The organism is Bacillus sp. GW821-FHT01G09, assembly GCF_059422205.1.
In genome coordinates, this window is sequence record NZ_JBWKWL010000001.1 from 402,509 (window position 1) to 633,194 (window position 230,686).

230 protein-coding genes and 2 pseudogenes (2 of these 232 cut by a window edge) are annotated in these 230,686 nt (G+C 42.6%); 61 read left to right on the forward strand and 171 right to left on the reverse strand.

The window, feature by feature from the left end; all coding sequences use genetic code 11:
- The 6 genes in view from hisA to AC07VD_RS02040 are tightly spaced (each overlapping or abutting the next) and all read right to left on the reverse strand, a layout consistent with a single transcriptional unit that may run on beyond the window.
- Window positions 1-350 carry the start of a 1-(5-phosphoribosyl)-5-[(5-phosphoribosylamino)methylideneamino]imidazole-4-carboxamide isomerase gene (gene hisA, locus AC07VD_RS02015; protein WP_024571939.1) on the reverse strand. It extends 388 nt beyond the left edge of the window, so 350 of the gene's 738 nt are visible here — the first part of the coding sequence; it begins with the start codon at window positions 348-350; its stop codon lies off the left edge, out of view.
- A complete protein-coding gene (gene hisH, locus AC07VD_RS02020) occupies window positions 347-985 on the reverse strand; it encodes an imidazole glycerol phosphate synthase subunit HisH (RefSeq protein WP_130572898.1) in 639 nt (212 codons plus the stop codon). The genes hisA and hisH overlap by 4 nt, the downstream gene beginning before the upstream one ends.
- A complete protein-coding gene (gene hisB, locus AC07VD_RS02025) occupies window positions 986-1,570 on the reverse strand; it encodes an imidazoleglycerol-phosphate dehydratase HisB (RefSeq protein ID WP_003243389.1) in 585 nt (194 codons plus the stop codon).
- Window positions 1,567-2,850, reverse strand: a complete 1,284-nt coding sequence (hisD, locus tag AC07VD_RS02030) for a histidinol dehydrogenase (protein ID WP_129092732.1) — start codon at window positions 2,848-2,850, stop codon at window positions 1,567-1,569. The genes hisB and hisD overlap by 4 nt, the downstream gene beginning before the upstream one ends.
- Window positions 2,847-3,488, reverse strand: coding sequence for an ATP phosphoribosyltransferase (gene hisG / locus AC07VD_RS02035; RefSeq protein WP_015251138.1), 642 nt, complete (start codon window positions 3,486-3,488; stop codon window positions 2,847-2,849). The genes hisD and hisG overlap by 4 nt, the downstream gene beginning before the upstream one ends.
- Window positions 3,481-4,656 carry an ATP phosphoribosyltransferase regulatory subunit gene (locus AC07VD_RS02040; RefSeq protein WP_144530786.1) on the reverse strand — a complete coding sequence of 392 codons (1,176 nt, stop codon included), beginning with the start codon at window positions 4,654-4,656 and terminating at the stop codon, window positions 3,481-3,483. Before AC07VD_RS02040 ends, hisG begins: the two co-directional genes overlap by 8 nt.
- A gap of 250 nt (window positions 4,657-4,906) precedes the next feature.
- On the opposite strand from AC07VD_RS02040, the gene AC07VD_RS02045 reads away from it, so the two are divergent.
- Window positions 4,907-5,659: a C39 family peptidase gene (locus AC07VD_RS02045; RefSeq protein WP_003243552.1), complete on the forward strand. Its 753-nt coding sequence runs from the start codon at window positions 4,907-4,909 to the stop codon at window positions 5,657-5,659.
- 239 nt (window positions 5,660-5,898) lie between these two features.
- Window positions 5,899-6,564: a pectate/pectin lyase PelC gene (pelC, locus tag AC07VD_RS02050; protein WP_003242578.1), complete on the forward strand. Its 666-nt coding sequence runs from the start codon at window positions 5,899-5,901 to the stop codon at window positions 6,562-6,564.
- A 19-nt stretch (window positions 6,565-6,583) separates the two neighbouring features.
- On the opposite strand, the gene AC07VD_RS02055 is transcribed toward pelC, so the two are convergent.
- Genes AC07VD_RS02055 through hprK form a run of 5 tightly spaced genes read right to left on the reverse strand, consistent with a single transcriptional unit; the run spans window position 6,584 to window position 10,470 of the window.
- Window positions 6,584-7,102 carry an acyltransferase gene (locus tag AC07VD_RS02055; RefSeq protein ID WP_494721571.1) on the reverse strand — a complete coding sequence of 173 codons (519 nt, stop codon included), beginning with the start codon at window positions 7,100-7,102 and terminating at the stop codon, window positions 6,584-6,586.
- Window positions 7,103-7,105: 3 nt separating this feature from the next.
- A complete protein-coding gene (gene ppaX / locus AC07VD_RS02060) occupies window positions 7,106-7,756 on the reverse strand; it encodes a pyrophosphatase PpaX (RefSeq protein ID WP_041055175.1) in 651 nt (216 codons plus the stop codon).
- On the reverse strand, window positions 7,753-8,691 hold the full coding sequence (locus AC07VD_RS02065; protein ID WP_494721570.1) for a nucleoside recognition domain-containing protein: 939 nt from the start codon (window positions 8,689-8,691) through the stop codon (window positions 7,753-7,755). Before AC07VD_RS02065 ends, ppaX begins: the two co-directional genes overlap by 4 nt.
- A 23-nt stretch (window positions 8,692-8,714) precedes the next feature.
- On the reverse strand, window positions 8,715-9,524 hold the full coding sequence (lgt, locus tag AC07VD_RS02070) for a prolipoprotein diacylglyceryl transferase (protein ID WP_014478105.1): 810 nt from the start codon (window positions 9,522-9,524) through the stop codon (window positions 8,715-8,717).
- A 13-nt stretch (window positions 9,525-9,537) separates the two neighbouring features.
- The gene (hprK, locus tag AC07VD_RS02075) at window positions 9,538-10,470 is read right to left on the reverse strand and encodes an HPr(Ser) kinase/phosphatase (RefSeq protein ID WP_122894771.1); all 933 of its coding nucleotides are present in this window, start codon (window positions 10,468-10,470) and stop codon (window positions 9,538-9,540) included.
- A gap of 181 nt (window positions 10,471-10,651) precedes the next feature.
- Here hprK and nagA point away from each other — a divergent pair, with 181 nt between their 5' ends.
- Genes nagA through nagR form a run of 3 tightly spaced genes read left to right on the forward strand, consistent with a single transcriptional unit; the run spans window position 10,652 to window position 13,316 of the window.
- Window positions 10,652-11,842 (forward strand): N-acetylglucosamine-6-phosphate deacetylase, encoded by a 1,191-nt coding sequence (gene nagA / locus AC07VD_RS02080; RefSeq protein WP_041333299.1) that lies wholly within the window; start codon window positions 10,652-10,654, stop codon window positions 11,840-11,842.
- Complete coding sequence (gene nagB, locus AC07VD_RS02085) at window positions 11,839-12,567, forward strand: glucosamine-6-phosphate deaminase (protein WP_129092734.1); 729 nt, start codon at window positions 11,839-11,841, stop codon at window positions 12,565-12,567. The genes nagA and nagB overlap by 4 nt, the downstream gene beginning before the upstream one ends.
- Before the next feature lie 17 nt (window positions 12,568-12,584).
- Window positions 12,585-13,316: an N-acetylglucosamine utilization transcriptional regulator NagR gene (nagR, locus tag AC07VD_RS02090; protein ID WP_015251129.1), complete on the forward strand. Its 732-nt coding sequence runs from the start codon at window positions 12,585-12,587 to the stop codon at window positions 13,314-13,316.
- Window positions 13,317-13,337: 21 nt separating this feature from the next.
- Here nagR and AC07VD_RS02095 read toward each other — a convergent pair whose 3' ends face one another.
- The 5 genes from AC07VD_RS02095 to yvlA all read right to left on the reverse strand — a co-directional run bounded on the left by AC07VD_RS02095 (window position 13,338) and on the right by yvlA (window position 19,419).
- On the reverse strand, window positions 13,338-17,207 hold the full coding sequence (locus tag AC07VD_RS02095) for a lamin tail domain-containing metallophosphoesterase family protein (RefSeq protein WP_494721569.1): 3,870 nt from the start codon (window positions 17,205-17,207) through the stop codon (window positions 13,338-13,340).
- 200 nt (window positions 17,208-17,407) lie between these two features.
- Window positions 17,408-17,767, reverse strand: a complete 360-nt coding sequence (locus AC07VD_RS02100; RefSeq protein ID WP_003228066.1) for a phage holin family protein — start codon at window positions 17,765-17,767, stop codon at window positions 17,408-17,410.
- Window position 17,768: 1 nt separating this feature from the next.
- Window positions 17,769-17,966 (reverse strand): PspC domain-containing protein, encoded by a 198-nt coding sequence (locus tag AC07VD_RS02105; RefSeq protein ID WP_003228065.1) that lies wholly within the window; start codon window positions 17,964-17,966, stop codon window positions 17,769-17,771.
- A 4-nt stretch (window positions 17,967-17,970) separates the two neighbouring features.
- Window positions 17,971-19,068 (reverse strand): DUF4097 family beta strand repeat-containing protein, encoded by a 1,098-nt coding sequence (locus tag AC07VD_RS02110; RefSeq protein ID WP_014481027.1) that lies wholly within the window; start codon window positions 19,066-19,068, stop codon window positions 17,971-17,973.
- Between the two features lie 24 nt (window positions 19,069-19,092).
- Window positions 19,093-19,419 (reverse strand): protein YvlA, encoded by a 327-nt coding sequence (yvlA, locus tag AC07VD_RS02115; protein WP_003244375.1) that lies wholly within the window; start codon window positions 19,417-19,419, stop codon window positions 19,093-19,095.
- A 217-nt stretch (window positions 19,420-19,636) separates the two neighbouring features.
- On the opposite strand from yvlA, the gene AC07VD_RS02120 reads away from it, so the two are divergent.
- A complete protein-coding gene (locus AC07VD_RS02120; protein WP_003235419.1) occupies window positions 19,637-19,867 on the forward strand; it encodes a hypothetical protein in 231 nt (76 codons plus the stop codon).
- A gap of 198 nt (window positions 19,868-20,065) precedes the next feature.
- Here AC07VD_RS02120 and hag (AC07VD_RS02125) read toward each other — a convergent pair whose 3' ends face one another.
- The 4 genes from hag (AC07VD_RS02125) to AC07VD_RS02140 form a co-directional block, all read right to left on the reverse strand.
- The gene (gene hag / locus AC07VD_RS02125; protein ID WP_029318328.1) at window positions 20,066-20,887 is read right to left on the reverse strand and encodes a flagellin Hag; all 822 of its coding nucleotides are present in this window, start codon (window positions 20,885-20,887) and stop codon (window positions 20,066-20,068) included.
- 338 nt (window positions 20,888-21,225) lie between these two features.
- Window positions 21,226-24,099, reverse strand: coding sequence for an excinuclease ABC subunit UvrA (gene uvrA, locus AC07VD_RS02130; protein ID WP_167560499.1), 2,874 nt, complete (start codon window positions 24,097-24,099; stop codon window positions 21,226-21,228).
- 7 nt (window positions 24,100-24,106) lie between these two features.
- Entirely contained in the window at window positions 24,107-26,092 is a 1,986-nt protein-coding gene (gene uvrB / locus AC07VD_RS02135) for an excinuclease ABC subunit UvrB (RefSeq protein WP_130572906.1), read from the reverse strand.
- A 185-nt stretch (window positions 26,093-26,277) separates the two neighbouring features.
- The gene (locus AC07VD_RS02140; RefSeq protein WP_003228053.1) at window positions 26,278-26,508 is read right to left on the reverse strand and encodes a CsbA family protein; all 231 of its coding nucleotides are present in this window, start codon (window positions 26,506-26,508) and stop codon (window positions 26,278-26,280) included.
- 446 nt (window positions 26,509-26,954) lie between these two features.
- Between AC07VD_RS02140 and AC07VD_RS02145 the strand changes: the two genes are divergently transcribed.
- From AC07VD_RS02145 to AC07VD_RS02155, 3 genes are all read left to right on the forward strand, one after another.
- Window positions 26,955-29,450, forward strand: coding sequence for a PEP/pyruvate-binding domain-containing protein (locus AC07VD_RS02145; RefSeq protein WP_130572907.1), 2,496 nt, complete (start codon window positions 26,955-26,957; stop codon window positions 29,448-29,450).
- Between the two features lie 75 nt (window positions 29,451-29,525).
- Window positions 29,526-30,095, forward strand: coding sequence for a TetR/AcrR family transcriptional regulator (locus AC07VD_RS02150; protein WP_017695297.1), 570 nt, complete (start codon window positions 29,526-29,528; stop codon window positions 30,093-30,095).
- Between the two features lie 30 nt (window positions 30,096-30,125).
- Entirely contained in the window at window positions 30,126-31,460 is a 1,335-nt protein-coding gene (locus tag AC07VD_RS02155) for an MFS transporter (protein WP_494721568.1), read from the forward strand.
- Window positions 31,461-31,507: 47 nt separating this feature from the next.
- Here the strand turns inward: AC07VD_RS02155 and minJ are convergent, their stop codons facing one another.
- From minJ to degS, 30 genes are all read right to left on the reverse strand, one after another.
- Window positions 31,508-32,701: a cell division topological determinant MinJ gene (gene minJ, locus AC07VD_RS02160; protein WP_003228042.1), complete on the reverse strand. Its 1,194-nt coding sequence runs from the start codon at window positions 32,699-32,701 to the stop codon at window positions 31,508-31,510.
- Window positions 32,702-32,779: 78 nt separating this feature from the next.
- A complete protein-coding gene (gene swrA, locus AC07VD_RS02165) occupies window positions 32,780-33,133 on the reverse strand; it encodes a swarming motility protein SwrAA (RefSeq protein ID WP_015251121.1) in 354 nt (117 codons plus the stop codon).
- Window positions 33,134-33,516: 383 nt separating this feature from the next.
- Window positions 33,517-34,959 (reverse strand): carboxy-terminal processing protease CtpB, encoded by a 1,443-nt coding sequence (ctpB, locus tag AC07VD_RS02170; protein ID WP_024571531.1) that lies wholly within the window; start codon window positions 34,957-34,959, stop codon window positions 33,517-33,519.
- A 139-nt stretch (window positions 34,960-35,098) separates the two neighbouring features.
- A complete protein-coding gene (ftsX, locus tag AC07VD_RS02175; RefSeq protein WP_009968247.1) occupies window positions 35,099-35,989 on the reverse strand; it encodes a permease-like cell division protein FtsX in 891 nt (296 codons plus the stop codon).
- A complete protein-coding gene (ftsE, locus tag AC07VD_RS02180; protein ID WP_003228039.1) occupies window positions 35,982-36,668 on the reverse strand; it encodes a cell division ATP-binding protein FtsE in 687 nt (228 codons plus the stop codon). The genes ftsX and ftsE overlap by 8 nt, the downstream gene beginning before the upstream one ends.
- A 233-nt stretch (window positions 36,669-36,901) precedes the next feature.
- Window positions 36,902-37,240, reverse strand: coding sequence for a cytochrome c551 (gene cccB / locus AC07VD_RS02185; RefSeq protein ID WP_494721567.1), 339 nt, complete (start codon window positions 37,238-37,240; stop codon window positions 36,902-36,904).
- 48 nt (window positions 37,241-37,288) lie between these two features.
- A complete protein-coding gene (locus AC07VD_RS02190) occupies window positions 37,289-38,134 on the reverse strand; it encodes a YitT family protein (protein WP_015483762.1) in 846 nt (281 codons plus the stop codon).
- Window positions 38,135-38,300: 166 nt separating this feature from the next.
- Window positions 38,301-39,402, reverse strand: a protein-coding gene (gene prfB / locus AC07VD_RS02195; RefSeq protein ID WP_010886623.1) for a peptide chain release factor 2 whose coding sequence is annotated in 2 segments (ribosomal slippage) — window positions 38,301-39,329 and window positions 39,331-39,402 — 1,101 coding nt in all. Because the reading frame shifts where the segments join, the coding sequence is not laid out codon by codon here.
- 69 nt (window positions 39,403-39,471) lie between these two features.
- Entirely contained in the window at window positions 39,472-41,997 is a 2,526-nt protein-coding gene (gene secA / locus AC07VD_RS02200; RefSeq protein WP_024571530.1) for a preprotein translocase subunit SecA, read from the reverse strand.
- A gap of 167 nt (window positions 41,998-42,164) precedes the next feature.
- Window positions 42,165-42,734: a ribosome hibernation promotion factor gene (hpf, locus tag AC07VD_RS02205; protein WP_003228031.1), complete on the reverse strand. Its 570-nt coding sequence runs from the start codon at window positions 42,732-42,734 to the stop codon at window positions 42,165-42,167.
- A gap of 190 nt (window positions 42,735-42,924) precedes the next feature.
- Window positions 42,925-43,302, reverse strand: coding sequence for a DUF8042 domain-containing protein (locus AC07VD_RS02210; protein ID WP_024571529.1), 378 nt, complete (start codon window positions 43,300-43,302; stop codon window positions 42,925-42,927).
- A gap of 9 nt (window positions 43,303-43,311) precedes the next feature.
- Window positions 43,312-43,653, reverse strand: coding sequence for a flagella biosynthesis regulatory protein FliT (fliT, locus tag AC07VD_RS02215; protein WP_014481040.1), 342 nt, complete (start codon window positions 43,651-43,653; stop codon window positions 43,312-43,314).
- Window positions 43,650-44,051, reverse strand: a complete 402-nt coding sequence (fliS, locus tag AC07VD_RS02220; protein ID WP_003243747.1) for a flagellar export chaperone FliS — start codon at window positions 44,049-44,051, stop codon at window positions 43,650-43,652. The genes fliT and fliS overlap by 4 nt, the downstream gene beginning before the upstream one ends.
- A 21-nt stretch (window positions 44,052-44,072) precedes the next feature.
- Window positions 44,073-45,569, reverse strand: a complete 1,497-nt coding sequence (locus tag AC07VD_RS02225) for a flagellar hook-associated protein 2 (RefSeq protein WP_494721566.1) — start codon at window positions 45,567-45,569, stop codon at window positions 44,073-44,075.
- Between the two features lie 17 nt (window positions 45,570-45,586).
- Window positions 45,587-45,916, reverse strand: coding sequence for a flagellar protein FlaG (flaG, locus tag AC07VD_RS02230; RefSeq protein WP_017695303.1), 330 nt, complete (start codon window positions 45,914-45,916; stop codon window positions 45,587-45,589).
- A gap of 233 nt (window positions 45,917-46,149) precedes the next feature.
- Window positions 46,150-46,971: a flagellin Hag gene (gene hag / locus AC07VD_RS02235; protein ID WP_029725988.1), complete on the reverse strand. Its 822-nt coding sequence runs from the start codon at window positions 46,969-46,971 to the stop codon at window positions 46,150-46,152.
- A 143-nt stretch (window positions 46,972-47,114) separates the two neighbouring features.
- The gene (gene csrA / locus AC07VD_RS02240; protein ID WP_043858776.1) at window positions 47,115-47,339 is read right to left on the reverse strand and encodes a carbon storage regulator CsrA; all 225 of its coding nucleotides are present in this window, start codon (window positions 47,337-47,339) and stop codon (window positions 47,115-47,117) included.
- Entirely contained in the window at window positions 47,333-47,764 is a 432-nt protein-coding gene (fliW, locus tag AC07VD_RS02245; RefSeq protein WP_124059229.1) for a flagellar assembly protein FliW, read from the reverse strand. The genes csrA and fliW overlap by 7 nt, the downstream gene beginning before the upstream one ends.
- 20 nt (window positions 47,765-47,784) lie before the next feature.
- Window positions 47,785-48,360 carry a DUF6470 family protein gene (locus AC07VD_RS02250; protein ID WP_124059230.1) on the reverse strand — a complete coding sequence of 192 codons (576 nt, stop codon included), beginning with the start codon at window positions 48,358-48,360 and terminating at the stop codon, window positions 47,785-47,787.
- A 46-nt stretch (window positions 48,361-48,406) separates the two neighbouring features.
- Window positions 48,407-49,303, reverse strand: a complete 897-nt coding sequence (flgL, locus tag AC07VD_RS02255) for a flagellar hook-associated protein FlgL (protein WP_015714797.1) — start codon at window positions 49,301-49,303, stop codon at window positions 48,407-48,409.
- Window positions 49,304-49,313: 10 nt separating this feature from the next.
- Window positions 49,314-50,837, reverse strand: a complete 1,524-nt coding sequence (gene flgK / locus AC07VD_RS02260) for a flagellar hook-associated protein FlgK (RefSeq protein WP_003228001.1) — start codon at window positions 50,835-50,837, stop codon at window positions 49,314-49,316.
- Window positions 50,838-50,855: 18 nt separating this feature from the next.
- Window positions 50,856-51,338 carry a flagellar protein FlgN gene (flgN, locus tag AC07VD_RS02265; protein WP_014481048.1) on the reverse strand — a complete coding sequence of 161 codons (483 nt, stop codon included), beginning with the start codon at window positions 51,336-51,338 and terminating at the stop codon, window positions 50,856-50,858.
- Between the two features lie 15 nt (window positions 51,339-51,353).
- On the reverse strand, window positions 51,354-51,620 hold the full coding sequence (gene flgM, locus AC07VD_RS02270) for a flagellar biosynthesis anti-sigma factor FlgM (protein WP_015384783.1): 267 nt from the start codon (window positions 51,618-51,620) through the stop codon (window positions 51,354-51,356).
- An 80-nt stretch (window positions 51,621-51,700) separates the two neighbouring features.
- Window positions 51,701-52,120 (reverse strand): TIGR03826 family flagellar region protein, encoded by a 420-nt coding sequence (locus AC07VD_RS02275; protein ID WP_024572694.1) that lies wholly within the window; start codon window positions 52,118-52,120, stop codon window positions 51,701-51,703.
- A 73-nt stretch (window positions 52,121-52,193) separates the two neighbouring features.
- A complete protein-coding gene (gene comFC, locus AC07VD_RS02280) occupies window positions 52,194-52,916 on the reverse strand; it encodes a comF operon protein ComFC (RefSeq protein WP_494721565.1) in 723 nt (240 codons plus the stop codon).
- Window positions 52,880-53,176, reverse strand: a complete 297-nt coding sequence (gene comFB / locus AC07VD_RS02285; RefSeq protein WP_015483764.1) for a late competence protein ComFB — start codon at window positions 53,174-53,176, stop codon at window positions 52,880-52,882. Before comFB ends, comFC begins: the two co-directional genes overlap by 37 nt.
- A gap of 59 nt (window positions 53,177-53,235) precedes the next feature.
- Window positions 53,236-54,627 carry an ATP-dependent helicase ComFA gene (gene comFA / locus AC07VD_RS02290; protein ID WP_134154577.1) on the reverse strand — a complete coding sequence of 464 codons (1,392 nt, stop codon included), beginning with the start codon at window positions 54,625-54,627 and terminating at the stop codon, window positions 53,236-53,238.
- Between the two features lie 105 nt (window positions 54,628-54,732).
- Window positions 54,733-55,578, reverse strand: a complete 846-nt coding sequence (locus tag AC07VD_RS02295) for a DegV family protein (protein ID WP_003227986.1) — start codon at window positions 55,576-55,578, stop codon at window positions 54,733-54,735.
- Between the two features lie 97 nt (window positions 55,579-55,675).
- Entirely contained in the window at window positions 55,676-56,365 is a 690-nt protein-coding gene (gene degU / locus AC07VD_RS02300) for a two-component system response regulator DegU (RefSeq protein ID WP_003219701.1), read from the reverse strand.
- Between the two features lie 82 nt (window positions 56,366-56,447).
- Entirely contained in the window at window positions 56,448-57,605 is a 1,158-nt protein-coding gene (gene degS, locus AC07VD_RS02305) for a two-component sensor histidine kinase DegS (protein WP_003227983.1), read from the reverse strand.
- A gap of 216 nt (window positions 57,606-57,821) precedes the next feature.
- Here degS and AC07VD_RS02310 point away from each other — a divergent pair, with 216 nt between their 5' ends.
- On the forward strand, window positions 57,822-58,475 hold the full coding sequence (locus AC07VD_RS02310) for a YigZ family protein (protein WP_003227979.1): 654 nt from the start codon (window positions 57,822-57,824) through the stop codon (window positions 58,473-58,475).
- Window positions 58,475-59,650 (forward strand): polyisoprenyl-teichoic acid--peptidoglycan teichoic acid transferase TagV, encoded by a 1,176-nt coding sequence (tagV, locus tag AC07VD_RS02315; RefSeq protein ID WP_101169637.1) that lies wholly within the window; start codon window positions 58,475-58,477, stop codon window positions 59,648-59,650. The genes AC07VD_RS02310 and tagV overlap by 1 nt, the downstream gene beginning before the upstream one ends.
- A 72-nt stretch (window positions 59,651-59,722) precedes the next feature.
- Here the strand turns inward: tagV and AC07VD_RS02320 are convergent, their stop codons facing one another.
- The 13 genes from AC07VD_RS02320 to lytA form a co-directional block, all read right to left on the reverse strand.
- A complete protein-coding gene (locus AC07VD_RS02320; protein WP_003227975.1) occupies window positions 59,723-60,799 on the reverse strand; it encodes an MraY family glycosyltransferase in 1,077 nt (358 codons plus the stop codon).
- A gap of 144 nt (window positions 60,800-60,943) precedes the next feature.
- Window positions 60,944-62,137, reverse strand: coding sequence for a teichuronic acid biosynthesis protein TuaH (gene tuaH / locus AC07VD_RS02325; protein WP_327826083.1), 1,194 nt, complete (start codon window positions 62,135-62,137; stop codon window positions 60,944-60,946).
- Window positions 62,138-62,165: 28 nt separating this feature from the next.
- Window positions 62,166-62,924 (reverse strand): teichuronic acid biosynthesis protein TuaG, encoded by a 759-nt coding sequence (gene tuaG, locus AC07VD_RS02330; RefSeq protein ID WP_003242619.1) that lies wholly within the window; start codon window positions 62,922-62,924, stop codon window positions 62,166-62,168.
- A gap of 23 nt (window positions 62,925-62,947) precedes the next feature.
- Window positions 62,948-63,628, reverse strand: coding sequence for a teichuronic acid biosynthesis protein TuaF (gene tuaF, locus AC07VD_RS02335; protein WP_017695313.1), 681 nt, complete (start codon window positions 63,626-63,628; stop codon window positions 62,948-62,950).
- Window positions 63,629-63,656: 28 nt separating this feature from the next.
- The gene (gene tuaE / locus AC07VD_RS02340) at window positions 63,657-65,123 is read right to left on the reverse strand and encodes a teichuronic acid biosynthesis protein TuaE (RefSeq protein WP_032726971.1); all 1,467 of its coding nucleotides are present in this window, start codon (window positions 65,121-65,123) and stop codon (window positions 63,657-63,659) included.
- A gap of 84 nt (window positions 65,124-65,207) precedes the next feature.
- The gene (gene tuaD / locus AC07VD_RS02345) at window positions 65,208-66,593 is read right to left on the reverse strand and encodes a UDP-glucose 6-dehydrogenase TuaD (protein ID WP_033880429.1); all 1,386 of its coding nucleotides are present in this window, start codon (window positions 66,591-66,593) and stop codon (window positions 65,208-65,210) included.
- 61 nt (window positions 66,594-66,654) lie between these two features.
- Window positions 66,655-67,824, reverse strand: a complete 1,170-nt coding sequence (tuaC, locus tag AC07VD_RS02350) for a teichuronic acid biosynthesis protein TuaC (RefSeq protein ID WP_185184015.1) — start codon at window positions 67,822-67,824, stop codon at window positions 66,655-66,657.
- The gene (gene tuaB, locus AC07VD_RS02355) at window positions 67,821-69,272 is read right to left on the reverse strand and encodes a teichuronic acid biosynthesis protein TuaB (RefSeq protein WP_072175123.1); all 1,452 of its coding nucleotides are present in this window, start codon (window positions 69,270-69,272) and stop codon (window positions 67,821-67,823) included. The genes tuaC and tuaB overlap by 4 nt, the downstream gene beginning before the upstream one ends.
- Before the next feature lie 55 nt (window positions 69,273-69,327).
- Window positions 69,328-69,987 carry a sugar transferase gene (locus AC07VD_RS02360; protein ID WP_003242561.1) on the reverse strand — a complete coding sequence of 220 codons (660 nt, stop codon included), beginning with the start codon at window positions 69,985-69,987 and terminating at the stop codon, window positions 69,328-69,330.
- Between the two features lie 234 nt (window positions 69,988-70,221).
- Window positions 70,222-72,126, reverse strand: coding sequence for a (poly)ribitol-phosphate teichoic acid beta-D-glucosyltransferase TarQ (gene tarQ, locus AC07VD_RS02365; RefSeq protein WP_024573117.1), 1,905 nt, complete (start codon window positions 72,124-72,126; stop codon window positions 70,222-70,224).
- Between the two features lie 219 nt (window positions 72,127-72,345).
- On the reverse strand, window positions 72,346-73,833 hold the full coding sequence (locus AC07VD_RS02370; RefSeq protein ID WP_122894792.1) for an N-acetylmuramoyl-L-alanine amidase: 1,488 nt from the start codon (window positions 73,831-73,833) through the stop codon (window positions 72,346-72,348).
- Between the two features lie 87 nt (window positions 73,834-73,920).
- Complete coding sequence (locus AC07VD_RS02375) at window positions 73,921-76,074, reverse strand: SpoIID/LytB domain-containing protein (RefSeq protein WP_130572914.1); 2,154 nt, start codon at window positions 76,072-76,074, stop codon at window positions 73,921-73,923.
- 27 nt (window positions 76,075-76,101) lie between these two features.
- A complete protein-coding gene (gene lytA, locus AC07VD_RS02380; RefSeq protein WP_015384797.1) occupies window positions 76,102-76,425 on the reverse strand; it encodes an acidic lipoprotein LytA in 324 nt (107 codons plus the stop codon).
- 212 nt (window positions 76,426-76,637) lie between these two features.
- Between lytA and tagU the strand changes: the two genes are divergently transcribed.
- A complete protein-coding gene (gene tagU, locus AC07VD_RS02385) occupies window positions 76,638-77,558 on the forward strand; it encodes a polyisoprenyl-teichoic acid--peptidoglycan teichoic acid transferase TagU (protein ID WP_015251104.1) in 921 nt (306 codons plus the stop codon).
- Window positions 77,559-77,598: 40 nt separating this feature from the next.
- Here the strand turns inward: tagU and wecB are convergent, their stop codons facing one another.
- The 4 genes from wecB to AC07VD_RS02405 all read right to left on the reverse strand — a co-directional run bounded on the left by wecB (window position 77,599) and on the right by AC07VD_RS02405 (window position 83,672).
- Window positions 77,599-78,741, reverse strand: a complete 1,143-nt coding sequence (wecB, locus tag AC07VD_RS02390; protein WP_077671010.1) for a non-hydrolyzing UDP-N-acetylglucosamine 2-epimerase — start codon at window positions 78,739-78,741, stop codon at window positions 77,599-77,601.
- Between the two features lie 22 nt (window positions 78,742-78,763).
- Window positions 78,764-80,674, reverse strand: coding sequence for a glycosyltransferase (locus tag AC07VD_RS02395; protein WP_129137972.1), 1,911 nt, complete (start codon window positions 80,672-80,674; stop codon window positions 78,764-78,766).
- A 75-nt stretch (window positions 80,675-80,749) separates the two neighbouring features.
- Entirely contained in the window at window positions 80,750-82,270 is a 1,521-nt protein-coding gene (locus tag AC07VD_RS02400; RefSeq protein ID WP_024571907.1) for a glycosyltransferase, read from the reverse strand.
- Window positions 82,271-82,304: 34 nt separating this feature from the next.
- Window positions 82,305-83,672, reverse strand: coding sequence for an alpha-glucosyltransferase N-terminal domain-containing protein (locus tag AC07VD_RS02405; protein ID WP_216995548.1), 1,368 nt, complete (start codon window positions 83,670-83,672; stop codon window positions 82,305-82,307).
- Window positions 83,673-84,012: 340 nt separating this feature from the next.
- On the opposite strand from AC07VD_RS02405, the gene galU reads away from it, so the two are divergent.
- Entirely contained in the window at window positions 84,013-84,891 is an 879-nt protein-coding gene (galU, locus tag AC07VD_RS02410; protein ID WP_003227944.1) for a UTP--glucose-1-phosphate uridylyltransferase GalU, read from the forward strand.
- 38 nt (window positions 84,892-84,929) lie between these two features.
- Here the strand turns inward: galU and tagH are convergent, their stop codons facing one another.
- From tagH to tagD, 8 genes are all read right to left on the reverse strand, one after another.
- The gene (gene tagH, locus AC07VD_RS02415; protein WP_494721564.1) at window positions 84,930-86,513 is read right to left on the reverse strand and encodes a teichoic acids export ABC transporter ATP-binding subunit TagH; all 1,584 of its coding nucleotides are present in this window, start codon (window positions 86,511-86,513) and stop codon (window positions 84,930-84,932) included.
- Between the two features lie 19 nt (window positions 86,514-86,532).
- A complete protein-coding gene (gene tagG / locus AC07VD_RS02420; protein WP_014665585.1) occupies window positions 86,533-87,360 on the reverse strand; it encodes a teichoic acids export ABC transporter permease subunit TagG in 828 nt (275 codons plus the stop codon).
- Between the two features lie 217 nt (window positions 87,361-87,577).
- A complete protein-coding gene (locus tag AC07VD_RS02425; protein WP_124059245.1) occupies window positions 87,578-89,608 on the reverse strand; it encodes a DUF6270 domain-containing protein in 2,031 nt (676 codons plus the stop codon).
- Window positions 89,609-89,629: 21 nt separating this feature from the next.
- A complete protein-coding gene (locus tag AC07VD_RS02430; RefSeq protein ID WP_042975194.1) occupies window positions 89,630-90,409 on the reverse strand; it encodes a DUF6270 domain-containing protein in 780 nt (259 codons plus the stop codon).
- Window positions 90,406-93,090 carry a bifunctional glycosyltransferase/CDP-glycerol:glycerophosphate glycerophosphotransferase gene (locus AC07VD_RS02435; protein ID WP_052728189.1) on the reverse strand — a complete coding sequence of 895 codons (2,685 nt, stop codon included), beginning with the start codon at window positions 93,088-93,090 and terminating at the stop codon, window positions 90,406-90,408. The genes AC07VD_RS02430 and AC07VD_RS02435 overlap by 4 nt, the downstream gene beginning before the upstream one ends.
- 40 nt (window positions 93,091-93,130) lie before the next feature.
- On the reverse strand, window positions 93,131-94,474 hold the full coding sequence (locus tag AC07VD_RS02440; protein ID WP_042975193.1) for a glycosyltransferase family 2 protein: 1,344 nt from the start codon (window positions 94,472-94,474) through the stop codon (window positions 93,131-93,133).
- A 29-nt stretch (window positions 94,475-94,503) separates the two neighbouring features.
- Window positions 94,504-95,688, reverse strand: coding sequence for a CDP-glycerol glycerophosphotransferase family protein (locus tag AC07VD_RS02445; RefSeq protein WP_042975192.1), 1,185 nt, complete (start codon window positions 95,686-95,688; stop codon window positions 94,504-94,506).
- A gap of 98 nt (window positions 95,689-95,786) precedes the next feature.
- The gene (gene tagD / locus AC07VD_RS02450) at window positions 95,787-96,176 is read right to left on the reverse strand and encodes a glycerol-3-phosphate cytidylyltransferase (RefSeq protein ID WP_024571912.1); all 390 of its coding nucleotides are present in this window, start codon (window positions 96,174-96,176) and stop codon (window positions 95,787-95,789) included.
- Between the two features lie 507 nt (window positions 96,177-96,683).
- On the opposite strand from tagD, the gene AC07VD_RS02455 reads away from it, so the two are divergent.
- The 6 genes from AC07VD_RS02455 to AC07VD_RS02480 all read left to right on the forward strand — a co-directional run bounded on the left by AC07VD_RS02455 (window position 96,684) and on the right by AC07VD_RS02480 (window position 103,579).
- Window positions 96,684-97,457 (forward strand): WecB/TagA/CpsF family glycosyltransferase, encoded by a 774-nt coding sequence (locus tag AC07VD_RS02455; RefSeq protein WP_494721563.1) that lies wholly within the window; start codon window positions 96,684-96,686, stop codon window positions 97,455-97,457.
- A gap of 95 nt (window positions 97,458-97,552) precedes the next feature.
- Window positions 97,553-98,704, forward strand: a complete 1,152-nt coding sequence (locus tag AC07VD_RS02460) for a CDP-glycerol glycerophosphotransferase family protein (protein ID WP_124059253.1) — start codon at window positions 97,553-97,555, stop codon at window positions 98,702-98,704.
- 88 nt (window positions 98,705-98,792) lie between these two features.
- Window positions 98,793-99,506, forward strand: coding sequence for an IspD/TarI family cytidylyltransferase (locus AC07VD_RS02465; protein ID WP_003235520.1), 714 nt, complete (start codon window positions 98,793-98,795; stop codon window positions 99,504-99,506).
- Window positions 99,503-100,528 (forward strand): ribitol-5-phosphate dehydrogenase, encoded by a 1,026-nt coding sequence (locus AC07VD_RS02470; RefSeq protein WP_003235523.1) that lies wholly within the window; start codon window positions 99,503-99,505, stop codon window positions 100,526-100,528. The genes AC07VD_RS02465 and AC07VD_RS02470 overlap by 4 nt, the downstream gene beginning before the upstream one ends.
- Window positions 100,529-100,531: 3 nt before the next feature.
- Window positions 100,532-101,701 (forward strand): CDP-glycerol glycerophosphotransferase family protein, encoded by a 1,170-nt coding sequence (locus tag AC07VD_RS02475; protein ID WP_024571914.1) that lies wholly within the window; start codon window positions 100,532-100,534, stop codon window positions 101,699-101,701.
- 18 nt (window positions 101,702-101,719) lie between these two features.
- On the forward strand, window positions 101,720-103,579 hold the full coding sequence (locus AC07VD_RS02480) for a CDP-glycerol glycerophosphotransferase family protein (RefSeq protein WP_015384814.1): 1,860 nt from the start codon (window positions 101,720-101,722) through the stop codon (window positions 103,577-103,579).
- A gap of 37 nt (window positions 103,580-103,616) precedes the next feature.
- On the opposite strand, the gene lytD is transcribed toward AC07VD_RS02480, so the two are convergent.
- Both lytD and manA read right to left on the reverse strand, forming a co-directional pair.
- On the reverse strand, window positions 103,617-106,259 hold the full coding sequence (gene lytD, locus AC07VD_RS02485) for a beta-N-acetylglucosaminidase LytD (RefSeq protein ID WP_216995551.1): 2,643 nt from the start codon (window positions 106,257-106,259) through the stop codon (window positions 103,617-103,619).
- Between the two features lie 129 nt (window positions 106,260-106,388).
- Window positions 106,389-107,339 (reverse strand): mannose-6-phosphate isomerase, class I, encoded by a 951-nt coding sequence (gene manA / locus AC07VD_RS02490; RefSeq protein WP_336804518.1) that lies wholly within the window; start codon window positions 107,337-107,339, stop codon window positions 106,389-106,391.
- A gap of 264 nt (window positions 107,340-107,603) precedes the next feature.
- Between manA and gerBA the strand changes: the two genes are divergently transcribed.
- From gerBA to gerBC, 3 genes are read left to right on the forward strand one after another with little or no spacing between them, the layout of a single operon-like run.
- Entirely contained in the window at window positions 107,604-109,055 is a 1,452-nt protein-coding gene (gene gerBA / locus AC07VD_RS02495; protein WP_327825948.1) for a spore germination protein GerBA, read from the forward strand.
- 5 nt (window positions 109,056-109,060) lie between these two features.
- Window positions 109,061-110,167 carry a spore germination protein GerBB gene (gene gerBB / locus AC07VD_RS02500; protein WP_024571918.1) on the forward strand — a complete coding sequence of 369 codons (1,107 nt, stop codon included), beginning with the start codon at window positions 109,061-109,063 and terminating at the stop codon, window positions 110,165-110,167.
- Complete coding sequence (gene gerBC, locus AC07VD_RS02505) at window positions 110,164-111,288, forward strand: spore germination protein GerBC (protein ID WP_494724392.1); 1,125 nt, start codon at window positions 110,164-110,166, stop codon at window positions 111,286-111,288. Before gerBB ends, gerBC begins: the two co-directional genes overlap by 4 nt.
- A gap of 36 nt (window positions 111,289-111,324) precedes the next feature.
- On the opposite strand, the gene AC07VD_RS02510 is transcribed toward gerBC, so the two are convergent.
- Complete coding sequence (locus AC07VD_RS02510; protein ID WP_100505902.1) at window positions 111,325-112,698, reverse strand: sugar porter family MFS transporter; 1,374 nt, start codon at window positions 112,696-112,698, stop codon at window positions 111,325-111,327.
- 332 nt (window positions 112,699-113,030) lie between these two features.
- Here AC07VD_RS02510 and tagT point away from each other — a divergent pair, with 332 nt between their 5' ends.
- Both tagT and ywtE read left to right on the forward strand, forming a co-directional pair.
- Window positions 113,031-113,999 carry a polyisoprenyl-teichoic acid--peptidoglycan teichoic acid transferase TagT gene (gene tagT, locus AC07VD_RS02515; RefSeq protein WP_014478157.1) on the forward strand — a complete coding sequence of 323 codons (969 nt, stop codon included), beginning with the start codon at window positions 113,031-113,033 and terminating at the stop codon, window positions 113,997-113,999.
- Window positions 114,000-114,154: 155 nt separating this feature from the next.
- The gene (ywtE, locus tag AC07VD_RS02520; RefSeq protein WP_003244395.1) at window positions 114,155-115,015 is read left to right on the forward strand and encodes a 5-amino-6-(5-phospho-D-ribitylamino)uracil phosphatase YwtE; all 861 of its coding nucleotides are present in this window, start codon (window positions 114,155-114,157) and stop codon (window positions 115,013-115,015) included.
- Window positions 115,016-115,048: 33 nt separating this feature from the next.
- Here the strand turns inward: ywtE and pgdS are convergent, their stop codons facing one another.
- From pgdS to pgsB, 5 genes are all read right to left on the reverse strand, one after another.
- The gene (pgdS, locus tag AC07VD_RS02525) at window positions 115,049-116,290 is read right to left on the reverse strand and encodes a gamma-DL-glutamyl hydrolase (protein ID WP_003242751.1); all 1,242 of its coding nucleotides are present in this window, start codon (window positions 116,288-116,290) and stop codon (window positions 115,049-115,051) included.
- A 141-nt stretch (window positions 116,291-116,431) separates the two neighbouring features.
- Entirely contained in the window at window positions 116,432-116,599 is a 168-nt protein-coding gene (gene edmS, locus AC07VD_RS02530; RefSeq protein ID WP_003227896.1) for an extrachromosomal elements maintenance protein EdmS, read from the reverse strand.
- Window positions 116,600-116,613: 14 nt separating this feature from the next.
- Window positions 116,614-117,756, reverse strand: a complete 1,143-nt coding sequence (gene pgsA / locus AC07VD_RS02535) for a capsular polyglutamate synthetase PgsA (RefSeq protein ID WP_003243306.1) — start codon at window positions 117,754-117,756, stop codon at window positions 116,614-116,616.
- A gap of 18 nt (window positions 117,757-117,774) precedes the next feature.
- The gene (gene pgsC / locus AC07VD_RS02540; RefSeq protein WP_003227889.1) at window positions 117,775-118,224 is read right to left on the reverse strand and encodes a poly-gamma-glutamate biosynthesis protein PgsC; all 450 of its coding nucleotides are present in this window, start codon (window positions 118,222-118,224) and stop codon (window positions 117,775-117,777) included.
- 14 nt (window positions 118,225-118,238) lie between these two features.
- Complete coding sequence (gene pgsB / locus AC07VD_RS02545) at window positions 118,239-119,420, reverse strand: poly-gamma-glutamate synthase PgsB (RefSeq protein ID WP_003227883.1); 1,182 nt, start codon at window positions 119,418-119,420, stop codon at window positions 118,239-118,241.
- Between the two features lie 783 nt (window positions 119,421-120,203).
- On the opposite strand from pgsB, the gene AC07VD_RS02550 reads away from it, so the two are divergent.
- The 8 genes from AC07VD_RS02550 (at window position 120,204) to AC07VD_RS02585 (ending at window position 126,926) form a co-directional block, all read left to right on the forward strand.
- Window positions 120,204-121,184, forward strand: a complete 981-nt coding sequence (locus AC07VD_RS02550) for a LacI family DNA-binding transcriptional regulator (protein WP_032722637.1) — start codon at window positions 120,204-120,206, stop codon at window positions 121,182-121,184.
- A 1-nt stretch (window position 121,185) separates the two neighbouring features.
- Window positions 121,186-122,067, forward strand: coding sequence for a ribokinase (rbsK, locus tag AC07VD_RS02555; RefSeq protein ID WP_494721562.1), 882 nt, complete (start codon window positions 121,186-121,188; stop codon window positions 122,065-122,067).
- Complete coding sequence (rbsD, locus tag AC07VD_RS02560) at window positions 122,064-122,459, forward strand: D-ribose pyranase (protein ID WP_124059267.1); 396 nt, start codon at window positions 122,064-122,066, stop codon at window positions 122,457-122,459. The genes rbsK and rbsD overlap by 4 nt, the downstream gene beginning before the upstream one ends.
- Window positions 122,460-122,474: 15 nt before the next feature.
- The gene (gene rbsA, locus AC07VD_RS02565; RefSeq protein WP_257434374.1) at window positions 122,475-123,956 is read left to right on the forward strand and encodes a ribose ABC transporter ATP-binding protein RbsA; all 1,482 of its coding nucleotides are present in this window, start codon (window positions 122,475-122,477) and stop codon (window positions 123,954-123,956) included.
- Window position 123,957: 1 nt separating this feature from the next.
- A complete protein-coding gene (rbsC, locus tag AC07VD_RS02570; RefSeq protein WP_003227873.1) occupies window positions 123,958-124,926 on the forward strand; it encodes a ribose ABC transporter permease RbsC in 969 nt (322 codons plus the stop codon).
- Window positions 124,927-124,938: 12 nt separating this feature from the next.
- A complete protein-coding gene (rbsB, locus tag AC07VD_RS02575) occupies window positions 124,939-125,856 on the forward strand; it encodes a ribose ABC transporter substrate-binding protein RbsB (RefSeq protein WP_024572245.1) in 918 nt (305 codons plus the stop codon).
- An 81-nt stretch (window positions 125,857-125,937) separates the two neighbouring features.
- Window positions 125,938-126,474: an SH3 domain-containing protein gene (locus AC07VD_RS02580; RefSeq protein ID WP_086344394.1), complete on the forward strand. Its 537-nt coding sequence runs from the start codon at window positions 125,938-125,940 to the stop codon at window positions 126,472-126,474.
- A gap of 155 nt (window positions 126,475-126,629) precedes the next feature.
- Window positions 126,630-126,926, forward strand: a complete 297-nt coding sequence (locus tag AC07VD_RS02585; protein WP_003227867.1) for a DUF3892 domain-containing protein — start codon at window positions 126,630-126,632, stop codon at window positions 126,924-126,926.
- 39 nt (window positions 126,927-126,965) lie between these two features.
- Here AC07VD_RS02585 and AC07VD_RS02590 read toward each other — a convergent pair whose 3' ends face one another.
- From AC07VD_RS02590 to alsS, 3 genes are all read right to left on the reverse strand, one after another.
- Window positions 126,966-127,493: an NAD(P)H-dependent oxidoreductase gene (locus AC07VD_RS02590; RefSeq protein WP_003242788.1), complete on the reverse strand. Its 528-nt coding sequence runs from the start codon at window positions 127,491-127,493 to the stop codon at window positions 126,966-126,968.
- Between the two features lie 99 nt (window positions 127,494-127,592).
- Entirely contained in the window at window positions 127,593-128,360 is a 768-nt protein-coding gene (budA, locus tag AC07VD_RS02595; RefSeq protein WP_003244457.1) for an acetolactate decarboxylase, read from the reverse strand.
- A gap of 61 nt (window positions 128,361-128,421) precedes the next feature.
- Entirely contained in the window at window positions 128,422-130,134 is a 1,713-nt protein-coding gene (gene alsS / locus AC07VD_RS02600; RefSeq protein ID WP_124059273.1) for an acetolactate synthase AlsS, read from the reverse strand.
- A gap of 157 nt (window positions 130,135-130,291) precedes the next feature.
- On the opposite strand from alsS, the gene alsR reads away from it, so the two are divergent.
- Window positions 130,292-131,200 carry an acetoin biosynthesis transcriptional regulator AlsR gene (gene alsR, locus AC07VD_RS02605; protein WP_003227859.1) on the forward strand — a complete coding sequence of 303 codons (909 nt, stop codon included), beginning with the start codon at window positions 130,292-130,294 and terminating at the stop codon, window positions 131,198-131,200.
- A 210-nt stretch (window positions 131,201-131,410) separates the two neighbouring features.
- Window positions 131,411-132,739 carry an arsenic transporter gene (locus tag AC07VD_RS02610; protein WP_124059275.1) on the forward strand — a complete coding sequence of 443 codons (1,329 nt, stop codon included), beginning with the start codon at window positions 131,411-131,413 and terminating at the stop codon, window positions 132,737-132,739.
- 56 nt (window positions 132,740-132,795) lie between these two features.
- Here the strand turns inward: AC07VD_RS02610 and AC07VD_RS02615 are convergent, their stop codons facing one another.
- The 3 genes from AC07VD_RS02615 to cotH form a co-directional block, all read right to left on the reverse strand.
- On the reverse strand, window positions 132,796-133,473 hold the full coding sequence (locus AC07VD_RS02615; protein WP_342819438.1) for a DUF2642 domain-containing protein: 678 nt from the start codon (window positions 133,471-133,473) through the stop codon (window positions 132,796-132,798).
- Window positions 133,474-133,532: 59 nt separating this feature from the next.
- Window positions 133,533-134,822: a spore coat protein CotH gene (locus AC07VD_RS02620; RefSeq protein ID WP_342819437.1), complete on the reverse strand. Its 1,290-nt coding sequence runs from the start codon at window positions 134,820-134,822 to the stop codon at window positions 133,533-133,535.
- A gap of 128 nt (window positions 134,823-134,950) precedes the next feature.
- Window positions 134,951-136,039, reverse strand: coding sequence for a spore coat protein CotH (gene cotH, locus AC07VD_RS02625; RefSeq protein WP_014478176.1), 1,089 nt, complete (start codon window positions 136,037-136,039; stop codon window positions 134,951-134,953).
- A 141-nt stretch (window positions 136,040-136,180) separates the two neighbouring features.
- On the opposite strand from cotH, the gene AC07VD_RS02630 reads away from it, so the two are divergent.
- The 3 genes from AC07VD_RS02630 to AC07VD_RS02640 all read left to right on the forward strand — a co-directional run bounded on the left by AC07VD_RS02630 (window position 136,181) and on the right by AC07VD_RS02640 (window position 138,071).
- Window positions 136,181-136,768, forward strand: coding sequence for a CotG/ExsB N-terminal domain-containing protein (locus AC07VD_RS02630; protein ID WP_080009846.1), 588 nt, complete (start codon window positions 136,181-136,183; stop codon window positions 136,766-136,768).
- Between the two features lie 173 nt (window positions 136,769-136,941).
- A complete protein-coding gene (locus tag AC07VD_RS02635; protein WP_014481120.1) occupies window positions 136,942-137,559 on the forward strand; it encodes a flavin reductase family protein in 618 nt (205 codons plus the stop codon).
- 176 nt (window positions 137,560-137,735) lie between these two features.
- On the forward strand, window positions 137,736-138,071 hold the full coding sequence (locus AC07VD_RS02640; RefSeq protein ID WP_014481121.1) for a DUF4181 domain-containing protein: 336 nt from the start codon (window positions 137,736-137,738) through the stop codon (window positions 138,069-138,071).
- Between the two features lie 4 nt (window positions 138,072-138,075).
- Here AC07VD_RS02640 and ggt read toward each other — a convergent pair whose 3' ends face one another.
- A complete protein-coding gene (gene ggt, locus AC07VD_RS02645; RefSeq protein WP_342819436.1) occupies window positions 138,076-139,653 on the reverse strand; it encodes a gamma-glutamyltransferase in 1,578 nt (525 codons plus the stop codon).
- Between the two features lie 213 nt (window positions 139,654-139,866).
- On the opposite strand from ggt, the gene chrS reads away from it, so the two are divergent.
- From chrS to chrA, 3 genes are read left to right on the forward strand one after another with little or no spacing between them, the layout of a single operon-like run.
- Entirely contained in the window at window positions 139,867-140,343 is a 477-nt protein-coding gene (gene chrS, locus AC07VD_RS02650) for a chromate efflux transcriptional regulator ChrS (RefSeq protein ID WP_174222751.1), read from the forward strand.
- A 13-nt stretch (window positions 140,344-140,356) separates the two neighbouring features.
- Entirely contained in the window at window positions 140,357-140,950 is a 594-nt protein-coding gene (gene chrB / locus AC07VD_RS02655) for a chromate efflux transporter subunit ChrB (protein WP_130572931.1), read from the forward strand.
- Entirely contained in the window at window positions 140,947-141,483 is a 537-nt protein-coding gene (chrA, locus tag AC07VD_RS02660; RefSeq protein ID WP_014665634.1) for a chromate resistance efflux protein ChrA, read from the forward strand. The genes chrB and chrA overlap by 4 nt, the downstream gene beginning before the upstream one ends.
- A gap of 132 nt (window positions 141,484-141,615) precedes the next feature.
- Here chrA and AC07VD_RS02665 read toward each other — a convergent pair whose 3' ends face one another.
- From AC07VD_RS02665 to AC07VD_RS02735, 15 genes and pseudogenes are all read right to left on the reverse strand, one after another.
- Complete coding sequence (locus AC07VD_RS02665; protein WP_485919856.1) at window positions 141,616-142,332, reverse strand: endonuclease V; 717 nt, start codon at window positions 142,330-142,332, stop codon at window positions 141,616-141,618.
- A gap of 109 nt (window positions 142,333-142,441) precedes the next feature.
- Window positions 142,442-143,092: a hypothetical protein gene (locus AC07VD_RS02670; protein WP_124059284.1), complete on the reverse strand. Its 651-nt coding sequence runs from the start codon at window positions 143,090-143,092 to the stop codon at window positions 142,442-142,444.
- Window positions 143,093-143,168: 76 nt separating this feature from the next.
- A complete protein-coding gene (locus AC07VD_RS02675; protein ID WP_124059286.1) occupies window positions 143,169-143,720 on the reverse strand; it encodes a hypothetical protein in 552 nt (183 codons plus the stop codon).
- 35 nt (window positions 143,721-143,755) lie between these two features.
- On the reverse strand, window positions 143,756-144,127 hold the full coding sequence (locus tag AC07VD_RS02680; protein ID WP_124059288.1) for a hypothetical protein: 372 nt from the start codon (window positions 144,125-144,127) through the stop codon (window positions 143,756-143,758).
- A gap of 108 nt (window positions 144,128-144,235) precedes the next feature.
- Complete coding sequence (locus AC07VD_RS02685; protein WP_124059290.1) at window positions 144,236-144,742, reverse strand: cytoplasmic protein; 507 nt, start codon at window positions 144,740-144,742, stop codon at window positions 144,236-144,238.
- A complete protein-coding gene (locus tag AC07VD_RS02690) occupies window positions 144,739-146,715 on the reverse strand; it encodes a T7SS effector LXG polymorphic toxin (RefSeq protein WP_124059292.1) in 1,977 nt (658 codons plus the stop codon). The genes AC07VD_RS02685 and AC07VD_RS02690 overlap by 4 nt, the downstream gene beginning before the upstream one ends.
- An 18-nt stretch (window positions 146,716-146,733) precedes the next feature.
- Window positions 146,734-146,994, reverse strand: coding sequence for a YwqI/YxiC family protein (locus tag AC07VD_RS02695; RefSeq protein ID WP_024572843.1), 261 nt, complete (start codon window positions 146,992-146,994; stop codon window positions 146,734-146,736).
- Window positions 146,995-147,002: 8 nt separating this feature from the next.
- Window positions 147,003-147,425, reverse strand: a complete 423-nt coding sequence (locus AC07VD_RS02700) for a YwqH-like family protein (protein WP_024572844.1) — start codon at window positions 147,423-147,425, stop codon at window positions 147,003-147,005.
- A 219-nt stretch (window positions 147,426-147,644) separates the two neighbouring features.
- Window positions 147,645-147,725 (reverse strand): annotated as a pseudogene (locus tag AC07VD_RS02705) (hypothetical protein); the annotation flags it as partial.
- A 75-nt stretch (window positions 147,726-147,800) separates the two neighbouring features.
- Entirely contained in the window at window positions 147,801-148,586 is a 786-nt protein-coding gene (locus AC07VD_RS02710; protein ID WP_015714838.1) for a YwqG family protein, read from the reverse strand.
- A 199-nt stretch (window positions 148,587-148,785) separates the two neighbouring features.
- Window positions 148,786-150,108: a UDP-glucose 6-dehydrogenase UglF gene (uglF, locus tag AC07VD_RS02715; protein ID WP_217017185.1), complete on the reverse strand. Its 1,323-nt coding sequence runs from the start codon at window positions 150,106-150,108 to the stop codon at window positions 148,786-148,788.
- Window positions 150,109-150,302: 194 nt separating this feature from the next.
- Window positions 150,303-151,067, reverse strand: coding sequence for a tyrosine-protein phosphatase (locus AC07VD_RS02720; RefSeq protein ID WP_129092759.1), 765 nt, complete (start codon window positions 151,065-151,067; stop codon window positions 150,303-150,305).
- A gap of 52 nt (window positions 151,068-151,119) precedes the next feature.
- Window positions 151,120-151,833, reverse strand: coding sequence for a tyrosine-protein kinase PtkA (gene ptkA, locus AC07VD_RS02725; RefSeq protein WP_086344405.1), 714 nt, complete (start codon window positions 151,831-151,833; stop codon window positions 151,120-151,122).
- On the reverse strand, window positions 151,823-152,569 hold the full coding sequence (gene tkmA, locus AC07VD_RS02730; RefSeq protein WP_003227811.1) for a protein-tyrosine kinase activator TkmA: 747 nt from the start codon (window positions 152,567-152,569) through the stop codon (window positions 151,823-151,825). The genes ptkA and tkmA overlap by 11 nt, the downstream gene beginning before the upstream one ends.
- Window positions 152,570-152,802: 233 nt before the next feature.
- Window positions 152,803-152,946 (reverse strand): YwzD family small protein, encoded by a 144-nt coding sequence (locus AC07VD_RS02735; protein WP_003242876.1) that lies wholly within the window; start codon window positions 152,944-152,946, stop codon window positions 152,803-152,805.
- Window positions 152,947-153,149: 203 nt separating this feature from the next.
- On the opposite strand from AC07VD_RS02735, the gene AC07VD_RS02740 reads away from it, so the two are divergent.
- Together AC07VD_RS02740 and AC07VD_RS02745 are read left to right on the forward strand one after the other, a co-directional pair.
- The gene (locus AC07VD_RS02740) at window positions 153,150-154,760 is read left to right on the forward strand and encodes an SWIM zinc finger family protein (RefSeq protein WP_124059295.1); all 1,611 of its coding nucleotides are present in this window, start codon (window positions 153,150-153,152) and stop codon (window positions 154,758-154,760) included.
- Window positions 154,747-157,515, forward strand: a complete 2,769-nt coding sequence (locus AC07VD_RS02745) for a DEAD/DEAH box helicase (RefSeq protein WP_124059297.1) — start codon at window positions 154,747-154,749, stop codon at window positions 157,513-157,515. The genes AC07VD_RS02740 and AC07VD_RS02745 overlap by 14 nt, the downstream gene beginning before the upstream one ends.
- 124 nt (window positions 157,516-157,639) lie before the next feature.
- Here the strand turns inward: AC07VD_RS02745 and ywpJ are convergent, their stop codons facing one another.
- The 4 genes from ywpJ to ywpG all read right to left on the reverse strand — a co-directional run bounded on the left by ywpJ (window position 157,640) and on the right by ywpG (window position 160,305).
- Window positions 157,640-158,497: a phosphatase YwpJ gene (gene ywpJ, locus AC07VD_RS02750; protein WP_124059299.1), complete on the reverse strand. Its 858-nt coding sequence runs from the start codon at window positions 158,495-158,497 to the stop codon at window positions 157,640-157,642.
- Between the two features lie 5 nt (window positions 158,498-158,502).
- Complete coding sequence (glcR, locus tag AC07VD_RS02755) at window positions 158,503-159,279, reverse strand: transcriptional regulator GlcR (protein ID WP_124059301.1); 777 nt, start codon at window positions 159,277-159,279, stop codon at window positions 158,503-158,505.
- Between the two features lie 224 nt (window positions 159,280-159,503).
- Window positions 159,504-159,845, reverse strand: a complete 342-nt coding sequence (gene ssbB, locus AC07VD_RS02760) for a single-stranded DNA-binding protein SsbB (protein WP_014478203.1) — start codon at window positions 159,843-159,845, stop codon at window positions 159,504-159,506.
- A 76-nt stretch (window positions 159,846-159,921) separates the two neighbouring features.
- Entirely contained in the window at window positions 159,922-160,305 is a 384-nt protein-coding gene (gene ywpG, locus AC07VD_RS02765; RefSeq protein WP_014478204.1) for a DynA interaction protein YwpG, read from the reverse strand.
- Window positions 160,306-160,479: 174 nt separating this feature from the next.
- Here ywpG and AC07VD_RS02770 point away from each other — a divergent pair, with 174 nt between their 5' ends.
- Window positions 160,480-160,890: a YwpF-like family protein gene (locus tag AC07VD_RS02770; protein WP_003227794.1), complete on the forward strand. Its 411-nt coding sequence runs from the start codon at window positions 160,480-160,482 to the stop codon at window positions 160,888-160,890.
- Between the two features lie 139 nt (window positions 160,891-161,029).
- Here the strand turns inward: AC07VD_RS02770 and AC07VD_RS02775 are convergent, their stop codons facing one another.
- The 3 genes from AC07VD_RS02775 to AC07VD_RS02785 all read right to left on the reverse strand — a co-directional run bounded on the left by AC07VD_RS02775 (window position 161,030) and on the right by AC07VD_RS02785 (window position 169,122).
- Window positions 161,030-161,668, reverse strand: a complete 639-nt coding sequence (locus AC07VD_RS02775) for a class A sortase (RefSeq protein ID WP_069322955.1) — start codon at window positions 161,666-161,668, stop codon at window positions 161,030-161,032.
- 97 nt (window positions 161,669-161,765) lie between these two features.
- Window positions 161,766-167,729, reverse strand: coding sequence for a SpaA isopeptide-forming pilin-related protein (locus AC07VD_RS02780; protein WP_217017188.1), 5,964 nt, complete (start codon window positions 167,727-167,729; stop codon window positions 161,766-161,768).
- Between the two features lie 316 nt (window positions 167,730-168,045).
- On the reverse strand, window positions 168,046-169,122 hold the full coding sequence (locus tag AC07VD_RS02785; protein ID WP_217017190.1) for a response regulator: 1,077 nt from the start codon (window positions 169,120-169,122) through the stop codon (window positions 168,046-168,048).
- A gap of 806 nt (window positions 169,123-169,928) precedes the next feature.
- On the opposite strand from AC07VD_RS02785, the pseudogene AC07VD_RS02790 reads away from it, so the two are divergent.
- A pseudogene (locus AC07VD_RS02790) lies at window positions 169,929-171,242 on the forward strand (sensor histidine kinase); the annotation flags it as partial.
- Between the two features lie 177 nt (window positions 171,243-171,419).
- The gene (locus AC07VD_RS02795) at window positions 171,420-172,391 is read left to right on the forward strand and encodes a histidine kinase (protein WP_254149902.1); all 972 of its coding nucleotides are present in this window, start codon (window positions 171,420-171,422) and stop codon (window positions 172,389-172,391) included.
- 46 nt (window positions 172,392-172,437) lie between these two features.
- Here the strand turns inward: AC07VD_RS02795 and mscL are convergent, their stop codons facing one another.
- The gene (mscL, locus tag AC07VD_RS02800) at window positions 172,438-172,833 is read right to left on the reverse strand and encodes a large conductance mechanosensitive channel protein MscL (protein WP_021445844.1); all 396 of its coding nucleotides are present in this window, start codon (window positions 172,831-172,833) and stop codon (window positions 172,438-172,440) included.
- A gap of 72 nt (window positions 172,834-172,905) precedes the next feature.
- Window positions 172,906-173,331 carry a 3-hydroxyacyl-ACP dehydratase FabZ gene (gene fabZ / locus AC07VD_RS02805; protein WP_494721561.1) on the reverse strand — a complete coding sequence of 142 codons (426 nt, stop codon included), beginning with the start codon at window positions 173,329-173,331 and terminating at the stop codon, window positions 172,906-172,908.
- A 191-nt stretch (window positions 173,332-173,522) separates the two neighbouring features.
- On the opposite strand from fabZ, the gene rapD reads away from it, so the two are divergent.
- Window positions 173,523-174,587, forward strand: coding sequence for an aspartate phosphatase RapD (gene rapD / locus AC07VD_RS02810; RefSeq protein ID WP_014481149.1), 1,065 nt, complete (start codon window positions 173,523-173,525; stop codon window positions 174,585-174,587).
- A gap of 22 nt (window positions 174,588-174,609) precedes the next feature.
- On the opposite strand, the gene flhP is transcribed toward rapD, so the two are convergent.
- The 5 genes from flhP to AC07VD_RS02835 all read right to left on the reverse strand — a co-directional run bounded on the left by flhP (window position 174,610) and on the right by AC07VD_RS02835 (window position 178,001).
- A complete protein-coding gene (flhP, locus tag AC07VD_RS02815) occupies window positions 174,610-175,419 on the reverse strand; it encodes a flagellar hook-basal body complex protein FlhP (protein ID WP_119899871.1) in 810 nt (269 codons plus the stop codon).
- A gap of 32 nt (window positions 175,420-175,451) precedes the next feature.
- Complete coding sequence (flhO, locus tag AC07VD_RS02820; RefSeq protein ID WP_015251036.1) at window positions 175,452-176,264, reverse strand: flagellar hook-basal body complex protein FlhO; 813 nt, start codon at window positions 176,262-176,264, stop codon at window positions 175,452-175,454.
- A 163-nt stretch (window positions 176,265-176,427) separates the two neighbouring features.
- On the reverse strand, window positions 176,428-177,429 hold the full coding sequence (gene mbl / locus AC07VD_RS02825; protein WP_003227776.1) for a cell shape-determining protein Mbl: 1,002 nt from the start codon (window positions 177,427-177,429) through the stop codon (window positions 176,428-176,430).
- A gap of 165 nt (window positions 177,430-177,594) precedes the next feature.
- The gene (gene spoIIID / locus AC07VD_RS02830) at window positions 177,595-177,876 is read right to left on the reverse strand and encodes a sporulation transcriptional regulator SpoIIID (protein ID WP_003221804.1); all 282 of its coding nucleotides are present in this window, start codon (window positions 177,874-177,876) and stop codon (window positions 177,595-177,597) included.
- Between the two features lie 14 nt (window positions 177,877-177,890).
- The gene (locus AC07VD_RS02835; RefSeq protein ID WP_010886628.1) at window positions 177,891-178,001 is read right to left on the reverse strand and encodes a protein usd; all 111 of its coding nucleotides are present in this window, start codon (window positions 177,999-178,001) and stop codon (window positions 177,891-177,893) included.
- 224 nt (window positions 178,002-178,225) lie between these two features.
- Between AC07VD_RS02835 and AC07VD_RS02840 the strand changes: the two genes are divergently transcribed.
- From AC07VD_RS02840 to AC07VD_RS02850, 3 genes are all read left to right on the forward strand, one after another.
- A complete protein-coding gene (locus tag AC07VD_RS02840) occupies window positions 178,226-178,639 on the forward strand; it encodes a MarR family winged helix-turn-helix transcriptional regulator (RefSeq protein WP_003227771.1) in 414 nt (137 codons plus the stop codon).
- A 21-nt stretch (window positions 178,640-178,660) separates the two neighbouring features.
- On the forward strand, window positions 178,661-179,851 hold the full coding sequence (locus AC07VD_RS02845; RefSeq protein ID WP_187001940.1) for an MFS transporter: 1,191 nt from the start codon (window positions 178,661-178,663) through the stop codon (window positions 179,849-179,851).
- Window positions 179,852-180,261: 410 nt separating this feature from the next.
- Complete coding sequence (locus AC07VD_RS02850; RefSeq protein WP_041521437.1) at window positions 180,262-180,546, forward strand: LCI fold-containing protein; 285 nt, start codon at window positions 180,262-180,264, stop codon at window positions 180,544-180,546.
- Window positions 180,547-180,796: 250 nt separating this feature from the next.
- Here AC07VD_RS02850 and AC07VD_RS02855 read toward each other — a convergent pair whose 3' ends face one another.
- From AC07VD_RS02855 to AC07VD_RS02875, 5 genes are all read right to left on the reverse strand, one after another.
- A complete protein-coding gene (locus AC07VD_RS02855) occupies window positions 180,797-182,203 on the reverse strand; it encodes a right-handed parallel beta-helix repeat-containing protein (protein WP_494721560.1) in 1,407 nt (468 codons plus the stop codon).
- Window positions 182,204-182,307: 104 nt separating this feature from the next.
- Window positions 182,308-183,780, reverse strand: a complete 1,473-nt coding sequence (pucI, locus tag AC07VD_RS02860) for an allantoin permease (RefSeq protein WP_217017194.1) — start codon at window positions 183,778-183,780, stop codon at window positions 182,308-182,310.
- A gap of 178 nt (window positions 183,781-183,958) precedes the next feature.
- Complete coding sequence (locus tag AC07VD_RS02865; RefSeq protein WP_014481154.1) at window positions 183,959-185,317, reverse strand: MFS transporter; 1,359 nt, start codon at window positions 185,315-185,317, stop codon at window positions 183,959-183,961.
- On the reverse strand, window positions 185,317-185,886 hold the full coding sequence (locus AC07VD_RS02870; protein ID WP_015251033.1) for a hydrolase: 570 nt from the start codon (window positions 185,884-185,886) through the stop codon (window positions 185,317-185,319). The genes AC07VD_RS02865 and AC07VD_RS02870 overlap by 1 nt, the downstream gene beginning before the upstream one ends.
- Window positions 185,887-186,069: 183 nt before the next feature.
- Window positions 186,070-186,534, reverse strand: a complete 465-nt coding sequence (locus AC07VD_RS02875) for a hypothetical protein (RefSeq protein ID WP_494721559.1) — start codon at window positions 186,532-186,534, stop codon at window positions 186,070-186,072.
- A 281-nt stretch (window positions 186,535-186,815) separates the two neighbouring features.
- Between AC07VD_RS02875 and amtB the strand changes: the two genes are divergently transcribed.
- The 3 genes from amtB to bcrC all read left to right on the forward strand — a co-directional run bounded on the left by amtB (window position 186,816) and on the right by bcrC (window position 189,153).
- Window positions 186,816-188,030, forward strand: coding sequence for an ammonium transporter AmtB (gene amtB / locus AC07VD_RS02880; RefSeq protein ID WP_349611336.1), 1,215 nt, complete (start codon window positions 186,816-186,818; stop codon window positions 188,028-188,030).
- Between the two features lie 11 nt (window positions 188,031-188,041).
- Window positions 188,042-188,392 carry a P-II family nitrogen regulator gene (locus tag AC07VD_RS02885; RefSeq protein ID WP_003221829.1) on the forward strand — a complete coding sequence of 117 codons (351 nt, stop codon included), beginning with the start codon at window positions 188,042-188,044 and terminating at the stop codon, window positions 188,390-188,392.
- Window positions 188,393-188,571: 179 nt separating this feature from the next.
- The gene (gene bcrC, locus AC07VD_RS02890) at window positions 188,572-189,153 is read left to right on the forward strand and encodes an undecaprenyl-diphosphate phosphatase BcrC (protein ID WP_003243362.1); all 582 of its coding nucleotides are present in this window, start codon (window positions 188,572-188,574) and stop codon (window positions 189,151-189,153) included.
- Between the two features lie 40 nt (window positions 189,154-189,193).
- Here bcrC and AC07VD_RS02895 read toward each other — a convergent pair whose 3' ends face one another.
- Together AC07VD_RS02895 and spoIIQ are read right to left on the reverse strand one after the other, a co-directional pair.
- Complete coding sequence (locus AC07VD_RS02895; protein WP_494721558.1) at window positions 189,194-189,616, reverse strand: VanZ family protein; 423 nt, start codon at window positions 189,614-189,616, stop codon at window positions 189,194-189,196.
- 110 nt (window positions 189,617-189,726) lie between these two features.
- Window positions 189,727-190,599: a stage II sporulation protein SpoIIQ gene (gene spoIIQ, locus AC07VD_RS02900; RefSeq protein ID WP_014481160.1), complete on the reverse strand. Its 873-nt coding sequence runs from the start codon at window positions 190,597-190,599 to the stop codon at window positions 189,727-189,729.
- A gap of 141 nt (window positions 190,600-190,740) precedes the next feature.
- Between spoIIQ and AC07VD_RS02905 the strand changes: the two genes are divergently transcribed.
- From AC07VD_RS02905 to AC07VD_RS02915, 3 genes are all read left to right on the forward strand, one after another.
- Window positions 190,741-191,232 (forward strand): GNAT family N-acetyltransferase, encoded by a 492-nt coding sequence (locus AC07VD_RS02905; protein ID WP_494721628.1) that lies wholly within the window; start codon window positions 190,741-190,743, stop codon window positions 191,230-191,232.
- Window positions 191,229-191,747, forward strand: a complete 519-nt coding sequence (locus tag AC07VD_RS02910) for a DUF5362 family protein (protein ID WP_144500493.1) — start codon at window positions 191,229-191,231, stop codon at window positions 191,745-191,747. The genes AC07VD_RS02905 and AC07VD_RS02910 overlap by 4 nt, the downstream gene beginning before the upstream one ends.
- Window positions 191,748-191,909: 162 nt before the next feature.
- On the forward strand, window positions 191,910-192,038 hold the full coding sequence (locus tag AC07VD_RS02915) for a hypothetical protein (protein ID WP_494721627.1): 129 nt from the start codon (window positions 191,910-191,912) through the stop codon (window positions 192,036-192,038).
- On the opposite strand, the gene AC07VD_RS02920 is transcribed toward AC07VD_RS02915, so the two are convergent.
- Window positions 192,035-192,469, reverse strand: coding sequence for a YwnF family protein (locus AC07VD_RS02920; protein ID WP_015251026.1), 435 nt, complete (start codon window positions 192,467-192,469; stop codon window positions 192,035-192,037). The two genes, AC07VD_RS02915 and AC07VD_RS02920, sit on opposite strands and share 4 nt — an antisense overlap.
- A gap of 241 nt (window positions 192,470-192,710) precedes the next feature.
- Between AC07VD_RS02920 and cls the strand changes: the two genes are divergently transcribed.
- A complete protein-coding gene (gene cls, locus AC07VD_RS02925) occupies window positions 192,711-194,159 on the forward strand; it encodes a cardiolipin synthase (protein WP_185184039.1) in 1,449 nt (482 codons plus the stop codon).
- 20 nt (window positions 194,160-194,179) lie between these two features.
- Here cls and mta read toward each other — a convergent pair whose 3' ends face one another.
- Complete coding sequence (gene mta, locus AC07VD_RS02930; protein WP_015483809.1) at window positions 194,180-194,953, reverse strand: transcriptional activator Mta; 774 nt, start codon at window positions 194,951-194,953, stop codon at window positions 194,180-194,182.
- Window positions 194,954-195,097: 144 nt separating this feature from the next.
- Between mta and AC07VD_RS02935 the strand changes: the two genes are divergently transcribed.
- A complete protein-coding gene (locus tag AC07VD_RS02935) occupies window positions 195,098-195,481 on the forward strand; it encodes a DUF5362 family protein (RefSeq protein ID WP_014478231.1) in 384 nt (127 codons plus the stop codon).
- 34 nt (window positions 195,482-195,515) lie between these two features.
- On the opposite strand, the gene AC07VD_RS02940 is transcribed toward AC07VD_RS02935, so the two are convergent.
- The 20 genes from AC07VD_RS02940 to AC07VD_RS03035 all read right to left on the reverse strand — a co-directional run bounded on the left by AC07VD_RS02940 (window position 195,516) and on the right by AC07VD_RS03035 (window position 210,496).
- Complete coding sequence (locus AC07VD_RS02940) at window positions 195,516-196,157, reverse strand: NAD(P)-dependent oxidoreductase (RefSeq protein WP_494721557.1); 642 nt, start codon at window positions 196,155-196,157, stop codon at window positions 195,516-195,518.
- 67 nt (window positions 196,158-196,224) lie between these two features.
- Complete coding sequence (locus AC07VD_RS02945) at window positions 196,225-196,626, reverse strand: Rrf2 family transcriptional regulator (RefSeq protein ID WP_003227734.1); 402 nt, start codon at window positions 196,624-196,626, stop codon at window positions 196,225-196,227.
- A gap of 134 nt (window positions 196,627-196,760) precedes the next feature.
- Window positions 196,761-198,470 (reverse strand): urease subunit alpha, encoded by a 1,710-nt coding sequence (gene ureC / locus AC07VD_RS02950; protein ID WP_086344415.1) that lies wholly within the window; start codon window positions 198,468-198,470, stop codon window positions 196,761-196,763.
- Window positions 198,467-198,841: an urease subunit beta gene (gene ureB / locus AC07VD_RS02955; RefSeq protein ID WP_003227726.1), complete on the reverse strand. Its 375-nt coding sequence runs from the start codon at window positions 198,839-198,841 to the stop codon at window positions 198,467-198,469. The genes ureC and ureB overlap by 4 nt, the downstream gene beginning before the upstream one ends.
- Window positions 198,838-199,155 (reverse strand): urease subunit gamma, encoded by a 318-nt coding sequence (gene ureA / locus AC07VD_RS02960; protein WP_003227724.1) that lies wholly within the window; start codon window positions 199,153-199,155, stop codon window positions 198,838-198,840. The genes ureB and ureA overlap by 4 nt, the downstream gene beginning before the upstream one ends.
- Window positions 199,156-199,349: 194 nt before the next feature.
- Entirely contained in the window at window positions 199,350-199,508 is a 159-nt protein-coding gene (locus AC07VD_RS02965; RefSeq protein WP_124059325.1) for a hypothetical protein, read from the reverse strand.
- 211 nt (window positions 199,509-199,719) lie between these two features.
- A complete protein-coding gene (locus tag AC07VD_RS02970; protein WP_494721556.1) occupies window positions 199,720-199,902 on the reverse strand; it encodes a hypothetical protein in 183 nt (60 codons plus the stop codon).
- Window positions 199,903-200,199: 297 nt separating this feature from the next.
- Window positions 200,200-200,388 (reverse strand): stress response protein CsbD, encoded by a 189-nt coding sequence (gene csbD, locus AC07VD_RS02975; protein WP_003227718.1) that lies wholly within the window; start codon window positions 200,386-200,388, stop codon window positions 200,200-200,202.
- Between the two features lie 73 nt (window positions 200,389-200,461).
- Window positions 200,462-200,941, reverse strand: a complete 480-nt coding sequence (locus AC07VD_RS02980) for a hypothetical protein (RefSeq protein WP_003244390.1) — start codon at window positions 200,939-200,941, stop codon at window positions 200,462-200,464.
- A 155-nt stretch (window positions 200,942-201,096) separates the two neighbouring features.
- Window positions 201,097-202,230 (reverse strand): response regulator aspartate phosphatase RapB, encoded by a 1,134-nt coding sequence (gene rapB / locus AC07VD_RS02985; protein WP_015251020.1) that lies wholly within the window; start codon window positions 202,228-202,230, stop codon window positions 201,097-201,099.
- 191 nt (window positions 202,231-202,421) lie between these two features.
- Window positions 202,422-203,447 (reverse strand): GTP 3',8-cyclase MoaA, encoded by a 1,026-nt coding sequence (gene moaA, locus AC07VD_RS02990; RefSeq protein WP_015483814.1) that lies wholly within the window; start codon window positions 203,445-203,447, stop codon window positions 202,422-202,424.
- Window positions 203,448-203,462: 15 nt separating this feature from the next.
- Window positions 203,463-204,251: a formate dehydrogenase accessory sulfurtransferase FdhD gene (gene fdhD, locus AC07VD_RS02995; protein WP_014481178.1), complete on the reverse strand. Its 789-nt coding sequence runs from the start codon at window positions 204,249-204,251 to the stop codon at window positions 203,463-203,465.
- A 245-nt stretch (window positions 204,252-204,496) separates the two neighbouring features.
- Window positions 204,497-204,658: a hypothetical protein gene (locus AC07VD_RS03000; protein ID WP_003227706.1), complete on the reverse strand. Its 162-nt coding sequence runs from the start codon at window positions 204,656-204,658 to the stop codon at window positions 204,497-204,499.
- A gap of 94 nt (window positions 204,659-204,752) precedes the next feature.
- Entirely contained in the window at window positions 204,753-205,427 is a 675-nt protein-coding gene (locus tag AC07VD_RS03005; RefSeq protein ID WP_003243553.1) for a vWA domain-containing protein, read from the reverse strand.
- 52 nt (window positions 205,428-205,479) lie between these two features.
- Window positions 205,480-205,620 carry a hypothetical protein gene (locus AC07VD_RS03010; RefSeq protein WP_014478246.1) on the reverse strand — a complete coding sequence of 47 codons (141 nt, stop codon included), beginning with the start codon at window positions 205,618-205,620 and terminating at the stop codon, window positions 205,480-205,482.
- Between the two features lie 130 nt (window positions 205,621-205,750).
- Window positions 205,751-206,434: a vWA domain-containing protein gene (locus AC07VD_RS03015; RefSeq protein WP_024571497.1), complete on the reverse strand. Its 684-nt coding sequence runs from the start codon at window positions 206,432-206,434 to the stop codon at window positions 205,751-205,753.
- Window positions 206,435-206,819: 385 nt separating this feature from the next.
- A complete protein-coding gene (gene spoIID, locus AC07VD_RS03020; protein WP_015714866.1) occupies window positions 206,820-207,851 on the reverse strand; it encodes a stage II sporulation protein D in 1,032 nt (343 codons plus the stop codon).
- 195 nt (window positions 207,852-208,046) lie between these two features.
- The gene (murA, locus tag AC07VD_RS03025; protein WP_003227695.1) at window positions 208,047-209,357 is read right to left on the reverse strand and encodes a UDP-N-acetylglucosamine 1-carboxyvinyltransferase; all 1,311 of its coding nucleotides are present in this window, start codon (window positions 209,355-209,357) and stop codon (window positions 208,047-208,049) included.
- Window positions 209,358-209,390: 33 nt separating this feature from the next.
- Window positions 209,391-210,131 (reverse strand): YwmB family TATA-box binding protein, encoded by a 741-nt coding sequence (locus tag AC07VD_RS03030; protein ID WP_015483817.1) that lies wholly within the window; start codon window positions 210,129-210,131, stop codon window positions 209,391-209,393.
- A gap of 134 nt (window positions 210,132-210,265) precedes the next feature.
- Entirely contained in the window at window positions 210,266-210,496 is a 231-nt protein-coding gene (locus AC07VD_RS03035; protein WP_003227691.1) for a DUF1146 family protein, read from the reverse strand.
- 169 nt (window positions 210,497-210,665) lie between these two features.
- Between AC07VD_RS03035 and AC07VD_RS03040 the strand changes: the two genes are divergently transcribed.
- The gene (locus tag AC07VD_RS03040) at window positions 210,666-211,139 is read left to right on the forward strand and encodes a YwmA family protein (RefSeq protein WP_043940215.1); all 474 of its coding nucleotides are present in this window, start codon (window positions 210,666-210,668) and stop codon (window positions 211,137-211,139) included.
- 33 nt (window positions 211,140-211,172) lie between these two features.
- Here the strand turns inward: AC07VD_RS03040 and AC07VD_RS03045 are convergent, their stop codons facing one another.
- The 18 genes from AC07VD_RS03045 to spoIIR form a co-directional block, all read right to left on the reverse strand.
- Window positions 211,173-211,571 carry a F0F1 ATP synthase subunit epsilon gene (locus tag AC07VD_RS03045; RefSeq protein WP_021480810.1) on the reverse strand — a complete coding sequence of 133 codons (399 nt, stop codon included), beginning with the start codon at window positions 211,569-211,571 and terminating at the stop codon, window positions 211,173-211,175.
- Between the two features lie 23 nt (window positions 211,572-211,594).
- Complete coding sequence (atpD, locus tag AC07VD_RS03050) at window positions 211,595-213,016, reverse strand: F0F1 ATP synthase subunit beta (RefSeq protein WP_003227686.1); 1,422 nt, start codon at window positions 213,014-213,016, stop codon at window positions 211,595-211,597.
- Between the two features lie 25 nt (window positions 213,017-213,041).
- Window positions 213,042-213,905: an ATP synthase F1 subunit gamma gene (gene atpG, locus AC07VD_RS03055; RefSeq protein ID WP_003244388.1), complete on the reverse strand. Its 864-nt coding sequence runs from the start codon at window positions 213,903-213,905 to the stop codon at window positions 213,042-213,044.
- A gap of 76 nt (window positions 213,906-213,981) precedes the next feature.
- Complete coding sequence (gene atpA / locus AC07VD_RS03060; RefSeq protein ID WP_014478256.1) at window positions 213,982-215,490, reverse strand: F0F1 ATP synthase subunit alpha; 1,509 nt, start codon at window positions 215,488-215,490, stop codon at window positions 213,982-213,984.
- Between the two features lie 16 nt (window positions 215,491-215,506).
- Window positions 215,507-216,052 (reverse strand): F0F1 ATP synthase subunit delta, encoded by a 546-nt coding sequence (locus AC07VD_RS03065; RefSeq protein ID WP_003227679.1) that lies wholly within the window; start codon window positions 216,050-216,052, stop codon window positions 215,507-215,509.
- Window positions 216,049-216,561 (reverse strand): F0F1 ATP synthase subunit B, encoded by a 513-nt coding sequence (gene atpF / locus AC07VD_RS03070; RefSeq protein WP_003244051.1) that lies wholly within the window; start codon window positions 216,559-216,561, stop codon window positions 216,049-216,051. Before atpF ends, AC07VD_RS03065 begins: the two co-directional genes overlap by 4 nt.
- A gap of 162 nt (window positions 216,562-216,723) precedes the next feature.
- Complete coding sequence (atpE, locus tag AC07VD_RS03075; RefSeq protein WP_003151167.1) at window positions 216,724-216,936, reverse strand: F0F1 ATP synthase subunit C; 213 nt, start codon at window positions 216,934-216,936, stop codon at window positions 216,724-216,726.
- A gap of 45 nt (window positions 216,937-216,981) precedes the next feature.
- A complete protein-coding gene (atpB, locus tag AC07VD_RS03080; protein WP_003242621.1) occupies window positions 216,982-217,716 on the reverse strand; it encodes a F0F1 ATP synthase subunit A in 735 nt (244 codons plus the stop codon).
- 7 nt (window positions 217,717-217,723) lie between these two features.
- Complete coding sequence (atpI, locus tag AC07VD_RS03085; protein WP_003243159.1) at window positions 217,724-218,107, reverse strand: ATP synthase subunit I; 384 nt, start codon at window positions 218,105-218,107, stop codon at window positions 217,724-217,726.
- A gap of 422 nt (window positions 218,108-218,529) precedes the next feature.
- A complete protein-coding gene (upp, locus tag AC07VD_RS03090; RefSeq protein ID WP_003227670.1) occupies window positions 218,530-219,159 on the reverse strand; it encodes a uracil phosphoribosyltransferase in 630 nt (209 codons plus the stop codon).
- Between the two features lie 134 nt (window positions 219,160-219,293).
- Window positions 219,294-220,541, reverse strand: a complete 1,248-nt coding sequence (glyA, locus tag AC07VD_RS03095; protein ID WP_003227669.1) for a serine hydroxymethyltransferase — start codon at window positions 220,539-220,541, stop codon at window positions 219,294-219,296.
- A gap of 206 nt (window positions 220,542-220,747) precedes the next feature.
- Window positions 220,748-221,290 (reverse strand): TIGR01440 family protein, encoded by a 543-nt coding sequence (locus AC07VD_RS03100; protein ID WP_003227667.1) that lies wholly within the window; start codon window positions 221,288-221,290, stop codon window positions 220,748-220,750.
- Window positions 221,291-221,302: 12 nt separating this feature from the next.
- On the reverse strand, window positions 221,303-221,752 hold the full coding sequence (gene rpiB, locus AC07VD_RS03105; RefSeq protein WP_003221910.1) for a ribose 5-phosphate isomerase B: 450 nt from the start codon (window positions 221,750-221,752) through the stop codon (window positions 221,303-221,305).
- Window positions 221,753-221,908: 156 nt separating this feature from the next.
- Window positions 221,909-222,361: a protein arginine phosphatase PrpB gene (prpB, locus tag AC07VD_RS03110; RefSeq protein WP_014481190.1), complete on the reverse strand. Its 453-nt coding sequence runs from the start codon at window positions 222,359-222,361 to the stop codon at window positions 221,909-221,911.
- 75 nt (window positions 222,362-222,436) lie between these two features.
- On the reverse strand, window positions 222,437-222,994 hold the full coding sequence (locus tag AC07VD_RS03115) for a manganese efflux pump MntP (protein ID WP_003227661.1): 558 nt from the start codon (window positions 222,992-222,994) through the stop codon (window positions 222,437-222,439).
- 78 nt (window positions 222,995-223,072) lie between these two features.
- The gene (locus AC07VD_RS03120) at window positions 223,073-224,113 is read right to left on the reverse strand and encodes an L-threonylcarbamoyladenylate synthase (protein ID WP_494721554.1); all 1,041 of its coding nucleotides are present in this window, start codon (window positions 224,111-224,113) and stop codon (window positions 223,073-223,075) included.
- 156 nt (window positions 224,114-224,269) lie between these two features.
- A complete protein-coding gene (locus AC07VD_RS03125; protein ID WP_015714871.1) occupies window positions 224,270-224,713 on the reverse strand; it encodes a GNAT family N-acetyltransferase in 444 nt (147 codons plus the stop codon).
- A gap of 66 nt (window positions 224,714-224,779) precedes the next feature.
- Window positions 224,780-225,454, reverse strand: a complete 675-nt coding sequence (gene spoIIR / locus AC07VD_RS03130; protein WP_003227654.1) for a stage II sporulation protein R — start codon at window positions 225,452-225,454, stop codon at window positions 224,780-224,782.
- Window positions 225,455-225,594: 140 nt separating this feature from the next.
- Between spoIIR and AC07VD_RS03135 the strand changes: the two genes are divergently transcribed.
- Entirely contained in the window at window positions 225,595-225,957 is a 363-nt protein-coding gene (locus AC07VD_RS03135) for a UPF0715 family protein (protein ID WP_014478265.1), read from the forward strand.
- Window positions 225,958-225,973: 16 nt separating this feature from the next.
- Here AC07VD_RS03135 and AC07VD_RS03140 read toward each other — a convergent pair whose 3' ends face one another.
- From AC07VD_RS03140 to prfA, 3 genes are read right to left on the reverse strand one after another with little or no spacing between them, the layout of a single operon-like run.
- Window positions 225,974-226,261 (reverse strand): DUF5316 family protein, encoded by a 288-nt coding sequence (locus AC07VD_RS03140; RefSeq protein ID WP_003244050.1) that lies wholly within the window; start codon window positions 226,259-226,261, stop codon window positions 225,974-225,976.
- 59 nt (window positions 226,262-226,320) lie between these two features.
- On the reverse strand, window positions 226,321-227,187 hold the full coding sequence (gene prmC, locus AC07VD_RS03145; protein WP_021480814.1) for a peptide chain release factor N(5)-glutamine methyltransferase: 867 nt from the start codon (window positions 227,185-227,187) through the stop codon (window positions 226,321-226,323).
- Between the two features lies 1 nt (window position 227,188).
- Window positions 227,189-228,259, reverse strand: a complete 1,071-nt coding sequence (gene prfA, locus AC07VD_RS03150; RefSeq protein WP_003227645.1) for a peptide chain release factor 1 — start codon at window positions 228,257-228,259, stop codon at window positions 227,189-227,191.
- A gap of 125 nt (window positions 228,260-228,384) precedes the next feature.
- Here prfA and gloA2 point away from each other — a divergent pair, with 125 nt between their 5' ends.
- Both gloA2 and racA read left to right on the forward strand, forming a co-directional pair.
- Window positions 228,385-228,771: an SMU1112c/YaeR family gloxylase I-like metalloprotein gene (gloA2, locus tag AC07VD_RS03155; RefSeq protein ID WP_003227644.1), complete on the forward strand. Its 387-nt coding sequence runs from the start codon at window positions 228,385-228,387 to the stop codon at window positions 228,769-228,771.
- 121 nt (window positions 228,772-228,892) lie between these two features.
- Window positions 228,893-229,447: a chromosome-anchoring protein RacA gene (gene racA, locus AC07VD_RS03160; RefSeq protein ID WP_015251007.1), complete on the forward strand. Its 555-nt coding sequence runs from the start codon at window positions 228,893-228,895 to the stop codon at window positions 229,445-229,447.
- Between the two features lie 33 nt (window positions 229,448-229,480).
- On the opposite strand, the gene AC07VD_RS03165 is transcribed toward racA, so the two are convergent.
- Together AC07VD_RS03165 and malS are read right to left on the reverse strand one after the other, a co-directional pair.
- On the reverse strand, window positions 229,481-230,440 hold the full coding sequence (locus tag AC07VD_RS03165; protein ID WP_003242497.1) for an AEC family transporter: 960 nt from the start codon (window positions 230,438-230,440) through the stop codon (window positions 229,481-229,483).
- An 81-nt stretch (window positions 230,441-230,521) separates the two neighbouring features.
- Window positions 230,522-230,686 carry the 3' end of an oxaloacetate-decarboxylating malate dehydrogenase gene (gene malS / locus AC07VD_RS03170; protein WP_003244309.1) on the reverse strand. 1,533 nt of this gene lie beyond the right edge of the window, so the window shows 165 of its 1,698 coding nt (coding positions 1,534-1,698); its start codon lies off the right edge, out of view — the gene reads right to left on this strand; its stop codon occupies window positions 230,522-230,524.

Sequence of the window (230,686 nt, forward strand, 5' to 3'; positions counted from 1 at the left end):
TTGACAAACGGAGGGTTAGAAACTGCTGAGCTTCCCAAGATCACCCTATCGACTCCTGCTGATAAATATTCATAGACGTCATTTTCGGAACGGATCCCGCCGCCGATTTCGACTTTCAGGTTCAGCTTTTGCGCAATCTCAATCACATGGCGGTCATTCACTCTTTTCCCTTCTTTGGCCCCGTCGAGATCAACGAGATGGATCCATTCGGCACCCTCTTTCGCAAATAACTCAGCCATGTCGTACGGTGAATCGCCATATATCGTTTCCTTATTATAATCCCCTTGAACAAGGCGGACACATTTGCCGTTTCTCATATCAATTGCCGGATATAATGTAAAAGCACTCATTTTTTCACCTTCTGTTCTTCTGCCATTTTCGTAAATTGGGTTAAAATAGACATTCCGACCGTGCTGCTTTTTTCCGGGTGAAATTGGGCGCCGAAGACGTTCCCTTTTCCGACTACAGCAGGCACTCGCACACCATAATCGGCGCTTGCCAGAAGCGCGTTCTCCTCCATCCCGTCAATGTAATAAGAATGAACGAAGTAAGCGTAGCCTTGTTCTGTTTCAGACAGCAGCGGAGATTCATTATGAAAAGAAAGACGATTCCAGCCCATATGCGGAACCTTCAGCTTGTTTCCTTTTTCATCTTCTGCTTTCAGCCTGACTGCTTTTCCTTTTAACAGCCCGAGTCCTGAAGCGGTGCCGTTTTCTTCGCTTTCTTCAAATAAAAGCTGCATGCCGAGGCAGATCCCGAGAAGCAGCCTTCCCTCTGAGACCATATCGTGAATCAATTGATCAAGCTTCGTGTAGCGCAAATTGTCCATCGCGTCTCCAAATGAACCGACTCCCGGCAAAATGAAGGCATCAGCTTCTTTCAGCTCCTCCAGCTTTTCAGAAACAAAATACGGCACGCCGACACGTTCAAGCGCCTTTGAGACACTGTATAAATTCCCCATTCCGTAATCTATCACGCCGATCATTTACAGCATCCCTTTCGTTGATGGTATTCCTTTAACACGCGGATCGATCGTTGTCGCTTCATCAAGCGCACGTCCCAGCGCTTTAAAAACGGCTTCAATCATGTGGTGGGTATTTGTGCCATAATGAACGATGACGTGCAGGTTCATTCGAGCTTCGAGCGCAAGCTTCCACAAAAATTCATGTACAAGCTCCGTATCGAAAGTTCCGACTTTAGCAGCCGGGAAATCAGCGCGCATTTCTAAGTGCGGCCGGTTGCTTAAATCAATCACAACTTGAGCAAGTGCCTCATCCATCGGCACAAACGCCGATCCGTAGCGTTTGATTCCTTTTTTATCGCCCAACGCTTCGAGCAGCGCCTGCCCTAAGCAGATGCCGATATCTTCAGTCGTGTGGTGATCATCTATATCAACATCGCCTTTTGCGTTAATGGAAAGATCGAATTGGCCGTGTTTCGTGAATAAATCCAACATATGTGTCATAAACGGCACATCTGTTTTAATATCCGCTTGTCCTCCGCCGTCTATTGTAAATGCCAGCTCAATATCTGTTTCGTTTGTTTTCCTGACGCGTTCCGCTTTTCTCATTTAGAAATCCTCCATTCTCTCGCTTCAATTGATCTGGCATGGGCTTCTAACCCTTCCAGTCTGGCAAAAGCCGCGATGCTTTCAGCATGTTCTTCAAAGGCTGATTGACTGTAAGAAATAATGCTCGATTTCTTTTGAAAATCAGTTACGTTTAATGGACTTGAAAATCTGGCTGTTCCGTTTGTCGGAAGCACATGGTTCGGTCCGGCAAAATAATCACCGACAGGCTCAGGGCTGTATCTACCTAAGAAAATTGCACCCGCATGTTTGATACTCCCAAGAAAAGCTTCCGGAGACTGTGTTATGATTTCTAAATGCTCTGGCGCGAGTGTATTGACAGTATCAATCGCTTCCATCATTGTTTCCGCCACATATATACAACCGTAATCTCTCACTGAAGCTTCCGCTATTTCTCTACGCGGCAAGGTTTTCAGCTGCTTACTCACCTCAGCTGAAACCGCCTCGGCCAGCGCCATGGAATCTGTGACAAACACACATGAGCTGAGCTTATCGTGTTCCGCCTGTGACAGCAGATCGGCTGCAATTTCGCTCGGGATCGCTGTTTCATCAGCCAGCACGACGATTTCACTAGGTCCGGCAATCATATCGATATCGACATCGCCGAACACTTCTCGTTTGGCAAGCGCGACATAAATGTTGCCCGGACCCGTGATTTTATCCACCGGCTCAATGGTTTCTGTTCCGTATGCTAACGCCGCAATCGCCTGAGCGCCGCCCATTTTGTAAATGTCTTTTATGCCCAGCTCGGCTGCAGCAACCAAAACTCCAGGAGACAGCAGACCGTCTTTTCCCGGAGGCGTGACGAGAACGATTCTTTCAACGCCCGCTACAAGCGCCGGAATCACATTCATCAAAACAGATGAAGGATATGCAGCCGTTCCCCCCGGCACATATACACCGGCGGAATCCAGCGCCGTCACTTTCTGCCCCAGCATTGTGCCATCCTTTCTGTGATAAAACCAGGAGGATTGCAGCTGTCTTTCGTGATATTCCCTAATATTTTCGATTGCCTGCCTAATCACCTGAAGAAGACGTGAATCCAGTGAGGTGTATGCCTCCTCAAATTCTTCTTTTGTGACGAGCGGGCTGTCTATTTCGATGCCGTCAAATTTCGCCGTGTAGCTGCGAACCGCCTGATCACCGTTTGCTTTAACATCTTCAATAATGGATCGGACCGTCTTTCTTTGCTCTTCCGTTCCGGCATCGATGGAACGCTTGAGAGAAAGCCGTTCCGTTCCGCTGATGGTTTTGATCTTCATTTTGCCGTCTCTCCTTCCACAACGAGAGATAGGCGAGATGCCATTTCGTCAATCACATCGTCTTTCATGCGATAGCTTACCGGGTTGACAATAAAGCGAGAGGTAATGTCACAAATGTGCTCCGTTTCAACAAGCCCATTTTCTTTCAGCGTCTGTCCTGTGGAAACAATGTCCACTATCCGATCTGCAAGCCCAATGAGCGGAGCCAGTTCAATTGAACCGTTGAGCTTAATGATCTCGACTTGTTCTCCCTGCTCTCTGAAATAACTGGAAGCCACATTCGGATACTTTGTCGCGATTCTTGGCGCTACGCCGCTCCAGTCTGTATTCGGAAGTCCGGCGACAGCTAAGTGGCATTTGCTGATTTTTAAATCCAGTACCTCATACACATCGCGTTCCTCCTCCAGCATGACATCCTTGCCCGCAATTCCGACGTCTGCCACGCCATGCTCCACATACGTGGTTACGTCCATCGGCTTCGCTAATATGAAACGGAGATTTTCCTCCGGCACATCGATGATCAGTTTTCTCGAATCTTCAAACTCCTCAGGGAGCCTGTAGCCTGCCTGCCTCAGCAGCCCTGCCGCTTCTTCAAATATCCGGCCCTTTGGCATCGCCATTGTGAGTAACTTACCCATTTTGCTCTTCCTTTCTGGCACCGATAAAATAAGTGACGTTTGCAAAAGATTTTGTCATCTGGTCGATATTTTCTATTCCCGATAAATCTTGAAGAACCACTTTGTTCCCTTTCATGCGTTCTTCATTCGCATAAGCGATGGCTTGCGCCCGCTGCTCTTTGCTGAAAATAACAGCGTCTATATCACAAGGTACTTCTTTCATATGAAGGGCTTCAATCAGCCGGTCGATCCGAAGCCCGAAGCCTGTTGCCGGTGCAGGTGAATCAAAATGGCCCAGAAGCTTGTTGTAACGGCCGCCGCTTCCAATGACAAAACCGACATTCTCGGCGTACACTTCAAATAAAATCCCTGTGTAATAGCTCATGTGACTGACCATATTCAGATCCAGGCGGACATTTTCCGTACATCCGTAATCCTCAAGAATGTCCCACAGCGCCTTCAGCTCATCAACCACGCTTTTTCCTTGCGCAGAATCGACGATTTCCTCGGCACGTCCGCATACTTCTATACCGCCCCGCAGTTCAAGGAGCTCAAGCAGCCTGCTTTTATCAATGGAGGAAAGCGGGAGAGACTTGACATGCTCTCTGTAGCCGACGTAGTTCTTTTCATATAAGAACCTCCGCAGCACATCAGCTCGTTCAACGTTTCCGAGCACCTCAACAAACAAAGCATCCGCAATGCCGGCATGGCCAATTGCAATTTTAAAGGATGCCAGCCCAGCGTTTTTTAATGCCCCGACGACTAAAGCAATGACCTCCGCATCCGCGCTCGTCGTGCCGTCACCGATTAACTCCACTCCGACCTGCTCGAACTCAGCCGGACGTCCGCCTTCACGCTCCTGAGCCCTGAATACATTTGCCGCATAGCCGACTCTTAGCGGATGACCGTGTTTCAGAAGCTTCGATGCCGCCACCCTTGCAATCGGCCCCGTCATATCCGGGCGAAGCACCAATGTCTTGCCGTCCTGATCAAGTAGCTTAAACAGCTGCTGCTCTTCAATTGCTGACTGGACGCCAACGGTATCGTAAAACTCCAGTGTCGGCGTTTCCATAAATTGATATCCCCATTTATCAATCAAATCGGTTAACGATCGTCTCACCTTTTTTTTCGTTTCGTATAAACCGGGCAGTGTATCTCTCATGCCGTGCGGTTTTTCAAACATAAACATCAACCCGAGCACCTCCGCTGTTATCTTATGAAGGAAAATTCCGAATCCTTTAGTTCGCTAATATGATAACATGTTAGCAGATGAAAGAATGAAAATCAACGCTTAACTTCAGTAAGGATATTTTTAGTTCAAATATCCTTCTCCTCATTATGAAAAAATCATGAATAATGTATTAAAGGTACGTAATATCTCAAATTCTTTATGTTTGGCATGCTATAATACAAATCAAATAGAGAACAAGGAGATAAAGATGAAAACACTGCGAACTCTATGTGTCCTGATGATTCTTTCAGGCGTTATTTTTTTCGGACTTAAAATAGATGCAAAAGATATAGATATTCCTTTTTTGAACAGCCTTAAAAAAGTGGTTTCTGATAGCGATACAGACTCAGCTGCGAATAGCAAAAAGGAGCTGAAGGGAAGCGCAAAACCGCTGGATGTCATCCTTTACAATCAAATGGACGCACCCCGGCTCTATAACGGCTGTGAAGTAACAAGCCTTGCGATGGTGCTGAATTATGCGGGATACGACGTGACAAAAAATACCCTGGCAAATCAGGTTGCCACAGTGCCTTTGACATACAGCAGCGGATTAAAGGGTGATCCGAATGACGGATTTGTCGGGGATATGGCGAATGGCCCTGGTCTCGGTGTCTACCATCGACCGATCTATCAGCTGGCGAAAACCTATGCGGGAGACAAAGTGTCTGATCTGACTGGAAAAAGTATTTCCGCTGTTTATCAGCAGCTTGAAAAAGGCAATCCAGTTTGGGTTATTACGACAGCCAACTTTACGCCAGTTGACAACATGCAGACATGGAAAACGCCAAACGGAACGATAGAGATTACGTACAGCGAACACAGCGTCGCCGTTACGGGATATGATGATAAATATGTGTATCTCAATGATCCGTATGGCTATAAAAACAGAAAAACCGATAGAACAAGCTTTGAAAAAGCGTGGAAACAAATGGGCAGCCAGGCCGTGGTTATTCAAAAGTAAACACCTGAAGCCTCACTATGCTCTATCCTGAGCAAATACGACAATATTCATGCTTTTTGTATCAATCGGTAAGATCGATTCATTTTCCATTTTTCACCCAAAATTGTCTTTACTTTCAGGCTGTCTGTTTTTATGATTAAAGCAGATTCAGCCTTGCCCCGATCTATGCGAGAGAAGCCGGTGCAAGTCGCTGACGCTTCTCTTGCAAAAAATGAAAGATATCCGGGGAGGATTTATCATTGAAAAAAATCGTGTCTATCCTATTTATGTTCGGTTTGGTTATGGGTTTCAGCCAGTTTCAGCCATCAACCGTTTTTGCAGCTGACAAAGTGGTGCACGAAACAATTATCGTACCAAAAAATACAACATATGACGGGAAAGGACAGCGGTTTGTGGCAGGAAAAGAATTAGGCGACGGAAGCCAGTCAGAAAACCAAGACCCTGTTTTTCGTGTGGAGGATGGAGCAACCCTGAAAAATGTCGTGCTTGGTGCACCTGCTGCTGATGGCGTGCACACTTATGGAAACGTTAACATTCAGAATGTGAAATGGGAAGATGTTGGTGAGGATGCGTTAACGGTGAAGAAGGAAGGAAAAGTGACGATCGACGGCGGTTCTGCTCAAAAAGCGTCAGATAAGATATTCCAAATCAATAAAGCCAGTACCTTCACAGTGAAAAATTTCACGGCGGACAATGGCGGGAAGTTCATTAGACAGCTTGGCGGTTCAACCTTCCACGTTGATGTGATCATCGACAAGTGCACCATCACAAACATGAAGGAAGCGATATTCCGGACGGACAGCAAAACAAGCACGGTCAGAATGACAAATACACGCTACTCTAATGTCGGTCAAAAATGGATTGGTGTTCAGCATATTTACGAAAACAACAACACTCAATTTTAACAAAAAAAGTCCGCTGATGTTATTCAGCGGACTTTTTCAATCTTTCTTGCATTTCTTCCTTCGTATAGATGATCCTCATCGGATTTCCGCCGACAAATGCCCCGTCAGGCACATCCTTATGGACAAGCGTTCCGGCGGACACAACTGCGCCATCTCCTATTTTCACCCCGGGCAGAATGGTCGTGTTGGCACCAATCATCACTTCGTTCCCGATCAGAACTTTGCCGATCCGGTATTCGTGAATCAAATACTCATGGGCCAGAATGGTCGTATTGTACCCGATGATTGTATTTGTTCCGACTGAGATCTTTTCCGGAAACATGGTATCTGGCATCACCATGAGGGCAAAGGATGTCTGTTTTCCAACCTTCATCCGCAGAAATGTGCGGTACAGCCAGTTTTTCATCCCGATAAACGGCGTATATCTCGCAATTTGAATGACAATGAAATTTTTGACGACCTTTAAAAAAGGTACCGTTTGATAGACATGCCACAGTGAGTTGGCCCCCGAGACCGGATGGCGATCTGTTTTTCTCACAGATTACTTCACTCCAACGATTTGTAATAGATCACTCATTTTCTCAAGCATAAAATCCGGCTCATACTTCGCCAGCATTTCCGGCCCTTTAATCGTCCATGCGACTCCTGCCGTTTTTGTACCGGCGTTTTTCCCAGCTAGCACATCGTGGTAATTATCTCCGACCATAATGGCTTCCGCCGGCTCGCTTCCTAGCTGTTTCAGCGCTAAAAGCACAGGCTCGGGATCAGGCTTTGCATTCGTCACATCATCAAGGGTAACAACTGTTTCAAAGAACTCGCCGATTCCCGTGAGCTTGAGGCCCATATTGACAGTATCTCTTAATTTTGTTGTCACAATTCCTAATGTAAAGCCGGCTTTTTTTAATGCATCCAGGGTCTCATATACCGTTTCATATTCAGTCACGAGTGAATCATGCATGTCATGATTGTATGCTCTGTACATGGCGATCATATCCTCGCATTTATCAGGGTCCATCGAAGAGAACGTTTCAAAAAGAGACGGCCCGATAAACGCAAGGACATCTTCTCGTTTATACTTGCTCGGATAATAATGCTCCAGTGTATGCAAAAAGGACGCGATAATTAATTCATTCGTATTAATAAGCGTTCCGTCTAAATCAAACAGAATTGTCGTTACTTGTTTGTCACTCATATTGCTTCCTTTCCAACCGCTGAGGGTTTCCACTTTTTCCATGTATGCGCAATAGCCATTGTCAGCAGAACTGCTGTGGTGACACGAATCACAAGAAGAGGCCAGACCGGTATGCCAAGCGGAATAAAGACAAGTGTATCTTCTACAACCGCGTGGCAGGCAACGAGAAATATAAATGCCAATGTCATATCCCGCTTGCTCACGCCGTCATCCTCGACAGCTTTGATCATGACACCCGCTCCGTAGGCCAGACCAATCGTCAGTCCCGCCACCATCGTCATAGACGTATTTTTATTCATGCCAAGCAGCTGCGTAAACGGAGACAGCCACCTGGAGAACCGATGCAGCCAGCCTAAATCTCTTAAAAACTGGATGATGATCATCAGCGGTATGACAATTGCCGCCAGCTGCAAAACACCAAGTCCGGCTTTCGTTAAGGCTTCTGCCAGCATCGCCAGCCAGCTGTCTGGCGCCGCGCTCTTCGCAGCGATAAAACCGTACTGTGCCGTTTCCTGTCCGCCATGCCAAATGAGGTTGATGACGATGGCTGACACAGCGGCCAAACCGATGCGCACGGCCAATATGACGCCAATTCTGATACCAACCTTTGCGGCAACTGTCGATTCGATAATCAAGTTATGACAGAATGAAAGCATTACAGCTAAAATAAAGACTTCTTTCACAGATAAATCCAATGTTAAAATCCCAGCAATTCCCGCATACAGATTCAGCATATTTCCCAGTACAAGCGGAATGGCCGCTTCACCGGAAAGCCCGAAGAGACCCATTACCGGTGTGATCAGCCGTACAAGCCAATCCATGACAGGCGTATGCTGAAGCAAAGTGACCAATAGCGTTACCGGGAAAATCACTTTACCGAGTGTCCATGTTGTTTGAAGACCTGCCGCAAGACCGGCCAGAAAGATCTTCTTCATCCCTCATCCCCCTTTGTTGACGTCTACTCCGCGTACCGCTCCTTCGAGTATCCCTTGACGCGTCTGAAGATGATGGCTGCCACAGCCAAAACAATCAATACGATTGAAATCACCTGAGCGATGCGAAGTGAATCAGTCAGCATTAAGCTGTCAGTCCGCATTCCTTCAATAAAGTATCTTCCGATTGAATACCAAATGATATAGATCAAGAACATCTCGCCTCTACGCAAATTCGCTCTGCGCAGGAACAGTAAAACAATGACGCCGACAAAGCTCCATAGTGATTCATATAAAAAAGTAGGATGATAATATTGCCCATTGATGTACATTTGATTGATGATAAATTCAGGCAGGTGCAGGTTTTCTAAAAAGGCTCTGCTGACAGCCTCGCCGTGCGCTTCCTGATTCATGAAATTCCCCCAGCGGCCGATCGCCTGGCCGAGCAAAATGCTGGGCGCGGCAATATCCGCAAGCTTCCAGAACGAAAGGTTTTTCACTCTCGAAAACACATAACCCGTTAAAATGGCGCCGATTAATCCGCCATGAATGGCAATGCCGCCCTTCCAAATCTTAATGATTTCTCCCGGATGTGCCGCATAATAATCCCATTCAAAGGCAACGTAATAAATTCGTGCGCAAATAATCGCAATTGGAATGGCAAACAGGACAAGATCAATAAACGTATCTTTCTGCAGCCCCCGTTTTTCACTTTCCCTCATCGCTATCCACAGCCCGAGCAAAGCGCCGAGACCGATAATGATTCCGTACCAATGGACGGCTAACGGCCCCAGCTGAAAAGCTATCGGATTGAGTGGTTCTATCGCTTCATTCATTTAACGCCAACTCCTATTCTCCTTGTTCACCGTCTTCAATGACATCCGCCAGCTTGTTCGTAAATTGTTCAGCGGCATTCAGCCCCATCCGCTTCAATCTGAAGTTCATTGCTGCCACTTCGATGATAACTGCCAGATTTCGGCCTGGACGGACGGGAATCGTCAGTTTTGTGATTTCTGTATCAATGATTTTCATGGTTTCTTCCTCAAGCCCGAGACGGTCGTATTGCTTGCCCTGCTCCCAAAGTTCAAGGTTCATGACAATCGTGATTCGTTTATTGCTTCTGACCGCGCCGGCGCCAAACAGCGTCATCACGTTGATAATACCAAGCCCCCTGATTTCAAGGAGATGCTCAATTAATTCCGGAGCGTTTCCGACAAGAGTATCCTGATCCTCCTGCCGAATTTCAACACAATCATCGGCAACAAGGCGATGCCCTCTTTTCACAAGCTCCAGCGCTGTTTCACTTTTCCCGACGCCGCTTTTTCCTGTGATCAGCACGCCGACACCATATATATCGACAAGAACGCCATGAATCGCCGTGGTAGGCGCCAGCCGGCTCTCAAGGAAGTTGGTTAAACGGCTTGACAGTCTTGTCGTTTTCAGCGGCGATCTGAGGACTGGCACCCCATTTTTCTCAGAAGCGTCAATCAGCTCCTGCGGGATGGGCATATCTCTAGAAAGAATAATAGCTGGTGTTACATCAGTGCACAGAGAATCCATCCGCTGTTTTTTCTCCTCTTCAGGAAGCTGTTCAAAGAAAGAAAGCTCTGTTTTTCCGAGAAGCTGCACGCGCTCTCTCGGGTAATATGTAAAATATCCGGCAATTTCAATGCCTGGTCTTGATAGGTCACTCATTGTAATCGGGCGGTTAATTCCTTCTTCTCCGCTGATTAATTCCAAATTGAACTGTTCCATTACGTCTTTTGTGCGAACCTTTGCCACGATATGTTCCTCCTGTTCCGGGCTGCCCCGAGCTTGCTCACAATACTTTCATTTTATCACTTTCAGGCTTGAACCTAAAACAGATTTTATAAAAGGGGGGAAAACACCTCAGCTGGTCTAGATCACTAGTCTGAAAAAGAGTAAAATAAAGGTATTCAAATTCCAGAAAGGCGGATCATCTATGGCAGAGAGTCTTCTTATCAAAGACATTGCGATCGTGACAGAAAATGAAGTAATCAAAAACGGCTATGTCGGAATCAATGACGGAAAAATCATCACAGTTTCAACAGAACGGCCCAAGGAGCCATATTCAAAAGAGATTCAAGCACCTGCGGATTCCGTTTTGCTTCCCGGCATGATTGACATTCATATCCACGGCGGCTATGGCGCAGATACAATGGATGCTAGCTTTTCCACGCTCGACATCATGTCGTCAAGACTGCCCGAAGAAGGCACGACGAGCTTTTTAGCCACAACGATTACCCAAGAGCATGGGAACATTTCTCAAGCTTTGGTGAACGCAAGAGAGTGGAAAGCGGCTGAAGAGTCCTCTTTATTAGGTGCAGAACTGCTCGGCATTCATTTAGAGGGCCCCTTTGTTTCGCCTAAAAGAGCCGGAGCGCAGCCAAAGGAGTGGATTAGGCCTTCGGATGTTGCGCTTTTCAAAAAGTGGCAGCAGGAGGCGGGCGGACTGATCAAAATTGTTACACTTGCGCCGGAGGAGGATCAGCATTTTGAACTGATCCGCCATTTGAAAGACGAATCGATTATCGCGTCCATGGGGCACACGGATGCCGATTCCGCATTGCTGTCGGATGCCGCAAAAGCAGGGGCGAGCCATATGACTCATCTGTACAACGCGATGAGCCCGTTTCATCACCGAGAGCCCGGAGTGATCGGAACGGCGCTGGCCCATGATGGGTTTGTGACAGAGCTTATCGCCGATGGCATTCACTCCCATCCTTTAGCTGCAAAGCTTGCTTTTTTGGCGAAAGGCAGCAGCAAGCTCATTTTAATTACCGATTCCATGAGGGCAAAAGGCCTGAAAGACGGCGTATATGAGTTTGGCGGCCAAAGTGTGACGGTAAGAGGACGAACAGCACTTCTTTCAGACGGAACCCTTGCCGGTTCGATCCTCAAAATGAACGAAGGCGCACGGCATATGCGTGAGTTTACAAATTGCTCTTGGACGGATATAGCTAATATAACTTCTGCAAACGCGGCCAAACAGCTGGGCATCTTTGACCGAAAAGGCAGTGTGACTGTGGGAAAAGATGCAGATTTGGTGATTGTCAGCAGTGATTGCGAGGTGATTCTCACCATTTGCCGCGGAAACATTGCATTTATATCCAAGGAGGCTGACCAGATATGAAAGTAATGGAATGTCAAACGTATGAAGAGCTAAGCCAAATAGCAGCCAGAATAACGGCAGATACAATCAAAGAAAAACCTGATGCTGTTCTCGGTTTAGCGACGGGCGGCACACCGGAAGGCACGTATCGCGAGCTGATCCGCCTGCACCAAACTGAGAATCTCTCATTTCAAAACATCACTACAGTTAATTTGGATGAGTACGCCGGACTTTCAAGCGATGACCCGAACAGCTATCACTTCTATATGAACGACCGTTTTTTTCAGCATATCGACAGCAAGCCTAGCCGGCATTTTATTCCGAATGGAAATGCAGACGATTTGGAGGCCGAATGCAGACGGTATGAACAGTTAGTCGATTCCCTCGGCGGCACTGACATTCAGCTTCTCGGCATCGGCCGAAACGGACACATCGGCTTTAACGAACCGGGAACGTCTTTCAAGTCGCGAACTCATGTTGTGACATTAAATGAGCAAACCCGCCAGGCGAATGCCAGATATTTTCCTTCCATAGACAGCGTGCCGAAAAAAGCACTCACAATGGGAATTCAAACGATACTCTCAAGCAAGCGCATTCTGCTGCTCATTTCTGGAAAAAGCAAAGCGGAAGCTGTTCGTAAGCTGTTAGAAGGAAACATAAGCGAAGATTTTCCCGCATCTGCTTTGCACCTGCATTCCGATGTTACGGTTTTGATTGATCGTGAAGCCGCGTCATTAAGACCTTGAAAGGAACATGCTGACTTATGAATATCAATAAACAATCGCCTATTCCGATTTATTATCAGATTATGGAGCAATTAAAAAACCAAATTAAGAGCGGAGAGCTGCAGCCGGATATGCCTCTTCCTTCTGAGCGCGAATATGCCGAACAATTCGGGATCAGCCGGATGACAGTTCGCCAGGCGCTTTCTAATTTAGTTAATGAAGGCTTGCTCTATCGCCTGAAGGGGCGGGGCACCTTTGTCAGCAAGCCAAAAATGGAACAAGCACTTCAAGGGCTGACAAGCTTTACCGAGGATATGAAAAGCCGCGGGATGACACCGGGCAGCAGGCTCATTGATTATCAGCTTATTGATTCGACTGAGGAACTCGCGGCTATATTAGGCTGCGGGCACCCCTCCTCTATCCATAAAATCACTCGGGTGCGGCTGGCAAATGATATTCCGATGGCGATTGAGTCCTCACATATTCCGTTTGAGCTTGCGGGTGAATTAAACGAATCGCATTTTCAGTCGTCGATCTATGATCATATTGAAAGGTACAACAGCATACCGATTTCCCGTGCAAAACAGGAGCTTGAGCCAAGCGCTGCCACCACGGAAGAAGCGAACATTCTTGGTATTCAAAAGGGAGCGCCGGTCCTATTAATCAAACGAACAACATATCTGCAGAACGGAACTGCTTTTGAGCATGCAAAATCTGTATACAGAGGCGACCGTTATACATTTGTCCACTATATGGATCGTCTTTCATAAAAAAAAAGCCTCCAACCCTTTTTAAGGATTGGAGACATGGCGAAAATCAAACTGGTCTGGTGCTGGACGATATGTCTCTTTTTTCGTCTTGAACTTCCAGATCGGTGATTTCGTTTTGCCGTTAAAACTGTCTTCCACTATAATGTACCAATAATAAACAGACTGCGGTTCAAGATGATCCCAGTGGAATTCAGCTGTGTCCCCGCTCTTCACTTGCTCCCGTTTTCCGAGCTCTTCATTGGTATATACGTTACATTCAAAATAATCGGTTTCCACCTTTTTGATTCTTGGCTTCAAATCAAGCGAAAGAGAAAATTCATCCTTGTTGCCATAGGTATCCGTATCATAGTAGTTCTTATCCTTTACATACGGAGAGTACGTCGATACGTGCACCATGTCATTGGCTTGGTCAAATTGAAGCAAACGCAAATACCCTTGGCCGCCTTCTGGCCCGCCCTGATAATCGGCCAGCATTTGATGCACAAGACGATCCGGTTTCCCATCACCATCATCATCCAGCTCATCTGTTTTTCTCATCGCACTATGATAATGCCCGCTCAACACCAACACGACATTCGGGTTCGGCTTTACGATTTCTTTGAATATTTTCTCTCCGATTGGGCTTCTGTTTCCGCTGACCAGCAAATACTCATGAAAAGCTAAAATGGCCATCCGGTCAGGATGCTTCTTCAGCACCTGATTCATCCACGCGATGTCTTCATCCGTAATGCCCCATCCCATGTACAGCATGATATAATCATTGCCGTTGCTAGAAATCAGGTCATAATGTCCGCGGTTGTTTTTATAGGAACCGCCATAATGCAATTTTTTATCAAAACGATCGCTGCCAAAATATTTGCCAAACGCCCTGTAGGAGCCGTCCTTATGCCCGACATCGTGGTTGCCGGCCAGCACGCCGTAAGGAATTCCGCTCTTATCCAGAACGGACATTGACCGATCAGCGTTTTTCCACTGTCTGATATCGGCGGAATCATCTACAATATCACCCGTGTGGAACACATATTTGATATTGAGCTGCTTTTGGTTATCTTTTATCCATTCGGTCTGTTTATCAAAAATATGCGGATAGCTTTCGGCGTAATACTGTGTATCAGACATCCAGACAAATGTGTACATATCCTTCGCAGGGGGAATTTCATCCTGTACAATCACATTCATTTTCGACTCCCGTACAAAATCGGCGGCAATCACAGATGCTTTCAGCGTAAACGGTTTGTCATCCTTCGCGACGAAGCTGTCAACAGGCTGCCATTCGTTTGTCCGATAATTCCAAGCATACATCGTCACCTTTCTCCCCGGCAAAGAACTGCCCTTCCAGACTGCTTCTGCCAGATCATTCTCATCAATTGATGGATCAACCGTCACTTCAAAGCGATGATAAGGGAAACGCTCTTTGTTTTCTGTCGATACTGTTTTTCCATCAGCAGCAGATACCCGCTCCAATTCTTTATTCGTAAATGGGGTCTCACTTTCCGGCACAAAGCTTTTCGGCGGTTCAGTCAGTGACGCGTGCTTAAATATTTTTACATGATTTCGCGCTGTATATTGAAATCCCCTATAAAAACCAACATCCATGGCGTCATTCGTCGGATCTTTCACCCGTACAGAAAGCTTAGCCTTATGCGTGTCGGCTTCGCTGTCTATAACCTCCGGCTGGTCCGGATGCTCTCGTTCGGTTTTAAACGTCCTCTCAATCACTGTTTTATTGCCCGCGAGATCCGTTGCTGTCACTTTTAGAGAATGTTTTCCCGGCAAAAGGTCAGAAGATGACGTATGATATGGGAGTGTAATGCTTTCTCCATCTAAAGACGCCTTCGCTTCCTCAATTTTGCTCCATTTATCATACATATCCGCCTGCAGGATAAGGTTTCCTTTATACGTTTGCCCCTCGGTGATATTCGGCTCAATGTGAGGTCCTGAATTATCTACCCGTACAACCAGGCTGACATTTTCCTTGCCGTCGCTTGCTTGAATATGGTGAGCGCCTTCAGAAAGCTTTGATGTATCCCACTCCAGCAGCTGTGATGTAAACAGTCCGTCAGGCAGATTGAACTGAAATTGCCAGCTTTTATTCGAGCGCTGATTATCGCCAATAAAGAGTTCCTTCTCAGGGGACACCCTCTGATCCCTGATCACCGTTCCATCCGATAACACCAATCGGGCGTTTTTGACTAAGAAGTCATCACGGTTTTCAGCCGTATCAAACGGGGACACCTTCGAACCCGATCGTATCGTAATACGCTGCAGCTGCTTCCCTTTCCGAAGCAGTGTCTCTGGCAATGGAACAGAATAGGTGCGGTATTTATTTGTTGTATCATCGAACACCTTTAGCACTTTGCCTTCCATCGTTACCGCGTTTTTAAAATAAAGGTTCGTTTTCCTCGTATCGAATGCAAAATATACTTCTTTTTCCATCGCGGGCTCTGTCACTTGTTTTTTCCCGTCAATCCATAGCTTAATGCGGTCAGCTCGCCCTTCTGTCGTGGCTTTGAGAAATTGAGTTCCCGACAGCGTGTCTCTGTTTTCAATATTCATCCGCAGACCGTGCGACTTGCTTGTTTGTTTAATATCAATCATTTTGACCGGCGTTCTCGCTTCATTGATCCCGTCCCCGGCCGCCACATAATACTCTAGCTGATCCTTCCCGATCAATTCAGGCGAATACACAATATAATGGTAGAGATTATCGTTGCGGTCTTTTTCAGCAAGAATTCGCTTAAACGGTTTGTTCTCATCCGTCCGGTAGTAAAAGGCCGCTGTTTTCACTAGACTTCGGTCCCGTATGTCAGCCCGCAGTTCAATGCTTTCAGCAGGGCGGACAGGCTTGCGGTCAGTTAAATCCTCAATGACCGGCTTTTCTTTATCGAGCTTGATTTTCCGTTTCTGCTCGGGCACCTGTGCCTGTAATACGGTTCCGGGAGATGGATTCTTTTCCCCGATTGAAATGTTCAGAAGTTCTGCGGTTCCGTTCAGCGGATACTTATAAAGCACTGATGACAGCCGGCGCAGCGCATGTTTCCGATAATGCGCAACCGAAATGTCCTTTCCTGTATTCGTTGATATCACAACGGCCCGCGGCCTCGTATTGGCCATACCCTCTGTCTCGTCTATCACCGCGAGATTTTTTCCTTCTTTTAGTTGTGTCTGATAATAACGATTGAAATCCTCTGACGTCAATTCTGGATGCCCGGCAGGCTTCAGCCAGACGACAAACGTTTCGCCGGATGGTATCAAGATCCTTTCATCAGGTCTCCAAATCAGATCGGAGTCAGGCCCTTCTTTTGGGTAGCGGTAACGGATATGGTAGTCTTTAAAATCAATCGTTCTGTCAGTCGTATTAAAAATCTCAATAAATTCATAACCATCTGCGCGTCCTATATTCTTCGTATCAACCGCCAGCTCTGTGATCAGAAGCTCCGGAATATGGGCAAGGTCAGCCTGGTATCCTTCAAGCTTCAGTTTCTTCGTCTCCGACTTCACCCTCTGCTTCCCATTCGACATCACAATGTAATACTCAAGCTCGCTGTTCCAAATCAAACGTTTCGGAATTTGTGCCAAAAACTTGCGGACCGCTCCGGGGGTCGGGTCCATCGGCACCATTTTGTAGCCCAGCTCATTACTTTGTTTATAAAAAAGAAAGGCGGAAAATGCTTGATACGAATTATCGCGAACTTGAGCCTCAATCATTAGATTGCTTCTCATTTCAGCTTTCACATCAATTTGAGGAGGATTTTCAAGCAAGGGTATGTAATGAGGCGTTTGAAATAGTTCCTGCTGTACAACAGGAACAGCTTTCGATTCATGATGGCCGCCAGACAAAACGGAAAGAAAAGACAGTAATATAGAAGCAATAACCGTGTATTTCCTCATCAAAGCACCTCCCTTTTCATGTATTTTGCGTCTGAACAGGGAAGCTTATGAGTTCATTTTTAAACAATATCCAATCTGACAAAGCAGATAGTATACGACATATACGCGGGACTGCTGACAAAAAGCGAACACTTCACTTCACAATTTTTTAAGGAGGCTGCAGAACATGTAAAAAAGCTGCCTTTGCGGGCAGCTTTTTTTTATTTTTTTCTAAGCGGCTCTAAAATGCCTTTTTGAATCAGCAAATGGAAGACCGACAGGATAACGGATGCCCATATCGCTGTGCCGAAGCCGTCGATTTGAAAGCTGTCACCCATAATGGACGCGGTCATCATAAGCGTGATGGCGTTAATCACAAACAAGAAGAGTCCAAGCGTCACCATGGTGACCGGCAGTGTAAAGATAATTAAAAGCGGTTTAATCAGCACGTTTAAGATCGATAAAATGAGGCTGGCGATAATCGCTGCCCCAATGCTGCTGATATGGATGGAGTCAATATATCCATCAATGACGATTAATAACAATGCATTGACTAAAATGCTGACTGCCCATTTTACCATGTTATTTCATATCCCTTTCTGACGGGACGATAAAAATCCAAATGATATAAATGAGCAAAACCGGCAAGACACTTGTCATAATGGCTAAGATGACAGTTATGACTCTGAGGAGTGATGCGTCCCAATTGAAATATTCCGCGAGACCTCCGATAACACCGGCGATTTTCTTATTTTTTTCTGAGCGATAAAGCTTATTCATTCGATCACCTCTGTGAGTACTTTAGTTTGATGGCGCCTGTTAGTGATTCTGAGAAGACGGTGATGTTTTGATCATGTGCCTGATTTGAAGTGAACATCATTTCTTTTTGAATGGTATCATTTTTTTCCTTCAGCATCTCAACATCCATTAATTCATGGGACAGCGAACCAAGATTGCTTTTCAGCTCTGCCTTCACTGCGAGATCGTCCGGAATCGCAAGCTCCACACTTCCAGTCGTTGTTTTTGCATAAATGGAGCGGCAGTCTGATTCTGTTACGTTAATCGCAATATTTCCGTTAAAGCTTTGAACGTCAATGGATTCGCTTTTCCCTCGGAGATCGATCAATCCGTTAATGGTTTCCGCTTCTATCGTTCCGCAGCTGTGGCTGGCGAGTTTAATTTGCCCGTTGGCCGTTTCAGCTATGGCTTTTTCGGCTGTTAAGTGCGAGAACGACAGCACGCCGTTTGTCGTTTTCGCTGAGAACTCTTTTACATGTAAATGTTCCCCTCTGACCGGACCGTTAAACAGCTTCACCCGAATCTTATCATACTCCTTCTGAGGAATATACAAAGTGACATTCGTTTTCATCGTCTTTTTCTCAGTACGGATAAAAAATTTATTTCCTTTGATTTCACATTCAATATGCTGAAGAAATGCGTGTCTCGCCGCATCCTGGCTGTCAGCGCGATATACCTTCGCCTGGCATTCCGCTCTGATATCGTCATCTTCCCAAGGGACGATATTCACGCTGCCATTCGCAATTTGCAGCTCAACACTGGAAAAGTCAGTATCTTTAAATTGAAAAATGTGCTGAACATCATACGCATGGCCAAAGTTTAAATCAAGGTCAACTTCCTTGACCTTTTTCACAGCAGAATCAATCCAGTCAAACAGCTTGGCTCCTAAAGACGGCTTGCCGCTTTCTTTTTTTGCCGTTGTAAATGGCTCTTCCTCGTCATGAACGTGAACTGAGAGCGCTGTGATTTTCTCTTCTTTTTCCTTGTAGTCGCTGTCAAGCTTTTCAATCAGTGTCAAAGCTTCTTGTGCTGTAAGCTTTCCTTCCTCAACAAGCTTAAGGATTCGTTCCTTTTCTTGCATCATTACGATCTCCTCCCCATTGTCTACTTATGCTGCACGCAGGACCTTAATGCCCTGAATCACATTCCAAATGATAATGCCAATGACAACCAAGAAATAAATAACCGCTCCCCCAATGATTACAAATACAGGAAGCAAGCTGTCTCCATCAATCGCAACGGCTCCGCCAAGTAAAGCAATAAAAAGGAACAGCCAGCCGACAAACGGAACTATGTGAGAAATAAGAGAGCGTATCGCATGGCGTTTTGTTTCTTTCTCATTTACAACAAAATAAGCGACAATCGGCACAATGATTGGCGCAATAAACACACTGAAATAACAAAGTGATGCAATAATAGCTTGATTACGGTTCAATTCATTCCACACTCCTATTGTGAATTGTCCATGACAAAAGATCAGGGACGTTTTACTTATTTATACGTTTAAAATCTCTTCAGGTTTCAAATTCATTCTTTAGACATGCTCCGATTTACGGAAATTGGATTTTAAAAAGTTTTAGAAGTAGAATCTTCCGGCTATACCGATTACAATATGTAAAAAGCTTACGGCAACCAAGGAGGCTGGACAAGCAATGGAGAAAGATCCCAGTGACTATACAGTAACACAAGAATCAGTGTTAAAGCTGATTCATGAACAAAAAAGAATGAATCGTGAAATGATCGCCGAGCTTGAGCAGATTCACGGACCCTTCCCGATCTCTCACGATATCCAATATATAAAAGTGCTGCTCGACAGCAGCAACACGCATATTGTTCAAGATTTAATGAGTGTAAGTAAGCAGCTGTATAAGAAGACTTTATAATTGCGGAAAACATATCATTCATTATAACTGAAACAAAGCTAAAGGTTAGATGACAATATCTTGCCTTTTTTGTTTTGAAAAAACAAGTGATTCCCTGGCTGTCACAAAATGATTGTAACAAAAAAAGCCTGCCGGCACATCCAGTTAATGGACTCTGTCGGCAAGCTGTAACTATCAGAAAGAGATAGCCGTTCAAAATTAACGTAACAATTGAAGCACGTTTTGCGGCTGTTGGTTTGCTTGAGCAAGCATCGCTTGAGAAGCTTGAGAAAGAATGTTGTTCTTTGTGAAATCGCTCATTTCTTTCGCCATGTCAACGTCACGGATACGAGACTCAGCAGCTGTCAAGTTTTCAGAAGAAGCACCAAGGTTGTTGATTGTGTGCTCTAGACGGTTTTGTACCGCACCAAGTTTAGCACGTTGGTTTGAAACACTTGTAATTGCACTATCGATTTTAACAATCTCAGTGTCAAAACTAAAATCATCTGCTGAAACATCGATACCTTTTACTCCTAAAGTTGTTGCATCCATGTTGCCAATTGTAACATTAATATTTTGGCCAGCATTTGCACCAATTTGGAATGTAAATCCTGCTGTTTCACTACCGTCTAAAAGTTTTTTTCCGTTAAATTCAGTACGTTGAGAAATTCCATCGATCTCTTCAGTTAAAGCATCCATTTCATCTTTAATTGCAGTTAAATCTTCAGTTTGCTGTGTACCTGTGTTTCCTGCTTGAACAGTAAGTTCACGCATACGTTGAAGGATTGCATGGGTTTCAGTCAATGCACCCTCAGCTGTTTGGATAAGAGAAATTCCGTCTTGAGAGTTTTTAGAAGCCATTTCAAGACCTCTGATTTGTCCTCTCATTTTTTCAGAAATCGCAAGACCCGCTGCGTCATCTCCCGCACGGTTGATGCGAAGACCTGAAGAAAGTTTCTCCATGTTTTTTGAGCTCGCGCTGTTGTTTGAAGACAAACGGTTTAATGTGTTAAGCGCTGCAATATTGTGGTTGATTCTCATGTGAAAAATACCTCCATGTGTATATGTTTTTGAAATCAAAGACTTCCTTTTCTTTGATTTCTGGCGTATCAGATTCCAATAAAGCTTCTAACCTATGTAAATTCAGTTATTGATTAAGGATGCCTTTAAGCCCCTTAATAGGGTTTGTCTGCTTAATTTGGAAATCATCATCCGCCTTTCAATTCATATATCGACAGCAATTTGTAAATGTTTAGGCGTTTTCCCAAAGAAATTTTACCCAAAGACGATTCTAAACCTATTATGCCGTAAAGAAAAAGCTTGCCTGCTAAGCCCAAGGATGGACTAGCTGACAAGCTGTCCCCTCTTAACAGAGGGTTTTAAGATGTAGCTGTTTCTTTTGCTTTCAAGAGCGATTTCATGCGTGTTTTGTCACGTTCGATTACAGGCTTTAAATAACGGCCTGTATACGATTCTTCAACTTCAGTGATTTCCTCAGGCGTTCCAGACGCGACAATGGTTCCGCCCCCGGCTCCGCCTTCCGGGCCCAGATCCACAATGTAATCGGCTGTCTTAATGATATCAAGGTTGTGCTCAATAACAAGTACAGTGTCTCCGTTGTCTACCAACCGTTGCAGCACGACAAGAAGCCTGGCGATATCGTCGACATGCAAACCTGTCGTTGGCTCATCTAAAATGTAGAGCGTGCGTCCGGTCGAGCGTTTGTGCAGCTCTGACGCGAGCTTCACGCGCTGCGCTTCTCCGCCTGACAAGGTCGTCGCCGGCTGGCCGAGCGTAATATAACCTAAACCAACATCATAAAGGGTTTGGAGCTTGCGTTTGATTTTCGGGATATTTTCAAAGAAAGAAAGAGCATCTTCAACCGTCATATCAAGCACATCAGAGATGCTTTTTCCTTTGTACGTCACTTCAAGCGTTTCACGGTTATAGCGTTTGCCGTGACACACCTCGCATGGAACGTATACGTCAGGAAGGAAGTGCATTTCAATTTTAATAATCCCGTCTCCGCGGCAGGCTTCACATCGTCCGCCCTTCACGTTGAAGCTGAAACGGCCTTTTTTATAGCCGCGGACCTTCGCTTCATTTGTCTGCGCGAATACATCACGAATGTCATCAAATACACCGGTGTATGTCGCAGGGTTGGATCTCGGCGTTCTTCCAATTGGCGCCTGGTCAATGTCAATGACTTTGTCTAAATGATCCAAACCTTTAATCTCTTTATGGCTGCCAGGCTTCGCTTTCGCTTTATGAAGCTTTTGCGCCAGCGCCTTATGCAAAATTTCATTAACGAGTGTACTCTTTCCTGAACCGGAAACACCTGTAACTGCTGTAAACGTCCCAAGCGGGAACTTGGCATTCACTTTTTTCAGGTTGTTTTCTGAAGCACCTTTAATTTCAATGTAACGTCCGTCCGGCTTTCTTCTTTCAGGAGGCAATGGGATAAACTTTTTCCCTGATAAATAGCTGCCCGTTAATGAGTTTGGATCTTCCATCACTTCTTCCGGCGTACCCGCAGATATCACCTGTCCGCCGTGAATGCCGGCTCCCGGTCCAATATCTATTAAATAATCTGCTGCCATCATCGTGTCCTCATCATGTTCGACAACAATCAGCGTGTTCCCGAGGTCTCTCATATTTTTCAGAGCGCTGATCAAGCGGTCGTTATCACGCTGATGCAGACCGATAGACGGCTCATCTAAAATATAAAGCACACCGGATAAACGCGAGCCAATTTGAGTCGCCAGCCTGATGCGCTGTGCCTCTCCCCCGGACAATGTACCCGCTGCCCTGCTCAATGTCAGGTAATCGAGGCCGACTTTGTCCAGAAAGCTTAAGCGCTCCACAATTTCGCGCAAAATCAAATTGGCGATCTGCATATCCTTCTCAGAAAGGGTGAGATCTTTAAAGAAGGCAAGTGCGTCGGCGACAGACAGCTCGGTAATTTTTCCAATGTGGCGGCCGTCAATCAGTACGGCAAGCGCCTCTTTCTTTAACCGATAGCCTTTGCACGTCGGACAAGATTTCTGAGACATATACTGCTCCATTTGCTCACGGATGAAATCGGAGCCTGTCTCCTTATAGCGTCTTTCAATGTTGCGCAATACGCCTTCAAATTGAATTTCACCTTCGCGGATTTGTCCAAAATCATTTTCATATCGGAAATAAATCAGGTCATCTCCGCTGCCGTACAGCACTTTATCCAGTTGATGCTTCGGCAAATCTTTGACCGGCACATCCATATCAATCCCGTAGTGGGTGCAGACTGCCTCAAGCAGCTGAGGATAATATTGTGAGCTGATCGGTGTCCAAGGGGCGACCGCATTCTCCTTCAATGACAAATCTTGATTGGGGATGACAAGATCGGCATCCACTTCAAGCTTCATTCCGAGACCGTCACACGTCGGACACGCCCCGAACGGACTGTTAAACGAAAACAGACGCGGCTCAAGCTCACCAATTGAAAATCCGCAATGCGGACAGGCATGATGCTCGCTGAACATCAGCTCTTCCTTACCGATGACATCGATCATAACCCGTCCTTCACCTAAACGGAGCGCCGTTTCCAATGAATCTGACAGCCGGGCTGCCACGCCTTCTTTCACCACAATCCGGTCAATGACAACCTCAATGGAATGCTTCTTGTTCTTTTCTAATTCGATATCGTCAGAAAGCTCAGCCATCTCGCCGTCAATTCTGACTCTGACATAGCCTTGTTTTCTAATCTGTTCAAGCACTTTGACATGAGCGCCTTTTCGGCCCGAGACAATCGGCGCCAGCACCTGAAGCTTCGTCCGTTCCGGGTATTCCAGAATTCTGTCCACCATTTGCTCGATGGTCTGGGATGTAATCTCAATTCCGTGCTCCGGACAATGAGGCTTCCCTACTCTCGCATATAAAAGACGCAGATAATCATAAATCTCAGTTACCGTACCGACAGTAGACCTCGGATTGCGGCTCGTTGTTTTCTGATCAATGCTGATGGCGGGAGAGAGCCCCTCAATTGCATCCACATCCGGCTTATCCATTTGCCCTAAAAACTGGCGGGCATAAGCAGACAGCGACTCGACATACCGTCTCTGTCCTTCAGCATATATCGTGTCAAAGGCAAGGGAGGATTTACCTGATCCGGACAAACCCGTGACAACGACAAGCTGATCTCTCGGAATCGTTACATCTATATTTTTCAGGTTATGCGCCCTGGCTCCCTTCACCTCTATCCGATCCATAGCCATTTGTTCATCATCCTTCCGCTTTTAGCTCTAAAAGTAAATCGCGAAGCTCCGCGGCTCTTTCAAAGTCAAGCGCCTTGGCGGCTTCCTTCATTTCATGCTCCATCTGTTCAACGACTTTCTGGCGTTCTTTCTTCGTCATTTTCGACAGCTTCGGCGCGGCTTTTGTTTTGTATTCCGCTTTATCCTCAGCTGCTACTGTGGCACGAATGACATCGCGAATTTCTTTATTTATCGTTTTCGGCGTAATGCCGTGCTCTTCGTTAAACCGCTCCTGCTGCTCGCGGCGGCGTTTTGTTTCATTAATTGCAATTTCCATAGACTTCGTTATTTTATCGGCGTACATAATGACGCGGCCTTCCGCATTTCTCGCTGCCCGTCCGATGGTCTGGATCAGCGACCGCTCCGAACGAAGGAAACCTTCCTTATCCGCATCCAAAATCGCAACAAGGGATACTTCGGGAATGTCCAAACCTTCCCTCAGCAGGTTGATGCCGACAAGCACATCGTACTTGCCAAGGCGCAGGTCGCGGATAATTTCAATCCGTTCAAGCGTCTTGATCTCAGAATGCAGATAGTTTACTTTAATGCCGATTTCCTTTAAATAATCGGTCAGATCCTCTGACATCTTCTTCGTCAAAGTTGTCACAAGCACCCGTTCATTCCGCTCGATTCTTGCTTGAATTTCGCCGATCAAGTCGTCAATCTGACCTTCGATTGGACGGACGTCAATAAGCGGGTCAAGAAGCCCCGTCGGACGAATAATCTGTTCGACCATTTCATCTGTATGTTCAATCTCGTACGGCCCTGGTGTTGCTGATACATACACGATATTGTGCATATGCTTTTCAAATTCCTCAAAACGAAGCGGACGGTTATCAAGCGCTGATGGAAGCCGGAAGCCGTGATCCACGAGCACCTGTTTCCGCGCCTGGTCTCCGTTAAACATGCCGCGCACCTGAGGAATTGTCACATGCGACTCATCCACCACGATCATAAAATCGTCTGGGAAATAATCAAGAAGCGTATACGGCGTTGAACCTGGAGGCCGCAGAGTCAAATGTCTTGAATAGTTCTCGATGCCGGAGCAGAAACCCATTTCACGCATCATTTCAAGATCATATCTTGTCCGCTGCTCTAAACGCTGCGCTTCAAGGAGCTTTCCGTTTTCATGCATGACCTTCAGCTGCTCCTCAAGCTCCCTCTCGATATTTTGAATCGCCTTCTCCATTTTCTCGGCCCGCGTTACGAAGTGGGATGCCGGGAAAATCGCAACATGATCTCGGTCGCCGAGAATTTCTCCTGTCAGCGCATCTACTTCCCGAATCCGTTCGATTTCGTCACCGAAAAATTCAACTCTGACACAATGCTCATCACGGGATGCCGGAAAGATTTCCACTACATCCCCGCGCACACGAAATGTACCGCGCTGAAAGTCGATATCGTTGCGGGCATATTGGATGTCTACAAGTTTTCTGAGCAGCTCGTTGCGCTCAATTTCCATTTCAGTCCGCAGTGACACGACCATTTCCCGGTATTCCTCAGGCGAACCGAGGCCGTATATACAAGACACACTCGCAATAATAATGACATCTCTGCGCTCAAACAAAGCTGATGTGGCGGAGTGTCTCAGTTTATCAATTTCATCATTAATACTAGCGTCTTTCTCTATAAATGTATCCGTTTGAGGCACATACGCCTCCGGCTGATAATAATCATAGTAGCTGACAAAATACTCGACAGCATTGTTCGGAAAAAATTCCTTGAACTCACTGTAAAGCTGTCCAGCAAGGGTTTTGTTATGGGCAATCACGAGAGTCGGCTTATTGACTTCTTTAATCAAATTAGACACCGTAAATGTTTTCCCAGTTCCTGTCGCACCCAGCAGAGTCTGATGCTTCTTGCCCTCCTGAATTCCTTTCACAAGCTTTTCAATGGCTTTCGGCTGATCTCCCTGGGGCTGATATTTCGAGACTAACTCAAAGCGATCTTTCACAAAAATAAGCCTCCGTTTCTTTAACGAAATCTTCCTATAGATATAGTAACACAATGGAAAGCAAAATCACTAAAAATACGAACTAAAGTTCGGTGGTTTTTTATTTCCAGCTGTTTTTGTGTATAAAAAACCTGCTTTTAAATCGTAAAAGCAGGTATTCAGTCTTTATATTCATTATGTCCGATTTATTCTTCTTTTTTCTCTGCAGCTTTTTTGGCCATATACAGTCCCCCAGCCACAAGAGACACAACATCCAATCCTACAATAAAATACGTTTCTGTATAGCCTTTTAAATAAGAGGCAAACAGCAATGCAGCTGTTAAAGCGATCGCCACATAATGATTAAAGGTGACTCTAGTAAATAGAACAACAAGCATAAAAGGGAAAAACAATGCAAAAACGGCTTTTGTAATCAACAAAAACCCTCCTCAGGGATTCTTCATCTGATCTGATTATAGTAAAAAATGAAGAATCGGACAATCGTGCATTCGCTCCCTCTACTACACCATACCCCTTTTCAGCCAAAATCAATCACCATATTTGCATTTTGGTGCCGGTCAAAACTTATTCCATGGTGCCGCTGTTCTAATCAGCGGCACTTTTTTTATTACATCATCAAGTCCGCCGCCAGATTCCGAGAATAAAAGAAAATAGGCATACAGTACCAGTACGGCCGCATTTTTCAGGATAATATAACCAACTTAACTATTCATTTTATTTAGGACTTTCTGCGTTTGACAGCATTTTCCTGAAAACCTACAATTGAATGATAGTGTTTACTATCATTTTTTTAAACACAGGCTCCGCAATAAAAAGACTAGAGAGAAAAACAAAATGAATGAAGAAAAGAGGGGTTTCAAATATGTATTCTGTTTTATTTCGCCAGGCAGAAGAGTCCAGCCAGCTGGCTGGAGCAAAAGGAATGAATTTGATTAAATTGACCAAACACGGTCTTCCTGTTCCGGACGGGTTTATTATTCAAACGAATGCGCTCGCACGTTTTATGGAGGACAACCAGCTTCAAGAGACTAGCGAAAACGTCGAAAGCGGGATCATTTCCGGAACATTTTCGGATGAGCTGAAAAATGAGCTGACTAGTTCCTTTTATAAGCTTAGAGAATCATATCGATCCGTAGCCGTGCGTTCTTCGTCTGCCTCGGAAGATTTAGAAGGCGCCTCATTCGCGGGTCAATATGAAACCTACTTAAATATCAAAACAGAGGAAGAGTTTCTGGCTAAAGTGAAAGAATGCTGGGCCTCATTTTTTTCTGGGCGGGTCAGCAGCTATAAGAAAAAAATGAACAATCAAATCGCAGAGCCGTTAATGGGAATAGTCGTTCAGGGGCTGATCGATTCAGAAATGTCAGGTGTTATCTTCAGCCGCAATCCTGTTACCCATGATGATAGAGAGCTTTTAATAAGCGCCAGCTACGGGCTGGGTGAAGCTGTTGTTTCAGGAAGTGTTACCCCAGACACGTTCATTGTTAATAAATCTTCGTTTGAGATTCAGAAAGAAATAGGTGCAAAGGAAATCTACATGGAGTCTGCGGCAGAAGGAATTGCTGAAAAAGAAACGAGTGAAGACATGCGCAGCCGTTTTTGCCTTACAGATGAACAAGTGATTGAATTGGCTGAAATCACAAAAAAAACCGAAGACCTGTACGGATATCCTGTCGATATAGAATTTGGAATTGCTGATCATCAAATATACCTTCTGCAAGCTCGTCCGATTACAACCATTGATCAGGACAAAAAGGCGGCAGAAGAAAAACGCAGCTTCATGATTACCGACACTGATATGAATGATTTCTGGCTTAACATGGAGTCTAATATTGAAGGTCCGGTGAGTCCGTTATTTTCATCCTTCATCGTGCCTGCGTTGGAATATGGCTTGAAGAAGAGCATGCAAAAGTTTCCGATTGGTGTAGTTGTTGATGAAGTAAAACTTTATCGCGGACATATTTATTCCAAAAACCAAGGCGGACAGCAGCCTCCTTCTGAAGACTGCGGCAAAGAGCTTTTCCCGATTTTATCGGAGCATATGTATGACATCATCAATCACACATACCTCCCTTTTTACCGGACACTGGACCAGCTCGCACAAACTGAGCATACCGCAGAAAGCGCACTGGATGCTTTTCAAAAACTAAAGGCCTTTTATCTCACGGCTTATGAAGAGCACTTCAATATCGTTTTCCCGCAAATCCTTTTAACAAACAAACTGCAAGCGATGTATCAGGACATTCAAGGAGAGTCCGAAAACGCTCATTTTTACGAGATGCTGACAGGAAAAATGAACAAATCACTGGAAACGGACCGTTGCTTATGGCTATTTTCTGTGGAAGTTCAGGAGAACCCGAACCTTCTGGCCATTTTTGAAAACAACAAGCCTGAACAGCTCCAGGAGAAATTGGAACAAACAGATGAGGGAAGACACTTCCTGAAGAACGTCCATGAATTCTTGCAAGAATACGGATGGAGATCTGTTAAAAGTCATGATCTGATTGAACAAATCTGGGTGGAAAATCCGTATTTCGCTCTGGCCAATATTCAAAATTATGTCCGTAATGGCTATCATTTTGACAATGAATTTCAGAAAACGAAAGAAAAACGAGAGAAATTATACAATGAATTCTTGGAAAACATAGAAGATCCCGGTTTACGCACCGAATTTGATCGCTATTATCAATGGACACTGAATTCTGCAAATATAAAAGATGATCACCACTTTTATATTGACGCCATGCTGGATGCCAAGGCGAGAATCTTTCTGCTGAAGATAGGTGAATTGCTGGCGGAAAACGGTGTCATTCAAGATCGGGAGGACCTTTGGTTCTTATATGATGACGAAGTGGAACAAGCGCTTCTTCACCCTGTATCCCTGCAAGAAAAGGCTGAAAAACGCAGACAGATTTTTCATGAGTATGAGCTAGCCCAAGCCCCGGCCTACCTCGGCACCCCGACAAAAGAACAGCTCAAAGCTGCTGAAGAAATTGTCGGCGCTGTGATAGAGGATGAAAAAAACACAGAGAATCATATTTTTGGCATTGCGGCATCAAGCGGCATTGCGACAGGTCCGGTGAAAATCATTCGGGACGCCAATGAATTTTCTCAATTCGCGCCTGGGGACGTACTCGTTTGCAAGATGACCACACCGCTATGGACCAGCCTGTTTCAAGACGCCAAAGCGATAATTACAGACACAGGCGGCATTTTGTCTCATGCTGCGATTATTGCCCGTGAATACGGCATTCCAGCCGTTCTCGGCACACGCACGGCAACCGAAAGACTGCGAGACGGTGACATCATCACTGTTGACGGAAGCAGCGGCAAAATCACAGTTGTCAGCCGGTCCTGATGCGTCCCCCTCTTTCTTATACAAGCGGGGCGGGTGTATACTTGTCCTGCCAGTATATTCGTGAGGTGAAACGTATTGAGACCGACAAACAAGAGAATCCTTGATGCTGCCATGCAGCTGCTCGTCAAAAAAGGATATCGCGCAACGACTACAAAAGAAATTGCAGAAAAAGCAAATGTAAGTGAAGCGACGATTTTCAGGAACTTTAAAAACAAACAAGGACTAGTTGAGGCTTTGCTTTCTCAGCATTCTTCAAACAGAGGCAGCATTTTGGAACAAACAGAAGGGGATTTGTACAAAGACCTGCTTCATATCGGAACCTGTCTCTTGGAGGAGCTCGAACATAGAAAAGATATCATTAAAATCAGCTTTCGTGAACCGGCCATGTTTCAGGATGTCATTAACCACGTCACTGAATATCCCCAATCTATGAAACAGCTATTGGTTGATTATCTCAAAACGATGGGTGAGAAAGGGGTTATTCAGACAGGAAATGAAGCGGAGAATTCCGACGTGTTCATGTCGATTATCTTCGGTTATTTCATTCACCGTCTCCACTTAGGAGACCGGGTCATATCAATGCCCCAGGAAAAAATGCTGGAGCACAGCACAGCTCTATTTGTCAAAGGAATTTCTGCTGATTAACTCCTTGGCATAATAAAAAGGAGGATCCCAATGAGCTCAAGAAAAGAATGGGCGCTGATCGTCTCGCTATTATTGGGGGCCATTCTGGTTCCCATTAACTCAACGATGATCGCGGTCGCGCTCTCATCTATTTCCCATACGTATAACGAGTCCATCGCAAGCATCACTTGGGTGGTTACCGTTTATTTAATCGTGATGGCAGTCACACAGCCGATTGCAGGAAAGCTCGGTGACATGTACGGCAATAAAACAATGTACTTATGGGGAGTCGGCCTTTTTCTAATCGCATCTCTAGGCTGCGCCCTTTCACCGAGTCTGCTCCTGTTAATTGTCTTTCGGGCATTGCAGGCTGTCGGCGGGGCATTGCTTACGCCAAACAGCATTGCCATTATTCGGCATGTTGTTTTCGAAAAACGCCTACCGAAAGTGTTTGGATTTTTCGGACTGGGCGCGGGACTTGGTGCAGCACTCGGGCCTTTTATCGGCTCTATACTGATTGACAGCTTCAGCTGGCATTCGATTTTTTGGGTCAACATCCCGTTCCTCGCCATTGCTTTATTTACGGCATTAACGATGTTTCCTCAATATAAAGAAAATAAATCTGACGCGCCGCTGGATATCATCGGCTCTCTCTTGCTTGCAGGCAGCATCGTTTCAATTATCCTGCTGACGAAAAATGAGGCTCCATGGGGATATGCGGTATACAGTGTATTGATACTTCTTTTTGTTCCGCTTTTTTTCAGAAGAGAAAAACGTACCCAGCATCCCATCATTGACTTTGCACTGTTTAAAAGCTCAACCTTTACAAATGCGAATCTATCAGTCTTGTTAAGCAATTTGATGATGTATGCCGTCTTATTGATTATGCCGTTATTTATGACGAACCAATTTGGGCTTAATACGTCTAACAGCGGGATGGCGCTTTCTGTATTTTCGATCTTCATGTCAGCCAGCAACTGGGTGGGCGCGCAGCTCCATCACAAATGGGGAGCCAAAAAAATCATTTTTCTTTCATTTGCCATGATGGCTGGTGCGAATCTATTATTTTTGCTGTTAAGCAGCTCGCATTCTGTCTTGTTCCTCATGCTCTCTCTTATCCTTGGCGGGCTCGCTTCCGGAGTCGGCCTGACCAGCATGCAGGTTTCATCCCTTGCCACAGTAGACCCCGGTATGTCAGGAGTGGCATCTGGGATTTTCTCGACCTTCCGTTATTTCGGAAGCATCATTTCATCAGCCTTAATTGGCCTGATTTCGGGATATCACATCCTATTTGTAATTCTCTTTGCTGTATCCATCATCGGCGTTTTTGTTTCATTGGGCATCAAATCTGATGAAACGGCACGGATAGAAAAAAACTCAGCGTAACACAAAACAGCCCGGCATCGCATCTTCCTGCGGTGCCGGGCTGCCTTTTATGATCCAGAAGCGGCTGCTTCGTCTTCACGGTCATCCTTTACGAAGAGGATGCCCAATTCATGATGTTCTCCTTCATAAGAAGCTCGCTGGTCAAAACGGATTTCTCCATTCAAACCGATAATTTCAAGCTTCACATATGCACGGTTATGCTGGAGCGCTTCATAGAAATCAGAAACGTTCTTAACCGGTATGCCATTGACTTTCGTTATGATTTCCCCGATTTTCAATTCCAGATCCTCAGCCGGCGTATTGGGGATAATCCCAAGCACCATTAAGCCCTGATCCCTTTTCGAGAAATAAAACGGAGCCGCGTTATCATTCACTCTTTGCTTTATGGACAGAAAAATACGCCCTAACAAAGCAGTACAGACCGCTGCACCCGCAAGCGGCGTCCACAGTAAGCTCGCTGCCCCGAGAACTGCGACGGCAAGACCGAGAATACAAACGCGTTTCGCTGTGATCCTTATACTCGTTTCAGGCAGCGATCCCTGTACCCTTTGTCCAAATCCGACAAAGTAAGGAATCCATAGAAAATGGAATGAGCCGCCGGGAACAGTAAACACGGGCCACCAGCTAAGGTGCGATTCTAAACCATTACCGGGCACGAGAAGGAACAGCGGCAAAAGCCAAACCCGGTTTGCCAGCTGCTGTCCGATCGGCAAACCGCGGCTGCTTACGACAAGTGCCGGTGATGTTCTCACATGCGCAGAACGATAAGCAACCGCTCCTTCAGTGATAATCAGCAAACCTAGAAACACAGCCACAGCCGGCCAAACAACTGCAAATCCTTGCGGAAATCTCTCTAGAAAGGGCTCCGCCTGATATATTTGCAGTCCAAAACCTATCAGCATACTCACACTGACGATATATGCAGCAGACATCCAGTTTGCGCGAAGAGTGAACGCTGCCGCTGCAGTGATAACGGCAATAATCGCAAGTAAACCGAGAGGAATCGATATTCCGAGTCCACCTAAAATAACTGACAAAAGAAGACCTGGAATCAGTCCCTTTGTATATGTAAATTTCAGATCATCATAAATATCTGCTATTCTTGTATGAAAGGTTTTTCGTTCCCGTTTGATTCTTACATAGCCGAAAGCCAGGGTTATGATGATAAAAAACCAGAAAAGCGGGTGTAAGAAGAACAAGCCCGCGCTTTTTAACAGTTCAATTCCCCATTGAACAGACACTATCTCTCACCGCCTCAAGCCAAACATGTTACTCATATTCTATCAAATATTAAATGGCTTGGATATCCTCAGGAGAGTTTATCTCTCTTGCGTCATCCACAGCGTGACATTCGATAGTGAAAAATCCTTTAAATAGTGGTTTACATCCACATCCAATAACCCGCTGATTAGATGCATCGACCTTTTTATATCTGTCAGATTAATTCCTAATCGCTTATGGTTTTTCATTAAGTAGTTAAAATAATGTTTGGCGCATTCCTCATTAATGTCATTTACTGATTCGACATTGGTGTAATTGACCAAATATCTGCTGAACAGCATAAGAAGACTTAGTGCTTTTGTAGCTGAAAATGTTACGTCTTGTGTTCTGTCTTTTAATTGTTCCACTAATTCATAATATTTTTTTTCACGCACAATACTTGCCCTCTTCAATTGTGAACCCCCATTTTCTTTATACAGATAAGCACGGGCCAGTATAAGCAGCAGTACTGGAGTGCTAACAAGCATTCTCGCTAACGTTACTCTTTAAATACCTGTCGTTCAGCTGCCATTAACCTGATTACTGTTCTTTTTAGAACCTTCTTATATTGTATGAAGTAAACAAAGACTAGGCAACTTGCAAAAGTTTCATTTTAAATGCATATTAACTCGTTAGAAAGTCTCTCTCATATATTGATATCGGGTAATAACAGTCCTTTATAAATGTTTATTTGTGAAAATTTTTTTAATTTCTTGTCAAAAACTCATTTTTTATGTGACTTATGATCCATAATCTCTTTAAGTACAAAGAAACAGGAGATGGAATACCATCTCCTTTAATTGACAAATAATGATTTCAATGCTGTTTGAAGCTGCAAATCATTTTTTTCATCTGATTTTTTCTTTTCTATCTGCTGATTTAATGTCTCTGCAGTGCGAGTGTCGATCACACCGGTTTTATTCAGCTTGTTTTGATCCTGAAAAGCCATAACCGCTTTTTTCATGTCTTTGCTGAAATAGCCATCCTCACGTCCCGGATCAAAGCTGAGACCTTTTAACAATACCTGCGCATGCTTGACGTCTTCATTGTTCATGTCCACTTTAAGCGGCTCTTTCAGCTGTAAGGGCCCGGCGGAAAAATAATCAGGCTGCTTAATCGCAATGGTCGGTTCAATTCCTTTCTTATGAATCCAGTTTCCATTTGGCGTCAGCCACTTGTAAAGCGTTAATTTGATGTTGCTGCCGTCCCCCATTGGCACAGCCTGTTGAACCGTTCCCTTTCCAAAAGACGTATCGCCTACAACATCATAATGGCCAGCTTCCTTTAATGCGCCGGCAAGAATTTCTGATGCAGAGGCACTTCCTTTATCCGTAATCACATTGACAGGGTACGCTTTTTTATGGGTCAATGTTGAAAAATAACGTTTTTTATCCCCATTGCGTTCAGCAATCTGAATATACGGCTGATCCTTTGTAACAAAATGCTTAAGAATTTCTTCCACACTTTGAAGATATCCGCCCGGGTTGCCGCGTACATCAATGACAAGTCCTTCTATTTCTTTTTTCTCAAGCTCCCTCAGCGCTTTTGCAAAATCCTCTGCGGTGTGCTCAGAAAAAGTAGAGATGGCAATATATCCGACAGAATGCCCCTGTATTTTTTTCTCTGATGCAAAAACCGTTTCGAGCGGAATCTCAGCTCTCTTGATCCGGAATGACAGCTGCTTCTTCGTTCCAGGCCGCTGAATCCTCATTGAAACGCTGGACCCTTTTTTTCCTCTTATTTTTAACACAGCGTGGTTTAAATCCTTGCCGGCCATCGATTCTCCATTGATGCTGATAATTTCATCATTAGGCTTCAACCCGGCTTTTTCCGCTGGCGATTTCTTGAATGGGGAAACAATAATAATTTTGCCGTTTTCCATGCCAACCTCAGCCCCGATGCCTTCAAATGAGGAATCAAGAGAATCAGAAAATTGCTTAGCTGTCTGCTTGTCCATGTAAACAGAATAAGGATCATTTAGCGTAGACAGCATTCCCTGGATGGCTCCCTCGAGCAGCTTTTCTCTATCTACTTTTTCTACGTACTCATTCGAAATTAACTCATACGCTTTTTCGATTTTGTCCATAGCTTTATCCCGTTCAGAGTCAGCTTGTGCCGTCGCGGGAACTGCTGCAGTCTGGGGCTTATCCATCTCAAGCAGGTTGATTCCCGCATATACACCGGCGCCTCCGAACAGCATGCTCCCTGCTGCTATCACAGCCATTATTTTTTGATTCATCCTTTACTCCTCCTGTATGCCAGACTGTCTTTACCAAAACCTAGAGATAGTATATGTAAAGGATGGAGATTTCATGTAATCATAGAAGAAAAAGAAGGCAAATGAAAAGCCGTCCCGAAAGCGGGACGGCTTTTTCACTTTATACTCGCAGAAACTTGCGGATGGAAGTCAGACTTCCCCATACTCCAATTACTGCGCCGATTGCAATCAGAACTAGCGAAACTTGGAATACAAATGGATTATAAGGAAGAAGAGAGACAAATGATCCTTGAACCTTTGGAACGACCCATCCGATGACGTATTGGTAAGTGCTCAGCACCAGTGCAATCGGAATCACAGAACCGAATACGCCTAGCAGCAATCCTTCAAGGAAAAACGGCCAGCGGATAAACCAGTTTGTCGCACCGACAAGCTTCATGATTTCAATTTCTTTTCTTCTTGCGAAAATTGTAATTTTAATGGTGTTGGAAATTAAGAACATCGCCGTAAATACCAGGCCGATAATTAACGCGATTCCGATGTTGCGGGAAACGCCGACCACTTTAAACAAACGGCTAACCTCTTCTTTTCCATAAGTGACTTTATAAACATGATCCATTTTTTCGATCTTTTTCGCCACGTTCGGCGTATCATGCGGATCTGTCGTTTTGACGACAAACGCATCATTAAGCGGGTTTTCCTGATCCTTCATTGTCAGGGATTTTCCGCTGTCACCAAAACTGTCAACCAGCTGGTCAAGCTCTTTTTCTTTAGATGAAAAAGTGACACTCTGAATGCCCTTCAGTTCCTTAATATCGTTCTGAAGCTTGTCCTGTGCCTTCTGATCTGCAGTCAGATCAATCAGCACTTTGATTTCGACTTGTTTTTCTGCATTCGTGGCCATGTTATTCAAATTCAGCATAATCACTAAAAACACGCCGACTAAAATCAGCGTAACGGTTACAGCACTAATGGATGCAAATGTCATCCATGTGTTTCTCCCGAGAGATTTAAAACTCTCACGCAAGTGGCGCCCGAGAATTTTAATCATATGAACCATACTCCCCTCTTGACTCATCACGCACAATGATACCATCTTCGATTGCAATGACACGTTTCTTCATGGTGTTTACGATTTCTTTATTATGTGTCGCCATCACGACTGTTGTCCCGCGGTTGTTAATTTCCTCCAGCGTCTTCATGACTTCCCAAGACGTATCCGGATCAAGGTTTCCTGTCGGTTCATCAGCAATGACAACATCAGGGTTGTTCACAATTGATCTGGCAATAGATACACGCTGCTGCTCCCCGCCTGAAAGCTGGTCAGGAAATTGTCGCGCTTTATGCTTCAGCTGCACGAGATCAAGCACTTCAAGCACCCGTTTCTTAATGACAGAAGGCTGTTCTCCAATCACTTCAAGGGCAAATGCCACATTTTCAAAAACAGTAAGTTTCGGAAGAAGCTTGAAATCCTGAAAGACAACGCCTATTTTGCGGCGCACGAAAGGAATCTCTTTTTCTTTAATTGTCGCGAGATCTTTATGATTGATTAAAATTTGTCCTTTTGTCGGTTTTTCTTCTCTGTAAATCATTTTAATAAAAGTAGATTTACCCGCTCCGCTCGGACCAACAACATACACAAACTCACCGGGATGAATGGTAACAGAAATCCCATTGAGCGCTTTTACGCCGTTCGGATAGGCTTTATATACTTCCTTCATCTCTATCATGAAATCACCTAATCTTTTATATCATTTTATCTATCACACGGTCATACTCTTCGAATGCATTCGACAATTTATGACCCATTCATTTGTAAAAAGATGAAAAATCTGAAAGTTCCCTTTTTCAATACACTTCATTATACGTCAAATTTAGACATAATACTATTACAGTTTCTTTTCATTCATATTGTCAAGGCATAAAAACATCCTTGCCGGCACTCGGCAAGGATGTTTTTATCTTACTTTTTTTCTGACAGCCATTTGGCAATAACAGCGGCTTCGTTATCATCTACAAGCCCCTTTGGCATATTGCCGCGGCCGTTTTTAATAATGCTTTCAATTTTGTGTTCGTCGTATTTGCCTCCGACCTCTTGGAGATTAGGCCCTGACACACCTTCTAAATCCTTGCCGTGGCAGCCTACGCAGCTTTGCTGATATAATTCTTCCCCTTCAGATGCAGTGGCTTCCGTCTTGCTGCCAGTGTCTTTCTTCTCTTCTTTTGCATCGTTTGATCCGCAGGCAGCCAACAGAACAGAAAGCGCAAATCCAATCATTAGTATCGATAACTTTGATTTCATGTTGAGAAGCACAACTCCTTTACGATCTCTTCCATATTATAACCTCGTTTAAGCGCGTTTGAAACCCTCGCCCAGCACCTCGCTCGCGTCTGCTACAATTACAAAAGCTGACTCATCAATCTGTTTGACGATTTGTTTCAATTTGGTGAATTCAGTTTGCCCAACCACGCACATTAAAATCGGACGGTCATCGTCAGTATATCCGCCGACTGCAGAAATTTTTGTCACGCCTCTGTCAATCTTCTGTAAGACAGCCTCCTTGACAGCCTGCTCCTGCTTTGTAATGATGAGCGCCATTTTTGAACGATTAAAGCCGACTTGCACAACATCAATGGTTTTGCTGGACACATAGACGCCAAGCATGGCATATAAGCCTTGCTCAATATTAAATACGATCATAGCCGTAACAACAATCATTCCGTCAATGATGGCGAGACACTTCCCCAATGACAGACCGGAGTACTTATGAATGATCTGTGCAGCCAAGGCTGTTCCTCCCGTCGACCCTTTCCCTAAGTACACAATACCAATTCCGATACCTATCCCGACACCGCCAAAAATCGCCGCCAAGAGTTCATGATGAGTGGCTGGCTGAATATCCCTTGTCAGAAACACTACTAGCGGCAAAAACACAGAACCTGCAAGCGTCTTTAGTCCAAATTTCCCGCCGAGCAAAATGACGCCAGCAATAAATAAAGGGATATTAATAATCCACTGTACATACGCTGCTTCAAAACCATATGATTGTAAAATCGTACTGATCCCGCTGACACCGCCGGCGGCAATCTTGTTCGGAAGCAAAAATACATTAAAGGACACGGCCGTAATCGCTGCTCCTAACAATATGTATACATAATCCCGCAAAATCCACAATGTTTTATTCCGTACGTCCATCATATATCCTCCGTTTCTTCCAATGCTCTCCGATAGCATTTTAATCCTTCCCTGATTAGATGTAAATAACACCCAAATAAAGTGGTAATATGCTAAAGCAGCAGTGAAATCAAGGATATAAGGAATAAAAAAAACACACCCGTATGCATCAGGTGTGTTTTTCAGCTTATGAAAGCTTAGATCGCAGGTAGGCATCAATAAACGTATCAATGTCACCATCCATTACAGCTTGAACGTTCCCCATTTCTGTATTAGTCCGATGGTCTTTTACCATGGAATACGGATGGAATACATAAGAACGGATTTGGCTGCCCCAGCCGATTTCTTTTTGTTCACCGCGAATTTCATCCAGCTCTGCCTGCTGCTCTTCAATTCTGCGCTGATACAGCTTGGCCTTCAGCATTTTCATGGCTCTTTCACGGTTTTTAATTTGTGAGCGCTCCGTTTGGCATGTCACAACTACGTTCGTCGGCAAGTGAGTAATCCGAACGGCTGAATCCGTCGTATTGACGTGCTGTCCGCCCGCGCCGCTTGCACGGTACGTGTCAACTTTAATATCCTCCGTACGAATATCAATATCAATTTCATCGTTAAATTCAGGCATGACTTCACATGAAACGAAAGATGTGTGGCGGCGGCCTGATGAATCAAATGGTGAGATCCGCACAAGACGATGAACACCTTTTTCTGCTTTGAGATACCCGTAAGCGTTGTGTCCTTTGATGAGCAATGTCACTGATTTGATTCCCGCCTCATCACCTGGAAGGTAATCGAGAGTTTCTACTTTAAAGCCGCGGCGCTCTCCCCATCTTGTATACATTCTAAGAAGCATAGAGCCCCAGTCCTGTGACTCTGTACCGCCAGCACCAGGGTGCAGTTCTAAAATCGCGTTATTTTTATCATACGGCTCGCTGAGAAGAAGCTGAAGCTCAAACTCATTGAACTCTTTTGTTAATGATTTTAGTTCTTTTTCAAGCTCAAGCTGGAGATCAGTGTCCGGCTCTTCTTTCAAAAGATCATGAGTCATTTGCAATTCTTCGTGGGATTCATTCAATTTTTTATACGAATTGACATAATCCTTTAAACCGTTTGCTTCATTTATAACCGTTTGAGCTTTTTGCTGATCATTCCAGAATTCCGGATCAGCCATTTGTTCATCTAGCTCAGCAATGCGGGCCTCCTTTGATTCGAGGTCAAAGAGACCCCCTAAAGTCCGCTAAACGAGAAGCCATATTTTCGAGCTCTGCTCTGATTTCTGATAATTCCATTTCATTCACCTCATTAAAAGATCCGCAGGCGCCTGCAGGCGCCGCGGTCAGTAAACTTGCCGGGGCGAACTATTCAGTACGGCCGCAGCAATTTTTATATTTTTTCCCGCTTCCGCAGTGGCATGGGGCATTTCGGCCGATATCAACCACTTTGCGAACCGGTGCTTTCTTTGCTTTTTTGTTATCGTCGCCTTCTTGCGGCTGATGAGCTGTTGTTTGGCCTTGTACAACCTCTTCACGCTCCAGATTGTTTTCAATCTCAGCTTTCATCACAAATTTTGCGACTTCGTCCTCAATTGATTCAATCATATGCTCAAACATCGCAAAACCTTCCATTTGATACTCACGAAGCGGGTTCGTCTGCGCGTAAGCACGAAGGTGAATCCCTTGGCGGAGCTGATCCATCGCATCAATATGATCCATCCATTTAGAATCAACGGCACGAAGAACGATAACTTTTTCGAATTCGCGCATTTGCTCTTTGCCGAATTGCTCTTCCTTCTCATTATATTTTGTGATGATGCGATCCATAATGAGCTCAAGCATTTCATCCGGTTCTTTGCCGAAGATATCGCTCTTCTCAAGCGCACCTTCATCAAGATAAGTTGTGTTGATAAGATCAACTAGACCGTCAAGCTTCCACTCCTCAGGAAGCTCTTCTCTTGGCGTATAGGCTGCAATTGCGCGTTCGAGAGAAGACTTGATCATATTTTCAACGATTTCACGCAGGTTTTCAGAGTCAATGACTTCAAAGCGCTGCTTATAAATGACCTCACGCTGCTGGCGGAGAACATCATCATATTGCAGAAGCTGTTTACGCGAATCGAAGTTATTGCCTTCGACGCGTTTTTGAGACGATTCAACCGCGCGAGATACCATTTTACTTTGGATTGGAGTAGAGTCGTCCATGCCGAAGCGGTCCAGCATCGCCATTGTCCGCTCAGCTCCGAATCTGCGCATCAATTCATCTTCCATAGAAAGATAAAATTGAGTGATCCCCGGGTCTCCCTGACGTCCGGAACGACCTCGAAGCTGATTGTCAATCCGGCGTGATTCATGTCGTTCTGTTCCGACTACAGCGAGTCCGCCAAGCTCTTTTACACCTTCGCCAAGCTTAATGTCCGTTCCGCGCCCCGCCATGTTAGTCGCAATCGTAACTGCGCCTTTTTGGCCGGCCTCTTCAATGATCTGCGCTTCACGTTCATGGTTTTTGGCATTTAACACTTGATGCGGAATTCCTTTGTTTTTAAGCAGCTTAGAAATCAATTCAGATGTTTCAACGGCAACCGTACCGACTAGAACAGGCTGTCCCGTCATGTAACGCTGTGCGACATCCTCCGCAACTGCCTTAAACTTTCCTTCCATCGTGCGGTAAATTAAATCCGGACGGTCATCACGGACAACAGGCCTGTTGGTAGGGATCGTGACAACCTGCATGTTGTAGATGTTGCGGAATTCTTCTTCCTCTGTCTTAGCTGTACCCGTCATACCGGCAAGTTTTTCGTACATTCGGAAGTAGTTTTGGAACGTAATCGTCGCCAAGGTCATGCTTTCGTTTTGAATCTCAAGCCCTTCCTTTGCTTCAATCGCTTGGTGAAGCCCCTCACTGTAGCGGCGGCCTTTCATCAGACGTCCCGTGAAGGAATCAACAATAACAACCTGTCCGTCTTCCACTACATAGTCAACGTCCTTTTGCATCGCAACGTGAGCTTTTAAGGCCTGGTTGATATGGTGGTTGAGCGCGACATGCTTCACATCAAAGAGGTTATCGATGCCGAACGCTTTTTCCGCCTTCGTCATTCCTTCTTCAGTAAGCTGTACAGCTTTTGTTTTGATATCGTACGTGTAATCCTTCTCCGCTTTTAACGTACGGACAAAAGCATTTGCCTGTACGTACAGCTTAGTGGATTTTGCAGCTTGTCCAGAAATGATAAGCGGTGTTCTCGCTTCATCAATTAAAATAGAGTCAACTTCATCAATTACCGCAAAATGAAGCGGGCGCTGAACCATCTGCTCTTTATAAAGAACCATATTGTCACGCAAATAGTCGAAGCCAAGCTCGTTGTTTGTGGAGTAAGTAATATCAGCGGCATAAGCTTCCCGTTTTTCGTCTTTTGACATTGAGTTTAAATTCAAGCCGACAGTCAAACCGAGAAACTCAAAAATTTTCCCCATTTGCTCAGCGTCACGGCTTGCCAAGTATTCGTTGACAGTCACGATGTGTACGCCTTTACCTGTTAACGCATTTAAATAAACAGGCAGAGTAGACGTTAATGTTTTCCCTTCCCCTGTTTTCATTTCCGCGATATTTCCGTCATGAAGCGCCACGCCCCCCATGAGCTGGACTTTAAACGGAAACATGCCTGTTACGCGGCGTGAAGCTTCTCGAACAACAGCGAAAGCTTCAACAAGAAGATCATCCGTTGTCGCCCCTTTTTCAAGGCGCTCTTTAAATTCAATTGTTTTATGTTTCAACGCGTCGTCAGAGAGATTTTCATAGTCTCCGCGAATCGCATCAATATCGTTAGCAATTTTTTCGTATCTATTCAGCGTACGTTTTGTTGGATCAAACATTTTATTTAAAATTCCAAGCATTTATAACGCTCCTCTATCATCACATGCCTATTTTAAAGGCATGTATAAATAATTTACTAGTCCATGTATACCTCTCATTATCATATCATACCTTTTGTTATTTCCAAAGAATTTGCAAATAAGAAAAACAAAAACCTTCCGCGAACATCACGGAAGGCTTCTCTTCATTATTCAGTCGGTTCAATTAAGCCATATTTCCCGTCATTTCTGCGGTACACGACATTTGTAAGGTTTGTTTCCGCATTTGTGAAAACAAAGAAATTATGGCCAAGCATATTCATTTGCAAGATCGCTTCTTCACTATCCATCGGCTTTAAATTAAAGCGTTTCTGACGGACAATGTCCAAGCTCTCCTCCTCTTCTATGTCATCCTGAACCGCAATATCTGTATCAGAGCCAAGGCCGTTTGCCAATAAATATTTTGGAGAGCCCTGCTCACGGAATTTACGGTTTACTTTCGTTTTATGCTTACGGATTTGACGTTCCAGTTTGTTTGTTGCGAGATCAATTGCGTTGTACATATCCTCGTTATGCACCTCGGACCGAAGCGCCAGATCTGTCATCGGAATCGTAACCTCAACCTTAGACTCCTTGTCATTGTAAAACTTCAAGTTGACGTTCACATCGGCATCCACACTATGGTCAAAATAGCGCTCCAGCTTGCCGATCTTCCTCTCGACATGATCCTTTAACGCGGGTGTCACTTCAATATTTTCTCCTCTGATGTTATAGTTCATCAAAGAACGCCTCCCTTTTATTAAGGATATGTATCTATTTCTCTTTTACCCTTTACAATTCCTGCTGAAACATAAATCTTTTGTGAAAATTCAGTGAACTTTGTCGAATTTTGTTTGTATTTGCTCTGTTATTGGCGGTTCGGAGGTATATGTATATGCTGATTGAACGAAACAAATACCTCAAACACGCCTAATTGATTAAAAAGGGTTCCATACATTGATGAATAGACAGCATCCATTTTCTATAATGAATCAGAAAATGTTCCTTTAAATACTCACTGAACTCATGAGAGGGAAAAGAGAAAGAGACCAATTGATCAAACTCCGCAAAAATTTGGTCAAATGCTTTCACACAAATTTCAGCACACCGCGAATCCATAATGAAGAGAAGTGTTGAATGTGTTGAATCCAAATAAAAAAAGGCTTGGATCAGATCTTGGTAGATCCGATCCCCTTCTGTTTTTGATAAATTCTCTTCAGCCTCTATCAAATAACACAACCCTTCTTCAATGGTAAAAAGAAGATGATAATAAGCTGATAAAAGCGTATAATCTTCAATGCTCTTCAAGGCACTCACCTATTTACGCTTGTCATAATATGTGCCGTCAATCGTAATGTTGTTATAAGGATTTAAATACGTGGTATGCATCACACGTTTTCTTTTCATCTGCTGAAGTTCTGCTGCGATTGACTGCTTCAGTCGTTCCATTTCCTTCACAATAAGCTGATCCCATGTCAGCACAAGCTTCATCTGCTTTCGCTCTTCTTCTGAAAGCGGCAGAGATATCTCCTGAATCAGTTCAGACCGTTTAGCCACAAAGTCTTCAATTTGTTTTAAAAGCTCATCGCTTTCCGGCGTATTTTGTATGTGTGACAGCATACTCTTCGTCTCAGTGTATAGTTGATCTATGTTATTCATGCGATCCCGCCTGATCCGTGCCGGTCCTTCCGCTCACTTTGAATGGCCTGTTTCCAAGCATCGCGAAAATCTGTTACATAGCCTTCAACCTCAGCCAGCATGCCCGTATCATTTTTAATATTTGCCTGTACCAATCTGCGATACATATAATCGTACATCGCACCCATAGAAGCGGAAAGCTCTATGTTACGGTTAAGTGTAAAATTTAATTCCTGAATAATATTTTGCGCTTTAATCAGATTTTCATTTTTACGTTCCATATCATCATTCTCAATGGCCTGAGCGGCAAGTCTTATAAATTTCAAACAGCCATTATACAGCATAAGCGTCAGCTCACCGGGTGTAGCCGTATTCACTGAATTTTGCTGATAGGCTGTATAAGGATTTTGGATCGCCATGTGTCATCCTCCAAATTACATTTATTGTGCTAGAAGCTGTGATAAATAGGACGATTGTTCGTTCATTTTTTGAATCGCAGAATCCATTGCACTGAATTTTGTATAATAGCGGTTTTCTATTGTGGTCAACCGGTCCTGCATTTTAGTAATATCTGTGCTGATCGTGTTTAAATTTTTACCGATTGAGTAGTCATTGGTTCCCATTGTCGAGTTACCGGCTTTTGCTTCAATGCTTTTCACCGTACTTTTCAGTGTGTCACCGATACGTTTCATAATCCCTTTATCACTATAAGCACTGCTGTTCGACCCGCTTGTAAATAAGGCGGCAACACTTTGCGGATCTTCTTGTATTTTAGCTTTCAGTTTGTCTTCATTAATTTCTAGATGTCCTCGCATTTGGTAAGCACCAGACGTTGTGATGCCAAATTCAGTTAATTGATAGGTTTTTCCATCCGCACTAACTTGAGAATAAAAATCAGTCCGCATTTGATTCGTGCCGGTGCTGATGCTGGTATCATTTTTCAGCAAACCGCTTTTTGCCTTCTCTTCCCAGAGTTCTATCTCTTTATCGGACATGGCTTCTTTTTGTTCACTCGTCAGCGGCGCATAGTCTCTGTATTTTTCTTCTTTCAACTTTTCATTCAGGCTGTCAACCAGTTCATTGTATTTATTCACAAACTCTTTAATTTGGTTGTAAATCCCGTCAACATCAGTAGATACAGATGTGGTAACAGGGCCTGTGGCTGCAGTTGTATTTTTGATCGAATAAGTAACGCCATTCACCGTGAAATTGTTTGTCAGCTTCTCCATTTCAAAGCCGTTGATGGTGACTTTTGCATTCGTTCCTTCTTTGTAAGCAGTAATCTTATTATCAGTGTCCAAAGAAAAACCTAGCTGGCCAGACATAAAATCTGCTGTAGCAGAGTCTGCTGCTTGTATACTGCCTCCTGCACCTGTTGCTTTAGAAGAAAACGCAATGGTTTCCACATACTCTGTACCATTCCAAATTTTATCTTTAAAAGCTGATACTCCTAGATCTGAGCTGTTAAGTTTAGAAATCACATTATCAATCGTATCAGCGCTCGTCACACTAATGTTCACTGTTTTTGCGGCTGTCTCACCAGGCGCAACAACGTTAAATGCCAAATTATAATCGCCCTGTGTGTATCCTGTATAATTGTTTGCCTTATATGTCGCAGCAGTTGCCAAACTTGCTACTTCAATAGTAGATGAAGAGTTTGCTGCACTTGCAGTTCCTGTAGCAGTTAACACAGATTCGTTTGAGCTTGTTACGGTTTTACTCTGAAACGTACTCGGATATGTCAGCTTATTATTAGACATATAATCTTGGAATTCTTTTATTTTCGAGTTTACTTCACGATAGCTATCACGCTGCCATTCAAGAGTCTGCTTTTTTTGTGTTAGCTTATTAAGCGGTGCTCTTTCTGTCTGCATCAGCTTTGATACAATATCATCTATATCCATTCCTGACGCCAGACCTGTTATTCTCGTGACCATTTCAAACCACTCCTAATCTACTTTTTTTCATCTACAAATAACCCAAGAAATTCAGTCATAGCCGCATAAAAATCAAGCCACCGTTTTGGTGGAATTTCGCGGATCACTTCATTTGTAGAGTCCTCTATTACCTTTACATAGTATTCATTTAACTTGTCATGAAGCTCGAACTTCAGATGAACTTGCGAAGGTTCCAAAAACTTGTTCATTCCCTCTACCATTTCAGCAAGGTCGGTATATGAAACTTGATGAACAGGAACCTCACTCTCATGATCTTTCTGATTATGTATTTGAGTATCATAACGATCCCAAACAGGTTGTAACGTAGTGAGCCTTTCAATGTTCAATTGATCATCCCCTATGCCCCAATCTATCGTTTATATCGACTAAATCGAGATAAGATTACACATATTTTTGGAAAAAATCTCATCCGTTTTAGATTTCTTAGTTTGGAAATACGTTTATAAAAAGTAAGTGGAGAATCCGGTTATTATATCATGATTTAATAACAGCAAGTGGAATGATTCGGAGTTAGAAATATAAATAAAAGACCTTGGCAACGCCAAGGTCCTCTCTAAAATTAACGTAACAATTGAAGTACGTTTTGCGGCTGTTGGTTCGCTTGAGCAAGCATTGCTTGAGAAGCTTGAGAAAGAATGTTGTTCTTTGTGAACTCGCTCATTTCTTTCGCCATGTCAACGTCACGGATACGAGACTCAGCAGCTGTTAAATTTTCAGAAGAAGCACTAAGGTTGTTAATTGTGTGCTCTAAGCGGTTTTGTACCGCACCAAGTTTTGAACGTTGGCTTGAAACGCTAGTAATTGCAGTATCGATTTTCGCGATCTCAGTGTCAAAACTAAAAGTAGCTGATGAAACATCGATCCCTTTTACTCCTAAAGTTGTTGCATCCATGTTGCCAATTGTAACATTAATATTTTGGGTAGCATTTGCACCAATTTGGAATGTAAATCCTGCTGTTACACTACCGTCTAAAAGTTTTTTTCCGTTAAATTCAGTACGTTGAGAGATACCATCGATCTCTTCAGTTAAAGCATCCATTTCATCTTTAATTGCAGTTAAATCTTCAGGTTGCTGTGTACCTGTGTTACCAGCTTGAACAGTAAGTTCACGCATACGTTGAAGGATGGCATGAGTTTCAGTCAATGCACCCTCAGCTGTTTGGATAAGAGAGATTCCGTCTTGAGAGTTTTTAGAAGCCATATCAAGACCTCTGATTTGTCCTCTCATTTTTTCAGAGATCGCAAGACCAGCTGCGTCATCTCCCGCACGGTTGATACGAAGACCTGAAGAAAGTTTCTCCATGTTCTTTTGTGCTGCACCGTTGTTTGAAGACAAACGGTTCAGTGTGTTAAGCGCTGCGATATTGTGGTTAATTCTCATTTTTATTTCCTCCCTGAATATGTTGTTTAGGCACGTCCTTGTGCCTCAATTTTGTAATCGGCGGAGCCATTTGTGCCCTCTCCCGGCTACATCATTAATATCGGATTGTCTCTGATTTTGTTAATACAAAAATAAAAAAATCCTCACTTTTTTTGTGAGGATAATGCGGAGATCACATCGCTGGATAACGACGCCGCACGGTTATTTTCTTCCTGAATGGTTAAATAAATCTCTTTCCGATGAATATCAATATGCTTTGGGGCGTCAATTCCAAGCTTCACTTGATCCCCCTCAACCGCAATCACTTTCACTTCAATATCAGTGCCTATTTGAATCGCTTCGTTTATTTTCCGCGATAAAACTAGCATGATTCTCCTCCAATCAGATGCTTTGTCGTATATGAGGAGTCGTGTAAAACGACTTGCTTAGCCATCATGTTCTTGCGATTCACAATTATGGGAGCCAATAAATTCGCAGTAGACTTTTCGAATGGCTCTGCCATAGTCAATATTGTCATGACTTCTACGTCTTGAATATTATCGATATCCAAAAGTTCAGCAGTTGATTCATCAAGGTCAAATTCATAATTCTTAAAAAAGATAAACGGACTTACGACGATAAACGCAAGATTTTCTGAAGTGACGGACTGCAGTGCCACGAATGGAGAGTCTTCCGAAAGCGGAAGAATGACGAACTGTTTTTCTTCTAAAAAACCTGGAATTCCGTTTTCAAAAAGAATGATTTGTTCTTCTTTTACGTTCATTTGGCCATGGTACTTCGTATGAATGATCATTGTTCACGATCCTTTTCTTTTTACTTTTCGGGTGATTCTTTCGGGTATTCTACATCTATATTTAAATCAGGGTATTGAAGCATGTCAACCTTAACATTTCCTGGCGTATATTCAACAATTGGCTTATGCGGCTCAGCCTGAATAACAGGCTTTCGCGGCGTAATCTGAACATCGAGCTGTGACGGAGTATATTGTATTTTCACCCTTGAAAGAGAAGGAGCATAATGTTCGCCTAATTGAATTTGGTGTATTTCAGAGTTCCTCCTTGCTTGTGAAGCGATTGGATTCCCCTTATTTTCAATTCTCATAAGCTCGTCTCCCTCTTCGGCAGTACGGGCTATCCCCTCCATTACATCCTCATGTCCTTGTTGGGCGGCTTCTTCAATTCTCTTGAAAACATGCTTTCTGTCTAATTCTTCCCATGCTTGTGTCTGGTCAATCGTGAGTTTTCCAGGTGTCACCGATATTTCCATTTCCGCACTCGGCTGTTGGATCTCAAGATCGGCTTGCGGCTGCTCCATTTTTAAGCTGGCGGGCGTCGTTGTTAAACCTATTTTCCCTTGAACACTATGCATAATCAATCTGGGAATCTGCATCACTCTACCTCCTGAACTATAAAAAAAGCGAACTCCTAAGAGCCGCTTACTTTAAAAAGTCAATCAATGTAGGCTGAACAATTTGTGCATTAACGGCCAGAGTAGCCCTGTGCACACTTTGCTGCGCAATAAATTCAGTTATTACTTCTTCCAGTTCTACATCTTCATTGTCTGATAACACTTTGGTAGCTGTTTCTTCTTGCGCTGACAGTCTTGTATTAACCAATTCAAGACGATTATATCTCGCTCCAAGATCAGATCGTTCAGCACTCATGCCGTCAGAAAAATGATCAATATCATCTAAAACACTGTCCATGCCATCTAGCGAACCAGAATTTAGTGCTTTCTCAAAAGAATCAAGCATTTCAAATACATTCTGCCCGCTTTCAGAAGTGCCTCCAAAAGCTGACTTTGGATCTGAATTCACTTTCAATGACATATTATTTGATATATTGACTACGACATCAGCTGTATCAGAAATTGTATAAGTTCCGTCTCCGTTATCTGTAACCGGAGGCTTATCTGAATTTGTGCCATTAAAGATATATCTGCCGTTCACTTGTGTATTCGCAATATTTAAAAGCTGTTCCTTTAACTGCTTTACCTCTACGCCAATCGCTTGCCGCTCCGACTCGCCGTTTGTATCATTTTGAGCTTCAACCGCTAATTCTCTGACCTTTGACAAGATGTCAATTCCTTCTGTAATGTTTGTTTCTGTGTTTTCGAGCCAGGTAAAGGCTTGAGAAGCATTGCTTTTGTACTGCTGCACTTGAGACAGTTGCGTATTATACTTTAAGCTTTTCATTGCTACTACAGGATCGTCGGAAGCTTTTGAGATTTTTTTCCCTGAAGAAATCTGCGACTGGAGTTTATCCAGTTTCGAGTAGCTCGAACCGATATATCTCAGTGAGTTTTGCTGTATCATGCCTTGTGTTACTCTCATGTGACTCTACCTACCTTCCTCCAACACCCATGCCATTGATCACTTTATCAAGCAATTCGTCTTGTAAAGTCACCATTCTTGCAGCTGCATTGTATGCGTGTTGGAATTGAATCATATTCGTCATTTCTTCGTCTAAAGAAACTGCGCTCATTTGCTGACGGTTTATGTCAGCATCATTTAGCTGTGTTTCTGTATTAGACGCCAGTCGATTAGCCTCTTGAGCTTCGATCCCTAGCTCGCCAATCAGACCAGCATAATAATCTAACACACTAGTTTCTTTACCGTTAATAGTAATTTTACCGGTTAAAACATTTGCTAGTTTTGTAGCATTTGCGTTATCGTTGGCTGCACCAGTCAGTGAGAAAGCAATGTTTGCGCCTTTTGAATCTATTATGCTGTCAGCCACTTTGATCTTGCCCGCCGCTCCCTTGGCAGGTTCAGTTTCACCGCCAGTAAAATCAAAAAAGTCTCCGCCTTGTTCACCGCTCTTGGTCACACCATTTCTGTGCACTTCATTGAAAGCTTTCGCGAATTCAAGCGCCATATTGTCAAGATCAGAAAGCATTTCCGGGTATACGCCCTTTTCTTGGCCGTCTGCTGTTATATACCCGTAGGACTCTATAAATCCTAAAAGGGATCCCTTGCTGCTGAAGGACTCCGCCTGCACAGCTGTATCTCCGATTGAAATACTTGATACTAACCCAGTTTCATTATCATAGTTGGCTGCAAGTTCTGAAACCTCGTAATTTTTACCGTCCAAAACAGTTCCTAGCGACTGTTTATTTTTATCGAGGATTTCAATTGATACAGTTCCTTCAGCAGAAGCAAGCGCATTCCCGCCTGATTTGTTGTAGCTGACTTTGATATCAACCATTGAGGATAATTTATCGATCAGCAAATCTCGCTGGTCATATAAACCATTCGGAAGAAGCCCGACCGGCTCTACTTGTGCAATTTGCTTATTTAAACTGTTTAACTGAGAAAGCAGAGAATTGACATCCAACACAGTTGTATTTAGCTCTGCTTTTAAATTCGATTGGACATTTGTAAGTGATTCAGAAATATAATTAAATGTTTCAGCTACAGCTTGTCCTTTTCGAGCAACAACAGAACGTGCACTTTCTTCATTTGTATTATTCGATAATTCCTGCAGGGAGTTCCAAAACGAATTGAGCACACTGTTCAAGCCGCTGTCATCCGTTTCATTTAAAACGCCTTCCATTTGGGACAGCGCTTTGGCCTTCGTGTCATAGTATCCGGCACTGTTGTTTTGAAGACGGTATTGGTAGTCAAGAAAGATATCTCTTATTCTCTCAACTGATTTTCCTTGAACGCCCGTACCCATTTGTCCCGCTGTTTTTTCTGCGTTTTTGGATACAGCAGGGAAATAGTCAGTTGCCTCCAATGAGACCCGCTGTCTTGTATAACCATCAGTATTGGCATTTGCCACGTTATTTGCAGTAGTGCTTAAAGCTGCCTGCTGGGCGCTTAACGCCCGCCTTGCAGTTTCAAGCCCCATAAAGGTAGATGTCATTTTCTGAATTCCTTTCTGCTAAGCTTTTGAATCAAACAGTTTCATTTGGCTGCTTTTCGGCAGCTCAGCTTTAATTGATTTGCTGTAATTGAAGTTATTTTCCTTAGGAACCAGCATATCGTACGAAATAGAGATGAATTGCAGCGCGTCTCTTGTCAGCTGCCTATTCATCTCATTTACTTTTTTCAGACGTCCGAGAACTTGAGAAAGAGATTCGTATAGTTGTTCCAGCTCTTCCTTTTCACTGCCTGAGGTTTTGGCGATACATGCGGAAATAGTATTATTTTCGCTATATCCGAGAAAGGCCGAAGTTGTTTTGATCCGGTCATCTTCTGTCTGCGTGATCGCTTGAATATATTTTTGCTCTTTTGTCAAAATGTTAGAAAGCTCTTTTGTTTTGCCGGCTTTGAGCGCTTCCGTCTTTTCTTCAGACAGCGTGAGCAGGTGCTCATGCAGAACGCAAAGTCGCTTCAATTGTTCAATAATTGCCTTCGCTGACATGGGCTTTCTCCTTTTTTATTGCTTTTTATAAAAATTAATCATATTTTTCGCGATATGATTTGCGTCTACTTTGTATGACCCGTTTTCAATTTGCGCTTTAAGCTGCGCAATTTTTTCCTGTCGTGAACCAGCGACTGCGTCGGATGCATGTTGCATTTCTTTAGCCTGTGATGAAATTTCAATTTTATCTTGAGGCTGTGCAGCAGTTTTTTGCACCGCTTGCTTATCATAATTTTTTTGATATGGATTAACGGATTGTGTTCCAAATTGATTGATTTTCATAGGATTCCTCTCGCTTTCCGTTGCAGTCTTTAAACAATCTTAACCCTTTTATCGACTGCGTTTTCAGTTAGTTTAGGGAATCAGCTGTTTTTGGTATTATAGGCATAGTATGTGTCTTTTTTACTATTTTCTTTCTCGATTTTCAGAGCATCCTCGTGGTTCAAATGATCCATTTGATCCTTAATATCGGACTGGCAAACCTTGCAGAACTTGCCTTCTCTAATCGATGTCCCGCACCTTTCACAAGGGTATGCCAAATTAGGAAGATGAGTGATCTGAATTCGCTTCTGCCTGATGAATTTCAATATCAGCTCTTCTTCCACACCTGTTTCCTCAGTTATCCGGCTCAAAGTTGATTGCCGATTTTCCTGTTTTCTTAAAAATTTATAGACAGTCTCAAATGATTTTTCTTCTTCCTTAATACACGCCTGACATACGGTTTGCAGCTTTGTTTTTAAAAATAAAGCATTGCATTTCGGACAATTAGCCAGTTCTCCCATCTTTTTTTCTCCTTATTAGATAATATGCCTGTGTCAATTTCTAGTGATTATATCGGCATAAAAACAGAATCATTTAGCTTCTGATCAAGGTAAAAGATGCCACTGAAGCGGCTTTTCCTTTTTCTAATAAGCAGCGGGCTGCGAAGTGCAAGGTGGCGCCTGTTGTATAAAGATCGTCTATTAAAATGATATCCATACCTTCTGCTGAATTATTTTTTGTATCAAAAATGCGCTCTGACAGCAGGCGTTCTGTTTTCTTTTTCTTTGACTGTTTCTCATTATTCAGGCGAATGAGGGGATGGTGGGAAGGCCGGTCTAAACATTCTGCCAAGAGCTGTGCCTGGTTAAATCCGCGCTCTTCTTCCCGTTCCTTGCTCAGCGGAATAGGTACAAGAACAAAATGCTTATCGGGGTAAACCTTAGAAAAGGTTGAAGAAAAATCACTTTTAAATGCATTTATGATTTCTGCATCTCCTCTAAATTTAAAACGGGAGAGCGTTTCTTTCATCATATCATTATATGTGTAAACTGAACGGTTTTGACGCAATAGCAAACTGTCTCTGATCCTTGTTCTCCACACCTCGCAATCCCTGCATACGGCATGAACAGATTGAGGTCTGCCGCACAGGGGGCAGATATGTCCTGTGATTTTCTTTAATTTGCTTCTGCAAGAATAACAAACCTTTTCATCAGGCTTTAATAAAAAAAGGGCTCTCCATGTAACATCTTGAGAAAATTGCGAATCACATAATAAACAGATCAGTTTATGAATGCCTCCTCCTGCTTCGTTTGACATAAATCGCTTGGACTCTCTGAAACTACAGCAGCAGATTCAGCCAAAATGACAAGCATTGCTGTGTTTTTTTGTTTATCTACCAGCTCAGCTTTCGTATATGCGATCTTTTTAAGATCAGTAACGTAGGATGGACTCACTTTGTTTAAAGAAAGTGCCAATACATCGTTTTGGCATACTTGGCAAGTACAGGCCATATGAAGCTGGTCCATATATCGGTCGAGCAGTTCTTTCATTACGATTTCTTTTGAATTGACAAGCATTTTTACAGCTCCTCATCATCGGTTATATGAGTATACTGTACCACGTTTTCAAATAATGGCTAGTCTGTACATTCAACTTTTGCTGCCAATTCATTCATTTCTTTTATATGCTTTCTTGCATCGAGCATACTCTTTGTTTTGCCGAAGTGAAAGTAAATGACATCGCCGTCCGCATATTCTTTATGCCGGCCGGTTCTTCCTGCAATTTGAACAAGTGCGCTTTCCGTAAAAATAGGTGATTCCGCTCCTAGTACACCCGTTTGCACCTTGGGGACTGTGACGCCTCTTTCCAGTATTGTTGTTGTGATTAATAAATCGAGCTGACCATCTCTGAATTGCTGCACTTTCTCCTTTCTATGCTTGTCTTCCGCGTGCACAGATGCGGTTCGGCAATGAACACCTCTAAAGCACGCAGCAGCCTTTTCCAGAATAGAAACGGAAGGAACGAATAAAAAAACAGGCCTCCCTTCTTTTACATGAAACTCTATCCATCTTTTCACCGCTGGCGGAATTTTATTTCGGTTTAATTTCTTCTTCCAGTTTCCACACCATACAAAGCGCGGTTCGGGTAAAGGTTTCCGGTGGTGTCTTGCGGGGATGCGAACTGAATGTAACTGTCCGTTCAGTGCTTTTCTTTTTAATTCTTTAGGAGGTGTTGCACTTAAATAAACGAGGGTGCTGTTTTTCTTTCTTGCTTTTTGAACAGCGAATTGAAGGGTTTGATCAGCAGAATATGGAAAAGCGTCAACTTCATCAATGATCATAACATCGATTGCATCTTTATATCGCAAAAGCTGATGCGTAGTGGAAATCATAAGCGGAGATAGCCGCCCTTTGTCATCGCTTCCTCCGTAAAGCGCTGAAATGTCAGCACCCTGAAAGGCAGCCTTGAGCCTTGGAGCAAGCTCTAATACAACATCGGTGCGAGGTGTTGCAATACATACACGCAGTCCTTGATTTAACGCTGATTCTATACCAGGAAACAGCATTTCTGTTTTGCCAGCGCCGCAAACCGCCCAGATGAGGAGCTCTTCTTTTTTTGATATTGCTTCAATTAAAACATTGGCGGCTTTTTGTTGTCCGCTTGAAAGCTTGCCGCCCCATGTCAGCTTAATAGACTTCCAGTTTGATTCATTTTCCTCTTTCCATGAATATAAAGGAACCTCCTCACTCACTCTGCCCATCATGACACAGGAACGGCAATACAGCTTATTCTTTCTAGATGAGTGATAAAAAGAAAAATACCGCTGATCAGTTTGGCCGCACCTATTACATCTATATCCCCGTTTATTTATGGATATAGAATTTTCAGCAGTGATATATCCATTCTTGATATGCCATTCAATCATCTCATCGGAAAATGAGAGCTCAGTCCTGAGCAAATGACGGCTTCGAAGCGTCTGCTGCAATTCTTTTGAAAAGGAACTGTTTTTTTCAACTGGCACATTCACATAGCACGCCTCCTTTCGAGACAGTATGCCTGAATGAATATTTTCTGTCCAACAATCAAAATAGGAATATAAAAAAATCTCCGCTCTAAAAACGGAGATTTGGCCTTATTTAAAACACCAGCAAATTCCTAGCGCACCTTCACCCAAATGAGTGCCGATTACCGCGCCAAAATAGCTGTTATAAAATTCAACATGAGGATATTTTGCAGAAAGCTCTTCAATGATTTTCGCTGCTTCTTCCTCTCGATTAGCGTGGATAACAGCAGCTCGCATAGGCAACCCTTTACTCGCATCTTCGTCTAAAAGCTCATAAATTCGCGAAATTGCTTTTTTACGTGTGCGAATCTTCTCAAAAGGCACAATTACCTTATTGTCAAAATGAAGGATAGGCTTTACCTTTAGAAGACTACCAATGAAGGCTTGGGCGCTGCTTAATCGCCCGCCGCGCTGAAGATGAGCTAAGTCATCTACCATAAAATAAGCTCGAACTGTTTTTTTCATTTCTTCCAGTTCTTTTATAATATCTTCCGGCGAGGATGCTCCGTTTTTGATTAATTCAGCAGCTTTAAGGGCATAAAAGCCTTGAGCCAAGCAGCTGATCTCTGAGTCAAATGGATACACATCAATATTGTCGACCATCGAATCAGCCGCTGCTGCACTGCTGAATGTTCCGCTGATCCCGCTGGAAAGATGGATACTGATAACCGCATCATAAGACTTGCCAAGCTCTTCATACAACGCAACCAGCTCGCCGATTGGCGGCTGAGAAGTCGTCGGGAGCTCATTATGTTTTTTCACTTCTTCGTAAAAGCTTTTCCAGTCCAACTCAATTTCTTCACGGTAAGTCTCCTCCCCAAAAACAACCTGGAGAGGGATCATATGTATCTGATGTTGTTCACGCATTTCTTTCGGAATATATGCCGTGCTGTCTGTTACGACTGCAATATTCATAGCTTCGATACCTGCCTTATTGCTTTATAACTCTATTGTAAGGGAAACGGCAGCCTAAAAAAAGACCTGCCTAGAAAAAGGCAAGTCTCCTATTATACTATCTCATTTCTACCCAGCCATTTTTAATGGCGACCACAACGGCTTGCGTCCGGTCGTTTACATTCATTTTTTGTAAAATATTGCTGACATGGTTTTTAACGGTTTTCTCACTGATAAACAATGATTCACCAATACCGCGGTTGCTTTTTCCGTCTGCAAGCATCTGCAGCACTTCACATTCCCGCCTAGTTAAAATATGTAATGGTCTGCGGATTTCAGGGTAAACCTCATGTTGAGGGTGTGCAGAAACTCCGCTTGTTGCAAGGCGGCGGAATTCGTTAACGAGGTTGTGAGTAACCTTCGGATGAAGGTAAGATCCGCCCTCAGCCACTACTTTAACCGCTTCAATTAATGTATCAGCATCCATCTCTTTCAGCAGATAACCTCTTGCACCTGTTTTCAGGGCATGTGTTACATAATTTTCGTCATCGTGAATTGATAGAATAATTACTTTAGATTCAGGATACAGCTCTACAAGCTGTTTTGTAGCTTCCACACCATTTACGTTTGGCATATTGATATCCATGATCACAACATCAGGATGATAGTGCTCAACAATACGAGCCGCTTCGTCTCCGTCATCACCTTCGGCTACCACTTCAAAGGTAGGTTCAAAATCCAATATCCGTTTAACACCTTCACGAAATAACTGATGGTCGTCGATAATAACAATGTTTACTTTAGTCACAAGCCACGCCTCCTTGTATTATTGTTCTATATACTCTAGCATTCGGTCAATATGCCTTTTGGCTCTATTTTACAAATCATAGTCAAAGAGATAACGGAACCTTAATCATAATAAATGTCCCAAGACCTATTTTCGAATCTATCGTCATCGTTCCTTCCAATAAATCTACTCTTTCTTTCATGCCCAGCAAGCCGAATGATTTGTTTTTCTTCTCTTTCGCTTCCTTCAGGTCGAACCCTTTACCGTTATCTTTTATCATTAAAATCACAAAATCCTTTGTGATCTCAACTTTGACTGTAATTTCTTCAGATTCAGAATGCTTTAGCGCATTAGACACAGCCTCCTGTGCGAGCCTGAAGAGCGCAACCTCAAACTGAGGCGCTAGCCTCTGATCCTCTGTTTCTCCAATGCACTGAAAATGTATTTTGACCTTCCCGTTATATTCCTCGGTTGTATATAGATATTTTCTTAAAGTTGGAATCAGGCCTAGGTCATCAAGGGCCATCGGTCTTAAATCATATATAATCCTTCTCACTTCGTAAAGGGCATTCCGAACATTTTGGCGTAGATTTTTAATTTCTTGGAATCCGTCCTCTGCGCCCCGGTCACGGAAAATCCGCTCGATTAATTCCGATCTCATCATAACATTCGCCAGCATTTGAGCGGGTCCGTCATGGATTTCTCTTGAGACTCTTTTTCGCTCTTCTTCCTGCGCCTCAATAATTCTTAAGCCGAAATCCTGTTTTGCCTGAGCATCAGCAAGAAGCAGTCCAACTTCGCGCAAATCCTGATTCAAGTAGTTGAGCACAACTGTAATTTGGCTTACTAATGATTCTGACCGCTCAATGATTTCCTGAAGCCCTAGCAATCTGCGCTCCAAATCGTCCCGCCGTTCGCGCAATTGCTTCTCACGCTGCTGGATCATCGTCAATTCTACCTGCAGCTTATGGGCTTTTTCATAAGCATTGCGGATTTCCTCTTCACTGAATCTATGAAAATTACGGCTGACCTCGGATAAACGGTTTCTCGCATGGCGGGTTTGCACTTCAAGTTTATCGCCAAGCTCGATCACTTCATACACCTGCTGTTTAATTTGTTTCAGTTCTTCGACCAGCTGTTCATACTGCTGGCGTGACTGCTCCCCGATTTGAAAAACTTCGTCCTTGCTCCCGTCAACGGTTTTCAGCATCTTCATCAAAATAGAATCCAGCACTTTGGAATCCATCTTTGTTTTATTCATAATTTCCCTCCGTCACGGCGTTGTCATATATTTTTATTATAAATGTAATTGATCTGCAAATTATGTCGAATTATAATGAAAGAATGCGTATATTCTAGAAAAAAACATTTTTATATACTATCTACTCTTTATGATACCAAAATACGCACAAAAATTCTAAAGACTGTACGAATTTGTATAGGCAGTCTTTTATGCTTAGCAGGAGGGTCAGCTAGCATGCTGCACAGCTATTTTACTGTGAAAGAAGCAGGAGAACACGAGATTGTTATAGAAAAATCGCGTTTTATCTGTCATTTAAGCCGTGTTTCTACCGAACAAGAGGCACAGGAATTTATACAGAAAATAAAGAAACAGCACTGGAATGCGACTCATAATTGCTCGGCTTATGTTATTGGCGAGAATGATCATATCCAAAAAGCCAATGATGACGGAGAACCAAGCGGTACAGCGGGAGTGCCGATGCTCGAGGTTTTAAAAAAACGCAGACTGAAGGATACTTGCGCCGTCGTTACACGCTACTTCGGAGGCATTAAGCTTGGGGCTGGCGGACTAATTCGCGCTTATGGGAAATCAGTGTCTGAAGGATTAAATCATATAGGTGTTGTAGAACGGAAGCTTATGCGAATCATGCATACTTCTGCAGATTACACATGGCTTGGCAAGATTGAAAATGAATTAAGGGAGTCACAATTTCTGTTAAAGGAAATCCATTATTCAGAAAATGTTGAATTCGAAACATACGTCGAAGAAAAAGAAACAAACGCTTTTTCTGAATGGATGACAGAACTGACAAATGGAAAGAGTGATATTAAAGAGGGAGAGTTGACGTATCTTGAAAAAGCCGTCAATCACATAAAGGAGACTGAATAATGGCTGAACGCGTTAGAGTGCGTGTGCGAAAAAAGAAAAAGAGCAAACGCAGGAAAATTATAAAAAGAATTATGTTATTGTTCGCCCTTGCACTATTGGTAGTTGTAGGGCTTGGCGGGTATAAACTTTATAAAACCATTAACGCTGCGGATGAATCGTACGATGCCCTATCCCGCGGGAATAAATCAAATCTTCGCAACGAAGTTGTAGACATGAAGAAAAAACCGTTTTCTATTTTATTTATGGGAATAGAGGATTACGCGACTAAAGGACAAAAAGGGAGATCAGACTCTCTTATTGTTGTTACCCTGGATCCCAAAAATAAAACCATGAAAATGCTGAGCATTCCGCGTGACACACGTGTGCAATTAGCTGGTGACACAACGGGAAGCAAGACGAAGATCAATGCCGCTTACAGCAAAGGCGGTAAAGATGAGACAGTTGAAACTGTTGAAAACTTCTTGCAAATCCCGATTGATAAATATGTCACAGTTGATTTTGACGGATTTAAAGATGTGATTAATGAAGTCGGCGGTATTGATGTAGACGTGCCTTTCGATTTCGATGAAAAAAGTGATGTAGACGAAAGCAAACGGATTTACTTCAAAAAAGGCGAGATGCATTTGAACGGCGAAGAAGCCTTAGCATATGCCCGGATGAGAAAACAGGATAAACGCGGAGACTTTGGCCGTAATGACAGACAAAAACAAATCTTAAACGCGCTGATTGACCGAATGTCAAGTGCAAGCAACATTGCTAAAATTGATAAAATCGCAGAAAAAGCCAGCGAAAACGTTGAAACCAATATTCGCATTACTGAAGGTTTAGCGCTTCAGCAGATTTACAGCGGCTTTACCAGCAAAAAAATCGACACATTAAGCATTACAGGTTCTGATTTGTATTTAGGGCCCAACAACACATATTACTTTGAACCTGATGCTACAAATCTTGAGAAAGTCAGAAAAACGCTTCAAGAGCATTTAGATTATACTCCTGATACAAGCACTGGCACTTCCGGTACCGGAAATGCAACAGACGGGGCTGACAGCTCAAGCAGTTCTGGCAGCACTGGCACAACAACTGACGGGACGACGAGCGGAAGCAGCTATTCGAATGACAGCAGCACAAGCTCAAACAACAGTACAACGAATTCAACAACTGATTCATCCTATTAAAAAATGCCCGGTCCTTTTAGAGGATCGGGCATTTTTGCGCAGAAAAAAACTCCGGCACATAAGCCGGAATTTTTAATTCCTTTTCACCAGCCGTTTATAAAACTTTGTAAACGGCTTAAATTTTTCATTCACGAGTCCTGTCACTTCTGCTATGATTTGCATAAAAATAATTAAAATGAAGATAATAAACAAAGAAAGCCAAATTGTGGCACTTTTAAGTACAATCGCACTGATACTGAAAATAAATCCAATTAAATAAATAACTAAGACCGACATCCGATGTGAAAGGCCAAAGGCCATCAGTCTATGGTGAATATGCGACTTATCAGGCGCTGAAATCGGCTGTTTGTTTAATATTCTCCTGATGATAGCAAATGTTGTATCAAAAATCGGTACGCCTAATATAATAATCGGGATAACGATACTGAACAATGTGACACTTTTATACAGGCCTAATAATGAAAGAATCGAAATACTATACCCTAAAAAAAGTGATCCCGTATCTCCCATAAAGATTTTTGCCGGGTGGAAGTTGTAAAACAAAAACCCCAGCGTGCTGGCAATAACGACTAATGAGAGTGACAGAATGAGCACTTTTCCGCCGGATAGCGCCATGACAGCGATCGTTGACAGGCCGATAACAGAAAGACCGGCAGCAAGGCCATCCAATCCATCAATCAGGTTAATTGCGTTCGTGATGCCGACAATCCATAATACCGTCAGCGGATAAGCCATCCATCCTAACTCAAATCGTTCTGTTAAAAAAGGTACTGAGAAAAAGTCCATTTTTAAGCCAGTGCTTACAATCATAATGGCTACACCTAATTGAATCAAAAACTTAACTTTTGCACTTAATTGATATTTATCGTCAAGAATACCTAACACAATAATGATGAATGCTCCGACTGTAATTGCCGTCATCCTTGTTTCTGTGTAAATACCGGATGCAAGCACGCCTGCAACCACCCCGATAAATATGGCCAGCCCGCCCATGCGGGGCATGATTTTGTCATGTACTTTTCGATTGCTGGGCTGGTCAACTGCACCTATTTTAATCGCAATCCTTTTTACGATTGGGGTTATGATTAAAACTGTCAGCAGCGAGACAATAAACGCAACAACAATGCGAATCATGCGTTCGTCAAGCATAAAGAAGTCTCCTTTGGAATTAAATGAAGTCTTTATTTATATAGAGAACCGTTCCTTCCATTATACCTTCTCCTTAGTTATTATAACAAGCTTCATCAAAAAGAAACACGTATAATCAAAAAACGCGCATCCCAATTTATAGGACTACGCATGTTTTTGAATCCCTGTATATTTCATAATTTGTCTAAATAAGCAATTCCAATCTTGTGCGCGAGCGATGTTTCGGCGCATTTCTTTATAGGTTTCGTCTCCGTTTTGTTCGAGAACTTTTTCACAAGCTGCTATAAAATCAATTGGATGATCACCTTCTACATATTCGTATACATACGGCTTTTGCATTTTTGAGGTTGACGGAAGATTAGAGCCGACGACAGGTTTTCCTGCCGCTAAAAATTCAAATAGTTTCAGCGGAAACACAGCTTGATTATACGATGATTTTTTATAAGGCATGATGCCAATGTCGATAAGCTCCATAAAATGCGGAACTTCTTTCGGATCTGCCGGGCCGGTCCATATGACATTGGGAAGCCTCAGCAGCTCTTGAAACGAAACGTCACCATTGGTGGCATCCGGGCCAACCCATAAAAATGTCCAATCAGGCTTTTGCAGGGCGGCTTCTTCAATCATTTTAAAATCGAGCTTCGGTTTAATTCCGCCGATAAAACCTAACACTGTTCCTTCTCTCCCCTGCAGTATACTGCGATCGGGAGCTTGTTTATTTGCAGAAAACAGCTCATACTCCACACCGTTTTCCACAGTATGAACCTTTTCTCGTCCTGCAGTCAGTTTTTTGTCTACTTCCTTGTGAAGATAATCTGATGAACAGGTTATTGAATCTGCTCGTTGTATAATTCTCAGCTCTGCCGATTTAATCAGTTTTCGCCGGAATTCAGACAGCAGATTTGATCGGCCGCTGATCGGCGCCGCCCATAAGTCACTGCAGTCATAAATGACCTGATCCCAAGGATACAGCGAAGACAGCAGCGGGAATCCGGGAAACGTGTACCATAAACAGCAGCGTTCACCATTTGCAGAAGCAGGTGTAAGCTCATCGATTAATGGGGAGAGCTTATGTCTGTAAAAGGCATCTGTATATCGTCCGAAACGAAACATTTTTTTCTGCAGCAGGTCTTTGACAGCGAATTGCCTGATGCCAGAATGGACTTCCTGAAACTCTTTCCCTTGGGCACGCGGAGCCGGACATACCCAAATAACTTCCTTCGTTTCCTCCTGAGCAGCTAAAAATTCTGCCAGCCGGTGCCTTCTGTATCTCAATTGGTCTTTTCCCCATTCAGCAGTGGCAACGATGACATGAATGATTGCTTCTTTTGTTTCCACCTTCATCACCTTTTCTCTCTGTTTGCGGCTATAATCTTTTTTTCACCGCGTTTTTTGCATATTGAACAAAACACCATGTTGCTTTCATAAAATGAAGCCGTTCGATCTCCCTGTAGACAAACCACGTTTTTTTCGCAGCCTTCCATTTGTTGCTGGAAATTGAGTTATTGACAAGCCGATATTCAGCCAGGCATTCATTCATTCCATAGGCAGTAAATCCTTTTTTTAAAAGAGACAGCCATGTGGCTAAGTCCTGTCTCGTTCTGATATTCGGCATTTGGATCTGTCCCGTTTGCTCCCTGTCAATCATCACCGTCAAGCAGCCGATAATTGTATTTTTCAGGGCGTCATCGTACGTCAGGCTTTCCGGCGCATGAATAAATTTATCGAGCGGGGTCCCGTCCTGCGCCATTAAGCTGTAGCCCGTGAAAGAGAACGCACAGGAGCGCTCCATCATAAACTCAAGCTGCTTTTCCAGTTTGTCTTTTTTCCATTTGTCATCACTGTCCAAAAATGCTACGTAGCGCCCTTGAGCGCGTTCCAACGCTTTGTTGCGAGCAACCGCAGCTCCGGAGTTCTCTTCCAGATACACCACATGAATTCTTTCGTCTATTTTTTCATACTGCTGTAAAATGTCGCGGGTCCCATCCGTTGAGCAATCATCCACGATAATCATTTCCCAATGAGGATGGCTCTGATCTAATACCGAATGAACCGTGTCTTCAATATAGTCACGCGCATTATAGGAAGGTGTAATGACAGATACGAGAGGTTTCCAATTGGTCATGATCACATCTCCATCGTATGATTTTAAAAGGATTCTCTGAAAAATTCAGGAATGACAACGAACATAAAAGCAATCGTAAGGCCAATCATAACGCCGAGAACTGCTTTCTTTTTCGGAGACATACCGCCGCCTGCTGTCTCACTTACGGTTTCGGAATCAGTAACACTTGCCGCTTTCAGGTTAAGCTGGGTGTTTTTGAGTTCATATAAAAATCTCTCTTTATCCACTTTGGAATCCTCGCTCACCGACTCGCCTTCAAGCGCGTCTATGCTGCTGCGGATGACGGCTTCTCTTTCTGCATACAGCTTTTGATCGTTTTTAAGGAAGGTGGAGGATATGGCGTTTAAGACAGATTCCGTTCTATCCTTATCCTCGTCACTATAGCTTAAAGTCAGTAACGATTTGGATTCCGTTTTGATTGTAAGCTTCTCTTTGATCTCTGCTACATCTTCATCCTTTTCATCAGGAAGCGCCTCCTTCAAAAAAGAGTCGCTCTTTAGCAGAAGCGGAATCTCTTCTGTGCTGTTATAAACCGGATGATCATAGCTCCCCACAGCCAAAGTATCTTCAGCTGTATAGCTCTTTTGATCAGCGATCTGTGACGGCAGGATATACCCCGCCGCACCTAATATAATTGGCACCGCTATGATCCAAATGATATTTTTTTTTATGCGACGGGCTATTCTTATCAATATATCGTTCATATAAGTCTCCCTGCTTTTTGTAGTCTGTTTATCTGTACATCGGCTCAGGCATTTGTCTGGATCGCCTTAACACATTCACGGCAGCGATGACGAGCGCCATAAACACCCAATGGAAAAATAAATTTGAAACAGAGCTTGGGCTGATACTTGATACCAGGAAACTGACCATAGCGGTAATAAGTCCTTCTGTGATCAGTTTTGACTGATTTTCTAATTTTCTTTCATAAAACTTGTAAAGCACCCATATGAGGTAGGCATAAACGGACAGATATCCCAGCATGATGAACAGGCCAAAATTAGCAAGAATTTCAACAAGCCAGTTATGCACCTCTGCCACATTGTCAGTATCATATACAGCATAATGCTCAAGATAATAGGATACATTTCCTGCCCCGACTCCGAATCCGTATGAATCAAGGAAAAAATGCCAAGCGTTTTTCAGCAGATTTGCCCGAGCCACATTTGATGGAAGCCTGTCATGAAATGAATGCAGCGTCTGCGGGGCCAGAAACAGCTCCCAAAACTTTGAATAGATTTTGCTGGCGAAAAGAACTGCGAAAAGAGCAATTCCCGCCGCCGACAGCCATATAGCCATTTTCTTTAAAACAGGCGGCAATACAATGAAGATGTAGACAGCAATACCTGCAAAAATCCCCAGAAGGCTGGCTCTTGAACCAGTGGCAAAAATTAAATACAACGCACAGAGCGAGAGCACAAGGCCAATTGCCTTGATGTATCCATTCTTAATGTTTTTCATCATCGTGATGTAAAAAAAGAAGCTGATGGATAAAAAGGTCGCAAAGTCATTTTGATTAAAAAAGACCGATGTCGGATAATGCTGCTTATACTCCGGTCCGCTGTACAATGTGGAACTCGCAAGATGATGGTGGGTGATATGATTGTAAAAACCAATGATCATCAGAAATACCGTCATCACCAGCCAAATGGCATAAACAATCATCAGCCGCTCCATTTTTTGCACGTACATGACAATAAGATAAATGAAGAAAATTCCCATTGCCAATAAGGCTAAATACTTGAGGCCAACTGTTACCGACTTGGCCCACAGCAGAGAAACAAGGCCATATATAAACCAAAAGGCGAAAAAGAGCAATATCCCTTTTACTTGCAGCCCATGCCATCTTTCAATATGGGTTCGATTCCGAACCATGCCGAAAATATGAAGGCAACCCGCTGCAATGAGCAGAAGCCGGTAAAGGAACAAACTGAAAAATCCAAGATGAATAGCGAAAAATGCATTATTTAAAAAAGTGCAGGCGATCAAAATATAGATTACAGCCATAAAGAGCCGTTCTTTTGTTGTAAATGCGGTTGCAAGAGTCAGTAAAAACAGGCCAATTGCCAACACCGCAAGCACAGCAGCCATCTGCATGAAACCTATATCTTTATGGATGGCTCCTAGCAATAGGACGACTCCAAATATAGCAGCGGCCAGTAACGCTAGCGTATGGACCGCTGATCGTTTGATACTCACATGTTTAACCCCTTTCCTGATGTTTCAGGAGCCGGCGGCCGAGCCTAGCAGCCGGCAGCTTCAACCAAGTAACACTTTTTCTTTTTATAAATTGACGCTTCCCAAGTCTTTAGCCAATTCTTCAAGCGGCAAGCCCGGAAAATACTTGTCAGAGGGTTCCGTTCCCCGAACAGCGGGACGGCCGATAGAGTGATAAATGTATCCGGCTGCCTGCATCTCTTCAAGTGAAAATAAATTTCTGCCGTCGATAATGACTGGCTGTTTTAAGAGGTTTTTTACTTTTACAAGCTCCATTTCTTTCACTTCCGGCCAATCCGTTAAAATCAGGCATGCCTCAGTGTCTTCAATCGCAGCATACACATCTGTGTAATACTCGACCTGTTCGCCAAGGATCGCTGAAGCTTCAGGAATAGCAATCGGATCGTATGCTTTTACATGGGCGCCCAGCTGCTGCAGCATTGGGATAATATCAAGCGCTGGAGCGGATCTCACATCGTTCGTATTCGGTTTGAAGGCTAATCCCAGGACTGAAATGGTTCTCCCTTTGACGCTTCCCATAACAGTCAAAAGTTTATCTACAATATGAACACGCTGCTTTTCGTTTGTTTCAATGACAGCTTCGATGAGCTTGAATGGATAGCCTGCGGATTTTGCGATTTGAAGCAACGCGGTTGTATCCTTTGGAAAACATGAACCGCCGAATCCAATACCCGCTTTAAGGAACTTTCTGCCGATACGGCTGTCAAGACCAACACCATCAGCAACTTTTGAGACGTCTGCGCCGACTCGCTCACAAATGTTTGCAATATCATTGATAAAGGAAATCTTTGTCGCCAGAAATGCATTCGCGGCGTATTTAATCATTTCTGCACTTTCTAGGTTTGTTTTAATGACAGGAGCATGGAATGGCTGATGAAGTTCCTCAATGATGGCAGCGGCTTTATGACTTGTTGAACCAATCACGGCACGCTCCATATTCATCGTGTCATGAATCGCTGACCCTTCCCGAAGGAATTCAGGGTTAGATACAACATCAAATGAGTATCTCCCCTTTGAGGCTTTTTGAACGATAGATTGCACCAGTTTCCCTGTTCCAACCGGGACTGTGCTTTTATTTACGATCACTTTGTAGCCGTTAAGATGCTCACCGATTGTTTTCGCCGCCGCTTTGACGTACGTTAAATCAGCTTCACCTGTTTTGGACATAGGCGTTCCGACTGCAATATAAATAATATCTGAGGCCCGAATGGCGGACGGGATATCGTTCGTAAAGGTCAGGCGCTGATCCAGCACATTTTTTTCAACTAAGTCTGCAAGCCCTGGTTCATAGATTGGGATTACCCCATTTTTCAGACTTCTGATTTTTGATTCATCGATATCACAGCAAACAACTTTATTGCCGATCTCCGCAAAGCAAGTGCCTGATACGAGTCCTACATAACCTGTTCCAATGACAGCTATTTTTTTCACAGCGCTCATCCCTCTCCTGTAAAATGATCTTCCTATTTATATTGGTCGCAGTTTCTTACGATTAAACGGACGTTTTCGTGACCGTCTGATACTGATGATGCAAGGCCTTGGCGTTTTTTCCTGCGTCAAATTGAGCCTGCACGGTTTCATATAAGTCATCTGCTACTTCCGGCTTCCATATTTGCTCATGTTCGTACCGAGTGATCGCTTCCGCCAAGGCTTGAGCGGATTTCGGTTTAATCAGCAGATGTTGGTGCTTTCCGAACAAAGACGACACTCCGCCAACATCCGTACAAATAACAGGAACCCTTAGCGCCAGCGCCTCAATCACAACAGTCGGCATCCCCTCACTGTAAGAAGGAAGCACGAATAAGTCTGCCGCAAGTAAATAGTCTCTTACCTGATGATTCGGGACTTGGCCTGTGACGACATGCCCCTTCTGCGTCAGCGTCGATTTTGCGGGACCATCCCCGACAAAGACTGCCTTAGGAGAGTCCTGCAGCGATTCGATCGCTTCAGACAGTTCAAAAATGCCTTTCTCTCTGACCAGCCGGCCGACATAGACAGCCAGACGCTGATCGAGCGGGAGTCCGAGTCTTTTTCTGATTTCCTCTTTCGTCTCCTCATTCTCCTGAAAACGGCTGAGCTGTATGCCGATCGGCAAAACCGAGCTGTCAAAGCCTGAAAGCTTTTTGGCTTCTTCCTGAAGCTTGTGGCTGACTGCTAAAACAACTGACGCAGAACCTACGGCACGCTTGAAGGCTTTAAACGCTCCTTTGCTATAATGCGGATAGACATTCACATCACTGCCATGCAAGGTCAGGACATAAGGAATTTGCGCTGACTCTGACACGACTGCCGCAGCCCCGCCCGATGGCATGGCAAAATGAGCATGGATCAGATCCGGATATAGGTCGCGCTGTTTCATGGTTTTTAAAACGGCTGATGCGATTCTCCGATGAGGCTGCGCCCACTTCAGCTGGCCGGGAACTGCCCGATAGAAAGGCCGGTAAACCGGTATCCCCTTTCTAACCTCATACTCCGGTCTGGCATCCTTTTTTCGATATGTCTTTTTCAGCATGCGGACAGGCGCTGAATGAAAAGGCCGTGGGCATATCACAGTGATATCAAGCCCGAGTTTTTGCAGCTCTTGCACCTGTGTCTCATGAAACACACCCTCTCCGGGTTTCATACTGCTCGGATATACGCTTGTGATCCACAAAATCTTCATGACAAACGTCCTTTTCTTAGTAGTTTGCTTTTCGTTTGAGGGTACGCTTTTACCAAAAGAAAGAGATAGCACAGCGCCCCGGCCGCAACTGAAATGGCCAACCGCATTTCTGCCTGCATACTGAAGTGTTCGGTACTGAGGCTTACACCAAACGCGATGATGCCCATCGCCGCAGTAATCAGAAATGGCTTCATAATCGACTGGAAATAAGCTGAAAGGTTAAGCTTGATGACATATGCCAAAAGCCAGCGCCCGATCAGGAAATTAACAACGCTGATAATGGCATACACCCATGCGACTGTCAGCAGGCTTCCCGTCTGTACAGCTGCAAACAGTGATAATCCGTACAGCAGCAGCACGCCGGAATCCCAATAAAACGCTAAGTCAGCTCTTCCTTTAGCCAGCAACACAGATCCATTTGGATTCATGAGCACTCTTAGTATCCCGACAATGGCCAGAACATTTAGGATCGGAACAGCAGCAAGCCACTTTTCTCCGAAAACCGCTGTGATAAAGGCGTCTGACACAGACACGAGCCCGATTAACAGCGGAAACGAGACAAGCGCCAGCATTTTTGTCATATTCAGAAAGCCTTCTCTGATCACGCTGTTTTCATATTTGTTTTTTGCGAAAACAGGGAATGCCACCCGTGTGACAATCGGATTGATCTTCAAAACCGGAATGGTGACAATCTGATAAGCGAGGTTATAAATCCCCAATGCTTCAGCACCAATAAACCGGCCGATCAAAATCATGTCGATATTTGCTCCCAGTCTGTTCACAAGACGGGATGAAAGCTGAAAGGCTCCAAAAGAAAAGAAATCCTTCATGCCTCTCAAATCAAAAACAAAAGCAGGATGCCACTTTTTTCGGTATACAGCCCAATATAAAATCCCTTTACTGGACTGCAGCAGGACTTGAGAAATCACGTACGCCAAAATCGCATCCATCATAAAAACCGCTATCGCTAAATATCCGAATGACAATACATTTGAAAAAATCTCTATTTTGCTTAACGTATTAAACTGCAGCTGCTTTTGCAGCATATACTGATATTGCTGTCCAATTGGCGCGATCAAAAACATAATCGCCAGAATCCGAACCAGAAACACCAGCTCTTCTCTTTGATAAAATCCCGCAATGACAGGACTGCTCACATATAAAAGAACAAACAGCAAAACGCCCGTCATAATGTTAAGCCAATACAATGTTGACAGCTGGCGCTCCGTCGCGTCGTCTCTCTGAATTAATGCTGCGCCAAAACCCATATCGAGCACAATCTGGGCGAAAACTGTAACCGTTGTGATCATGCCGACAAGCCCAAATTCTGTTAAGGTCATCATATTTCCAAGCAGGGCAAACTGAACAATTTGTATGATTGTAATACACATGGTTGAAATACTTGTCCACTTTGCACCGCTCATGATTTGTTTTGTAATACTTGGCATCATATTCCCTACTTCTTTTTAAGCTCAGATTGATGGTGAATAGTGGCATTCCGTTTTATCTTGCACCATCACCCGTCCAAACTACTTTACAAGTTTTTAACATAATTTTTAATTCTAAAGTGAAAGTCAGATTGCGAATGTAATATAAATCAAATATCAGCTTTTCCTTCGGCGTCATATCGTAACCGCCGTTCACTTGAGCCCAGCCGCTCAATCCCGGTTTAACAGCCAGACGCTGTGTAAAGCCTGGAATCTCATTCTGGAATTTTTCCGTAAATACGGGCCGTTCCGGACGAGGGCCGATCATACTCATATCGCCTTTCAGCACATTAAACAGCTGAGGAAGCTCGTCAATTCTCGTTCTTCTGATAAAAGCTCCGATCCTTGTCACCCGCGGATCTTGCTTCTGTGCCCAAACCGCCCCAGACTTCTCGGCATCTATTTTCATGGAACGAAGCTTATAAAGCTTAAATGGTTTCCCGCCTTTCCCTACGCGTTCCTGCGTATAAATGGCAGGCCCCGGCGTCTCCAAACAAATCAATATTGAAAATACCGCAATCATTGGCAGCGCAATCGCCAATCCAATGAGCGCAAACCAAATATCCATTACGCGCTTTATTGCCAAATAACGAGCCGTCTTTTCAGATAATGTAAAAGAATGTATTTGCTGAACTGAGAATTCACGACTCACATTCATGCTTTTCTCTGCACTCACTGACACACACCTCACGATTTGTTTGGGATGTTATGATGACCTATGCCAGTCAGTTTAGCAGACGGATGTTAATTGGTTGTAAATGGTATGTTAAGAAGTGTGAATTTGTTATTTTTTCTGACATTTATCCGTAAACTTTTTATTGTTTTAGACACTTTTTTTAAAAATTAAGCATATTGTTTAAAAAAAGAGACAAATCATTTTACTGATTTGTCTCTTTTCGTTGTGAAGCATTTAATATTGAAAATAAAACTTTGATTTAGAGGTTAACAGCTTGTATTGGACCTCAACCATTTTACTAAAGAATAACATGGATTTTCGTTCCACATTCCTTGTGTCCAAGACAATTGCTTGGTTATCCACTTTTGCACTGATTTTATTTTGAGAAGTGTTTATCGCAAATTCAATTAATCGCTCTTTCTTTACATGAGCTAGCTGTTCAAGCAAACTCTGCACGTTTACCGTCAATTTTGTGCAATTAGGCTCTAACTCTATACGTTTTACCGGTAATGAGATTTCAGACTGTCCGGTATTCACAATCATTTTTGAATGATTTGGCAAACAGATTTGCTTATCTTTAAAAATAAATGATAAATCTTTTGATTCAGTTTCATATGAAAGTTCTGCTTCTGTATAGGCATGTTTCTTTATATCAATCGAAAGATTATCGTAGTTCATTGTGAAATATGGTCTTGCACTGAAGACAAACAACGCATTATGCCCTAAATACATCGTGTTTGTTGAATACTTATACGCAGCACGCTTGTTTCCGATTCTCGCCCTTAATTTATAGCCATCTATTGACGATTCAATAAAGAAATCCCAAACGCCTAAATCTTCTTCTGCAGATGCCAGTTCATCAAACTTGCACTCAAATGTAAATGTTGAATTTTCATACTTAGCCGGCGCAATGTATTTTTCCGCCTTTGTATCACGATGAACAAATACTCCTGTCAGAGATTGATTTTGATTCGTTTCATCATCCAACAATTTGTGTTTAATGGTTCCTTGAATGCTGAGGCTGTGATCGCTAAATTCAATATTCTGCAGATAATGTTCAAGCTTATTTTTATAATTTACTTTTAATAACTCTTCAGAAATTGGATAGCGTTCTAAGCTCGGATAACGTGCAATTAAATCCCCATTATTTACAACACAGAACTTTTTAATGTCTTGTTCTTCACGCTCATACTGGGTTAACCCCTGCAAATCATTATTCCGAATAAACAGCAGACGCAATTTGATATGCGGAAGCACAAATTGGTCAGCCTCTTCAGGTACTGCATGAATAAATGAGGACAAATATTTAAACCATTCAGCTCTTTCTTCATCTGTCTTCATTTTTATTGTGACATTTTTTGTCCGCGAAAAATCGAAATGCCTGTTTAAAAATACTGCCATCAGTTTCGTTTTTCTTGCTTCTTCCAGATCACTAGCCTTGATAGCAGAGATAATATCTTCCATTGCTCCATAAAAGTTCTCTGGGGGAACATAAGCGACACTCATATGTTCACCGTCTCTTTTGACCAGATAGTAATAATCATAGTCAGCTGAAACAGAAATCTTCTTTGCTTTTAAATAAGCGTTCATTGTGAAGACTTGATCTTCCGCTGCTTTTATGTGAGTAGGGAAGATGATTTGATTTTCTTTTAAAAGTGAGGCTTTAAACAGTTTTTGGGGTCCCAATGTGAAAACAATTTTGGAATCAACCAAATCAACATCTGGGTTTGTTTCCTTAAACATTGATTTGGGAACACCTCGGCCGTTTATCCCTTTTAACTTACCTAAAGTAATATCTGAATCATTCTCTTTTGAGAAATTGTACCATCTTAACAATGCTTCATTGCCTAGATAGTCATCGGAATCAACAAACAGGATGTATTCACCTTTGGCAATTTTTATTGCATCATTCCGCGGCGCACCTGGACCGCCTGAATTTACGGTTCTTTCAACAACAACAATATTGTCATATTTCTTTTTATATCGATTCAAAATGTCTAAAGATGAATCCGTAGATTTATCATCGACACATATAATCTCATAATCCTCTTTTGGCATCGTTTGGTTAACTAAGCTATCAAGACATTCGGAAATAAGATCTTCTGAATTATATACAGGGATAACAATGCTTATTTTCATCGATTACCTCACTACCCTAATGGATCGGTTATATTTTTGCCTGATAATTATATCAAAAACATCTGTCAATAAGAATAGGCCTAACCTTAAATTTTGTTAAACTTTTACATAGCATATGTGGTTTAAAATTTTTCTCATTTTATCGTATAAAAAAGCTTGCCGGCAATTCCTGATGGGTTCTGCCGGCAAGCCGCTGTTGATGTCTACTAATTTAATCGCCTAATAATATCCAATGATTCCTTCATATATTGCTTGAGCTGCTTTTTCTTGATACAAAGCACTCTTTAACTTACTTGCGTCGTTCGCATTCGAAATGAACGCCAGCTCTGCTAAACTGCTCGGCATCGTTGATTCTCTGATGACATGGAAATTCCCGATTTTCACGCCGCGGTTTTGAGTATTGAGTGCTTTATAGAGTCTGTTTTGTATTTCTGTCGCAAGCCGTTTGCTGTTTTCTGACTCATATTTTGTATAATAGTAGGTTTCAGTACCGGTTGCTGCTGGGCTCGCTGAATTGGCGTGAATACTCACAAACAGGTTTGCATTATTGCTTTTTGCTTTTGCAACCCGCTCTGAAAGCTCTAAGAAAACATCTGTAGATCTGGCCATAATCGGAATGGCTCCACCATTGGAAAGTTTGCTGTTTACAAGCTTAGCAACGGCAAGGTTAACATCTTTCTCTTTTAAACCATTACCGACCGCGCCGCTGTCATAACCACCGTGTCCTGCATCCACAAATACCTTTTTGCCTACAATTACATTTTTAAGTTGGTTCACGACATTTGTTGTCACTGAAATAGTTCCCCCAAGAACTGTGAAGGTATTCTTGCTATTTGATCCGATGACTGTTCTTGTCGCAGTCGGCAATGAACCGGCGTCAGTAAATAGCATTGGGCGATTTTGCTTCGCCGCCAGCACAGAACCAGCTAAAGCATCTGCATATTGATAGCCATTGCTGACAAATGCAGCTTTTGATGAAGAATAATACTTTTTCGCTATGTTGGCAGCCACTTCAAAACGGCTGTTCCCGCCGATTCTTGTTGGTGATGGCAACTGGCTGTAAACGCTTTTTGAGACACTGATTTCTCCCCCGACCACAATAGTCGATGTTGTTCCTTTGCTGTTCATCGCATTTTTCGTTGGTTCGGGAATAGAGCTTGCAGTCGTCAGGAGAATTGGAATACCGTTACGGGCAGCATAAGAACCGATCGCCAGACTGTCAGCATATGCCGTGCCATTTGCGATTACCGCTTTTGAATTTGAAGACAATTTTTTAGAAATATTTTGGGCAACTTCATAGCGGCTTCTTCCGCCGATTCGTTCCACATTGGAAATACCCAATTTTTTAATGTCACTTACAACGTTGTTAGAAACACTGATCGTTCCGCCAATGACGATAACCTTGCTCGGTTTAAGCTGGCTGATTCTGTCTTTCGTCGGCGCAGTCAGTTTAGATGATTCCGTCAATAAAATCGGGGCATTGTATTTATAAGCTAGAGGAGCAGCAGTTAATACATCTGCATACGCTGTTCCGTTTGCCACAACAACCGTGCCCGCACTGCTCCAGCCTTGTTTTGAAACATTCACAGCAACCTCATATCTGCTTGCTCCATCCAGCCTTGTAACAGAGTTTGCCGCAAACGCATTTGGTACAAATAACACGACTCCTAGTATCAGCATAGGTATGCTTTTAAGAAAGATCCGCAAAGATAGTCCCTCCAAAGATTCATAATGATTCATAAATCAAATAACGAACAAAGGAGGCATCTCGCCTCCTTTGACTCTAACAATCTTTTAATAGCTTGATAGAGTTGTTCCCGGATAGTAAAAACTTAAAATTGTTGTATAAGATTGTCCGGCAGCTGCTCTGGCATTGGCTCCGTACTGACTCATGCCTATGCCGTGTCCGTATCCTTTACCGCTAATGAGAAAGGCGTTTGTATTGCTTGAGACAGAAGCATATGTACTCTTCATATTGGAAGCGCCAAGCATCGTTCTCAGCTCTGTTGCAGGTACAGTAATTGTTGCTGTTTTTTCACTGAGGCTTCCATTTGACAGGATATAGCCATTTGATTTTTCTTTCACGAAATATGAGAATGTGACGCTTGCTGTTTCCGGCCGCTGACCGGCAGTTTTCTCCGTGCTGAATTTCACACTGGATATTTTCGTGATTTTGATAGACTCGGCATTGCTGTATTTATTTTTAATAAACCAGCTTTTCAAACCGCTCAAATATGATGAGTTTGTTTCATTTTTAGAGCTCCACCATGAACCCGGGCTTTTCAGATTCAGACTGCTCTTATCAAGCTGGGTTTTATTTAAAGACAGAGACCAGCTGATTTGCGGGTCGTACGTATCTTTTTTGGCGATTAAATAAGGAAGCTGGCTGCTCCACACCTCACCGCTCGCTTCTGTGTAGCCGCCGTTGCTTGAGGAATACGTAGCAGAAATCAAATTCCCATTGTATTTCAAAACTTTTCCTTTTGTAGCTTCGACCACTTCTGAAGTTTTTGAATTCCAGTCATATCCGCCATATACCTGAAAAGCGGTGGTGTCTTGTACTTCTTTTCCGGCCGAACTGATGGAATAAGTTCTCGCTGCGACAGCTTGGGCTTTAAGCGCTTCTTTCTGCCAGCTGGCCGGCATTTCATGAGGAACAACACCCTTTAAATAATCTTCAAAGGGGATATTCACATTGATTGGCCGAACATATTTGCCTGACTCTATTGTAAATTTCATGTTTCCGAGATATGGCGTTCCGTTCAAACTGATAGAATTTGTAGTTGCATATTTTTTAGGCTGTGCTGTAAAAGACGTTCCAAGCGACTTGATTGCAGTACTGTTTTTATAAAGCACTAGGTTTCCGCCGGTTAACTTGACTGTATATCCAGTTCCTGCAAAAGTATCTGCCAGTTTGTTCTTTAGCGTATCACTGATGGAAATGCTTCCTCCAAGCAGCGCAAATGACTGAGTTCCTTTTGACGCTACTACATCAGCGACTGGTGACGGCAGGCTGCCTGATTCAACCAGCAGTAAAGGGCTTCCCTGCTTTGCTGCAAGCACAGATCCCGTCAATGCATCCGCGAATGTTTGGCCGTTTGACATAAATACCTTTGTTGCTTTCATATTTAATTCTTTAACGATATTGGCAGATACCTCATATCGGGAAACGCCGCCAATCCGTTTCACAGTTGCCTTCTTTTTTAATGCAGCTTCCACACCAGTGCTGACACTCAACGGACCGCCGACAATTGTAACCTTGCTTGGAATTTTGTAATCACTGCGGATGTTATTGTCTCCCGCAAGTAAAATCGGATAACCGTTCATTGCAGCATATGGCGCGATTGACAGGGCATCCGTAAAGACCATGCCTGTGGCCACTACTGCCTGGCTGTAATTCCCCATCCGATCGGCTATGTTTTTAGAAACCTCGTAACGGGTTGCTCCGCCAATCCGATCGATAGAACCATATTTTTTTAATGTATTTTCTACATTTTTAGAAACACTGATTGTCCCGCCAATGATGAGAATATTGTCAGGATTTAATTTTGCAATTTCGCTTTCTGTTTTTGGTGTTAGCGAATCTGCGTCTGTTAATAAAATCGGTGCATCGTACTTTTTGGCAAGCGGGGTTGCTGAGAGCGCATCGGCAAAAGCGTCCCGATTCACAATGACCACAGTCGTTGGATTTGTCCATCCGGCAGAGGCGACATTATTGGCAACATCAAAACGGGTTGCTCCTCCATATCGCTCCGTATCCGCAATTCTTGAGCCGGGAATTTCATATCCGCCTGTGATATCGACATCCAAACTTGATTTGCTGCCTACATAATTACTCAGCTTAACCGAAATGGTTTTATCAGCGGCTTTCGCAGTCTGCATAAACGCCGGACATGCTACAGCCGCCGCAGTGACTGACGATAGAAGCAAGAGCTTCATTTTTTTCAAAACATGGAACCCCCTAAGAGTTTTTTATTACTTTGTCTCAAGATCCTTAAGCATTAAAGCGCCATTTGAATCTTTTGTATATTTGACAACAACTTTTTGCCCTTCTGAAATGCTGTTCATTTTGTCCTGAAGGTCTGAACCAACCTGAATCGACGTCTCTTTATCATCAATAGTGACTGCAATTGTATGGCTGTCTGCCAAACCGGCAAAAGTGCCTTCCTTCGTTACTGTCTCTTCTGCAGCTGCATCCTGGCTGTCTGAATTTGTTTCTGCTCCTGATGAGTTCTGAGCTGTGCCGCACGCAGACAAAAGAAGCAGCATTGAGAACATTAAAATAGCAATTTTTTTCATTCCTATATCACCTCTCCACTTTTTATCGACAATTTTAAGCTTATTTTAAGATTTCTTTCAAAACAACGAAAAATTTTTGCGGATTTTCTTAAAATACCGAAACATTTGTTACAAGGAGCCGTCTATTGTAAAGAATCAGACAAATTTTAGTTGTTTTCAAATATTAAGAAACTTATAATCGTACTAGATTACAAAAAAGCGAGGACTTTATTATGAGAGCTGAAAAAAGAAAGAAAAAAAGAAAGGCATTACTTGTCATTTTAGCCATTGTGGCCGTATTTGTACTCGGAACTGGCGGCTATGCATACTACTTATGGCATAAAGCAGCATCAACCGTGGCAAGTATTCATGAAAGCATTGATAAATCGAAAAAGAGGGATAAAGAGGTCAGTATCAATAAAAAAGATCCTTTTTCCGTCTTAATCATGGGTGTGGATGAACGCGACGGCGATAAGGGCCGTGCCGATACGCTCATTTATATGACCGTTAACCCAAAAACGAATACAACCGACATGGTCAGCATTCCGCGTGACACGTATACAAAAATTATCGGAAAAGGCACAATGGATAAAATCAACCATTCATACGCTTTCGGCGGCACGCAGATGACGGTAGACACTGTTGAGAACTTCCTCGATGTTCCGGTTGATTATTTTGTGAAAGTGAACATGGAAAGCTTTAGAGACGTTGTTGATACACTTGGCGGCATTACAGTTAACAGCACATTCGCGTTCAGTTATGACGGTTATTCGTTCGGCAAAGGAGAAATCACGCTGAACGGAAAAGAAGCGCTCGCTTATACCCGGATGAGAAAAGAAGATCCGAGAGGCGACTTCGGACGCCAGGACCGCCAGCGCCAAGTCATCCAAGGTATTATTAATAAAGGCGCTAATATTTCTTCCATCACGAAATTCGGAGATATGTTTAAAGTTGTTGAAGATAATGTGAAAACGAACTTGACCTTCGATAACATGTGGGATATCCAGTCCGATTACAAAGGTGCGCGGAAACATATTAAACAGCACGAACTAAAAGGTACAGGCACGAAAATCAATGGAATTTACTACTACCAAGCTGATGAAAGCGCCCTTTCCGATATTACAAAAGAGCTGAAGGAAAGCCTCGAAAAGTAAAACAAAAAAGAAGCTTCGCACAATGTGCAAAGCTTCTTTTTTATTTGCCTGTAAATGAATCCGGTTGTTCTTTCCGATACCCGTAATGAAACAGCAATTCTTCCACAATCCGGCGAGAAGCCTCTCCATCTCCATACGGATTAGAAGCCTGGGACATTTTCTTGTACTCATCATGATCAGTTAACAGCTGTTTTGCCAACTGATAAATGTTTTCCTCATCCGTACCTGCAAGTTTCAGCGTTCCCGCTTCCACTCCTTCAGGCCGTTCCGTCGTATCACGCAGAACAAGCACCGGTTTCCCGAGAGATGGGGCTTCCTCCTGCACGCCGCCCGAATCTGTCAATATAAAATGCGATTTCGCTGCAAAGTTATGGAAATCAATCACCTCTAAAGGTTCAATCAGATGCACTCTGTCAGAATCACCAAAATGCTTCTGAGCCGCTTCCCGGACAACTGGATTCAGGTGCACAGGGTAAACGACTTGTACATCTTCAAATTCCCCTACAATTCTGCGGATGGCCTTGAACATATTTTCCATTGGCTCGCCCAAATTTTCCCGGCGGTGAGCCGTCAAGAGAATCATTTTATCCTCACCCACCTGCTCGAGAACAGGATGTGAGTAACCATCCCTAACCGTTGTGTTGAGTGCGTCAATCGCTGTATTGCCCGTTACAAAAATAGAGTCGGCCTTTTTGTTTTCTTTTAATAAATTGTCTTTCGCCTGGCCTGTCGGAGCAAAATGCAAATCAGCAATCGCCCCTGTCATCTGTCGATTGAGCTCTTCCGGAAACGGGGAATACTTATTCCCTGTACGGAGCCCCGCCTCCACATGACCGACAGCAATTTGATGGTAAAAAGCGGCTAGGCTTCCGGCAAACGTCGTCGTTGTATCACCATGGACAAGCACAATATCGGGTTTGATATCTTTAAACAACTCATCCAATTTTACAAGTGCGTTAGACGTAATCTCTGCCAGTGTCTGCCGCTCCTTCATAATGTTCAAATCGAAGTCAGGCTTGATATGAAACGCATCTAACACCTGATCGAGCATCTGTCTGTGCTGTGCAGTTACCGTTACATAGGAATCTATTTCAGGATATTTTTTCAATTCAAGCACAAGCGGTGCCATCTTGATCGCTTCAGGCCTCGTCCCGAAAACGGTCATAACTTTTAGTTTTTTCATATTTGTCACCTGGTTTCTTTGTTTAACGGGCTGTTAGATAGAATTTCGATTGGTCCGATTGTATAAATAGATCTACTTTCTTCTTTATTTTAAAGCACCATAGCTTTTTTTCAATATTTTTACTGCAAAAGTACACACTGACATCCTTTTTCGGAACCAATGTGGTTTTATAAGAATTAATGGATAAAACAATATTGGTGTTTTGTAAATAAGCCGGAGCAAACTTTTGCTGAACGAGATTCCGATCAACCTGTATCACTGTCCCATCAGCTGAACTGATTTGATTTTTTATTGGGATTAAAAACTCTTGGTTATTGCATTCGAGCAATAATAAAGATTGCTTCGGGAAAAACAATTGGCTTCCAGGAAATACGAACGTTAAATGCTGGTCCGAATCATTATCTCTGAATTCGACTTTCAGAACTTCCTGCTTTCTGATATCCACCGACAAATTATCATAGGTTTTAGTAAAGTACGGCCGTGCGCTGAAAGCATATTCCCCGTTATTCCCAATATATTTAGCATGTTTGGAATAAGGATACGGTTCTCTGCTGCTGCCAATTCGGACGCGTTTTTTATAGCCGTCTATCCCCGATTCAATAAAGAAATCCCAAACACCAATATCTTCTTCATGAATAGCCAAATCAGTAAACTTCGTGAGAAATTCAAATTCTCCGTCCTTGGAATACACTGGAGAAATGATTTTTTCAGTTTTTCTATCACGGTGCACCCAAATGCCGTATAAAGTTTGCATAGCTTGATGCTCTGGTTGTAAAGCCGTGTGGGTAACCGACCCTCTTAATGTGAAAGTGTTGTCCTTCATTTGAAATTCGCTCACGTAATGACTGATTTTGTTTCTGTCATCAACAATCCGTTCATTCTCTGCCAAATGATATGAGATAAGGCTGGGATAGTTTGCTATGATATGACCATTTTTAACTGACGTATATTGGGCCATATTTTCTTTATCAGCTTCAAACTGCTTTAAGCCCTTTAGGTCATTATGGCGTACAAAGTGTAATTTTAACCGCGTATGAGAATGAACAAGTTTATCAATTTCCCGTGGTATATTTTGTTCAACAAAATGATGCAGCTCTGTCATCCATGTTTGCTGCTCCCGTTCGTCCTCGATTGTTACGGTAAAGTCCGTTGTTCTGGAAAAATCAAAATGACGATTCAAAAATTTCGCCATAAACTTCATTTTGCGATTATGTGAAAGACGGCTATTACGAATCATATCTATGATAACCTTCATTGCGCCATAGTAGCTTTGGGGCGCAACGTATGCAAACGTCATATGCTCGCCGTCATGCTGTACAGCATAGTAATAATCATAATCGGCCAAGACAGAAATTTTGTCCGCTTCTAAATAAGCCTGCATGACAAATACCTGATCCTCTGTAGCCTGTATATTAGAGGGGAAATATATGTCATGCATTCTAAGCAGTGAAACTTTAAAAAGTTTTGTCGGTCCTATTGAGTAAACAAGTGGAGATTTTACAAGATCCGCCTCAGGTTTCGTTTCCTTAAAAATAGCTTGCGGGACCGATCTGCCGTTTACACCGACCATTTTCCCAAGCACAATATCTGAATCATGCTGTTTTGCAAATTGATACATTCTCTCGAACGCTTCGATTCCTACATAATCATCGGAATCAATAAAAAAAATGTATTCACCGTTCGCAGCACGTATCGCTTGGTTTCGCGGCTCCCCCGGCCCTCCCGAATTTTTTTCTCGTTCTATAATCGTTATATTAGAATACTGTTCACTGTACTTTTTTAATATTGAAACCGTGCCATCCTGTGAACAATCATCTACACAAATAATTTCGTACTCATTATTCGGCATGGTTTGTTGAACCAGACTATCCAGGCAGCGGGAGATAAAATGTTCTGAGTTGTATGTGGGTACTGCTGCAGTGATTTTCACCATGACACCTCTATCCTTATCCGCTTCTATTTCATTCGCAAAAGCTCATATAATGAACAAAAATGGTGCAAAAACGTACTATTTCGTTATTTCAAATACTTCTTCCCATCTTTCAAATAATCGGGCTTCACTATATTCAGTATCCATTAAGTTCTTTGCGTTTTTTCCATATTGAATGGCTCTCTCAGGGTTGTCGTACAAATAAATGATACTTTCAGCAAGCATGTCAATATTATCAGGTTCTACAAGCATTCCCGTTTCGTGTTCTTTTATGAGCTCCCTCGGGCTGTATTTCACATCAAAACTGATAACAGGGGTTGCGCACGAAAACGATTCACAAATCGCGAGACTAAACCCCTCAAATTTTGATGTTAATAATGTAGCAAGCGCCTGCTGATAAAATGGAGCGGGATTTGCGACATACCCTTTTAAATGTACATTATCTAACTTAAGATCATCGATCAATTGCTGGTATTCCTCATAGCTGGGACCGCTGCCATATATATTCAGGACAATATCCGGCCGGGATTTTTTTACGATTCCCATTGCTTTTATGACCTTATCGATCCCTTTTTCCTCATGATATCTGGCCACCATGACAAACTCGTTTTTCTTTTTTTCATACGTTTGTAATTTTTCAAGCCTTCTTGGTGCATGAGGAATAACAAAAATATTATTGTTCGACTCAAAATCCTTCATGATATCTTCTTTTTGTTCATTCGTTAATACGATCAGCCCGTCATAATCCTTAATATGCTCCATCGCATATTGATGATTGTTTCGAACTTTGCTGCCTAACGTATAAGGATAATCTAAATGATTTGAGTGAACACAGTAAAATCGTTTTGCCAATCCTGCACGCATTTCATTTACTTTTGAAGCACTTCCGACTCCATCACAGATGATAATAGGGTCCTTTTCTTTCTCACATAACGTTTCAAGCCAATGTGTATGAAACTGGTGCTTGTTTTTGAAAAATACAGCTTCCTTTTCATCACGGCCAAACAGCATAACTCCTTGACTGGCTCCTGTTTTAAAATGGTACCATTCTGTTAAATAACAGAAACCGTCGGGTGCTGTGTAGTGAATTTGATTGATTTTTCCGCTTCTTGTATCGAAAATCACAGTTTTATTTACATAACCGCCATGAAAGAATTCTCGCTTTGTCATTTGCATATTTTCATTGAAATGATCTACATATAAAAGATTATCCGACTCATCCCATTTTTTCTTTTTTATATATAAGCCATTCTTGAAGTATTCCGTTTCTAATTTTTCCTCATTATGATACGCAGCATATGGTTCTTCAAAGCGATTACGATTTTGATCATAGTAACTTTGCTGCACTTCCCCAATTTTTATATGCTTATGCTGATTTTTATAGTCATCATAAATATTGAGGATATTTACATCAGCATGCAGCCTTCCAGCGCTCTTCAGCACTTGCTCAATCTGATCATAATTGTCCTTATAATCAAGTGTAACCAAATCGATTTTATGGCCGCGCTCCGCAAATGTAAAAGATCTTGACATCATAGAGCTTGTAATGCCGCCTTTTTCAATGTCTATTTCATATATTAGTGAAAAGATCCTTCTCATCTTCAAGCTCCTTCTTCTGGTAAAACCTTGTCTGCTATTTTTTTACAAACAGCCGTTTCATTAATTTTCTCCGAAATCCCTCGGCAGTCTGAACACGCAAATAATTATTTTCTTTTTCTAAAGTAACTTGCCAGCCTGAAATACTTTGTTCTGATAATGGAATTTCCTTTGAATCGGTTATTCGCACACCTGATGCAAAGAAGCTATTATCCCACTCGGAACAGAGATACAATTCAATGGTGGACAACTGATCTAATACAGAGTGAACACGAAGTGTACCGCTTACGGTAAATATTAGTTCTTCCTCGCTGTTTACTTTTGCGTTAAACGTGCTTTCAGTGCCGCTCTTTTTATTTTTTAACTTCCAATACATTTTATGGCGGCCAACAGAATGGGGAGGAATGCAGCCTTTAAATTCAACCTTGGCTGACAAATATAAATTGGATTTTGATTGCCATTCTGCCATTAACAGCTCAACATTCATATCCTTCAATTGATTATTAAATGGCACCTGATCTATTAGTTTGTCCACAAAACGCTTGCGGGTAAACGGCTCTTCAGAAACGTAATAAATATTTGTGCGAGGCCCCGTATTTTTAATTATGTCATGATATCTCTTCAAGGAAGGAACCACGAAAGCATCAAGGTGGCCTATTTCCTTTTCAGGGTTTTCCAACATCTCATTCGTCTCTATAAAACCTAGATACATGGAAGAATATTCAACTGAAAGAGATTTTAATGTAGTATATAACTCAACTTCAGAAGTCATAAATAAATAATCCGCTTCCTTTATCAAGCGGCTCAGAAAATAACGGGAAAGTTCATTTTCTGAATACAATACACTGACTATATTCTCTTTTTCGTCAAAAATGACAATTTTTTCAGTTGTTCCATCATTCTTATACCATTTTGTCATATAACAAGTGCCATCTGCCCTTAAATAAAGATGCTGCTTCGGTTTGTTAGTGTCCAGATCCATGTACATTAAGCTATGTACATATCCAGACAAATCATATTCTTCCCTTTTAAATCTTTGCCTGCTTTCATTAAAGTAATCAATGACAGCAAGTTCTCCTGATGCTGTAAACCTTTGATATTTGATATAACGTCCATTATTGTAATAACGATAAATTGGCTTATTTGGTTCTTGAATATATGTTAAACCTTCTTGTTCAATCGGATGCTTGATTTTATCTTTCTGAGGTTCAGAACCTTTAAAGTAGCTGTACATATTAATAACAGCAGTATCTTTAAAAGAAGAGGGCCCATTGGGCTCATGATGTAAAGTGACAATTTCCATTGGATAATTCCAATCGATCGTATTGATACTAAACTTTTTTGCAGCATTCAGCTCTTGACAAACAAATGCTAATTTTGGAGTAGAAACCTTAATCGTCATCATCTATTTATTACCTTTCGAATAAATTCGTACAGTCACATTTTCAGAACTACATTATATCACTTTTGCTGAGCAGGCTCTAGAGATGAAAAAGCTGTTATGTTTCTTGAAATACCGGATCAGTTGAAACTGTTTTATCTATCAATTAATGATATTTTTTTGTATTTCCTCGACCCCAAAGTCACTGAATTGACTCTTGTTTAATATTGGTTTTTCTTATATGATTAAATGTGTTTAACAGAATGAAAATAGGGTATTGATGAGAAAAGAAACTCAAACATTTTAAATACTCAGCATTCAAAAGAGTGACCCTAAATCTGTTCTTAAGGAAGGTGCTTTGAAATTGAAAAAAGTACGTAAAGCCATAATCCCTGCCGCAGGTCTCGGAACGAGATTCTTGCCGGCTACGAAAGCAATGCCGAAAGAAATGCTTCCTATCGTTGATAAACCTACCATTCAATACATAATTGAAGAAGCTGTTGAAGCCGGTATTGAAGATATTATTATCGTAACAGGAAAAAGCAAGCGTGCGATTGAGGATCATTTTGATTACTCTCCTGAGCTTGAAAGAAACCTAGAAGAAAAAGGAAAAACTGAGCTGCTTGAAAAAGTGAAAAAGGCTTCTAACCTTGCTGACATTCACTATATCCGCCAAAAAGAACCTAAAGGTCTCGGACATGCTGTCTGGTGCGCGCGCAACTTTATCGGCGATGAGCCGTTTGCGGTACTGCTTGGAGACGATATTGTTCAGGCTGAAACACCAGGGTTGCGCCAATTAATGGATGAATATGAAAAAACACTTTCTTCTATTATCGGTGTTCAGCAGGTGCCTGAAGAAGAAACACACCGCTACGGCATTATTGACCCGCTGACAAGTGAAGGCCGTCGTTATCAGGTGAAAAACTTCGTTGAAAAACCGCCTAAAGGCACAGCACCTTCTAATCTTGCCATCTTAGGCCGTTACGTATTCACGCCTGAGATCTTCATGTATTTAGAAGAGCAGCAGGTTGGCGCCGGCGGAGAAATTCAGCTCACAGACGCCATTCAAAAACTGAATGAAATTCAAAGAGTGTTTGCTTACGACTTTGAAGGCAAGCGTTATGATGTTGGTGAAAAGCTCGGCTTTATCACAACAACTCTAGAATTTGCGATGCAGGATAAAGAGCTTCGCGATCAGCTCGTTCCATTTATGGAAGGTTTACTAAACAAAGAAGAAATCTAAACAAAAAGGCTATTGGACATTCATCCAATAGCCTTTTTTTATTTCAACATCAAAGTCAGTGTATGCTCTTCATTATCAACTGCAAAAACCTGATCATCTGTATTCACAAGAAAACGCTTCTTGCTGCTGTCATACAATACATCGCTATCACTTAAGGATAGTGACGCCGGGTTGATAGGAGAAATGTTATGAAAAATAAGCTCTGTTGCTTTATCATTCTCCAGCACATAGCTGATTTTTTCATAATTAAAATCTAACGTTTTTCTGCCGTCAGCCGTATCCCCTTCAGTATATCCATTCAATTTGGATTGAATGCTGGTTCTGCTGTCTCCCAGGAATTTCAGAAAGTATTCATAGGAAGATGCTGCGTTTTGCGAGACATAAGACGTAAATGCAGCAGCATGCAATTCAGCATGTTTCATGTTAGTTGCAACAGCGCTCTTTTTCACAAAATAAGACTGTCCGTTAAACTTTATTTTCGCTGCCTGTTTGCCTTTTGCAGCTACCGACACCTCTGTACCGAATGGCAGTGTAACGTCAGCCTTCTGTTTAAAACCCTGATCCTTATAAGCAGCCGCTTTTTCATTTGCTATAAACCCTTGCTTATTGACTGCGGTTAAGCGTTCCTCTGACTTGCCCTTTGCATCGCCATGATGGTTCTTCACTTCATTTTGCGGAATAGCGCCAAACGAAGCAATTGTACGAAGCGGGGCATTAAAGAACATCGTTCCCGCCATGAAGACAGTCAGAATAGACAAAATAGCAATTTGAATGGCATTAGCCAGTGATTTCGGCTTTTTCTTCTTTTTGCGGAAACGGGCAAACGCTTCAGGATCTTCTTTCTTCCGCTCTTCCGTTTGCTCTTTTTTATATGTCTCTTTTTCTTTTTTCGACAGCTTATTAAACCAGTCAATAAACGCTTTATACTCTTTGACAACCGTTTTTGTTTCATCAAACATACGAAGCTCGCCATAGTGCATCCAAGCAACACGGTCACACATCTTTTCAATCTGGCCGATCGAGTGGCTGACAAAGAAAATCGTTTTTCCTTGCTTTTTAAACTCATTTATTCTGTCTACACACTTCTGATAAAACGTTTGGTCCCCCACAGAAAGCGCTTCGTCAATAATTAAAATGTCAGGGTCAATATGCACGGAAATCGCAAAACCGAGACGCGATTTCATCCCGCTGGAATAGTTTTTAACCGGCTGATTAATAAAATCGCCAATCTCGGCAAATTCAACGATGCTGTCATACATATCATCAATTTCTTTATTGGTTAACCCCATCATCAAACACTTGAGCCGGACATTGTCCCGGCCCGTTAATTGGTTATTTAAACCGGCAGCAATCGCAATCAGCGACGGCTGGCCGTTCATTTCAATTTCACCGCTGGTCGGCGGAATAATTTTAGCCAGCAGGTTAGACATGGTTGATTTCCCTGATCCGTTTATCCCTACAAAGCCGATTGTCTCTCCCTCATACACGTCAAAGGAGACATTCCGCACAGCAAAAAAACCATTATCCTTAGCCGGAAAAAACAATCCTTTTATCTTGTCCGATTGTTTTTTATACAAATGATATTGCTTTGAAACATTTCGAAACGAAACTTTTAGTTTCATCGTACAATCTCCTTACGTATTAAAGAAAGTCAACAAACTTGTCTCTGAATTTCATATGCAGAATAGAACCCACTAATAATAAAAGGAATGTGAACAGCCAGAAATACAGCGTGTATTTCATATCTTGGAAAAACCATTTTCCGTCTAAGAAGCTGTTCCTAAATCCTTCTATCAGATAAAAAATCGGATTCAGCTTAAGCACAGGCAGAAGATTCGGGTGATTTTTCCCGAGCTGCTCTGAGATATTCCAAAAAATCGGAAGTAAAAAGAACAATAATCTGGTTACGGCCTGCAGCAGAAATTGATAATCTCTGACAAGCACACTGATTGTAGAGTTAAACAAACTAAATGAAAACATAAACACAATCATGCAGATTAAATAGTAAATATATTGTATCCAATGCAAGCTAGGGTAAACACCGCTTGCTAAAAGGACAATGACATAAACACCCATCATTACAAAATAACTAAATAAATTTGAAGCAATCACGACAGAAGGCAGTGAACTAATCGGAAAATTCATTTTCGCAACCATATTGATCCGTTTAAATACACTGTTTGATCCATCCAGAATCGTCGGGCTAATAAAAAACCACGGGATCAAACCAGCCAGCATCCAAACAATAAAAGGCACTTCTCCAATACCTGTTATGACTGGCTTGCTGTTACGAATCCCCATACCAAATACAAACCAATACGCCAGCATTTGAATGAGAGGATTGAGAAACTGCCATAATACGCCAAGATAATTCATCTGATACTGAGACTTTGTCTCATACGAAGCTAAGCGCAAAATTAAAGGAAACGATGTCACTTGCTCTTTTACGATTCTTACTAATGCATTCATTGTTTATCTTCCTTAGACTTAAATGATTTTTTGGATCTTTCGGTTAAAGAAATTTGAAAGCACCGGTGAATATTGTAACAGATATTCATTCATTTTTCATGTAATAGTCGACAGACCCACTTGTTAATTTAAAAATCCAATATACAACTAATATAAAAAGAATAGTTCTAAAAAAAGATAAGATAACAACAACCTTATTTTAGAACTATTCATGTAATTAATTTTTCATTTGGTCTTCTGATGTGATTTTTAATAATCTGTTAAAAAATTCTCTGTAGTAATCTGATTCATAATGAGAATAAGATAAACCATAAGGATATCTTTCATCTCCTATAAACTTTGTATCAGACAAATCTATTACCTTTGCTGAAGGGGCAATAGACAGGAAATAATTATCTAATTTATCCCAAAAGTAATTATTTCTCCTTATCATTGGAATATCATCAAATGTTTTTATTTTACCATCCATTCCATAATATGTTTCGGTAAATCTGCCCTTATTCAATATAATTTTATCTTCAGGAATAATGGTTTTTAACTTATCAAGAAATTTACCAATATTTTTCTTCCAAAGCTCAAAATACTTCTGATTTTCATGATGATTTATGATGTGTATGTTATCCCAATCTGATAAGAACTTACTTACTTCAATAAAATAGTTACAAGTCACATAATTATTTTCCTGAGTTCTAATGACCGGCTTACTCGCGTCGCAATAAAAATCAATAATAATGTAATCCGGTTTTGCTTCTTTCAACTTTACAAAGAAGTCTTTTTTAAAATCCGTTTCTACCCATGGCCGATCACTTTCTTTAACATCATTATATTGATTAAAATCTATATCTACAGGATCAGACATCAAACTGATGACTGATGAATGGAATTGTGTATAACAACATTTATAAAATTTTTTGTAATCAGGGTTAAAAAATGATGACGAATTGAATGCATTTCTGCTAAAACAAGTACCTAAAACAGCTATATTAAGTGTATCTGCATCTTTATTTGAGTCAAAAAGCATATACAAAGATAATCGATTTCCACCATTTTTAAAGAACTTCACTTTATATCCATCAGCTATATTAAAATAATCAGTCTCAATATTTTCATTACAGCTAATATAAACATAGTCTTTACTATCAATTAAAATGAACACGTCCCATACACTCGCATGATCTTTTCTTAGCAATTTTAACAAATTTTCTTTGTCTATCTCACAAAAAAATCGATCACCGTTATTTAGAAGACTGTATTCTTGAGAAAAATAATATTCGAAACCATTTCCTTTTTTCTCTCTTTTTCTAAAAACTACTTTACATTGTGAATTTATCTTAGTATTTATCTTAATATAAAGCCTTACAATCTTGTCATTTTCTTCAAATGAGGTTAATTGAGCAATATTTGTATCTTTTCGATATGTGTGCAGAGATAATGAGTTGCTTCCTGTTTTGTTTAATTTGACATAATGAAATGGGTGGCTTCTCAGTGCACTTAATTTATCAAGAGAACTTGGCAATTCTTTATCAACTAAACAAGAAAGCAAAATAGATTCAGAATTATTGTCTAATTTGATATAAAAATCCCAAATGTTTGAATCGTCAACAATAATATTATCCGGAAGATTATATAAATCAAGGTCAACCTCAAAATGGTCATCAGCTTGAGACAGTTTTCCAAGTTCTATTTGTTCTTCATGAAACTGATAAAGGGTTCCATGTGGCCTACGTGAAAGAACGAATAATAAATCGTTGTTTTCAAATAATTTATGCTTCTCTCCCTTTATTTGAAGTTTCAAATGAAACTTGTCAGGTGAATTACCCTCTTCAATACTAAATATACTAAATTTTGCATTGTCAGGCTGTACTGTAATGACTAATTTATTATTCACTAATGAGCAGGCCCCAAAATACAAAGAATCTGGTTGCTTTATTTCTTGTTTGTGTTGACCATCGAGACAGCTAATTAGTAATTGGGCATCTTGGTTTAATACTGTCAATTCCCACTCATTAGAGAAGGCGAGTTTTTTCGACTTTATTATATGAGCAAATTTCACTTCACATAAGAAATAACCTTCCTTATGCATATAAGAATAAGGAAGCTTTATCTGAATAGGCTGCTCAAAGGCTATGTTATTAGTCTTTAATTTTAAAGCCAGGCCCTCAAATTCCTCGATTCTGTGTGTATGACCAAAGATTATCCACCCATCATTTTTAAGATTTACAGAAATGTTCATTATCTCAATTTTCACGATGAATCCTCCGTATACTATTTATTTAAAGACTGAGTTTTTTAACTGGTCCAAAAAATTGGTATAGTAATCCATTGTATAATGAACATAAAATTTGCCCCATGGATGGTTTTCATATGAATTATATTTTTTATTTTCGAATAAACTTATTGCCTCTACATCACTGAAGCTGTCTAACACGTACGCATCAAATTTGCTCCAAACACTATTATAATAATCAACATCAATTATCTTGATGTTTCCTCCATTAATAAGCAACTTTTTCTTATCTTCTTTATCAAAAAAATGATGAACATTTCTTGCACTATTTAAGATAATTTTGATATCGGGACAATTTAATTTCACATAGTTATAAAAAAGATTAAACTTTTGTTTCCATAGTGAAAAATACTTTTCAAAATGATCTTCAATATTAAAGCTTTGCTTTTTATTTTGAATTGAAAGTTTATAATAATTTGTTTTAGGAAGTGTCCACCTGTTATTTGTAATATACTGATTGCTAGAAATTTCTACGTAACCAAAATGCACATCTGCAAAAAAATCTAAAATTAATATATCTGGCTGAACAGATTTAATCTCGGTTAGAAAGCTATTCTCAAAATCCGTCTTTAAAGTGTTTTTTTCATGATTAGACATGTTCTCATTATCAATAACAATGTAGTTAGGTTTACTCATTGTTGAAATAATGGACGATTGGTTTTGGGTCAATACACAATCAAAAAAATTTTTATAATCAGCATTAAATTGAGAGTTAAAATTATCCCGTGTAACACAACTACCGTAAACCGCTACTTTTTTCATTTCTTTATTCCCTCTTTAATATTAGTTCCTAGACTAATAATTTGTTGATAAACACGTTTACAGTTTTCTTTATCCGTATACTTATAAAATTGATTTACTCTATCAATATATTTGGCATCCATTATACAATCGTTTTCCATACAATTTATCAGCTTATCAACTAAAGCATCTTTATCAGCAATTACTTCTCCAAACCCCATTGAATTGTAATCAAAATACCCTTTTTCCAAGTGATTTTTTTCGTATTGGAAGTAAAAAACAGGTTTTTTAAGATAAGCAAAGTCAAATGCAACGGATGAATAATCTGTAACTAAAATCGCACTATTATTGAAATGATCTCGATAACTTTCATTAATGTCCGCAATCCTCACTGAACTATTTTTGTTGAAATCTTTCAACTGCTGAACAATATTTGGATGCGGGAAGAATACGATCTCGTATCCTTTTTCATTAGCCTCATTAATAAGTTTAGCATCATTTAATAAATTATTAAGTTCATTAAAATAAACTGAGTTTTTAAAGAGTGGTGAGTAATCTCTTTTCCCTGTTTGCGGATTTATTTTTCCTACTAAATGATTTCTCCATGTTGGCATAATTAATATCTTTTTATGATTATGATTAACAAGCTTATCAAATCTAGGAAATCCAGTTAGAATTACTTCTCTTTTTGAATAATTATAATGACCATTAATTATAGACTCATACTCAGGTTGAGCGGCTGTTATAAATAGTCTAATATTTTTCTTATACTTATTAAGCCATCCCGAAATATCATCTTTCGTAATTCCATGTTGCAGAAAAACAAAGTTAAATTTAAATAAGTCCTTATAATATTTCCTCATATTCACAAACGGGTTGACTACATAATCATCTGCATGTGAAGAGATAATTTCATCGGCAAGTAAATGTAAAAATTTGTGCTTAGGTGACCCGTATGCAACAACTGGTCCTATTTTTTTCAGCCTGTTATAATCTGGACTATCTTTACTGATAATAAAATATTTTTTGATGCCGTCATTCTGCTGCATTGCATATTCAAATAATGCTTCAGCATTATCATCTGCCTTGTTGATTCTATCCATAAAAAGCCATACTCTTTTATTTTTCTTTATTTTATAGAGGTGTTCCATAATCTTTCTTACATTTGATGCTTTCTCAGCACCTATTTTATTAAAGGTCTTAAAACGTCTTTGAGCCCGCTTTTCTTTTGCTCTAATAATCTGATTTTTATCTTTTAGAACTACTAAATTATTAAGTTTATGATCGAAATAAATCCCTATACCATTTTTGGTATAGAAATCAACTATATGTTTATCCAGCGGGAATAATCGTCCAAAGTTAATTTTTACTTTTATTAGTTTTCCATTTGATGAAATCATCATTTCAATATTCGAGTTATTTGCAAGCTCACCAACTGGGATATCAACCTTAAAGCCCAGGTACTCTTTAACTGGCTTATTTAAGCAATATAAGTTGTGTACTGTTCTATCAATTTTTTCGGCATGATATATTTTGTCGTTGACACATGCTTTCACTTCTAATTCTGCGGCATCAAATAATGAACCAAAATTACCTTCAAGGGTTAAAATCCCCTTTTCAATGCTTAATAGCTCCATTGTTATAGCTTCATATCTCATAGAATTAATTAATTTCTCTTTAAAATATAAATTCACATTACGATTCAAAAAGATCTTTTTAAATACATTTTTTTTATTTCGATATTTCAATTTGATTAAAAAATATTTTCTGTGCAAGTTTAGAGATTTTTGTTCAAAGATTATGTCGTCATCTATAAATGCAAGTATTCTTTCTAGCAAGTCAAAAAACTCTTCAACTTCCTTATCCGTCAAAACATCAGTTCTGTCTTCTATATTTATTCTCCACTGCAAGTCATAGGCAATCATATACTGAATGTATCTTGGAACGTATCCTAATGTTGTAATACTATGATTAATTAATTCTCGAGAGAAATTCTTCAAATAATCTACATACCATTTTTTATCATTTTTACCTGTTTGAGTTGCAGATGACGCATCTTCTCTTCGTCGATAATTATATTGTCCTTCTGACACAATACCGTATACTTGGCGCTTCATTATAATTTTAGTCAGCCATTCACTATCTTCAGCGTAGGCCATATCTTCATTAAAAAAGTGATTTTTAACAGCTTCTTTTTTCACGAATGAACTTGGTGCTGATAATTGAATTCCTGTATGTTCTTTCAAGATATGAACTAGCCTAGTTTTATCAAATTTATAATTTAATAAGTGTGGACCACTTGTTTTACCAAACATCATCATTGGAATAGAAACTACATCGACTTTAGAATAATTCTTTTCAAAAAAATCATATACTTTTAAAAGGGTTGAAGGGGACAATGTATCATCAGGATCTAAGAAATTAATATATTTACCTTTGGCATATTTTAAACCCTCATTACGCGCACTACTTGCTCCGCCATTCTCCTTATCGATAAAGACTATATTTTCTGGATACGCTTCTTTATACTTTAAGCAAATTTCCCCTGATGCATCAACACTTCCATCGTTGACTAAAATCAACTGTATATGATGCTCAAAATCAAGTGCCTGATCAATTATGCTTGTTATTGCTTCATCTAAAAATTCTTCAACATTGTAAATTGCCATTATAATAGAAAAGAAAAAATTCTTTTGTTCCAAGTTTTCATTCTCCTTTTGAATTTTGTTTTATAGAAAAGAATTAGATTCGTATTAACCTCTTAAATAATTTATTTAAAACATTGACTTTTTGGAGATAAACATAATGATTATCTTTTTCAACTATAAACCTAAAAAAAATAACTCCTAAAGGAATTTTTAATTGGTAAGAAGAATATTTTCTATCTCTAACAGTAGTTTTCCAAATAACAATATTCTTTTGTGTTTGTTCGTTTAACTTGGCCCTTATGAATTTTTTTCCATAAGAGATGTAAACATTATTTTCATCTTTAATTGCAGATTCTTCATTACTCAAACTCACAGTTAGCTCAATAGAAAATTTATTGACTCTCCATGAAGTAATTACAACTTTTTCGTTTTCAATTTTTCCTATTTGAATAAGTTTATTAACAGGATAACCCCATCGTTTAAATGAAATCAGATACTCTTTTAAGTATGTTTTCATTTTTTGATTGATAATTAACTTTTCATCCATATATTTTAAAATTTTATATAATTCTCTGAAGAATTCCAGTTGTTCTGTCTCATCTAGTACTTCATAAATCAAGTTATTGTTTTTTTGAATAATAAATAACTTTACATGATTTAGAATTAAGCATTGAATATAAGGTATTACCTCACCGTATTCCTCTAATGATCTTTTGATCATTTCCTCATAACCATTTTTAAGTAAAAAAGTATACCTATTTTTTTTATACCATGAAGTGTCTACGAGAGAATTTTCCTCTTTTCTTTTTCTATAGAAATACTTAGCATCAGGAATAAGACCATATTTTTGTTCTTTAATTAAAAAAGTATTAATAAATAAAACATCTTCCCAAAAATCCATCTGTTCATTAAAAGAAATTCCTAAACGATCTATTGCTTTTTTCCGAAAAAATGTTCCACCAATGTGATAGTGAACAGAAGAGTAATTATCAGTTATGTTTACAATGTTTTTATTACTTTTAAATCTATAATTAAGTGAATGCTCTCCATTTTTATTGTCAAAGAAAAATAGCGGCAGCACCGCTAAATTAATATCGGTATGTTTTTTAAAAAACTTTAATACTTCTGCAATAGCATTTGGTGAAATTTTGTCGTCTGAATCAATAAAGCCTATAAATTCACTATTTTCACAAAATTTTAATCCATTATTTCTTGCTAAACTGACATTTGGTGTATCTTGATAAATAATTTTTATATTATTCGGAAATGCTGTTGCATATTTTTCACATATGTTTTTCGAATTGTCGATACTATTATTTTCAATTAATATAATTTCGATGTTTTCTTCAAAATTAAAAGTTTGATCAATGATACTGTCAATGGCTTCACTTAGATATAACCCCGAATTATAAACAGGCATTACAATTGAAAACAACATTTCAAGTACTCCTTTAAAAGAAAATGTTTTTATCCAAGTATTTCTTCAACAACTTTTTTAGATGAATCACCTTTTTCCAAATAACAAAATTGATCATAAAACGAAGTAAGGTTTTCATCCTGCTTATAGTGCTGTGTTTTGTGTATGGCTTCAATTACTTTTTCTGTTGTTTTAAGAAGAGGTCCCGGAGCACATTTTTCAAAATCATAGTAAAAGCCTCTTAGTTTATCTCTATAAAATTCAATATCAGGAACATAAAAAAGGATCGGTCTATTTAAACCGGCAAAATCAAAAAACACCGAAGAATAATCTGTTATTAATATATCTGATATTAAATATAGCTCTCTAATATCATTATGATTTGAAAAATCATAAGCAAAACCCTTGTACGCAGTTAAGTTAATATTCTCAGATACAAGATAGTGCATCCTTAAAATAAGAATATATTCATCACTTAATTGGTCTTTAAGACTTTCTAAATCTAAAACCATATTAAATTTATATTTACCTTTAGCATAAAATGAGTTATCTCTCCAAGTTGGGGCATACAAAATAATTTTCTTATCTCTATCAATACCTAATCTGTCTTTTATTTTTAGCATTTCTTCATATTTATTTTCTTTATGTAAAAAGTCATTCCTCGGATAGCCAGATTCAATAAAGGTTCTTTTAAACTGAAAAGCACTTCTAAAAATCTCCGTAGAGTAAGCGTTAGGGGAAATGAGATAATCCCATTTACTAGCTTCTTTCAGGAAGTTTTTTTTATATTGTTCAGTCGTCGTGCCGGGCATATGTACTTCGTCCATGTCATTTGCAAGTTTTTTTAGGGGAGTTCCGTGCCAAGTCTGCACATATGTGGTTTTTCTCGGTTTTGGGATCCATAACGGCAAGCGGCTGTTTGTTATCCAATATTTCGCTGTAGCCATATACCATAGCCATTTGAGAGAGAATCTTTTTAAATATTTCACATCTAAATTATCAAATAAATCTTTGTTTCTTTTATCTATACTCCAGATTAATCGGTAATCATATTTATCTTTATTTTCCTCAAGATACTCAAAAATTGCTCGTGGATTACAGCTGAATTGTTTGCCGGAATAGCTTTCGAAGATGATTAATTTTTCATTCCTGGGCAAAAGCCCAATTATTCTAAAAGCAATTGAGTATACTCTGACCAATAGACTTCTATATTTCATTAAAATCTTTGATTTCATCTTAGACTCCTTAAATGTTCGAACAATTAAATACTTATCTCAGCAAACAAGAAAAAAAGAAGCAACTGAATTACTTCAAGCCTCTTTAAGTTAGTCTTCTATAAACTAGCCATGTCTTTTTTGATTTTGGTAGTTGAAATGCCTTCTGTTCTCGGAAGGTAAATGACCTCACAATATTCCTTTAAGAAGTCAAACTTCCCTTTCCAATCATCGCCGATCACAAATGTATCTATATCGTACTTTTGAATATCTGAGATTTTTTGTTCCCAGTTTTTTTCGGGAATCACTTCATCCACAAAATCAATTGTTTCTAAAATGAATTTTCGATGTTCATAGGAATGATGCGATTTTTTTTGTTTTTGAAGATTAAATTCATCTGTAGATAATCCTACGATTAAGTAATCACCCAGATTTTTTGCTCTTTGCAGCAGCTTCATGTGTCCATAATGAAATAAATCAAATGTTCCGTACGTTATCACTTTCTTCATCAGATAACATCACCTTCCAACCGTTTTCAACTGAGAGTACCAGAAAAAAACCACAAACCTTAACAGATTGTTTATAATTTCGACACATTTTTTACGTACCATTAATATTGAACAATAATAGCATAAGTTCCTATAAAAGTTAAGGCTCTTTAAAAATGTCAATCATCAGCATTTTTTGGTATCATCGTTGTATTGATGTATAATTTTTACAGGTCTAATGTCTTATCCATACCCATTATAACAAGTTTTCTTTTTCGAAAAAATCGAATCTTTTGTCGCGTTTTTAAGTGAAACGATTTTCTTTCTGCTGCGTCATTTATTTTGTACGCCCTCCTCATATTAATTCATCGTCAAAACGTGAAGGAATTGTAATGTGAATGTTAAAAGTTCCTAAAGATTTTTGTGGTAAGATAGAGTAAAATGTTTTCAGACAAAGAGTCTTTAATCAAACTATACGAATGACACGTGTTTTTTATAGACATATAGATGAAAAGGAGGGTTGATACGATGCAAACGAAACCCATTAATCAATTAGATTTTGTAGACGGTGAACTGACTTCATTTGTATCACATTTAGAAACATCATTTTTGGACCAGAATAAAGGTGCGTTCATCGTAACAGCGAATCCTGAAATCGGATTTGAAGCGATGCAAAATCCGCGTTATGAAGCGGTTCTTTCATCTGCTGATTTTATTTTGCCGGATGGCATTGGTGTTGTGTTGGTTTCCAAGCTAATTGGTAAGCCGCTTCAATCCAGAATCGCCGGTTATGATTTGTTTACGTCTTTGCTTGAGAAGGCTGATCAAAAGAAAAAACGGGTTTTCTTTTACGGTGCAGCTAAGCATGTGATTGCTCAGACAATCGAGCGAGTCGAACGTGATTATCCTGGGATTGAAATTGCCGGATATTCTGACGGTTATGTGAAAAATCAACGTGAGGTGGCAGACAAGATCGCAGCCTCAAATCCTGACATGGTATTTGTTGCTTTAGGTTATCCTAATCAGGAGTTCTTTATCCATAAATACCGACATCTATTCCCTCAGGCTGTTTCTGTAGGGCTGGGCGGAAGCTTTGATGTGTTCAGCGGCAATGTCCAAAGAGCGCCCTCATTTTTTATCCGTTTTCACCTTGAATGGATGTACAGGCTGATCACAAACCCTGCGCGCTGGAGAAGAATGCTTAGCATTCCTAAGTATGTTACAGCCGTGCTGAAACATGAACGAACTTCAGCAAAGCCGCAATATACGGGACAGGTCAAAGATCAATCACGCCATCTGTAATGGGCCTTAAAGGAGCTATGGTATGTAATGAAATGCATGAATCTTTCACTGTGCCTGCCGACAATCCGTGGCAGCCGTTTTGAGCTGATGACAGATTGAAATCCTGGTTTGCGTTTTTTTACTATGTGTTCATCAAAGTCATCGGCGCATTGCTGTTTTGGGTCAAACCGGGAAGTCAAGTGACCCTTCTTGTTTCCTTTCCTGATAATGCCCGGGCAATATTAAAGGAATATCAGATGGGACACTACTCATTTCCCATTCATGTACTTCTGACCCAGCATGCCAAATCGCTGGAAACAGAATTTCCTGAGCTTACTGTTTCAGTTATTAACGAAAAACACCCGCTTCATATATATAAAGCGGTCTTTTCTATGCTGAGCAGTAAAGCTGTGATTGTTGATAACTATTTTGTTTTGACAACCGTTTTGACCTGCAGACCTGATATCGAGTGTATCCAAGTTTGGCATGCGAATGGAGCGTTTAAACGATTTGGGTTAAAGGATATCAACACACAGAATCGTTCGCGGGCTGACGTGAGACGCTTTCGCAAAGTGTATGCTTCATTTGACCGGATTGTCGTCGGTTCTGAACGTATGGCTGACATATTCAAGGAATTCTTCGATATAAAAGGTGATAAATTTCTTCGGTTTGGCGTGCCTTTAACCGATGCTTACTATGAGGTGAAGGAAAACAGCAATGACCTTAAAAGCAAATATCACCTGCCGGCAGAGAAAAAAATCATCCTGTATGCGCCAACCTTTAGGGATCATCAGTTTGAAAGCTTTTCGCTGCCGTTTTCAGAAAAACAGCTGCAGCATGATTTAAAAGGAGAATATTTACTTGCAGTAAAACTTCATCCTGTTATGAAGCAATCTGCTCAATTGCATGGGGATAGTGCGTGGATAAAAGACGTATCAGATCTCCCTCTTGCAGACCTTTTAAAAATGAGTGATCTGTTAATATCAGATTATTCTTCTGTCCCTTTTGAATTTGCTTTGCTGGACAAACCCATTTTGTTTTATACGTATGATATGGAGGCTTACAACAGAACCCGCGGTTTAATCCGCCATTATACAGAGGTAATCCCCGGGGTTCCTTGCCGTGATTCAGGAATGCTCTTGGACCAGCTGAAAGATATGAACAGGCTTCAAGCTGAAGTGGAGCGCTTTTCACGTGAATGGAATCTGTACTCAAGAGGAAATGCCAGCAAGCTGCTTTTAAGCTATGTAAATGAGAAATCAAGCTGATCTTTATATATAATAGAGATCGGTATTGCAAATAATATGAAAACCTTTTATAAAACATTATGAGTTGTAGTAAGGAAGGAGTCATTTTATGATTTATGCTGAGATTCTAGCCGGTGGAAAAGGTTCCCGCATGGGGAACGTCAATATGCCAAAACAGTTTTTGCCGTTAAATAAACGCCCAATTATCATTCATACGGTTGAAAAGTTTTTATTAAATGACCGTTTCGATAAGATTTTAATCGTCTCCCCTAAAGAGTGGATTAACCATACAAAAGACATTTTAAAGAAATTCATCGGGCAGGATGATCGCCTGATTGTCGTTGAAGGCGGCAGCGACCGTAATGAATCTATTATGAGCGGCATCCGCTATATTGAAAAAGAATTCGGTATTCAGGATGATGACGTGATCATCACTCACGATTCTGTGCGTCCGTTTCTCACTCATCGCATTATCGATGAAAACATTGATGCTGTTCTTCAATACGGCGCGGTTGATACTGTTATCTCAGCCATTGATACAATTATTGCTTCAGAAGACCAGGAATTTATTTCTGATATCCCTGTCCGCGATAACATGTATCAGGGGCAAACACCGCAAAGCTTCCGGATCAGCAAATTGGTCGAGCTTTATAATAAACTGTCCGATGAGCAAAAAGCTGTCCTTACTGACGCTTGCAAGATCTGCTCGTTAGCAGGTGAAAAAGTGAAGCTGGTCCGCGGTGAAGTCTTTAACATTAAAGTAACGACACCATATGACTTAAAAGTGGCTAATGCCATTTTACAGGAGCGAATTTCACAATGATTAATCAAACATATCGTTTAGTTTCTGCCCGACAATTTGAAGTGACATATAAAGATAAAGTTGTCCATTCAGATAAGGTCGTCGTCCGTCCTACCCATTTATCCATCTGTGCTGCAGACCAGCGTTATTATACTGGCTCACGCGGCAAAGAAGCGATGGACAAAAAACTGCCGATGGCTCTGATCCATGAAGGGATCGGAAAAGTCATGTTTGATCCGACAGGCACATTTAAAGTTGGAACCCGGGTTGTTATGGTGCCAAATACACCGGTTGAAGAGCATGAAGTCATCGCGGAGAATTACCTGCGGTCCAGCAGATTCCGTTCAAGCGGTTATGATGGATTTATGCAGGATTATATGTTCATGGCGCCTGATCGGCTTGTTGAGCTTCCAGACAGCATTAATCCGCATGTCGCAGCCTTCACTGAGCTTATTACAATTGCAGTTCACGCGCTTTCCCGCTTTGAGCGCATGGCGCATAAGAAGCGTGACACATTCGGTGTCTGGGGGGACGGAAATCTCGGATTTATCATGACGCTTCTACTGAAGAAAAAATATCCAGACAGCAAGGTGTTTATTTTCGGAAAAACACCTTACAAGCTTGATCATTTTTCTTTTGTTGATGCAGCTTATCAAATTAACGACATTCCTGAAGATGTCAGAATCGATCATGCCTTTGAATGCGTGGGCGGACGCGGCAGTGAAAGTGCAATTGAGCAAATCATTGCCCATGTCCATCCTGAAGCGTGTGTAGCGCTCTTAGGCGTGTCTGAATACCCTGTTGAAATTGAAACAAGAATGGTGCTTGAAAAAGGGATTACGCTGATCGGCAGCAGCCGCAGCGGACGCGAGGATTTTGCCCGTACTGTAGACTTTTTAGCTCAATACCCTGAAGTCGTTGATTATTTAGAAACATTAGTTGGCGGACGCTTCCCGGTACGCAGTATTGAGGAAATTACAAACGCGTTTGAAGCAGATTTGACTTCATCTTGGGGAAAAACTGTTATTGAATGGGAAATTTAAACAGTGAAAACATTCCTTACACGAATTGTAAAAGGAGTATTCGGCACTGCTTATAAACTATTGAGCGCTTTATTACCAGTACAGCACAACAAAATTGTCATAGCTTCCTATCGTGAGGATCATTTAAGTGATAATTTTAAAGGTGTCTATGAAAAGCTGAAGCAAGATCCGTCTCTTCGCATCACCCTGCTGTTCCGCAAGATGGATAAGGGGCTGATCGGACGAGCTGCATATTTGCTTCATCTTTTCAGCTCGTTATATCACCTTGCAACATGCCGCGTGCTTTTGTTGGATGATTATTATTTTCCTTTGTATGTTGTGCCAAAACGAAAGGAAACTGTTGCCATCCAGCTTTGGCATGCTTGCGGCGCGTTTAAAAAATTTGGCTACAGCATTGTGAACAAGCCGTTCGGCCCTTCTTCTGATTATTTGAAGATTGTTCCCGTGCATTCAAACTATGATTATGCCATAGTCAGTGCACCCGCTGCCGTTCCGCATTTCGCCGAAGCCTTTCAAATGGAGCAAAAGCAGATTTTGCCGCTCGGCATTCCAAGAACGGATTATTTTTATCATAAGGAACATATTCGCACTGTACTGGATGAGTTTCATCGGGTTTATCCTGAACTGAAGCATAAAAAAAAGCTTTTGTATGCTCCTACTTTTCGAGGCAGCGGACATCATCAAGAGGGTGACGCTATACCGCTTGATCTGCTACAATTAAAATCGGCGCTAAACCATAAAGATTATGTCGTGATCCTCCATCTTCATCCGTATATGCGCAAACATGCGCACACGGAAGAGGATGATTTTGTGCTGGATTTAACTGATTCGTACTCTTTGTACGATTTGATGGCAATCTCTGATGGGCTGATAACCGATTATTCTTCAGTTATTTTCGAGTACAGCCTGCTGAAACGTCCGATGTATTTTTACTGCCCGGATTTAGAAGACTACTTGGAAGAACGTGATTTCTACTACCCGTTTGAATCGTTTGTACCCGGGCCGATTTCGAAAGACGTTCCATCGCTTGTACACGATATCGAGAGTGATCACGAGGCTGATACGAAACGTATTGAAGATTTTTCACAGGCATTTATCACCCATCAGGACGGCAAATCTTCAGAGCGGGTAGCCGATTTTATTTCATCATTTTTAACATCTGGTGCCGATTAGGAGAAAGTGAGGTACAAAGTGAAGCTGGCAAGAAAGATTAAGAACAGACTTTTCAGATCAAAAAAGAAAACGCAAAAAGAAAATGCAGCTGTCATTGTCCATCCAGCTGATAACAGGGTTTTTTCTCTATTTGATAAAACGAAGCGAATTGAAGAAAACCAGCAAGTCCCTGTCAGAAAGATTTCTGAGTTTTCTTGGAATGGGTCAATTCTAAAAATTGCGGGTTATATGTATATCAAGGGCCTGCCGCTTCAAAAAGAGGATCAGGTTCGAAAACGTTTATTATTGGTGAACAACGGTGTTTTATTTACAGCTGTTTCACTGCGGGATGTTCCGGTAGATAAGCTGTCAATTGATACTTCAAATGTGCCTGGAGCCTATAAGTGGGCAGGATTTTCACAGCAGATTAACTTTTCTAAGCTGATGAATGACAAACCTCTTCCGCAGGGCGAGTATAAGCTGTTTCTCGAGATTGAAGCTGTAGATGACCAAAATGTAAAACATCAGGAAGTGCATACAGTCGGAAATGTAAGTAATTTCCTTTCTAATGATGTGTATGCCACAAAAATGGAATTTCATTCTGCTAAAAAGCTGATGAAGTTCAATTTGATCGTTAATTATGATGAGGGCGAAAAGACGATTAATTTGTCTTGCAACAAACTGCAGGAAATTGATCCGAGCCTTTTGGAGCTGGATACTGGAAAAGAGGCAAACCGCTTTTTGCGCAAGCTGAATACAAGCTTGTTCCATTTTGCATATGATGTGTTCCGTCTGCTGCCGATTAAGTCCAATAAGATTGTCTTTGCTTCTGACAGCCGGCTTGATATGACAGGAAACTTCGAATTTGTTTATGAAGAGCTGCTGAAACGTGAAGAAAATTTTGATTTCAAATTTTTCTTAAAGAGCAGCATTCGAGATAGAAAAAGCCTGTCTGAACTGATGTCGATGGCTTATCATTTTGCGACAAGCAAAATCATTTTTATAGATGATTTTTATCCGATTATTTATCCGTTAAAAATCCGTAAAAATGCGGACCTTGTCCAGCTGTGGCATGCTGTCGGCGCCTTTAAGACATTCGGCTACAGCCGAATCGGTCTGCCGGGAGGACCGTCACCGCATTCGAAAAACCATAGAAACTACACGAAGGTTATTGTCAGCTCTGAAAATATACGGAAGCACTACGCAGAGGGCTTTGGGGTAGACATTGAGAACGTCATTGCTACGGGCGTACCGCGAACAGACTTTTTCTTTGATGAAGCGAAGAAGGCATTTGTAAAAGAACGCCTTTACACGGAATATCCGTTTCTAAAGGACAAAAAGGTCATTCTTTTTGCTCCAACCTTCCGCGGAAACGGTCAGCAATCAGCTCATTATCCTTTTGAAGTGCTTGATTTTGACCGTCTGTATCGTGAGTTAAAGGATGAATATATCTTCTTATTCAAAATTCATCCATTCGTACGAAACGATGCCAATATACCTTATCAGTACAGCGATTTCTTTTATGATTTCTCTTCGTTCAGGGAAATTAACGAGCTATTGCTCGTAACAGATATTCTGATAACGGATTACTCTTCTGTTTGCTTTGAGTATGCTTTATTAAATAAACCAATGATCTTCTTCAGCTATGATGTAGATGATTATATTCGCAAACGTGATTTCTATTACGATTACTTTGACTTTATTCCTGGCCCTCTTGCGAAAACGTCTGAGCAAATGATTTCGATCATTAAAGAAGAGAAGTATAACTTTGAGCAAATTGATTCATTTGTTCATTATTTCTTCGATGATCTTGATGGAAAAGCAAGTGAGCGAGTCGTCGATCAAATTGTTTTCCCTCAGGAAGAAGAGCCATCAGAGGATAAAGTTCTTAAAAGATAAATCAAAAACACCTTTTGCAGCCGCAAAAGGTGTTTTTTTATTGATATTCCGGAACATCAAAATAAAGTGTATAGCCGTCCAGCAATGAATATAGGCTGTACATGCGGTTTACTTGTTTGTACGCCCAGCCGATGTCTGTTGCGTATTGATGTGTCGCTGTAGCTGACCATCTCATTTTGTACAGTGTGTCCTGATTGTAAGCTGTGTTGTGGATATACGATGAGCCTATGAATTTTGCTCCGCCGATAATGGCCGCTTCTGGTGTGAACCAGCCCTGCTCGTACGCATATTTGGCCCCGTAGTAATTCGGATTGCTGTCGTATGCTCCAATTCCATACATGTTGTATACGGTTTTTCCGTTATAGGTTAATCCATTGGCTAAGGCGGATGTCCCGTTTCCTGTTTCAAGAAGAGCGTGTGAGATTAAATACAGTTCGTTGATGCTATATTGATTGGCGGCATCGATAAATGCCTTTGCTCTCCCTGTCAGGATGCCTTTACCCGCAAGCACTTTCTGATTGACCTCAGTAACGCTGAGGCCCGCTGTCTGTGACAGCTTGAGAAATTGGAAGTAGTATTTGCTGTCTCTGGAAAAGTTATTCGGATCCACGTATTGAACTACTTCATCACTGCTTGCGTTTCGCCAGCCCAAATTGATCTTAGCCCAGCCGTTTATCTGTCCGATGATTTTCACTTTATCGCCTTTTTTAAATTGGCCGATCACGTTTGTCGGGCTGACTTCCGGCGTTGACCGGATATTTAGTACATCAGCCGTAACGGTTGATGTTGCTGTATTAATGTACGTGAGCGATACGTAAGCCGCTCCGTCTGTTTGCGGACTTACTGTCATTTGTTTTTGGACCATATCACGAAGCGAGAGATTGTAATTTGTTTTCATGATTTGCGGGCCGTTTTTGATCTTCACGATAGATGATGTCCATCCGTATAATTGTTTTAGCTTCGTTGATGCCGCAGCAGCTGTATCCTTGCCTGTGAACTGCTCATTTACGCTGATTTTATAAAGCGTATTGCTTTTCGTTGTGTAGCTCGGGGTTACACTTTTCGATTTAAGATAGGTTAACCCATTGTTCAATGCTGTTTTGCTGCTGAGCTGTGTTGTCACGATTTTGTATTGTGTATATGCAGTCTGGCCTGTTTTTGATGTTGTGACTGCGATTTTATTTTGTTTGAAAAATGTTAAAACGCGGTCAATCTCTTCTTGGCTGATGATAGCTTCAGTTGTGATTTGATAGCTGCTCGCAGCTGTCTGACCGGTTTTCTGGCTTGCTGCTGATATATGATTCGATTTGAAAAACGTGAGTGCCTGATTGACTTTCGTTTGATCAAGCAGAGATTCGGTTGTGATTTTAAACGTGTCAGCTATTTGTTTTTTGACGGATTTCGCAGAAGCACTCAGCTGATTTTTCTTTAATATGTTCAAACCCTTTGTGACTTTTGCTTGATCTGATGTTTCTTCTGAGATGAGCTGATATTGATTTTCTGCTGTTGATCCAGCTGCTGTTTTTGCAGCTTTTACTTTTTTCTGAGCAAAGAAGGCTGCTGCTTTGTTTGCTTGCTGCTCGCCTAAAATCTTTGCTGTCGTGATTTGATAAGCTGCAGACGTTGTCGTTTTTTTGACGCTGGATGACGTGTAATGCCATTTTTTCTTTTTAAAAAAAGTGTCTATTTTTTGGAGCTGCTGTTTTGTTATACCCTTCATATTCACGGTATATGATGTGCTTTTTCCAACCTGTTGATAACTGCCGGATACGCCGGTGTTTTTCTTGATTTGGCTGATGGCGTTCTTTACTGTATTCAGCCCTTTGAAATAAGCTGATTGGACATTGTATGACTCAACGGTTATTTTTTGATTGATGGACTTGTAGCTACCTGTGATGCCAGTGCTCTGTTTCAGCTGCTGCAATAGAGTCTTGGCATTCGCTTCACCTGAAATGGCGGCAGTTGTGAACGTATAATAGGCTTGTCCTTTCACCGTTTCCTTTAATGATGCCTGCAGCCCCGATTCCTTTTGGAAGGCGTTTTTGATCTGCGCTGCTCTGCTGTCTCCCACAATTGTGCCAGACTGAATGGTTGTGACAGACACCGTATGTGTGATGGGCTGATACGAGCTTTTAATCCCCGTTTGCTTAGACAGGCTCTGGATAAGCGCCTTGACTTTTGTCTCATCAGCAATGTCTGATGTCATGACGTTCATATAGGGCTGAGCTGCTCCGTAAGCTTTTACAGCGCCAGCCACTCCCGTCTCCTGTTTCAGCTTTGCTAGCATAGTGTTGGCCTGTTTTTCTCCGGAGATGGCACCTGACGAGATGGTGACATATGGCTGTTTGCTTCCAACAGGACTTGACGTTCCTGTAATCGATGTCTGTTTGGCGAGTCCGCTCAGTATTGCTTTCGCTTCTGATTCGCTATGAATGCCTGAGGCGGAAATTTGGTAGGTCGTTGTTGTGCCTGAAGCCTGGTAGGATGCATCCCAGCCAGTATCTTTTTCCAGTTTGGCGACAGCTTGTGAGGCTTGGCTTTCTGTACTGAACGTATTCGACGGCTCTACTTTATATAGTGAGTAGTCGGTATACGCGGCTGCCTGGGCAGAACCAGACATGGCAAAAAAGGCAAGGGACGCGGCGGATAGAAGCATAGGTGCGATTAGTCTCTTTTTCATTCCTTCTCCTCTTTCTTATTCTATGAGAATATAAAACTAGTTTATTTATCGGCACGCGCATGCTTCATTTATAGGTGAATCACTTCCATTTTCTAATAAAAAAAACTTAATCTCGAAGTGAGATTAAGTTTAAATATGAGACACGATAAGGGTACAAGTTCCTTTTATCGTAAAATCGGGCATTTGAGCCGGCAAAATAAAGTGATCGCCTTTTTTGAGCGGACATGTTTTGTCCTCATACATGAGCAAACCGCTTCCTTCTATCAGGCTGCAAATCAGAAAGGATTCATCCTGAGCCATTTCAGCTTCGCCATTGATGTCCCATTTATAAACCGAAAAATATTCCCCTTGGACAAATGTTTTAATGGTTATTCCTTTTCTTGATTCTGTCGATTCATCTATATACCCGTCCACATGGGGAACCGTGGCCGCATTGACCGCTTTGGCAAAATGAAGCTCTCTCGGACTTCCGTTGCTATCAAGACGGTCATAATCGTACACCCGGTATGTGGCATCAGAATTTTGCTGAGTCTCTAAAACAAGGGCCCCCTTGCACAATGCATGCAGCGTTCCGCTCGGCACATAATAGAAATCACCCGGTTTAATTTTGATTCTTCGCAGCAGGCCCTCCCAGTCACCGCTGTTGATCATTGTGACAAGTTCGGTTTTTGAGCGGGCCGTATGCCCGTAAATGATTTCTGCGTTTTCCTTACAGTCGATAATGTACCAGCATTCCGTCTTGCCGAGTTCTCCCTCTTCGTTTTCTCCGGCATAGTAATCATCAGGGTGAACTTTAATTGACGTATCTTCCTTCACATCCAGCAGCTTTGTCAGAAGCGGGAACCGATCCCCCTCTACACCGCCGAATACTTCACGGTGCTCTTCCCAAAGCTCGATCAATGTCTTTCCTTTATACGGGCCATTTGCAACAATGCTCGGTCCTTTTGGATGAGCGGAAATGGCCCAGCATTCCCCCGTTGATTCTGAAGGAATACTGTATCCAAATCTATCTCGTAAAGCGGTTCCGCCCCAGATTTTTTCTTTAAACACAGGCGTTAGAAAAATCGGTGATTGCGTCATGATCCGTACCCCTCCCCTGTAAATAACTGATCATCATTTTCCCGGTGCGCCCCTCTTACAAACGCCCGTATAAGCTGTCTTTTTCCGATGACAACATATGTACAAAGCATCATCTTTTCATTACCCCTTCAAAGAAAACGCTTCCTATCTATTATATCACGTCGAAAAGAAGCTTTGTTTCAGCCTTTTCCTCGATAAGAATAATTCTCCTTTTTTGATACAAATTAATAAAAACCGTCAATCTGTTTACGAAGGAGAGAAACTATGCAAATCGACTCTGATCTCCAGAACAATTTAGACACACTGAAAAAAACATTGGGACAAAACGACGATATGATGTTTTATACATTTGCTTTCGGAGATAGCAGACAAAAGGCGTGTTTACTGTATATTGACGGTCTGACAGAGAATAAAATGCTGGCGCAATACGTCATTTCTCCTTTACAAAAAGAGGCGTTAGCCCATAAGGAAAGCTCGATTGAAGACTTATCCGCCTTTTTTTTCGGCTTTCACCACAGCGTTGTTTCTACAATGAAAGAAATAGAGCAACTCGTTTTTTCAGGTCAAGCCATTTTGCTCGCTGATGGCTATCGCGGAGGATTAGCTTTTGACACAAAGTCAGTCACAACACGCAGTCTTGATGAACCCTCCTCCGAAGTCGTGGAACGCGGCCCTAAAATAGGATTTATTGAAAAACTGCGGACAAACACGGCGCTTTTACGTGAACGGACGAGTGACCCTAATCTTGTCATCAAAGAAATGACACTCGGAAAAAGGACGAAAAAGAAAATCGCTGTCGCTTATATTCAGGATATCGCCCCCGATTATGTCGTCAAAGAAGTGTTTAAAAGGCTGAAATCAGTCAATATAGATAATTTGCCGGAATCGGGGACGCTTGAACAGCTGATTGAAGACGAACCATTTTCAATTTTCCCCACGATTTTAAGTACAGAACGGCCAGATCGTGTAGAGGCTGCTCTATTAGAAGGACGAGTGTCCATATTAGTGGATGGTACGCCGTTTGCTTTGATTGTACCGGCTACGGTTGACGAATTTATTCATTCGCCCGATGATTACAGCCAGCGCTGGATCCCAATGTCACTTGTACGCCTTCTTCGTTATTCCAGCATCCTGATCACCATTTATTTGCCCGGTCTGTATATTTCTCTCGTTTCTTTTCACACCGGGCTATTGCCGACTAGAATGGCCATTTCCATTGCAGGCAGCAGGCTTAACGTACCGTTCCCGCCTTTTATAGAGGCCTTTATCATGATCTTTACGATCGAATTGATTCGAGAAGCCGGATTAAGGCTGCCTAAGCCGATTGGACAGACAATTGGCCTTATCGGCGGGGTCGTCATCGGACAGGCAGCTGTTCAGGCACAAATTGTCAGTGCGCTTATGGTCATTGTCGTTTCTGTCACAGCACTGGCATCCTTTACCGTTCCTTCATACGCCTATAACTTTCCGCTGCGGATCATTCGGATCGGGGTTATGATAAGTGCAACAGCGCTTGGCATGTATGGCGTTATAATGGTTTATCTGTTTGTGATCGGCCATCTTATGCGCCTGAAAAGCTTTGGCGAGGATTACATTATCCCGATCATGGCGCAGCCTGGACAGGATTTGAAAGACACAGTCATCCGTATTCCCACGATGTTTTTAAAAAGAAGACCGACACGAAACGATCCTGAAGACAACATCAGACAAAGGTGATGGCTATGAGGAAATCAGAGCATAAACTGACATTTATGCAGACGCTCATTATGATCAGCAGCACACTGATCGGTGCCGGGGTCCTAACCCTTCCCCGCTCAGCTGCCGAAACCGGCAGTCCGAGCGGATGGCTTATGATACTGCTGCAGGGCGTTATTTTTATTATCATTGTTCTGCTTTTTTTGCCTTTCCTTCAAAAAAACAGCGAAAAAACTCTTTTTAAGCTCAACAGCATTGTAGCTGGAAAATTCATCGGCTTTCTATTGAATTTATATATCTGTCTATATTTCATTGGGATTGTTTGCTTTCAAGCTCGGATTTTGGGAGAGGTTGTCGGATTCTTTTTGTTGAAAAATACGCCAATGGCAGTTGTGGTGTTTATATTTCTTGCAGTTGCCATCTATCATGTGGGCGGAGGCGTTTATTCAATTGCAAAAGTATACGCTTATATTTTTCCTATAACCCTTATTATTTTTATGATGCTTTTGATGTTCAGCTTTCGCTTGTTCCAGTTCGATTTTATCCGGCCTGTTTTTGAAGGAGGCTATCAAAGTTTTTTCTCTTTATTCCCAAAAACACTTTTATATTTCTCAGGATTTGAAATCATCTTTTATCTCGTCCCATTTATGAGAGATCCGAAGCAAGCGAAAAAGGCTGTTGCTTTTGGGATCGGGACTTCTACAGTGTTCTACAGCATTACTTTGTTCATTGTGATTGGCTGTATGACTGTGGCTGAGGCAAAAACGGTGACATGGCCGACTATTTCCCTCATCCACGCATTAGAGGTTCCGGGTATTTTTATTGAACGATTTGATCTGTTTTTACAGCTGACCTGGACAGCTCAGCAATTTACCTGTATGCTCGGATCCTTCAAAGGCGCCCATATCGGGTTAACGGAAATCTTTCATCTAAAAAATAAAAACAATGCTTGGCTGCTGACTGCAATGCTGGTTGCGACGTTTTTCATAACGATGTATCCCAAGGACTTGAATGACGTGTTTTATTACGGGACGCTTCTTGGATATGCTTTCTTAATTGTGATTGCAATTCCATTCTTCGTCTGGCTTTTAAGCTGGGTACAGAAAAAACTTGGGAGGGGTCAGCTGCAATGAAAACAGCAACAAAACTCGCAGTCATGTTTCTTATGCTGCAGGTTCTCTGCGGGTGCTGGGATGTCAAAAATATTGAGAAACTATCCTTCGCCAGAGGGCTGGCGATCGATGAGACAGATGATCACCTGTACAAACTGACGTATCAAAACCTTCTTCCCCAAAGCGAAGACAGCCAAGCATCCGGAAAACCCGAATTTGTCAATGTGACGTCCTACGGGAAAACTATTCTGGAAGCAGTCAGTGATGTATCCATCAAGGACCCTCCTGTTTATAGCGATCATTTAAAAGTGATTCTTTTGGGAGAAAAACTGATGAGGAATCAAAATGTAGACCAAGTCTTCAATCACTTTATCCGGGATGATGAGCTGCGGCGAAGCAGCTATTTGATGGCAGCCAGAGGGAATGCAGCTGATGTTTTCACAAAAGGAAACCCCAATCAGCAGCAGCCGATACCCTCAGAAAAACTGATTGATTTGACAACTCACAGCGGATATAACGGTAAGATTATGATACCGCTGCGCATCGGCAGAGCATCTATATACTCTCAGAACGGGTACAGTTATCTTATTCAAGCCGTGAAAAACCAAAAGGGAAAAGCCAAGTATGACGGTTCAGGCGTTATCAAAAGAGGCAGCAATAAACTCGTTGGGTTTCTTTCAGCTGATGAAACCCAAACACTGACATGGGTCATGGGGACGATCCAAGGCGGTGTCATGCCAACGACAGATAAAGGACATCCGATTACGTTTGAAATTAAAAAGTCGAAAACGAAAATTAAGCCGGTCATTGAAAACGGAAAACCTGTCTTTCATATTTCTGTTAAAACGAAGGGCATCCTGACAGAAGACCAAAACCCGAATGAAAACTCGTTCAGCAAAAGTTATTTGCACAGGCTGGAGAACATTTTTGAAAAAAAGCTTGAACGAGATGTAAAGCAGGTGATGGATAAACTGCAGCACGAGTATAAAACCGATCCGGTCTTTTTATCAGACCACATAAGGATTCAACACCCTGACTACTGGAATAAAGTAAAAGGGCATTGGGATGAAATATTTTCTGAGGCTGATTTTAAGTACGATATTTCTTTTAAAATCATTAACTTTGGCACGGTGGGAAAGTAAGCAATCAAAAGGGTGCGCATGATCGCGCACCCTTTTTTATGTCCCGACAGTCTGCTGTTTTCCGGCCGATCCTCCCTGTCCGTTTTTGTCCCGTAAATCCTGCTCAATTTCTTCAAGGCTTTTTCCCTTTGTCTCTGTCACTTTAAATCGGACAAATAAGAACGCCATGATACCGATCGCGGCATAAATCAGGAATAAATAACTGATTCCGATCGCTTCCATTAATATTGGATAGGTTAGTGAAACAATCAGTGTCCCAACGTGCAACATTAAGGTCGAAACACCGGTCCCGATTCCTCTGACATGAAGCGGGAACAATTCAGGAAGCATCACCCATACAACCGGTCCCCAGCTGACCGCAAAGACAACGATAAACACGCCTAAACAAATGACGGTCGTCCATGAGGCAGCCGGAGTGTTATCGAAAAAGAGATTTACTAAAGCGAGAACGATCAAGCTGATCACCATGCCCGCATTCCCGAATAGCAGTAACGGCTTTCTTCCAATCTTGTCGATGATTTTAATCGCTACTAATGTCATGACAACATTGACTGTGCCGATTCCGACCGTGCCTAAAATCGAAGCGGAGTTTCCGAATCCGACGTTTGTAAAGGTCTTTGGCGCATAGTAGATGATCGTATTCGTTCCGATAAATTGCTGCAAAAAAGCGAGTCCCAAACCGGCAATAAGTGCTGGGCGCACCCATGGATCGAACAGCTCCTTCAGGCCGCCTTCATCCTGCTTTTCCGCTTCTTTTATATCATGTATTTCCTGATCAATATCTTTTGTGCCACGCAATTTTTCAAGAATTTTCTTCGCTTTGCTTTCTTCGCCATTTGTGAACAGCCAGCGCGGGCTCTCCGGCATAAACAAAATGCCAATGAGCAAGAGCAATGACGGCACAGCAGCCAATCCAAGCATCCAGCGCCACGCTTCGGCATCGGCAAATATGTAATTGACAATGTAAGAAAGAAGGATGCCGACCGTGATCATCAGCTGATTCAGTGATGACAGCGCCCCGCGTTTATGTTTTGGCGCCAGTTCAGATAAATAAAGCGGCACGATCGTCGTCGATGTTCCGACTGCAAGTCCCAAAATGATGCGAAACAGCACCATGACTCCCGTATTCGGGGCCAGCGCCACACCAAGACCGCCTATACAAAACAGCAGCGCGGCCGCCATAATTGCTTTTTTTCTTCCGAAACGGTCAGTCAGCTTGCCGGCCGCTCCTGAGCCCAATATCGCCCCAACCAGCAAGGAGCTGACAACAAGACCTTCTGTAAACGCGTTTAAGCCTAACTCCTTTTTCATAAATAAAATAGCTCCGGAAATCACTCCGGTATCATAGCCATATAACGCGCCTCCAAGAGCTCCGAAAAAATAAAGCCATATATTTGACTGCTTTTTCATAAAAATGACTCCCTTTCTCCATCAGCTGCAATGACATTGTCTGTGGGATTTTTTTAGAAATCTTTTAGCCTCTTTTTCCGGCCATTAAACCTTTTTATTTTGCTGATCATCAGTTTTCCAATCATTTACTTGTATTTTTTTCAATGTCGCCGAAACATTTTACCTGCTGCGGCGTCCAATATAAGGTGATTCAGCACATTATCGTTATCAATTTTCAAAAACAAGAACTTATAAATATAGGAATATTTATCGAAAAATGTCTTTCGAGGAGTTGCCCCATGGCAAATAGAATGGTACGCTTCAAATATTAAAGAAACGTGAGGTATTGATATATGGAAGAACGATCACAGCGCAGAAAGAAAAAAAGAAAACTAAAAAAATGGGTGAAAGTTGTTGCCGGATTAATGGCTTTTTTAGTCATTGCGGCAGGCTCTGTCGGCGCCTATGCTTTTGTAAAGCTGAACAATGCTTCTAAGGAAGCTCATGTCAGCCTTGCACGCGGAGAACAATCTGTAAAACGGATCAAAGAATTTGATCCTGGAAAAGATTCTTTTTCTGTATTGCTCTTAGGAATTGATGCCAGGGAGAAAAACGGCGAGACCGTCGATCAGGCAAGAAGTGACGCGAATGTGCTGGTTACATTTAATCGGAAAGAAAAAACAGCTAAAATGCTGAGCATTCCGCGTGACGCCTATGTAAACATCCCAGGCCACGGGTATGATAAATTCACACATGCTCACGCTTACGGCGGCGTTGACTTGACTGTGAAAACAGTTGAAGAAATGCTGGATATTCCCGTCGATTATGTCGTAGAAAGCAATTTCACGGCTTTTGAAGACGTCGTAAACGAATTAAATGGCGTCAAAGTAACAGTAAAAAGCGATAAAGTCATTCAGCAAATCAAAAAAGATACAAAAGGTAAAGTCGTTCTTCAAAAAGGAACACATACGCTTGATGGGGAAGAAGCGCTCGCTTACGTAAGAACACGTAAAGCGGACAGTGACCTTTTACGCGGGCAAAGACAAATGGAAGTGCTGAGCGCCATTATAGATAAATCAAAATCATTGAGCTCAATTCCGGCTTATGATGATATTGTGGATACGATGGGGCAAAATTTAAAAATGAACTTATCCCTTAAAGATGCCATCGGCCTGTTCCCGTTCATCACTTCATTGAAATCAGTTGAGTCTATTCAGCTGACGGGTTATGATTATGAACCTGCCGGAGTTTATTATTTCAAATTGAATCAGCAAAAGCTGCAGGAAGTTAAAGAAGAGCTGCAAAACGATTTAGGTGTATAATGAACGGGATGGCGATTACGCCATCCCGTTTTACATATTTCCTTGTTGAAAATTATCAAAGTAACGATTAGCCTTAATTTATATGGATTATGTTTCACAGGCAAACTGAACATACTACACGAAGCAGCTTCATTTTTAAGGAGGTTCCCCTACATATGAAATGTATTGCGATTGATCTAGACGGAACATTACTGAATAAAGAAAGCGTCATTTCTGCGGAAAACAGAGAGGCGATCAAGCGGGCCGTTGATGCCGGCATCCTCGTCACCATTTGCACGGGAAGAGCGACATTTGATGTAAAAGCGCTGCTGGATGACTTGGACATCCCTATCATTGCAGCTAATGGCGGTACGATCCACGACACGGGTTACCGTTTGATCAGCCGGACATTAATGGATCAGGAAGCCGGTAAAGCGATTGCTGATTACTTACTTTCAAAAAACATTTACTTTGAGGTATATACAGATGACCATCTGCTTTCTCCTTTTGACGGCGAAGCTAAGCTGCACGCGGAGCTTGACATTCTAAAGAGCGCAAACCCAAACGAGCAGACGGATGACTTGTGGCAAGGAGCCATGACTCAATTCAAACAGTTTGGCATTAAACCAATCCCTCATATCGAATCGGTTTTTGACGGCGGTGAAAACATTTATAAGCTTCTTTGCTTCTCCTTTGATATGGACAAGCTGAAACAAGCGAAGGAAGAACTGAAGCATCATAAAAAACTGGCGCAAACCTCTTCAGGAAAACATATTATCGAAATCCTGCCGGCCTCGTCAGGAAAAGGACGCGCGTTAACAAAGCTCGCTGACATATACGGAATTGAAACACAGGATATCTATGCGATCGGCGATAGTCCAAACGATTTGTCCATGTTTGAAGTCGCCGGACACCGTATCGCCATGGAAAATGCGATTGATGAATTAAAAGAAAAAAGCACCTTTGTCACAAAAAGCAATGACGAAAATGGTGTGGCCTACTTTATAGACCAGCTTCTTTCAGGCCAATATGCATAAAGAAAAGACTCCAGAGATTGGAGTCTTTTTCTTTTATTGCACCCGTATACTTCCTGCGTATTTATCCTTCCAATATGTGCTCGTGTTCATATTGGTGATGGTCACGCCGTTTGATAATGTGACATGAACAACTTGTCCGTTTCCGATATAGATGGAGGGATTTAAGCTTGTTGATTGAAAGAACACAATGTCTCCCGGCTTCAGGTCCGCCTTCTCAATCTTAGTTCCGGCATTGTACTGGCTTGTTGCGTATCGAGGCAGGGAAATACCGGCTGCTTTCTGGTAGACATATTGGACAAATCCAGCTGTATCAAATCCTGTCTCAGGTGTTACTCCGCCCTGTTTGTAAGGCACTTCTCCGACATAAAGCGTCGCTTCGGAAACAATCGGATTTTCTTTCGGGATTGTCAGGTTGTCAAATCGGCGAATACCCGTCATCTTCGATTTCCAGTAATCCTCTGACAAATAGGAAATGGTTACTTTTTCTGACCGGCTTGCCTGAATGAACCTGCCTGCGCCCGCATAAATGCCTGCATGTGAAATTCCCGTTTTATACGTATTGCTGAAATAGACGACATCACCAGGCTTTATGTTCTGAGGGGCTACCTTCTCGCCCACTGCCCACTGCTGTTCGGCTGATCGCGGCAGATAAATGCCGAGTGCCTGTTGAAACACATATTGCACAAGCCCCGAGCAATCAAAGCCCTCTGACGGCGTGCTTCCGCCAAACACATATGGGACACCGATATATTTTTCGGCCTCCTGAACGACAGGAACATCAGCCGTTGCCGGATCGGCAGCGATTCGTCTCGCTCCGATATAAGTTCCGCTCCAATAGCTGCTTTTTTTGTAATTGGTGATGATAACCCCTTTTGACTGTGTACTGTGAACCATTTGGCCGTCTCCGATATAAAGGGCGTCATGTGTCGGAACAGTGCCGGTGCTTCCCTCTTTCTTGAAAAACAAAATATCACCCGGCTTCAGGTTTTCCGGCTTTACAGCTGTTCCGATTTTATACTGGTCGTTTACAGATCTCGGCAGATGAATATCAGCCTTACTGAACACATATTGTATCAATCCTGATGGATCGAAACCCTCTTTTGGCGTTTCCCCGCCATATTTATACTGATATCCAAGCAGGTTTTTTGCTTCGCTGACAATCAATTCTGATGATGTATCAGCTTCCGCAATCTCCGCTTTTGTCATAATTGGAACCAAAAAACAAATGATAACCGCCACAAGCAAAAACTTCTTCCAGTTTGCCAGTGTGTTCACTTTTATTATCTCCTCCTCTTTTTGCAGTTTTAACATCGGTATTTTTTTGAATATGTTAAGAGACTTTTTAATATTTTTACAGAATGAATATGCTGGGCAAATAAAAAGAGAGTGTCTCATCAGACACTCTCTTTTTTTGAATTATTTATTGGCGTTTACCGGTTCTTCCTGCTGTTGGATTTTATTCATTTCCATATCAATCTTCTGTTTTTCCTGATCTGTCAGCTGATCATTGAATTTAAAAGCTGACATAAACATGAACACGATGGCTACGGCAACAAACGGCCAAATGGCTTTGACAAATTTCATCTTTATCACTCCGATTATTTAGATTTTAGTTTGTCACTATGATCAATATCAAACGTCAGTTTTCCGTCTTCTACTTTCCAAGCGAAATTAGAGTCTTTCGTCAGTTCGCGAATAATGGTTTTCTGTTTAAGGCTGTCTTTTTTCACAGGTGCAGGTGTCGCTTCATGGATGTCGATCGGTGTCACTTCAAAGCGGCCTGTTCCATTTTTCTTCAGGTGATACTGAACCAGTGCACTGTCTCTTGTTCTCGTCCAGCCCTGGTCAAAGACAAAGTTGCCGAGGCTGTAGAAAATGACGGTTCCGTTATATACTTCAATCGGTTCTAAGACGTGCGGGTGATGGCCGACGATGATGTCAGCTCCCGCATCAGACATGGCTCTTGCAAGCTGGCGCTGGCGGTCGTTTGGATCATTGTCATACTCTTGGCCCCAGTGTGACTGCACAACAACGATGTCCGCATGTTTTTTCGCTTCTGAAATCATAGGGATGAAGATTTCAGGATCTGCGGGCAGCACGCCCGGCGTATTCTTTTTAGCCGCGAAACCTTTCCCGGACACATCGGTAAAGCCAAGCGTCGCAATCGTTACCCCGTTGACTTTCTGGTACGAAATTTTCTTTTTCGCATCACTTAAGCTGTATCCCGCTCCAACGATATCAAGGTTTTGCTTCGCAAATTCTCCAAGCGTATCTTTCATGCCCTGAACGCCGTAATCCATTGCGTGGTTGTTTGCGCTGTTGAGAACCGTGAAATTCATATCCTTCAAGACTTTCACTGATTCCTTATTCGTCTGCAGATGAATCTCTTTATCTGCTTGTTTATAATTCTTTTGATAGGTTACCGGGTTTTCAAAGTTTCCTGCTACATAATCCGAGGCTCTAAAGATCGGTTCAACATATTGAAAAATACTGTCTGCCCCTTTTTGCTCCGTTACTTTTTCAACATAGCGTCCCATCATAATATCGCCTACAAATGAGGCTGAGAGTACGTCGTCAGAATACGTTTTGACCTTCGGCGTTTCCGCTTTTCCCGCCCACATGAAAGCGAACATAAGGACAAAAACGATCGGAATGGCAATAAATACGTGCTTATTGGTTTTCTTTTTTTGCTGTTTTGTCAGCTTTAGCAGCTTTTCATGAAAGCTCAGTTCTTTTTTCATAGTTTGACACACCTTACATTAAATTAAGTAGTAAACAAACATGATAGCAAAGGTCGCTCCGCTCAATAGCAGCGTGCTTCCGAACGTAATGGTTAAACCTTGTTTCTGAATGGTATTGGCAATTAAACCTGGCACGATGATGCCGATTCCTCGAAATTCTGCGATTTCAAATGGTACAATCGGGTATAGAAAATCAAACGCGATTTTTAGGACGATCCCTGTTATCAGCATGGCAGCGAATTTTCTGCGTCCATACAAAATCATAAATTTGGATAAACCGTATTTCACAATAACATAAGTGAGCAAGCTCACTAGCAAAACAAGTAAAATAAAGACCGGCTGATTAAACACAAGTCCTAGATATCCCGGTACAACAAGTCCTGCCGGCACGATCCCTGTTTTTTCCGCAAAAATTAAACTGAGTAGTACACCTAAAATTAGTGCGATGTATAAATCTGATCCGAACATGTTTGCATTTCCCCCTAGCTTACGAGCTGCTTAACCTTGTATTCGTGGATTTTTTCAATTAAAGGCTCTGCGGCACCATGAATATTGCCGACGCCATATATGACACGGTTGTGCATTCTTTTCTTTAACAATTCCATAATTTCATCTGTTGACTTATACTCTAGATCATGCAGTTTGTCTGCAGGAATTTTGCCTTCTTCGTAGGCTTTTACGATCGGTTCTGTTGTTTCACCGATTAAGATCAGTTCACTTGCTTCAATATAAGGCAATACGTCATTTGCGAATTGCTGTGTCCGATCGACACGGTCTGCGCGGCAGTTCATGATGATGATCGGATCATCGGTCGGGTAACCGATTTCTTTTACACGTTTCCATATATTCAAAGTAGAAGAAGCGTCGTTTGCGGCAAACCCATTAACAAAGTGCCCAGGCTCGCTCGGACTGATCAGCGGAAGAATTCTCATTGCTCCCGGATCTGGCGGCGCATTCAGCATTCCCTTAAATGCTGTTTCTTCGTCAATGCCGAGTGCTTGAGCCACACCCAGCGCCAGAGAAGCGTTATCAGGGAATACCATGTATTCAAATTTACGTAAATACTCATCTGTAATTTTTGAGTTATCAGCAATGATGACTTTTGTGTTTCGTTCTTTTGCTTTTTGTTTAAAGAACTCGGTATATTCACTATCTGTAATGACAAGATGGCCATTATAAGGAATTGTAGCGGTAAACGCTTCTGCAATTTCATCAAGCGTCGGCCCCATGACATCCATATGGTCTTCTAAAACATTCACAATGACGCCGATATTGGCCTGCAGAAGTTCTTCCTGAAAGATGATTTGATAATCTGGGTTAACAGCCATGCATTCACTGACAATCGCGTTAGCCCCTCTTTCTACTGTTTCTCTCATGACTTCTTTTTGCTCTCCGATATTCGGCCCCTGAGGTTTCCGTTTAATCGGCTTTTCCTCCGGTGTGTCCCAGTAAATCATTCTTGCATCTGTTCCTGTTGTTTTTCCAACAGTCTTGTAACCGGCTTCTATTAATATTCCGGTTGTCAGCCTTGTCACAGTCGATTTTCCGCGGATGCCGTTAATATTCACCCGAACAGGGAGGGCATCAATGTTTTTCTGATGTCGTCGTTTTTCTAATATTCCGATGACCAGTATGACAGCACAGGCTATAATGAGTAACCACATTGCTTTTCGACATCTCCTTCTATATTGTTGTAAATTCATTCATCAGTATATAGAATCACTATGAATTCTCAATCGGCATTATGTAACATAATCTTCCCTAATCGACTAAGCCAAACTTCTCTTTTGAAAGAGATTTTATACCTACAAACTGTTTTCTATTTTTGGAAAACAGCAGGACTTATACCTTATCACTTTTTTGAAAAATCGAAGAGAATGCGCTTTCATTTTTCTCCTGATATCCTTCTGGACGTATAGTCACACCTTGCTGTTTGTATTTAATATGCATTTCAAATCAATCTTTTTTTCAGCCTGTGTTATCAAGCATTTCCTGCTATCATGCGTGTTTCCGGTTCTTATGAACACAAAATAATTTTATCCTGTTTCTTAAGGACAAGGTCATAATGTCATCCTTTCTGCATGGAATAAGCAATATTAGGCCCATTCCAAAATGACTAAGGAGGTTCGAGATGAAAACGCTAAACATACGAGTCCGAATTCTCTAACATAATTAAACATTTTCTGGGATGATAGTCTTTTCTGTTTCTCACCATTTACAGGTCTAAACGCATGACTTTGAAACAATTTTAATAAAACTTAATATTTGTTCAAGAAATCTTCATCCATATTTGTGAAGACTTTGTCAAAAAAAGAGTGAAAACCTTAAATTTTTCAATTATATATACAATTTACAATTAGATTTCTTTTGATATTTTTATTGCTAACTTCGGATTGTTCATGATAATCTATCTATGTAAACGGTTACATAAACAAGGAGGAGCTGTTTTGGCTACAATTAAAGATGTCGCCGGAGCGGCGGGCGTTTCAGTTGCGACGGTTTCCCGCGTCCTGAATGATAACGGCTATGTACACGAAGAAACGCGAACGCGTGTCATAGCGGCGATGGCGAAGCTGAACTATTACCCGAATGAAGTCGCCAGATCTCTTTATAAAAGAGAATCCCGACTGATCGGACTTTTGCTCCCGGATATCACAAACCCTTTCTTCCCTCAGCTTGCCCGCGGTGCGGAGGATGAATTGAACCGGGAAGGCTATCGCCTTATTTTCGGCAACAGTGACGAGGAATTGAAAAAAGAACTTGAATACCTTCAAACCTTTAAGCAAAATCATGTCGCAGGCATTATTGCCGCAACGAATTACCCGGATCTCGAGGAATACAGCGGCATGAATTATCCAGTTGTTTTTCTGGACAGAACACTTGAAGGGGCTCCTTCTGTGTCCAGTGACGGCTATACAGGAGGAAAGTTAGCCGCCCAGGCTATCATTCACGGAAAAAGCCAGCGCATTACGCTCTTGAGAGGACCCGCTCATCTGCCGACCGCTCAAGACCGCTTTAACGGCGCTTTGGAAATCTTAAAGCAGGCTGAAGTTGATTTTCAGGTCATTGAGACGGCTTCATTTTCAATTAAAGATGCACAATCGATGGCGAAGGAGCTGTTTGCCGCTTATCCAGCGACAGATGGTGTGATCGCGAGTAATGATATTCAAGCCGCTGCCGTTTTACATGAAGCATTGCGGCGCGGAAAAAACGTGCCGGAGGACATTCAAATTATCGGCTATGATGACATTCCGCAAAGCGGACTTCTGTTCCCGCCACTTTCTACAATTAAACAGCCCGCATATGATATGGGGAAAGAAGCTGCCAAACTGCTTTTGGGTATCATCAAAAAACAGCCGCTGGCAGAAACGGCAATTCAAATGCCTGTCACCTATATAGGAAGAAAGACGACAAGAAAGGAAGATTAAGATGCGTAATATTTGTGTGATTGGTAGCTGTTCTATGGATTTAGTGGTCACCTCGGACAAACGCCCAAAAGCCGGTGAAACGGTTCTTGGCACGTCGTTTCAGACTGTGCCGGGCGGCAAAGGAGCAAATCAGGCCGTTGCCGCAGCCAGGCTTGGGGCGCAAGTGTTTATGGTCGGCAAGGTTGGAGACGATCATTATGGAACAGCTATTTTGAATAATCTCAAAGCTAACGGCGTTCGCACTGACTATATGGAACCGGTTACACATACGGAAAGCGGAACCGCTCATATTGTGCTTGCTGAAGGCGACAACAGCATTGTCGTTGTCAAAGGCGCGAACGATGACATCACCCCAGCGTATGCGTTAAACGCGCTCGAACAGATTGAAAAGGTCGATATGGTGCTGATTCAGCAGGAAATCCCAGAAGAAACGGTTGATGAGGTGTGCAAATACTGCCATTCTCACGATATCCCGATCATACTAAACCCAGCACCGGCCCGCCCGCTCAAGCAGGAAACAATTGATCACGCTACCTATCTGACGCCGAATGAACACGAGGCTTCGATTTTATTCCCTGAGCTTACCATTTCTGAAGCTCTGGCGCTTTATCCGGCAAAGCTCTTTATTACGGAAGGAAAACAAGGCGTCCGCTATTCGGCTGGCAGCAAAGAGGTGCTCATCCCGTCCTTCCCTGTAGAGCCCGTTGATACAACCGGAGCCGGTGATACGTTTAACGCAGCATTTGCCCTGGCCCTGGCTGAGGGAAAAGACATTGAAGCCGCATTGCGGTTTGCCAATCGTGCCGCTTCCCTTTCTGTCTGCTCCTTCGGTGCCCAAGGCGGAATGCCGACAAGAAATAAAGTAGAGGAGCTGCTGTCATGAAAAAACACGGTATACTGAACAGCCATCTTGCCAAGATTTTAGCCGACCTTGGCCACACTGATAAAATTGTCATCGCGGATGCCGGACTGCCGGTTCCTGACGGCGTTTTGAAAATTGATCTTTCACTGAAGCCGGGCCTTCCGGCTTTCCAAGATACAGCGGCAGTGCTCGCTGACGAGATGGTCATCGAAAAAGTCATTGCTGCAGCTGAAATAAAAGCATCCAATCAGGAGAATGCGAAATTTCTAGAAAATCTTTTCTCTGAACAAGAGATTGAATACCTTTCTCACGAGGAGTTTAAGCTGCTGACAAAAGAAGCAAAGGCAGTCATAAGAACAGGAGAATTCACATCATATGCCAACTGCATCCTGCAGGCAGGTGTACTTTTCTAGAAAGGAGGATGAAACATGCAGATTGAAATGAAAGACATTCATAAAGCATTCGGAAAAAATCAGGTGCTGTCAGGCGTTTCCTTTCAGCTCATGCCTGGCGAGGTTCACGCATTAATGGGAGAAAACGGCGCCGGCAAGTCCACGCTTATGAACATTTTGACAGGCCTGCACAAAGCAGATAAAGGTCAAATCAGCATAAACGGAAACGAAACGTATTTTTCCAATCCGAAAGAAGCGGAACAGCATGGAATAGCCTTTATCCATCAGGAATTGAATATCTGGCCGGAAATGACCGTTCTTGAGAATCTATTTATCGGTAAAGAGATATCCTCCAAGCTGGGCGTTTTACAAACAAGAAAAATGAAAGCGCTAGCAAAAGAGCAATTTGACAAACTCTCCGTCTCTCTTTCTCTTGATCAAGAAGCCGGCGAATGTTCCGTCGGACAGCAGCAAATGATCGAAATCGCAAAAGCGCTTATGACAAATGCCGAGGTAATCATTATGGATGAACCGACCGCAGCGTTGACTGAACGTGAAATCAGCAAGCTCTTTGAGGTCATTACAGCGTTAAAAAAGAACGGCGTCTCCATTGTCTATATTTCGCATCGCATGGAAGAAATTTTTGCGATTTGCGACAGAATTACCATCATGCGTGACGGAAAAACGGTAGATACAACAAACATCTCAGAAACTGATTTTGATGAAGTCGTCAAAAAAATGGTCGGACGGGAGCTGACTGAACGATATCCAAAACGCACTCCTTCTCTCGGTGACAAAGTATTCGAGGTGAAAAATGCCTCCGTAAAAGGGAGTTTTGAGGATGTCAGCTTTTATGTTCGTTCCGGTGAGATCGTCGGTGTTTCAGGATTAATGGGAGCCGGCCGGACAGAAATGATGAGAGCGCTGTTCGGCGTTGACAGGCTGGACACGGGTGAGATATGGATCGCTGGGAAAAAAACGGCTATTAAGAACCCGCAGGAAGCCGTGAAAAAAGGTCTCGGCTTTATTACAGAGAATCGCAAGGATGAAGGGCTTCTGCTCGACACCTCGATCCGCGAAAATATTGCCCTGCCCAATCTGTCCAGCTTCTCACCAAAGGGTCTCATTGATCATAAGCGGGAGGCTGAATTTGTCAATCTGTTAATCAAACGACTCACTATCAAAACAGCATCACTGGAAACGCACGCACGCCATTTATCAGGAGGAAACCAGCAAAAAGTGGTGATAGCCAAGTGGATCGGCATCGGACCGAAAGTGCTTATCTTGGATGAGCCAACAAGAGGTGTGGATGTTGGCGCCAAACGAGAGATTTATACGCTGATGAATGAGCTGACCGAACGCGGCGTCGCTATCATCATGGTGTCATCAGAGCTGCCTGAAATTCTGGGAATGAGCGATCGGATTATCGTTGTCCATGAAGGCAGAATCAGCGGAGAAATCCATGCGCGAGAAGCAACACAAGAACGAATTATGACACTTGCCACGGGAGGGCGGTAATATGAAAACGGAACAACTGCAAACAGAACAAAAACGGATTCACTTCGACGGAGTCATGCAAAAACTCGGCCCGTTTCTTGGTTTATTTATTCTCGTTATCATTGTATCTATTTTAAATCCCAGCTTTCTTGAACCGCTGAATATTTTAAACCTGCTTCGCCAGGTCGCCATTAACGGATTAATCGCGTTCGGAATGACCTTTGTCATTTTGACAGGCGGCATTGATCTTTCTGTCGGCGCTATTCTTGCCCTGTCCAGTGCTTTAGTTGCGGGGATGATTGTGTCCGGTGTCGATCCGGTTCTCGCGATCATCCTTGGCTGTATCATTGGTGCCGTACTAGGCATGATCAACGGATTATTGATTACTAAAGGAAAAATGGCGCCCTTTATCGCCACGCTTGCGACCATGACTGTGTTTCGCGGACTGACGCTAGTGTATACAGATGGAAATCCGATTACCGGACTTGGCACAAACTACGCTTTTCAGATGTTCGGACGCGGTTACTTTTTAGGCATTCCTGTACCGGCGATTACGATGGTTCTTGCCTTTGTCATCCTTTGGGTGCTTCTTCATAAAACACCATTCGGACGCCGAACGTACGCAATCGGCGGCAATGAGAAAGCCGCGCTCATTTCAGGCATTAAAGTGACGCGCGTGAAAGTGATGATCTATTCTTTAGCCGGTCTTTTATCCGCTCTTGCAGGTGCCATATTGACTTCCCGCCTGCATTCGGCCCAGCCGACTGCGGGGGAATCGTACGAACTTGATGCTATCGCGGCAGTCGTCTTAGGCGGAACAAGTCTTTCTGGCGGCCGAGGACGCATTGTCGGCACGTTAATCGGGGTGCTGATCATCGGCACACTTAATAACGGACTTAATCTGCTTGGCGTCTCATCATTTTATCAGCTGGTTGTCAAAGGGATTGTTATCTTAATTGCGGTATTATTAGACCGCAAGAAGTCAGCATAGGAGGGTTTTCACATGAAAAAGGCTGTATCCGTCATTTTAACGTTATCATTATTTTTGTTAACCGCCTGTTCGCTTGAGCCTCCCCAATGGGCAAAGCCGTCAAACTCGGGGAACAAAAAGGAATTCACCATTGGCTTGTCCGTCTCAACACTTAATAATCCTTTTTTTGTCTCATTAAAAAAGGGTATCGAAAAAGAAGCTAAAAAAAGGGGAATGAAAGTCATCATTGTTGATGCACAAAATGATTCATCGAAACAGACGAGTGACGTGGAAGATTTAATTCAGCAAGGTGTTGATGCATTATTAATCAACCCGACTGATTCTTCGGCGATCTCAACGGCAGTAGAATCTGCAAACGCAGTCGGTGTGCCCGTCGTAACAATCGATCGATCTGCCGAACAAGGAAAAGTTGAAACCCTCGTTGCTTCCGATAATGTAAAAGGCGGTGAAATGGCCGCGGCGTTTATTGCCGACAAACTTGGAAAAGGAGCAAAGGTGGCAGAGCTTGAAGGCGTCCCCGGCGCATCTGCCACACGGGAACGCGGCTCAGGATTCCATAACATCGCAGACCAAAAGCTCCAAGTTGTCACAAAACAATCAGCTGACTTTGACCGCACGAAAGGCCTGACTGTCATGGAAAACCTGCTGCAGGGACATCCTGATATCCAAGCTGTTTTTGCTCACAACGATGAAATGGCGCTCGGTGCTCTCGAGGCAATTAACAGCTCGGGGAAAGACATATTGGTGATCGGTTTTGACGGCAATAAAGACGCGCTCGCTTCCATTAAAGACGGAAAGCTGTCAGCAACCGTCGCTCAGCAGCCTGAGTTAATCGGTAAACTGGCTACAGAAGCAGCAGATGATATTTTGCACGGAAAAAAAGTGCAAAAAACAATATCCGCGCCTCTCAAACTAGAAACACAAAAATAATTGTCTGATGTTTAGGAACCTGCGATAACGTGAATAGAGTTATAGAATGAATTATTTCTCTTACGTGAGGAGAGGAACGGCATGAACAAACCAACAAAACTATTTTCAACTTTAGCACTTGCGGCTGGAATGACTGCGGCTGCTGCAGGGGGCGCTGGCACGATCCATGCCCAACAGCCAGAAACAACGGTAAGCATTGATGATTTATACAGTTATCCGATTGATTCTTATTTGGTATCAGCAGAGGCTCTAAATGTCAGAACGAAGCCTTCCGCATCAAGCCAGAAAGCCGATACGCTGCACTTAGGAGATAGCCTAAAGCTGATTTCCTTCTCAAATGCTGACTGGGCAAAGGTTCATTATAAAAACGGAAAAACAGGCTTTGTCTCCACTCATTATATTGTAAAAGCAGCAACAACAGTAAAAACCAAAACAAAAACGAAAGTATACACATCCGCTAACGGAAAGAGCATTAAGACTCTTCCAGCAGACACAAGCGTTTCTTTTTTAGGCTGGAGTCAAACGAATAAAGGCGGTTTTGATTTTGATTGGGTATTCGTTGATTACGGCGGTGCGACAGGTTATATGAAAACAAAGGATTTACACATGACAAAATAACTGAGAGGGATTCCGTATTTATGCGGAATCCCTTTTATTATGAATTGATTTGTCACATTCCCAAGATATTTCTCAGGAAATATTGTCGTATGCTGTGTCGAAACCTTACATGATCATCGACATTTTTGTTCACGCTAAAAAGCGGAGGTGTAAATATGGATCAATTTGAAGCAGCATATGAATCGTATAAAGCCCGGCAAACAACTGTCGATCAAGAAAATGTTCCATCTGGAAAAGAAGAAATTATTGCGGTTAGAAGAAACGAGGAAGACAATATTATCGCAGTGAAAACCAATACAGGAAGAGAGCTCGACTATCCTACTGCGCTGTCAGAAGCAAAATCAGGAAAACTCGCTCATGTTGATGTCTTCCATAAATACGGGCGTGACATTTTGCGAAGTGAACCGGACGGCATCAAGGAAAATAACCTGTCTGAGCTGCCGGATTTTTAAACAAATACAGCCCTGCCGTATGTTCGACAGGGCTTTCTTTTAAACAAAAGGCTGCTGAATGTATTCGGCTAACCGTTTTGCACTGTGTGAAATATCCTCTGCAGCTGCATAATTCACGCCATAGAACACATATGGAGGCAGATACTTCATGCCGATCAGATTACTCGTGGCCTGAAATGGTTTCAATAGCTCACTGATCGAGTAATGATTTGCTCCGCCCGCTTGATATTTTTCCGCTTCGCTCCCTGTTGATACAGCCAGCATCAGCTCCTTGCCATGCAAGGCATTTCCTTCTGAACCAAAAGCCCAGCCATAAGTCAGCACAAGATCCTGCCATTTTTTCAAGAGCGGCGGAGAGCTGTACCAATATAGCGGGAATTGAAAGACAATCCGATCGTATTCCTCGCACAGCTGCTGTTCCTTCGCAACATCTATCGCTTCATCCGGGTATTCCTTATAAAGATCCCGTACTGTGATATTGTCATGTTTACTCAATTCCTCAGCCCACGCCTTATTAACAACTGAGGTCTCCATATGAGGATGCACTGCCAAGACCAATATTTTCATCAGACCACACCTTTACTGTTTTGATGTTATTTTATCTAAAATCAGGAAAAGAGCCAAATAAAAAGAAAGCCCTGCTAAAAGGGGCTTTCTTTTTTTCTTTTATTCAGGGCTTCCTTCAGTTGTTTCGATATCTTTCGCAAAATCAGGGTTATCCAGATTCGCATTAAAGAAATCCGCTGTGTTCGGAAGTCTGAGATTCATGTTCATTTTTTGAGAAATCGTAACCGTGCAATCCTCAAGCACATAGTCAAAAACGTGTCCGCCTGAATTGCGTCCTTCGTCAATGAAGTGCAGGTGATAGCCAGAAACGGCGATTCCGTTTGCATAGGCTGGTGTCAAGAAACCTACGATCGTTCCTCTCACGTTGTCGAAGTTGAAAATCGGCTGTGTTTTGACTGCTTCAACCATTGGCACGTAAGGTTTTTCTTGAAGTTCTACCGTTCTTGTCTGCACCTTTTTAAACAATCCGTCAATGCGAATTGCATAAAATAAGTTTCTGCTTGGCAGCATGCTGTTGATCTCTTTTTCAAAGTCTTCGCGTGTCATTTTCGCATCAATTTTGTGCGTCATGTCCGGTGTAAAGAACGTAAATGAACAGAACGGAGAACGATCCCCATTTTGGACCGGTGTCGCAGTTCCGTCTGAACGGAGACGGTAAAATTCGCCGTCAAACCCAATCAGCTCTCCGTCAAGCTTGTTAAAGGTTCCGATACCGAAGTCTCCATATTTCGGAATCTCTGACAGTTCAAAATCTCCGTCATATACTCCGTCTAATAGAGAAGTCATTGTTGATACTTGATAAATCTGGCTCACAGGCTGATCTTTTTGACCGCGGCTGAGCACTTGAATGTTGCTTTCTCGTTTCATATTTCCCTTCACTCCTTTTATTTAGTGCTGTTCATAAAACAGTGTCGTGATGCGCAGAGTGCTAGAGAGCTTTCGTTTTCATGAGTTCCCCGAATTCTTTCGGAAGCTTGTCACTTGCTAAATTAATGTTATCACTGTAGTCAACCGGGACATCGATGATGACAGGACCTTCAGCGTTCATGCCTTGACGCAGAACATCTGCCAGCTGGTCTGGTGATTCTACGCGCAAGCCAGTTGCTCCGAAGCTTTCCGCATATTTCACGATATCGATATTTCCGAAATCGACCGCAGATGTACGGTTATATTTTTTCAATTGCTGGAATGCAACCATGTCATATGTGCTGTCGTTCCATACAATGTGTACAATTGGTGCTTTTAGTCGAACCGCTGTCTCTAATTCCATTGCTGAGAATAAGAAACCGCCGTCACCAGAGACAGAAACCACTTTTTCTCCCGGTTTCACCAATGAAGCGCCGATTGCCCAAGGAAGCGCAACGCCGAGTGTTTGCATACCGTTACTGATCATTAATGTTAACGGCTCGTAGCTGCGGAAATAACGTGACATCCAAATGGCGTGCGAACCGATATCGCAAGTTACTGTAACATGATCATCGACTGCATTACGCAACTCTTTAACGATTTCAAGAGGGTGCGCTCTGTCTGATTTCCAATCTGCAGGCACCTGCTCACCTTCATGCATATATTGTTTTAAATCAGAAAGGATTTTCTGCTCACGCTCTGCAAATTCCACTTTCACAGCATCGTGTTCGATATGATTGATCGTGGACGGAATGTCACCGATCAATTCAAGATCAGGCTGGTAAGCATGATCAATGTCAGCGATAATCTCGTCTAAATGGATAATTGTCCGGTCTCCATTGACATTCCAGAATTTCGGATCATATTCAATCGGGTCATAGCCGATAGTCAGAACAACATCTGCCTGCTCTAGCAGTAAATCGCCAGGCTGGTTGCGGAACAAACCGATACGGCCAAAATACTGATCCTCTAAATCTCTCGAAACGGTACCGGCAGCTTGATATGTTTCAACAAATGGAAGCTGAACCTTTTTCAAAAGCTTGCGAACCGCTTTAATTGCTTCCGGTCTTCCGCCTTTCATGCCGACCAAAACGACAGGAAGTTTTGCTGTTTGGATTTTTGCAATGGCCGCACTGATTGCATCATCTGCTGCAGGACCGAGTTTTGGCGCTGCAACAGCACGCACGTTTTTCGTATTTGTGACTTCATTCACAACATCTTGCGGAAAGCTCACAAAAGCGGCCCCAGCCTGCCCTGCTGACGCTATCCTAAATGCATTTGTAACAGCTTCCGGTATATTTTTTACATCTTGAACTTCTACACTGTATTTTGTAATCGGCTGGAATAGCGCCGCATTATCCAAAGATTGATGTGTCCGTTTTAAACGATCTGCACGGATCACGTTTCCAGCAAGCGCAACGACAGGGTCTCCTTCAGTGTTCGCTGTCAGCAGGCCTGTTGCCAAGTTAGAGGCACCCGGTCCTGATGTGACTAACACGACTCCCGGTTTTCCAGTTAAACGGCCGACTGCTTGGGCCATGAATGCTGCGTTTTGTTCGTGCCGGGCAACGATAATTTCAGGTCCTTTATCTTGTAAAGCGTCAAATACCGCATCAATTTTTGCACCTGGAATGCCAAATACATGTGTGACACCTTGCTCCACCAAGCAATCAACAACAAGCTCCGCCCCTCTGTTTTTCCCAAGGGATTTTTGTTCTTTTGTTGCTTTTGTCAACACCCTCACTCCTTATTATGCATTTTAAACGTAAAATTTTAAATATCTTGTGATAAGTTTCACTATACACTCTTTGGAAATTGACCTCCAATATCGATTCGCCTTATGATTAATATGTAATACGAATTATTAACCTATGGAAAGGAATGCATATTGAATGGAGCTTCGCCATCTTCAATACTTTATCGCAGTAGCCGAAGAGCTTCATTTCGGAAAGGCTGCCCGGCGGCTGAACATGACGCAGCCTCCTCTCAGCCAGCAGATCAAACAGCTGGAGGAAGAAGTCGGAGTTACGCTTCTGAAAAGGACAAAACGATTTGTCGAGCTTACCGCAGCAGGAGAAATCTTTTTAAATCATTGCCGCATGGCATTGATGCAAATCGGACAAGGAATTGAACTGGCACAGCGGACGGCCCGCGGCGAGCAAGGCCTTCTCGTAATCGGTTTTGTCGGATCAGCTACATATGAATTTCTGCCGCCGATTGTCCGGGAATATCGTAAAAAATTCCCATCTGTGAAAATAGAACTGCGTGAAATATCCTCGTCTAGGCAGCAGGAGGAGCTACTAAAGGGCAACATTGATATTGGTATACTTCATCCTCCCTTACAGCATACAGCTTTACATATCGAAACCGCCCAAAGCAGCCCTTGTGTTTTAGCTTTGCCTAAGCAACACCCATTGACTTCTAAGGAATCAATTACGATTGAGGATTTAAGAGATGAACCAATTATTACTGTTGCTAAAGAAGCATGGCCTACGCTATACATGGATTTTATTCAGTTCTGTGAACAAGCGGGCTTCAGACCCAACATTGTCCAGGAAGCCACAGAATATCAAATGGTGATTGGTTTAGTCAGTGCCGGAATTGGTATGACATTTGTTCCTTCCTCAGCCAAAAAACTATTTAATTTGGATGTTACTTATCGAAAAATGGACCAAATACAGCTTAATGCAGAATGGGTTATCGCTTACCGCAAAGACAATCATAATCCGCTTATAAAGCATTTTATTCATATTTCAAATTGTCAGCAGACAAGAACTAAAGAGAGTGATGCAGGTACATGAACGATACTTGCAATCTCTTTTTTCTTTTGGGTTTCTTATGGAAATTTTATTAATTTAATATAATCGCTTAGTACAACTTTATATCAGTATACGTATACATACAGTACAAATAGTTGGCAAGGACATTAGTAAGCGCAGGACATTAGTTTGATTTTAAAAATGAAAGATAGAGAGGTGAAGTAAATTATTGAGTTCACCGGCATATTCACATTGCTCGCTTTTTTCGTAACAATGATTTTTATTTTCTGGAGACCAAAAGGACTAAATGAAGCTATCCCCGCCACATTTGGCGCTTTAATGGTTTTATTGTGCGGAAGTGTGTCATTGGCAGACTTAGGGGAAATCGGAACAAAAGTCACGGGTGCATCGGTTACAATCCTTGCCACTATGATTATGGCCATTGCACTGGAAAGCTTTGGTTTCTTTTATTGGGTGGCTGCAAAACTGCTCCAACAAGCCAAGGGTTCAGGCATCAAGCTTTTTTGGCTAACCAATTTGCTCTGCTTTCTCATGACCATTTTCCTGAATAATGATGGGAGCATTTTGATCACAACTCCAATCCTTTTGCTTGTACTAAAATATTTAGGTTTAAAAAAACATCAAAAAGCCCCATATTTATTAAGCGGTGTTTTAATAGCCACAGCCTCTAGCGCACCGATTGGCGTAAGTAATATTGTTAATTTAATTTCTCTCAAAATCATTGGAATGGATCTATATCTTCACACTGCCATGATGTTTGTCCCTAGTATGATGGGACTCATTTTTATGACTTGTCTACTGTTTATGTTCTTTTATAAACGTCTTCCCAAGAACCTGCCAGATATACCGAGCCATTTTCAGTCTCTGCGGCATAGAAGGTACCATCCTCTTCATTCGCCATCAGCTCCTTTACCAGAACGAAATCAAACAAAAATTATGTTGTTTGTGCTTGCATTTGTTTTTCTCGTCAGAATGAGTCTATTTGCAGCATCATATACCGGTATTTCTGTTCCTCTAGTCGCTGTCATCGGATCTTTTATCCTGTTGAGCTGGAGATGGATTTATTTCAAAACCTCCCCAAGAGACTTGTTATATAAATCGCCTTGGCACATTTTTATATTCGCTTTTACTATGTATGTCTTAATTTATGGTCTGCATAATATTGGATTCACTGAGTTACTTGTGAATTATTTTGAACCTGTGGTTTCTGGAAGCCTCGCCCACGCAACTTTCGCATCAGGTATCTCTACTTCAGTTTTTTCTAATCTCTTTAACAACCATCCAGCGTTAATGATCAGTACTTTTACCTTAACTGAAATGACCCTGAATCCTTCAACAACAAAAATCATCTACTTGGCAAATATTATCGGCAGTGATATCGGTTCATTATTATTACCTATGGGAACCTTAGCAACGCTTATTTGGATGCATATATTAAAACAGCATGATGAAAGTATTTCATGGGGCGAATATATAAAAACGACCATTATCATCATTCCGCTGACTGTTCTTTTTACGTTAACATGTTTATATTTTTGGATCAGTTGGTTATTTCTTTAGCACAGTATGAAACGAAAAACTGCCTTCTGCTATTCAAGAGGGCAGTTTTGTATACACTAGGGAAGATGCATTGTCTTTAGATGATTTAACTTCCAAATGACTGGCTCTCCACTTGCGTTAATAAGCTCAATGATATTATTAGAGACATCCTTTAATAGACCAACTTTTTCTGGCACCTCTCCCATATCAAATATGACCAATTCACCAATATTTTTTTTGATCTGCTCCTCAAAATTACGCACAAGAGGAACTTTGGAAGGCACGACAGGCAATTGTGAGTTGTCAAGAGTATACGGTGTTTGTTCAGTTGAATAAGGGGTAAACCATTTTAAATGATGCATAGATATAAAAAGTATTTTAAATACGGGTGAGAAAAATACAATATAATCGTTTAAAACATTTGTAACATACCCATGGATCGATCGACCCCCAGTTACATAAACTTCAATAAACTGGCCTTTGACCTTGTTTAATGTATTTCTATATGAAAAAGCTTGAGTTTCTGCCTCTATCATTGGATCTTCCGGATTGATCAAAAATGGATTCTCAGTACTGGTCACTATTTTCGCCTTGTTCATTTGATGAAGATGCAACAAGGGAATATAAAGATAATTGCAGCCATCAAAAATAACAAAAATATCCTGTCCGATATCTATAAGGGTGCCGACAAACCTTGTATCTCCTGAAATGACAACCTCAACATCTGTGTTAAGAAATTGATTCAAACCTTTCACGATTCTCCTCCTTTAACTGAAAAAGGGCATCACTTAATCTGATGCTCCTCCATTATCTATTAATATTTACGTTTCCAGTGATAGTCTATCGTTCTGACAATCGTTTCATAGCTATAATCTTCCTTTTGTTTTCCTGAACTTTTTAAGGAACTTGAATAACCTGATGATCTTGATGATTGATAATCTGAAGATCTTGGTGATCGTTTAGATGATTTTGATGAACTCTTTGAACCTGATGAGCTGTATGATTTTGATGATTGATAATCTGATGATATTGGCGATCGTTTAGATGATTTTGATGAACTCTTTGAACCTGATGAGCTGTATGATTTTGATGATTGATGATCTGAAGATTTTGATGATCGTTTAGATGATTTTGATGAACTCTTTGAACCTGATGAGCTGTATGATTTTGATGATCGATGATCTGAAGATTTTGATGATCGTTTAGATAATTTTGATGAACTCTTTGAACCTGATGAGCTGTATGATTTTGATGACTGATAATCTGAAGATTTTAGTGATCGTTTAGATGATTTTGATGAACTTGATGAGCTATATGGCTTTGAAGAAATTAACGAACTGCTGTACACTTCTTCTTTTTGATCTGTATCATCGCTGTCTTCCTGATTTTGATGCTCATTCTTTTCATCCTCTTTTTTGTACGACCCTTTTGGGCCTAAGCTGATGCTTTTTATGTGAAAAGGATAGATGCGAAGCACCTCTTGATTTTTCACTATAGTATAATGGCCGTCGGCATTATCTACAAGGATACCCTCAATGGCTTCCGGACCTCCACGATTAATTGAAACCCATTTATGAGTCAGACTCTTAAAAACCTCGCTTAAATAATCAGCTTCCAAGACACCTGATGGCGTCTGTCCTTCTATTTTCAAATCGGGCTCATGTTTACTTATACTCTTTATGTGATGGATATTAAAATACACTACCCCATCCTCATTTGTGTTTAACGCAGCGTAATCATCTCCCAGCCAGACCAATCTTCCTTTTTTAGATTCCGGACCCCCTTGATTAAATTGAACTGATTGGTTCATTAATTGTCCGATTAAGCTATGAAAATCGTCAGCGTCGGGCATTTCCTCAGTCTCAATTGTTGTGGTGCTATTATTGGTATCCTCAGTAATACTTTTCACATGCTCTAACTGATAATAAATTATTTTTTTTTCAGCTTGTAAAGCAATATAATCTGATTTTACAGCAGCTAATTTTCCTTTTTTAGATTCCGGACCTCCACGATATACAGTAACAATTTTATCTTTCATTGAATGCAAAAAGTTATAATAAGATATTTCATCATTTGAATGATACTTCATTCTCCTCTTGCTCATTCAAGTTCCTCCTAGTCACTTATACATAGATGATAAACATATTGCATATATACGTGTCACGTTTATTTGTTGAACTAATTCAATAGCCTAATTGTCGCTTTTTCAGCAGAATACCTATTTTCACACATTCATAAAATACTTAAATTATTTTTGAGGTATTGTGAACGGTTTTTAATATACTCACAAATCACATCCGGCTCACGGTCAAAACGCTCAACATCATTCTTTTTATATGGGTCCATTAAGATAAAAGGCCTAATCCGCTCATACATCGCCATGATTTTCGGTTCCATATATTCTATCGTAAAAAGAGATTGGAGCGTTTTTTCTAACAGGCGCTTGTAGGACTTGCGAAACTCGGATTCATCCAATATCCGGGCGGTTAGTGTATTAAATCCTTGAATTCTTACATAATCGGCAGCCATCCGCTCTCCATGGATATCCCTGCCCCAGGTCGCATCATAATCCCAAGGAATCACCTCAAATAATCCGGTTTCCCCGCTTCTGTATAATGCGTAGTTGTGGACAAACCCGTCATAGTTCGAGGTGAATACAATACCGGCAAGCCAGCGCAAATACTTATCGACATCCACGTGTTTTGTCACTTCTGACTTAAACTGAGCTTTAGGGACAGTATTAATTTTAAAAATCATATCCTGTAAATAAAAATCATCTTCCACAGTCCCTGTCTTCTTTTCATATCCAAGCTCCAGCGACGTCTTCGTTTCCTTTTCCAAATCGCTCATCAGAGAAAAGTTAGCATCATCATCCACCGCGTAAAAAATCGCGCCATCAGCCAGCTTCCTTTTCGCCAAATAATATTCATCTACGGATTCAAGTTCAAGATAAACCCCTTCATTCTTCCCATTCACCTTTACAAACACAAACTCTGCCTTTGGAGACAGTGTCCCTAGCTCCGAGAAAAAATCCAGAGACAATTTGTTTCTCATCAAGGAAGGGTCTTTATACTCCGCATTTAAGTGAATCTCTCGCGCGCCGCGGAATGTTTTCGGCTGATAAAAGGAAATATGGTATGACTTCTTTTTGAAGTCTCTGATATGTGATCCCCGATAAGCGATATCGATATCCAGCCTTTTTTGATTTACCTTCATCACAGCTGGCACCGGATCATCGTCCCATATATCCTTTTTTAATTCACGCAAATCTTTTGGATGAACAAACAGCTGATAAAGCGGTAAATTGGATTGATTCTTCATCCATAATCCTCCTTACAAATTTTAGGCTTTTATTTTTATAAGATCTCAGCGGAACACTTATACACTTTTTAAAACCGCGCGTACTATGAGGGTAGTAAGGATCTTCATCCTTAACATCATTTTTAAAAGGAGGATTTCAAATTGGGCCACTATTCCCATTCTGACATCAAAGAAGCGGTGAAATCCGCAAAAAAAGAAGGTTTAAAGGATTATTTATACCAAGAGCCTCATGGAAAAAAACGCAGTCATAAAAAGTCGCACCGCACTCACAAAAAATCTCGCAGCCATAAAAAATCATACTGCTCTCACAAAAAATCTCGCAGTCACAAAAAATCATTCTGTTCTCACAAAAAATCTCGCAGCCACAAAAAATCATACTGCTCTCACAAGAAATCACGCAGCCACAAAAAATCGTACCGTTCTCACAAAAAATCTCGCAGCTATAAAAAATCTTGCCGTTCTTACAAAAAATCTCGCAGCTATAAAAAATCTTGCCGTTCTTACAAAAAATCTCGCAGCTACAAAAAGTCTTACTGTTCTCACAAGAAAAAATCTCGCAGCTATAAGAAGTCATGCCGCACACACAAAAAATCTTATCGTTCCCATAAGAAATACTACAAAAAACCGCACCATCACTGCGACGACTACAAAAGACACGATGATTATGACAGCAAAAAAGAATACTGGAAAGACGGCAATTGCTGGGTAGTCAAAAAGAAATACAAATAATCTAAGTTTTCATTGTTTCAATAGGCTGCCGGCGGAGGTACGGAAGCCTATTTTTTTATTTGCCCTGTATTAGATATATGTCATGACATAACATATGCAACCCGCATCATTTGGTTTCCTTTAAACCATTTCGTTATAATCAAGGTATCCTAACGATAAAGGCGGTTGTTGCTATGTACATATTTCAAGCTGATCAGCTTAGTGCCAAAGACACATACAAGCTATTGTCAGGTACCGTTATTCCCCGCCCCATTGCATTTGTGACAACACTTTCTTCAGAAGGAGCGGTCAATGCCGCGCCTTTCAGTTTTTATAACGTCGTCAGCTCAGATCCTCCGCTTCTCAGTATTTCTGTTAACAGGACGGAAGGACGCCAAAAAGATACAGCACGAAACGCAGTGGAGAACGGAGAATTTGTCGTTCATGTCAGTGATGAAGCCATCATTGAAGATATCAATGAAACAGCTGCAAGCTTAAGGCCGGATGAAAGCGAGCTTACACGCACCTCGCTTCATCCTGTTGAAAGCAAAGCTGTTTCAGTTCCCGGCATTAAGGAAGCCCGCGTTCGCTTTGAGTGCAAATTAGAGCGGCATATTACCTTTGACAATGATCAAGGCATCACTACAGCAGATCTGCTCATCGGAAGAGTTGTCTGCTTCCACCTAGATGAAAAGGTGTATGATGCAGAAAAGGGATATATTTTAACGGATGAATTAAAGCCTGCCTCACGATTGGCGGGAAATCACTATGCCAAGCTGGGGGAAGAATTCACACTGATTCGTCCCAGCTGAAGAGAAGGACTATTTAAATAGAAGAAACTAGTCGAAAAGACCTTATGATTACAAAATATCGCCTGTAAATAACTGAAAAAATATCAAAAAAAGAACACCCAGAGTAAGCTCGGGGTGTTCTTTTATGAAACGTTTTTCCTTTTTCTTCGTATAAAGGTAGATTAGGAGGAATTGGAATGACAAACTTTTGGATTTTAATGCTGATCGCTATTACCATCAGTCTCGCCTCTCAATTTTTTATAAAGAAAAAATACGGTATTGATAAATCCGGCTGGCGATATAAGCATGTCAGCAATACACACAAATGGATCGAAATCACTTTACTTATTTTGTTTGTGTTTTCACTCTCCTTTTTTCCAGTTGAATATTTGCTTCTTTTATTTTTTATTGTGATTGACTCAATACGAATTTTTATGGAGTGGCATTATAGACCTGAAGATAAACAGTATATGTACCACATTGTAGAGGTCTCCCTTATGTTTATGCTTTTGATTTATATTTGTACCCTATAGTTATTTAAATCCCCACAGCCGCTCCGTCTCCCCGAGGATCGGCTCCGCCTTGGAGAAAGTCTTCTTCATCAACTTTGATTGCAGCCGCTTGTCCCATCAGCGGATCATAGTCACCGACAACCTCCACGAGATGCCCGCTGTCTTTCAGTTTTTGGATTGTTTTGTCTGTGAATCTGCCCTCGACTCTGAGACCTTCGTATTCCTCTCCCCACGTTCTGCCCCATACCCAGCGCGGTTCGCTGATTGCCTGCTGTGGATGCATTCCGTAGTCCAGCATTCGGGTAATGATGGCCGTCTGGGTCTGCGGCTGGCCTTCGCCGCCTTGTGTGCCGTACAGAATTTTTGGCTTTCCGCCTTTACAGACCATAGCCGGCATCAACGTATGGAAGGTGCGCTTTCTCGGTTCAAGCGTGTTGACATGATTTTCATCCAGTGAGAAAAATGATCCGCGGTTTTGCAGTAATATGCCTGTATCACCGGCAGTGACTGCCGAGCCAAATTCAAAGTACAGGCTTTGAATGAATGACACTGCGTTGCCATCCGCATCGATTACGGCCGCATATGCCGTATCACTTCCCACCGGCCTGCTTTCTGCCGGTATTGCGAGATAGCCGATTTCTTCTGCCAATTGTTTTGCATAACGTTTGTCCAAAAGCCTTTCAAGCGGAATGTCTGCAAACGCCGGATCAGTCAGGACGGCATCCCGATCAAGAAAACTCTTTTTCAATGCCTCCACAAGCACGTGATAATACTCAAATGAACCGTGTTCGATTTGGGTGAAATCATAGTTTTCCAAAATGTTCAGTGTTAATAAACCGGTAAATCCCTGAGAATTCGGCGGCGCCTGATACACACTGTATCCTCGATAATCACTTGATACAGGCACTGCCCACTCACCCCGATGCGCTTTAAAATCATCGATTGTCATGTAACTGCCGTTATTCTGTAAATGTGAGACAATCCGCTGAGCGAGATCTCCTTCATAAAATGCGCTTCTTCCTTTTTCAGCAATCAAGTTCAGACTGTCTGCAAGCTCTTTTTGCACAAACCGCTCTCCCGGGACAGGTGCTTTGCCCCTTCTCGTGAAGATGTCAGCCGTGTAAGGCGTGGAAGCCAGCAATTCAATATTCTTTTCTGTGTGACGACACTGATCTGCTGATACAGGAAACCCATTTTGGGCATAGTCGCGTGCGGGCTCCAATACATCTGCAAGAGACAGACGCCCGTACTCCTTCAGGACCGCATCCCAGCTATCAACCATTCCCGGCACGGTAATGGCACTGTCAATTCCCCGCAGCGGAATCGCGCTTTTTCCCTTATATACATCTCTCGTTACGTTTTTTCCTGAACGGCCGCTGCCATTGTAGACTTTTACTGCCTTTGTTTCCTGGTGAAAAGTCAGCCAAAAGGAATCCCCGCCAAGTCCGGTCATATGCGGGTACACAACCGCAAGACAAGCACTCACCGCAACAGCGGCGTCAAACGCGTTGCCTCCCTTATCCAGTATGCGGTTTCCGGCTTGAGAAGCGAGGTAATGCGGACTGACGACCATTTGCTTTGTACCGATGACAGATTTATTCATCACAAGTCCCCTTTTTTAAGAAATTTTCTTCAGTATAGGGAGCCTGATTTTTCACATCTACTGATCCGGCAGAAAAACTGACGAACTTTCTTCTTTTCGCAAATAATAAGATATTTTTTCGTTCATTTCGAAAACAAATGAAAAATTATTATTTCGATACGTAACTTTTATGATAAAATGATTGCTAAAAGGCTACGAAAGCAGGTGGAGCAATTGAGTCATGAATATCAAATCCCCAACCTTGTACTTGATGAGACTGATAAACAAATTCTCACGATTTTGCATGAAGAAGGCAGAATTTCTTATACGGATCTTGGCAAAAGAGTCGATTTGTCACGGGTCGCCGTGCAGGCCCGTATCAACCAATTAATTGAAGCCGGTGTTATTGAAAAATTCACCGCTGTCATCAATCCCGCTAAAATCGGCATTCATGTTTCTGTGTTTTTCAATGTCGAGGTAGAACCGCAATTTTTAGAAGAGGTCGCTCTTAAGCTTGAGGAAGAGCATGCGGTCACCAGTCTTTATCACATGACAGGCCCGAGCAAGCTGCATATGCATGGGATCTTTGCCAACGATCAAGAAATGGAAGAATTTTTAACAAAACGGTTGTATCCATTGCGAGGCGTCGTCAGTGTTGATTGCCAGATGCTGATCAAACGATACAAAAGCCGTATGGGAATGAAGCTGTAAAGGAGAGAAACGAATGAAAAACCATCCTTATCGGGATATGACGGCCGCAATGATTCGCACCGGCATATTAGGTTTCGGCGGCGGACCTTCCGTGATTCCGCTGATCCGCCATGAAGCGGTCAATAAATATAAATGGATTGACGATGATGAATTCGGAGAAATATTAGCAATCGCTAATGCGCTTCCCGGACCGATTGCCACCAAAATGGCTGCTTATCTGGGCTTTAAGCTAAAAGGCACATTAGGTGCAATTGTGGCGACCCTCGCCCACATTCTGCCTACATGTCTTGCGATGGTGGGCTTGTTTGCGGCTGTAAATGTGTTAAGCCATTCAGCAATTGTTGCAGGTATGATTGGTGCCGTCACGCCGGTAATTGCGGTCATGCTCGGAATCATGGCGTACGAGTTTGGCCAAAAAGCGCTTAAAGGTTTCGGCTGGGTCACCGGCATCCTGTTTTTTATCATCGCTTTTATCGGCCTGCAAACTTTACAGATTAATCCCGGCCTTGTCATTATCATTTTCTTAGCGTACGGGGCGTTTCATTTTAAACTGAAAGACAAAATCACAAATAAACATTCAAAAGATAAAGGAATGTCAGCCTCATGATATCGATCTATTTATTTATGGCGTTTTTTATCGCAAACCTACTGGGATATGGCGGCGGACCTGCGTCTATCCCGCTAATGTTTGAAGAAGTTGTAAACAGATACAGCTGGCTCTCAAACGATCAATTCTCAAATATGCTCGCACTTGCGAACGCATTGCCGGGCCCGATCGCCACGAAAATCGCTGCGTATGTCGGCTACAGCGCAGGCGGGTGGCCCGGCTTCCTAATTGCCCTGATCGCAACCGTCGTACCGTCGGCGCTCGCATTGATCGTCCTGCTGCGCATCATCCAGCGCTTCCGCCAATCACCTGTCATCAAAGGCATGACGCTGTCCGTCCAGCCTGTCATCGCGGTCATGATGCTCATTCTTACCTGGCAAATCGGCGCAGACGGCATCAAAGCGATCGGCTGGATCCAATCTATTGTGATTGCGGGGATCTCCCTCCTTGCCATGACAAAATTCAAAATGCATCCGGCATTTTTGATTATCGCGGCGTTTTTATATGGGGGCCTTGTGATCCCTCATTTATAGAAAAAAGCACCTTGACAGGTGCTTTTTTATTTTGGCCCAGAAATGTCGTTTGATATATGGTTCCTCGCATTCTCACAGAATGCCTGTATATAGGAGTCAATGAAAAAACTTGCAGCTCCCGGCCAGCAAGTTTTACATGTGATTTTTTTGATAAAACGTTCGCAAAACATGAGTTTCAAGGTCAGCCAGGCGGACAGGGATCGGCAGCCTGCTTTCTTGATTGATCAAGCTCATCGTGATCTGATAGCTGCTGTCTAAATCAATATAATTACCGCAAGACAAGAAAATAGGCTTCACGTCCCGCCGCGTTCGCAGCGCCCGGCCATATACCTCGCCGTCAATGAGAATATCGGTGTATGCACCGACTTCATTTTCAGGCATCACGAAATCATAGCCTTTGATTTTGAGATAGGTTTTCGCAATCCCAATCGTCGGCTTCCCCAGAAAAAAAGCCGCATGGGTGGCAACGCCCATATGGTTGTAATGCAAATATCCGTTGCCATCAAACAAGAAGACATCCGGCTCCGTCTCCAGCTTTTTCGCCGCCTCGATGATCAAAGGCAGCTCACGAAACGCAAGAAAACCGGAAACATACGGCACGCTGATTCTCCCCATGCTATGCACTTTTTCAATGACTTCTTTTGTATCAGCGTCAATCACGATAATACTGCACACTCCGTATGGTTCTCCGTTCTGCTCCCAATAGGCGAGATCGACGCCTGCGCAGGTGTTGATGGAGTCTGGATGGATCGTGGGGGATAGGTTGATACGATTTTTAAGGGATTGTTGTGTTTGAACAAAATCCGATTCATCTTTTAGATGAAAATCGTGAATTTGATGTATTTCCATTTTACTTGTTTCCCTCTCTTCGCGCTCAATTGTCCTGCATGTCGATTCTAGCAATGACACCAAATTATATCATTGAAAAAAGCAGATAGTATAATCTGCTTTTTTATTACTATTCATTTTTCATTTCTTTCATAAAAATATAATCCAATTGTTTAATTAATTCTTTAAGTTCAGTACACATAATATCCTCTAAAGGATTTTCCCAATCTTCGTTTTTTATCAGTTCAATCCCATAGCTTCCGGCTGGATCACCTTCTGGGTACCACCCTACGTCAAGCAGCAAATTTTTTGTCTTATGAGAAATCTGCAGGAGATCTTGATTAAAGTCAAATAACCAAGCATCATCATTTGCCTCTAGCGTCTTAGGATCAGTATCTTTTAATGTAATATAATCAACAGTCCAACCAGCCGGTATCTTTAGCCTTAAAAAATTGGGAATCTGTTGGCTTAGTGGCTGCAAACCCTCTAAAACCCCGCTTCCCACACTCCAGATTTTATATTCTAACTCTTCTAATAATTGTTCTATCTCATTAAATGACTCATCTTCATAAATCTTATCTGTTTTTAAGCCAGCTACTTTGATATGGTATTGATTATTTTCATAACTTATCTTAATAAAGGCCTTACGTTCTTCATTTTGCAGTATTAGTAATTCACATTTTTCTTGAATTCTTTTTTCTGAACATAAATTGTTCAGTACTACAGACCAGCCATTGCAGATTTTTAATGGCTGCAATTGAGAAATATGGTCTCTTTCCATCCCGCTTCTCCTTGCACTCCATATTGTTATACTCTCTATAAAAAAACATGCCGATGACAACACGGCAAGTTTTTAACTATAGCAATTCTAATACATCAGTAAACAAGGCATCTCCTAATGTTAATCTCCTGTTGAAAGGCTGTATATGCGGCAATTCACTCCACTCATACACAGTATCGTAGTAATCATATAAATAACTGAGTTCAATAAACCCTTTCTCTTGCATTATTTTATTAATATAGTTCGTTCCCTGAATGAATTCTAAAGATTCAGCGGTGCCTACAATATCATAAACGCCATCGATTAAATCGTGTCTTAGGGAATAACTATAATCTAATACATAAACAGGAACCAATTTAGATACTTTCATATTGATTTGCTGTTCTAAATGAAATCCATTTTCCCCAGAAAGATCTTGCAAGTGGATATTGATTTCTCCTGAAGGATTGTTTAAATCTCTAACTTCAATTTTTTTCAAACCTTTTATTTGATTAAATTCATCAGGTACTTTTATTTTCTCTGCGCATTTGTTCTTGTACCATTCGTCTAATTCCCTATTCACAAATAGACGATGAAGCAACTCACCAATTTCAGGGTATTCATTAATAAACCTGATTCCGTGTTCCATAAATAGTAACCATTCCATCCATTAATCAAGAATCATTAAACTTCATTCCACCAAGTAGTTGTTACTTGTTTTAAATGATATTCAATATATAAAATCACTTTTTTATAGTCATCTGATGAAAATTCTTTAATAGGATCTTCCCAATCATTATCTTTGACTAGTAAAACCAGATAATTACCTTCAGGAGAAATGTCAGGAACCCAGCCTAAATCAAGCATTATTGAGGATTGTTCATGATAAAGCTGCAACAAACTGTCTGTGAACATAAACCAGGAATCATCATTCGGTTCTAAAGTTCTTGGATCTATTTCAACAAAATGATTATAATTTACTTTCCAACCTTGTGTTATTCTTAAGGGATGTATATTAGCTTTTGGAACATCTAATTTAATATGTTTTCTTACCATGAGAACCTCTGTCAGTAACTATTAATTTCCTAAACTTTATTTTTTATAAGGTTCAATGCTATAAATTCCGGTTCAATCTCCTGGGTGCACCCCAATTTAATACACTAATTATTCATCTTTAGGGGGTATAAAAGCGACTAATTGACCTTCAGGATATATACCTTTCCATCCACAAGGCCATCCGCCTGATTTATACACTTGAAACATTTTCTCAAAAAGATTGTCTTTATTACCGTTTACTAGACGATTGATTGCACATTTATACAGATCTGACTCTACTTCTTCAGCAATATCCCAAAAATCCATAGGAATGAAATCTTCAGAATAGTTATCATCAGAATTGAAAATATTCGACAATTCTTCATCTAATGTTTTTAAGTGCTCATCATTTAAAATTATACCCAACAACTGTCCGCTTTCATTTGATTTTACATCTTGCCAAACTACTTCAACTTCATCAGTATCTTGAGACCATGCTAATTGTTGCGCTATCTCAAAATCTTCTATAAGTGTAATATCAGACAAATTCCGATTATTATTCTTAAATAATTCTCCGTGTTTAATAAAGTCAATTACCTCTTCCACTAAATCACTATATTTACCGTAACTACTCATTTATTTAACCACCTTTCCCATAATTCCTCTGTAGCCCCCCCACCTCTTTGCCAAATAGGGAGCTTTTTGTTTTGACCCCTTTTATAAAATTTTTCTACATTTTTGATTTTCGATTTATAAAGAGGTATTCCTTTTTCTACCCCTAATTTTAGTTTTTGCTGTAATTCATAGACTTGTTGTTCTAAAATTTCAACACTTTCATTAATGTCCATTTTATTTAACTGTTTTTTTACAACATTATTATAAACACTATGATAACCTCTATGTCTAGACAAAGTACTTATTGCCTCTGCAGGGATTGGTAAGAAAATACCGTTCGATGCATGATTTGTTTCCATTCCAATTTTTTTAATTATAGGATGGTTATATAGTTCTCCAGGAATAATATGTTGGGCTTGGTATCCAGTCCATTTTGATGACCGCGGTAATCCCATAGATTCTAACAAGTTTTTCCCAAGTTCAGTTGAATCACTTTTTGTTGTATGACCCGGTCGTCCCGGTATTTTCCTCTTCTGCTCTATCATCGGACCCTTAGTGCCTTTACCACTACTCACCATCTTCACAATCCCAAGATCTTTCACAGCAGTCTTTTTCACATCAGCGTGAACAATTGGGAAAGTTGTCCCATCCGGTGTGACAGTCTTGTGGACACGAATTTTTACATTCGTCGGCACTTTGAATTCTTTTACTTGATCTAGAATCTTTTTCCCTTTTTCAACTTTTGCTACTTGTGGCGATTTTGCAAGCGGTATGCCTTTATCAATATGTTTCGCCAATGCACCGGCTCCAACCAAGCTCAATGCCGCTTCGAGCGCCCCTTGCTTCCGCTTCTCCTCAGACACTTTGTTTCCAAACATATCCCGTCCCGTGACGGCTTCTGAGAATCCGTTTGACGCAACAAGGCCGTATGCGCCCATTTCTGTCATTTTGAGAATGTCTAAGGATTTGCCTGTTTTGTAGGCATCTAAAGCGTGTTCAGCCGCGATAGCTGCTTTTCCGGTTTTGTAGATGGCTTTTCCGCCTTTGAAGGCGCGGCCTGCCCAGCCGACGACTGGGATGAATCCGGCAGCGGCCATAGCTCCTGCTGTCACACGTTCTGCGGTGGAGAGTTTTTCTCCGGTAACCGGGTCAACGCCTTCAGTTGCTCTTTTATAATCATAATAGCCAGTGACTTCTCCAGTAAAGTTGCAAACTCCATCCCATGTTTTTTCGTACCATGGTTTGTTTGCTTCTTCCTCGGCTTTTTCCTGGAGACGTCTTGCTTCTGCTTGCTGGGCTTTTGCATCAATATAGGTTGTTCCTTGATTTTCTACTTCAATCACGCTTTTGTAGACTTCATTGCTGTGGAAGGCTTTTTTGTCATAGTACATAGGGGATGCGCTCTTCCCATTGCTGGTGGCCTGCATGAGAACAGAATATTTGGTGAGCACTGCGTTGTCCAGAGATTCTAAATTTTGATATTCAGTGGTCAGGGATTCATCAAGCTTATCGACAGCTGTGATCGTGTCACGTCTGACTTTTTGGGCATCGCCCATCTTATCTGCATACTCGTCAAGCGTGTACATGTCGAGATCAATAATATCGCTGATGCCTGACAAAATAGAATCGATTTCTTCTTTATGAGCGGAGACTATCTCTGAGGCTTTCAGGTCTCCATTGGGCAGCTCATGATCCAAAAATGAAGTTTCCACATATGAATCATTCAGTTCTTGATCTTTAATATCGCCTGAAATGCCGTTTAAAAATGCAATTTGAGCAGAGACAAGCGTCAGCCAGCTTTCGACGATTTCCGCCTGTCCCTGAAAGAAATCTTTAATATTGTCCGCGCCTTTTCCTTTAAAATTATCGCCTAAATCTGCAACTCCCTGAAACGCTTTTTTCAGCGTATTCAGCTGCTCTTCAAGCGTCTCATATTGCTTTTTTCTGCTCTTCGCTTCTTCGATTAAAGATTTTGATTCAAATACTTTACTCATCGCACTGCCCTTTCTGTTCTATTTTACCGCTATCGCCTCGTCCTGCTCTTTGAGTGAATCTACGTTATCCTTTGTGTCCTCGATATTTTTCTGTACCGCTTTTTTGTAATCTCCGAGCATGGTTTTGATGTTCTCCTCACGCTCATGATATTTTTTCGTATAATCGAGTTTGTTTTTTCCATTGGACCCCGCGGCGCCGATTGATACGTCAGCAAGCGCATCTTTGACAGACTCTAATGTTTTGATTACAGCATCGTATTTCAATTTAATTTCTGACATAAAAAAGATCACCACAATTTAATAGATTTAATTTGATTAACAGCATCCTCCAAGAATTCTTCACCCTTAGCAAGAGTATGACCAGCAAAATTCGCTAGCTTTAATTCTTTGTCATAGAAAAATTTCATAGATTCCAACTGAATAATCTCCATCTGAATCGAAGCCATATACTCGTTATATTTATCATTCACAATCTTAGATGCTTCCGATTTCGCCTCTTCTCTTCCCTTGTCGAAATCATCGGCTTTTGTTCCCGTCCAATGCTTGCCCAATTCCGGTTTCACAATTTCTTTGATTTCAGTGATTGCCTCTTCTTGCAGTGTGTCTATGTCCTTTTTTGCTTTTTTCAGCTTTTCGATCTTGTCTTCCACGTCGGAAATTTTTCCGTTGAGCGAACTTTTGATATCCGCTAGCATACTTTCATAACCCATCTGAATCACCTCTTAATACTCAAAAAGTCGTATGGAGGGGCTGATGAAGATAGACTTTTCCATACTTTATTTCCATATATTATATTTTAAAATAGCCAGAAGGCGGCTTAAATAGGGTAAATGGCTTAATTTAGGCATATAACGCTCTTGAAATGTAGGTATTTGATCTTGTTTTTGTTCGTTATACAGCTAATAAAAGCGTTTTATCAAATAGAAATACCTAATGTCATAGTTATAAAGGCACTTGAAAGATGCAGATTTTGTTGGCCTGCCTCTTACCGTGCTGAGCTTATTGTTCATCAGGTCGATCACGTCTGATTTTGTCTTTGGCTTCTATTATTCCCCGCTTCTGACCCTTTAGATCAAAAGCTTGTATTAGCTGCAGTCCCAGTTGTACAGAACGTTTGAAAAGTCTTTTTTCCTTAGATCGTCAGGTGTGATGAAAAAATTGGCGATGCCGACGTCTCCCCACATTGAATCGATATCATCGTCTGAATCAATTTGTAAAAGCATGATGGTGTGTTCTTTATATGCGTATTCCCGCGGATCATGCTGGGTAAAAGAAGCGTATCCGCCGATTTTATGGCCAAATCCGTTTTCAGCCAGTTCATTATAAATGTCTTCTTCATCCTCGCCGAACTGACCAAAGAACTCCATTGTTTCCATGCCCGTATACTGCTCAAATTGAAAATCTGTAGGCAGCACCCATTCCGAAGATTTCACAGGCTCGACTGCCGCTTCTGATAAAATCGGAAAATCACATTCGCCTGTGCCAATAAATGAAAAATCAGAAACAAGCTCGTCTTCGTTTTCTATGATATTTTCAAAATAGATCACTCTGAAATTCTTTTGTTCACATCGATCGTCAAAATTCAATCCATAGACGTCATCATGAACAGAAATGTAGAACTGCAGGATACCTGAAGAAGGGTAGCCGTCAAGCTGGGGAATGTGTGAGAAATTAATCTGTGCCAGAAGCTTCATCGGCTGTCCATTTTCATCAGTCGGGTATGTTTCATGCTTGGGGAAATAGGGATCACCGGCAATTTTGCTGTCATATCGTCCTGTTTTCCCTTTTCTCACATTCAGTTTCACGTATTCTTTCGCTGATTTCTCCAGCAAGTCGCGGTACGGTCTCATTTTTTCGGGCAGATGATTCATCAGATTCTCTCCTTTTCCGGCATCTCCAAGGTTTTATTTTCTGGTTTTCTTCGTTTCTTCTAATGTTTTTCAAACGATTGTTTAAAGAAGCCCTACTTCTGTATAATTTTCCAAACAATAGTTAAATAGTAGCAAATGTATTCAGCACCCCGCAATAGATGAAAAAAAGACTGGTGCGCAACCAGCCTTTCTTTTTCATCTATTGAATTGCACCTGACGGAACAACCGCCTTCCGACCGACAGAATAATACTCCACTCCTGAAGCCGCAGCTTCATCCAATGTGTAGCAGTTTCTGCCGTCAAATATGAGCGGCGATTCCATCAAATCCTGATAAGCCGCTAACGGAAATTGTTTAATGTCAGCCCAGTCGGTTAAAATCATGACGGCGTCAGAACCTTTGACAGCTTCCTCGATCGTCTCTTTATATTCAACAGCTTGCGGGAGAACATGCTTTGCATGACCAACTGCAATGGGATCGTAGGCTCTGATACGGGCGTCGAGCGCAGCGAGACGGTCTGCAATAACAATTGACGGCGCTTCTCTCATATCGTCCGTATTCGGTTTAAATGACAGGCCTAAAAGGGCAATCGTTTTTCCCGTCACCCCGCCGAGCCTGTTCAGCGCTTTATCAACCAGCATCGCCTGCTGATTGTTGTTGACTTTGATAACCGATTTCAGCAGTTCAAAATCATGCTCGACATTGCCGGCAATTTGCACGAGGGCGTTTGTGTCTTTTGGGAAACAAGAGCCGCCGTAGCCTATGCCCGCTTTTAAAAACTGGCTCCCGATCCGCTTATCCTGTCCCATCCCGTACGCGACTGCTTCAATATCGGCGCCGACCTTTTCACATATATTCGAAATTTCGTTTATAAAACTGATCTTAGTGGCCAGAAAAGCATTTGAGGCATATTTGATCATCTCGGCGCTTCTGATATCCGTTTGGTAAATCGGGATTTGAAACGGACGGAAGAGCTTCTCCAGCGTATTTGCTGTTTTCTCATCGGCCGTCCCGATCACGATCCTGTCACCATGAAAGGTATCATAGATCGCCGACCCCTCACGCAAAAATTCCGGATTGGATGCAACCGAAATACTGACAGGCTCCGCTAGATGTTCAGTGATCAGTCCATTAATCAAATCGTTTGTCCCAACGGGCACTGTGCTTTTCGTTACCACGACTGTATCTCGTTTGACATGCTTTGCGATGCGTTTGGCCGCATCTGTAATTTGCTCCAGATTGGCGTGCCCGTCGCTTTTCTGCGGTGTGCCGACCGCTATAAAAATGATGTCTGCCTGTGCCAAGCCTTTCTCATAGCTCGTTTCAAAGTTCAGCCGTCCATCAGCTGTATTTTTTCTCATCAGCTCTTCAAGACCTGGTTCAAATATGGGGGAAATGCCCTTTCTCATTTCATCAATCTTGTGAGCGTCAATATCAATGCAGGTTACATGATGTCCAATCTCAGAAAGAGAAACACCTGTCACAAGACCGACATAGCCTGTTCCGATGACTGTTATATTCATTGTTTCCCTCCAACAGTTAAATTGCTGCTTTGCAGCTTCCGTAATATCGTATGAGAACATCCTATCATGAATGCGAATGATCTCCCGCATAGCCTGTCGGGTACAGCCTGTACAGATTTCTGAAATGTGATTCAACCATACAATACACTATTATATCGCTCTCAAAAAGAAAGTGGTGAAATGAGAATCGGCTGTTAAAAAAGACCAAACAATTTTCTTCTTTTGACCGGTTGCGGAGGCTGTCTGAAGATGGTCTGATTTCGCAGGAGAAGCTCTGCATTTTCCGTCAGCATATAAGGAAGTTCCGAGCCGAATTCTTTCTCTAGAACATAAAGGGCCTCTTGAGTGTGAAAATTTCTCGTTTTCACATTATGGGCATCTGAGGCTACGAAATGGATCAAATTGGCTTCAACCAGCCGGAGAGAAAATGCTTTCAGCTGCTTGCCGAAGGTCCCCGCAAGACTTCCTGAAGTAATCTGAGATGCTGCTCCTTTTTCTACAAGATGATACAGCAAGGACGGGTTTTCGCGAATTTCCCTGTTGCGTTCAGGATGGGCGATAACCGGAATATATCCTTTCAGCTGCAAATCATAAAAAAGCTGCTCCGCATATCTGGGAACGTGATCAAACGGAAACTCAATCAAGATGTATTTTGTATCATTCAGCGAAAGCAGCTGACGTTTGGCAAGGTCTTGTTCCACCTCGCCGTAGATTCTGATTTCCTGTCCCGGAAGCACATGTAAAGGAATGTCTTCTTTGATTAAACGTTTGTTTAACTGATCTGCTGCTTCTCTGACTGCGGCTGGCTCGTTTTTATACACACCGTTGTTATGATGAGGTGTCGCAATGATCGTCCGGATTCCCTGACGAACAGCTGCTCTTGCCATTTCTATGCTGTCGGCCGAATCACCTGCCCCGTCATCCATTGCGGGAAGAATGTGACAGTGAATATCGATCATGTCCTAGCCCCCTTTTTTCGCAAAAATAAATAACGGGCACGATGCACGTTATTTATTTTTGCATGAAATTGTCCTTGTTTCCGTAATATCCGTATTCAGAGTGCTTCGAAAGCTTTTTGCCGTTCATAATCGCCCCAAGGAGCTTGCTTTTGCACGTTTCAAGCGCCTCTTTCGCTTTTGCGGCTTGTTCTTTTTCTGTTTTCCCGCTTGAAATAACCAGAACAGAACCGTCTGCCACGTTGCCTAAAATCTGTGCATCTGCTACGGCAAGAATAGGCGGCGTATCAAAAATGACCATATCATATGCCGCACACGCTTCGTCTGCAAGCTCCTTCATCCACTTCGAGGAGAGAAGCTCGGCCGGGTTTGGCGGGATCGGGCCGCTCGTCAGCACGTCAAGATGTTTTTCATTCGATGCTTGTACAGCCTGCTCCATAGAGCTTTTCTTTAATAAAACAGATGTTAAGCCAACCGTATTTTCAAGAAAAAAAGCCGTATGTACTGTTGGTTTTCGCAAATCAGCATCAATCAGGAGCACTTTTTTTCCCTGTTGGGCGAATACGACAGCCAGGTTGGCGGCCGTTGTTGATTTTCCTTCCCCCGGACAAGCCGATGTAATCATGACTGATTTCATTTGCCGGTCCACTGAAGCAAATTCTATATTCGTGCGAATCGTCCGATATTGTTCAGAGTTCAAGGATTTCGGCTCTGTCATTGCAATGACATTTCTCCGCATCCGCGAGCCTCTGTTTTTTCTAAGCGCCAAAATGTCCACTCCCCGTTTTTTCAGATTGGAAACCCTGTAAGGTCTTTGCTGTTTTCTGCTCATTCGCAATGGTGGAAACTGTCCCTAAAACAGGTATGTCCAGCAAGGATTCGAGCTGCTCTTCCGATTTGATCGTATTATCCAAATGCTCAAGCAGGAAGGCCAGTCCGATGCTTCCCGCCAATCCGGCCGCAAACGCGATGGCAATGTTTAGTAGCGGCTTTGGCGATACAGGGGACGGATGTTCTGAAACCTCGGCTTTTGACAGAATGCTGACATTGTCAACATTCATAATGGATGTGATTTTGTCTTGAAAAACAGATGCTATAGTATTGGCAATATGAGCCGCTGTTTCCGCGTTTTCATCCCTGACTGATATGTTGACCACTTGGGAGTCCTGTTCGCTGGATACGGTAATTTTGTCATTCAGTTCTTGGGATGTCATCGACAGGCCCATTTCTTTAATGACTTCATCTAAGATGGCAGGGCTTTTAATGATGACATTGTACGTATTGATTAACTGAAGATTGGTTTGGACATCGTTAAATTGAACTTCTTTTCGTTCATTTTTCGATTGGTTGACCAGAATCTGAGTTGAATTTTCATAGATGGGTGTAAGTGCGAAGAAACTAATGAGTCCGCCGGCAGCAGTGGCAGCTGCGGTTACAATCATAATCAAAAGTATGCGTTTTGTTAACGTTGATAATATCTCTTTTAAGCTAGTAGATTCTCCCATGATACCTCCAAATCTCTTATAACATCCTTTTCCATTTACGATTATACAACGTTGAAACCGCATTTCTCCAGCTTTTCACGTGACATAATTCGACATTTTTTTACAAAACGATATGCTAATCTTTTTTATGTAAGCGTTATATTTACTGTGTTGACAGTGCTGTCTCATTTTCTCTTATTCGTGCAGTCACGTAATCTCGCATAAAAAAATCCCGCTAAAGGCGTGCGGGATTTTTATGTTGCATATCCATTTTTAATATGAGAAATCAAATTTTCAAGCATTTCCTTCGTCGTCATCTCAGATGACTGCTCACCAATTTCATGTGCATGCATCAAAATTTTCAGAAATTCTTCTTGATTCAATTTCTTTTCACTCATCTTTTTTTTCCTTTCAGCTTCCATTAAGTTGAAAACACGATTATTATATGATGCTGGTTATCAATTTGCAATCTCTAATACATCATTCGACACATCCCATTTTTTATGTCCTTTTTTAGGAAAAACTTTTTAAGGCCGATGTGTTGCGATATAATAGAGAAATTGGATCTTTTTATTACGTGACTCGGTTAGGAGCGATAATCATGCTTCAGAATATGATTTCCAAAGACGATGTGCTGGCATCTGCTGAACAGTTAAAAGAACTTCTTCCTTACAATGAGGAAAATGTTCAGCTGATCAAAAAAGCCCTTATTTTATATCGGCAGGATTCAGTCTATCGTTTACAAGCAGTGAGTCCGACGGAAGTTACGGCTTACGTGCAGGATGTTGTGCCTGTGCGGGTCACATTGAACTTGTTTGTCATAGTCAAAAGCGGCTGTTCATGTCCGTCCGGAAGAATCTGCCGCCATATGCTGGCTGTGTTTTTATATGTATATGCAATGTTCGAGCGAGTGGGTACTTTTACAGAGTATTGGCTGGAGAGGGAAAAGCTTGAGGAAAGCAAAGAGCTCGTCCGCCGCCAGTTTCAGGAAAAGGTGCTGCCTAATGAAGAATCGCTTTCAAGCTGGCTTGCTTTTTTTGATTCAGAGTTTTCTCTCTGGCAGGCACGTACGCCAGAAGGCAGCCAAAACATGCAGGGCCTCTATTACGGCTACCTGTCCGCATTAAAAAAACATGCGCCGAACAAGCCGGAGCTGAAAAGCCTGTATCAGATTCATTCCGCGATTGCGGTTTGGCTTCGCATGTTCACATTGATTGAAGCAGGCAAGCTGAACCCCGAACAAGATTTTTATTCCCTCAATCCGTACGTTGAACAGCTGATGGATACAATCTACAGCTCTATTGATAAATTAAAAACATACGCGCTGTCTTTTGCGCTTGATCCGTTTTTGGATAAAACACCGGATGTTATCCGACATTTGCTGTTGAAAGAAGAAATTTTCCAATATGAACGCATCCGCGTCTTCGGTGAAATTTGGAGTGCGCTGCTTTCGCGTCCAAAATGGGTGACACGCGAACAGGAGATGTTGAAAAAAGAAGCAGGACGGCGTTTTTCTCCCGAATTGCAATTCGGGCGCCTGCATTTGGAATTCCTGCAAAAGAATGATGACGTTATTTTTGCGGAAGCGGATCAATTCCCGCCGGAAGCGCTCCCTTATACGTTCCAATGGCTGAGTGAAATGACTGCCAAGAAGGACTGGAAACGGCTTAAAACATGGTACCAGCAAATTGAACCAATTGCGATAGGTTATACGAAGCTGGATAAGCCGTTTAAAGAGATTCGCGATGTGATCGGCGAGCTGTTCCTTCTGTTGAATGCCTATGTGAAGCAAACCAATGATCAAGCGCTGTTTGAGCGCTTTGCCGCGGGCTGTCTGCCGTATACGTTCACAGAATACAGCCATCATTTATATGAAAAAAAACGCTATGCCGAGTGGATTGAAATTCATAGCCTTGTCGGCTTTTCCATCAATGAAATGGATAAAATGATGCTCAAGGAAATTGCAGCGAGCGACCCTGAGGCGCTTATACCGGCTTACCATAGAGAAGTGGCTTTTTTCATTGATCAGAAGAACCGCAGCTCGTACAAGGAAGCCGCCCGGTATTTGAAAAAATTGCGCACCCTGTACAAAAAAGCGAAAAAGCAGAAGGTGTGGGAGCGGTATATTCAGCTGCTGAGCTCGCATTACAAGCGCCTGCGTGCGCTTCAAGAAGAACTGCAGAAAGGAAAGTTGATTGATGGCGAGTCTTAAAGAAATTCTCATCCACGTCGAACAAATGGAAGATGGGTCATTTACGCTCTCAGCCTTTGATGAAAATGAGCAGCCTCTTCCCTACAGCCATATGAAAAAGCATTTGTTCCAATGGCATGAATCCTCATTTTACGGAACCTTTCTAGAGGATGTCAGCTTCATCGGGACGACTGCTGTCCTGCTATCTCCATGGATGACTGTAGAGCTTCTCGGCAAAAACTCGTTCAACTCATTCAGCTCCGTGCAGCTTACAGAAGAAACAGAGCCGCTGATCGAGGCGGCATCGACCATCTATGAATTTATCGCGGACGGCGATTTTCTGCCTGACTATGACGCATGGACAAACGGTGTTTTTCGCTGGAAGGACCGCGATAATATACTGGAAGGCTTTACTGCGGAATGGTTTTCCGCTGCCGTACAGGATTACATCCAATACGACGATGACCTGCGGGAGAAATGGGAACATATCAAGGAGAAATCGCCTGCGGTTACGACATTCCGCGGCCATTTTCTTGATGAAGAGGATTTTCTGGAAGGCATTGGCTGGATTGACGATCAATCTCCATTTACTGTCGGCTTGCGCTTAAATGAACCGGACTTTGACGGAGACGAATGGAAGATCGAGATGTTTTTACGCGATAAAAAGAGCGGTGCTGTAGAATTCTTTGACGGACTGAAGAGCCTCAAAAAATCGTGGCAGGCGTACAGCGATAAAATCGCGCGTGAGCAGGACCGCTTTCACAGAACGGTTCCGTGGCTGTCGTTTGATTCCGGGACAACGCTGATCTCGGAGGAAGAAGCCTGGATCTTCCTGTCAGAAGCAAGTGAGACGCTTGTCGATATGGGGGTAGAAATCCTCCTGCCGTCTTGGTGGCAGATTGTCAGAGACAGCAACATGATGCTGAAAGCAAAGGTGTCTTCCTCCCCGCGCGGCGAGTCATTTGTCGGCATGAATGCACTGCTTGATTTCAACTGGCGGTTTGCGACAAATGGAATTGAACTGACTGAGGCTGAATTTAATGAGCTTGTCGCCAGCAACAGGCGCCTTGTTAATATCCGCGGGCAATGGGTTAAAATCGATCCGCAGTTTATCAAACAGATGAAACGCCTGATGGAAAAAGCAGAATCAGAGGGACTCCACATGTCTGATATTCTGGCGCGCGAGCTAATGGATCAGCAGGATGGCGGACTTGAGGATTCGGACCTGATTGATACATCTGCTTTTGCCGGCATTCAGTTTGATCTGTCTAAACAGCTCAGGTCACTGATTCGAAAGCTCACTGCCGCGGAAAACCTGACGGAGCACGAAGTCAGTCCTTCTTTCAAAGGAACGCTCCGCCCTTATCAGAAATACGGCATGAACTGGCTGCTGTTTCTGCGGGAAAGCGGTTTTGGCGCCTGTCTGGCTGACGATATGGGGCTTGGGAAAACGATTCAAATGATCGCCTATTTCCTTCACGTGAAGGAAAGCGGCCGGCAAAAAACGCCTCATTTGATTATTGCGCCGACATCCGTACTTGGCAACTGGCAGCGGGAGCTTCAAACCTTTGCCCCTGATCTGTCTGTCGCGCTCCATTATGGGCCGCGCCGGCCAAAGGGTGATGATTTCGCCGCGCATTATGAAAACGCAGACGTGGTGCTCACTTCATACGGTCTGTCACATGCCGATACTGAAGAGCTTTCTTCTGTGACATGGAACACGATCTGCCTCGATGAAGCGCAAAATATTAAAAACGCGCATACGAAGCAATCACGCGCAATCAGGAAGCTGAAGGGGCTTCACCATATCGCGCTGAGCGGCACGCCGATGGAAAATCGCCTGACTGAGCTGTGGTCCATTTTTGACTTCATGAATAAAGGCTACCTCGGCAGTTTGACCGGCTTCCATAAACGCTATGTGCTGCCGATCGAAAAAGACCGTGACGAAAAGAGAATCGGACAGCTTCAGCAATTAATCCGGCCATTCCTTCTCCGCCGGACGAAACGGGATGAAGAGGTCGCGCTTAATCTTCCTGAGAAGCTGGAAGAAAAAGAATTTATCCCGCTGTCAGCCGAGCAGGCATCCCTTTATGAGCAGCTCGTCAAAGACACTTTTGACCATATGACATCCCTGACCGGCATGCAGCGAAAAGCGCTGATCCTCAGCATGCTTGGACGGCTCAAGCAAATATGCGATCATCCCGCGCTTTATTTAAAGGAAGAGCAAACCGAGCTGCTGGCCGGCAGATCAGTCAAGCTCGAAAAATTGCTGGAACTGATGACAGCGATCCGCGCCCAAAACGAAAGCTGCCTCATTTTCACGCAATACATTCAGATGGGGAACATGATGAAGCGGCTGCTTGAAAAAACGTTCGGGGAACCTGTGCAATTTTTAAACGGGAGTCTCTCTAAGCAAGAGCGGGATACACTCGTTGAGAAATTTCAAAGGAAAGAATATCCGACACTGATTCTCTCACTCAAAGCTGGGGGCACCGGACTTAATTTGACTGCCGCCAATCACGTCATCCATTATGACAGATGGTGGAACCCGGCGGTTGAAAATCAAGCGACTGACCGTGCATACCGCATAGGCCAAGAGCGCTTTGTCCACGTTCATAAAATGATTACGACGGGAACAATCGAAGAAAAAATTGATGTCATGCTTGAATCCAAGCAAACCCTGAACGATCAAATTATCCAAAGTGAAAACTGGATTACCGAGCTTTCCACACAGGAGCTCGAAGAACTGTTTACATTAAGCGCTACAGCGCAATAATCATGACTAAAAAAGCTGGCTCTAGAGAGCCAGCTTTTTTCCGTTCATAGCCGTCACGCCGAATTTCCAAAAAATCCGTTACGCCGGTTATCAACAGGATGCGCTTTTGGAGCAGCACATATACCTACAGCAAATGTTTCATCATATGTGCGACACCATGTTCGTCATTGGTTAAGGTGACAGCATCGGCTATCGATTTGATGTCTTCCCGGGCATTGCCCATCGCTACACCTTTTCCCGCAGCCTCCAGCATCGATTTGTCATTTAAACTGTCACCTACAGCAGCGGTTTCCTCGAGCGGAATATTCAGCTGTTTTGCAAGCCTCTTCAGCGCCTGCCCCTTGGAAGCTTTGCGGGAAGAAAGCTCAAAGTTGTGCTCAGCCGAACTGACAAGCGTCAAATCTTCGGCAGGCTCATATCTTTTCCAGCCTGCCTCAAGCTTTTCTTTGAAGAAAGAAAAGCCGAGAATATTGTAAAAATCGATTGGCTGATCGGCTTCAAACAGCTCTTGAAAGGAGTTAATGTAAGCAAAGCCCGATTGGCTGTATTGCACCTCGGCCGCCTGCTTAAGGACAGAAAGATCCGCTTCCGGATTTGCGCTTCTGAATCTGTCCAGCTCAACATCAAGAAGTTCTCTGCCGTTTTGCGGCGTATAAATCGCTGAACCTGTGAATACCTCATAATAATAGTTTTCCGACTCAAGCCATGAGAGAATGTCATACGCCCGTTTCTTATCAATCGTTTCGTGATGATAAAGCCTGCCGTCGGGATCGTGAATGACGGCGCCGTTTGCACTGATGACCCATGTTTTGATCCCCAGCGGTTCAAAGATTGACATGACGTCAAAATGAGCGCGCCCAGTTGACACCACCACTTCAATGCCGTCCCGCTGCGCCTGCCGCAGTGCGTTTTCATTTTCCAAGCTTACCTGATGCTTGCTGTTGAGTAAGGTTCCATCTAAGTCAATCGCAATTAATTTCACGTTTGTCAGTCCTTTCCTTCATCCTGCTCTGTCACGAGAAGCTCAACGCTGTTTCGGTCAAGCAAGTCACAAAATGCCTGATTCGGCAGCCTGTCTGTAATCAAGAGGTCGATTTCATTCAGCTCCGCATACTGATAAAAACTGGTGCTGCCCAGCTTAGAATGGTCTGCAAGCGCGATTACCTGCTTTGCCTGCTGTATCATTTTCCGCTTCACCATGCCATCCTCTTCATGCGCAATTGTAATGCCATGTTCGGAAATGCCGACCACACCAATCAGCGCTTTATCAACATGGTAGCTTGAAAGCTTTTCAATCACAGAGGACCCGTACAGAAAGCGGTGCTCCTTTTCCAGCTTGCCTCCCAGCAGATAAATTTCAATTCCCTCTTTATCAGACAGCACATCCGCAAGATTAATCGAATTGGTGATTACCGTACAATCAACCGCATTCAAATGCTTTGCACATGCCTGAACAGTTGTAGAGGCGTCTAAAATCACCCGGTCACCATCATGAATAAGCGATGCTGCAAGCCTGCCGATCTTATTTTTTTCCTCAGACACTGTTTTCAGGCGGCCGGAATAGCTTTGAATTTTCTGATGCACAGTCGGCAAAATGGCGCCGCCTCTTGTGCGGATGATGGCATTCTGTTCCTCAAGTTTCACAAGATCTCGTCGCGCTGTATCCCTTGACACCTGCAGGAGCGTACAGATCTGCTCCGTTGTAATTCGGTTATGCTGTTTTAAAAAATCCAAAATCGCTACTAATCTTTCTTCTTGGTACACGCCCTCATTCCTTTTCTCAGCAATCATTTATAAGTAATTATAAGTTTTTATTTAATTCTATTCAACATTAATAAGTGATTTTAAGTAAAAATGCGTCGAGAGAACCAATTTTTCCTAAGTGAACAAAAAGAAAGAACCAGTCTGGTCGACTGGTCAATTTTGAGGGGATGATGCGAAGATTCGGATAATGGTGAATGGATAGATAACGGGAGGAGTAAGGGGTGTCAATCAGCAGCTTTTTCCCGGGGTTTAGGGTCCATAAAACGAACAGTGTCAGCCAACACTTCTGTTACATACACGTTAACGCCTTCCGCGTTTTCATAGCTTCTTGTCTGAATCCGTCCGCTTACGCCGACGAGAGAACCTTTTTGGCAATACAACGCCGTGTTTTCAGCTGTTTTTCTCCAAAGTGTGCAATTGACGTAATCAGCTTCGATTTCACCTGAAGCATTCTTGAAGCTGCGGTTCACCGCGAGCGTAACATGTGCAACTGCCGCACCGGCGGAAGTGTAGCGAAGATCAGGATCTTTTGTAAGACGTCCGACAAGCATGACCTGATTGAACATGCGATTCCTCCTCTCCTTGCGGTTGTATGTATTGTAAATGATGCAACAAGAAAAGAAAAACGCTTAAAAATGGCTTTCAGCCTCTGTTTTTATCTTTCGTTTTCATTTTTCCTTCAGCTAAAAACATCTTTTGCTTTTTTCCTTTGAAGAAATATGTACTTTTTAAAAAACGGAAAAAGATTTGCTTTGTCAGCCAGTTTTGCGTATTCATGCGCACATAGGAAGAGCCATCCCACGCAAACCACTGAAAGCTCAATTTTTTTTCCGGCATTGACAGCTTGATTTTATACTGCTCCATGCCATCTTGTGTTTCGTATAAAAAACTTATTCTTCCTTTTTTGTTCAGATGAACCTCAAACACTTCTTTACGGCTTAACATATATGTTACTTCCTTTTGAATCAAATGGCTTTCAGAAGGAGCGCCGTCAATATAAATTTCTTTTAAACGAAATTGATTCATACCACATCTCTCCGTAATCCATAGTCAGTTACAGTATAATGAAAAAATAGAAATTATTAAATGTTTCGCTCATACAAAATTCTTTAGCCCCAGCATTGCAGGATTTTTTCCTCGAAAACGTTTATGTTATAATGGAAGACAAGAAAACTTTGGAAGTAATCGGGGTGAGAAGAAATGAAAACCTTTAAACTGGTTGACCTGAATGTGGAACGAGTGGACAAGGAAGAACAATCAATCGAACAGTTTCCCCTTATTGACGGACTGATTATAAATAAAGAAGACGGTGAAAATCACTGGCTGATTGAGGCGCTTGTACAAAAAGAACATCTGTCTTTTTTTGAACAGCTTCAAAACAGCCAATCTGAAGCCAAAGTATTTGTAACGATCACGAAAAAAAGCAATCGCCCCGCCCAGCTGACAGCAGCAGTGAAAAATATCGTCAAGCTGGAAGAAAGCATCCAGGTTTTACTCTATGGACAAATGGTCACAAGAAAACAGCAGGGCACTGAAACCATTCTCGAGTCCCTTGTAAAAGAGGGCTATACAGGAACAAAACTCATTGAGGCATTTAAGCAAAAATTATAAATATGAGGGGGCATGTTCCCCAAAACAGACACAGAACCGAAGAACATCACAATAGACATTTTGAATAGATATGTTCTGCATGAAAAAAGCTGCCGTTTTGAACGGCAGCTTTTCTCTTCGTGCTTTCACTCTTGCATATTTAATTTGTATGGCCAAAAGAATCAACCAATTCCCCTTTCACAACAAGGCGCCCTTCAGTTTTGACAGCCTTGTCACATGTGATTAGCGTAATCTCTTTTTTGTTTGTCTCCTCAATTACATCTGCATCCATTTCCGATATGATGTCTTTAGATGTTACAGAATAGATATAATCCTTTTTAAAATCCGTGATGACAATTTGGGCACCTGTTTTTATGTTTTCCAGAGGTCCGAACAGAAGATTCTTTTGCTTCAAATGATGGCCCGCCAACGGATAATTTCCCTCACCCATTTTTTGATCCGGGCGCATTGTTGCCGCCCCTATCAAAAGATTTTCATTGGTTGTGCCTTTTACGATCGGAAGCTCCAGATCGACACTTTTAATTGTTATCCGCCCGATAACCGCTTTTTGATCGTGATCAAAGCCGGCCTTTACAGCATCCATTAACTCAGGCGGCTCGATTGAATCAAATTCAAATTCCGCTTCTCTCTCATTATTTTTTTTCAGCTGCTCCACAGTTAAGGCCGATTCACTCTGGCTTTTGCTAAGATAAGCTATAATTCCACCTTTTATATAAGGAGAAGAGATCAGCAGCAGTCCGAAAAGGATGAACACTGTAATGATCATTTTCTTGTACATGCAAAAAACCCTTTCTTATGCATCCTTCTAAAAACGCTTCGTGTCACTTTTCAAAAAAGCACCTGATCGATTCTTCGATGATCAGGTGCCTTCAACTTTATCCTTTTCTTTGTTTCTTTCTTGAGGCAACAGCTAAGCCTCCGCCTGCCATAAGCAGCAGGATACCGATCATTGCTGTCAGCATGCTATCTGTATCTCCGGTTTTTGGGAGGGTTTTGTCTGTGTTCGACTGACCATCCGAGCTGCCATCTGTACCATTGGTATTCGGATGATCTCCATCATCTTTTCCATTTCCACCCGGTGCAGGTTTATCAGGATGATCATGCTTATCAGGCGTTGGTGTTTTCACTTTTTGATTAGAAACAACGATCTCAACAGCTTTTGACTGTCCTTTTTCAATTGTGAATTCAATCGGTGTTTCGTCAAGTTTGTAACCTTCGGGTGCCTTCGTTTCAATCAACTGGTAGCTTCCCGGCGCAAGGCCTTTTACAGTGAACTGCCCATTTTGATCTGTTTTCCAGAGTTCAGAAAGCTCTTTTCCATACCCGTCAGTTTTTACAGGCTTGCCGCTTTCATCCAATAACTTGAATTCAGCGCCTTCCAAAACGGTATTTTTATCATCTTGATCCACTTTTTTCACATTTACGTCACCTGGTGCCAAAATGTTTTCCGCGGTGATTTCGACTGTTTTCGTGTCTGTGTTTGTGATCTTGAACGATATAGGAGTTTGGTCCACCTCATAATCCTTAGGCGCTTTTGTTTCCACAAACTGATAATCGCCAGCTTTGAGGCCATGCACCGTGATTTGTCCTTTGTCATCGGTAACCAAACCGGACTTCAGCACTTTGCCGTTGGCATCTGTCAAATTGAATTCTGCGCCTTGCAGAACTTTACGTTGATCATGCTGATCCACTTTTGTGAGGACAACCAGGTTCTTCGTATTAACCGCTGTTACTTCAACTTGTTTAGGTTTGCCGCCGTTTTCTGCCTTAATGGTGAATGGCACAGGGATGGCCGATAATAGATACCCGTCTGGCGCCTGTTTTTCGATAAATTGATAGCTTCCTGGCGCTAACCCGTCAACTTCAATTTTGCCGCCTTCTTTTGAGACTAGATCGTCTCTCACTGTTTTCCCATTGCTGTCAGTGATTTTGAATACCGCGCCTGCTAAGCCTTTTCCATCCTGATCTTCCTTCGTCAGCTGAACCGATCCTTGATAGTTCACGACGATCCCGGCATCAGCGGATTTTGGCTTTCCTGCTGCTGATTCAGAAATGGTAAACTCTTTTTTCTCCGTGTTTAGCACATAACCGGCTGGCGCTTTCGTTTCAACAAAGGCGTAACGTCCCGGTGCAAGGCCCGAAGCCTTTACTTTTCCATCTTTATCGGAAGTCAGCTCTTCTTGAACCGTATTTCCTTCCTCGTCGACAATGTTGAATACTGCACCTTCAAGCTTCTTGCCTTCAGCATTTTCCTTCGTCAACTCAACGGAGCCTTTATGATTAATGGCGATCCCGGCATCTGTAGCTTCAGGCTTTCCTTCAGAGGAATCAGAGATCTCAAACTCTATTTTCTCTGTGTTCAGCACATAACCGGCTGGCGCTTTCGTTTCAACAAAAGCGTATTGTCCCGGTGCAAGGCCTGAAGCTGCGACTTTCCCGTTTTTATCTGAGGTCAGTCCTTCTTGAACCGCATTACCTTCCTTGTCGATAATCTTAAAGACGGCTCCTTCAAGCTTCTGGCCATCTGCATCTTCCTTCGTCAGCTCAACAGAGCCTTTATCGTTAACGGCGATTCCGGCATCTGCGGCTTCAGGCTTTCCTGCTGCAGATTCTGAGATGGTAAATTCTTTTTTCTTTGTATTCAGCACATAGCCGGCTGGCGCTTTTGTTTCCACAAAGGCGTAATGGCCCGGTGCAAGGCCCGAAGCCTCAATTTTTCCGTCTTTATCTGAAGTCAGCTTCTCTTGAACGATCTTTCCATCTTGGTCGACAATGTTGAATACTGCGCCTTCAAGTTTCTGGCCTTCAGCATTTTCCTTCGTCAGAGAGACTTTTCCTTGATAATTGGTCATTGCCCCCAAATTGACGTCAGACACTTGATTCTTTTCATTCTTTGCGATTGAGAAGTGAATCGCTTTTGTATTTACGATAAAGCCTTCAGGAGCTTGTGTTTCTGTCAAGCGATAGTAGCCCGCCTGCAAACCGTTCATTTCTACTTTTCCGTTTTTATCAGATTTTATATCTGTTCGTATGAGAGTATAGGTGCCGTCATTTGACTTTTTCTCCAGCTTGAAAACAGCACCCGCCAAAGGATTGTTTTGTTCGTCTTGTTTGATAAGCGTCACCTTGTTCTGTTGATTTACGACTTTGTACAGCGCTCCTGTCTTGGAGGAGTTGCTGTCTATCTTTACAAAGACTCCTTTTGCATAAGCATCACTGATGGTATATCCGTCAGGCGCTTTTACTTCTTTTAATACATAGGAACCGTAGCGAATATTTCCGAATGTAAGCTTCCCGCCGGCATCCGTCGTACCAGTGCGGAGGAGCTGTTTGGAGTCCTCAGACCATAACTGGAATTCTGCTCCTTCAAGAGCTTTATCGTCCTCTCCAGTCTTAAAAATCGTCAGGCTTCCTTTTTCTCCGGATCCGGAACCGTCGCCGCTTGAAATGGCAACAAAGATCGAGCTGCTGTTTTCTTGAGTCTGCTCCTTCACATTTGTTCCTGAAATGGACACCTTATTTTTAACATGGCCGCTCGTGCCGGCTATGTTAATCAGAGACCGGTATTTGATCACATAGGCGCGATCAATTTGCTTATAGCTGCCTATGAATTTCAGGACAAACGATTGTTCACCTGTTGTATTGTCCGTTTTGATGTCTAACGTGTAGTCTTTGTCTTTTTGAAGCTCGACATCTCCCGCGGTCAGATTTCCGCTGCTGTCTTTGACCACTCCGTTTTCATCATATTTTGCTTGATATACTTTAAAAGAATCTGCATCTAGTATTTGATTTTCATCCGGCGTGTCAGTAACTTTTACGTCATCCAGCGTTGATTGGCTGGAGTTGACATTGATGTTCCAATCGATGTAGCTTCCATTTTGTTTGCCGCCTTTGAAAACCAGGCTTCCTCCGTTCGCAACTGAAACAGAGCCTGTTAACGTGCGGTCTGCATAGCCGTCATTATAGTAGGTTGCCTTGTTTGTATACTGATTCTGATCAATGACCTGTCCTTTGAGTGATGTCTTAAACTCAACCAGATATGGTACAGAATCGCCTGTTTTAAGGTGTACCGTCAGCGTGCGTTCATTTTTCGCAGAAGGCTCTTCGACATCATACTTGGAAGGATCAAGCGCGTCTCCTTCTGTGATCGAGCCGTTTTTATTGATCGTATAACTCTTAACGACAACGGAACCCGGCACAAATTGCTGAGGATCTGTTATGGCATCTTTGATATAAGGGTTTTTCGTCGGCTCGCCGTTATAGTTGACGCCGATTTTCCACGTGATTTCCTTTGAAACCGCGTTGTATGAGCCGTTTTTAAACCCATTATTTGAAGTCTGATGATTCGGCGTAAAACCGCTTGATACCTTATTCGTGCGCTCAGTGCCGTTTTGATCAGTCCATGTCGACTGAGCTGTATTCTTAACGCTTTCGTTAGAATAATCGGCATTGAATGTTGTCGTATAAGTGATCTTAAATTGACTGTCTGTTTTTGCATAATCCCCGATCAATGCCAAAGTAAAGCCTTTTTGATCAGGTTTTTTTGTTAACGTGTAGTCTTTGTCTTTCTGTAATGTTTTGTTGTTCGTTGTGTCTTGAAGCTTGAACGATTCATCAAGCAGAACCATTCCGCCGCTTTCAAATTGATCATCCAAAGTCCAATTGTTCATCAAGTATTTATTTTTATTAACTGTAATCGTCCAATCAACCGTCTTCTTCTCATAATCAACGTTTGAATATCCTTTGATGAGATTTTGCTGAATGGCTATTCCAGAAGCTTCTTTTGAATCCCCTGTTCCGGTTACAACGCTATTGGTGTATGTTGTAGATTTATCAATGATCACTCCGCTGTTGACCTTTGTTTGATATATGATTTTGTAAGCGCTGGTTACGTTTTTATTAAATTTGATTTCAAATCCGCTTCCATTATCGATGAGCGTGTAGTCCTCGCCTTCCTTTAAAGGCGTGCCCGCTTGCTCGCTGCCATTCTGACCAAAGGTAATAGGAATAACCTTCAAAGAATCTTTCACAAGATGCAAATCACCAGTTCCAAAAGAATCTTTAATGCTGGCCTTGGATTGGTCGATCTGTTTCTCACCGTAGTTGTATGCAAGAGCCCAGCTGAATGTTTGAGATTCTCCATCATAGCCGGTCGATGATTTCGCGATCATTTTTCCATACTTGGCTGCAACAGTGGCTTCTGCAGAAATGGGTTCCAGGTTGTCTCCGCTGAATGCCGCCTTATTTGTCAGCGTTATATTTCCGCCTTCACTCGGCTTCGCACCATTGTCAATGTCGGTTTCGTATACAAGGCGGTAGGCTGAATCAATTGTCCCGTCAAATGTGACATTTCCTTTTGAATCAACACTGTAGCCTGAAGAAACTTCATTTCCTCTGCTGACAGAACCATCAATGTTCACATTGAGTTCATACACTTTAACTGAACGGTAGATTACGCCATCTGGAAAGCTTTCCGTGAGTTTGGCATTTTTGACTTGATCCAACTTTTTATTGACATCGACCGTCCATGTTACTTTACCAGGGTTGATGCCTTTATCCAGCACACCTGATTTATCAATGGTTTTACTCACATTGGGTTTAAAATAAACTGTTGTTTCAGGAGTATCAGCATTCACAGGGAATGGAATCTTTTGTGTTGTCGAACCCGTTATTTTTTTCTCGTTGAACTGCGTATTGATAACCAATGTGCCTTTGACATTAGAACTTTCTTTTACCTCGCCGTTAAATGTCATCACCACATGTCCGTTCGTATCAATAGAAAATGTCCCGTAGGTGGTGTCTCCGGCGCCTAACGGCAGGTTCACAATGTCATTATGCATAATAAATTCTTTAGGCAAATCAAATTCATATTTATCGCCGGCATTGATCGTTTTTCCTAAATCGTCAGGAATAGCCCAATCAATTGAAATTTTCACCGGAGAATTCGTATTGGCGCGATTGCCCTTGTCATATGGCTCTCCGTTTGCATCCGTCAATGTCACGCCGGTTAAAATATGTTGCGTGATTTGTTTTTCTTCAGTTTGCAAGCTTTTGAAAGCTGATTGACTTGAGGATGACACTTTTTTTGAATCATCACTCTTAGAGGATTCGCCGCTCTTAGAGTCATCTGACGGCTGCTGTTCTTCCTCTTTTTGATCCTTGCTGACTGAAGGTGCAGATTTGTCATCTTTCCCTTCCTGATCACCCGCAGTATCAGAAGAGTCGTTTTTTGGCTCTTCCGCCTCGGCATCTGGTGTCTCCTCTTTCTTAACAGGAATGATCACCTGCTGGGTTTTGCCTCCCCCTAGCTGAAAAAGGGCTGCTGCTGTATGTTCATCGTCTTTTACATCTGCAGAAAACTTAGCTGGCAGTGTAATGGTCCCCTTGGCATCAGGAGAATCCGCGGATGCAGTTGTTAATTTTACTGTCATGGTGCTGCTGCCCGCCGGCACTTGATAGCTGCCGATGACCTGATCAGCAGATTTGATCTCACCTTCTGCACCTTTATCAAATGTAAAGCTTTTAGGTATCTCCACATTGATTTCCTGTTTGCTATCTGCTTCTTTATCTTTTTTCAATGACCATTCATATGTCAGTGTCACTTCATCCCCCGGCGTTAATGCCGGTTCGTTTCCTTTTGATCCGTCAACAATCTGACTCTTTGCGTCCTTAACTGTTACCGAATCGAAGAATTGGCTGTCACTTGACGTTACGTCCACAGCCTGTGCTGTAAGAGTATAGCTGGCGATCTGGCTGAAGAAGAAAAAGATGGCAAGGCTTATGATCATAACGATCCGCCCGCTTTTTTTCAGCCCTAAGGGAAAACTCCTCGTTCTCAACTTTTCATTCCTCCCTTTCTTATCTATCTTTCACTTGCCGACTGATCCGCGAGACCATAACATCATGTCTCATCCCCCAAAAAGAACTGCTAATACCGAATGAGTTTCAAAACTAAGATTTGCCATCCGAACCAAACTACATTGTATGAAATGGAACTATACAATTTCTGTACAACTCAGAAATCATGTATGATTGAAGTGAATTGGAGAGAGTTGAAGTTTCACCCAGGAGACATATGGCGAGGCCTTCTCTTTAAGTGCACAAAAAAACCAGTGTGCATCGAAAAGCAATCGACACATACTGGTTTGGAGTTCTTTAATTAATTTGATCCTTCATTTGTTTGTAACGCTGATATTCTTTTATCGCCTCTTCTACCTTCCCGTTTTTGTTGAATAGCTGCAGCTTGTATTGCATAATTTTATGATCGCATGGCTCAATTTTCTCGGCTTGCAGGCAAATGTCCATCGCTTGATGATCGTTCATTTCATGAATATGATAATCGATCAGTTCATAGGCCTTTCCAAGCCAAAGCTGAGAAAGACGCGTCTTTTCCGGTTCTGCCCAAAGATAGCCGTGCTCCATTAGATAATGATTTTGATAGGACATGAAAATATCCATGTGCAGATGTAATGTAGCCGTATTGAGCGGCGGCGCCCCTTTTAGCGATTTTTCCCATTCGACAACATCGATTTTTGCGCCTGAAAGCCGAAGAATATATCCAGTATCAGTCTTCTCGATAGTTTGGCTGAAAGGGATCTGGCTGAATAGTTTTCGTATTTGGTAAATGGTGGAGTAAAGTTGGGTGCTTGCTTTTGAAACATCGTAATGAGGCCAAAAAAGATCGATTAGCATGTCTTTACTGACCACATGGCCTTGATTGTGAAGCAAAAATAAGTATATTTCACGTGCTTTCGACGTTCTCCACTTGACTGGAATGCTTGTTTTGACATCCTTTAAGGTTTGATGAAACTGCAAGCTCCCAAAACATTGGATGGAAAAATGCGCCTCAGTATTTTCTGCATTTTGTCTGAGCATATTATTCGTTTTGATTCGTTCAACAGTTGTCTCCAGCCGCTTGTATATGACAGGCTTCAGCAAATAATCAATGGCATTCAGCTCAAACGCTTTGATAGCAAACTCATTATAAGCCGTGATGAAAACGACTTGGATGTTTTCATTCATCGATTGAATCGCCTCAGCAAGCTCAATGCCGTTTACCACCGGCATTTCAATATCAAGAAACACCGCATCTACAGCAGGAGTCTCAGGATGCTCTAAGGCCTCAACCGGATCTTGATACGCCATAATAGATTGAAAGGCGTTTGTTCGTTCAAGCATTTTCTTAAAATGAAGCAATGCCAAGTGCTCATCATCAACAATTAACGCTTTCACAAAACATCCCACCCTATATGTAAAATCGAGATATCAGTAAATAACTTCTATTATATCATGACAAATAACCCCTTTATCTGGATTCTTTTTCTTTCTATTGTAGTTTTTGAAATTTTGCACTTACAATATTTATAAAAAAATAGGAATTTAGAATGATCTTATTTGAATAAAGGAGCCATGATATGAAAGAGAAATTGATCTTCACTTCGATTATTTTCGGTTACGCTGCATTCTTTATGGGTTTCATAGCCATTGACCATTTTTCCGGATCAACGCTTCCTGCGGCAAGGCATGGGGTCATGAACTTGGAGAATTGGGATTTTCAGAAGGATGGGAATGTACAGCTGAACGGAAAATGGACATTGTATCCAAATCAGATTCTGTCACCAAAAGAGATCGCTTCAGCAAAAGGAAAAGATCCCTTATTCGTTGATGTCCCCAGCAATGTAAAACTGACCAAGCAGGGTATCAATGTGGATTATGGAACGTACAAGCTGACAATCAGATCAAAGCAAGACAATCAGGTTTTTGGGATCAGCACGTCGTTTATTTACAGTGCCAATCGCATTTACTTTAATGGACAATTCATTGGCCAAAGCGGCAGCCCTTCAGATAAACCTGATTTTGCGGCACAAAACCGCCCATATACGAGCTTTTTTACGCTTCACAAGGGTGACAATGAACTTATCGTACAATTTTCGAACTTCGGAAAAACGCCGGGATGGGGAATCGCAAAGCCAATTACTTTTGGCACCCAGGAACAAATAGTGCGGGAAAATAAAATTTCCTTTCTTAATGATACAATCATGATTACAGCTTTTTTCATTACCGGATTATATTTTCTGGGCTTTTTCCTGCAAAGAAAAAAAGATAAACATTTGTTGTTTTTTTCTGTTATGTGTCTTCTGTTTTCGTTCATTATTCTGATGATCGGAAAAGAGCGGATTATATTTCTCCTCTATCCGTCAATTTCATTTTCACTGCTAAATTCATTGAGGGCCATCTCTACAGTGCTCGTCAGCATTGCCGTTTTTCTCTATCTCTTTTTTGCTTACAGAGAGATTGTTTCAAAGCGTTTTATTCGCATTGCCACTGTTTCTTCCGGGCTGGTCTTAGTCACAGATTTTTTAACCGTGGGTTTTATCGGCCATGCCTCGTACATCTTACATTCTGTGCTAGCGGTCTCGACTCTGGTTTATATTACATATATTTTTACGATTGCTGCGATCCGCAAAATGGAAGGAAGTCTGTATCTGACCATCGCCTCTATATCAATGAGTGCTTTTGTCATTTTAACCACCATTTCAGCTTATAGCGGCAAAACAGCCTTTTCCTTTAATTCGATTTATTCATTGCCAACAGTTATCGCTTTGCTGGCGATCGTTCTGCTGATGGCGCAGCAATTTGCCGGGGCATTCCGTGAAAATGAAGTGCTGTCGTGGAAATTGCTCAGAATTGACCGGCTAAAGGATGAATTTATTGCCAAAACATCACATGAATTCAAAACACCGCTGAACAGCATCATTAATATATGCCAGACCCTGCTGGCCGGCAAAGGAAAAAGAACGATAGAAGAAGAGAAAGAAAACATGCAGCTCGTCATCCGCATGGGCTACAGGCTGTCCAATCTGGTAAATGACATCCTGGATTTAGAAAAAATAAAGCAAGGCATGCTTCAAATCCACCCGGTTCCTGTTGATATTTATACTTTAGTTTGTTCGGAAATGAATTTCTACAACCTCTTATCGAGACATAAAAACTTAAATATCATGAACCATATCCCAGACGATCTTCCTCTGGTGCTCGCAGATGAAAACCGCTTCCGCCAAATATTAACCAATTTAGTAGACAATGCAATCAAATATACAACAGAGGGCCAAATCACACTTTCTGCTTCAAGACTGAACGATAACATGATCAAAGTGACAGTAACGGATACGGGAAGCGGCATTTCAGAAGCTGATCGCCAAACCATCTTTGAGTCTTTTCAGCAAGCCGAAACGAATAAAGACGATGGTGCCGGTCTTGGCCTCAGCATTGTCAAACAGCTGGTTCAGCTCCAAAACGGAGATATTTGGGTCGAATCAGAAGAAGGAAAAGGTTCTGCATTCCATTTCACCTTGCCGACCGCCCAAAATGAATCTGTCTCTGAAACAAAAAAACGTCTTCCTGAATTACAATCCGAGAGAGATCTATCAGATATCTCATTTAGCACGCCTTATTACTCTGAGAGTATTGACGCTCCAACCATTCTGATTGTCGATGATAACATTGACAGTTTAAAAATTTTAAACGATATGCTTGAAGGTGTGCCCTACAATGTGATTGCTGCGAAGAACGGAAAGGAAGCATTAGAAATCATCTCTTGCACAAAGCTTGATTTGGTTATTTTGGACTTGATGATGCCGGATATGACTGGTTTCGAAGTCTGTATGAAAATTCGCGAACGATTCAGCATGGTTGATCTTCCGGTTCTGATCATTACAGCTGCCATTATCGGCCATGACAAATACAAGGCTTTTCATGCCGGAGCGAATGACATTTTGCAAAAACCCTATCATTACTCTGAATTTATGGCGCGTATTCAAAACCTGATCATGATGAAACATACAGCAAATCAAGCCACAAGAATGGAAATGGCGTTTCTCCAGTCGCAAATCAAGCCTCATTTTCTTTATAATGTATTAAACACGATTATTTCTCTCACTCATTTGGATATTGAAAAGGCCCGGGAGGTAACAGAGGAATTTACCAACTATCTAAGAATGAGTTTTGACTTTCAAAATACATCAGCCATCAGTTCCTTCAGACATGAGCTTTCGATTATCAATTCCTATCTTTCTATAGAAAAGACGCGATTCGGTAATCGGCTTGAGGTTCTTTTCGATATAGATGAAGACATTGACTTTATCCTTCCGCCTTTAATGATTCAGCCCTTGGTGGAAAATGCCGTTCTTCACGGTGTCAGCAAGAAAAGAGGCGGAGGATGGATCAAACTGACAGCTAAAAAACAAAGCAAAAATGAGTATTACATCAATGTAGAGGATAACGGTGCCGGGATAACTCCCGAAAAACAAAAAGATCTCTTATCCGCGGATTTCGATCGCAGCGTCGGATTGAAAAATATCAATCAGCGGCTGAAACATTTTTGCGGAAGCGAGTTGATGATCAGCAGCACTCCGGATGCAGGCACCTCTGTCTCAATGCTCATTCATCTCGCTGAAACAACAGAAAGCCCTGCAGAACTGAAGGACATAGAACAAACCTAAACGAAAATTGAGATAAAAAAAGACGCCGTTTCTAACGGCATCTTTTTTATTCCGGCGACTTTGCTTGCTGCTTCAGCAGGTCTCTGATTTCTTTCAGCAGCTCCTCCTGCGCATCCACCGCTTCCTCCGCAGCCTCTTCTTCTGCTGCTTCTTTTTTGCGCCTTAACCCATTCAAAGTCCGAATGACGATAAAAATGGAGAACGATATAATTAAGAAGTTCACAATCGTCTGTATAAAGCTGCCATACTTCACTACAGCATCGCCAAACGTAAACGACAGGCCTGAAAAGTCAAGCCCTCCCAGCAGCAAACCGACCAAAGGCATAATGATATCATTTACTAGAGATGTGACGATCTTTCCGAAAGCGCCGCCTATCACAACACCAATCGCAAGGTCTACGATATTCCCCCTCATGGCAAAGGCTTTAAATTCATTCCACATACAATCACCTGCTTTTCTATATTTGTAAAGAAAAAAAGACAAATGTGCCGCTGGCCATCTGCCTTTTTTCAATTATTCTCCGAGGGCAAAAGTCAGTTCTACTTCGCAAACGACTTCGCCATCAACTGTGGCAACGCCTTTTCCGCGCCCGATTGTGCCGCGGGCACGAATGATTTCAACCTCAAGGTGAAGCTGGTCACCAGGCTTGACTTGTTTTTTAAAGCGGCAGTTATCAATGCCTGCAAAAAAAGCCAGTCTGCCGCGGTTTTCTTCTTTAATCAACATCGCAACAGCTCCGACTTGAGCGAGTGCTTCTACGATTAATACGCCGGGCATAACTGGGTACTGAGGAAAATGTCCGTTAAAGAACTCTTCATTAGCGGTTACATTTTTATAGCCTTTTGCCCGTTTGCCCTCATCAACTTCCGTAATCCGATCCACAAGCAAAAACGGATAACGGTGAGGAATAATTTCTTTAATTTGCTGAGTATCAAGCATTGTCTTGACATCTCCTTCATCTGCATTAGTATGTATAGCAATCATCAAAGATCCAATCTGTACATTTGAAAAGTATATTATGAATTAATCTCTTTTTCAACCGCGCTAAAATGTAACCAACTGTCAATGAGAGCCGTCAAAAGTTATGATATGATAATTATAGATTTTACCAATAGCAAAGAGGTAGGAAAATGATTTCGAAGTTTATTGAAAAAAGAATGCTAAACATGTTAGACGAGTGGTATTCCGCAATGAGCAAACGCAAAATGAATCACGTTTGCACACTGAAAGAGAAAATTGATCAGCACCTTCCAAAGATCAAAAAGAACACAAAACTTTGGATGCGTTATCAATTGTTTCAGGCCCGCCATCAGCTGCTTTTTGAAAACCAGAACGGACTCGATTCATTGTTCGATGACCTATATGGCCTGGAAGACAAAATGGATGATGAATTGAAATATTATCTGTATTTTTTCTCTGGGTTATATGAGATGGTAAAAACAGCTCCGAAACATGCAGTACATCATTTTAAAAAAGCTGAACAGTACCTGGCCGCCATTCAAAATACGTTTGAAGCCGCTGATTTATATTATCAAACCGCCGGCGCCTATTACTTGATGAAATCACCGCCGCTTTCCATCCAATACGTCAAAAAAGCATTACACATCTATTTGCACCAATTCGGCTATATCAAAAAGGTAATCACCTGTAAACTTTTGCTCGCCGTGAATTATATTGATCAAGAACGCTATGAAAAAGCTGAACAGCTTTTCAAAGAAATCATTAAGAAAACTCAGCAACTACATGACGAAAACCTGCTATGCCACGCTTATTATAACCTTGGCTTTTTAAAAGCGACCGAGAAAAAAGACCAGGAAGCGCTTCTTTACTTTAGAAAAGTATTAAAGAATCAAGAATTTGAAATGAATTCACCAGTCTCATATCTTCATTGTGTGTACGAGTCTGTCAGAGCGCTTTTTAAAACAGGAAACATCACAGAAGCTAAAGCCGTCCTTCAAAAAGGAAAAGAATTATCTGAAAAGGTAGACATTCAAACCATTTATTTAAAATTAAAAACGCTTGAAGCCCTCTACACCTCAGTGGAAGATCCCTATGAGCAGCTGCTCGAATATGTGCTTGAATTAGAAAAAATCGAGGCGTGGGTGGATTTAGAAGTGCTGTTAGAAGATATTACGGAATACTACAAAAAAAAGGACGATTTCGAAAAAGCCGCTTTTTTTATCATGCGCGGCTGATTGAAAAACGCCCATTTTCTTATTATCTGACTGAATTGATTAAACCGAGCATTTGATCTCCCATTGTGATCGTTCTGCTGTTCAGCTGATATGAACGCTGGGACGTGATCAAATCTGTCATTTGTTCTGAAATATCGACATTGGACATCTCAAGTGAGCCCTGCTGCATGCCGATGTTTTGTCTATTAGCGCCGTTCAGCTCTTCAAAAGCTGCCGCATTATCAATAGAGAAAAGGTTATCCCCTTCCGATTTCAGCTCTTGAGGGTTATTCACTTGGACAACGCCAAGATTAAACCGCTGAACCGCGTTTCCGTCAGATGCGGTTAAGGTGCCGTTCTTATTGATGGTGATATTCTTCATTGAGCTGTCGATGTTCACTGTATTGCCGTTCTCATCAAGTACGGGATACCCATTTCCAGTGACGAGCTGCAGCTGGTTGGCATTATTGGCTGAAGGCGTTAAATATAATGCTCCGTCTCTCGTATACTGGCGGTTTCCATTTACATTTACCTGAAGATACTGGTATGGAGACGTAAATGCGATATCCAGATCGCGATCCGTCTTCTGAATGCTACCTTGATCAGAGACAAGGCGTGAATTCATCATCGCTCCGACGCCAAGGCGCAAGCCGGGCGGCGTTTTTCGGGCTTTTGCCACTTCCTCGTTTTTTTCATCAACCTGATCGAATTGCTGTCTGACAAGCTCAGAAAAATTCGTATCTTTTGCCTTATAGCCGGTTGTGTTGCTGTTTGAAAGGTTGCTGCTGATTGTGTCAATCTGCTGCTGCAGCTGGTTTAAGGTTGTTGATGCCGTTAGCATTGACCTGAGCATAGTTGATATCCCCCGTTTTTTCTTCCGTTATCTTAAATTTTTCCGATTTCATTTGCTGCTTTATCCATACTTTTATCGTAAGCCTGAATAACCTTCTGATTAGCCTCAAACGATCTGTACGCTTCAGTCATTTCTGTATAGGCGCTTGTCACATCCACGTTTGAAAGCTCTGAGACGCCTTGTTTTAATGAATAGGATACCTGATTATTTCCGGCTGCGCTTGGCAGATCATTACCGTCCGCCGTGCTGTACAAATCATTTCCGTCCCGTTTGAGATTGCGGACATCTTCCGCCATTCTGACATCAATCTGGCCGGCTGTGCGTCCGTTCGTTGTCACAGTACCGTTTTCAGACACAGTGAAATTCTCATTATCAACAGTGATTGGCTGGCGATCCGTCGATAAAATAGGGCGTCCGTTGATCGTCAGCTGGTTGTTCTCATTTAGTGAAAATGTGCTGCTTTTTGAATAACGGATTCCATCCGCTGTTTGAACCGGATAAAAAAGAGCAGCTTTTTCATTGGTTTCCGCATTCATCGGAACTTGATTTTCGATCAATGCAATGTCTGTAGGCTGATCTGTGGACTTCAGGCTTCCCTGTGTGAAGAGAGGCTTGAGCTCCTGCATATATACTCCGGTATTCACGGAACCGATTTCCGTCCTCGATGTCCCGGCCGGAGATTTTGATTCTATTCTGCTGAGCAGCATCTCAGGGAACGCGCGCATCGAGCCTTGATCAGCTTTATATCCTGATGTATTTGCGTTAGCAATATTATTTGAAAGCATTTCCGTTCTTCGCTGCTGGGCAATCATTGCGGATGTTGCTGTATATAATCCTTTTAACAAATTTCCCACCTCTAAAAATGGCATTTTTTCCAGTTGTCATATAGGAACGTTCGTTCTATAATAAAAACTCAGTATTTTATCCTATTATCGTCATTTAACATCTTTTCGTGAAGGCTTTTTCATAAAAAAACCTCATTCTTTTTGCAGAATGAGGTTTGTGAAATCAGCTTAGTTTGCGTTTAGGAAGCTTGTCCATATTATCAAGCATGACACCTGTGCCGATGGCTACGCAATCCATAGGATTTTCAGCAACGAGGACCGGTACCTTCAGCTCTTCAGCAAGCAGCTGGTCAAGGCCGTTTAAGAGCGCGCCTCCGCCGGTAATAATAACGCCGCGGTCAATAATATCAGCAGAAAGTTCAGGCGGTGTTCTTTCGAGCACTTGTTTCGCAGCCTGAACAATAACAGCGACAGATTCACGAAGGGCTTCTTCAACTTCTTTACTGTTTACTGTAATTGTTCTTGGAAGACCGGAAACCATGTCCCGTCCGCGAATGGAAATTTCCTCGTGACGTGCGTCTGGGAAAACAGTTGCGACTTTAATCTTAATATCCTCCGCAGTACGTTCGCCGATCAGCAGCTTGTACTCGCGTTTGATATAATTTAAGATTTCCATGTCAAACTTGTCCCCAGCCATTTTAATAGAAGAGGAGGTGACAATATCGCCCATTGAAATAACCGCGATATCCGTCGTCCCGCCTCCGATGTCTACAACCATGTTACCGCTTGGCTGGAATATTTCCATACCCGCGCCGATAGCGGCAACTTTAGGTTCTTCTTCAAGGTACACATGTTTCCCGCCGCTTTTTTCTGCAGCTTCTTTAATTGCTTTTTGCTCAACGGATGTAATATTCGTCGGGCAGCAAATGAGCATGCGCGGCTTTGAGAACAGGCCTTTTACATTCAGCTTGTTAATAAAATGTTTCAGCATTGCTTCTGTTACTTCAAAGTCAGCAATAACTCCGTCTTTCAGCGGGCGAATCGCAACAATATTCCCAGGTGTACGTCCAACCATTCGTCTTGCCTCTTCGCCAACCGCCAGCACTTTGCCGCTGTTTTTATCAAGTGCAACAACGGAAGGTTCATTCAGAACAATTCCTTTACCTTTAACATGGATCAGTACATTTGCAGTACCGAGGTCAATACCAATATCCCTTGCAAACATCTATTTATATCCTCCTTGAAAATCTGTTTCACAGTAAATATCCACATTGTGCCCTAATTATATATATTATCATAAAATATAGAAAAAAAGTTGGAAGCACAATAAGTTCTTTACAAATTTTTGCGGATGTTTTATGAACGATTTCAAGAAGGCAATGCCAGGTGATTACGATTGCTGAACAGGCTCTCCTTCGAGAATTTCATCTTTTTTATATTTGAGCTTTGTCGCTTCTCCTCCTCTTAAATGCCTGATGGATTTATGATAATCGAGTATTTCTTTCACTTCGTTTGCCAAGTCGGGGTTAATTTCAGGCAGACGCTCTGTTAAATCCTTGTGTACTGTACTTTTGGAAACACCAAATTCCTTCGCAATGACACGAACGGTTTTCTTTGTCTCCACGATGTACTTCCCTATCTTGATTGTTCGCTCTTTGATGTAATCGTGCACACCACTCGACCTCCCTAAAATGGATGTGAGAAGTGTGAAATGAGATCCGTATTCTGTAAAGAGTCGTTCATTATGCCGCTTCTTCGTTGTATGGTTTTAAAAGTAAGTTTGTGAAATATGCCCACGATCCCTCACCTCAAACACTCTCTTTGTTAGGTTTGTAACAGTGTATTAGCATTCTTTTGGGAATATGCTAAAAACTCAATAAGGACGAGGGGTGAAACGAACTTTTTCAGATTCAGCAAACTATTTCGCGTCACTAAATTTTCACCTTTACAACTATCGATCGCTCCTGTAAAATGAAATAAGCAATTAGTTACTTAGGTAAGTTTTTTAGAAGGAGACCGACATGTCCTACGTCAACAGACACCTCATTCATCAAATCAACCAAAGCGCCCGCCTGATTGCCAAGAAAGCCAATGAACAGCTAGAGCCATTCGGCCTTTATTCATCCCAATGGTCAGTTTTATATTGTTTGCGTACGATCGGACCAATGACTCAAAAAGAGATTTGGTCCTATTTAAATGTGGAAGCGCCGACTGTGACTCGGACGATCAAACGCCTGGAGGAGAACGGCTGGGTTCAGAGACGGCAAGGTGAAGACAAACGGGAAAAACTTGTTGTCCTCACAAAAGAAGCCGAGAAAAAATACGAAGAAATCAATGTGAAAATGCTGAAATTCGAGGAAGAGCTGCTTGCTGATTTCCGGGATGAAGATAAAGAAGCTTTTTCTCATTTATTCCGCATGTTTTTACAACAATGAAAATAAGGAAGTGACATACATTTGAAAAAAGCGGATGCGATATGGACCAAGGATTTTATTATGGTCCTGCTTGTCAATTTATTTGTGTTTGTGTTCTTTTATACATTTTTAACTGTATTGCCGATCTACACGCTGCAAGAGCTTGGCGGTACAGAATCACAAGGCGGGCTTTTAATCAGCCTGTTCCTTCTGTCTGCGATCATTACACGGCCTTTCTCCGGAGCCATCGTTGAGCGTTTCGGGAAGAAAAGAATGGCGATTGTATCAATGGCGCTCTTCGCCCTATCATCTTTTCTGTATATGCCGATTCATAACTTTTCCCTGCTACTCGGATTGCGGTTCTTCCAAGGAATTTGGTTCAGCATTTTAACGACTGTTACAGGTGCAATTGCCGCTGATATTATTCCAGCCAAACGGCGCGGTGAAGGGCTTGGATACTTTGCCATGTCTATGAACCTCGCTATGGCGATCGGGCCTTTCCTTGGTCTGAATTTGATGAGAATGGTAAGCTTTCCTGTATTCTTTACAGCCTTTGCGCTGTTTATGGTTGCGGGCTTACTTGTTTCGTTCTTGATAAAAGTGCCGCAAAGTAAGGACAGCGGTACGACTGTATTCCGTTTTGCGTTCTCGGATATGTTTGAAAAGGGCGCACTCAAAATTGCGACGGTCGGTTTGTTTATTTCTTTCTGTTATTCAACAGTCACATCATATCTGTCTGTATTCGCCAAATCAGTTGACCTTTCGGATATCAGCGGATATTTCTTTGTTTGTTTTGCGGTGACAATGATGATTGCACGCCCGTTCACAGGGAAATTGTTCGACAAAGTCGGACCGGGCATTGTCATTTATCCATCAATCCTGATTTTCTCTGTTGGACTCTGCATGCTGTCCTTCACACATAGCGGCTTAATGCTTCTGCTTTCAGGGGCGGTTATCGGTCTTGGCTACGGATCAATCGTTCCTTGCATGCAAACATTGGCGATTCAGAAATCTCCGGCTCACCGCTCCGGTTTTGCGACGGCAACGTTCTTTACCTTCTTTGACAGCGGAATTGCTGTAGGATCGTATGTATTCGGATTGTTTGTAGCATCTGCCGGCTTCTCTGCCATTTATTTAACAGCGGGGCTGTTCGTTTTAATTGCTCTGCTTCTCTACACGTGGAGCCAGAAAAAACCTGCTGAGGCTGAAGGAAAAGTGTCTATTGCAGAATAACTTGTCAGACTGCCGGGAAATCCCGGCAGTCTTTTTTCCATTAAAACACGGCGCCCTCTTAGAGAACGCCGCCAGCCTGAGGCAGCTATGGTGCTCCCTTTTTTCATGTCATAATAATTGAGATTCTTCAACACTAAATTAGCTTGTTAGAAACATATGTACTTTGAGAGAAAACACTTCTGACTCCTTCGTATCACTTCATTCAGAACCGTGACAATATGATTTACGTTCAAACTAAACTAAATCCTGTAAATTATTTTATAAGTGATAGAATCAATAAGTGAAACGGTGAGTATTGATTTATTAAAATTCCTTTTTATTACAAAATAGTATTTAAGACCCTTCCGATAGAGGGTTATCCCTCTTATAATTAAGATGTATTACAAAATTTGGGAATGGAGATGATTCACATGAAATTGAGAAGGACAATTACTGGAGTTGCTTTATCTTTAGGATTGCTTTTACCTGTTTCTGGACAAGCTCTTGCTATAAATGATTCAACGGATGGGGATATGCGTACGAAGGCTACTTCAATTGTAGATTGTTCTATAACTCCATTTAAAGGCGCAAGTAATAGATTATGTATGTATTCAGATAATGGCGCTTTTGCAAATAGTTTTGATCGTTTTGGTACTACATTTTACTTTAAAGGCAAAGCTGGAAATTATGCATATTATGAAAGTGCAAGTAGATAAGACAACGGGGGCTTTTAGCCCCTCAGACTGAGAGAACATCTCGACAAGAGCGCAGCTTTGCAGCATGGGTTTCGCTACGGCCGATTGAGGGAAAAACAAAACGTAAGTGGCAAGTTCTTCTCCCATCTGCATGTCAGAACATGAAAAAGTTCATTCATCATACATGAGCTAAAAATAAAAAAATTGTAGAAAAACATGAGTTTCACTACAATCTGACGGCGCTCTCTTAGAGAACGCCGCTTATGGCATATTATTCAATGACTTTCCGCGCAGGTGAATCAGGATCTAACGAAAAATCATAGGACGCTTCATCACGAAACATCGGGTCGGCATAAATGGATTGCTGATCGTTTTTTGTTGCTTTTCGATACGACGAAAATGAATCATATTCTTTCTTTTTCCACATCCATATGCCGTCTTGATCCGCTTCCTTGTGGTACACGTTATGATTGACCGTATTTCCTTCATTTTCTGTAAAATCGTTTCCGATAAATAATCTGGAATCACCGGCCGTCAATATATTCTTTTCAATTGTGTTGTTTTTCGTATCGTACTGCAGCAGCAGCTGTCCGCCGTACAGTCCCTTTGTGTCATTCCGGTACATAATATTGCGGGCAATCAGAGAATTGCTGGTGCCGCCCCGCTTTTTGTCATATCCTCCGATTGAAATACCGGTGTACGCATTGTTGTACACTTTGTTGTCAGTGATCTGAATGGCATTTGCATACTTTCCTTTGTGTTCAGACGTTGCTTCAATCCCAATATCGTTATCGTAAACTGTGTTATTCTTAATTTCGATCTTGTGTCCTCCATCGACATAAATCCCGCCCGCTGAGTATTCATCTCCATAAGCAGGATTGCCGTAAGTCGAGTTTTGATAAACTGTATTGTTTTCTACGATTCCGTTTCGCACGTAATCGTTTTTATCCGCGGTTCCCTCATAACCAATTAGATCGATCCCGATGTTGTTATTGTTGCGGACCAGATTGCCTGCAACAGTGAAGCCGTCGATATTACCGTTCAGCACAACTGCTTCACTCGCTCCAAGCGTCAGTTTCTCAACTGTATTGTCCTCGATTTGGATGTCTTTCATGCTGCCAGTCCCATAAACTGCGATTCCGTGAGCATTTCCTTCATCCGCAGTTGTCTTAATACCCCGGATGTGATTATCCTTAATGGCGATATGACTGCTGGACCCTGATACATAAATCCCTATAGCAGTTGCTTCCTCAGATGAAACAGAAAGATCTTGAATTGTTAAACCGCTGATGGCAATGTCATGTTTATCGTGAATACGAATAAGCGGTGTTTCATATTCAGCGTCCGTAACGGATTCACCGCTAATCACGACGTTTTCATTTTCATAGTTTCGGAATGTGATAGGCTTTCCGTCCGTACCGCTGTGCTTTACATCAAGGGTCTCACGATACGTGCCCTCCCGAATCATGACAGTTGTGCCGGCAGCAGCCTTCTCAGATGCGTGTGCCAATGTACGAAACGGCTTTTCTTTTGTTCCTTCATTTTGATCACTGCCATTTGGCGAAACATACAGATAATCCCCAGATCCTTCCTCATTCGCTTTTGTCTTATCATAAACGAAAGCGAGGATGACAGACGTTAAAACACCCGCCAAAAGAATAAAATACCATTTTCTCATTTTCGATTCCCATTTCGTTTTAGAATAGATTTCTAAAACAATTATAAATGTTCTATTTATGGAAAACCATTCAAAAATATGAAAATATACCGTCTAAATAGATCTTATTCAGCCTGGCTGACCCGCGCATGTTCAACCGTTTCAATTGCCAATGATGCAGGCGGGTGAACACGCATCAGAACAATGTAGAAAAGAAAGGAGATTAGCACACCTACAAACCAAGAAATATCGTATAAGCTTTTCAATGCAGGAACATACATGCCAATCAGCGAAATCAGCGCTCCTAACATTGTGGCTGCAAACGCACGGTAATTGTAGCCCTTCCAATACACATACCGTCCTGTTTCGGAATACAGGTCATCTACCGAGAGCTCACGTTTGCGAATGATAAAATAGTCGGCCATCATCACGCCTGCCACCGGTCCAAGCATGCCGCCTATTAAGCCAAGAAACGCATACACGCTTGTCGCGCTCTCCATCAGCTTCCATGGAACCGTAAATAAAGCGAGCAACGCTGTGATAAAGCTGCCACGTTTGAAATTGATATATTTCGGCAGGGCATTCGCTATATCATAAGCGGGCGATACGATGTTCGCCGCGACATTTACAGAGATCGTGGCGATGCAGAGTGTGATCACGGACAAGACGATGACATAAGGGTTATCAAACCGCGCCAAAATATCGACAACATCCCAAATCGGCTCTCCGAACGCGACCTGCGAGCCGGAGGTCACCGTAATACTTGCGAATGCGAAAAGCGCAAACGTTCCCGGCAAGCCGTAAAATTGTCCTTTGATTTGCTCTTTTTGTGTTTTAGCAAACCGTGTAAAATCAGGTATATTTAAGATCAATGTCGCCCAGATGCCGATGATGCCAGTAACTCCGGCAGCAAACGGCCAAAATGTTTCTGAAAATGTATGGAACTTTCCTGGCTGAGAGTATATCGGCCCCAATCCTCCGGCAATATCGACGGCCCACCATACCATGCCGCCAAATACCAGATACACTAAAGGCCCTGCCCACACCTCAAAACGTTTAATCGACTCCATGCCGTGATGCAATACGAGTAAATGAATGGCCCAAAAGAATACAAAGGAAAGCAAACCAGACAAGTGAATGCCGAGGATGTTCCACTCGCCGCCAATTCCCCCCCAGCCTGGCCACATATTCAAAAGCAAAATGTTCAGTGCCGTGCTGCCCGCAAAGGTCTGGATGCCAAGCCACATGATCGCTGTAAACGCCCTCAGAAGCGCCGGGATATTTGCGCCGTATATCCCATAAGAAGCCCGGATGATCACTGGAAACGGCAGCCCGTATTTTGTCCCCGCATGGCCGTTTAAGGCAAGAGCCCCAAATAAGATAAGCGATGCCGTAATAATGATCGCCAGCACCTGCCAAGGCGAAAGGCCGATCGCAATTAATCCTCCCACGGTCGCGTAGGTCGGTATGTTATGTATACATCCCATCCAAATGGAGGCAAAGTTCATTGCTTTCCACGTCCGTTTTTCCTGTCCCAAAGGCACCAGATCTTCATTGCTCAGCCTGTTGGATTGCTGCTGACTCTCTTTTAATTTCATAGCCGGCTCCCCTTTCCATATTGTCTATATGTCATCACGTTATGTTTTTTGACATTAGATGTCACTTAATATAACTGAAGAGTCAGACAATAACACTGGCTATGATATACAATTTTCCCGTTTGTATTTGAACAGCTTAAACAAGAAAAAGAGACAGACCTCAGAGCCCGTCTCTTTCTCAAGATGCAGTTTTCATTAATGCAGCAAATCTCACAGCCATTAACAGGCTTGCTCCGCCCGCTATGATCATAATGATTCCCATCATATCAAAATGGGCTGCCGTGATTTCTTTACCAAAAAGAATGCCAAGGATCACCGAAGACAAAATCGATCCTAGGTAACGGCAGGTTTGAAACAGGCCTGAAGTCGTTCCTACCATGTTGGAAGGACTCGTTTTCAGCATCGCTGCCTGAAGCGCGACATTTCCCAGTCCGTAGCCTATACCCAAGAGCGATAGAATGAGGCCTTTCCCAATGGTCTCGACATTGATAAAAAAGATGGTTAAGAGCACGGCTCCAGCCGTCATCAAAAGCGCTCCCGCAAAGATCGGCTTGACGACACCAGATCGGTCGATCCATTTGCCGGTTAGAGGTGACACAACGATGCTCATTCCAGACATAAACAGCATAAACAGGCCGCTCGTTTGAACAGAAAGATGCATTTCATCCTGAAAGTAACTTGGCAAACCAAAAAATAAACAATAGAAGAAAACATTCAATAAAATAAACTGAACATACACGGCTGACAGGTTTCGCTGTGTTTTAAACAGACGGACATCAATAAACGGCTTATCCGTTTTCAGCTCGCGCCAGACAAACGCACAGAGCAGAAGCAAGCCAAGCACACCTTCAACCGCATGCGGCGACGTGCTGAACGACAGCAAAAAGGATAGAAGGAAAATGATTCCCCCGGCAAATAAAACAATTCCAAGAATGTCGAGCTGCTGAATAATGGTTTTGATTCCTGCCCCTTTTTTCTGATCTTTTGGGAACATATACAGGCCCAATAAGAAGCTGAGGATTATAAACGGCAAATTAACGATAAAGATCGCCGGCCAGCCTCCCCATACAATCAAAAACCCGCCGACTGTCGGCCCCAGCGCCGTCATGGCGGACGCAAAAATAGAGAGTACAGCCAAGGCTGAAGCTTGGCGCTCATGAATATGATTCCGAATCAAGCCGACACCTGACGGATAAATCGCACTGCTCCCCACCGATTGAAACAGCCGCATGACCAATAATGTCATAAACGTCGGCGCAAACGGCGCCCCGATGGCAGAAACCGCAACAAGAATAAGCCCGAATAAAAACAAGCGTTTCCGCCCAATCAAATCACCGAGCTTTCCCGTAACCGGCTGCGCTACGGCACTCGCCAAGTAAAACGAGGAAATCAGCCAGGAAACCGTTGTAAACGAGAGGTGAAACTCATGCTGGATGCTATGGAGCGCAAGAGAGATCATAGACGAGTTCAGCGGATTCAGCATTGTTCCCGAAGCCACCGCTGTTAAAAAAACAGCCCGGCTTTTTTTCGACAACATCATTTCACTTGTTCCAGAAACTCTTCCGTTGTCCGCGATTTACCGATTCTCGGGAAAATAAAGCGCAGTGTGGCTTCATGCTCTTCATCGCTAAATGTGGACATGGCATCTGTAATAAAAATCTGCTGATAGCCTAGCTGAAATGCCTCCCGTGCTGTGCTTTCCACCCCGATATTCGTTGCGATGCCGCACAATACAATCGTATCAATGCCGCGACGTCTCAGCTGCAAGTCTAAATCTGTGCCAAAAAAAGCACCCCATTGCCGTTTTGTCACAGTATAATCGCCATCCTGCACACCGATTTCCGGAACAAATTCGGCCCAGTCCGCCGGCATTTTCCCTGAACCTCCCTGCGCAGGCTCATCCGTTTGCGGCTTCAGGGCGTCCGCTCCATCATGAAAGGCTACATTTACAAAGCTGATGAACCCGTTATGTTTCCGAAATTCATCTACGAGCTTTTTCGCGTTCGGGACAACCTGGCCGCTTTGATCAATCGGCACAATTCCCTTTTGTAAATCAATGATAACCAATGCTGTTTTTTGAAAATCAATGTTGAGTGTATTCATCATACGTCTCCTCCTGATACTGTTAGTGTTTCTCACATTGCATATTTTACTCTTCACACTGCCTAAGTTCTTTTATGATGCTTGTGAAATTCTCAGAAGGAGCGTTTTCTCATGATTTTTCTTTTATGTAGTAGTAACAGGTTGTGCATACGAACAAACCGGCAAGCACAGTAATCATAAGGGGCGTCATCGCTTCATCACCTGCCTGCTGTCTATCGGTTCCTGCCTGAAAATGCCCATGAATTTGCGGCGGTCCATCCAAAGCAGAATAAGACACATAACCATTAATATCGTGCTAAGATCCTGCACGCCAATATCAAAACAATAGTTAATCAAGACGATGTTCACAATAATGGGCATAAAAATAACCGCCCCTAATGCAGCCGTTCGCGGAATCAGTAATAAAACAGCTGCCAGGATTTCACCAAAACCTATAAACAGTTCATAGACATGAGAATAACCGAAAAATGTCCACGCGATCGTAAACCCCTTCCCGGCAGCCGGCTCGATTTCAGGCGTCACCTCGCCAAACTGGCCAATTACCACTTTCGCCAGACCGTACACGAAAAAATTAAAGGCTAAAAACAATCGGAACGTCGCGGGAATCGACTTGCGTACCGCTTTCCTCAGCCTGCCGCCTTTATTCATCATACATCCCCCTCAGTGTATTATTTGATGTAGTACACTTAATACAGTATAGAGTATTCTAATTAATGTCAATTCCCTTTTCAGCTCATATGAATAGCTTCTTTTATAGATACAAAGTCTTATATCGCAAAAAATGCCATTCTCCTTCCTTTCCGTCCCTCGATAACATTCCTTAAAAACCATGTCAGGAAATCTTACATGAAAATGTTTTATCATTCTTTTTTCTCTATAATGAAGAAATATAATAATTGCTTTTTATTCTGAAAGATACGGAGGAATGAGACATGCAAATGGGCGATACAGTTTTTATGTTCTTTTGCGCTTTACTCGTGTGGCTGATGACCCCGGGATTAGCGTTATTTTATGGAGGAATGGTAAAGAGCAAAAATGTGCTGAGCACTGCCATGCACAGTTTCTCTTCCATTGCCATCGTTTCCATCGTTTGGGTGCTGTTCGGATATACACTTGCCTTCGCACCAGGCAATTCAATCATCGGCGGGCTGGAGTGGGCAGGCCTCAAAGGGGTCGGATTTGATCCGGGAGATTACAGCGATACCATTCCCCACTCGTTATTTATGATGTTCCAAATGACGTTCGCCGTTCTGACTACAGCGATTATTTCCGGGGCTTTCGCAGAGCGGATGCGATTCGGCGCTTTTCTTTTATTCTCGGTTTTATGGGCCTCTTTGGTTTACACACCCGTAGCGCACTGGGTATGGGGCGGCGGCTGGATCGGCCAGCTTGGAGCGCTCGATTTCGCTGGCGGCAATGTTGTTCATATTTCCTCCGGTGTGGCAGGACTTGTTCTTGCCATTGTGCTCGGCAAACGGAAAGACGGCACAGCGTCTTCTCCGCATAACCTCATTTACACCTTCTTAGGAGGAGCTTTGATTTGGTTCGGCTGGTTCGGCTTTAACGTCGGCAGCGCTTTGACTTTAGATGGTGTAGCCATGTACGCGTTCATCAACACAAACACCGCGGCTGCAGCCGGAATCGTCGGCTGGATCTTAGTAGAATGGCTCATTAACAAAAAACCGACAATGCTCGGAGCGGTATCTGGCGCAATCGCCGGACTTGTCGCCATTACGCCGGCTGCCGGATTTGTCACACCGTTCGCTTCTATTATTATCGGCATCATCGGCGGAGCTGTTTGTTTCTGGGGAGTATTCTCGCTTAAAAAGAAATTCGGATACGACGACGCGCTTGACGCCTTTGGCCTGCACGGGATCGGCGGCACATGGGGCGGAATCGCAACAGGATTATTCGCAACAACCTCTGTTAACTCAGCGGGCGCAGATGGGTTATTTTACGGTGATGCAAGCTTAATCTGGAAACAAATCGTCGCCATCGCCGCCACTTATGTTTTTGTATTTATTGTCACTTTCGTTATTATTAAAATTGTAAGCCTCTTCCTTCCCCTTCGCGCAACCGAAGAAGAAGAGTCACTTGGGCTTGACTTAACGATGCACGGGGAAAAAGCATATCAAGATTCTATGTGAGGAGTGACGCTATGAGCGGTCAAATGTTCAAGGTAGAAATTGTAACGCGTCCGGCAAATTTTGAAAAGCTGAAGCAGGAACTCGGAAAAATCGGAGTGACCTCTCTGACTTTCTCCAATGTACACGGCTGCGGCCTTCAAAAAGCACATACGGAGCTCTATCGAGGGGTAAAAATAGAAAGCAATGTATACGAGCGTTTAAAAATAGAAATTGTGGTCAGCAAGGTTCCTGTTGATCAAGTGACTGAGACCGCTAAAAGGGTGCTGAAAACGGGATCACCAGGTGACGGTAAAATATTTGTCTATGAAATCAGCAATACGATCAACATCCGCACAGGCGAAGAAGGACCTGAAGCACTTTAATATCGGTACGAGATTCGGACACTCCGGATCTCTTTTTTGTGCACATAATCCCCCCAGAAACCGCGATTCCTCTTCGAATTCTCTTCAAGCGCCGTTATTTCAGACAATCTCTATTTTTATTTGAAACTTTTCATGAGTAAGATTAGTCTACTAAATATAAAAATGTAAAAGGTGATTATTTGAACTACGAAATTTTTAAAGCAATCCATGGACTATCTCATCACAATTCGGTTCTCGATTCCATTATGGTCTTCATCACGGAATATGCCATTGTCGCCTATGCCCTTATCCTATTGGCAATCTGGCTGTTTGGGAACACACAAAGCAGAAAACATGTGCTATACGCAGGCATCACAGGAATTGCAGGCCTTGTGATCAACTATTTGATTACGCTTGTTTATTTCGAACCGCGCCCGTTCGTTGCGCATACAGTGCATACACTGATTCCGCATGCTGCGGATGCTTCATTTCCAAGTGACCACACGACAGGTGCATTAGCGATTTCTATTGCGATGCTTTTCAGAAACCGCAAAATCGGCTGGCCGCTTGTCATTTTTGGGCTTTTGACAGGCTTTTCGAGAATTTGGGTGGGACATCACTATCCGGTAGATGTATTGGGCAGCCTCGTTGTCGCCATCATTATCGGGTTCCTTTTCTTTAGATTTTCAGATCTGCTTCGCCCGTTCGTCGATTTGGTCGTGAGGATCTATGAAGCTATTATCAATAAACTGACGAAAAAACCAACCGATCAAAATTTCTAAGAAAGACAAAAGCCGGCGTCTTTAACCAAGACAGCCGGCTTTAATATTTCTCATACATCTCTTGTTTTCTTCGCTTCGCCAACACATATAAACCATAAAACAATCCAATACCAACAGCATCGATAAGCACATCCCGAATACAACCGTTCCTGCTGAAGAAGAGCTGAAGAACTTCTGTAAAAAAAGCAAACGCAAATGAGCCGGCTGAAGCTGATCTTATGCTGCCCCGCTGTTTCCACAGCAAATATGTCAGCACAAAGAAGGAAAACGCATGTCCGATTTTTTGAATAAACGCTTCAGGGACAGTAAGCTCAGTAAAATCCATAACTAAAAATTGAGACAGATCAGGGTGCGGCTGAAAATGAAAAGCCACCATTTGCGATACGACCATGCCGCTGAAGCTTTCCGTACAGACAGAAAGCAGGATAAAAAAGATCCAGCCTGCGAGCAATAGGCGGTTCATGACATAACCTCCTTTATAACGTACGTGCCTACATGTAACTACATAGACGGTAAAACAAAGCAAAAAGTAACAGAAAAAAACGCCCATCACAAGGATAGACGTTTTCTTCATTAAGACTGTTCAGTGTCTTCTGTTGTGCTGCTTTCTTTGGAACCAGATTTGTCAGTTGAATCATCCTTTTTCTCACCGGATTTTTCTTCTGTTCCTTTTTCAGTTGATCCGTCCTTTTTCTCGGAAGATTGCTGAATTGATTCTTCTGTTTCTTGGGTGGCAGCTTTTTCTTCAGCAGCTGCTGCTTTTTCAATAGAAGAAACTGGTTTGTCCATAAAGTTTAACGGATTCATTGCGACCCCATCTTTACGGATTTCAAAGTGCACGTGGTTTCCGCTGTCTTCACTGTAAAGGTTCTTGCCAGATTTTCCGATCACTTGATTTTGTTTTACTTTGTCACCTTGCTCAACGCTTACTTCGGAAAGAGATTGATACACAGTCGATAAACCGTCGGCATGTTCTACTTCCACAACATATCCCAGCACTGGATCTTTTTCAGCTTTAACAACCGTACCGCTCAGAGAAGCAGAGACATCGAAATCTTTCCCGTCTTTCTCAGCTAAGTCAATTCCTTTGCTTAGGCTGTACGTGTTATTATAGGTAACGAGTGCTGCTTCTTTCTCTTCTTTTGCGGCATCGGTTTCATAGAACTTTTTCACAACAGAAACGTTTTCAGAATCAACAACCGGCATTGCGACATTTTCCATTGACTTTCCTACTTCAACTGCATCGTCGTTGTTGTCATATGCGGAGTTTCCGCCGTTATCAGCCAACTGATCCTTTACCTCATCATTTGATACTGATTGATACCAAAGGACAGCTGTTAAAATGACGGCCGCACTGACTAAGTAAATTGCAGGGAACACCCAGCGTTTACGAAAAAACTGCTGAAGTTTTTTGACTTGAGAAGTTTTCTTTTCTTCCTCTCTCATTGTTTCATCACCTCAGCAACATTCTGAACACTTTTCTGAAAATATATACACCTATCCAAAAAACTTTTTTAGATGTAGTTTGCGCAGACTGTTACGAAAATATGTCATTTTTTTTGAGAGGAGTGCCAAAAACGTATGAACATGACATTGCGCCTTGCTGAAAATAAAGATCTAGAAGCTGTTGTTGCGATTTATAATTCAACGATTGCTTCTCGAATGGTAACAGCCGATACCGAACCGGTAACTCCTGAAGATCGGATGGAATGGTTTTTAGGACATACAGAGGCACGCCCGCTCTATGTGGCCGAGGACGAAAACGGAAACGTCGCTGCCTGGATCAGCTTTGAAACATTTTATGGAAGGCCAGCCTATAATAAAACAGCGGAGGTCAGCATATACATTGACGAAGCATGCCGCGGCAAAGGCGTTGGATCATATTTGCTTCAGGAAGCGCTCCGCATTGCGCCGGATCTTGGCATCCGCTCACTTATGGCCTTCATTTTCGGGCATAATAAACCAAGCCTGAAGCTGTTTGAAAAGCACGGGTTTACAGAATGGGGACTATTCCCCGGCATCGCCGAAATGGACGGAAAAAGATACGATTTAAAAATTTTAGGGAGAGAGCTTTCATGATTAGTCTGGATAAAGATGAAAACGAAATTGAAAATCATAATGAAGAAAATAGCCTCGTTGAAGAGGAGACTGCACCTGTTGAACAGGAGACCCGCCAGCTGAGCGCCTCTGCTGTCAAGTCGCTATCCGACATTGCCAAGTGGGGCAAAATTTCTGGCATCTTGTTAATCATTATGGGATCGCTTGTCACTCTGTCTGTTTTGATGACAGTGATTGGCGCCATCCCGGGCGTGCTGCTCATTATATCAGGCGTATTTTTGATGCGCTCAGCAAAAGCAGCCGCGGAAGCCGAAGGAAATCTAGCCGGCAGCGCTGGCGAAAGCATGCTTGAAAATTACGGGACATTTATAAAAATGCAGCTGTTTTATGCAGCATCCAGTATCGTTACTGTCCTGATCGGGATCATTGTAGCCATTTTCGTGCTGGTGGTAATCGGCATTGCTGCTTTTGAGAACACGCCTTCGTATGATGATCCGGATTCTTATTATTATGAGGATGATCCGGTGTTTGAATAATGATGAGACAGGACAGGGCATGAGTTCCATATAAACGGAACCATGCCTATTTTATTTGACTATTCAAAGCAGGCCGGCGTAAACACCAAATCCTGAAGCAAGCATACAATAGACATCTCTAGTAGAAGAAATCAACAAAGCAACGCTGTTACCCAGAAATAAATAACAAAAAAAACGGATGAAGTCGGAATCAATCCGAAACCGCGCTTTTTATTTCGGGTGTCTGCATGCAAAAAAACACACCCGGATCGTCTGGAAAATCCCAGAAATCCGGGTGCAGCTCTTCTTTAATACATTTTTTTGCGTCTGTCTTCCTCAGTCAAAAATTCAACAAAACTCCGCATCGCAAAAGGCTCTTCCTTTATTTGTCGTGCGTAGGAGCTTTTCCGCTCTTCTGAAAGGATTTCGCTCTTTTTGATCCTGTTCAGCATATAGATGTGAACCGTTTTTTGGATTTGTTTATGCTGATAGCCTGCCTCTTTAAAAAATGCGAGCCCGAGCGCCGCCAAAATGGCGAATATGCCTGCGCTGATCAGGGACTCCCTGTCAGCTGAAGCATGAAATAGAAAAGCAGCTAAATTAAAGAGAGAGAATGCAGCAAGCGGAATAGCAAGAAAACGGTAAATGACGGTTTTTTTCATGAAAGGCTGTACGGCCTTTTGAATTTTTTGCATTTCTGTTTTGATGAACCCCGGCATTTGTTCGACTCTGTAAAAGTTCATATAATCCTCCCCCTTTATTTGATGTTTCAAGCTTCACGAACGTTACATATGTGTTTATTTTAACGCAGGTGCAAGCTGGTTTTAAAGAAATCTGCCCGTATTTTTCACGAAGAATCTGGATCGCCGCTCTTTATTCTTTTAAAATGTGAGTGTTATAATTTGTAATGGGAATCAGATCACTGTTATTCATGGAATACTAATGGCAATCTTCTTGATAAATATGAATGAGCGGGGTTACAAAGTGAGTATTTCTTCCATCCTTTTATCACTTTTTTTCATTTTAAATATTCTTTTGGCCATCATTGTCATCTTCAAAGAACGGCGCGATGCCAGTGCATCTTGGGCGTGGCTGCTTGTTCTTTTCTTTATTCCCGTTTTAGGCTTTATTTTATACTTATTATTCGGCCATAATCTCAGACGCAAGCATTTGTTTCAATGGGAAGACCGGAAAAAGATTGGAATTGAAAGGCTGCTGAAGCATCAGCTTGAAGATTTAGAAACCAAGCAATTTCAGTTTAACAACCGGGCAACCTTTGATAACAAAGATTTAATTTATATGCTGATTATGAATAACCATGCTGTGTTTACAGAGGATAATTCAGTTGACGTCATTACAGATGGACGGGATAAATTTCAGCGGCTGCTGAGTGACATTTCAAAGGCTAAGGATCATATCCATTTACAGTATTATATTTATAAAGGCGATGAATTAGGCAAAAAATTGCGGGACGCTCTCATCCAAAAGGCGAAAGAAGGTGTTCAGGTCAGAGTGCTTTATGATGAACTCGGGTCCAGAACGCTGAGAAAAAAGTTTTTTAAAGAGCTTCGCGAGGTTGGCGGGCATGTGGAGGTCTTTTTCCCTTCAAAGCTCAGGCCGATTAACCTGCGGCTGAATTACCGGAACCATCGAAAGCTTGTGATCATAGACGGAATGACCGGTTATGTCGGAGGCTTTAACGTCGGAGATGAGTATCTAGGGCTTAATCCGAAATTCGGTTATTGGCGGGATACGCATATCCGGCTGCAAGGAACGGCCGTGCACGCCATCCAAACACGGTTCATCCTTGACTGGAACCAAGCTTCTCATCACCATACGCTGACATATATTCCAAATCACTTTCCTGATTACGGCCCAAAAGGCAACGTCGGGATGCAGATTGTCACAAGCGGCCCTGATTCGGAATGGGAACAAATTAAAAATGGCTACATCAAAATGATTTCGAACGCCAAGCGTTCCATTTTAATACAAACACCTTATTTTATCCCAGATGCAAGCCTGCTGGATGCTTTAAGGATCGCTTGCCTTTCGGGCATTGACGTTAACATTATGATTCCGAACAAGCCTGATCACGCCTTTGTATACTGGGCAACACTTTCGTATATCGGCGATCTGCTGAAAGCCGGAGCCACTGTCTATATTTACGATAACGGCTTTATTCACGCGAAAACCATCGTGGTGGATGACGAAATCGCTTCAGTCGGCACAGCGAACATTGATGTCCGAAGCTTCAGGCTGAATTTTGAGGTTAATGCATTTATTTACGATATCACCATTGCTAAAAAACTGGTTTCAACTTTTAAAGAAGATTTGCTAGTATCCAGAAAATTCACCTATGAGGAGTATCTGCAGCGCCCGTTGTGGATTCGAATAAAAGAATCCGTCTCGCGGCTGTTGTCGCCGATCTTATAAGATGCGAAAACCCCCGGCCTTTACGGCCGGGGGTTTTCCTGATGGTCACAGTAAATGATGATCGCCTCCCGCAAAAAAGCGGCAAGACCTTCTCCATATTGATTGATTGAATCGGTAAATCGCTCGTCAGTGATATACACTTCCCCGAGTCCTCTGAAAATGTCGAGTGTGCAATCGTAATGATATTGGCAAATATGATCGCGAAATGCCCCCACTGCGGCCTGAACCTCTGCATCATCGGGCCCATGCTTCATTCGCGCCGCAATTCGTCTGTAAATCGAATCAAATTCAGCCATGATCGTGCGCCAATCATCTGCCGAGTATGCAGATGTCCTTTTCTCTGTTTCTTCTGCGATTTCCTTTCCATACAGCTTTCTGACTTCATCAGCGTATGTCTGCTGGTGCTCTTCAATGTCTTTCATGCTTAATCCGGCAAATAAATCCCTCTTATTCATCGTTTCCCCTCCATCAACGGACAAAAGCGTCCTGTCAATTGTTTGAATCATCTCATCCATTCTTTGTTTTTTCTTCATCAATATCTCCTTTTGCGACTGAAGTGCCGCTTTCCGGTCAAAATTCGGATGATCCAGCATCTCTTTAATTTCATCCAAACGAAACCCGATTTCCTTGAAAAATAAAATCTGTTGCAGTCTTTCCAGATCTGCGTCACTGTACAAACGATACCCAGCATCAGTAAGCGCTGAAGGATTCAGAAGCTCAATATTGTCATAGTGATGAAGCGTCCGAATGCTAACACCTGATATCTCCGCCACTTGTTTAACTTGATATTTCATACATAACACCTCCTCTTTTTTATCGTAAACAATCACGCAACGTTAGGGTCAATCCCCAAAATGTTATTTTCTATATACAAAACTTCTCACAAATAGTGTATAAAAGAAAAGTGAGTATTTTTTTGTAAAGGGGAGCCAGTATACATGAATCCTGAAACAATGAACAAAACCCTCATCAGCATTTCGAAATGGGGAAAAGCTACAGGCATTTTATTTATTATTATGGGCGCAATTACCGCGCTTTCAGGCGCGTTCATTTTTCTAATCGGTGCCGTGCCAGGCGTACTGCAAATTATTTCCGGTATCTTTTTGATGAGGTCAGCTAGGGAAGCAGGCCAAATGGCTGAACACAATAGCGGACAGTCTGAAGACTTAATGCTGGAGAATTACGCGAAATTCGTAAAGATGCAAGGGATTTATTTGATCGTAAGCATTGCTGTATCCATTCTTGCGATTATCGCCTTCTTCATCTTTTTAATGCTTGGGATTGCTGACGGCCTTTTCAGCGATACGTACAGCACTTATTAATGAGAAAAACCCGGAGCTGGCTCCGGGTTTTTTATTATTCCGCTTCGCTTACCACTGTGAAGCGTTCATTTTTGTGTTCGGGATGTTCAAGCTCGTCCAACACGGCAATGGCATAATCTGCATAGCTGATATAGCTGTCGCCTTTTGCATTTACGATGACATTGTTTTTTCCTTTTTGGTAAGAGCCAGTCCGTTTTCCTGCTGGATCAAAAAATGCCGCAGGACTGAGGAACGTCCAGGAAATGGAGTCTGTCTGCTGCAAATCTTTCAGGTTCTCGCCTTGATTTGATGCGGTTGGCAAATATTCTTTCGGAAATTCCGGCGTATCCATTAAACGGGTTGTTTTGGCTTCATCAACAAACAGGCTTCCCGCTCCGCCAACAACAAGCAATCTTGTGTGCTTCGCGTCCTTTAAAATGCTGATGAGTGCTCTTCCTGCTTCAACATGAAGATGTTCTTGGCCGGGTGCTGCTCCAAAAGCGTTTACGACCGCGTCGAAAGGCTTGATGTCTTCCGCAGTCAGTTCAAACACATCTTTTTCCAAAATCGCTACGTCTTGCTCCTGCACTTTTGAAGCGTTTCTGACGATGGCTGTCACTTCATGGCCTCTTTTTTTCGCTTCTTTCAAAATCTCGTTTCCCGCTTTCCCGCTTGCGCCTATAATACCAATTTTCATTTTTCATTTCCTCCTTATTTGTAACAATTTTAGTTACATGTTAGCGGTGAGAAGTCATCCCTTTTGATTAAAAGAGATGATTCATAACATCTTTTAATGACTTGCTCGCCAGTTCATTTTCCATCGCTCTTTGCACACTTTCAAACGTTTCATCCAGAGCGTTCTGAATTTTTTTCCCTACCGGACATTTCGGATTCGGGTTTTCATGAACCGCAAAGAGTTCTTCTTGCTTTTGGACAGCCCGGTACACTTCTAAAAGAGAAATATCAGCAGGATCTTTTTTGAGGCTTGCACCCGGCACCCCGGCGCGTGATGTGAGAATATCAGCTTTTTTCAGCAGGCTGATCATTCTTCGCACAACTACCGGATTCGTGTTGACACTGTCAGCAATGATTTCTGAAGATGTTTTTTCATCCATCGAGATGAGGGATAAAATATGAATGGCAACAGCAAGACGGCTGTTAATCATGTTTTTTCACCACCGTTGTAACTATAATAGTTACATTTGATTCGTTTGTCAACATCTAATATACACTAAATACATGGGTTTTGTGCACCGTTTTTAGTCAATAGAACGGCCGGATGCACTCCGGCCGCGTCTTATCAGAATAAGAAATATCTTTGTCCAAGGGGGACATAATCGACAGGCTGGCAAGACAATTCCTCCCCGTCAGCAAAGACCTGATAGGTTTTTGGATCAATCTCAATCTTCGGCAAAGCCGAATTCAGCTTCATATCCAGCTTGCTCAGCTTTCTGATATTTTTGACTGGAGAAATCCTTTTTTCCAGCCCTAAGCTTTCCGCCACACCACGCTCTATGCTTGCCTGAGACATAAATGTAATCGAGGTTGAGCGGTTGGCTTTTCCGTAAGACGCATACATTTGGCGCATGAAAACCGGTTCAGGAGTCGGGATGGACGCGTTCGGATCTCCCATTTGCGCACGTGCAATCATGCCGCCCTTTAAGACCAGTTCCGGTTTTACGCCGAAAAATACCGGGTCCCACAGAACGAGATCAGCAAGCTTCCCTTTTTCCACCGAGCCGACTTCATGGCTGAGCCCGTGCGTAATTGCCGGATTAATCGTGTATTTGGCAATGTACCGTTTTGCGCGCACATTGTCATTCCCGTTTTCGCCGGCAAGAGCACCGCGCTGTTTTTTCATTTTATCGGCTACCTGCCATGTTCGGATGATCACTTCACCGACCCGCCCCATCGCTTGGGAATCCGATGATGTCATGCTGATCGCACCGATATCATGGAGAATATCCTCCGCGGCAATCGTCGCAGCCCTGATTCTGGAATGGCTGAACGCCACATCTTCAGGCACTTTCGCATCTAAATGGTGGCAGACCATCATCATGTCAAGATGCTCATCCATCGTATTAACGGTATAAGGAATGGTTGGCGTTGTAGATGACGGCAGAATGTTCGCATAAGAAGCGAGCCTCATAATATCCGGGGCATGGCCGCCGCCTGCACCTTCAATGTGATAAGTATGAATGACCCGGTCCCCGATCGCGTCGAGCGTGTTTTCCAAAAAGCCCGCTTCGTTAATCGTATCGGTATGGATGGCAACTTGAATATCAGCCTCGTCCACGACTTCCATACACGTTTTAATGGCGCTTGGCGTCGTGCCCCAGTCTTCATGAAGCTTAAGGCCGATGGCGCCTGCTTCCACCTGCTCGATCAGCGGCGCTTTATCGGATGCATTCCCTTTCCCTAAGAAGCCGACATTGATTGGAAACTCCTCGGCCGCTTCCAGCATCCTCGCCATATACCACGCCCCGGACGTACATGTTGTCGCTTTGCTGCCTGTTGCGGGTCCTGTTCCGCCTCCCAAAAGGGTTGTCACACCTGAAGAAAGCGCAACTTCCATCTGCTGAGGACAAATAAAATGAATGTGCGTGTCCACTCCCCCGGCTGTTAAAATTTTGCCTTCACCGGAAATCACCTCTGTCCCCGCTCCGATGACCATGTGCGGATCGACTCCATCCATGATATCAGGATTTCCGCTTTTTCCGACACCGACAATCCGGCCGTCTTTCACACCGACATCCGCTTTGACAATGCCTGTGTAATCCAATAGCACGACGTTGGTGATAACCAAATCCAAAGCGCCGTCCTTCCCTGTGATTCTGCCGTTTTGGCCCATGCCGTCGCGGATTGTTTTTCCGCCGCCAAAGATCATTTCTTCACCGTATACTGTGAAATCCTTTTCGACTTCGATCCATAAATCCGTGTCGCCCAATCTGATTTTATCGCCCGTTGTCGGGCCAAACAGTTCCGCATATTCCTCCCGTGACATTTTCATCGGATTACACCCTCCATCCAGCCGGCTTGTTTTAAGTTGGCCAACGTTTTTTCTTTGCCGCGTTCATCGATAAACGTGTCGGCCATTCCGTTCAGCCCTCTAATTGTCTTGCGTCCTCTGATTTCCACTAGTGAGACCGTTTTCTGCTCTCCCGGCTCAAAACGGACCGACGTGCCTGATGGAACATCAAGACGCATGCCGATCGCCAGCTCACGGTCAAATAATAAAGCCCCGTTGGCCTCCGCAAAATGAAAATGCGAACCGACTTGAATGGAGCGTGATCCGGTGTTTTTTACCGTTACCTCCCGTATCTCACGGCCTTCATTAATCGTAATGGTTCCCTCAGCAATTTGAAATGCTCCCGGCTTCATGACTTCACCTCCGCAGAAATTGGCTGATGTACCGTAACAAGCTTTACTCCATCCGGAAATGTGGCCTCCACCTGAATGCTGTCCAGCATCTCAGGCACACCTTCCATCACATCTTTTTCCGTTAATACATGGCGGCCGGCTTCCATCAGCTCTGCTACTCCCTTCCCATCACGTGCGCCTTCCATAATAAAGCAGGTGATATAAGCAGCAGCCTCAGGATAGTTCAACAGAACGCCCCGCGCCTTTCGCTGTTTGGCTAATTCCCCCGCTGCAAAAATGAGCAATTTTTCTTGTTCAACCGGTGTCAGTTTCATCTGTAATCCTCCTTCTTTTGTCATATAAAGCGGATGCGGTTACTACGAATTTGTGGAGCATGCAGGCGGGACATCACCTCCCTTTCTTCGAGAATGGGGGTCATACGGTAGGGTGCCTTTCAAAGCGGCATGCCGTTTCTTCATCAGCCTTGCCATGGTCAACAACCGTTCCCCTGTCGATTACAGAAAGATAGTCAGCACAGATTAACGCGTTTTCCAGACTGCGCTCGACTAAGATAACAAATGTCTTTTTTTCTGGAAATTTCTATAATAACTTGTCTGACTAGTTCGACAATTAAAATCTGAATTCCTTCCAATTGTTCATTAAGTAAAATATTTTTCGGATTTACCATCAGCGCTCTGGCGATTGCAAGCTGCTGCTGTTGACCGCCTTTTCGTTTTGAACAAACGTTTGATTAAAACAAATAGCCCCCCTGTTTAGCCGGAAGCAGGCCTATGAAGTGGATTGGCCTACTCCATTTCGGCCTAATACAGCGACAATCTGCCCCGGGTGAACCTCCATGCTGAGGCTGTGCTAAACCATCGATTGATCATAACCAGACGTTACATTCCTGATGGCAGCCCGTTGTTTTGCTCCGCAACCCGAAGCATGGCATGGAGGCCAGTCTGAGGCGCCGTCCTCCACGATACCGAGAACCCGACTATTGCCATTAACTCCGCATCATGGACGGTCACTTCGCTGATCGCCACCGTTCCTCTTAACGAGTGAAGAATTCCGGCCTTCACTGAATCCCCGCTTGTGTCGATATCAACTGTTTTTTCGCACTCCCGTGGCTTCCGACACTTTCTTCGGTGCAGTACATTCCGTCATCAAAACCCCTTTGTTTGATTTCTCCAAATGATGTTATAAAAGTTTACAACTTATGTCATTATTATATAGAAGAGGCCTACTAATTCAAAGAATATTTAAAAAATTTAGTTACCTTGACCAAATCAGCTTCTTTTTTTGTTATATTTATTCACATCAGAAAAAGCGAACAAAAAAAGACAAGAAACATTTCGTTTCCTGCCTCTTCCGTACGATTAATCTTTATCTGAAAATTTATCCTTGGCTTTCCCGATATCCTTTTGGATTTCGCCTTTCGCCTTATCTTTTTTGCCTTCAGCCTGCATGTCCGTTCTGTCAGCCATATCTCCGACTTTATCCTTCACTTCTCCTTTGGCTTTATTGAAGCCGCCCTTCATTTTGTCTTTTACACTATCGTTACCCATGTTAATTCTCCCCTCTCAATTATGTGTGTACTTGTTACCTTCCCGATCTGAGAGGCAATAAACATTCTAAATGTTATTTATCGATTTCGTAGCGCTCTCCGTAACGGAGCACCTTGTATATCGCCAGCCCGTCTGATGACTTTTTCTCCGAATATCGGACCGGCAGCAGGGCAAAAAACACATAATACGTAGAAAAATAGACAAACTGATAGAAAAACACATTCGGCTTTAATACACTGTGTATAATCAGCAGATTGATTGCAAAAATCGTGATGAGGTTAAACAAGCAGCCCCCTGCATACACGAGTGCATTTGAGAATCGATTGTCAATTTTCAACTCCCCGTACCGGCAAAAAGAATCGATAAAATAAATCGTTCTGAACCGTATGGGTCCAATTTTAAGCAGCGTTTTTCCCATGCCTATATCCAACGATCCCTTTCCGCCAAAAATAAAAGCCATAAAGCTGTGCCCTGAAACATGTATAATCTGTACAAGCGGCAGAACAATGAGGAAAGACCACAGAAACTTCACCATATCATTAAAACCAAACATTGAATTCCCCCTCACATGCATATCTGCATCCCAAAACGGCTTTTGTTCAAAAAACAGTGCTGTAGCGATTTTTCCTGTTCTCCCCGGAAATAAACGTTCCGATGCTCCCCTTTTTTTGCATATAAAAAAACCATCTGCCAGCAGATGGTTTTGTCTCATACTTCATATAAACAATCGTTCCTTTGAATCATCTCTCTCATGCTGACCGCTTTTTCATAAAAATACACCGCTTCTTTATATTGTTCGCGATGACTGAAATAGGAGGCAGCATCTAAAGCAAATTCTTCAATATATACATACAGGCCCTTTTCTTCCATATAATCAAATACTTCTTGAATCATATCCAAATTGACAGATTCCACATATAATGCCTGCAGAAATTTATATTTTGCCAGACTGAAGAAGTCGTTTCGTTTTTGGGCAATGGCAATCCCTTTTTCATAGTACCGTATCGCGGCTTCGCTATCTTGTTTTTTGAAAAGAACGCGAGTCAGGCTGAAGAGCGCTTTTGGAAGCTGTTCCAGCTGATAATCCTCGAAGACAGGAAGCGCTTTTTCAAAGTATTCGGCGGCCTGATCCAGCTCCCCCTTGTCATCATAGCAATTCCCGATATTATAAAGGGCTGATCCGATCAAACGGGGCTGTCCTTCCAATAAAGCAAGGCGATACGCGTCATCTAAATGTTCAAGCGCTTTTTCATAATTTCTGTAGTCTATGTAGTTTCCTGATATGACGAAATGGCATTGAATTCTTCTGACTCTATAAAAATCGTGAGCCTTATACGTCTCCAGCGCCTGTACAGCGTGGTTCATGGAAAAGTGCGTCTGCTTCATAATATAAAAGACTTCCGCCACTTTAAAATGAAATTCCGCTCTTTCAATTTCATCTTCTACAAACGCAAGCATCTTCTCAGCTTTCCGATAAAAGGATATAGCCGAGATGTAATTGTTCTGTTCAAATTCGTACATTCCTCTAAACAAGTGAAAATAATACTCAGATAATCCGGAGATGCTGTCCTGATTGCTTTCCAGCGTTTTGATCAATTCACGATATTGAAGCTGAGATTCCTCGTGCAGGTCAGGCTTTACATAATCCAGCATAATTTGGTGCCGGTAGCTGATCAGCTGATAATACAGGAGAAGCAGCTGATCCTCTTCCATCTGTTCGATATCTAGATCAATTTCTTCCTTCAGCTTTACGGCATCAGCCACTTGAAATGCTAAAATGTGCTTATACCACTTATTGATTTTCACTCCTACTTGAGATGACGGGATCTCGTACGCGGCCATGCCCCTCCAACCCTTTCTATTTTCTAATTGGTTATATTTTATCATAATGTATGGCTTTGGAATTAAATTTTCTTACAATGATTCCTTCTTTATGCCTATCCTTATATATTTCGGTTTTTCTACGTATTTTTTGCACTCGGATTCTAATAAAAAAGCTTACCGGACAGTGCCGATAAGCTTTTGACTTCAAATTAACCGCCAATATAAGACATTTCCACTTTCTTTTTGCCAGATGCTTTTGATAGCGTACGATCGACTGAATACTGATCGATCCGATTTTTCCATACTGTCCCGATCATTTCTGATAGTTCGTCATCACTTAATTCCTGGCGAACCGGAGCTCTGAGGTCAAATCCGCTTGAAGCGAATAAGCAGGTAAACAGCTCTCCTCTCGCAGAAAGACGGGCTCTGTTGCAAGATCCGCAGAACGCATCAGATACAGATGATATGACGCCGATTTCTCCGGAGCCGTCCAAGTAGCGGAATCTGGAAGCCACTTCGCCTATATAATTAGGCGCTATCGGCTCAACCGGCATGTGTTCATTGATCAAATCTATGATTTCCGCCTTTGTCATGACGTCTTTCTTTTCCCATTGGTTGGTGTTGCCTACGTCCATAAATTCAATGAATCTCAGGATATGCCCTTTTTCTTTAAAATAACGGGCCATAGGCAGTATATCTTTTTCATTGACGCCCTTTTGAACGACCATATTGATTTTAACACCGAGCCCTGCTTGCTTCGCCGCTTCAATGCCTTCCAGCACCTTGCTGACAGAAACACCGCGCCCGTTTATCTTCTTAAAACGCTCGTCTTCTAAAGAATCAAGGCTGATCGTAACCCTTTTCAGCCCAGCCTCCTTGAGCCTCTTTGCATAAACAGGCAGCAGTGATCCGTTTGTCGTCATCGCGATGTCACGAATACCCGGTATGCGGGCCAGTTTTTTGATTAACTCCGGCATATCCTTTCTCATGAGGGGCTCTCCGCCGGTCAAGCGGATTTTTTCAACGCCAAATCTTGTGACAAACAATGTCGCAAGCCGTTCCAGCTCCTCAAATGAAAGCAGCTCCTCTTTCTTTAAAAAAGGATAATCCGGGCCGAATAATTCGGCGGGCATACAGTACGTGCATCGGAAGTTGCAGCGGTCTGTAACAGAAATGCGAAGGTCTCTCAGCGGTCTGTTTCTTTTATCCAACATCTGACGCGACTCTGTAATCATAGCTACAGCCCCTTCCTACCCCCTGATTCTCTCAGGGTGTGTATATACATTAAATGATCCGTTTCTGACAAATCCAATCGCTGTGATATTCAATTCTTCAGCCATTTGAATCGCAAGCTCCGTCGGGGCCGATTTGGAAATGACAATCGACACGCCGATTTTGGCCGCTTTTAACAGGACCTCTGATGAGATTCTGCCGCTGAACACAATCAGTTTGTCGCGTACGGACATACCGTTTAGAAGGCAGTGTCCGTATAGTTTATCAAGTGCGTTGTGCCGACCGATATCTGTGCGCATCAACAGAAGCTTCTCTGTGTCGCAAAGCGCCGCATTATGGACGCCTCCCGTATCCTGAAACGTCCCGCTCCCTTGCTGCATGTCTTTCATAAGCGCCAAACATGCCTCAGGCGATATCTTGATTTGGCTGACAGCCGTTTTGGCTGTTTTGACATCCTGCTGAAAATAAAAATGACGGCCCTTTCCGCAGCATGAGCCGATCACCCGTTTCGTATAATCCTTTTGATCCAATGTCTCAGGGTGAACGAGGTCAACATATACAAAACCGAGACTTTCATCTATTGTAAACCTTTTAATTTCTTTTTGAAATCGTATAACACCCTCTGATGCGAGAAATCCGATGACAAGCTCTTCGATATGCTCAGGCGTACAAACGAGCGTCACAAATTCACTGCCATTCAGTATCACTGTCAAAGGGAATTCCGTCACCATCCGGTCTTCTACTTTGCTTATTTCCCCTTGTTCATAGCGCCATACATCCCTGACCGCAGTTACTTTATCGTTCAATGTCTCTTCCCCTCCGCAATGTTCCTGCCTTTATATTTTTTCACACTCCTCGGATTTTGTCGAATTCTGAGACACAAAAAGAGCCCTCTATATAAAGGGCTTTCACAGGATGTGATGACGGCGGTGTTTAGGCAGGACGCCTAAGCATTTAGCCGCGGTTCCTTTTATAACACGTGAGCACCAATGTGCATTGACAACGAACGCGGGGTTTGTCGACACGCTGAGACACTTCTGTATAAAGGACTCTATGTTTGATTATGCTGATTCTTTTTCAGAACCGTAAACAGCACAATAGCTGCGATCAAGGTGAGAATGCTGACAAAAAAGAAGGCTGCCAGTTTTAGAAGAACACCAAGCAATATAAATGCAACGGTGGCTATAAGAAAAATCATTCCGAATAATTTCATATGTTCAACCCCTTTTTAGGGTATCATTCCCGCCCAAACTGTTTTTAAACCAATAAAAAAAGGCGCCTGGGGGAGCGCCTGATCTTTAGGTTCCTTACTCAGTAAATTTTTGTGCTTCTTTTTCCCAAGCCTGTTCGAACTCATCCGCACTGTTCGCTGAAATATATTCTCCGCCGCCAGCGACAGCTGCTTGTTTCATCTCTTCATTACCCTTGACATCAAAGTTGAAGCCAATGATGTTTACAATCGTATCCACATTTGATGCACGGAGCTTTTCGATTTCTGCCGCAGGGTCTCCGCCGCACGTTTCTTCACCGTCAGTGATTAAATACACCACGTTTTTCCCGTCTGCGTCAAATGCTTCAAATTCTTTTCTTGTGTCTGCAAGTGCTTTGGCAATCGGTGTCCATCCAGTCGGCTTGAGCTCACTCAATGAATTGTCAAACAGAGACCCTTCATATGGATGAAGGCCGTAAATGGTTTCCGTCGTACTGCACGAAAGGGCTTTACCGGACAGTTTATTGTTCCCTGCATGCCCGAAAACGCGAAGCATAAGATTTGTATCCTTCGGAAGAAGTTCGGCAAAAGATTTTACTGATTTTTTGGCAATGTCTATTTTGCGCTCTCCTCCTGTTTTTTGAACCATGCTTCCGCTTCCGTCAAACAAAACAGCTACATTTGTATCAGCCTGTTTCTCAGCGGCAAAAGACGGGGAGGCAATGGAAACAGTCAACAATCCAATGATACCGGCAGCCAGCAATTTTTTCATATGATTACTTCCTTTCTTTTTCATATTTTCCAACTATATGTTGGATTCTTCTTTATGCTAGAATACGAAAATGCAAAAAGATATAGGACATGCTGCCTTTTGTGCTGCTTTCACGATCTGTCCAAAATCGCTTGAAATGCCGTTCATTTTTAGCCATTTCCGCCCAGAAAGCATAAACAGATTGTGTGATCATTCATTCTTTTTTCGCCTTGATTATGACAGAAAAACGGAAATCTGCTACTATGCTACAGGCAGACAGCTAATTAGTTTTGAAGTTTTTGTTACATACAAAAAGAGGCTGACCATCACCAGCCTCTTTTTTCTTATTTAGATAACATTAGTGATTGCTGAGTGAAAATTTTCTCAACATCTTTTTGGGTATAAGCCGGGAAGTATTCACCGCCGCCTACTTTCGCAATTGCGTTCAGCTGGCCTTTGTATCCCTCTTTATAATCAAAGCCGATCACATTAACAGTGATATTGTCTTTTTGCAGTTCCTTTGCTGTTTTAATCGGGTTTCCTCCGCACGTTTCCTCACCGTCTGTCAACAGATACACCACTTTTTCCCCTTTTGCATCAAGCTGGTCAAAAGAAGATTTCGCCTCGTTCAGCGCTTTGGCAATTGGCGTCCAGCCAGTCGGCCCAATTGTATTGAGAGAATTGAGGAAGCTTTGCTCGTTAAAGCTTTGGAAGCCGTATACGTTGCGAATGGCTTCACATGACTGAACTTTTCCGGAATTTTTATTGTTTCCTTCAGAGCCAAACACGCTCATTTTCACCTGAGTTCCTTCTGGCAGTGAGCTCGCAAACTTTGAAATTTCTTTTTTGGCTGAATTAAATTTAGATACACCGTCTATTCTTTTCGCCATACTTCCGCTGGCATCAAGCAAGACCGCCACGTTCGCCGGCGCTTTAGCCTCCGTTTCTTTCTTTTCAGCTGCAAAAGCAGGTGAAGTTAATCCAAAAAGCAATCCTGTCATCATGATCAGTGAAAATCTTTTCTTCATGTTCGTACCCCTTTACCAATTTGTTTCTGCGTGCAGATGTTCAACGCTGAACATAATCTATCGTAATCAACAAAAACCGAGAAATAAATAGGGCGGGCTTCCCCATTGCTGTTGTTTACTTTTGCATAGAAACCTATGTTTTTATTAGTGATTTCCACCTAACGCCCCTATGAAAAGAGAAGATTGTCCGCCTTTCGGCTTTCGTTATATGAGTCTGTCGAAGTCTGTCGACACATGTGGATGACTTTACCACAATCTCAAAGCCTGAAATCAGGAAAAAAGGACTGATCCTTAAAGACGGTCAGAAGCTCCTCTAAACCGTTTCAGCTGCTCTTAGATAAAAGATATTCAGGAACAGAAAAAGACGCCTAAAGAGCGTCTTTTTCTACTTTTTCGCCATATATTTATTCAAAAACGCATCTGCCTCAGAAATTTGTGTGCCTTGGTAATAGTACTTTACAATGTCATCAACCGTTTTGCCTTCTTTGGCCATAAAATTCGCTCCGTATTGGCTCATCCCCACACCGTGGCCAAATCCTCTCGTCGTGACTGTAATTGTGTCTCCATTTCGCTTCCATTCAAAATCGGCGGAGTTGAGACCCAGCTTTTCACGTATGTCTCTTCCTTTCAGCGTCTTGCCGTTAATGACGGCAGTTGCAACCTGGTGGCCCGGTGTCTCGCCGGTAATCTTCCCTACTGCGCTAGATCCATCCAGCTTGACGCCAAGCTTTTGCTGAAATTCTGCCGCTGTAAAGGTTTTCGTTGCCTTATATTTCGGAGACTTTTTATCCCATGGGCTTTTGACGCTTTTTAAATATGGGATAGCACTTGTCCAATAAGCTTCTGCATTCTCTGTGTAGCCGTTGCTTGTGGAGAAAAAGGATGCTTCAATCGGCTGGTTGTTGTACGTTAAGATTTTGCCTTGCGTACTGGCTACCGCAGCTGTGATTTTCTTCAGTTTTGTCTCATAGCTTGTGCCCCACTGTTTTTTCAGCTCCGCTTTGTTTTTATACACCTGGAACATCTGTGTATCATCCACCAGTGAGCCTTTAGGAGCCTCAACCGCTGAATTTGACACCATCAGTCTGACAATAAATGTTCTGGCGGCGAGAGCCTGGGCTTTCAATGCTTCAGATTCAAAGGTTGCCGGCATTTCGGAGGCGACGACTCCAATCACATACTCTTCAAGCGGAATGTCTTCTACGGATTGATTTGCGGTTCGATAGACGGGAATAGAAACAGGTGATGCTTTCAATGTTTCTGCTCCTTTCGATGCTGGTTTCGTGCTGACTGCTGTCTTTTCTGATTCTACGCTGGCCCCTGCTTCCTTATTATGCTGGAATGGTATAACCAAGAGTGTGGGAACCAAGAGAATCAATGCACATAGTACGGATAGTGTGATTGCGAATTGTTTCATATTCAGCTGCCTCCTGCTCGGGATTCGACTCTAGTCTAGTCTATGGGCAGGGACAAGCTAATATGACTCTCGTTTTGGACAGAAACTTTATTTGTCATTTACGTATTCTTTTTTGCTATTTTGCGCATAATGATGATAATACACAAAAAATAAAAAACCAGTATGCCAGAGTGACATACTGATTTTCAAGTAAGTTTATGCATTTAAGTCAGAAACGACTTCTTTATTCTCTTGCTCAGAAGCAGACTCATCATTTACACGTTCGATGTCTGCGCCCAGAGCGGCAAGCTTCTGATGGAAATCAACGTAACCGCGGTCTAAGTGCTTCAATTCAGTAACACGTGTGTGACCTTCAGCCACTAACCCCGCAAGAATCAGCGCTGCACCTGCACGCAAATCAGTCGCTGCAACTTCAGCTCCCTGAAGCTGTACAGGACCGTTAATGATGACAGAACGTCCTTCAATCTTGATATCACCATTCATACGGCGGAATTCTTCCGCATGCATAAAACGGTTTTCAAAAACGGTTTCTGTAATCATGCTTGTGCCGCTTGCACGAAGCAGAAGCGCCATCATTTGTGACTGCATATCAGTCGGGAAGCCTGGGTGAGGCATTGTTTTGATGTCAATCGGTTTAAGTTCTTTCGGGCCGATGACACGCAGGCCTTCACCTTCATCCTTAATTGTTACACCCATCTCTTCCATTTTTGCAATTAAAGAGGTGAGGTGCTCAGGAACCGCTCCTTTTACTAATACGTTTCCTTCAGTGATTGCAGCAGCAACCATAAATGTGCCCGCTTCAATACGGTCAGGAATAATATGGTGTTTTACGCCGTGAAGCTTTTCGACTCCTTCAATTTTGATGGTGCCGGTGCCAGCTCCGCGGATTTTTCCGCCCATGCCGTTGATATAGTTTGCTAAATCAACGATTTCGGGTTCTTTTGCCACGTTTTCCAGCGTTGTTGTTCCTTCAGCTAGAGCGGCTGCCATAATCAGGTTCTCTGTAGCTCCTACACTTGGGAAGTCCAGATAAATTTTTGCGCCTTGCAGTCGGCCTTTTACTTCAGCTTCAATGAAGCCATTACCGACTTTGATTTCTGCGCCCATTGCTTCAAAACCTTTTAAATGCTGATCAATCGGTCTGGAACCAATTGCGCATCCGCCCGGAAGTGCAACTCTTGCATGACCTGTACGCGCAAGAAGCGGCCCCATGACAAGCACAGACGCACGCATTTTACGAACATATTCAAAAGGTGCTTCAGTTTGCAAAGCGTATGAAGCATTTACAGTCACTTCATTATTTTCAAAATGCACATCTGCTCCTAAATGACGCAACACTTCGTTAATTGTATATACATCGGAGAGCGTAGGTACATCACAAATTACGCTTTTTTCTTCACTTGCTAATAAAGATGCAGCGATAACAGGTAAAACGGCATTTTTAGCGCCTTCAACTTTGACTGTGCCGTTTAACTTCTGACCGCCGCGGACGATGATTTTTTCCAAGGTATTCCCCTCCGCGTCCCTAAATTCTCTATATTAATATTCAGTCGTAACGATTGGTGTGCCAACCGTAACGGTATGTTTTCCGCCCATTCCTGCACTTCTAAGTGCAATTTGCAAATTCATTTTATGTTTCGAGGTCATAATGTACTCTTCCCACTCATCTGTAAACGCAGAAATAGAAACGAAATTTGGCTCAACTACATGTTCTACTGATCTTGCTTGAAATTCATTTAATAACTGATTTGCTTTTTTTTGCAAAACAATATTCATATTATCATCTAAGTGACCATTTAGACAAGTAAAAATAACTACTTTTTCTTGGAATATCCCAAGTGTCTCCCGTTCAAACTGTTCATATGTATCATTCCAGCTATCCGGTGTCTCTAGACTCATTTGCTCATATAATAAATACGAAGTTGGATTGTGTTTTTTGAGGGTTGTGACAAGCTGCAGTCTAAAAGAAGTGCGATTTTTTTTGTCAGTATATGTGCCAATTGCCTTTATCATTTTATCTTCCCGTGCAATCACCCAATCATATTGACGATACTCTGATTTTAAACGTTGCACTTTTTGATAAAATTCTTTTTCGGTCAGTGACATGTTTTGTTTTGCATGCAATGTCCACTTATCTATTGACACATCTTGGCGTTCCATCCCCTCTGCCATTTGTGCTAACGGCGTTAATTCACTCGCATGAATGGTATGGAAAACAGCAATGACGAAGCTTAACATGACGGAAATGATAATAGCGTGGCTTACTTGTTTTTTCTTCATGTTCATCTCTCCCCCTTATCCCCAGTTTTACCGGAGGCAAGAGGCGCCATACGTAAAAATCTTCGTCAAAACTCGAGCTATTAGCCTCAACCCGCTTCTCCCAACCATTTAATGATAATAATGTTCAAAACCTATTAAAATAGATAGGGAAGCTGCTGTGAATAATTGAGGTAATCTAAAAAGAAATTGGCAACGGCCGTTCCAATGGCGATTGTCAGCAAAATCATCAGGAGTCTTGCCTGCACGACTTTGCCTTTTTTGATTAACGGATCTATATTGACGGCTTGCAACGCCCACCAAGTCACTGCTATAAAAATCAGGTGAACGACAATGCCGATTGCAGCCTGCTGTCCCAATACACTCATCTATTACACTCCTTTCTCTGCGTTCATACCCTTTCTTATTATATAAGAAGCACAGATAAAGATGATACATTTTATACAGAACGGAATAATCACCCAAATCTAGGGCTAATCCCCGCTTAAAGTGCGATTCTTTTACATGGTATACTTTATTGGAAAGGAGCTGGCAAATGTGAATCATTCTTTTTTTCAGCCTGAAAAGCAATATGGTGAGGACCTGCCAATTTTTGATCAGGAATGGGAAGCAATTGCATTCTATTATGATTATAGACAGTCACAGATTGAAGAACTGAATGAATTGTGTCAGTTTTTTAACATTTCTCTTACCTATACGAGAGAAAGCCTTGAAGAGCTTGAAAACCTCTATTTTCAAAGTATACAAGAGCTTTTGCTTGCTGATTGGAATCTTCCTATTGAAGAATTCGAGAAAATGATCAGTGTTTATCTTATAGATTGCGTGATTGCCCGCCATGAAGATGCTGAATGGGTTGTAAAACCTTATCCCTATAAAGACGGCGCTTATACACTTGGCTTTAGAAGACATCGCAAATCGTGGCATACAATGAATGCCTGTGATGGTTTATACCTGCGCCAAAAAGAGGATCGCCCGCTGCTGTCGCTGTTTGATTCTCTTGTTCGTTCATAAAAAAATCCTTCTCATAAAGAGAAGGATTTTTTCTTATTTCCCTGCTACATCCAATCTGTTCAAAGCCCGCTGTAACGCAAGCTCAGCCCGACGAATGTCAGTATCATCTGATTGAGTATTCAAACGCTCCTGCGCCCGCTGGCGTGCAGCTTCAGCGCGCTCTTTATCGATGCCTTCTGCTGTCTCGGCAGCCTGGGCAAGGATGGTGACCTGATCAGGACGGACTTCGACAAATCCGCCGCTGACGGCAACCATTTCAGTCTGCCCGTCTTTTTTCAGACGGACAGCGCCGATTTTAAGAGGAGCCACGGTTGGAATATGGCCTGGCAAAATACCGAGATCGCCGCTTTCGGCTCTCACACTCACCATTTCGATATCCGCATCGTATACTGGGCCGTCGGGAGTAACGATATTGACTTTAACGGTCTTCATGCTTTTACCCTCCTAGGACCAGATTAAACTTCTACACCCATTTCTTTTGCTTTCTCAACAACTTCTTCGATACGGCCTACAAGACGGAACGCATCTTCTGGAAGATGGTCGTATTTACCGGCTAAGATTTCTTTGAAGCCTTGTACCGTCTCTTTTACAGGCACGTAAGAACCTTTTTGTCCAGTGAACTGTTCAGCCACGTGGAAGTTCTGAGAAAGGAAGAACTGGATACGGCGTGCGCGGTGAACGACAAGTTTGTCTTCCTCGCCTAATTCATCCATACCGAGAATCGCAATGATATCTTGAAGCTCTTTGTAACGCTGAAGCGTTGACTGTACTTCACGCGCAACTGCATAATGCTCTTCTCCGACAATTTCAGGAGCAAGGGCGCGTGATGTAGATGCCAACGGATCAACCGCAGGGTAAATACCCATTTCAGTTAATTTACGCTCAAGGTTTGTTGTCGCATCCAAGTGAGCGAACGTTGTCGCCGGCGCCGGGTCAGTGTAGTCATCGGCAGGAACGTAGATCGCCTGGATAGATGTAACTGATCCAACGTTCGTAGACGTGATACGCTCTTGGAGCTGACCCATCTCAGTTGCAAGCGTCGGCTGATAACCAACCGCTGAAGGCATACGGCCAAGAAGGGCTGAAACCTCTGAACCCGCTTGTGTGAAACGGAAAATGTTATCGATGAAGAACAGTACGTCCTGTCCTTGTACATCACGGAAGTGCTCAGCCATTGTAAGGCCTGTCAAAGCAACACGCATACGTGCGCCCGGCGGCTCGTTCATTTGTCCGAATACCATGGCTGTTTTGTTGATTACGCCAGAGTCACTCATTTCGTAGAAAAGGTCGTTCCCTTCACGAGTACGCTCTCCTACGCCGGCGAATACAGAGATACCGCCGTGCTCTTGCGCGATGTTGTTGATTAATTCCTGGATTAATACGGTTTTACCTACACCGGCACCACCGAACAATCCGATTTTACCGCCCTTAATGTAAGGAGCAAGCAAATCAACAACTTTAATACCTGTTTCAAGAATTTCAACTTCTGTTGAAAGCTGATCGAATGAAGGCGCCTGTCTGTGAATCGGATCCTTTTTCGCATCCGCAGGAACCGGCTCATTCAAATCAATATTTTCTCCGAGAACGTTAAATACACGTCCAAGTGTTACATCACCAACCGGTACTGAGATTGGCGCTCCTGTATCTACAGCTTCCATACCGCGCTGAACACCATCTGTAGATGCCATTGCGATTGTACGGACTGTATCATCACCTAAATGAAGAGCGACCTCAAGCGTTAAATCAATACCTACTTCGTTTTCACTTGCAGCTGGCTGTGAAATTTTAATCGCATTATAAATTTCAGGCAAGTGACCGTCTTCAAAACGCACGTCGACGACCGGTCCTAATACCTGGCTAACGCGTCCTTTCTTCATCGCTATCCCTCCTGACAAAATCTTTCTATTCTAAAGCGGCTGCTCCGCCGACAATTTCCGTAATTTCTTGTGTGATCGCTGCTTGGCGAGCGCGGTTGTAAGAAAGCGAAAGTGAATCGATAAGTTCCTTCGCGTTGTCTGTTGCATTTTTCATCGCCGTCATTCTTGCAGCGTGCTCACTTGCTTTACTGTCAAGAAGCGCACCGAAGATTAAGCTTTCTGCATATTGAGGAAGCAAAACCTCCAGAACCTCCTCTTCAGATGGTTCAAATTCATAAGACGCCGTTCTTTTTCCGCCGCCGCTGCCCAAATCAGATAACGGCAGAAGTTTTTTCTCCGTTACTTCTTGAGTAATGGCGCTGACAAAATGGTTATAAACAAGGTGCAATTCATCAAACGCACCGTCTATAAACATTTGGATCGTTTGACGGGCAAGATCTTTAATTTCTGTAAACGTTACTTCATCCCCAAGTCCTGTTAACTCGGAAATGATCGGAATCTCACGTTTCTTAAAGAAATCACGGCCCACTCTTCCGATGGCAATCACCGCATACTCATCCTTAGACTGATGACGTTCTTGCATGGCCTGATAAGCACTTCGTAAAACCGAACTGTTAAAAGCGCCGGCAAGACCGCGGTCAGACGTAATGACAAGGTATGCCGTTTTTTTCACTTCTCTGCTGAGAAGCATCGGGTGCTTTACGTTGCCGGAAACTCTTCCGACGTTTGACACAACCTCTTGGATTTTATCCATATATGGCACAAATGATTTTGCATTGTTTTCAGCACGATTCAGCTTAGCCGCAGATACCATCTGCATGGCTTTTGTAATCTGACTTGTTTTTTTCGTTGACGTGATCCTTGACTTAATATCGCGTAATGAGGCCAAAGATTTCACCACCTTTTCTCTTCATCTGCGTAAAAAGAGAGAAAAAGAGAACCTTTTTCTCTCATCAGCATTCGAGTTAGTTGCTTGGTGCAAATGTGCGTTTGAAGCCTTCGATTGCAGCTTTGAAGTCTTCATCAGCAGGAAGGTTTCCTGTTTTTGCAATTCCGTCAAGCAGGTCTTTATGGTTTTGGTCAAGGTACATGTAGTACTCTTCTTCAAAACGTCTGATATCCGCCACAGGAATATCATCGAGATATCCTTTTGTCAGCGCATAAAGAATGGCTACTTGCTTTTCAACCGGAAGCGGCTTGTTCAGATCCTGCTTCAGCACTTCAACTGTACGTGCACCGCGGTTCAGTTTTGCCTGAGTCGCTTGGTCGAGGTCAGAACCGAATTGAGCGAATGCTTCCAGCTCACGGTATGACGCAAGGTCAAGACGCAAAGTACCTGATACTTTTTTCATCGCTTTGATTTGCGCTGAGCCGCCGACACGGGATACAGACAATCCGGCGTTGATCGCTGGACGTACGCCTGAGAAGAACAAATCAGATTGCAGGAAGATCTGTCCGTCGGTGATGGAAATGACGTTCGTCGGAATATAAGCAGAGATATCTCCGGCTTGTGTTTCTACGAACGGCAGAGCTGTAATTGATCCTGCGCCTTTCGCGTCGCTAAGCTTTGCTGCACGCTCAAGCAGACGGGAATGAAGATAGAATACATCCCCAGGGAACGCTTCACGGCCTGGCGGACGGCGAAGAAGCAAGGACAGCTCACGGTAAGCAGCCGCTTGTTTAGAAAGATCATCGTATACAACAAGAACGTGCTTGCCGCTGTACATAAATTCTTCTGCCATTGTAACCCCAGCATACGGTGCCAGGTACAGAAGCGGTGCCGGCTGTGACGCAGACGCCGTTACAACAATTGTATAATCAAGCGCGCCGTGTTTACGCAATGTTTCTACTACGCCGCGGACTGTTGATTCTTTTTGACCGATCGCAACATATACGCAGATCATGTCTTGATCTTTTTGGTTCAGGATCGCATCGATCGCAACAGATGTTTTACCTGTTTGACGGTCACCGATGATCAGCTCACGCTGGCCGCGGCCGATTGGAATCAGTGCATCGATCGCTTTGATACCGGTTTGAAGCGGTTCATGAACGGATTTACGGTCCATAACGCCTGGTGCAGGGCTCTCAATCGGACGAGTTTTGCTTGTAAGGATCGGGCCAAGTCCGTCTACCGGCTGGCCTAACGGATTTACAATACGGCCGATTAACTCTTCACCAACAGGAACCTCCATGATGCGGCCTGTTCTTTTTACTTCGTCTCCCTCACGGATCTCACTGAAAGGTCCTAAGATGACGATACCTACGTTTGATTCTTCAAGGTTTTGAGCCATACCCAAAACACCGTTTGAAAATTCGACAAGTTCACCGGCCATACAGTTGTCAAGGCCGTGCACACGTGCAATACCGTCACCGACTTGGATGACTGTACCTACGTCTTGAACTTCAATATCAGATTGATAATTTTGTATTTGCTGTTTTATCAGCGTGCTAATCTCTTCAGCTTTGATGCTCACTTAGGTTTCACCCCTTCTATCGATTTTCCCCGGCTAATTGACGTTCAATGCGCTGAAGCTTCCCGCTTACGCTGCCGTCATAAATCCGGTTTCCAATGCGGACTTTAATGCCGCCTATTAAATCCGTCTGCACTTCATTTCTGATTCTCAGTGAAGCGACTCCGGCTTTTTTTGCAAACACTTGTGATAATGGTAAAATTTCCGCATCCGTCAGCGGTTTCACTGAATATACGATTGCGTCTTCTGTTTGACGGGCCTCATTTGCGAGTTTGATAAACTCATCTGTGAGCTCAGGCACAATCGCGGCACGATGGCGGTCAATCAAAAGAAAAATCGTATTAAGCACGGACTGTGACAAAGAGCCAAATGCATTTTGGATCAGCTCTTTTTTCTTCGCAGCCGGCACCTTCGGATGGTTCAACACATCATTAAGCGCTTTTTCATTTTGAAATACTTGTTTTACAACAGTTAGCTCTTCTTCTACTTGATTCAGCTGAGCGGACTCATTGGCTATATCAAAAAGAGCTGATGCATATCGTTTAGAGACAGCTGATCCACTCATCGGCTTTCTCCTACCTCTTTAAGATAGTCCTGGATCAATTTCTCTTGCGCTTGTTCATCCAGTTCTTTTTCGATCACTTTCGACGCAATCATGACAGAAAGAGACGCTACTTGCTCACGGAGAGCAGAAACCGCCTGTTCTTTTTCCTTCACGATTTCAGTTCTTGCTGCTTCTTTCAGACGTTCAGATTCTGCACGTGCAGCCTGAATAATCTCTTCTTTTTGCTTCTCTCCCAGTTTCTTTGCGTTTTCGATAAGAGTTTGGGATTCCTGTCTTGCTTCTTTTAAAAGAACGCGCTGCTCTTCAATCAGCTGCTGCGCTTCTTTATTTTTTTCTTCAGCAGACGTAATTTCTCCAGCGATGTGGTCTTCACGCTGTTTCATTATGTTTAATAGCGGCCCTAAAGCGTATTTCTTCAGAAGCGCTAATAAGATTAACATAGCTAACAGTTGGAACAGGATATCTCCGCCGTTAAACGACAATCCTAGTTCAAGTGGTAATTGAGACATCTACTACGGCAACTCCCTTCTGCAGGTTTTTCTTTGCTGATCCAGCAGCCGCACTTGTCTCTTTTCAGCCGGCAAGGCGGGATGCTTATCAGACATAAAGCAATGGCGAAGGTTCTCTTGGAATGATCTTCGCCATTTTTAGTTCATATAAGGCTTTTATGCTTAGCCAAAGAACGCTAAGAATGCGATAACGACAGCGATAATAGGAAGGGCTTCAACTAATGCGATACCCATGAACATAAGAGTTCTCAGTTCTTTACCTGCTTCCGGCTGACGGGCAATCCCCTCTACCGTACGTGAAACAATCAAACCGTTACCAATACCTGCACCAAGTGCGCCTAAACCAATTGCAATCGCAGCTGCTATTAAATTCATGAAAAAGTTCCTCCTTTAAAATGTTATCCGTTTGGATATAATGTTTTAATGATCATGACTGATTTTATGAGACATGTACACCATCGTCAGCATTGTAAAGATAAATGCCTGGATAGCACCAATAAATAAACTGAATGCTTGCCATGCCAGCATCGGCAGAATGGCACCGATTGTACCGACAAGACCGAGAGCCACGCTTTGCGAATAATGGCTTGTTGCTAATCCCGCAAGCAGGCCGAGAAGAATCTCACCGGCGAAGATGTTACCATACAGCCGCAAACCTAGAGTCAGCGTATTCGCAAACTCTTCGATGATTTTCATCGGGAGCATGAATGGAACAGGTCTTAAATAGTCTTTGGAATATTCCTTGAGCCCTTTCATCTTCACACCATAGTAGTGGGTTAAAGCAACAACCATCACGGCTAGCGTTAATGTAATGGCAGGATCGGCTGTCGGAGACTTCCACCAGAGCTCATGTCCGATTGTAATAGAGAACGGCAGCCCCAGCATATTCGACACAAATATGTACATCAGCAATGTGACACCAAGTGCCAAGAAGTTAGCCCCTGTTTTTAAATCCATTGTACTGCCAATAATATTGCGGACGAAATCAACAATCCATTCCATAAAGTTCTGGGCTTTTCCGGGACGGATCGAAAGCGTTCTTGTCGTCAATATAGCAATCAATAAAACAATCACACTCGCCACAGTAATCATCAGAATGTTTGTCAGATTAAAAGTAAGACCTAGAAATTCTATAGTTCTGTAACCATGATTCAAAGGGTTTTCACCTCTCTTCCATTGATGAACGTTTAAGCTGGATAAAGGAATCTATCATAATGACAGGGTATATTGTCATTAATCCAATAACTGTACTTGCCATATGAAAATATTCGGGATTTTTATAGGCAACAGCCACAGCAAGAATCGCATTGCACCACCGCGCTGCGCTCCCGAGAGATCGTATGGACTTTCCTTTCTCAACAGCTCTGTCAAAAGCATTCATTCTTCTGACGAGCAGTAAAAAATTAAACAAACTGAAAACAGTTCCCAGAATAAGGCCTAAAAAAACGGTTTTATACGCTGTTAAACCATAACCCAGTACATACACTGCCAAAATGAACAATAAATATTTGCGTTGTCTGCTAAATGTAAGCTTGGGATCGTCCATCAATTATCTGTCTCCTGATGAAAAAATAATGTATAGCTTGGATACGGCAAAAATCAGCGGTTAACCCTTAGTAGAAGACCTTTTTTGACCGGCAAAACGGGCCTGTTCGAAAAAATCATTCATCCGCAAGCCTTGCAGGGATGCTGTTTCATTCGCTTAAATAAATCCTCATAATACGGGTTTGCTGAGAGGATTTACATTGAGGATGAGGACTATAATGAAAGCTATGAAAACCTTCTCATAATACCCTCGTTTAGCATACAATAGCCCCTAACATGTGTCAATCTGTTTAAAGTTAAAAAACTTTTTATACTTTACGTCTCCACAGAATGTTCACATTTTCACCTATAATTGTATACAGATTCACCGAATAGCAAAAAAATGGATAAAAAAATGAAACCCCCTTTTGGGGATTTCATTTTTTATTTTGTTCCAAACATGCGGTCACCCGCATCTCCGAGACCTGGAACAATATAACCTTTTTCATTTAATTTTTCATCTAGCGCCGCAATGTAAATATCAACGTCCGAATGATGCTTCTGCAATTCTTCCACACCCTCCGGCGCTGCTACAAGACACATGAAACGGATATTTTTCGCACCGCGTTTTTTAAGGCTGTGAATGGCTTCAACTGCGGAACCGCCCGTAGCGAGCATCGGGTCAACCACGATGAATTCACGCTCTTCCACATCAGAAGGAAGCTTGACATAGTATTCCACGGGTTTTAAGGTTTCTGGATCACGGTAAAGGCCGACATGTCCCACTTTTGCCGCAGGAATCAGCTTTAAAATGCCGTCAACCATTCCCAATCCTGCTCTGAGGATAGGAACCACTCCGAGTTTTTTTCCTGAGATGACTTTCGATTTCGCAGCCTGAACCGGTGTATTGATATCCACTTCTTCCAGAGGAAGATCGCGGGTAATTTCAAATGCCATGAGTGTAGCTACTTCATCTACCAACTCTCTAAAATCCTTCGTACCTGTATTTTCATTCCGTATATATGTCAGCTTGTGCTGAATTAAAGGATGATCAAATACATAAACCTTTCCCATACTGTGTTTCAGCTCCTTTTTTATTGTCCCATCAACAATTACACACTTCTATTGATTCTACAAAAAAAGACATTGAGTTTCAAGAACATCGTCAAAAAACCCGCCGGGCATAAGCCCAAGCGGGTTTTAGGATCTTAATAATCTAATTCTTTATATAAAGGAAATTTATCAGTCAGAGCAGCTACACGCTGTCTTGCTTCTTCAAGTTTTCCTTCGTCTTCGTGGTTTTTCAATGCAAGCGCAATGATAGCACCGACTTCTTCTAAAGCGTCTCCGTCAAAACCGCGGCTAGTTACAGCAGCTGTACCAAGACGGATGCCGCTTGTTACGAAAGGTTTTTCAGGATCATATGGAATCGCGTTTTTGTTAGACGTAATACCGATTTCATCAAGTACATGCTCCGCAACCTTACCAGTCAGTCCGAGCGAACGAAGATCAACAAGGATAAGGTGGTTGTCTGTTCCGCCTGAAACGAGCTGGATGCCCTCTTTCGTTAAGGCTTCAGCCAGACGTTTCGCGTTTGAAATGACGTTTTGTGCATATGTTTTGAAATCGTCCTGCAATACTTCACCGAATGAAACAGCTTTTGCGGCAATAACGTGCATCAGCGGGCCGCCTTGAATTCCAGGGAAGATCGATTTATCAATTTTCTTGCCAAACTCTTCACGGCAAAGGATCATACCGCCTCGAGGACCGCGAAGTGTTTTATGTGTTGTTGTTGTAACGAAATCAGCGTAAGGAACCGGGTTTGGATGAAGGCCTGCCGCAACAAGTCCTGCGATATGTGCCATATCCACCATGAAGTAAGCGCCGACTTCATCAGCAATTTCACGGAATTTCTTAAAGTCGATTGTACGAGGATACGCACTTGCTCCTGCTACGATAAGCTTCGGTTTATGAGCGAGGGCTTTTTCACGCACGTCATCGTAATCAATATATTGAGTTTCTTTATCTACGCCGTACTCAACAAAGTTATATTGAACACCGCTGAAGTTGACTGGGCTTCCGTGTGTTAAATGGCCGCCGTGGGAGAGGTTCATCCCAAGTACAGTATCGCCTTGCTCCAAAATCGTGAAGTACACTGCCATGTTTGCTTGCGCGCCTGAATGAGGCTGAACGTTTACATGCTCCGCTCCAAAGATTTCCTTCGCGCGGTCACGAGCGATATCTTCAACGACATCGACGTGCTCGCATCCGCCGTAGTAGCGTTTGCCCGGATATCCTTCTGCGTATTTATTTGTCAAAACAGATCCTTGTGCTTCCATAACTGCTTCACTTACAAAGTTCTCAGAAGCAATCAATTCGATCTTAGTCTGTTGGCGTTCACGCTCATTTTTAATGGCGTTAAACACTTGTTCGTCTTGCGCAGGTAAATGTTTCATCAGCGAGATCCTCTCCTATCCGTATCCTGTTCTTTGTTTTTACCATCACTATTGTACATGGTTTTTAAGGCCGATGTAAAAGATTATTTTTAAAAAATCTAAATTTTTATTGGTAAAAACGAATATTGATAACTTAAATTTAATTTAAAGTTCGGAATTTATTTCACTGTCTTAAAATAAAAGAAAAGACTGGCTATGCAGTCCTTTCATTCGCACTCATAAACCGCCCGCACTCCGCCGATTAGTTTCGGCCGTGTACGCGCCAATGTCACATGAGCTGAACCGAGGCTGTTTTGAGAGACACGCACAGGGACAGCCACCGGCTTCAGATGCATGCCGATAAACGTATCGCCTATATCAATTCCGGCGTCAGCCTGAATGGTTTCAACAAGAACAGGAGACTTCATCTGCTTAAACGCATAAGACGCCATCGCTCCGCCCGCTTTTGGAACGGGCACGGCAGAAACGGTTGGAAGCCTGAACAGCTTGGCTGTTTCTGCTTCGACGACAAGCGCTCTGTTTAAATGCTCGCAGCATTGAAACGCCAGATGGATTCCCGTTTTTTCCCGAAGCTCGGCAAGTCCGCTGTAGATGCTTTCAGCGATATCTACACTGCCCGATGTGCCGATCCGGCTGCCGGCCACTTCGCTCGTGCTGCATCCAAGGACGAAGAGCTGATCTTGTTTCAATTCCGCTTGGTCCTGAAACTCAGACAGCATCGTCTTCCACGTTTGTTTCAACTCATTCATTAAACAGCACCCCTACAGGTTTTTCTCTTCATAATCTGAGATTTTTCCAATACGCGTTTGGTGTCTTCCCCCGGTAAACTCAGTAGTCAGCCAGATTTTTGCGATTTCCCGAGCCAAACCAGGTCCGATCACCCGTTCACCCATCGCAAGGATGTTTGTGTCATTATGCTCCCTCGTCGCCTTCGCGCTGAAGGTATCGTGCGCCAGCGCGCAGCGAATCCCTTTTACTTTATTAGCGGAAATGCTCATGCCGATGCCTGTCCCGCAAATTAAAATGCCTCTGTCAACTTCGCCGCTAACCACTTTTTCGGCCACCGGAAAAGCATAATCCGGATAATCGACAGAGCCGCTGCCGCAGTCACAGCCCATATCAATATATTCAATTTGCAATTCGTCCATTAACTCTTTGATTTCATTTCGAATGTGAACGCCGCCATGATCCGATGCAATGGCTACTTTCATCTGCTTTTCCTCCCAGCGTGTGTGATGCGGCCCGCCCGCTTTATTGACCGCGCAGCCTGTCCGCTCTTTGATTCACACCATATGATGTGCTTTTCACTATATTCTACTCCTTCACGCAGGATTTGCAAATGACCTGTTTGAAGATTTTCTGACAACTTATCTACGGTCTTTTTTCAGCTGTTTTGCCAGCTGCCGAAGAAGCTCTTCAAGCTCATCTCGCGTTTGTTTATAGATGTCAATTGAGCCGCCGAACGGATCGATGACATCACCATGGCTGCCTGTGACATATTCTTTTAACGTAAACACTTTATCACGATAACGTCCAAATTGGCTGGCAATGATCTGTTTGTGCTGATGGGTCATAGCCAGAACCAAATCAGCCGATTCCATAAGTTCTTCAGTTAATGGAGAAGACACATGATTAAGGGCAATGTGTTTTTCAAACAGCGCTTCGACTGCATGAGGCGTCGCTTTCCCATTAGGTGAAGCAAACACGCCTGCCGAGCGGACATTGACATTCAGCCCTTCCATTTCTGCAATTGATTTAAAAAGCGCCTCAGCCATTGGGCTGCGGCACGTATTTCCAGTACAGACAAAAATAATATCCATGTCAGTCACCCCTTATTTTTCTCTATTATATATGAAGAAAAAAGAAACGGCGACTTCGTTTCTTTTATTGGTATATTAAATTGGCAAAAGCAGCTTTAGTCCAAACACGATTAATATGATGCCCCCGAGCGCTTCGCTGTATGTGCCAAGCCATGACTGCACTTGTTTTCCGACCAGCAGGCCCAGCCATGTCAACATCATGCTGAACAGCCCGAACAGGGTAATTGTGAGGAGCGGATGCGAGCCGTATATCCCCAAGCTCAAGCCGACGGAAAAGCTGTCAAGGCTGACGCCGATGGCAAACAGCAATAAGCCCGGCCCTGCCGGTGACATGAATCGTTCTTCTGACTGTTTAAAAGAGGCCATAAGCATTTGAACCCCAAGAACAAAAAGCAGCGCCCCACCGATATAAACCGCTAACACGCCGAGGAGCCCTGACAGCATGTTACCGGCCGCCATCCCTGCGAGAGGCATGATGACGTGAAAGAGGCCGATGATGAAACCAATATAGAATATCTGCTTCTTTCTAAGTTTGACCATGCCCATTCCAAGGCCGACAGAAAAAGCATCCATCCCTAAAGCAAACGCCATGATGCTTAATGTAATCAGTTCGCCTATAAACAAATCCGACATACATAAATAACCCCCTTGGACACGCCCCGCTTTTTTAGCCTATGCGTGTCCAAAAAGGGTTAGAACATCTGACTGCTTTCAGCGAATCACTCTTCCTCCGGCGGCTTTCATCAGCCTGTTCATAATAGCGAGACTGACACCTGTGTCCGGAAAGGATTCCGCAATAATAAAGTCCACCTTATTCTCATCAAAGCTGCGCAAAGCATCATACAGCCCTGCCGCAACAGTCTCAAGCTGAGCCCGTCTTCCGCAGCTCTTCACATAATCAGCGGAATAAACGCCCGCGTTTTCTTCTGTCGTCAGGACACCGACCCGTCTTCCGCCCTGTTGATATTCTTGAATGAGGTGCTGAATGCGCTCTGGGCTGCCTTCGCAAATGGCAAGAGGCGCTGTCGGCGCATAATGTGTATATTTCATCCCTGGAGAAATCGGCTTCTCGTTTTGATCGCTGAGCCCTTTATCCACATGAATCGGCCCGATCACCGCTTCAATTTGTTCCTTCGTAATGCCGCCCGGACGCAGGAGAACAGGGATGTCGTCCGCACATGAAAGCACGGTTGATTCGACCCCGATTCCGGTAGGGCCTCCATCCATAATACCGGCTATGCGGCCATCCAAGTCGTGTGCCACATGCTCCGCTTTTGTGGGACTTGGTTTGCCTGATAGATTGGCGCTCGGTGCTGCAATCGGCAGTCCCGATTCGCGAATCAATGCAAGAGCAAGCGGATGATCCGGCATTCTAATGGCAACTGTTTCAAGACCTGCCGTTACACGAGGTGAAAGCGCACCAGGTTTGCAAGGCAGAATGAGCGTAAGTGCTCCCGGCCAAAACCGTTTCATCAATGTTTTCGCCCTTTCCGGCGCTGGGCCCGTTAAATCCTCAAGCTGGCTGATATCCGCAATGTGGACAATCAGGGGATTATCGCTCGGCCGCCCTTTCGCCTCATATATTTTTTTGACGGCATCCGTATTTTTTGCGTTTGCGCCTAGGCCATATACTGTTTCTGTCGGAAAGGCAACGACCTCATTTTCTCGGAGCAAAGCGGCTGCTTGTGTAATTTGTGGATCATTTGTGGATAACTCGTCAGTTACATCCACAAACCATCTTTTCGTTTTCATTTCTGACCAAACTCCTTATTCACAACAATAAAACGATTGTTTTACGCGTGTAATCCTTTTGAAAGTATAAAAGATGTCCTGTAATAAAACAAGCGTTATCCACAAATTGTGGACAACGCTAATAAAGAAGTGGATAAGTATGTGTATAAACTGCACTTATCCAGACGCTTTTTTCATCAAAACGGCTCCTTCTGTTTGCCGCGATTCACAGAAGTGATCAGAAGAAAACAGCTCCTCCGGTACACTATCAGCTCTTTCAAAACCCATGGCCGTCAGAAAATCCGCAGAGGAATGCTGATTTGCTACTAGGTACACGGTTTTGATCTGATGCTTTTCGCACAGCACCTCCATGCTTTGAAAAAGCGTGACGATATGGCCTTGGTGAAGCTTGTCCGATATGACAAGTGATCGCAGCAGCCCCTGGTCACAGCTTATTTTTTCAATACCGAGGCATCCGGCAATGTTTTTCTCACTGTCCTCCAGCATAAGAAATTGAGTGAAGCCTTCTTTCACACCTTCATAGCTGGTTTTCGCCTGTTTTAAAAATGCCTCGAGCACATCTCCGTCTTTTTCCCTTGCCACCCGCAGTTGATAAAACATCCGTTCACCCCGTTTTTGCGTTCTTTCTTCCAATCTATGAGGCAAATCTATTTTTAGACCAGATGATTAGGAAAAAAGGTCGGAAATCCATTCGACTAAAAAGAATTTCACTTCTGTGCCGTCTTCTTTCTCTTCGTTCTCTTCTTTTTTGGCTTTTTCCGCTTTAGCGGTTACGTCCTCAAGCACTTTTTCAGTCTGCTTTTTTGAGGCTTCTTTATCTTCTTGTTCTTTGACGGCTTCCCCGTTAGAAAAATCGAGAAAGCAGAGGGGCGGGAACAGCACACACCACCAGTTGGCGCCGTCTCCGTTTCCAAGCGTAATCAAAATCGCTTCATACTCACCGGCAGGATATACCATGTTACCGTAAAGCTTTGTCGGAAACGAGATTTTGTCAAAATCAACGGATATCGACTGATTCGCTCCTTCTTTCTCCATTGTTTCCTTTGCAATTGCTTTGATTTCAGGCAGCTTTGAACGAATCACGCGACGCGCTTCTTCAATAGAAGTAATATCCTTTACCCAAGTTGTGATTTCTTTATTCACCGCGTCTCTTATATGACGTTTTAATTGCTGGTCTTGGTCACTATCGCTATTTGCCAATATTCTCAAACGAATCGCCTGATCCGGTATGACCACCGGCTGATTTTCCGATTTCTGTGCCGTCTCTTCTTTTGCCAGCCCTACGAGCGCTCCAGATAGTAAAAGAAAGATATATATACAAATGATTACTGTTTTTTTCATCGGTCCCCACCGTTCCTCTCCGTGCTTTGTTTCTAGCCCTATTATGGACAAAGAGAGCCGGGGGTAAACGTGCAGGGTGAAAAAAATCTAGCAAGCTGTTAATCTTATTTATGGTACGATAGTGTTTTAGGAGGTTTAAGATGAAATACAATTATACAGTGCTGTTATCAGCATTCACGATGTCCGTTCTTTATTCAGTAATTTATATTCATTCATTTATCATTGCCGCTCTCATCACAATGGCATTTTATTTTCTGTTTCCTTATTTGATCTTCGCACTGCCGCTTCAAATCATGATGAATAAAAAGCCGAAACGGTTCAGCCCTTTGTATCTGCTGTATTACCTTGCCGCTGCTTTTATTGCTAACGCGATCATTTTCGGCGTGCTTCAGCCTTCGGGACAATCTCTGTTTCAAAATACTGCCTTCTATCTTTTCGCTGTATTAACAGCTCTTATCTATTGGATATGGGACTCTGTTTTACTGCAAAAAAAGGAAGCCTAAGAGGCTTCCTTTTTTATTAAAACAAAATCGTCAGCAAATAACATAGAATGGAAGGTATCGCCGCAACAAAGAAAGCGGCCGCCATTTTCATGCGAGATGTACGGCCTTCTTTGGTTTCTGAATGGTAGTTTGCCCGCTGATCGCTTCCGCTTACAGCCAAACCCGATGTAATGATCGCGAGCCCCACTAAAACGAGAGACGCAACGCCAAAAATCGCTTCATATGAAAGAGCCTGCGGAAAAATGGTGCCAATCATGCTCTCAATCGCAATGAGCAGGATTCCTGCTGTCAGGGCCTTTTTCATGTTTACATCCCCTTTGCTGGTGTTAAACAGCTTGATCCATTCACTCGCCAGCAAGCTGCTTATTTATTTTTATGAATCAGAGCGCATATGGTTCTGTCTTTTCCATTAATATCTTTCAGCACTTCCACTTCCGCTCCCTTAAACGCCTTGAGGATCAGGTCTTTGACCGCCGCTCCCTGGTTCCATCCGATTTCAAAAACGACAAATACTTTATCCTTCATGACAAGCGGAATGTCTTCCATAAACCGCTTATAAAATTTCAGCCCGTCTCCGCCATCGGTGAGAGCGTGCAGCGGCTCATGAAAACGGACAATTTCCGATAGATCAGCCATTTCTTCCTCTGAAATATATGGCGGGTTTGAGACAATGATATCCGCTTTTTTTCCCGCCTTAATAAAAGGCTCAAGCAGATCGCCCTGATAAAAGCGCACATTCGCTCCAAGTTTTTCTGCATTGGCAGAGGCGACTTGCAGCGCCTCTTTCGAAATATCGACCGCCGACACAGAAAAACTTTGGTTTTCAAGCGCAAGCGTGACGGCTATTGCGCCGCTCCCTGTACCAACGTCAACAACTTCGAGCTTGCCGTCTTCAGAAAAGACACTCCGATATTTTTCAAGCAAATGAAAGACAACTTCTTCAGTTTCCGGCCGCGGGATCAGCACATCATCATTCACCATAAATTCCCGTCCATAAAAAAACTCTTTTCCTATAATGTATTGAACCGGCACGCCCTCTTTATGCATCTCAACGTGACGCTTAAAGCGATACAGCTCGTCTTCACCAATCGGTTCCTGTAAGCTTGCGAGCAGTTTGCTTCTCTCCATTCCGGTATCATAAAGCAATAGGAGCTCGGCCGCATTTTCTTCTCTTCCCGCTTCGGTTAAATAAGAAGAAGCCCATTTCAGGGCTTCGAATATCGTCTTCATCTTAACCTTCCGACTGCTGAAGCTTGCTTGCCTGATCTTCAACAATCAGCGCTTCAACCACTTCGTCAAGTTTTCCTTCAAGAATCTGATCAAGCTTTTGAATCGTCAAACCGATTCTGTGATCCGTCACACGGTTTTGCGGGAAGTTGTATGTGCGGATACGTTCAGAGCGGTCGCCTGATCCGACTGCTGATTTCCGTGTTTGATCATATTCAGCCTGGGCTTCCTGCTGAAATTTATCATAGATTCTGGCACGGAGAACCTTCATTGCTTTTTCTTTGTTCTTAATTTGAGATTTTTCGTCCTGGCATGATACAACAACACCTGTCGGCAAATGAGTCAGACGAACCGCAGACATTGTTGTGTTAACGCTTTGTCCGCCCGGTCCGCTTGAAGCAAACGTATCGACACGGATATCCTTCTCATGAATGTCAACCTCTACCTCTTCTGCCTCAGGAAGACATGCCACTGTTGCAGTAGATGTATGGATACGGCCGCCGGATTCCGTTTCCGGAACACGCTGCACGCGGTGGGCGCCGTTTTCATATTTGAGTTTAGAATACGCGCCGCTTCCTGTAATCATAAAGATGATCTCTTTGTAGCCCCCCGTTCCGGTTACATTCGCTTCCATGACCTCTGTTTTCCAGCCTTGAAGCTCAGCATAACGGGAATACATTCTGTACAGGTTGCCCGCGAATAAAGCGGCTTCCTCGCCTCCCGCAGCCCCGCGGATCTCCATGATAACGTTTTTGTCGTCATTAGGATCTTTCGGGATCAGGAGCACCTTCAGGCGTTCGGACAGTGTTTCCGTTTCCTTCTGAAGTTCAGAAATCTCTTCCTTCACCATGTCGCGCATCTCAGCATCCAGCTTCTCTTCAAGCATCGCTTTTGCATCAGCCAGCTGTTCTGACGCATCTCTGTATTGTCTATATACGTCAACTGTTTCTTGTATATCAGATTGCTCTTTTGAATATTCTCTTAGCTTTTTCGGATCGTTGACTACTTCTGGATCGCTTAAAAGCTCATTTAATTTCTCGTATCGTTCTTCAATTGATTTTAAACGGTCTAACACGGTCTTCACCTCTGTTTTCCTGTGCGTAACATTCTCATTATAGTATAGTGATTAACCCCAGTCAAAAGCATTTCAATCCCAGCTGGAAAAGCTCCCTCTGCTATACTGGAATTCGAGGAGGGATGATGTTGCTGAAATCCATACATCATATTGCAATCATATGTTCAGATTACGAAAAGTCGAAAGCTTTCTACGTACATAAGCTTGGTTTTCAGGTGATTCAAGAAACGTACCGCGAAGAGCGCGGCTCCTATAAGCTTGATTTGTCGCTTAACGGCTCGTATGTCATTGAGCTGTTCTCGTTTCCCGATCCGCCCGAACGACAAACCCGGCCTGAAGCCGCAGGCCTGCGCCACCTCGCCTTTACAGTCGGCAGCTTGGATAAAGCGGTTCAAGAGCTTCATGAAAAAGGAATCGAAACAGAGCCAATCAGAACAGATCCGCTGACCGGCAAGCGTTTCACCTTCTTTTTTGATCCTGACCAGCTTCCATTAGAACTGTATGAACAATAACAGTTTTTGAAGAAAAAAAGGAGATACCCACTTTCTTTGCCGAATCTTTTCTTGTTTTGTCTAACGGGAAGGGAACCGCATTCTATGGTCGAATACCTAGCTTAAAAGGAGGTATGGGATCATGAATACAAATATGGTAGCAAGTGAACTCGGCGTCTCCGCAAAAACGGTGCAGCGGTGGGTGAAGCAGCTGAATCTTCCGGCCGAACGCAATGAGCTCGGACACTATTCGTTCACGGCAGAAGACGTGAAGGTTCTAAAATCCGTTCAAAAACAAATCTCTGAAGGCACGGCGATTCAGGATATTCATCTGCCGAAAAGCGCTAAAAAGCGCACAGGCTTCCTTGTCCAAAAAACAAGTAGCGACACAGAACGAAGAATCGAGCAGCTTGAACAAAAGCTGGACACCCTTTTACAGCAAAGGCAGGACGAAAGCGAATTGATGGCAAGGATGTCGGAACTGGAACGCCAGCTGAAACAAAAAGCCGATGAAGGTGTATCTTACCAGCTGCTTCAGCACCGCAGAGAAATCGATGATATTCTTGCAGATCTGCAATCACTGACCTCACAAATGAAAGAATTCACCGCTCAGCCGATCCCCGAGACTGCTGCTGCTTCTGAAAAAACCAAAACAAGAAAAAAACCGCTGCTGTCACTGTTCAAATTTCAAACCTAAAGCAAAAAGCTCCCGTAAAGGGAGCTTTTTTTGTTACGCAGTAAGCGCGATAATGATTGGAAGTGAAATCAATGACAGAATCGCACTGACCACAAACGCAGTTGCAGTTTCTTCTTCTTGTTTCTCGAAACGAGTCGCAATCATGGCTGCAACGGCAGAACCAGGGAATGCAACAAGAAGGATTGCTTTTGTTGTTTGGTCAGCTGGAAGTCCGATAGCAAGAGCAATCAGGAACATTAACGCAGGCTGAACCGCAACTTTTAGTAACGCAATACCGATAGCCGGCATACTGAGTTTAATTTTACGAATACCAACGGTAACACCGACAGCAAAGAGAGCAACACCAGATGTTGTGCTTCCAAGCTGATCAAGCATTTTAACACCCAGCTCAGGAAGAGTGAAATTGAAAACCAGCACTAAGATCATACTGATTAACGGAGCAGCCGCAAGCGGCTCACAAAGACCATGCAGGATTGATTTTCCTGTCATCTTCCAGAAGCTGTCGCCACTCTCTTCGTTTTTCTTAGAAGACTCACCAACAGTAGCGATAATGATCGCGAGCGGATCAAGAATCGCGTTAACCACGATACCTGTGACCGCGATCGGAATCGCAACTTCATTCGCTCCGAATAAGCTTCCCAATACCGGGATACCCATAAATGCGAATGTCGGCTGTGCAGAGTTCAAAGAAAATACAGATGAGTTCGTTAAATCATACTTGAAAATAAATCTGCAAACCAAAAGAATGATGATATAGAAACCAACAATCCCAATAATTAAAGAAATCATTAAAGGTACTTGTGATAAAAATTCACTTCTGGAAGTTGTCAAAATACCAGCGATAAAGTGAGCTGGAAGTGCGTATTTCGTTACTAACGTACTTACCCCTTTTGCCGACTTGGCATCATAACTTCCAAAATGTCCTGCAAACCAACCCAGCACGATAACAAAGAAGATCGGCGCCAGGAGGATTAAGATATCTAAGATGCTCAAAATATTCTCCTCCAAATCCTATGTCCGTATACTTTAGCTTTACAAAAAGCTTTCCCTCGGACAGAAAAATTTACTCGCTAATTATTTCGCGATGACTTTTTTGTATTCAGGTGTCCACATTGCATCAAGTACCGCTTGTTTCACATCTTCAGGCTGACGATTTGCCACGCCGTCTTTAATTGCTGCTTCAGCAACGGCAATCGCAACTTGGATAGAAACCTCTTGAAGCTTATCAATGCTTGGAAG

Coding starts and splice junctions, on each gene's coding strand:
- AC07VD_RS02395 (WP_129137972.1), bottom strand. CDS start 80,674: ATGGTGAAAATCACTGCAGCAGTACCCACATACAACTCAGAACATTTT.
- uvrA (WP_167560499.1), bottom strand. CDS start 24,099: ATGGCTATGGATCGGATAGAGGTGAAGGGAGCCAGGGCGCATAACCTG.
- atpI (WP_003243159.1), bottom strand. CDS start 218,107: ATGGACGATCCCAAGCTTACATTTAGCAGACAACGCAAATATTTATTG.
- tuaC (WP_185184015.1), bottom strand. CDS start 67,824: ATGAAGATTTTGTGGATCACAAGCGTATATCCGAGCAGTATGAAACCC.
- fliT (WP_014481040.1), bottom strand. CDS start 43,653: ATGAATAACATAGATCAACTATACACTGAGACGAAGAGTATGCTGTCA.
- gerBA (WP_327825948.1), top strand. CDS start 107,604: ATGCAAATCGACTCTGATCTCCAGAACAATTTAGACACACTGAAAAAA.
- pgsA (WP_003243306.1), bottom strand. CDS start 117,756: ATGAAAAAAGAACTGAGCTTTCATGAAAAGCTGCTAAAGCTGACAAAA.
- fliS (WP_003243747.1), bottom strand. CDS start 44,051: ATGGCGATCCAAAATCCTTATACAGCCTATCAGCAAAATTCAGTGAAT.
- tkmA (WP_003227811.1), bottom strand. CDS start 152,569: ATGGGAGAATCTACTAGCTTAAAAGAGATATTATCAACGTTAACAAAA.
- hag (WP_029318328.1), bottom strand. CDS start 20,887: ATGAGAATCAACCACAATATTGCAGCGCTTAACACATTAAACCGTTTG.
- AC07VD_RS02875 (WP_494721559.1), bottom strand. CDS start 186,534: ATGATGAATAAAGGCGGCAGGCTGAGGAAAGCGGTACGCAAGTCGATT.
- AC07VD_RS03005 (WP_003243553.1), bottom strand. CDS start 205,427: ATGAAAAAATTGCTGGCTGCCGGTATCATTGGATTGTTGACTGTTTCC.
- prpB (WP_014481190.1), bottom strand. CDS start 222,361: ATGGATATTATTTTTGTCTGTACTGGAAATACGTGCCGCAGCCCAATG.
- AC07VD_RS02855 (WP_494721560.1), bottom strand. CDS start 182,203: ATGAGAAAATGGTATTTTATTCTTTTGGCGGGTGTTTTAACGTCTGTC.
- tarQ (WP_024573117.1), bottom strand. CDS start 72,126: ATGAAAATAAGCATTGTTATCCCTGTATATAATTCAGAAGATCTTATT.
- rpiB (WP_003221910.1), bottom strand. CDS start 221,752: ATGAAAGTAGCCATTGCATCGGATCATGGCGGCGTTCACATTCGAAAT.
- atpD (WP_003227686.1), bottom strand. CDS start 213,016: ATGAAGAAAGGACGCGTTAGCCAGGTATTAGGACCGGTCGTCGACGTG.
- glyA (WP_003227669.1), bottom strand. CDS start 220,541: ATGAAACATTTACCTGCGCAAGACGAACAAGTGTTTAACGCCATTAAA.
- mta (WP_015483809.1), bottom strand. CDS start 194,953: ATGAAATATCAAGTTAAACAAGTGGCGGAGATATCAGGTGTTAGCATT.
- AC07VD_RS02110 (WP_014481027.1), bottom strand. CDS start 19,068: ATGATGCAAGAAAAGGAACGAATCCTTAAGCTTGTTGAGGAAGGAAAG.
- AC07VD_RS02440 (WP_042975193.1), bottom strand. CDS start 94,474: ATGTTGTTTTCAATTGTAATGCCTGTTTATAATTCGGGGTTATATCTA.
- AC07VD_RS03045 (WP_021480810.1), bottom strand. CDS start 211,571: ATGAAGACCGTTAAAGTCAATATCGTTACTCCCGACGGCCCAGTATAC.
- AC07VD_RS02250 (WP_124059230.1), bottom strand. CDS start 48,360: ATGCAGATTCCCAGATTGATTATGCATAGTGTTCAAGGGAAAATAGGT.
- AC07VD_RS02320 (WP_003227975.1), bottom strand. CDS start 60,799: ATGCTTGACGAACGCATGATTCGCATTGTTGTTGCGTTTATTGTCTCG.
- AC07VD_RS02585 (WP_003227867.1), top strand. CDS start 126,630: ATGGATCAATTTGAAGCAGCATATGAATCGTATAAAGCCCGGCAAACA.
- ssbB (WP_014478203.1), bottom strand. CDS start 159,845: ATGTTCAATCAGGTCATGCTTGTCGGACGTCTTACAAAAGATCCTGAT.
- AC07VD_RS02940 (WP_494721557.1), bottom strand. CDS start 196,157: ATGAAAATTGGTATTATAGGCGCAAGCGGGAAAGCGGGAAACGAGATT.
- cotH (WP_014478176.1), bottom strand. CDS start 136,039: ATGAAGAATCAATCCAATTTACCGCTTTATCAGCTGTTTGTTCATCCA.
- gloA2 (WP_003227644.1), top strand. CDS start 228,385: ATGTTGCTGAAATCCATACATCATATTGCAATCATATGTTCAGATTAC.
- manA (WP_336804518.1), bottom strand. CDS start 107,339: ATGACGCAATCACCGATTTTTCTAACGCCTGTGTTTAAAGAAAAAATC.
- amtB (WP_349611336.1), top strand. CDS start 186,816: ATGCAAATGGGCGATACAGTTTTTATGTTCTTTTGCGCTTTACTCGTG.
- flgL (WP_015714797.1), bottom strand. CDS start 49,303: ATGAGAGTAACACAAGGCATGATACAGCAAAACTCACTGAGATATATC.
- AC07VD_RS02470 (WP_003235523.1), top strand. CDS start 99,503: ATGATTAATCAAACATATCGTTTAGTTTCTGCCCGACAATTTGAAGTG.
- AC07VD_RS02680 (WP_124059288.1), bottom strand. CDS start 144,127: ATGGTAAGAAAACATATTAAATTAGATGTTCCAAAAGCTAATATACAT.
- pgsB (WP_003227883.1), bottom strand. CDS start 119,420: ATGTGGTTACTCATTATAGCCTGTGCTGTCATACTGGTCATCGGAATA.
- tuaG (WP_003242619.1), bottom strand. CDS start 62,924: ATGACCAATTGGAAACCTCTCGTATCTGTCATTACACCTTCCTATAAT.
- tuaB (WP_072175123.1), bottom strand. CDS start 69,272: ATGCCAAGTATTACAAAACAAATCATGAGCGGTGCAAAGTGGACAAGT.
- AC07VD_RS02430 (WP_042975194.1), bottom strand. CDS start 90,409: ATGAAAAAAGTAGCGGTTTACGGTAGTTGTGTTACACGGGATAATTTT.
- AC07VD_RS02745 (WP_124059297.1), top strand. CDS start 154,747: ATGGCGAGTCTTAAAGAAATTCTCATCCACGTCGAACAAATGGAAGAT.
- rbsD (WP_124059267.1), top strand. CDS start 122,064: ATGAAAAAACACGGTATACTGAACAGCCATCTTGCCAAGATTTTAGCC.
- AC07VD_RS02945 (WP_003227734.1), bottom strand. CDS start 196,626: ATGATTAACAGCCGTCTTGCTGTTGCCATTCATATTTTATCCCTCATC.
- hpf (WP_003228031.1), bottom strand. CDS start 42,734: ATGAACTATAACATCAGAGGAGAAAATATTGAAGTGACACCCGCGTTA.
- chrB (WP_130572931.1), top strand. CDS start 140,357: ATGAAAAACCATCCTTATCGGGATATGACGGCCGCAATGATTCGCACC.
- AC07VD_RS02700 (WP_024572844.1), bottom strand. CDS start 147,425: ATGGGTTATGAAAGTATGCTAGCGGATATCAAAAGTTCGCTCAACGGA.
- AC07VD_RS02885 (WP_003221829.1), top strand. CDS start 188,042: ATGAGCGGTCAAATGTTCAAGGTAGAAATTGTAACGCGTCCGGCAAAT.
- ureB (WP_003227726.1), bottom strand. CDS start 198,841: ATGAAGCCGGGAGCATTTCAAATTGCTGAGGGAACCATTACGATTAAT.
- AC07VD_RS02405 (WP_216995548.1), bottom strand. CDS start 83,672: ATGATGACGATTAAGGTTTCTACTCCAAAATTAGCATTTGTTTGTCAA.
- AC07VD_RS02590 (WP_003242788.1), bottom strand. CDS start 127,493: ATGAAAATATTGGTCTTGGCAGTGCATCCTCATATGGAGACCTCAGTT.
- ggt (WP_342819436.1), bottom strand. CDS start 139,653: ATGAATAAATCTGTCATCGGTACAAAGCAAATGGTCGTCAGTCCGCAT.
- AC07VD_RS03015 (WP_024571497.1), bottom strand. CDS start 206,434: ATGAAGAAAAGATTTTCACTGATCATGATGACAGGATTGCTTTTTGGA.
- AC07VD_RS02870 (WP_015251033.1), bottom strand. CDS start 185,886: ATGATGAATACACTCAACATTGATTTTCAAAAAACAGCATTGGTTATC.
- AC07VD_RS02155 (WP_494721568.1), top strand. CDS start 30,126: ATGAGCTCAAGAAAAGAATGGGCGCTGATCGTCTCGCTATTATTGGGG.
- atpF (WP_003244051.1), bottom strand. CDS start 216,561: ATGTCTCAATTACCACTTGAACTAGGATTGTCGTTTAACGGCGGAGAT.
- AC07VD_RS03125 (WP_015714871.1), bottom strand. CDS start 224,713: ATGTTTTATCAACTGCGGGTGGCAAGGGAAAAAGACGGAGATGTGCTC.
- prmC (WP_021480814.1), bottom strand. CDS start 227,187: ATGAAGACGATATTCGAAGCCCTGAAATGGGCTTCTTCTTATTTAACC.
- AC07VD_RS02620 (WP_342819437.1), bottom strand. CDS start 134,822: ATGAGCAAGAGGAGAATGAAGTATCATTCAAATGATGAAATATCTTAT.
- comFB (WP_015483764.1), bottom strand. CDS start 53,176: ATGCTTGTCAATTCAAAAGAAATCGTAATGAAAGAACTGCTCGACCGA.
- mbl (WP_003227776.1), bottom strand. CDS start 177,429: ATGTTTGCAAGGGATATTGGTATTGACCTCGGTACTGCAAATGTACTG.
- AC07VD_RS03140 (WP_003244050.1), bottom strand. CDS start 226,261: ATGAAAAAGGCCCTGACAGCAGGAATCCTGCTCATTGCGATTGAGAGC.
- AC07VD_RS03065 (WP_003227679.1), bottom strand. CDS start 216,052: ATGAGTGGATCAGCTGTCTCTAAACGATATGCATCAGCTCTTTTTGAT.
- flgN (WP_014481048.1), bottom strand. CDS start 51,338: ATGTCAGCGAAGGCAATTATTGAACAATTGAAGCGACTTTGCGTTCTG.
- AC07VD_RS02965 (WP_124059325.1), bottom strand. CDS start 199,508: ATGGTAAATCCGAAAAATATTTTACTTAATGAACAATTGGAAGGAATT.
- AC07VD_RS02510 (WP_100505902.1), bottom strand. CDS start 112,698: ATGAAAAAGCAGTCAAATATATGGCTTTATTTTTTCGGAGCTCTTGGA.
- AC07VD_RS03030 (WP_015483817.1), bottom strand. CDS start 210,131: ATGAAGAAAAAACAAGTAAGCCACGCTATTATCATTTCCGTCATGTTA.
- atpE (WP_003151167.1), bottom strand. CDS start 216,936: ATGAATTTAATAGCAGCTGCGATTGCAATTGGTTTAGGCGCACTTGGT.
- AC07VD_RS02795 (WP_254149902.1), top strand. CDS start 171,420: ATGCTTGAAGGTGTGCCCTACAATGTGATTGCTGCGAAGAACGGAAAG.
- tagV (WP_101169637.1), top strand. CDS start 58,475: ATGGCTGAACGCGTTAGAGTGCGTGTGCGAAAAAAGAAAAAGAGCAAA.
- AC07VD_RS02040 (WP_144530786.1), bottom strand. CDS start 4,656: ATGTTTATGTTTGAAAAACCGCACGGCATGAGAGATACACTGCCCGGT.
- tagD (WP_024571912.1), bottom strand. CDS start 96,176: ATGAAGAAAGTGATAACGTACGGAACATTTGATTTATTTCATTATGGA.
- ywtE (WP_003244395.1), top strand. CDS start 114,155: ATGAAATGTATTGCGATTGATCTAGACGGAACATTACTGAATAAAGAA.
- AC07VD_RS03115 (WP_003227661.1), bottom strand. CDS start 222,994: ATGTCGGATTTGTTTATAGGCGAACTGATTACATTAAGCATCATGGCG.
- AC07VD_RS02640 (WP_014481121.1), top strand. CDS start 137,736: ATGACAAACTTTTGGATTTTAATGCTGATCGCTATTACCATCAGTCTC.
- AC07VD_RS02920 (WP_015251026.1), bottom strand. CDS start 192,469: ATGAACTTTTACAGAGTCGAACAAATGCCGGGGTTCATCAAAACAGAA.
- tagU (WP_015251104.1), top strand. CDS start 76,638: ATGAGAGCTGAAAAAAGAAAGAAAAAAAGAAAGGCATTACTTGTCATT.
- gerBB (WP_024571918.1), top strand. CDS start 109,061: ATGAGGAAATCAGAGCATAAACTGACATTTATGCAGACGCTCATTATG.
- AC07VD_RS02400 (WP_024571907.1), bottom strand. CDS start 82,270: ATGAGAAGGATCTTTTCACTAATATATGAAATAGACATTGAAAAAGGC.
- AC07VD_RS02105 (WP_003228065.1), bottom strand. CDS start 17,966: ATGAATAAGCTTTATCGCTCAGAAAAAAATAAGAAAATCGCCGGTGTT.
- AC07VD_RS02710 (WP_015714838.1), bottom strand. CDS start 148,586: ATGAATCATCTGCCCGAAAAAATGAGACCGTACCGCGACTTGCTGGAG.
- hisD (WP_129092732.1), bottom strand. CDS start 2,850: ATGAAGATCAAAACCATCAGCGGAACGGAACGGCTTTCTCTCAAGCGT.
- AC07VD_RS02905 (WP_494721628.1), top strand. CDS start 190,741: ATGACATTGCGCCTTGCTGAAAATAAAGATCTAGAAGCTGTTGTTGCG.
- uglF (WP_217017185.1), bottom strand. CDS start 150,108: ATGAATATAACAGTCATCGGAACAGGCTATGTCGGTCTTGTGACAGGT.
- wecB (WP_077671010.1), bottom strand. CDS start 78,741: ATGAAAAAACTAAAAGTTATGACCGTTTTCGGGACGAGGCCTGAAGCG.
- ureC (WP_086344415.1), bottom strand. CDS start 198,470: ATGAAAATGTCACGGGAGGAATATGCGGAACTGTTTGGCCCGACAACG.
- flgM (WP_015384783.1), bottom strand. CDS start 51,620: ATGAAAATCAATCAATTTGGAACACAATCCGTTAATCCATATCAAAAA.
- pgsC (WP_003227889.1), bottom strand. CDS start 118,224: ATGTTCGGATCAGATTTATACATCGCACTAATTTTAGGTGTACTACTC.
- AC07VD_RS02065 (WP_494721570.1), bottom strand. CDS start 8,691: ATGAAGAAGATCTTTCTGGCCGGTCTTGCGGCAGGTCTTCAAACAACA.
- AC07VD_RS02895 (WP_494721558.1), bottom strand. CDS start 189,616: ATGAACCGCCTATTGCTCGCAGGCTGGATCTTTTTTATCCTGCTTTCT.
- AC07VD_RS02635 (WP_014481120.1), top strand. CDS start 136,942: ATGTACATATTTCAAGCTGATCAGCTTAGTGCCAAAGACACATACAAG.
- upp (WP_003227670.1), bottom strand. CDS start 219,159: ATGGGAAAGGTTTATGTATTTGATCATCCTTTAATTCAGCACAAGCTG.
- chrA (WP_014665634.1), top strand. CDS start 140,947: ATGATATCGATCTATTTATTTATGGCGTTTTTTATCGCAAACCTACTG.
- AC07VD_RS02740 (WP_124059295.1), top strand. CDS start 153,150: ATGCTTCAGAATATGATTTCCAAAGACGATGTGCTGGCATCTGCTGAA.
- ureA (WP_003227724.1), bottom strand. CDS start 199,155: ATGAAACTGACACCGGTTGAACAAGAAAAATTGCTCATTTTTGCAGCG.
- ppaX (WP_041055175.1), bottom strand. CDS start 7,756: ATGAGTGACAAACAAGTAACGACAATTCTGTTTGATTTAGACGGAACG.
- AC07VD_RS02695 (WP_024572843.1), bottom strand. CDS start 146,994: ATGTCAGAAATTAAATTGAAATACGATGCTGTAATCAAAACATTAGAG.
- AC07VD_RS03035 (WP_003227691.1), bottom strand. CDS start 210,496: ATGAGTGTATTGGGACAGCAGGCTGCAATCGGCATTGTCGTTCACCTG.
- AC07VD_RS02720 (WP_129092759.1), bottom strand. CDS start 151,067: ATGATCGATATTCACTGTCACATTCTTCCCGCAATGGATGACGGGGCA.
- AC07VD_RS03100 (WP_003227667.1), bottom strand. CDS start 221,290: ATGAATGAGTTGAAACAAACGTGGAAGACGATGCTGTCTGAGTTTCAG.
- AC07VD_RS02670 (WP_124059284.1), bottom strand. CDS start 143,092: ATGGAAAGAGACCATATTTCTCAATTGCAGCCATTAAAAATCTGCAAT.
- lytA (WP_015384797.1), bottom strand. CDS start 76,425: ATGAAAAAAATTGCTATTTTAATGTTCTCAATGCTGCTTCTTTTGTCT.
- nagB (WP_129092734.1), top strand. CDS start 11,839: ATGAAAGTAATGGAATGTCAAACGTATGAAGAGCTAAGCCAAATAGCA.
- AC07VD_RS02770 (WP_003227794.1), top strand. CDS start 160,480: ATGAAAACCTTTAAACTGGTTGACCTGAATGTGGAACGAGTGGACAAG.
- hisH (WP_130572898.1), bottom strand. CDS start 985: ATGATCGGCGTGATAGATTACGGAATGGGGAATTTATACAGTGTCTCA.
- flgK (WP_003228001.1), bottom strand. CDS start 50,837: ATGACATCTACCTTTATGGGGCTTGAAACTGCAAGGCGGGCGTTAAGC.
- AC07VD_RS02685 (WP_124059290.1), bottom strand. CDS start 144,742: ATGAGTAGTTACGGTAAATATAGTGATTTAGTGGAAGAGGTAATTGAC.
- AC07VD_RS02690 (WP_124059292.1), bottom strand. CDS start 146,715: ATGAGTAAAGTATTTGAATCAAAATCTTTAATCGAAGAAGCGAAGAGC.
- AC07VD_RS02455 (WP_494721563.1), top strand. CDS start 96,684: ATGCAAACGAAACCCATTAATCAATTAGATTTTGTAGACGGTGAACTG.
- comFC (WP_494721565.1), bottom strand. CDS start 52,916: ATGTCAAACGAAGCAGGAGGAGGCATTCATAAACTGATCTGTTTATTA.
- lytD (WP_216995551.1), bottom strand. CDS start 106,259: ATGAAAAAGAGACTAATCGCACCTATGCTTCTATCCGCCGCGTCCCTT.
- AC07VD_RS02735 (WP_003242876.1), bottom strand. CDS start 152,946: ATGAGTGAAAAGAAATTGAATCAAGAAGAATTTCTGAAAATTTTGATG.
- rapD (WP_014481149.1), top strand. CDS start 173,523: ATGATTTCGAAGTTTATTGAAAAAAGAATGCTAAACATGTTAGACGAG.
- spoIIQ (WP_014481160.1), bottom strand. CDS start 190,599: ATGAGAGAGGAAGAAAAGAAAACTTCTCAAGTCAAAAAACTTCAGCAG.
- AC07VD_RS02580 (WP_086344394.1), top strand. CDS start 125,938: ATGAACAAACCAACAAAACTATTTTCAACTTTAGCACTTGCGGCTGGA.
- alsR (WP_003227859.1), top strand. CDS start 130,292: ATGGAGCTTCGCCATCTTCAATACTTTATCGCAGTAGCCGAAGAGCTT.
- edmS (WP_003227896.1), bottom strand. CDS start 116,599: ATGAAATTTGTCAAAGCCATTTGGCCGTTTGTTGCCGTAGCCATCGTG.
- AC07VD_RS02675 (WP_124059286.1), bottom strand. CDS start 143,720: ATGGAACACGGAATCAGGTTTATTAATGAATACCCTGAAATTGGTGAG.
- AC07VD_RS02145 (WP_130572907.1), top strand. CDS start 26,955: ATGTATTCTGTTTTATTTCGCCAGGCAGAAGAGTCCAGCCAGCTGGCT.
- AC07VD_RS02310 (WP_003227979.1), top strand. CDS start 57,822: ATGCTGCACAGCTATTTTACTGTGAAAGAAGCAGGAGAACACGAGATT.
- AC07VD_RS02665 (WP_485919856.1), bottom strand. CDS start 142,332: ATGGAAATACATCAAATTCACGATTTTCATCTAAAAGATGAATCGGAT.
- spoIIR (WP_003227654.1), bottom strand. CDS start 225,454: ATGAAAAAAACAGTAATCATTTGTATATATATCTTTCTTTTACTATCT.
- tuaF (WP_017695313.1), bottom strand. CDS start 63,628: ATGAACGATATATTGATAAGAATAGCCCGTCGCATAAAAAAAAATATC.
- ywpG (WP_014478204.1), bottom strand. CDS start 160,305: ATGAATCAATTTCGTTTAAAAGAAATTTATATTGACGGCGCTCCTTCT.
- rbsA (WP_257434374.1), top strand. CDS start 122,475: ATGCAGATTGAAATGAAAGACATTCATAAAGCATTCGGAAAAAATCAG.
- AC07VD_RS02865 (WP_014481154.1), bottom strand. CDS start 185,317: ATGTTGTCGAAAAAAAGCCGGGCTGTTTTTTTAACAGCGGTGGCTTCG.
- secA (WP_024571530.1), bottom strand. CDS start 41,997: ATGCTTGGAATTTTAAATAAAATGTTTGATCCAACAAAACGTACGCTG.
- AC07VD_RS02120 (WP_003235419.1), top strand. CDS start 19,637: ATGGAGAAAGATCCCAGTGACTATACAGTAACACAAGAATCAGTGTTA.
- racA (WP_015251007.1), top strand. CDS start 228,893: ATGAATACAAATATGGTAGCAAGTGAACTCGGCGTCTCCGCAAAAACG.
- ftsE (WP_003228039.1), bottom strand. CDS start 36,668: ATGATAGAGATGAAGGAAGTATATAAAGCCTATCCGAACGGCGTAAAA.
- gerBC (WP_494724392.1), top strand. CDS start 110,164: ATGAAAACAGCAACAAAACTCGCAGTCATGTTTCTTATGCTGCAGGTT.
- AC07VD_RS03000 (WP_003227706.1), bottom strand. CDS start 204,658: ATGAAATTATTCGGAATGATTTTTCTTATAGCCACCGTTGCATTTATA.
- rbsK (WP_494721562.1), top strand. CDS start 121,186: ATGCGTAATATTTGTGTGATTGGTAGCTGTTCTATGGATTTAGTGGTC.
- nagR (WP_015251129.1), top strand. CDS start 12,585: ATGAATATCAATAAACAATCGCCTATTCCGATTTATTATCAGATTATG.
- AC07VD_RS02095 (WP_494721569.1), bottom strand. CDS start 17,207: ATGAGGAAATACACGGTTATTGCTTCTATATTACTGTCTTTTCTTTCC.
- AC07VD_RS02295 (WP_003227986.1), bottom strand. CDS start 55,578: ATGAATATTGCAGTCGTAACAGACAGCACGGCATATATTCCGAAAGAA.
- AC07VD_RS02100 (WP_003228066.1), bottom strand. CDS start 17,767: ATGGTAAAATGGGCAGTCAGCATTTTAGTCAATGCATTGTTATTAATC.
- fliW (WP_124059229.1), bottom strand. CDS start 47,764: ATGATCATTCATACGAAGTACCATGGCCAAATGAACGTAAAAGAAGAA.
- hisB (WP_003243389.1), bottom strand. CDS start 1,570: ATGAGAAAAGCGGAACGCGTCAGGAAAACAAACGAAACAGATATTGAG.
- AC07VD_RS02225 (WP_494721566.1), bottom strand. CDS start 45,569: ATGGTCACGAGAATAACAGGTCTGGCGTCAGGAATGGATATAGATGAT.
- AC07VD_RS03120 (WP_494721554.1), bottom strand. CDS start 224,113: ATGAAAACGAAAAGATGGTTTGTGGATGTAACTGACGAGTTATCCACA.
- degS (WP_003227983.1), bottom strand. CDS start 57,605: ATGAATAAAACAAAGATGGATTCCAAAGTGCTGGATTCTATTTTGATG.
- AC07VD_RS02980 (WP_003244390.1), bottom strand. CDS start 200,941: ATGTTTGGTTTTAATGATATGGTGAAGTTTCTGTGGTCTTTCCTCATT.
- csbD (WP_003227718.1), bottom strand. CDS start 200,388: ATGGGTAACGATAGTGTAAAAGACAAAATGAAGGGCGGCTTCAATAAA.
- AC07VD_RS02935 (WP_014478231.1), top strand. CDS start 195,098: ATGAATCCTGAAACAATGAACAAAACCCTCATCAGCATTTCGAAATGG.
- AC07VD_RS02465 (WP_003235520.1), top strand. CDS start 98,793: ATGATTTATGCTGAGATTCTAGCCGGTGGAAAAGGTTCCCGCATGGGG.
- csrA (WP_043858776.1), bottom strand. CDS start 47,339: ATGCTAGTTTTATCGCGGAAAATAAACGAAGCGATTCAAATAGGCACT.
- pucI (WP_217017194.1), bottom strand. CDS start 183,780: ATGAAATTAAAAGAGAGTCAGCAGCAATCCAACAGGCTGAGCAATGAA.
- flhP (WP_119899871.1), bottom strand. CDS start 175,419: ATGCTCAGGTCAATGCTAACGGCATCAACAACCTTAAACCAGCTGCAG.
- AC07VD_RS03135 (WP_014478265.1), top strand. CDS start 225,595: ATGAAATACAATTATACAGTGCTGTTATCAGCATTCACGATGTCCGTT.
- tagG (WP_014665585.1), bottom strand. CDS start 87,360: ATGAATGCATTAGTAAGAATCGTAAAAGAGCAAGTGACATCGTTTCCT.
- AC07VD_RS02775 (WP_069322955.1), bottom strand. CDS start 161,668: ATGTACAAGAAAATGATCATTACAGTGTTCATCCTTTTCGGACTGCTG.
- ftsX (WP_009968247.1), bottom strand. CDS start 35,989: ATGATTAAAATTCTCGGGCGCCACTTGCGTGAGAGTTTTAAATCTCTC.
- AC07VD_RS02190 (WP_015483762.1), bottom strand. CDS start 38,134: ATGGACGTACGGAATAAAACATTGTGGATTTTGCGGGATTATGTATAC.
- AC07VD_RS02910 (WP_144500493.1), top strand. CDS start 191,229: ATGATTAGTCTGGATAAAGATGAAAACGAAATTGAAAATCATAATGAA.
- rbsB (WP_024572245.1), top strand. CDS start 124,939: ATGAAAAAGGCTGTATCCGTCATTTTAACGTTATCATTATTTTTGTTA.
- AC07VD_RS02850 (WP_041521437.1), top strand. CDS start 180,262: ATGAAATTGAGAAGGACAATTACTGGAGTTGCTTTATCTTTAGGATTG.
- lgt (WP_014478105.1), bottom strand. CDS start 9,524: ATGAATGAAGCGATAGAACCACTCAATCCGATAGCTTTTCAGCTGGGG.
- mscL (WP_021445844.1), bottom strand. CDS start 172,833: ATGTGGAATGAATTTAAAGCCTTTGCCATGAGGGGGAATATCGTAGAC.
- cccB (WP_494721567.1), bottom strand. CDS start 37,240: ATGAAATCAAAGTTATCGATACTAATGATTGGATTTGCGCTTTCTGTT.
- budA (WP_003244457.1), bottom strand. CDS start 128,360: ATGAAACGAGAAAGCAACATTCAAGTGCTCAGCCGCGGTCAAAAAGAT.
- ctpB (WP_024571531.1), bottom strand. CDS start 34,959: ATGAATCAAAAAATAATGGCTGTGATAGCAGCAGGGAGCATGCTGTTC.
- AC07VD_RS02445 (WP_042975192.1), bottom strand. CDS start 95,688: ATGAAATCAAAGATTTTAATGAAATATAGAAGTCTATTGGTCAGAGTA.
- nagA (WP_041333299.1), top strand. CDS start 10,652: ATGGCAGAGAGTCTTCTTATCAAAGACATTGCGATCGTGACAGAAAAT.
- AC07VD_RS02840 (WP_003227771.1), top strand. CDS start 178,226: ATGTCCTACGTCAACAGACACCTCATTCATCAAATCAACCAAAGCGCC.
- AC07VD_RS02045 (WP_003243552.1), top strand. CDS start 4,907: ATGAAAACACTGCGAACTCTATGTGTCCTGATGATTCTTTCAGGCGTT.
- tagT (WP_014478157.1), top strand. CDS start 113,031: ATGGAAGAACGATCACAGCGCAGAAAGAAAAAAAGAAAACTAAAAAAA.
- tagH (WP_494721564.1), bottom strand. CDS start 86,513: ATGAAACTAAAAGTTTCGTTTCGAAATGTTTCAAAGCAATATCATTTG.
- rapB (WP_015251020.1), bottom strand. CDS start 202,230: ATGGCCGCGTACGAGATCCCGTCATCTCAAGTAGGAGTGAAAATCAAT.
- AC07VD_RS03010 (WP_014478246.1), bottom strand. CDS start 205,620: ATGATCACACAATCTGTTTATGCTTTCTGGGCGGAAATGGCTAAAAAT.
- AC07VD_RS02275 (WP_024572694.1), bottom strand. CDS start 52,120: ATGGGAGAACTGGCTAATTGTCCGAAATGCAATGCTTTATTTTTAAAA.
- rbsC (WP_003227873.1), top strand. CDS start 123,958: ATGAAAACGGAACAACTGCAAACAGAACAAAAACGGATTCACTTCGAC.
- fabZ (WP_494721561.1), bottom strand. CDS start 173,331: ATGCTTGATACTCAGCAAATTAAAGAAATTATTCCTCACCGTTATCCG.
- hag (WP_029725988.1), bottom strand. CDS start 46,971: ATGAGAATTAACCACAATATCGCAGCGCTTAACACACTGAACCGTTTG.
- moaA (WP_015483814.1), bottom strand. CDS start 203,447: ATGATTACAGAGTCGCGTCAGATGTTGGATAAAAGAAACAGACCGCTG.
- hisG (WP_015251138.1), bottom strand. CDS start 3,488: ATGGGTAAGTTACTCACAATGGCGATGCCAAAGGGCCGGATATTTGAA.
- spoIID (WP_015714866.1), bottom strand. CDS start 207,851: ATGAAACAATTCGCAATCACACTATCCGTACTATGTGCATTGATTCTC.